This is a genomic window from Brevibacterium sp. NPDC056726 (assembly GCF_042790515.1).
GTDB classification, from domain to species: Bacteria; Actinomycetota; Actinomycetes; order Actinomycetales; family Brevibacteriaceae; genus Brevibacterium; species Brevibacterium sanguinis.
The window spans coordinates 112,400-342,026 of the sequence record NZ_JBHTYZ010000003.1; the positions used below are offsets into that span (position 1 = coordinate 112,400).

Consider the following 229,627-nt stretch of genomic DNA (forward strand, 5'->3'; position numbering starts at 1 on the left):
CGGGATCCCGACCCGGCGCCAGAAGACCCACGACGTGCCCCCGAGGGACGCGCTCGCCTCCCGCCACTCCCGCTTGAGGGCGATGAAGCTCGGGAGGGTGAGCAGGATCATCGTCGGGATGAGGAAGTACTGGTACATGAGGATGAGGCCCTTGACGCTGTAGAGGGTGAAGGACGGATCGAGCGCGGTGAGCAGCGAGACGAAGTAGCCGGTGTTGCCGACGGCGACGATGAAGGAGAACGCCAGCGGCACCCCGCCGTCGTTGGCGAGCACGCTCGAGACGACCGCGGCGATCGCGCCGACGACCTTCGACCGCACAGCTGAGAGCGCCCATGCGCAGATCCCGCCGGCGACCGTCGCGACCGTCGCCGCGGCGAAGGAGAGGACGAGGCTGTTCTGCAGAGCCAGCGACCGAGAGCCCGAGCCGAGCGAGGCGAAGTTCGCGAGGCCGAGGCTCGGCTCCTGCCCCGCGTCACCGGGGACGAGCAGCGAGGTGACGACCATGCCGATGACGGGCACGGCGAAGAAGACCGTGAGGATGAGCGTCAGCGGTGCCAGGGCCGCCCAGGCCGGCGAGAGGACTCGCCGACCCGGACGGGAGGGGGCTGCGGCCGGCAGGGTCATCCGACGGCCTGGGCCCAGTTGTCGGCGAGCACCTGCTGCTGCGAGGCGCGCTGCTCCTCGTTCGGCTGCGGTGCCGGTTCGCTCGTCGCGGCTTCGGGCAGCTTGCCGAGCGCCTCCTCGTCGACGGTTCCGGCGTCGACCATCGCGTCGAGGCGGCCGGGCTTGACGTAGCCCTGGAGGAGGAGGTTCTGCCCCTCGTCGCTGAAGACGAACTCCTGCCACAGGCGGGCGACAGCCGGGTGCGGGGCGTCGGCGTTGACCGAGGCGGCATAGTACGAGGAGACGGTCCCGTCGGAGGGGATCGTCGTCGTGAGGTCGACGCCGGAGTCCCGGACGTCGTCGGCCCACTGCAGCAGCAGGTAATCCCAGTTGAGGACGATCGGCGTCTCCCCGGTCTCGACCGTGCCGGAGACCGCTTCGGACGGGATGAGGTTGCCCGAGTCGGAGAGCTGCGCGAAGTAGTCGATCCCGGGCTGGATGTCATCGAGGCTGCCGCCGTTGGCCAGTGCCGCAGCATAGACGATCATGAAGCCGGACTCACCGGTGGTGGGATCGCCCGGCAGCGCGACCTGGCCCTCGTACTGCGGATCGAGGAGGTCGGCGAAGCTCGTCGGGCAGGTCTCGACGGCGGCGGCGTCGCAGCCGATGCCCACCGTGCCGCCGAGGTGGTTGTACCACGTGCCGTCGGCGGACTTCATGGTCTCCGGCAGGTCACCGGCGGTCTCCGGGGTGTAGTTCGCGAGCAGCTCCTCGTTCGTCGAGGTCACGGCGAAGGACTCGCCGGTGTCGAGGTAGTCGAGCGAGGTGTCCTGGCCGACGCGGTTCTTCACCGCATTGATCTGGTCCTGGCTCGAGCCGGAGGACGTGTCGTTGTTGATCTCGATGCCGTACTTCTCCGAGAACGCGTCGAGCAGGCCCCCGTAGTTCGCCCAGTCGGGGTAGAGGCCCATGACGTTGAGGGTGCCTTCGGCCTGTGCCGCGGAGATGAGGGCATCCATGCCCCCGCCCTCGGCGACGGAGGTGGCCTGGCGCCAGTTGGCCGACTCATCGGATTCGGCGGCGGCGGATCCGCATCCTGCGAGAACGGCAAGGGTTCCTGCGGCTGCGACTGCTGTGAGCGTGCGCGTGATTCTGGACATGGTTGAACTCGCCTTTCGGACTGTGTGCGCAGGGCGCACTCGGGTCGTGCGGAAGGGGCGGAACGATTCCCACCCTAGAAGATGTCGGGCGGATCACACCATGAGTTCACTGGTGAACTTGAGTGCGACAGTTGTACTTCACCAGTGAACATTGACCGTGGAGTGGAAGCGTGGTGACGACTCGGTGAATTCGCGGACCCGGGTTCCGGGCCCGTTCTGGCAGAGTGGAATGATGGCGGGAGTGGAGAGGGGGCCCATGACCACGGGACAGGCGGCGGCGAACGGCCAGACGGGTGCGCGCTACGAGCAGATCGCCGAGCAGATCCGTGACGCGATCCGCGACGGACGACTGGCGGTCGGGGACAACCTGCCCGCCGAGACGGTGCTCGCCGAGGAGTTCGGCGTCGCTCCCGGCACAGTGCGCGAATCGCTGAGACTGCTCGTCGCCGAAGGCACGATCAGCGGCCGGCGCGGCGTGCGCAAATCGGTGCTCAGGGTGCCCCGGCCCGCCGCGATCGCCGAGGAGTTCCGCAGCTTCGCCCAATGGGCCAGCGCCCACGGACGGACTCCCGGCGGACTCGTCGTCGAGCAGAGCTGGGAGATCGCGGGCGAGCGGACCGCTGCTGCGCTGAGCGTCGATCCGCGCGCCCGGGTGCTCGCGGTGCTGCGCGTGCGCACGCTCGACGGGGAGAAGGTCATGGTCGAGCGCACCCGCTACCCCGAGAGCCTCGGGCAGATCATCGAGGCGCTGCCCGCGGACCTCGGATCGGTCACCCGTCACCTCGCCGACGTCCACGGCATCGTCTTCGCCGGAGCCGACCACGTCTTCTCCGCCATCGTCTGCGGCATCCAGGATGCGGCGCTGCTCGACGTCGCCCGCGGCCGCCCGCTGCTGCGCCACGTCCGTCGCAGCCGGGACGCGGCGGGCCGCCCGCTCGAGGTCTCCGAGGACCGCTACCTGGCGAACAACCTGTCCGTGGCGATCACCAACGGACGCAACGTCAATCCCCTCAGCTGGCTGACGTCCGACGACGTCGACTGGGCCTGAGGGAGTCGACTGGGCCTGAGACAACGGCGAAGGGCGCTCAGCCACCTGGGTCAGAGGTGGCTGAGCGCCCTTGGGGTGTCCGCGGCGATCAGGCTCGGATGATCACGCCTTGAGCTCGGCGGCGAGCTCGTGGAAGTCGCGGCTCGGGTTGCCGAAGCGGTGCAGCGTCATCGACACGGCCTGCTCCTGGACGTAGTAGCGCAGCTCGACGCGACCCGAGGAGGTGACGGGCTCGTCGATGACGGCGACCTCGGGGCGCTCTGCTGCGACCGCGAGCAGCTCCGGCTCGTACGTGCCGAGGACGCGGATGCGTGCGCCCACGGTGTCGTCGTAGCGACCGTCGGCGACCATCGATGCGAACGCCTCAGCCGATTCGACGCGGGAGGCCGCGCTGGAGCGTTCGACGGCGATCTTCACGTCCGCGGAGATGTCCGTGGCCACGCTCAGCTGCACCGTCGAGCCGACGGTCTGCGCGGCCGAGAGCGAGCGCTCGAGGTCGAACGCCGTCGCCGCCGCGGTGACGCGCAGGGTGACCGGGCGCGGACGGTAGCGGAAGATGTTCGCCTCCGAGCGCAGCCCCGTGTGGTCCTTCGCGGCACCGAACTCGGCGTCGAACCAGCGGCGGTCATCGGCCTGGGCGCGCTCGAGGCTCTGACCGTCGCCGACCGAACCGGGCAGGGTCGCCGGATCGTCGGTGTAGTGGCCGAAGAGCATGAGGTAGTTCGGGCCGCCGGCCTTCGACCCCAGACCGACAGACGACTGCTTCCATCCGCCGAAGGACTGGCGCTGGACGATCGCGCCGGTGATGCCGCGGTTGACGTAGGCGTTGCCCACCTCGACGCGGTCGAGCCACTGACGGACCTCATCGGGATCGAGCGAGTGGATGCCGCCGGTGAGGCCGAAGTCCACGGCGTTCTGGAACTCGATGGCCTCGTCGAGGTCGCGGGCGTGCATGAGGCCGAGGACCGGACCGAACACCTCGGTGAGGTGGAAGAACGACCCGGGCTTGACCCCGTCCTTGATGCCCGGGCTCCACAGACGGCCGGTGTCGTCGAGCTGCTTGGGCTCGAGCAGCCACGACTCGCCGGGATCGAGCGTCGTCAGCGCGCGACGCAGCTTGTCCGAGGGGTCCTCGGTCAGCGGTCCCATCGTCGCCGACAGGTTGGCCGGCCAGTCGACGACCATCGAGGACGCGGCGTCGATGAGCTGCTTGCGGTAGCGCTCGGAGTCGTACGTCGATCCGACCATGATGCCGAGCGACGCCGCCGAGCACTTCTGCCCGGCGTGGCCGAACGCGGAGTACACGAGGTCGGCGACGGCGAGGTCGCGGTCGGCGGCCGGGGTGATGACGAGGGCGTTCTTGCCCGAGGTCTCGGCGTTGACGTGGAGTTCGGGGCGGAAGGACTTGAACAGCGCGGCCGTCTCCGAGGCGCCCGTGAGGATGACGCGGTCGACATCCGGGTGGGAGACGAGGTGCTGACCGAGCTCCCGCTCGATCGGTGCGCTGAGCTGGAGGACGTCGCGCGGGACGCCGGCCTCCCACAGGGCATCGACGATGAGCGCCGAGCAGTACGGGGTCGGGCCCGAGGGCTTGTGGATGACCGCGGAGCCGGCGGCGAGGGCCGCGACGGTGCCGCCGGTCGGAATCGCGATGGGGAAGTTCCACGGCGGGGTGACGACGACCATCTCATCGGGCGTGAACGTCGCCCCCTCGAGCTTCTCGAGTTCGAGGGCGTGGAGCGCGTAATAGCGGATGAAGTCGATCGCCTCGGAGATCTCGGGATCCGACTGGGACGGCATCTTCCCGACCTCGGCGGCCTCGACGGCGATGAACTCGCCGCGGCGGGCGGCGAAGATCTCGGCGGCGCGGTGGAGGATCTCCCCGCGCGCTGCCGCTCCGAGGGCACGCCAGTCCGCGGCGGCGGTGCGACCGCGGGCGATCATCGCATCGATCTCGTCGGTCGATTCGATCGTCGGCGCGGCCGGACGGGAGTCGAGGTAGCCTGGTGCGGTCGCCTCGGCGATGATCGACCGGATCCACTTCTGGTTGGCCGGCAGCGACGGATCGGTGTCGGGTTCGTTGGCGAAGACGACCTGAGCGGGCCCGGCGACGTGCGCGGCGGAGCGGTCCTGGTGACGGTTCGGCAGCGGTGCGGCCTCGCCGTCGCGGGCGAGCTCGGACTCGAGCTGCGCGACCGAGGCGCGGAAGCGGTCGGCTTCGCGGTCGAAGATCGCATTGCCGTTGGCGAGCTCGAAGATGCCGGACATGAAGTTCTCCGTCGCGGAGTTCTCCTCGAGGCGGCGCACGAGGTAGGAGATCGCGACGTCGAACTCCTTCGGGTGCACGGCGGGCACGTAGAGGAGGAGGTCCCCGACGTCCTCGGTCACGGCGGCGGCCTGTTCGGTGGCCATGCCCTGGAGCATCTCGAACTCGACGCGGTCGGTGACCTCGCGGGCGACGGAGAGGTGGTGGGCGAAGGCGATGTCGAAGAGGTTGTGGCCGGCCACGCCGATGCGCAGGCCCTCCATGCGCTCGGGGGTGAAGAGCCAGTGGAGGACGCGCTTGTAGTTCGCGTCGGTGCTCTGCTTCGAATCGCACGTCGTCGTCGGCCAGCCGGCGACCTCGGCGTGGACGGTCTCCATCGCGAGGTTCGCGCCCTTGACGAGCCGGACCTTGATCCCGGCGCCGCCGGCGGCCACGCGCCGGCTCGCGAACTCGCTGAGCCGCTGGATCGCCCCGAGGGCGTCGGGCTGGTAGGCCTGGATGACGATGCCGGCCTCGAGGTCCGTGAACTCCGGTTCGGAGAGCAGGCGGGTGAACACGGCGAGCGTGAGCTCGAGGTCCCGGTACTCCTCCATGTCGAGGTTGACGAACTTCGCGCCCGTCGGGGCCTTCGCGGCCTGGGCGTAGAGCGGGCGGAGGCGGTCGACGACGTAGTCGACGGTCTCGTCGAAGGCCCACATCGACAGCTGCGAGGCGACCGAGGAGACCTTGACGGAGACGTAGTCGACGTCGTCGCGGGCGAGCAGGCGGTGCGTCTCCTCGAGGTGGTGGTCGGCTTCGGCGTCGCCGAGGACGGCCTCGCCGAGGAGGTTGATGTTGAGGCGGTGGCCCTCACCGGTGAGCTTGGCGACGGTCGAGCCGAACGGCTTGTCGCGGGCGTCGACGACCATGTGGCCGACCATCTGGCGCAGGCGGGTGCGGGCGGCGGGCACGACGACCTGCGGCATCACCTTCGCCAGGGCCGCGCCGGCCTTGATCTGCGCGCGGTCGAGCTTCGACATCGTCTCCGGGGCGAGCCTGCCGACCTCGGCGAGCGCATCGGCGGCGGCGTGGACGTCATCGGTGCGCACGACGCGGTCGACGAACCCGACGGTGAAGTCGAGTCCGTTGGGGTCGGAGAGGACGGCCGAGAGGCGTTCGGCCGCGGGGTTCTTCGCAGCGGTCTTGTTCGTGGCCACTCGCAGCCATCTGCGGACGGTGTCGACCGAGGCCGCGGTGAGCTGTTCGAGGTCGGTGTCTGTGTGCAGCAACGTGGGTCGTCCTTACTGTTGTGACGGGGTTCCGGCGGGATTTCCCTCAGTATGCGCCGCCCCGAATGCGGGGTGAATGGCTGGCGACCGCCCGCAGAATAATTTGAGTCAGAAGTCGTGAGCGCGTGGGTAGAATCGGGTCATGTACACGCCCGAGTTCCGTCGTCAGACCGTCGTTCGCGCGGCGGTGACCTCGATCGCCGAGGCGGCCGCGGAGGCGGGGGTGTCCGAGTCGAGTCTGCGTCGCTGGGTCCGCCGCACCGACCTCGGCGACCGTCCTCGCAGCGGCCGGCCGCAGATCCAGAGCACCGCCGCCCAGGTCGTCGAGGCGCTCGTGGGAACCGCGGGCGCCCGCATCTCCGGACCGGACTTCTCGACCCGGGCGCTCGCCGAGGCGACGGGCCTGAGCCAGAGCATCGTGACCCGGGCGATGCAGGACCTCACGGTGTCCTCGGCCCGCCTCGCCGAGGTCCGGACGGCCGGGGGCGGGGGTGACGAGGTCGTCGCCGCGGTCGGCGGGTTCCCGCTCATCGTCGTCGGCTTCCGCCGGCGTGCGGGAGCCGAGCCCGGTCCGGCGGTCCCGGCCAGGCGGATCCAGCGGCGCATCGCCGGGCTCGTCGCCGCACTGCGCTCGGCGGGGGTCGCCCGGTGGTCCCAGCGCTTCGGCAGCGAGCACCGGCAGACCGACGAGGCGGCGATGACGATCGTCCGCGACGGCGTGCCCGGGGTCGCCCCGAGCGCCCTGCGCCTCGTCGTCTTCGACCCCCTCGGCGAGGCCGCCGAGGTCGTCGCCGCATCGTTCGAGCACGCCCCGCATCTCAGCCACCTCTCCCTCCACCGTGACATCGATGCCTTCGTCACCGCGCTCAAGGAGGCGTTCGCGCACAGTCAGGACATTCCCGGCTCGCTCCTCGACCTCGTCTCCGGGCGGGTGCGCCACGGCTTCGAAGGGGTGAACTGGCAGGCCGGACGGCAGACCGAGGCGCCGAAAACTTCCACGAGTTCTGACTCAATGGAGATCTCCTCGTGGCTGCCGAGCGCGACCCGCTCGATCACCGAGCACCTCGCGATCGCCTTGCGCGAGGAGATCATCGACTCCGGCTACGAGCCCGGGGACCGGATCAGCCCGAAGCTGCTCTCCCGCCGCATGGAGGTGCCGCGGTCCTCGGTCGACGCCGCGCTGAGGCGGATGGTCGATGACGGACTGCTCGACGGCACCCGCGGCGGGGCGAGGATCCCGCTCATCACGACCGTCGACGTCCTCGACCTCTATGCGGCGCGGATGGCCGTCGGCGAGGTGCTGCTGCGGTCCCTCGCTCTGCGCCCGCAGCGGTTCCTCGTCCCCGTCCAGCTCGCCCTCCGGCAGGTCGAGGCCTCGGCGGCGACGCGCAGCGGCATCGACGTCGAGGATGCTGACCTCCACTTCCAGCAGGAGCTCGCGCGCGCCTCGGGGCTGCGGCAGAGCGCGCGGGCCTTCGAATCGCTCACCCTGCGTCTGCGCCTCTTCATCTCCGTTTTGAGGCTCGACTACTCCCCGGCCAGCGACCGGATCCTCGCCGACGACCGCGGCATCTTCCGGGCACTCTCCCGCGGGGATGCGCGGGAGGCCATCGAGGTGTGGCGGGGCAAGGTCGACAACGCCGTGCGCCACATGTCCGGACTCCTCGCCCGCCGTCGCTTCGACCACGAGCTGTGGGCGCAGCTGACCCAGCACTTCGGCTGACCCGGCCTGTCGCGCAGCGCTCACAGGCCCATGATCGTGATGGCGATCGTGAAGTAGACGAGCAGTCCGCTGGCATCGCAGAACGTCGAGATGAACGGCGTCGACACGACCGCCGGATCGACGCGGCACGCCTTGGCGGCCAGCGGGATCGACCCGCCGACGAGGGCGGCGATCGGACAGTTGACGATGAGGGTGAGGCCGATGATCGTCCCGATGTCGAGGCCGTAGAGCGGGGAGGCGATCGCGAACGCGGGGACGGCGAGGAGGACGCCGAGGGCCAGGCCCGTCGTGAACTCCTTGGCCGCGACCCGCGCGAAGTCCCGCAGCCCCACCTCGTCCATCGCCAGCGCCCGCGTCACGGTCGTCGCCGCCTGCGAACCGGTGTTCCCGCCGATCCCGGTGAGCAGGGGGATGAAGAGGGCGAGGGCGACCACCTCGGCGAGCGTCGATTCGAAGATCTCGAGGACGTGGACGGTGAGCACGGCGGACACGGCAAGGACGAGGAGCCAGACGATGCGGGTGCGGGCGATCGTGAGGATCGGGGTCGGCAGGTACCGGCGGTAGAGCGGCTGGGTGCCGCCGGAGAGCGCGAAGTCGGCTTCGTCGGCCTCGGCGATGATCCGGGCCGCGTCGTCGATCGGCACGATCCCGACGAGGCGGTTCTCGCTGTCGCACACGGGCAGGACGGGCACGCCGTCGCGCAGGGCCGCCCGGGCGGCCGTCTCCTGGTCCTCGCTCGTATGCGTGACCGTCTCGAGCGGGTCCATCGCCGAGGCGACCGGGGCGTGCGGGTCGCACCGGAGGAGTGCGAGCGCGTCGAGGGTCCCGATGAGGGTGCGGTCGGCGGTGAGGACGGGGAGGAGGCGGACGTCGGCGAGATCGACGTCGGCGGCGCGGATCCGGTCGGCCACCTCGGCGACGGTGTCGTCTGCCCACGCCACGACGGCCGTCGGAGACATCCGGCGGGCGATCGAGTTCCGGTCGTAGCCGGCGACGGCCATGACCGCGTCGAGGTCGGCAGGGGCGACCGCGGTGAGCAGCTTCGTTGCGACACCGGCGGGGAGCTCGTCGATGAGGCGGCTCTGGTCCTCGGGGTCGAGGTCGGCGAAGATCGTCGTCAGCTCCGTGGTGCCGAGCGCGGTGATGAGGTCGGAGCGCGTGCCGCGGTCGAGGCGGTCGAAGACGTCGACGGAGACGGTCTTCGGCAGGAGTCGGAAGACGACAGCCGCCTCGGTGGCGGGCAGCTGTGCGATGAGGTCGGTCGTCGCCGATGGGCCGAGGCGGCGCACGGCAGCGGCCAGGCGCGGCAGCTCACGGTCGGCGGTCAGGGTGCGGATGGTGGACGCGTCCATAATCGTCTCCGGGCAGTCGTCGATCGACGCCTGCGGAGGAGAGATCGGACGGCAGGCGTCAGGGCATGGGGGAGGGGCGGCACAATCGAGAGTCGGAATCCATCGACGACCACCTCCTTGACGCGGCTCCGGCAGTTCTCCTCCACCCTATCGGAGGGGTCGGACACGAACCGCATCGGGTAGATTTGGGGAGACATTCGGGCGAGACGAGGGAATATGCGACCGTGGAGATTCTGACTGTGGGCGTGGCCGGGGGCACCGGCAGCGGGAAGACGACGCTGACCCGGGCGCTGCTGGCCGAATGCGTCGGCGTGTCCTCGGTGCTCTACCACGACAACTACTATCGCCGGCAGGACGATCTCACCTTCGCCGAGCGCGAGCGCGTCAACTACGACGACCTCGACGCCTTCGACAACGACCTCTTCGTCGACCATCTCCTCGCGCTGCGCAGCCAGCGGTCGGTCGAGAGCCCGATCTACGACTTCTCCAACCACAACCGGAGCACGGACACGACCGTCGTCCAGCCCTCCCCGGTCATCATCGTCGAGGGCATCCTCATCCTCGCCGAGCCGCGCATCTGCGAACTCCTCGACATCAAGCTCTTCGTCGACACCGATGCCGACGTCCGGCTGCTGCGGCGGATCAAACGCGATGTCATCGAACGGGGTCGGACGCTCGAATCCGTCGAGGAGCAGTACCTCGGCACCGTCAAGCCGATGCACGAGCTCTACGTCGAACCCTCGAAGCGCAACGCCGATCTCATCGTCCCCGAGGGCGGCCACAACATCGTCGCGATGGACATGATCATGCGGAGGATCAAAGCCGGGGCGTGACGCCCGGGTGGCGTGTCGTCCCAGGTCACCGAGGTCGGAGATCTCATGTCAGGACCGTGCCCTAGGGTGCGGTCATGGACTTCGAACCTGCCCTCGCCGGTGGGGCGCCTGTCCCGGACGGGGCGTCGGACTACCTCGCCGAGGTGGCCCGGCTGAGCGGATTCCTGCGCGGTGCCGCGGCGGCGGAGTCCGAGGACGAGGCGCTCGCGCGGATCACCGCGCTCGAGGAGCTCACCGCGACGATCGCCGCCGCCCAGTCGGCTGAGGCCGTCGCCTTCGCCGAGCTGCGCCGGGACCGGGACCGGCTGAACGGACTGCCCGTCCAGGAGTGGGGTGTGCGCGCCGGGGACGAGGTGGGGCTGGCCAAGCGGGTCTCACCGGGGTCGGGGCGGAAGTTCCTCACCGCCGCCCAGGCGCTCGTCACCGAACTGCCCGGCACCTATGCAGCGCTGGCGGCCGGGGAGATCTCCGCGGACCGGGCGCGGATCATGGTCGAGGAGACGGCGACGCTCGACCCGGGGGATCGGGGCCGCGGATGCGGGAGAGCCTCGGCCAGTCGGGGCCGCGCGGTCTGCGCACCGAGGTGCGGGCACTGGCGATGCAGGTCGACGCCGCGGATGCCGCGAAGAAGGCGGAGCGTGCCGCCGCTCACCGGCGGGTGTCGCTGACAACGCTCGCCGACGGCATGGGGCGGGTGAGCGCGATCCTCCCGCTGCCGCAGGCCGTGGCCGTGTGGACGGGGCTGAAGGCCGAGGCGGATGCGGTGATCGCCGCCGGGGAGGCGCACGGTCGGCGGCACCCGCAGATCATGGCCGACGGCTTCGTCGAGCGGCTGACCGGGCAGACGAGGGCCGCGGCGGTGCCGACGGAGGTCCACGTCGTCATCGACGCCGAGTCGCTCTTCGCCGACGGGATGGTGCCGGCGTGGATGCCCGGATTCGGGCCGCTGCCGGCGGAGTCCGCGCGGACGTTCCTCGCCGCGAACGAGGCGGAGGTGTTCATCAGGCGGATGTTCACGAGCGTGACCGACGGTCAGCTCGTCGGCACCGAATCGCGCTCGCGGGCCTTCACTGGGCGGCTGCGGCAGATGGTGATCTTCCGCGACGATCGGTGCCGGACCCCGTGGTGCGATGCCCCGATCAAGCACGCCGATCATGCTCAGCCGTTCGCCGCCGGCGGTGACACCTCGTGGGAGAACGGCTCGGGACTGTGCGCCTCCTGCAACTACGCGAAGGAGCACCCCGGGTGGTCGCACGAGGCGACCGCGACGGGCCTGACGGTGACGACCCCGACCGGGCGGAGGTACGCGACGACGACCCCGCCGTTGCTCATACGGATGAAGCATCCGCGGCGGTCGAACCGCGGGATGGCCGGCGCCGGTCCTCCAGACGGCGGTGCGAGTGACTGGCGTCGGGTCTTCGCCGGTCTGCTCGAGCCGGACGCGGCCCCGGCGTGGTCGGTGAGAGACCCGGTGCGCCCGCCGCCGCGGCGACGCGCCCGCTCCCACGCCGAGGAGGTCCTCCGCACGCAGATCCGCGCTCGCGCCGGATGACGCGGCCGGGTGAGACGGCCGGGTGACAGTTCTGCAACATCCTCGTCACCGGCCGGCGGCAGGTGAAACCGAGGATGGTGGTCATGAACACCGTGGACCGCCCCGCACCCGTCGGCACGCAGCTGCTGCCGCGCGGTCGACGGTCGCGGTGGGTGGCGCGGTGGCTGCCGCTCGTCGCGCTCGCGTCCTGGGTGGCGATGATCTGGGTGCCCGTGCTCGACAGCGGGAACCATGAGGGTCCCCGCCTCGTCATCACCTCGCTCGGCGAGCAGCCGATCGCCCCGGAGACGAGCGATGTCGCGTTCCTGCTGCCGTGGATCGCGATCATCGCGTGCGCGGTCACCGCATGGATCTCACGCTCACTCGTCATGTGGTCCCCGGCGGCGGTGATCCTCGGGCTCGTGCTCCTCGTGGCGCTCACCCTCATGCTGCTCGACCCGCCGTTCTTCATGTGGGACGGGATGGACGAGCAGGGTCGCTGGGTCGGCGGGATGGAGATCGGCTATCCGGCGCCCGGGGCGGTGCTGTGGGCGCTCGGCAGCACGGCCCTCATCGTCGGCGGCATCTTCGGCCTCTACGGCAGCCGGCACTGCCGTCACCGCAGGCACGCCGAGAAGTACTCGGGCTCGCGCTTCTGAGGTCGACAGTCGGAGACGGCGGTGTCGCCTGCCGAAAGTGGCTGCGTCAGCTCCCGGAGACGGCGGCGGCCAAGCGGTTGAGCGACTCGTCGAGCTGGTCCTCGCTGACGACGGGGAACAGGGAGAGCAGCTTCGGGTCGTCGACCTTCGACCAGTCGTAGGTCAGCGTCACCTCGGTGCTGTCGGGGCCGACCGCATTGAGCTCGTAGACCCATTCCCAGCCGCCGGGCTCCTTCGGATTGTCCGACTGAGCCGGCTGCCACCCGACCATCTTGTTCGCGTCGTACGCGGTGACATGGTTGTGCATCCGGTAGTCGCCGCCCATCGCGTCGGCGAACATGTTCATGACGAAGACGTCGCCGACGCCCTGGATGCGCTGGGACTTCTCCGCCGCCCGCACCATCCCCGAACCGTCGAACTGCTCGTGGTTCTCCGGGAGGGTGAGGACGTCGAAGATCTCCTGTGTGGGGTGGTCGATGACACGGGTGACTGTGATGCTCTTCTCATTCGTAGCCATACGACCACCCTGCCACAGGCGCAGTGCCAATCCGAGGCCTTCGCCCCGGTCATCAGCCAGCTCTCAGACAGGCCGGCTCTCAGCTCTCGGGGAGGAAGACCCCGGCGAAGAACTTCCCGATCTCCTCACGGGCGCTCAGCGGGTAGATGCCGGCGACGTACTGGTCGGGCCGCACGACGACGACGGCACCGTCACGGCTGATCTCGCGGGTGTCGAAGATGTCGTCATCGGGCAGGGCCGCGTAGATGTTCTCGAGGTACTCGAGGCTGTACTTCCCGACGAAGGGGCGGAAGACCGGGGGCACGTCGGTGAAGTCGAACTCCGTGTGCGGCTGCTGGTAGATGACCTTGAGCTCGACGAGGGCGTCAACGTCCTCGCCGGTGCGGCGGTAGGCCACGAGCGGGGAGGCGGGATCGGATTCGAGCCAGTCGGCGAGGCCGGGAACTCCGTTGAGCGCCTCGGCGTCGGTCTCCTGACCCGGGGTCGCCCCGTCGGCGAAGACGTAGATCCGCCAGCGGCCGTCGGCCTTCGCCTCGTGCCCGAGGTGGAGGGGGTAGGAGTCGACGACGCGGTTGACGCGCGCGGACTTGAAGCGCTTGCCGACGGGGAAGCCCGCCGCGAGCTCCTGGTTGGCCGTCGAGGCAGTGATCATCGACTCCGTGTACTCGGTCATGAAGCCGGCGGGGAACTCCGCGGTCTTGACGTAGAAGTCCTCGAGGTAGGCCTTGTCCGGCAGCTGATCCTGCGGGGTGGCCATGAGCGTCGACCACTCCTTGTCGAAGTCGATGAGGTTCTTCGCGGTGACCTGGCGCTCAGCGGAGTAGGTCCGCAGCAGCTCGGACGACGACCGGCCGGTCGCGACCTGCCCGAGCTTCCAGGCGATGTTGAAGCCGTCCTGCATCGAGACGTTCATGCCCTGACCGGCCTTCGCCGAGTGCGTGTGGCAGGCGTCGCCGGTGATGAACACGCGCGGGCACGGGGAGTCCGGGACCGACTCGTCGGTGTCGTCGAAGGCGTCGGTGAGGCGGTGGCCGACCTCGTAGACGCTGTGCCACGCGACGTTCTTCACGTCGAGCGAGTAGGGGGCGATGATGGCGTTCGCCTTCGCGATGATCTCCTCGATGCTCGTCTGGCGCACCTTGCGCGCATCATCGACGGGCACCTCGCCGAGGTCGACGTACATCCGGAAGAGATGACCGCCCTCGCGGGGGATGTGGAGGATGTTGCCGTGCTTCGACGAGATCGCGCACTTCGTGCGGATGTCGGGGAAGTCGGTGTTGGCGAGAACGTCCATCACGCCCCACGCATGGTTGGCCTGGTCACCGGACATCGTCCGGCCGATCGCCGAGCGCACCCCGGAGCGGGCGCCGTCGCTGCCGATGACGAAGCCGGCGCGGATCGTGCGCTGCTGGCCGGCGCGCTCACCGGCGGTGTAGCGCACGGTCACCGACACCGGGTGCTGGGGATCGGCGGCGGTGGCGGGATCCTCGACGGAGAGGTCGACGAACTCGATGCCGTAGTCGGGTTCGATGCGGGCCGGGGACTGCTTGGCGAACTGCGCGAAGTAGTCGAGAACGCGGGCCTGATTGACGATGAGGTGCGGGAACTCGCTGACGCCGGTCTCGTCGTCCTTGGGACGGCCGGTGCGGATGATGTGATCGGGGTTCTCGGGATCCGGATTCCAGAAGGCCATCTCCGTGATGTGGTAGCCCTCGCGCATGATCTCCTCGGCGAAGCCGAACGCCTGGAACGTCTCGACCGAGCGCGCCTGGATGCCGTCGGCCTGGCCGATGACGAGGCGCCCGTCGCGCTTCTCGATGATCCGGGTGTTGACCTCGGGATATTGGGCGAGCTGTGCGGCGGCGACCATGCCCGCCGGTCCGCTGCCGACGATGAGGACGTCGACCTCGTCGGGCAGGGCTTCGGGTCGGTCGATGCCGTACCCCGCCGCCTCCTCGATCCGCGGATCCGCGGACACGTAGCCGTTCTGATGGAAGTGCATATCAGCCTCCGGTTTCTCACACACCCTCGTGCGTCTCGAGTGATCCATCACGCACACTGTGATTGAGATCGTATCAGTTCATATACGATCAAGCACGCGAATCCAGGAAATCACGACAAGCCCTTGTCCAGTGGCAAAGCATCGTATACGATTCAATCAATCAACGACGAGAGAACGAGGTTTCGATGTCGACTGCAGTGCCCTCCCGCCCCGGCAAGATCATCGCCGTCCACGTGGCGTACGAGTCCCGTTCGGCCCAGCGCGGCAAGCGCCCCGCCGCACCCTCGTACTTCCTCAAGGCCGCGAGCTCGGTCGCCCCGAGCGGAGCGACGATCGAGCGCCCCGCCGGCACGAAGCTGCTCGCGTTCGAAGGCGAGATCGCCGTCGTCATCGGCAGCCCCGCCCATCGGGTCACCGCGCATGAGGCGTGGGATCACGTCGCCGGCGTCACCGCGTCCAACGACTTCGGTCTCTACGACCTCAAGACCCCTGACAAGGGGTCGAACGTGCGCTCGAAGAGCCGCGACGGCTACACCCCGCTGGGTCCGAACCTCATCCCCGCCGCCGAGGTCGACCCGCAGGAGCTGACGATCCGGACGTGGGTCAACGGCTCCCTCGTCCAGGACGACGACACCGGCCCCGACCAGCTCATCTTCCCGCTCACCCAGATCATCGCCGACCTCAGCCAGCACTTCACGCTGGAATCCGGGGACGTCATCCTCACCGGCACCCCGGCCGGCTCGACCGTCGTCGCCCCCGGCGATGTCGTCGAGGTCGAGGTCACCGGCGCCTCCTCGGCGTCGGGGGAGCAGCTGAGCTCGGGACGCCTGCGCACCGAGGTCGTCGAGGGTCCCGGCGACTTCGACGCAGCGCTGGGCAGCACTCCGGCCGTCACCGAGGCGCTCGCCGCCGATGCGTGGGGCTCCCGCGAGGAGGCAGGCCTCCCGCCGGAGGACGACGGATCCCTGCCCGCTGGGCTGCGCGAGAAGCTGGAGAAGGCGCCGACCGCGGGTCTGTCCGCGCAGCTGCGCGCCCGCGGCCTCAACAACGTCGTCATCGACGGGGTCCGTCCGCTCAAGCCGGGCACGACGCTCGTCGGGGTCGCCAAGACCCTGCGCTTCGTCCCCAACCGGGAGGACCTCTTCAAGTCCCACGGGGGAGGCTACAACGCGCAGAAGCGCGCCTTCGACTCCCTCAAGCCCGGCGAGGTCATCGTCATCGAGGCCCGCGGCGAGTCCGGATCGGGCACGCTCGGTGACATCCTCGCCCTCCGCGCGAAGTCCCTCGGCGCCGCCGGGGTCGTCACCGACGGGGGCGTCCGCGATGCCGCCGAGGTGGCCGGCATCCTCCCCGTGTTCGCGACCGCGAAGAACCCCGCGGTGCTCGGTCGCAAGCATGTGCCGTGGGAGTCCGATGTCGCCGTGGCCTGCGGCAGCGCCACCGTCCTGCCCGGCGATGTGATCGTCGGCGACGACGACGGGGTCATCGTCATCCCGCGTGACCTCGCCGAGGAGGTCGTCGACGCAGCGCTGGAGAAGGAGACCGAGGACGGCTGGGTCGCCGATCAGGTCGCCGCCGGCAATCCCGTCGACGGTCTCTTCCCGCCGACCGGTGAGTGGAAGGCGAAGTTCGAGGAATGGAAGAGCTCACGATGACCGCCGAGGCCGCCCCGCTCGGCCAGCGCCTGAGCAAGGCCGAGCTCGCGTACAACTGGATCCGCGAGCGCATCGGGGACCACACGTTCGACGCCGGCGACAAGCTCGTGCTCTCGCAGATCGCCGTCGACCTCGACACCTCCGTCGTGCCCGTGCGGGAGGCGATCCGCAGGCTCGAAGCCGACGGTCTCGTCACCTTCGAGCGCAATGTCGGAGCGCGGGTGGCGATGGTCGACCACGGGTCGTACGTCCAGTCGATGGAGGCCGTCGCGATCCTCGAGGGCGCGGCGACGGCGCAGGCGCTCACCCACATCACCGATACTGACCTCGCCGCCGCCGAGGCGCTCAACGAGCAGATGCTCGCCCTGCTCGACGACTTCGACCCGGTCGAGTTCACGCGGCTCAACCACGAGTTCCATGCCGCGCTCTTCGCCCGCTGCCCCAACGATCGCCTCCGCACGCTCGTCGGCGTCGAATGGGACCGGCTCGCCCACCTGCGCAACTCGACGTTCTCCTTCGTTCCCGAACGCGCCCGGGAATCCGTCGACGAGCACTCCCGGATCATCGCACTCATCCGAGCGGCCGCCTCGGCGGATGAGGTCGAACGCGTCGTCCGCGCCCACCGCACCGCCACCCTGCACAGCTACCAAGAAGCCACCACAGCAACAGAGAGGGACAAGTCATGACTGCGTCCACCACTGCTCCCGCCAACCTGCCGGAGAAGATCCGCCACTACATCGACGGCGAGTTCGTCGACTCCCTCGACGGCGACGAGTTCGACGTCATCAACCCCGTGACGAACCAGCCCTACATCAAGGCCGCCTCGGGGAAGAAGGCCGACATCGATCGCGCCGTCGCCGCGGCGAAGAAGGCCTTCGAAGAGGGTCCGTGGCCGACGATGCTCCCGCGCGAGCGGGCCCGCGTGCTCAACCGCATCGCCGACATCGTCGAATCCCGCGAGGACGAGCTCGCGGCCATGGAGTCCTACGACTCCGGGCTGCCGATCACCCAGGCCAAGGGCCAGGCCCGCCGGGCCGCGGAGAACTTCCGCTTCTTCGCCGACCTCATCGTCGCCCAGACCGACGACGCCTACAAGGTGCCCGGACGGCAGGCCAACTACGTCAACCGCAAGCCCAAGGGCGTGGCCGGGCTCATCACCCCGTGGAACACCCCGTTCATGCTCGAATCGTGGAAGCTCGGCCCGGCGCTGGCGACCGGAAACACCGTCGTGCTCAAGCCCGCCGAGTTCACCCCGCTCTCGGCGTCCCTGTGGCCGGGCATCTTCGAAGAGGCCGGCCTGCCCACAGGCGTGTTCAACATGGTCAACGGCTTCGGCGAAGAGGGCTTCGCGGGCGATTCCCTCGTCAAGCACCCCGACGTGCCGCTCATCTCCTTCACCGGTGAGTCCTCGACCGGCCAGGCGATCTTCGCCAACGCCGCCCCGTGGCTCAAGGGCCTGTCGATGGAGCTCGGCGGGAAGTCCCCGGCCGTCGTCTTCGCCGACGCGGACCTCGACGCCGCCGTCAACGCGACGATCTTCGGGGTCTTCTCCCTCAACGGTGAGCGCTGCACCGCCGGGTCGCGCATCCTCGTCGAGGACTCGATCTACGACGAGTTCGTCGAGCGCTATGCCGCCCAGGCGAAGCGGGTCAAGGTCGGTCTGCCCTCGGATCCCGACACCGAGGTGGCCGCTCTCGTCCACCCCGAGCACTACGAGAAGGTCATGTCCTACGTCGAGCTCGGCAAGGAGGAGGGCCGCCTCGTCGCCGGCGGCGGACGCCCCGAGGGCTTCGAGGACGGCAACTTCGTCCAGCCCACCGTCTTCGCCGACGTCACCCCCGACGCGCGCATCTACCAGGAGGAGATCTTCGGCCCCGTCGTCGCGATCACGAAGTTCTCCTCCGACGAGGAGGCGCTCGAGCTCGCCAACGACACGAAGTACGGGCTCGCCGCGTACATCTGGACCTCGGACCTCAAGCGCGCCCACAACTTCGCGCAGGCCGTCGAATCCGGCATGGTGTGGCTGAACTCGAACAACGTCCGCGACCTGCGCACCCCCTTCGGCGGCGTCAAGGCCTCGGGCCTCGGCCACGAGGGCGGATACCGCTCGATCGACTTCTACACCGACCAGCAGGCCGTGCACATCAACCTCGGCGAGGTCCACAATCCCGTCTTCGGGAAGCAGTGAGAGGAAAACCCATGTCCGACCCCATCACCACCCCCACCGTCCCCGCGCCCGACGTCGTGCGCTGTGCGTACATGGAGATCGTCGTCACCGACCTCCAGCGCTCCCGCGACTTCTACGTCGACGTCCTCGACCTGCAGGTCACCTGGGAGGACGAGAACTCCGTCTACCTGCGGTCGATGGAGGAGTTCATCCACCACAACCTCGTCCTCCGCAAGGGTCCCGTGCCCGCGGTCGCCGCGTTCTCCTTCCGGGTCCGCAGCCCGGAGGAGGTCGACGCCGCCGAGGCGTTCTACCGTGAGCTCGGCTGCCCCGTCGAGCGGCGCAAGGACGGCTTCGTCCGCGGCATCGGCGACTCCGTGCGCGTGCAGGATCCGCTCGGCTTCCCCTACGAGTTCTTCTACGACGTCGACCACGTCGAGCGGCTCGCATGGCGCTACGACCTCTACTCGCCCGGTGCGCTCGTCCGCCTCGACCACTTCAACCAGGTCACCCCGGACGTGCCGCGCGCCGTGAACTACATGGAGGACCTCGGCTTCCGCGTCACCGAGGACATCCAGGACGATGAGGGCACCGTCTACGCGGCGTGGATGCGCCGCAAGCCCACCGTCCACGACACCGCGATGACCGGCGGCGACGGACCGCGCATGCACCACGTCGCGTTCGCCACCCACGAGAAGCACAACATCCTCGCGATCTGCGACAAGCTCGGCGCGCTGCGGATGTCCGACTCGATCGAGCGGGGACCCGGCCGGCACGGGGTGTCGAACGCCTTCTACCTCTATCTCCGCGATCCCGACGGGCACCGCATCGAGATCTACACGCAGGACTACTACACCGGCGACCCCGACAACCCGCGGGTGACGTGGGACGTCCATGACAACCAGCGCCGTGACTGGTGGGGCAACCCGGTCGTGCCCTCGTGGTACACCGACGCCTCGACGGTCCTCGACCTCGAGGGCAACCCCGTGCCGCTCACCGCCCGCACCGACGACTCCGAGCTGGAGGTGACGATCGGCGCCGACGGGTTCTCCTACACGCGCCGGGAGGACGCCGAATCCGACTTCGGAGCCCACTCGGGCGCCGAGGACGGCGAAGAGGAATTCAAGCTCGGCCACCAGCTCTGAGGAGGGGACATGCTCGAAGACGCCGTCATCGCGGGCATCGCCGATGAGCTCGCGGAAGCGGAGAGGACGCGGTCGAAGATCGGTCTGCTCACCGCCGCCCACCCGGACATGACCGTCGAGGACTCGTACGCGGTCCAGCGGGAGTGGCGCCGGCGCGGCGAAGCCGCGGGACGGCGGATGGTCGGGCACAAGATCGGTCTGACGTCGAAGCCGATGCAGCAGGCCACCGGCATCACCGAACCCGACTACGGGACGATCTTCGCCGACCAGGTCTATGAGACCGGCGCGGTCATCGACCACGCGCAGTACTCGGGAGTCCGCATCGAGGTCGAACTCGCGTTCGTCCTCGGTGCCGACCTCACCGGCCCCGACGTCACGCTCGTCGACGTGCTGCGGGCCACGGAGTACGTCGTCCCGGCGCTCGAGGTCCTCTCCTCGCGCATCGAGATGGAGGGGCGCACGATCGTCGACACGATCTCCGACAACGCGGCCCTCGGCGCGATGGTCCTCGGCGGGCGGCCGGTGGCCGTCGACGCCGTCGACCTGCGCTGGGTCGCAGCCCTGCTCTACCGCAACGAGACGATCGAGGACTCCGGTGTCGCCGCCGCCGTCCTCGACCATCCGGGCCGCGGCATCGCGTGGCTGGCGAACAAGCTCGCCGACCACGGGGACAGCCTGCGGGCGGGCGAGACCGTGCTCGCCGGCTCATTCACGCGACCGATGTGGGTCCACCCCGGCGACACCGTCCACGCCGATTACGGAGATCTGGGAGCCATCACATGTCGTTTCGAGTAGACCTGCCGCCGACGTTCGCCGACCGGATCCGCGGGCTCGCCGACGGCGACCACCTCGCGGGGATGTGGGTGAGCTCGGGGTCGCCCGTGGCCGCCGAGATCGCCGCGTCCTCCGGGCTCGACTGGGTCCTCATCGACGGTGAGCACTCGCCGATCGGCCTCGAGACGACGACCCGGCTCCTCCAGGCGATGAACGGCTATCCGGCCACCCCCGTCGTCCGCGTCCCCGTGTGCGATCGGGTCCTCATCAAGCAGCACCTCGACCTCGGCGCCCAGAACCTCCTCGTGCCGATGGTCGACACCGTTGCCGACGCCGAGGAGGCCGCCCGGGCCGTGCGCTACCCGCCTGCCGGGGTCCGCGGGGTCGGGTCCGCGCTGGCGCGGGCCTCACGCTGGAACACCGTGCCCGACTACCTCACCCGGGCGGCCGACCTCGTGTCCCTGACCGTGCAGATCGAGTCGGCGACGGCCGTGGAGAACGCCGCGGAGATCGCCGCCGTCGACGGTGTCGATGCCGTCTTCGTCGGGCCCTCCGACCTCGCCGCCTCGATGGGGCTGCTCGGTCAGCAGACGCACCCCGATGTCACCGCGGCGGTGCGCGCGACTTTCGAGGCGGTGCGGGCCGCGGGCAAACCCGTCGGCGTCAACGCCTTCGACCCGGTGCAGGCGCGGGCCTACCTCGATGCAGGGGCGTCGTTCGTCCTCGTCGGCGCCGATGTCAGCCTGCTCGTCGCCGGTGCCCGCCGCTGGGCCGAGGAGTGGTCCGGTCGGGACTGAGTCAGCGGCGCTCCGCGACCTCTTCCGCGCCGGTGGCCTCATCGTCTCCGCCGACCGGTGACGAGCAGCGTCGCCGCTCCCACCCCGATGAGGACGATGCCGGCGCCGATGAGCAAGCCATGGCCGGTCGCTCCCGTTCGCGGCAGCTCTGAGACAGGGCCCGGGGCCTGAGGCCGGTCCGCGACCGGAGTCGTCGGGGGAGAGCTCGGCGGCACAGGTTCCTCCGAGGGCACAGGTTCCTCCGGTGGCGCCGGCTGCTCCGGGGGCGAGGGCGCGGTCGGGGGAGGACTCGCGGTGCCCTCCGCCACCCGTTCCACGGTCTCGGCGGGGATGCCCCATTCGCTCGTCCAGCCGCGGTGGACGTCGTCCTCGGCAATCGTCGTCACGAACGTCACCCAGCCGACGGGCATATCGATCGGCTCCGTGCTCACCGTCGCGCTGCCCTCCTGATCGGCGACGACGGTGATGTCCTGGGCGGCGATCTCGGTGCCCGACGGTGTCGCCGACTGCTCCGGTTCCTCGTCGGTGCGATAGGCCGTGACCGTGAGCCTCGCCTCGGCGCCGGGCCGCAGCCCGGTCACCGCGACCTCGTCGGTCACGGTGTCGCCGTCGAGCCGGGCCTGGGTCTGCGCTGTCGGGGTCCACGGGGTGAAGCCCGTCTCCTTCGGCTGGCCGTGGATGCCCGTCCACTCCCTCGTCGAGTCGTCGGCGGCGATGGTCTCGGTGAAGTAGACCCAGCCGCGGAAGTCCGCGGGGATCCGAATGCCGGGGGACTCGTGGGTGCCGTTGCCGACGTCCGCCGACGTCACGGATCCGACCACCTCGGCGTCGTCGTTCCTCTTCCCCACCTCCGGCTTCGACGTCGTCGCCCACAGCTCGTGGACGACGTCGACGGTGTGGTCGCCGATGAGACCGGACACGGTGAACGTGTCGGTGACCGTGTCCCCGGGGGAGGGGTTCGCCTCCGAGATCTCCGTGACCACCCGCGGCTGCGAGGTCAGGTCGACCTCGGCGGAGTCGGTGAGCGTGATGGGTTCGCCCGGGGTGATGACCCGCTGCACCCGGGTGCCCGACGTCGGCTCGTAGAGGGCGACGGTGTCCGGGGCGACGCTCGCCGAGGCGCTCACCCTCACCGTGCCCGGACCCTCGGCGGTCAGCGTCGTCGTCGCCGGAGCCGTCCCGCTCGTCAGACTCGCCGGGCCGTCGGCGCCGGTGACCTCGAGCGTGATCGGCACATCGGGCACCGCGGTCCCCGACGCCGTCGTCAGGGCGGCGGTGAGCGTGACCCGGTTCGTCGTCGGGAACGACGGCGTCGGGTCTGCGGGGGCGCGAGCGAAGTCCCCCTCGCCCGCGGCATAGGGTTCGAGGATGGGGATGTCGAGGACCGGTTCGAGCGCGATGGTCAGCGTGTAAGGTCCTGCCATCCGCTTCGCCTCGGCCATGATCGTCTCGTACTGCTGCGCGGCCCCCTCGAACTCCGCACCGAGGTCGCCCGGCTCCTGCGGCGGGACCGTGTGATCGTGGTCGATGCGCTCATCGGTCCGGGCGATCGCGCTCAGCGCCGCCTGCACATCGGGATCCGGTGAATCCGCGTACGTCGCCAGCGCCCACGCCGTGACCGGCGCCGTGACCTCCTGCGCCGTCGCGTCGGCGAAGAACTCCGGCAGCGGCGACTGCTTCCCCGCGTCGATGCAGTACGCGAACGTGTCCGGGAACGTCCGATACGCCCCGTACCAGGTCTTTCCCTCGGGCGCTTCGTGCCAGATCCCGGGACCGTAGGCGTCGGCGCTGCTGAGCATCGGCACCTCGCCGAGCTCGGCACTCGCCCCGTGCGCGGGCCCGGGGGAGAGCCCGGCGCAGGAGAGGACGGCGACGATGAGGAGGACGAGGACGGACAGGGGCGTGGGTCGTCTGCGAGTTTTCATGCCCCGATTGGACGCCCCACGACAGAGTCCTGACCAGACCCCGACAACCCCCTGTGGAAACCGGTGCCGGCGTCCACAGGAGAATGAGCGCGAGTCGACAAGGCAGGTTCACGGCTGGGGACGCGAGTCGGCGGCGCGGCCGGGCGCGGCCGGCGGGCTCCTCAGCCCTGCAGAATCGGGCAGCGACGACGGCACGGCCCTCCCGCCTCGGTGCCGGGAATCCACAGTCAGATGCACGCAAGTGACCGGTGCCGGCTGTTGCTGAACGGACACGTCGCTTTAGGGTGCGTGTCAGTGTTCGACCGTAGACTGATGGGGCAGTCAACGCTCTGAACAGCGGCTTCGAGCGCCCCATGGAGAAGGACGGACTATGTCGGAACAGGTCGGCCCAGGACAGGCGGGCTCGAACCAGGGCCCCGGCCCGCACGGGAACGGCCCGCACGGGAACCGCCCGCACGGGAATCCGCAGCCCGGACCGCGGCAGGCGATGGGCCCGCAGCAGTTCCCGGGACGACCGCCGATGGCAGGCCCGCCGATGGCAGGCCCGCCCGTGGTCGGGCCGCCGATGGCAGGACCGCCCGGTTTCGTCCGGCCGCCCCAGGTCGACCCGCGGCGCAGCGATGAGCGCTTCCGCCCGCGCCCGCAGGAGGAGCAGCGCCCGCAGGAGGAGCAGGCCCGACGCCCGCAGCAGCGCCGCGGCGATCCCGCCGGTCGACCCGTCTATCCCGGCCCCCCGGTCCACCACAGGCAGCCGGTCGGCTCGCAGCCGGGGATTCCGCACCCGGGGCAGGGACCCCGCCGAGTCTACGAACAGCCGCGCTTCGCCCCGACCGTGACACAGGAGATGCGGGTGCGCGCGTCGATGCAGACCCCCGATCACCGGGTGTCGGAGACCCCGTGGACGGGAGCGGTGCGCCGCACCCAGCCGCCCGAGGAGCCCGGTTCGACGACGAACGTCGTCCGGCTCGCGATCGCGATCCTCGCGCTGTGCGCCCTCGTCTTCGGCCTCCTCGTCATGGCCGTCGCCGGCGGCTTCCAGTTCGGGGCCAGGCTCTTCGCCCTCATCGGGCTCTCGGCGATCCCGCTCGTCGGGATCATCGCCTACGTCCTGTGGCTCGACAGGTGGAAGCCGCAGCCGAAGATCCTCCTCGGCCTCTGCCTCCTCTGGGGCGCGGTCGCCTCGGTCATCCTCACCCTCTTCGTCTCCCTCGTCGGCGAGGTCGCCCTCTTCCTCGTCGGGGTCGGCGAGATGCCCGACGTCTTCGCCACCGTCGTGCAGGCCCCGATCGTCGAGGAGACGATGAAGACCTCCCTCCTCGTCGTCCTCGTCCTCGCCGCCCGCCGGCACTTCGAAGGCCCCCTCGACGGCCTCGTCTACGGTGCCCTCATCGGCGCGGGCTTCGCCTTCACGGAGAACATCCTCTACCTCGGCACCGCATGGCAGGAGAGCACCTCGGGGCTGTGGGTCACCTTCGTCCTCCGCTGCCTGTGCTCGCCGCTGCTCCACACCGCGTTCTCGAGCTGGGCGGGGGTGACGATCGGCTTCGCCGCCCGCAAGTGGCCGTGGTGGGCCGTCGTCCTCATGTGGCTGCCCGGACTCTTCATCGGCATGTGCCTCCACGCGATCTGGAACGGGTCGATGACCGGCCTCCAGCTCATCAGTCCGATCGCCCAGATCGTCGGACTCATCGTCCTGAGCTTCATCCTCACGACCTGCTGGGTCGTTCTCGGGCTGCTGCTGCGCCGCAGCGAGCGCCTCCACACGCTCAACATGCTCGGCGACTACGCGAACTCCGGGTGGCTCTCCCACGCCGAGGCGGACATGCTCGGCACGTGGAAGGGCCGGAAGTCCGGCCGCCGGTGGGCCAAGTCGTTCCCCGGCGGCAAGGCGGAGATGGCTGAGATGATCCGGCTCGCCGGGAAGCTGTCGACGACGCGCATGCGCCTGCTCGCCGGCATCGGCGGCGGTCGTGAGAAGGAGATCGAGAACTTCGAGCTCCGCGAATTCGCCGGAGCCCGCGACCGGCTGCTCGCCGCCTCCCGCGGCGAGGCGAAGGCCGTGTCATGATCATCGTCGACATCATCATCGTCCTCCTCGGCATCGGCGCCCTCTTCGCCGGATTCCGGCAGGGCTTCGTCGTCGGACTGTGCACGGTCGTCGGCTTCGTCGTCGGGTGGATCGCCGGACGGCTGCTCTCCCCGCTCGTCGAGAACCTCTCCGCCGGCACCTCGGCGATGGAGAATCCCGGCGTCGTCGCGCTGCTCGCGGCGATGCCGCTCGTGCTCAGCGTCCTCTTCGCCTTCGCCGGCAACGGGATCGGCACGTGGATCAAACGCGCGATGGACTCCGAGCTCGGGCAGGGCATCGACGCGATCGGGGGCACCGTGACCGCTGGCGTCGTCTACGTCCTCGTCATCTGGCTCGCCGCCGGCTTCATCCGCGCCACCCCGCTCGTGGGGCCCAACCAGTGGGTCGCCGACTCCGGCGTCATCGCCGCGATCGACCGGACGATCCCGTACTCCTCGCAGAGCGCGCTCGGCGATCTCGCCTCGACCCTGCGGGCCACGGGCTTCCCGCAGGTCTTCTCCGGGCAGACCGAGGAGATCCGCGGGGTCGGCGAACCCGACGCCGACATGGTCGAGGTCGGACGCAGCGTCGAGGAGTCGGTCGTGAAGATCACGACCACCACGACGACGTGCCGGGCCGGCTCCGAGGGCTCCGGCTTCGTCTACGACGACGGGCTCGTGGCGACGAACGCCCACGTCATCGCCGGATCGACGAGCCTCGCCGTGCAGGTCGGCGGGACCGGGCGCCCCTATTCCGCCGAGGTCGTCGAATTCGATCCGGAAGCCGACGTCGCCGTCCTCCGGGTCCCCGAGCTCGACGCTCCCGCCCTCGAGTTCGGCAGTCCGCTCGGACCCGGGGACGACTCCGTCGTCGTCGGCTTCCCCGCCAACGGCCCCTACACGATCTCCCCGACGCGGGTGCGCGAGCAGATCAACGCCCGCGGCCTCGACATCTACGACCAGAGCAGCGTCGTGCGCGACGTCTACTCGCTGCGCGGCATCGTCCGCGAGGGCAATTCCGGGGGACCGCTCATCGACTCCGGCGGCAATGTCGTCGGCATGGTCTTCGCCCGCTCGGCCACCGACGAGGAGACCGGCTACGCGCTCACCCGCGCCGAGATCCGCGACGAACTCCAGGCCGGCGCGGCGAACACGACCCCGGTGCCGACGGGACAGTGCACGAGCTGAGCCCGCGCGCAGCTCAGGCGAGATCGAGCCCGGCGATGACCGCGCGGTGGTCGCTCGTGCCCTCCCCGAGGACCCTGTCCGAGGTCGCGGTGAACCCGCGGTAGAGGATGTGGTCGAGGCGGGTGACGGGGAACTGCGCCGGCCACGTGAAGCCGAAGCCCCCGCGCGCCTCGACGCGGGTGTCCTGAAGCGGCGGGACGAGCTCGTCGAAGTTCCGATCCGTCGACGCGGTGTTGAAGTCGCCGGCGACGATGATCTGCTCCGCGTCATCGCCCTCGATGACGGTCGAGAGCCGGCGCAGAGCGGCGTTGCGCATTCCCTCCTGGCCCGGCCGCACCGAGGGCATGTGGACGGCGTAGAACCGGATGTCGCCGTGATCGGTGGCGATCGTCGTCGCGAAGGCGCGCGGCCACTGCAGTCCGAGGTCGATCTCCTCCGGCGTCGACATCGGCCACTTCGACCACACGCCGAGGGTGTCGATGACCTCCGAGTGGGCGAACGAGGCATTGAGCTCGTCCTGGATGATCTGCCCGGACAGTGACGCGAGCTCCTGCATCGTGACAATGTCGGGATCGGCGGCGACGATGTTCTGCGCCGTGGCCGTCGGCTCCGGCAGGCGGGCCCCGACGTTCTGCGTGGCGACGGTGAGGTCCGGGGTGCCGGCATCGCGCGCCGGCAGGAGCGGACCGCCGAACATCACGCCCCACACGAGCGCGGGGACGAGCACGCCGATGACCGAGAGCACGGAGAACCGGAAGAGCATCATGAGCAGGACGAGCCCGATGATGATCCCCGTCCACGGCAGGATGCTCTCGACGAGCAGGGCGATGCCGCCGCGGGCGGGCAGCAGCTCGTGGAGGACGAGGAACGCGGAGTAGAGCAGGCCGACGACGAGTGCGGTGATGCCCTTCGCGGACTTCCGTGCGCGCGCGGGCCTGGGGTATGGCTGATTCATCGATTAGGAATCTTAACCGCGAACCCTGGCCTCCTGCTGGACGGGCCGTGCGACGTGCGTCTCAGTGCTGGTTCACCGATGGGCTGGATCACCGATGGCCGGGTCACCGATGTGCTGTGGCCGACCACACGGTGACGTCGGGATGCGTGTCGTAGCGGTAGCCGGCGCCGCGCATCGTGCGGATGACCGAGGAGTGCTCGCCGAGGCGGCGGCGCAGTCGGCGGATGTGGACGTCGACGGTGCGCTCGTCCGGTTCCTCGGCCCCCGACCACACGGCGGCGATGAGGGCCTCGCGCGGCAGCGTCTCATCGGCATGGGAGACGAGGGTGGCGAGGAGGTCGAACTCCTTCGTCGTGACATCGACGAGATCGCCGTCGATGCGGACCTCGCGGCGCGGGATGTCGATGCGCAGGCGCTCGGCGGGTCCGGCCTCGGTCTCGCGCAGGGTCGGCGGATGGATGCGGTTGGGAATCCGGGAGCGCACCGGGCCGTGGCTGCCGGCCGGGGTTCCCGACGCGGCGGGGGAGCCGTTGGCGACGGCGCGCACGGCGTCGATGTCGCTGCCGCGGCCCTCGGGGGCCAGGGCGATGACGGCCTGGGTCTCGGCCTGGGAGGCGAGCTCCTTCGCGTACGCCTGGAGCTCACCGGCGATCGCGGAGAGGTTCGTGCCGTCCGCGGCGGCCTTCGACTCGTCGAGGCCGATGTAGACGATGATGCCGCGCGCCGCCTTCGGCGAGGGCACGACCCCGGAGGGGCCGTAGGTGTGCGGCGGGTTCTGCGGGTCCACGGCGCTCAGCCTGGCACCGGCGCGGCGCACCGCGACAGCGCTGCGGGGGTGGACGTAGTTCGGTTCGGGATTCGGCATGTCTGTCCTCTGGGTGATGCGATGGAGTCCGCTGCGCGACGTGTCTGCACTCGTTCGCAGCCGGACAGCGGAAGGGCGATCACCGACGACGAACGCAGGGCATACACATCGATGCCGCGCGCATTCGCGCTTCGTGATTCGCAGAGGTCATGCCTTCATTATTCGTCACATGCGCGCACCCGGGCAAAGGATCGCCGGGTTCTGAGACGAGTGTGAAGTTTTGTGACGAGATCGTTCAGTCGACGATGCCGTACATCCGGTCGCCGGCGTCGCCGAGGCCGGGCACGATGTAGCCGAGCTCGTTGAGGCGCTCGTCGAGGGCGGCGGTGTAGATCTCGACGTTCGCCGAGGCCCCGTAGTCGCGTTCGATGCGCTCGACGCCCTCCGGTGCGGAGACGAGGCAGACGGCGGTGACGTCGCGGGCGCCGCGGGCGAGCAGGAAGTCGATGGCCATCGCCAGGGTCCCGCCGGTGGCAAGCATCGGGTCGACGACGAAGATCTGACGTCCGCTGAGGTCGTCGGGCAGGCGATCGGCGTACGCGGTCGGCTCGAAGGTCTCCTCGTCGCGGACCATCCCGAGGAAGCCCACCTCGGCGGTGGGGAGGATGCGCAGCATCCCGTCGAGCATGCCGAGGCCCGCGCGCAGGATCGGGACGACGACGGGACGGGGTTCGGCCATCCGAGTCCCGGTGAACGTCGCCACCGGTGTCGTGACCTCCCGGTCCTCAACGGCCAGGGACCTGGTCGCCTCGTAGGCGAGCAGCATGACGAGCTCCTCGGTGAGCTGCCGGAAGCGCGCGGAATCGGTGTTCTCATCTCGGAGAACGCTGAGCTTGTGGGCGATGAGGGGGTGGTCGGCTACGTGAAGGCGCATACTCAGATGGTACGGGAATCGGCTGTGGTGAAAGCCGGGGGAAGAGTCCACAATGGAGTCATGTCCTACTTCACTGAGATCCTTGCCGAGTCGAGCGACGGATTCCGCGCTCTCGATGTCGACGTCCGCGACGCCACGGACCTCGACAGCCTTGTCGACATGATGCGGAGTGCGGGAACCGATGACGGGGAGGCCGTCGCCGTCATCGAACACGAGGACGAATGGTTCGGTCTCGTCCGCCTCGCCGCGGACAACGAGGTCAAGGTCTTCATCTCGGATCTCGGCGCCGCCGAGCTCAGCCCGTTCGCGGAGATCTTCGCCGACTACCTCGACTCCCCGGACGACGCGTACGAGGCCGAACCCGAGGAGGAGTTCGGGCTCGATGCGGAGGAGCCGGACGCCGATGACGAGGACGACGACGTCGAGGACGAGGTCGAGATGCTCGACTTCGACGGCGACGGCGAATGGGGCGGCGACGCCGACATCTTCGCCGACCGCGGTCTGACTCCCGCCGACCTCATCGAGCAGGTCGAGAAGTACCCCTCGGATCCGGCGCGCGTCGTCGCCCACGTCGGGGAGACCGTCGGCTTCGCCGATCAGCTCGAGGCCGCCCGCTGAGCCACGACACCCGTGCCGATGAGCTCGGCTTCGGCGGGCATGCGCACTTCTCCGCGTGGATGGCCCTCGCCCTCGCCGAGGCGGCCCGGGCACCCGCGCACGACGACGTTCCCGTCGGGGCCGTCGTCCTCGACCGCGAGGGTCGGGTCATCGGGACCGGCCACAACCGGCGGGAGGTCGACGAGGATCCGCTCGGCCATGCCGAGCTGCTGGCCCTGCGGCAGGCCGCCGCGACGACCGGGCGGTGGCGCCTCGACGGGTGCACCCTCGTCGTCACCCTCGAGCCGTGCGCGATGTGCGCCGGAGCGCTCATCGGCGCCCGGGTCGCCCGCCTCGTCTTCGGCGCCTTCGACGAGAAGGCCGGAGCCGTCGGGTCGGTGTGGGATCTGCCGCGCGATCGGGCGGCGCTCCACCACCCCGAGGTCTACTCCGGGGTGCAGGAGAGCGCGGCGGCGGCCCTGCTCAGCGACTTCTTCACGGCCAAGCGGGGGACGTGACCGCACTCACCCCGATCCGATTTGGCCCGCTCCCGGCACCGACTGTATTGTTGTCGGCGGTGGCGTGTCCGAGCGGCCGAAGGTGCAACACTCGAAATGTTGTGTACGGTAACCCCGTACCGTGGGTTCAAATCCCACCGCCACCGCCAATGAAAACCCCTGGTCAGCCGGGGGTTTTCGTGTGTCCGGGCCCGTCGCGGCCAGGGTCTCGAATGGGTTGCACTTCGCCTGTGACGATTGACACACCGACCGTGAGACGCGAGACTGTCGGGATGAAATAGAAATATTTTTCCGCATCATGGAAGGATACTTCTCTTTCGTTGCGCATGTTCAAGGCGCAGGGCTGCGACGACGATGTCACAGCCGACCAAATCGAACAGTTTGAGGTGGTCCATGACAATGGCAGACAAAGAAGTGTCGAACGACGACCAGCGGCAGGACACGGACGCCGCCGCCCGCAGTTCGGGCGCACTGGACAGATTCTTCGAGATAACCAAGCGCGGTTCCTCGGTCAAGCAGGAGATCCGCGGGGGCATCGTCGCCTTCGTCGCGATGGCCTACATCGTCGTGCTCAACCCGCTCATCCTCGGCGGCTCCGCCGACGTCGCCGGCGGCACGCTCGACTTCGCTCAGCTCACGGCCGTCACCGGACTCGTCGCGGGACTCATCACGATCCTCTTCGGCGTCATCGCCAAACTGCCGTTCGCGCTCGCCGCCGGCCTGGGGATGAACAGCTTCCTCGCCGTCTCCGTCGTCCAGGAGGTGACCTGGGCCGAGGCGATGGGACTCGTCATCATCAACGGCATCATCATCGTCCTCCTCGGCGCCACCGGCATCCGCACGGCGATCTTCAACGCGGTTCCCCACGCGCTCAAGATCGCCATCACGGTCGGCATCGGCCTCTTCATCGCATTCATCGGGTTCGTCAACTCCGGCTTCGTCACCCGGACCCCGGCCGGTCCGCCCGTGCAGCTGGGACAGGACGGGTCGATCACGTCGCTGCCGACGCTCGTGTTCATCGGCGCCCTCATCCTCATCGGCGTCCTCGTCGCGCGGAAGGTGCCCGGCGGCATCCTCATCGGCATGATCGTCGCGACGATCGCCGCGATCATCATCCAGGCGTTCGCGAAGCTCGGCACCGTCGGCGACCCGGTCAACCCCGACCCGGCCGGCTGGAACCTCAGCGCACCGCAGCTGCCCGACCAGATCGTCGCGCTGCCCGACTTCGGGCTCATCGGCGCGTTCGACCTCTTCGGAGCCTTCGAGCGCATCGGCGTGCTCGCCGCGACGATGCTCGTCTTCACCCTCGTGTTCACGAACTTCTTCGACGCGATGGGCACGATGACGGGTCTGGCCCGCAGCGCGGGACTCCAGACGAAGGACGGCATGTTCCCCCGCATCCGCAGCGCCTTCGTCATCGAGGGCCTCGGCGCCGTCGCCGGCGGTGGCGCGTCCGCCTCGTCGAACACGGTGTTCGTCGACTCCGCTGCCGGCATCGCCGAAGGCGCGAGAACCGGACTGGCCGCGATCGTCACCGGTGTGCTCTTCCTCCTCTCGATGTTCTTCGCCCCGCTCATCGGCGTCATCCCGATGGAGGCCGGCGCCGCCGCCCTCGTCGTCGTCGGCGCCATGATGGTCACGCAGATCCGCGAGATCGACCTCAGCGACTTCCGCACCTCGCTGCCGGTCTTCCTCACCATGGTGACGATGCCGCTGACCTACTCGATCGCCAACGGCATCGGCGTCGGCTTCATCTCGTGGGCGCTCATCCACGCGTTCAGCCGTCGCGGACAGCACGTCCACTGGCTGCTGTGGATCGTCTCCGCCGGATTCGTCCTCTACTTCGTTCGCGGCCCCATTTCGGCTATCTTGGGAGGATGAGCATTGTGACGGAGCACACCGCGTGGGGGAAGGGGCAGATCGCCCACGGCGACTGACGCCCGCGGGGCGATGACGCCCCGCCGACCGCTCTCCGCTGCTGTTCGCATGGATAACCAGAAGTCTCGGAGAGCCAGCGCAACTGTTCCAACCATGCACTGTGCGCCTCCTCGCTGAGGCGCAGGAGGTGAGTGCGATGTCAGCGTCGACCACAGAACGCTCGGCCTGTCGGATCTCGGTCAACGGCACCGATCGCGACTTCGACGGTCCCACCCATACCAATGCCCTCGACTTCCTCCGCGGCGAGGGCCTGACCGCAGCCAAGGAAGGCTGCGCGGAAGGCGAATGCGGAGCCTGCGCGATCCTCATCGCGCGACCCGACGGCGACGGCACGACCCGCTGGACGTCGGTGAATTCCTGTCTCCTGCCGGCCGCGGCCCTCGACGGCCAGGAGGTCATCACGGCCGAGGGACTCTCGGCCGGTGACCACATCCACCCCGTCGCCGAGGAGATGGCCGTGCGCGGGGGATCCCAGTGCGGCTACTGCACACCCGGCTTCATCTGCTCGATGGCCGCCGAATACTACCGCCCCGGGCGGGAGGAGTTCGATCTCCACGCGCTCTCGGGCAACCTCTGCCGCTGCACCGGATACCGTCCGATCAAGGACGCCGCACAGGCACTCGGCACCCCAGAGGCCACCGACGCCCTGGCCGCCCGGATGGCCGACCCCGCCCCCGCCTCGGCGCCCACCGATCTCCACCGCCCCGACACCCCGACCGGGGACCTGGGCCGCTATCGCCGCCCTGCCGACCTCGCCGAGGCGCTCGGCATCCTCGCCGACGACCCCGACGTCCTCCTCGTCGCCGGCGCCACCGACTGGGGTGTCGAGGTCAACATCAAGGGCGTGCGCGCGAAGTCGCTGCTCGCCATCGACCGGTTGCCCGAGCTGCGCGGCATCCGGCGCACCGCCGACCACATCGAGATCGGCGCCGCCCTGACCCTGAGCGAGGTCGAACGCGGACTCGCCGGCAGCGTGCCGCTGCTCGGCAAGCTCTTCCCGCAGTTCGCCTCCCGTCTCATCCGCAACGGGGCGACGATCGGCGGCAACCTCGGCACCGGGTCGCCGATCGGGGACACCCCGCCGGCCCTCCTCGCCCTCGAAGCCGAGCTCGTGCTCGCCTCGCGCGACGGTGAGCGCACCGTGCCGCTCGCCGACTACTTCACCGGCTACCGGCAGACCGTGCGGAAGCCCGGCGAACTCATCTCCGCGGTGCGGATCCCCCTGCCGCTGGCACCCCTGACGTCGTTCCAGAAGATCGCGAAGCGGCGCTTCGACGACATCTCCTCCGTCGCGATCGGCTACGCCGTCGACGTCGTCGACGGGGTGGTGGTCAAGGCCCGCATCGGCCTCGGCGGAGTGGCCGCGACACCGCTGCGGGCCCGGGCGACGGAAGCCGAGCTCGAAGGCCGGCCCTGGACGCTCGAGACCGTCCACGCGGCGGCGGAGACGCTCGCCGCGGAGGGCACGCCGATGGACGACCACCGGGCGAGCGCGCAGTACCGCACGGCGATGCTCCGCTCCTCCCTCGAGCGGTTCTACGCCGAACAGCTCGCCGCGATGACCGAGGAGGCCGGACGATGAGCCAGCTGTCCCAGCGCCCCGCCGACCCCGTCGTCGGCGAGAGCCACCACCACGAAAGCGCGTTCGGCCACGTCACCGGCGCCGCCCTCTACACCGACGACCTCGTCGGGCGCCTGACCGGCGTCCTCCACGCGTTCCCGGTGAGGTCCGAGCACGCGCACGCGCGCCTCGACTCCCTCGACACCGCCCCCGCCCTCGCGGTGCCCGGGGTCGTGCGGGTCATCACCGCCGCGGACATCCCCGGCGTCAACGACCAGGGCGTCAAACACGACGAGCCGATGCTGCCCGTCGACGAGATCATGTACTTCGGCCAGCCCCTGGCCTGGGTCCTCGGCGAGGACCTCGAAGCCGCGAAGGCCGGAGCGCAGGCGGTCACCGCGGAGGTCACACCGCTGCCGTCGCTCGTCACCGTCCCCGAGGCGATCGCCGCCGGCAGCTTCCACGGCATCCAGCCGACGATCGACAAGGGGGACGTCGACGGGGCCTTCGCCGACGCCGCACACGTCTTCGAAGGGGAGTTCGAGTTCGCCGGCCAGGAGCACTTCTACCTCGAGACCCAGGCCTCGCTCGCCCACGTCGACGAGAACGGCCAGGTCTTCATCCAGTGCTCGACCCAGCATCCGACGGAGACCCAGGACATCGTCTCCCATGTCCTCGGGATCCCCGCCAACGAGGTGACCGTCCAGTGCCTGCGGATGGGCGGAGGATTCGGCGGCAAGGAGATGCAGCCCCACGGCTACGCCGCCCTCGCCGCCCTCGGCGCGAAGCTCACCGGCCGCCCCGTGCGGCTGCGGCTGAGCCGCACCCTCGACATCACGATGACCGGCAAGCGCCACGGCTTCCACTCGACCTGGCGGATCGGGTTCGACGACGACGGGCGGATCCTCGCCCTCGAGGCGACGCTCACCGCCGACGGCGGGTGGAGCCTCGACCTCTCCGAACCCGTGCTCACCCGCGCGATGTGCCACATCGACAACGCGTACTGGGTGCCCAACATCCGCGTCCACGGGCGCATCGCGAAATGCCACAAGACCTCGCAGACGGCGTTCCGCGGGTTCGGCGGACCGCAGGGGATGCTCGTCATGGAGGACATCCTCGGCCGCGTCGCCCCGCAGCTGGGCATCGACGCCGCCGAGCTGCGCCGCCGCAACTTCTACCAGGCCGGACAGGACACCCCGTACTACCAGCCCGTGCGCCATCCCGACCGGATGGAGGCGTGCTGGGATCAGGTGCTCGCCGCCGGCGACGTCGAGACCCGACGGGCGGAGATCGCCGAGTTCAACGCCGCCCACGACGACGTCAAGCGGGGGCTGGCGATCACGCCGGTGAAGTTCGGGATCTCCTTCAACCTCACCGCCTTCAACCAGGGCGGGGCCCTCGTCCTCGTCTACAAGGACGGCTCCGTCCTCGTCACCCACGGCGGCACGGAGATGGGTCAGGGCCTGCACATGAAGATGCTCCAGGTCGCGGCGACGAGTCTCGGGGTCCCGCTGTCGACGGTGCGGCTCGCGCCCACGCGCACGGACAAGGTCCCCAACACCTCGGCGACGGCGGCGAGCTCCGGCTCCGACCTCAACGGGGGAGCCGTCAAGGACGCGTGCGAGCAGATCCTCGGTCGGCTCAGGCACGTCGCCGCGGGCCTCCTCGGGGCGCCCGCCCACGAGGTCGAGATCAGCCGCGGCATCGTCAGCGCTCTCTCGTCGGCGAAGACGATCACGTGGGAGGAGCTCATCAACACCGCGTACTTCCAGCGGATCCAGCTCTCGGCCTCCGGCTTCTACCGCACCGAGGGACTCCACTGGAACCTCTCGGAGATGCGCGGGGAGCCGTTCAAGTACTTCGCGTACGGGGCGGCCGTCAGCGAGGTCGAGGTCAGCCGCTTCGACGGCTCGTACACGCTGCGCCGCGTCGACATCGTCCACGACGTCGGGGATTCGCTCTCCCCGCTCATCGACCTCGGCCAGATCGAGGGCGGCTTCGTCCAGGGCGCCGGGTGGCTCACGCTCGAGGACCTGCGCTGGGACGACAGCGACAAGCCCAGCCGCGGACGGCTGGCGACGCAGGCCGCGAGCACGTACAAGATCCCGAGCTTCTCCGAGATGCCCGAGGTCTTCAACGTCGCGCTGCTGGAGAAGGCCCACGAGGAGGGCGCGGTCTACGGCTCGAAGGCCGTCGGCGAACCCCCGCTCATGCTCGCGTTCTCCGTCCGCGAGGCCCTGCGGGAGGCCGTCGGCGCCTTCGGGGCCCCGGGCACCGTCGTCGAACTCGCGTCCCCGGCGACCCCGGAGGCCGTGTTCTGGGCACTCGAGGCCGTCCGCTCCCGGGAGCCCGTGCCGTCATGACCTGGATGGACACCGCAGCCGAGCTTCGCAGCGCTCGGGTGCCGGCCGTCCTCGTCACCCTCGCCTCGGTCCGGGGGCACGCTCCCCGGGAAGCCGGTGCGAAGATGATCGTCTCCGCCGATGACCTCTTCGGGACCATCGGCGGGGGCAATCTCGAGATGACGGCCGTCACCCGTGCCCGCGCACTCCTCGACGGCGGGGAGAGCGAACCCGAGATGCTCAGCCTGCGGCTCAACGACAAGGCCCCGGCGCAGTACGGGCGGCAGTGCTGCGGGGGAGAGGTCACCCTCCTCCTCGAACCGCTGCCCGTGCCCGCCGTCGTCGCGATCTTCGGGATCGGCAACATCGGGCTCGAACTCACCCGCATTCTCTCCCGCCACGACATCGACCTCCATGTGTCCGATTCGCGGCCCGAGCAGCTGAGCGAACTCGACCATCTCGAAGCCCCGGTGGCCGCCGTGACCCGCCACTTCGCCGTCGTCGGCGAAGAGGTGCTGATGAGCCTGCCCGCCGGCGCGCACGTGCTCATCATGACCCACGACCACGCCGAGGACCTCCACCTCTGCGCCGCCGCGCTCACGCGCGGAGACTTAGGCTCCATCGGCCTCATCGGCTCGAGCGCGAAATGGCAGCGCTTCCGCCGGGCCCTCCAGACCGAAGGGCATGCGCCCGAGGCCGTCGACACGATCATGTGCCCGATCGGCCTGCCCGCAGTCAGCGGCAAGCGCCCGGCGACGATCGCCGTGAGCGTCGCCGGCGACCTGCTCAGCCGCCTGCCCTGACCCGATCCATTCCACCTTCCAGACTTCAGGAGTCCACCCCATGCAGATCTTCCGTGCCCGCATCCTCGACACCCCGACCGATCCGTTCACCGGCGGCACCCTGCGCAGCGACGCCGATGTCGCGCTCGTCGTCGACGCCGGCCGCATCGTCGCCCGCACCGACTTCGCGACCGCGCGGGAGCGCCACCCCTACGCCGAGGTCGTCGACCTCCGCTCAGGGGTCCTCCTGCCCGGGTTCGTCGACACCCACGTCCACTACCCGCAGGTCCGGGCGATCGGCCACCTCGGCAAGCCGCTCCTCGACTGGCTCGACGAGGCGGCCCTGCCCGAGGAGTCGAAGCTCGGCGACGACGCCTACGCCCGTGCCGTGGCCCACGAGTTCCTCACCGGCCTGACCTCGGCGGGGACCACCTCGGCGATGGTCTTCGGATCGCACTTCGCCTCCGCCGTCGACATCCTCTTCGCCTCCGCCGCCGAGGTGGGGCTGAGGATGACGACGGGACTGGTCACCAGCGACCGCAACCTCCCCGAGGTCCTCCTCACCGACGTCGACCGCTCGGTGGCCGAGAGCCAGGAGCTCATCGACCGCTGGCACGGGAGAGGACGGCTGCGCTTCGCGGTGACCCCGCGGTTCTCCTTCTCCGCCGGACCCGAGCTGCTCGCCGCCGGCGGCGGTCTCGTCAGGGACAACCCGGGCATCTGGGTGACCTCCCACCTCAACGAGAACCGCGACGAGATCACCGGGGTCGCAGAGATCCATCCCGAGTCCCGCGACTACCTCGACACCTACGATCGGGCCGGGCTGCTCGGCGCGCAGACGATCCTCGCCCACAACGTCCACCCCACCGACCGGGAGCTGACGCGGATGGCCGAGGTCGGGGCTGCGGCCGCGCACTGCCCGACGTCGAATTCCGCCCTCGCGAGCGGATTCTTCCCGCTGCGCCGCCACCTCGACGCCGGGGTTCCGGTCGCGCTCGGCTCCGACGTCGGCGCCGGCATCGGGTTCTCCCTGCTCAAGGAGGGCGTGCAGGCGTACTTCATGCAGCAGCTCGACCCGGCCGGAGGCGTCCCGCTGACGTCGACGCACCTCCTTCACCTTGCGACGACGGCCGGGGCCGCAGCGCTCGGGCTGGACGCCGAGGTCGGCGACCTGTCGGTGGGCAAGCGCTTCGACGCCGTGTGGATCGACCCGGCGGCCGGGCAGCCGCTCGACGTCGGCATCGCGCATGCGGGCTCCGATGAGGATGCGCTGGCGAAGATCTTCGCCCTCGGCACCCCCGCCGACGTCTCCCGCGTGTGGATCGACGGCGAGCTCGTCAAGGGCTGAGTCTCCGGTGCAGGGGTCTTGACTCTCCGCGCCGACGATGCGTATGCTGATTTCATCCAACGGAAACTAACTTCCGTAATATGGAAACTCGCAGAGTCGCGAAGGAGACCCCGATGTCGTTCGACTTCACTCAGGCAGACAGCTACATCCTCAACTGCTCCACCCTGCTCACCGAACTCCCGGTGCTCGAGCGCGCCCAGGCGGCGAAGGACGCAGGCTTCGACAAGGTCGAGTTCTGGTGGCCCTTCGACGGCAACCCGACCCCGAGCCAGGACGAGGTCGACGCCTTCGTCGCCTCGCTCGAGAACGCCGGAGTCGAGCTCAAGGGGCTGAACTTCTGGGCCGGCGACATGGCCGGCGGCGACCGCGGGATGATCTCGATCCCCGGCGCGCAGGCCGACGTCGCCGCGAACGCGGCCATCGTCGCCGAGATCGGCCGCCGCACCGGCTGCCGGGCGTTCAACGCCCTCTACGGCCTCAGGCTCGCAGACTCGACCCCGGAGGAGCAGGACGCCGTGGCACTGGAGAACCTCGCCGTCGTCGCCGCCGCGGTCGAGGGCACCGTCCTCGTCGAGCCGATCTCCGGGGCCGAGGCCTACCCGCTCAAGACCGCGGCCGAGGCCGCCGCCGTCGTCGACCAGGTGCGGGCCGCGGGGACGGAGAACATCGCCGTCCTCGCCGACTTCTACCACCTCGCCGTCAACGGCGACGACGTCGCCGCGGCCATCGAGACCGGGGCCGCGAGCTTCGGACACATCCAGATCGCCGACGCCGAGGGCCGCGGGGCTCCGGGCACCGGGCAGCTCCCGCTCGAGGCCTGGATCGCCCGCTCGCTCGAGCTCGGCTACTCCGGCGGCATCGCCCTCGAGTACAAGCAGGACCGCGACACCGCCTTCGCGTGGCTCGCCCGCTGACCCATCGACTACGACCAGTAAGGACTTCCATCATGAGCACAACAATCGGATTCATCGGACTCGGCATCATGGGACTGCCGATGGCGAAGAACCTCGTCAAGGCCGGCTTCACCGTGCGCGGCTACAATCGCACCCCGGCGAAGGCGCAGGAGCTCGCCGCCGCCGGCGGTGAGGCCGCGGACTCGATCGCCGAGGCGGTCGCCGGCGCCCAGTTCATCATCACGATGGTCCCCGACTCACCCGATGTCGAGGCCGTGCTCACCGGCGACGACGGCATCCTCGCCGCCGCTGACGCCGGTGCGACGTGGATCGACTTCTCGACGATCCGCCCCGATGTCGCCAAGGATCTCGCCGCCCAGGCGAAGGAGGCCGGCCTCAAACCGCTCGACGCACCCGTCTCCGGCGGCGAGCCCGGCGCGATCGACGGCGTGCTCTCGATCATGGTCGGCGGCGAGGAAGCCGACTTCGACGCCGCCGCGGATGTCTTCGACGCCGTCGGCAAGACGATCGTCCGCGTCGGACCCTCGGGCTCGGGGCAGACCGTCAAGGCCGCGAACCAGCTCATCGTCGCCGGCAACATCGGACTCCTCGCCGAGGCGGTCGTCTTCCTCGAGGCCTACGGCGTCGAGACCGCCTCCGCGCTCCAGGTCCTCGGCGGCGGTCTCGCCGGATCGAAGGTGCTCGAGCAGAAGGGGCAGAAGATGCTCGACCGCGAGTTCGCCCCCGGCTTCCGCCTCGCGCTGCACCACAAGGACATGGGCATCGTCACCGCCGCCGCCCGCGAGGCCGGCGTGGCGATCCCGCTCGGCGCCGCCGTCGCCCAGCTCGTCGCCGCCACCGTCGCCCAGGGCAACGGCGGCCTCGACCACTCGGGTCTCCTCACCGTCGTCGAACAGCTCTCGGGTTCGGGCGACACCGCCGCGGACGACACCGCCGCGGCGCAGGAGACCACGGCTCAGGAAGGGGCGGCGTGATGACGAGAATGCGCGCAGTCGACGCGATCGTCCTCATCCTCGAAAAGGAGGGCGCGACCGAGACCTTCGGCCTGCCCGGTGCCGCGATCAACCCGCTCTACTCGGCGATGCGGGCCCACGGCGGCATCCGCCACACGCTGGCCCGCCACGTCGAGGGCGCCTCGCACATGGCCGACGGCTACACCCGGGCAGCGGCCGGCAACATCGGCGTGTGCCTGGGCACCTCGGGCCCGGCCGGCACGGACATGATCACCGGACTCTACGCCGCGGCCGCTGACTCCCAGCCGATCCTCTGCATCACCGGGCAGGCGCCGGTGGCCGTGCTCGACAAGGAGGACTTCCAGGCCGTCGACATCGCCGCGATCGCCGCACCGGTGACGAAGATGGCGAAGACCGTCCTCGAAGCCGGTCAGGTGCCCGGCGTGTTCCAGAAGGCGTTCCAGCTCATGCGCTCGGCCCGCCCCGGACCCGTCCTCATCGACCTGCCGATCGACGTCCAGCAGACGGAGATCGACTTCGACATCGACACCTACGAACCGCTCGGGGTCGACAAGCCGGCAGCCACCTCGGCGCAGGCGGAGAAGATCCTCGATCTCATCGCCGCGGCGAAGCACCCGCTCATCATCGCCGGCGGCGGGATCATCAATGCCGATGCCGCGGATCGCCTCGTCGAATTCGCCGAGCTCACCTCGATCCCCGTCTCGCCGACGCTCATGGGCTGGGGGACGATCCCCGACAGCCACCCGCTGGCCGCCGGCATGGTCGGCATCCAGACGCATGTGCGCTACGGCAACGCCTCGTTCCTCGACTCCGACCTCGTCATCGGCATCGGCAACCGGTGGGCCAACCGCCACACCGGCGACCTCGCCGTCTACCGCAAGGGTCGGACGTTCGTCCACATCGACATCGAGCCGACGCAGATCGGGCGCGTCTTCGCGCCGGACTACGGCGTCGTCTCCGACGCCGGTGCCGCCCTCGACGCCCTGCTCGCGGCCGCGCGGGCACGCACGGGCGCCGCGGCGCTGCCGGACTTCACGGAGTGGGCCGGCCAGTGCACGGCGCGGAAGGCGACGGAGCACCGGAAGACGAACTACACGGAGAAGCCGATCAAGCCGCAGCGCGTCTACCAGGAGATGAACGCGGCCTTCGGCGAGGACGTCACGTACGTCTCGACGATCGGGCTCAGCCAGATCGCGGGCGCGCAGATGCTCCACGTCTACCGGCCCCGGCACTGGATCAACGCCGGCCAGGCGGGTCCGCTCGGCTGGACGGGACCGGCGGCGCTCGGCGTCGCGAAGGGCAAACCGGGGGAGACGGTCGTCGCGCTCTCCGGCGACTACGACTTCCAGTTCATGATCGAGGAGCTCGCCGTCGGGGCGCAGCACAAGATCCCCTACGTCCACGTCGTCGTCAACAACTCCTACCTCGGCCTCATCCGGCAGTCGCAGCGCGGATTCGAGATGGACTATCAGGTCTCGCTCGCCTTCGACAACATCAACGCCTCCGGGGAGTCCGCGGGCTACGGCGTCGACCACGTCGCCGTCGCGCAGGGGCTCGGCTGCAAGGCGCTGCGCGTCGAGGACCCCGAGCTCATCGGCGAGGGTCTGCGGGTGGCCAAGGAGCTCATGGAGGAGCACCAGGTGCCCGTCGTCGTCGAGATCATCCTCGAGCGCGTCACGAACATCTCGATGGGTCTCGCGCTCGACGCGATCAACGAGTTCGACGTCCTCGCGCAGACCCCGGCCGATGCCCCGACGGCGCTCACCCCGCTGAGCGAGCTCGTCGCGGCGAAGTGAGGAGCACCGCACCGGTGCTTCGGTATACCATGGCCCCGTGAGCGGGGCAGCCGACGGTCGGCGGGACACTGAGTCGCCGGGACACTGAGTCGTCGGGACACTGAGGAGGAATCCATGAGCACACCCACCACTGCGACCGATGCCGGGACCGGCACCGAGGCGGTCGATCTCATCATCCGCGCCCGCCGGGCGATCCTGCCCGCAGGCGTCGGACCCGCCGAGGTGGCGGTCAGGGACGGCGTCATCGTCGCGGTCGCCGCCGACGGCGAGGACCTTGCGGCGACCGCCTCGGCGGACACGCGGATCGTCGAGGTCGACGACACCCGCGTGCTCCTGCCCGGGCTCGTCGACACCCACGTCCACGTCAACGACCCCGGCCGCAGCGAGTGGGAGGGATTCGCCTCGGCGACCCGGGCCGCGGCCGCCGGCGGGGTGACGACGATCGTCGACATGCCGCTCAACTCCCTGCCGCCGACCGTCGACGTCGCGGCGCTGGAGACGAAGCGGGCCGTCGCCGGTCCCAAGGCCTTCGTCGACGTCGGCTTCTGGGGTGGGGCGATCCCCGGCAACCGCGACGATCTGCGCCCCCTCCACGACGCCGGAGTCTACGGGTTCAAGTGCTTCCTCGAGGACTCCGGAGTCGAGGAGTTCCCGCCGCTGACGCCTGCGGAGATGACGGCCGACCTCGCCGAGATCGCGAGCTTCGACGGTCTCCTCATCGTCCACGCCGAGGACCACGGAGTCATGGCCACGGCGCCGACGGCGCACGGCCAGAAGTTCGCCGACTTCCTCGCCTCGCGTCCGCGCGAGGCCGAGAACGTCGCGATCGCCCACGTCATCGAGGCGGCGCGGGAGACCGGCGGGCGGGCCCACATCCTCCACCTGTCCTCGGCCGACGCCCTGCCGCAGATCGCCGCGGCGAAGGCCGAGGGGGTGAGGCTCACCGTCGAGACGTGCCCGCACTACCTCGTCCTCACCGCCGAGGAGATCCCCGACGGGGCGACGACCCACAAGTGCTGCCCGCCGATCCGGGAGGAGTCCAACCGCGAGGCGCTGTGGCAGGGACTCATCGACGGGACCATCGACTGCATCGTCTCCGACCACTCGCCGTCGACGGCCGAGCTCAAACTCCTCGACTCCGGTGACTTCGGTGCCGCGTGGGGCGGGATCTCGTCCCTGCAGCTCGGCCTCTCGCTCGTGTGGACGGAGGCGGCGCGGCGCGGCATCGATCTCGCCGAGGTGGTCCGCTGGATGTCCGCGGCCCCGGCCGCCGTCGCCCGTGTCACGGGCAAGGGCGCGATCGCCGTGGGCGGCGACGCCGACTTCGCCGTCTTCGCTCCCGACGAGGAGTGGACGGTGTCGGCGACCGAGCTCTACCACCGCAACCAGATCACCGCGTACGATCAGCGCGTCGTCCGCGGCCGGGTCACCGACACGCTGCTCGGCGGTGCTCCCGTCGACTTCACTGTCCCGCACGGCAGGCTCCTCACCGCTCGCTGAGCGCCGAGCGATCCCGCCTGAACAGCCCTCCGGGCGCTCAGTCACGCGGCTGAGCGCCCGGAGGGCTGTCTCGGGTCAGACGTCTCGGGTCAGACGTCGAGGGTCTCGCGGAGGCGGCGGACGTGGCCGTCGGCGGAGACGTTGTACTCGGCGAGGCTGAGCGCACCCGACTCGTCGACGACGAAGGTCGAGCGCAGCGTGCCCTCGACGGTCCGATCGCCGATGGTCTTCTCCCCGTAGCTGCCGTAGGCCTTCGCGACGGCCGCATCCGGGTCGGAGAGCAGCGGGAAGGTCAGCGATTCGTCTGCGGCGAAGGCCTGGAGCGCCTCGGGGCCGTCGGGGGAGACCCCGAGCACCTCGAAGCCCGCCGCGGTCAGCGACGCGAGGTTGTCGCGGAAGTCGCACGCCTCGGTCGTGCAGCCCGGCGTCGCCGCCTTCGGGTAGAAGTAGAGGATGAAGCGCTTGCCGCTCAGGTCCGCCTTCGAATGGGTCCGTCCGTTCGCATCCTGCAGGGAGAAGTCCGGTGCCTGCTGTCCGACAGTGAGTGTGTTCGCCATGATCAGTGCCCTTTCTGTTGGTGTCCGGCCGCCACGAGCGCACACGCGTGCGCGGCGGTCGCTTCGATGAGCTCCTCGGCGCGTGCCGAGAGTTCGGGGAGGTCCGCCGGTCCGGGCGCGATCGAGAGCGCGGCGGTGATGCCGGCCTCCCGGCACTCGGCGGGGGTGAGTCCGACGCGTCCGGCGACGACGATGATGCTCGCCGAGGCAGGGCTGTGGTCCCGCACGGCCGCGACGACCTTGCCCCCGAGAGACTGGGAGTCGAACGATCCCTCGCCGGTGAGGACGAGGTCGGCGCCGGCGAGGGCCTCGGTGAGCCCGACCGCCTCGGCGACCATGCGCGAGCCCGGGACGACCTCGGCGCCGAGGAGCGCGGTGAGCGCCAGCGGGATCCCCCCGGCCGCCCCGAACCCGGGGGTCGCGGCATGCTCGCTGCCGAGCACCTCGGCGAAATGGGCGAGGTTGTCATCGAGGCGCGTCACGGTCGCGGCGTCGGCGCCCTTCTGCGGGCCGAAGACGGCCGCTGCCCCGCGCGGGCCGGTGAGCGGATTGTCGACGTCGACGGCGATGCGCCACGACACGGTGCGGGCGCGCGGGTCGAGACCGGAGGCGTCGACGGCGGCGAGTCCGGAGAGTCCGCCGCCGCCGGGGGCGATCGGCTCCCCGGCGGAGTCGGTGAGGGCGGCGCCGAGGGCCGCGACGATCCCGGCGCCGCCGTCGGTGCTCGCCGAGCCGCCGATGCACAGGAGGATCTCGTCGACGCCGTCGTTAAGCACCTGGGCGGCGATGAGGCCGACGCCGTACGTGCCGGCGCGTTCGGGGTCGAGGGGGACGTCGGAGACCTGGGGGAGGCCGTTGGCCTGGGCGGCTTCGATGACCGCGGTCCTGCCATCGGCGGAGAGCCCGTAGCGGGCGGTCGTCGGACGGCCGAGGGCGTCGACGACGTCGACGGTGCGCGCCGGCGTTCCCCACACCGCGAGGAGGGCCTCGAGGGTGCCCTCGCCGCCGTCGGCGAAGGGCAGCTCGGTGATCGTCGCGGCCGGGAAGGCCTGCCGGGCCCCGCGCGCGAGCGCCGCCGCGGCCGCGGGTGCGCCGGCGGAGCCCTTGAAGGAATCGGGGGCGCAGACGATCGTCGGAGTCATAGCCACATTCAACCTCACCGATTCTCTCGACACCACTGTCGATGGCACCGCGATCGGCGCCGTCGCTGTTCATGATACGGAAGAAACTTTCCGAAATCGACTGCGCGGTGCGGAAAAAGGATTTGACATCCCGGCGAGAGGCAGGCCACACTCGTGGAAACGAATGGAAGAGAACTTCCGAGATGCGAAACGAGGTCGATGTGGACCTGATCGAATTCGATCGGCTGCCGGCGGGCGAGGCCCGCGACGTGGTGCGCCCGTGCCTCGACGTCGACCGCTGGATCGACACCGTCGTCGCCGGTCGCCCCTTCGAGTCGGTCGCGGCGGCCGCCGAGTTCGCCCGCACCGCCGCCTCGCCCCTGCAGCCGCAGGAGATCGAGGCCGCGCTGGCCCATCATCCCCGGATCGGGGAGAAGGCCGAAGGCGACTCCGCCGAGGCGGCCCATTCCTCCCGTGAGCAGGCGGGCCTCGGCGCGCTCGAGACCGACGTCGAAGAGCGTCTGCGCGCCGGCAACGCCGCGTACGAGGAGCGCTTCGACCGGGTCTTCCTCATCCGCGCCGCGGGCCGCACGCCTGCGGAGATCCTCTCCGAACTCGACCGCCGGATGGCCAATTCCGATGACGAGGAGATCGCCGAGGTGGGCGCTCAGCTCATCGAGATCGCCGTCATCCGACTGGAAGGAATCCTCTCGTGAGCTTCATCTCCGCCCACGCCCTCGACTCGACCGCCGGCACCCCCGCCGCCGACCTCGCCGTGACGCTGCTCAGCGGTGAGGAGACGCTCGCGCAGGCGCGCACGGACGCCGGCGGGCGGGTCTCCGAACTCGGCCCCGAGACCCTCGATCCCGGCACGTACCGGATCGTCTTCGGCACCGGCGAGTACTTCACCGCCCGCGGCCAGGACCACTTCCACCCGCAGGTGACGATCGACTTCACCGTCGCCCCGGGCGAGACCCACTACCACATCCCGCTTCTGCTCAGCCCCTTCGCCTACAGCACGTATCGGGGCAGCTGAGGCCCGCACATCGTCATCAGGGGAAGCAGGCCCCCTGCAGGATCTCCATCCTCAACAAACCGCCGAAGCCGACCGGGAGACAACCGGCGGCCTCGTCAGATATCCGGGCTGTCGCGCACGCGCGGCGGCACTACGAGGAGTACGCAATGAGCACTGTGAAACTGACGACGAACCAGTACGGCAAGGCGGAGAACCGACTCATGCGGGTCTACCGCGACTCGGACCGCCATGAGATCCGCGACCTCAATGTCACCTCCCAGCTGTGGGGCGACTTCGAGACCGCGCACACCGAGGGCGACAACGAGCACGTCGTCGCCACCGACACCCAGAAGAACACGATCTTCGCGAAGGCCAAGGAGCTCGGCGTGTCCTCGCCCGAGCAGTTCCTCCTCGGGCTCGCCGACCACTTCACCGGCAGCTTCGACTGGGTGAGCGGCGGACGCTGGGAGGCCGAGGAGTTCGGCTGGGACCGCATCAACGACCACGACCACTCGTTCTACCGGGCGGCCCCGGAGATCCGCACGGTCGTGCTCACCCGCGACGGCGACACGGACACGCTGATCTCCGGCTTCCGCGACCTCACGGTGCTCAAGACGACGGAGTCGGGCTTCGTCGGCTACCCGAAGGACAAGTACACGTCCCTGCCGGAGACCGAGGACCGGATCCTGGCGACCGACATCGCCACCCGGTGGATCTACAACACCACGGACCTCGACTTCGACCAGACGTATGAGAAGGTCAAGGGCATCATCCTCGAGGCGTTCACCGACCACTACTCGAAGGCCCTCCAGCAGACCCTCTACATGATGGGCGAGAGGGTCATCAGCGAGGTCCCGGAGATCGACGAGATCCGCTTCTCGTGCCCGAACAAGCACCACTTCCTCTACGACATCGAGCGCTTCGGCCTCGAGAACCCGAACGAGGTCTTCATCGTCGCCGACCGTCCCTACGGCCTCATCGAGGCGACCTTCACCCGTGACGGGGTGGAGGAGTCGAAGAGCGCCTGGACGAACATCGCCGGGTTCTGCTGACCCGTTCCCATCACCGCCGAGGCGGGACGGCCGAACCTGCGCCGTCCCGCCTCGGTGCCGCACCCTTCGGACCCGCCCCTTTACGCGGTGGGCCACTGAGAGGCAAACCCCTATGACCGCACTGTCATCACGCCCTGATGCCGCCCTGTCCACGAGTCCCGCCGACGAGGAGGTCGACGAATGGCTCGAGTCCTGGGAGGGACTCGTCGCCGCCCGCGGCACCGCGCGGGCCGGAGAGATCATGGAGGCGCTGCGCCGCCGCGCGGCGACGAACTCCGTGGCCGCGCCCAAGGTCACGACGACCGACTACGTCAACACGATTCCCGCCGACCAGGAGCCGGCCTACCCCGGTGACGAGAGGCTCGAGCGCCGCTACCGGAAGTGGCTGCGCTGGAACGCCGCGATGCTCGTCCACCGCGCGCAGCGCCCCGACGTCTCCGTCGGCGGCCACATCTCGACGTATGCCGGGGCCGCGACCCTCTACGAGATCGGGCTCAACAACTTCTTCCGCGGCCAGGACCATCCCGGCGGCGGCGACCAGGTCTTCTTCCAGGGCCACGCATCCCCGGGGATGTACTCCCGGGCGTTCCTCGAGGGCAGGCTCACGGAGGCCCAGCTCGACGGCTTCCGACAGGAGGCGTCCCGGGCTCCGAACGGCCTGAGCTCGTATCCGCATCCGCGGCTCATGCCCGAGTTCTGGCAGTTCCCGACCGTGTCGATGGGCCTCGGCCCGATCAACGCGATCTACCAGGCGCAGATGAACCGCTACCTCCACCACCGGGGCATCGCCGACACGAGCGACCAGCGGGTGTGGGCCTTCCTCGGCGACGGGGAGATGGACGAGCCCGAATCGCGCGGGGCCCTCCAGCTCGCGGCGAACGAGGGGCTCGACAACCTCACCTTCGTCGTCAACTGCAACCTCCAGCGCCTCGACGGGCCGGTGCGCGGCAACGGCAAGATCGTCCAGGAGCTCGAGGCGACCTTCACCGGGGCCGGCTGGGACGTCATCAAGGTCCTCTGGGGCCGCGAATGGGACGAGCTGCTCGCCGCCGATCGCACGGGAGAGCTCGTGCGCATCATGAACGAGACCCTCGACGGGGACTACCAGACGTTCAAGGCCGAGTCCGGCGGGTTCATCCGCGACAACTTCTTCGGCCGCTCACCGGTGACGAAGAGCCTCGTCGAGCACCTGAGCGACGACGACATCTGGAACCTCAAGCGCGGCGGCCACGACTACCAGAAGGTCTACGCCGCCTACGATCGGGCAGTCGCGGTGACCGGCAGGCCGACGGTCATCCTCGTCCAGACGGTCAAGGGCTACGGGCTGGGCACGAGCTTCGAGTCGCGCAATGCCACGCACCAGATGAAGAAGTTCACCGCCGCCGACATCAAGGTCTTCCGCGACCGGATGGACATCCCGATCAGCGACAAGGTCATCGACGACGATCCCTGCGCCGTGCCCTACTATCATCCGGGCGCGGGCGACGAGGCGATCGAGTACCTTCTCGAGAAGCGGCGGAGCCTCGGCGGCTTCGTCCCCGAACGGCGGCGCTCCCGCTCGCAGATCGCCCTGCCCGCGGTCAGCGACAAGGCGTTCGCGCAGGCTAAGAAGGGCTCGGGCCACCAGCAGGCGGCGACGACGATGGCCTTCGTCCGCCTCCTCAAGGACCTCATGCGCGAGAAGGGCGTCGGCGAGCGGATCGTGCCGATCATCCCCGACGAGGCCCGCACCTTCGGCATCGACGCGTTCTTCCCGACGGCGAAGATCTACAACCCCAACGGCCAGAACTACCTCGCCGTCGACCGGGAGCTCTTCCTCTCCTACAAGGAGGCCCCGACCGGGCAGCTCCTCCACGTCGGCATCAACGAGGCGGGGGCGGCGGCCGGGTTCACCGCGGCGGGCACCGCGTATTCGACGCATGGGCAGCCGATGATCCCGATCTACGTCTTCTACTCGATGTTCGGCTTCCAGCGCACCGGCGACGCGTTCTGGGCGGCGGCGGACCAGATGACCCGCGGGTTCATCATCGGCGCGACCGCGGGGCGGACGACCCTGACCGGGGAGGGGCTCCAGCACGCCGACGGGCACTCGCCGGTGCTCGCGGCGACGAACCCGGCGCTGCGGATCTACGATCCCGCGTACGGCTACGAGATCGCCCACATCGTCCGCGACGGCCTCCACCGGATGTACGGCGAGCACGACCTCGGCGACGACGAGCGCAACGTCATGTACTACCTCACCGTCTACAACGAGCCGATGCTCCAGCCGGCCGAGCCCGAAGGCGTCGACGTCGAGGGGATCCTCGCCGGCATCCACCGCATCGCCGAGGCGGGGGCCGGTGAGCCGTCCGACGCCGACACTGGGCGGCCGCAGGCTCAGCTGCTCGCCTCGGGCGTGGCCGTGCCGTGGGCGCTCGAGGCCCGCGAGCTGCTCGCCGCCGACTGGGGCGTCGACGCGGCCGTGTGGTCGGTGACGTCGTGGGCGCAGCTGCGCCGTGAGGCGCTCGACTGCGAGGCGCAGCGTCTCGTCGACGTCGCGGCGGAGCCGCGCGTGCCGTATGTGCGCCGGCGCCTCGGGTCGGAGCCGGGGCCGATCATCGCGACGAGCGACTTCGATTCGACCCAGCCCGATCTCCTCCGGCCGTTCCTCACCCAGGACTTCGCGACGCTCGGCGCCGACGGCTTCGGCTTCTCCGACACCCGGGCCGCGGCGCGCAGGCACTTCAGGATCGACGCGCACTCGATGGTCGTGCGCACCCTGCAGCTCCTCGCCGACCGCGGCGAGGTCGACCGGGGAGCACCGGTCGAGGCCGCGGCGAAGTACCGCCTCAGCGAGGTCACAGCGGGCACCTCGGGCACCGCCGGCGGGGACTCCTGAGGCTCAGGCCCCGGGCTGCATGTCCGCGGCGATCTGCTCGGCGACCGAGCGCAGGAGCGGGATCGCGCGGGCGGCGAAGTCGTCGTCGACGCGGCTGATCGGACCGGACACGGAGATCGCGAGCGGCGAGGGGGCGCCGGGCACCGACATCGCGAAGCAGCGGACGCCGAGCTCCTGCTCCTGCTCGTCGATCGAGTACCCGCGCTCCCGGATCCGGTCGAGTTCGGCCTCGAGCTCCTCCAGGGTGCCGATGCTGTGCTCGGTCGGCGTCGGCATCCCGGCGGTCGCGACGATGCTGCGGACCTGCGCGGGGTCGAGCTGCGCGAGGATCGCCTTGCCGACTCCTGTGTCGTGCATGTGCGTGCGGCGGCCCACCTCGGTGAACATCCGCATCTGCCGCTCCGAGGCGACCTGATCGACGTAGACGACCATGTCGCCGTCGAGGGTCGCGACGTTCGCCGACTCCCCGAGTTCGGCGACGAGGGTGCGCAGGTGGGGGCGGGCGATCGCGCCGAGCTGCGCGCCGGCGAGGTTGCCGAGGCGGACGAGTCCGGGGCCGAGCGCGTACCCGCGGTTGGGCAGCTGCCGGACGATGCCGAGGCTGACGAGCGTGCCGAGCAGACGGTGGATCGTCGGCAGCGGCAGGTTGACGTCGGCGGCGATGTGGCTGAGCGTCGCCGAGCCGGCGGAGTTCGCGATGCACTCGAGGAGGCCGAATGCGCGTTCGACGGATTGGACTCCGCCCTTGGTCTGGCGGACCGCAGGGGTCTCGGCGTCGTTCGTGGTCATCCGTTGTCCTCTTCCTTGAAGTGGGCGACACTTCCGCACAGTCTAGCGTCGAATGGAAGAAAGTTTCCGTTCGCCGCCGCCGCCCGCTAGATATTCCGCAATACAGAAGCTAACATCCATAATACGGAAATGATTCCATCAGAGAGGATGACAGTCATGGCTGTTCCCAGTCCCGGATACTCCATCACCCTGCGCGTCGCCACCGCCGTCGGCCAGTCGTCGACGTCCGACCTCGTCGCGGCCGCGGCGAAGACGGGAGCCGGCATCACCGCGCTCGACGTCGTCGAATCCACCCCCGACACCGTCGTCATCGACGTCAGCGCCGACACCCGCGACGTCCCCCACGCCGAGGAGGTCGCGAGCGAACTCGGGTCCCTGCCCGGCGTCGACGTCAGGAAGGTCTCCGACCGCACCTTCCTCCTCCACCTCGGCGGGAAGCTCGAATCGACCCCGAAGGTCCCGCTGCGCAACCGCGACGACCTCTCCCGCGCCTACACCCCCGGGGTCGCCCGCGTGTGCAAGGCGATCGCGGAGAACAAGGACGACGCGAGGCGCCTGACGATCAAGCGCAACACCGTCGCCGTCGTCACCGACGGCACGGCCGTCCTCGGCCTCGGCGACATCGGCCCCGAGGCCGCGATGCCGGTCATGGAGGGCAAAGCCGTGCTCTTCAAGCAGTTCGCCGGGGTTGACGCGTGGCCGGTCGCCCTCGACACGAAGGACACCGAGGAGATCATCGCGATCTGCAAGGCGATCGCCCCGGCCTACGGGGGGATCAACCTCGAGGACATCTCCGCGCCCCGCTGCTTCGAGATCGAACGGCGCCTGCGCGAGGAACTCGACATCCCCGTCTTCCACGACGACCAGCACGGCACGGGCATCGTCACGCTCGCGGCGCTGAAGAACGCGCTCACCGTCGTCGGCAAGGACATCGGCGACGTCCGCATCGTCGTCTCCGGCGTCGGCGCCGCCGGCCACGCCATCATCCGCCTCCTCCAGGTCGCCGGCGCCCGGACGATCATCGCGTGCGGACGCGACGGGGCGATCGGCCCGAACTCGACGGTCGACACCGAGCACAAGCGGTGGCTGCAGGAGAACACCAACCCCGAGGGGTTCACCGGAACGCTCAAGGAGGCGGTCGTCGGCGCGGACGTCTTCATCGGCGTCTCCGCCCCGAACATCCTCGACGGCGCCGACATCGCGGCGATGAACGAGGGCGCCCTCGTCTTCGCGATGGCCAACCCCGATCCGGAGGTCGACCCCGCCGAGGCGCTCAAGCACGCCGCGGTCGTCGCCACCGGGCGCAGCGACTACCCCAACCAGATCAACAACGTCCTCGCGTTCCCCGGCATCTTCCGCGGCCTCCTCGACGCCGAGGCCACCGATGTCGACGAGAACATCATGGTCGCCGCCGCCGACGCGATCGCCTCGTGCATCGCACCCGAGGACCTCCACCCCGGCTACGTCATCCCCTCCGTCTTCGACCCGGAGGTCGCGAGCAGGGTCGCCGAGGCGGTCGCCTCGGTGTCGAAGTGAGCGGGAGGGCGCAGAGATCAGACATGAGCGACAATGGGGTGGTCCCGGCATCGTGGCCGGGCTCGCACCGACAGACAGGGAAAGAGGAACAGTGAAGCAATCCACGCTCGATGACATCGATGCTCTCCTCACGGACACCGACGAGGTGCTGAGCACGCGTTATCCGGGCGATCGGGACGTCCGCCAGCCCATCCACACGGTCTACGTCCCAGGTCACCAGGTCACCCCGACGCTGCCGCGGGAGTGGAGTGAGCAGGCGCTGGCGGCCGTCGAGGCCGGCGGCGGCATGGTCCAATTGGCCGAACGCGTCATCGTCGCCTCCCGCAAGGAGATGGGGGAGAGCTTCGGGGCCGTCCCGCCGAGCCTCCACCAGGTCGCCCGGGAGGCCGAGCAGCTCGCCGAGGCGGTGACGACGAAGCTTGCGACCGAGCCGATCGAGGATCTGCGCATCGACTTCGAGGACGGCTTCGGCAGCCAGGGCGACGCCGCCGAGGACGCGGCCGTCATCGCCGCCGCGCGCACCGCGGTGGCCGGTCGCGCCGAGGCCGGGGCGCCGGCCTTCGTCGGCATCCGGTTCAAATCGCTCGAGGCAGCGACCCGGGCGCGCGGACTGCGCACGCTCGACCTCTTCGTCACCGAGGTGCTCGCCGCGAACGGGGGAGCACTGCCGACCGGGCTCGTGCTCACCCTGCCGAAGGTGAGCACCGTCGACCAGGTCAGCGCCATGGTGCTCGCGGTGCGCAGCCTCGAGGAGGAGCACGGCCTGCCCGCCGGATCGATCACCTTCGAGGTCCAGGTCGAGACCCCGCAGATCGTCCTCGGCGCCGACGGCACGGTGCCGCTGACCCGGACGCTCGACGCCGGGCAGGGCCGGATCACCTCCCTCCACTACGGGACGTACGACTACTCGGCGTCGCTCGGCATCGCCGCAGCCTACCAGTCGATGGAGCACCCGGTCGCGGACTTCGCGAAGAACCAGATGCTCCTCGCCGTCGCCGGGACCGGGGTCCACCTCTCCGACGGGTCGACGAACATCCTCCCGGTCGGCGACCCCGAGGCGATGCACCAGGCGTGGAGCCTCCACGCCCGCCTCGTCCGCCGCCACCTGCGCCGCGGCATCTACCAGGGCTGGGACATGCACCCGCACCAGCTGCCGACCCGGTTCCTCGCGACCTTCCGGTTCTACCGGGAGGGCCTCGAACTCGCCGCCGCCCGCCTGCGCAACTACGTCCACGCGACGGATTCGGCGGTCCTCGACGAACCCGCGACGGCGAAGGCGCTCGCCCGCTACCTCAGCCGCGGCCTCACCTGCGGCGCCCACACCCCCGACGACATCGCCGAGCGCACCGATCTGTCGGCCGGCGACCTCGAGCTGCTGGCCCGGACGGGAACGCTGACCGGTGAGCCGCTGTCCACGACGACGAAGGAGACGCACGCATGACCACCTACTGGGCCCCGACCGGGGGACACCCGCCGCAGACCGATCTGCTCACCGACCGGGCGATCGTCACCGAGGCCTACACCGTCATCCCGCGCGGCGTCCTGCGCGACATCGTCACCTCGGCGCTGCCGGAGTGGACGGACACGCGCTCATGGGTGCTCTCGAAGCCGGTGGCCGGGGGTGCGGTGACGTTCTCGCAGACGATCCTCGAGGTCGCTCCCGGCGGCGGGTCGGAGGCCCCGGAGCCGCAGCCCGAGGTTGAGGGCTTCCTCTTCCTCATGGCCGGCGAGCTCACCGTCACCCACGAGGGCACCGAGCACGTGCTCACCCCCGGCGGGTTCGCGTACCTGCCGGCCGCCTCGGCGTGGAGTGCGCGCTCGACCGGCACCGAGGCGGCCCGCTTCCACTGGGTGCGCAAGCGCTACCAGCCGGTTGCGGGGCTGACCCCGGAGGCGGCCTTCGGCAACGAGGCCGACGTCGAGCCCGCGGCGATGCCGGGCACCGACAACCGGTGGCGGACGACGCGGCCGCTCGATCCGGCGAACCTCGCCTACGACATGCACGTCAACATCGTGACGTTCGAACCCGGCGCGGTCATCCCGTTCGCGGAGACGCACGAGATGGAGCACGGGCTCTACGTCCTCGAGGGCAAGGCCGTCTACCGCCTCAACGGCGACTGGGTCGAGGTCCAGGAGGGCGACTTCATCTCGATGCGCGCGTTCTGCCCCCAGGCCTGCTACGCCGGTGGTCCCGGACCCTTCCGCTACCTGCTCTACAAGGACGTCAACCGGCAGGTCGAGCTGTAGGGCTCTCGGACTCACAGACGACTGCCGCCCTGCGGCTCGGACGAGCGGCAGGGCGGCAGAGGAGCTGCGCAGAGGAGCTGCAGAGTCTCCGATGAGGCGCAGGGCCTCAGATGAGCTGCAGGGTGCGGGCGGTGTACTCGGAGAGCTCGGTGAGCAGGGTCTCGTCGTCGGCGAGGTCACGGCCGAGCGAGGGCACCATGTCCTTGAGCGCCGGCTCCCAGCCGTCGTACTGACGCGGGAAGCACGTCTTGAGCAGACCGAGCATGATCGCCACGGCCGTCGACGCTCCGGGAGAGGCGCCGAGGAGGGCGGCGATCGAGCCGTCGGCCGAGGACACGAGCTCCGTGCCGAAGCCGAGGACGCCGCCCTTGCCCGGGACGTTCTTCATCACCTGGACGCGCTGACCGGCCTGGATGAACTCCCAGTCCGAGGGGTCGATGGAGGGGATGAACTCGTTCATCGACTCGAAGCGGGCCTTCTTCGAGGACGCGAGCTCCGAGAGGAGGTAGGTGACGAGGTCGGTGTTGTCCTTCGCGACGCCGAGCATCGTGCCGAGGTTGTTGCCGCGCACGGAGAACGGCAGGTCGGTGAAGCGGCCCTGCTTGAGGAACTTCGGGGAGAACCCGGCGTAGGGGCCGAAGAGCAGGTACTCATCGCCGTCGACGACGCGGGTGTCGAGGTGGGGCACCGACATCGCCGGGGCGCCGAAGGACGCCTGGCCGTAGACCTTCGCCTGGTGGCGGGCGACGAGGTCGGGGTTGGCGGTGCGGAGGAAGATGCCGGAGACGGGGAAGCCGCCGTAGCCGCGACCCTCGGGGATGCCGGACTTCTGGAGCAGCGGGAGGGCGCCGCCGCCGGCGCCGATGAAGACGAACTTCGCCCCGATCCTGTGGGTCTCCCGCGAGAGGAGGTCGCGCACGGTGACGGTCCAGCCGTCGGAGGAGCGGTCGAGGTCGGTGACCTGGTGGCTCGTGCGGATCGTCGCGCCCTTGTCGGCCATGTAGCGCAGCAGCTGGCGGGAGAGCGATCCGAAGTCGACGTCGGTGCCGATCTGGGTGCGGGAGATGCCGTTGACCTGCCCGGGGCCGCGGCCGTCGAACATCAGCGGCAGCCATTCGGCCTGCGTGGCCGGGTCGTCGGTGAACTCCATCTCGGCGAACAGCGGGTTGCGCACCATCTGCTCACGACGGTTCTTGATGTAGTCCCGTCCCTTCTCACCGCGTCCGTAGCTGATGTGCGGGACCTGGTTGATGAAGTTCTTCGGTTCGGGCAGGACGCCGTTGTCGACGAGGTGCGACCAGTACTGGCGTGAGTGGTGGAACTGCTCGTTGATCTGCGCGGCCTTCGTCAGGTCGATGTGGCCGTTCGCGTCCTCGGGGGTGTAGTTGAGTTCGCAGAGAGCGGCGTGGCCGGTGCCGGCGTTGTTCCACGGGTCGGAGCTCTCCTTCGCGACATAGTCGAGCTTCTCGTAGACCCGGATGTCCCATTCGGGCTGGAGTTCGGTCAGCATCGCGCCGAGGGTGGCGCTCATGATGCCGCTGCCGATGAGGACAACGTCGACCTTTTCCTGCGTTGAGGGCATTTCCACTCGCAATCTTCGTCAGAGGCGTGAAGTATCGACCTTCAGACTACTCCGAGCACAGGTTCAACCCGAAGTCGGGGGACGCGCGCACCGGTGTCAGGAGACGAGGATCACTCTCAGTGGCAGTGCCATCCCCATCCGAGGTCGTGGCAGCGGCCGCCCGGGTCCGTCGGCGTCGGCGTCGGCGTGGGCGTCGTCGGCGGCGGAGACGTTGGCGGCGGAGACGTTGGGGGAGGAGACGTCGGTGGCGGCGAGGTCGGGGGCGGCGAGGTCGGCGGTGGGCTCGTCGGCGGCTCCGTGGTCGGCGGATCTGACGGTGAGGGCGGAGGCTGAGTCGGCGGCTGGGTCGGCGAGGGCGGCTGCGGGGGATCGGTCGGCGGAGCCGGGGGAGGCGCAGGCTCCCCGGGGCCTGGGTCGCCGGGGCCGGGATCGCCGGGTCCCGGGTCGCCGGGCCCGGGATTGTCGGGACCGGGGTTGCCGGGGTCGCGCGGTGCCGGCGGTTCGGCGTTCGGCCCGCCGGGATCTCCCGGGGCCGGGGGTGCCGGGATACGCGGCTGCGCAGGAACCGGCGCCTCGTTCCGGGGTCCCTCGTCCTCGGGCCCTGCGGGGTTTTCCGCGTCGGGAGACCCGGCCTCCGGCGGTGCCGCCGGTGAACGCACATCGTCACCGAGGTCGTCGTCGGTCAGGCCGGTCTCCGGCTGCACCGGAGACGACGTCGGCCCTTCGGCCTCCGGAGTGCCCCGGTTCGGGTTGAGCGCCCAGACGCCGGCGGCGATCGCCACTGTCGCGATGAGGATGCCCGCGGCGATCTTGAGGCCGAGAGCGAACCCCGAATGCGACCCGGCCGACCCGCTGCCGGAATCGGGACTGAAGAACACGGCCTCGGAGTTCTCTGCGACAGGCGCCTCCACGTCAGGTGCCTCGGCGGCCGGAGACTCAGTGCCGCCGGGTGTCTCAGTGCCGCCGGCGCCCCCAGCAATGATCTCCGGGACGGCGGGGAACTGCTCGGACTCGATGAGGGCGGCGGCGAGGACGGAGGGGGTCAGCCACGCGCCGAGCTTCGTGTTGATCTTCGTCAGCAGCACGGACTGGCGGCGACAGTAGCGGCAGTGGCGCAGGTGCGTCTCGACCGACTTGCCGCGTTTGATGCCGAGCTGATTGCGGACGTAGCGCGCGAGCTCCGAGGAGTACTCCGCACACGACGGCTTCGCCGGTTCGACGTGCTCCTGCAGGTACGCCGTCCGCAGACCCTCCCGGGCACGGTGGAGGAGCGAATGGAACGAGTTGACCGACAGTCCCAGTGCCTCCGCGGCGGCAGCGGTAGGGGTGCCGTCGATGTCGATCATTGTGATTGCCGTCTGCCACGTCGCCGGCAGAGTCCGGAAGGCGCGGCCCAGCTGGTCGCGTTCGGAGACCTCGCTCGCATGGTCCCGGCTCGTGCCGCCGGCGAGGAACGCGAGGACATCGGGTTCGACGGTCGTCGTCGCCCCCGTCATCGCGGTGAGCCGGAACGACTCCGACCGCACCGCGGTCATGAGGTAGGACTTGAAGGACTCCTGCGGGCCGGCGCCGTTGCCCCACGCGCGCCAGATCTTCGCGAACGCCTCGGCCACGGCATCCTCGGCGCGGGTGTAGTCGCCCGTCAGCCGCAGAGCGAAGTGGAGGGCCGGCAGGCGGTGGCGGGCGTAGAGCTGCGCAAACGCGCGACGGCCGGCGTCGGAATCGGGGCCGCGGTCGACGATGACGGCGCAGAGCTCCGCGTCGGCGGCCTCGCGCTCCGCGGTGTCGGGGTCGCACGTGACGGATGCGGAGGATTCTGAGTCGTGTTCGGCGTCGTGTTCGGCCGCGCGCGCCGATGATTCCGGGTCGTCGGAAGCAGGGTCGGGGATCCTGGGATCGGACATCGGTTCTCTGCCTCGGGTGGGGATCAGGGCGTCGCTGCTCACGGGGAGGACGCAGCGTCGGCGGCGGGCGCGGATAGCGGGGAAGCGCTGATTGAATATTCTAGTTTCCCCACTGCCATCCCACAATCGCCTGAACCCGATCGCCGGCAGGAGGCCAGGGATCGTCGGCAGGAGGGCAGGGATCGCCGGCAGGAGGGCAGGGATCGTCGCAAGGGACGTGACTGTGACGAAGAATTCACCCGATCTCGCGAACGAACGTCGCCTCCCGCGGGTCTACTTCAGCAGAAGGGGCCGCCACCCACGGTCGCTTCGCATCCGGCGGCGACCATCCACCGAGTCCGGATGCCCCTCGAGTCCGCGACTCATCCCCGGTGGCCCTGCAGAATCACGTGACTGCAGGGCCATCTTCGTCCCCGCCGTGCCGCGCGTCTGTTGTGTGTGTCACGATAAGACCATGTCGAAACGATTCCTCCTTCGTGATGCGCTGTCCCAGTTCCCGCCGTACAAGCCGGGCAAGCCCCCGGCGGACGCCCCGGGACTGACCCCGTACAAGCTGTCGTCGAACGAGAATCACCTCGCACCGCTGCCGGGCGTCCATGAGGCCGTCGTCGCGGCCACGCAGACTCCGGCGGCCTACCCCGATCCGAAGTCGACGGGTCTCGTCGCCGATCTCGCCGCCCACCTCGACGTCGACCCCTCCGAGGTCGTCACCGGGGCCGGGGCCTCGGAGATCCTCTCGGCCCTGACGAACATCACCCTCGAGGCCGGCACCTCCGTCGTCTACCCGTGGCCGTCGTTCGAGATGTACCCGATCCTCGCCGCCGCCCGCGGGGCGGAGAAGCGGGCGGTGCCGCTCCTGCCCGACGGTCGGCACGACTTCGCCGGGATGCTCGCGGAGATCGACGAGACGACCCGCCTCGTCCTCCTCTGCTCGCCGAACAACCCCACCGGTCCGTCCGTGCGCACCGCGGAGCTCGAGGGCTTCATGGCCGAGGTTCCCGCTGACGTCATCGTCGCCCTCGACGAGGCGTACTGGGAGTTCGCCACCGACGCCGAGGCGGTCGACGGGCTCGCGGCCTTCCGCGAGTACCCCAACCTCGTCCTCGCCCGCACGTTCTCGAAGGCGCACGGGCTCGCGGGCCTGCGCGTCGGCTATGGGGTCGCCGACCCGGAGATCGCGACCGCGCTGCGCCAGGTCGTCGCCCCGTTCAGCGTCACCGCCGCCGCCCAGGCCGCGGCCGCGGAGTCGCTGGCCCGCACCGATGAGGTCCTCGTCCGGGCCAAGGAGGTCGCGGCCACACGTGACCAGTTCGCCGCCGACCTGCGCGCCCTCGGGTTCGACGTCCCCGACGCGCAGGGCAACTACGTGTGGATCGCGCTCAGCGATGAGGACGCCGAGGCCTTCGAAGAGGCATGCGGTGCTCAGGCCGTGGCGATCCGCCGGCTGGCCGGCGGGGTGCGCGTGAGCATCGGCGCCGACGAGGCGCTCGACCGGGTGCGCGCCGTCGCCGCGGACTTCGCTGCCCGCTGATGGCCGAGCTCGCCGACCTCGCCGCGCAGCTGAGCCCCGGGGCACTCGTCACCGACCGTGATGTCGTCGACGGCTACCGCTTCGACCGGGCCCTCTTCTGTCCGGCGGGGGAGGCGCTCGCCCTCGTCCGCGCCCGCACCGTCGACGACGTCGTCGCGGTCATGCGCTTCGCCACCGCGCACCGCATCCCGGTCGTCACCCAGGGCGCGCGGACGGGACTGTCCGGCGGTGCCAACGCCGTCGACGGGGCGCTCCTGCTCAATGTGGCGGGGCTGACGGAGATCCTCGAGATCGATTCTGTCAACCAGCTCTGCCGCGTCCAGCCCGGGGTCATCAACGCTGACCTCAAGCAGGCGCTCGCCGCCGAAGGGCTAGCCTACCCGCCGGATCCCGGGTCGGTGGCGATCTCGACGATCGGCGGCAACGTCGCGACGAACGCCGGGGGCATGTGCTGCGTCAAGTACGGGGTGACGAAGGACTACGTGCGCGCGCTCACCGTCGTCCTCGCCGACGGCACGCTCACCCGGCTCGGCCGGGAGACGGCGAAGGGGGTCGCCGGCCTCGACCTCGCCGCGCTCTTCACCGGATCCGAGGGCAGCCTCGGCGTCATCGTCGAGATCACCCTCGGACTCACCCCGGCTCTGCCCGCACCGGTGACGGGGGTCGGGATCTTCCCCGACACCGAGGCGGCCGGGGCCACGGTCTCGGCGTTCATGGCGGCCGGGGCCGCACCGTCGATGCTCGAGTTCCTCGACGGGGCGACGATGGCGATGATCAACGCCTACGGCGACTTCGGTCTGCCCGCCGATGCCGGTGCGCTCCTCCTCGTCCAATCCGATGCCCCCGGCGACGACGGCCGGGCCGAGCTCGCCCGGTTCGCGGAGATCGCGACCGCGCACGGGGCCACCGAGGTCGTCGTCTCCGACGATCCCGCCGACAGCGACCTCCTCGTCGCCGCCCGGCGGGCCGTGGCGCCGGCGATGGAGCAGTACGCGACCGGGATCGGCGGCGGGGAGCTCATCGACGACGTCTGCGTGCCCCGGTCCCGCCTCGGCGAGTTCTTCCGGCGGCTGCGGCTCATCGACGAGAAGTACGACGTCGAGGTCGCCACGGCCGGTCATGCCGGGGACGGGAACATGCATCCCAGCGTCGTCTTCGACGCCCGGGACGAGGCGATGGTCGCGCAGGCGCAGGCGGCGTTCGCCGAGATCATGGAGCTCGGCCTCGACCTCGGTGGGACGATCACCGGCGAGCACGGGGTCGGCTACCTCAAACGCGAGTGGCTGGGCCAGGAGCTCGATGCGGGGGCGGCGCGGATGCACCGGGCGATCAAGGACGCGCTCGACCCGCAGGGCATCCTCAATCCGGGGAAGATGCTCTGAGCCGACGGGCAAGGACGGCGATGTCGTCCGGGGTCGTCCGGCAGCAGCCGCCGATGAGGCGGGCGCCGAGGTCGGTCCACGTCTGAACGGGCCACGCGGCCGGAGTCGCGGTGCCGGTCCTCCACGTCATCGTTGCGGCGTCGTAGGTCTCACCCGAGTTCGGGTAGGCGACGAGCGGCAGGTCGGTGGCCCGGCCGAGCGCCTTAAGCGCGGGGGCGACGAGGGACGGGCGGACGCAGTTGACGCCGAGGCCCCGGATCAGCGGGGTGCCCGCGACCGCCTCGGCGACGGTCGACAGCGGGGTGCCGTCGGGCAGGTGGGTCCCGTCATCGGAGAGGGTGACCGTGAGCCAGGCCGGCACGGCGTGGGCGTCGACGAGCTCGGCGAGGACCCGGATCTCCGGCAGGCACGGCTGCGTCTCGAGCGCGAGGAGGTCGACCCCGGAGTCGACGAGAGCTGCGATGCGGGGACGGTGGAAGGCGGCGAACTCCGCGGCGGTGAGCCGGTAGGCGCCGGTGTACTCCGAGCCGTCGCCGAGGGCGGCGCCGTACGGTCCGACCGAGCCGGCGATGAGTGCGGCACCGGCCCCGGCCTCCTTCGCCGCTGCCTCCCTGGCCGCTGCCTCCCTCGCCGCTGCCTCCCTGGCCACAGCGACGCTGTCGGTGATGAGCGCCCGCCCCGCGGCCGGTGAGAGACCGGCGCGGGCAAGACCGAGCGGGCTGATCTGATAGCTCGCGGTCGTCAGCACCCGGGCACCGGCGGCGGCGAAGGCGGCGTGCACCTCGGCGAGGATCTCCGGTCGGTCACGCACCAGCGCCGCCGACCACAGGTCGTGGTCGAGGTCGAGCCCGCGCGCCTCGAGCGCGGTGCCGAGCCCGCCGTCGAGGACGGTGGGGCGGGAGGAGGCGTCGAGGACGGCGCTGACGGTCGGAGCCATTCACCCAGTTAAACTTGGCGGGTGACCGAAATCGAATCGCCCGCAGCATCTGAGACAGCGCCCATCAACGACCGTTCGCAGTTCGGCTTCGAGGTCGGCACACGGCTCGAGACGGGCGGACGCACCGGCGTCATCACGACCCCGCACGGGCAGATCCGCACCCCCGCGTTCATCCCGGTCGGCACGAAGGCCACGGTCAAGGCCGTCAAGCCCGAGGACGTCGCGGCCCTCGGCGGGCAGGCCGTCCTCGCCAATGCCTACCATCTCTACCTCCAGCCGGGTTCGGACATCGTCGACGAAGCCGGCGGTCTCGGCCGGTTCATGAACTGGCCCGGCCCGACGTTCACGGATTCCGGCGGATTCCAGGTGATGAGCCTCGGTGCGGGGTTCAAGAAGGTCATCTCGATGGAGGTCACCGGCGAGCAGAACGACGATGCGATCGCCGTGGGCAAGGAGCGGCTGTCGAACGTCGACGACGACGGGGTGACGTTCAAGTCGCACCTCGACGGGACGATGCACCGCTTCACCCCGGAGGTCTCGATGCGCGTCCAGCATGAGCTCGGCGCCGACATCATGTTCGCCTTCGACGAGCTGACGACGCTCGTCAACACCCGCGGCTACCAGGAGACCTCGCTCGAGCGGACCCGGCTGTGGGCGATCCGCTGCATCGAGGAGCACCGGAGGCTCACCGCCGAGCGGACCCACCGGCCGTATCAGGCGCTCTTCGGGGTGCTCCAGGGGGCGCAGTACGAGGATCTGCGGCGCAAGGCCGCACGTGACCTCGGTGCGATGGACTTCGACGGGTTCGGCATCGGCGGGGCCCTGGAGAAGGAGAACCTCGGCACGATCATCCGCTGGGTGTGCGAGGAGCTGCCGGAGGACAAGCCGCGGCACCTGCTCGGCATCTCGGAGCCCGATGACCTCTTCGAAGCGATCCGCACCGGTGCGGACACCTTCGACTGCGTCTCGCCGTCACGGGTGGCGCGCAACGCCGCGATCTACACCCGCGACGGACGCTACAACCTCACAGGGGCGAAGTACCGCCGGGACTTCGGGCCGCTCGATCCCGAGTGCACGTGCTACACGTGCGAGAACTACTCCCGCGCGTATCTTCGGCATCTCTACAAGGCCAAGGAGATGCTCTTCTCGACGCTGTGCACGATCCACAACGAGCACTTCGTCGTCAGCCTCGTCGCCGAGATCCGGCAGGCGATCGAGGACGGCCGCTTCGCCGAGCTCGAGGCCGAGGTGCTCGGCCGGTACTACGCGTGACCCGGTGACGCGGGGCCCGGCTGCTCGTGGCTCTGCTGCCCGGGGCCCGGCTGCGCGGGGTCGGGTGACCCGTAGCTCGGTTCGTGGCGCTTGACGACCGTGATCACCCGGTAGGTCACCGGCAGGAGGATGACCTCGACGGCGACCTTGTAGACGAAGCCGACGACGACGTAGTTGACGAAGTCCCAGCCGGGGATGACCCCGGCGAAGGCGATCGTGCAGAAGATGAGCGTGTCGACGAACTCGCCGACGCCGGTCGAGGTGAGCAGCCGGACCCACAGCTTCGACTCGCCCATCCGCTTCTTCACCGCGACGAGGACGTAGGAGTTGAGCAGCTGGCCGACGAAGTACCCGGCGAGTGAGGCTGCGACGATGCGCGGATAGAAGCCGAGGACGGCGGCGAAGGCGTCCTGGTTCTCATAGCCGGGTCCCGGCGGGGAGATGAGGACGAGCCAGAAGACGAAGGTGGCGAGGATCTGCAGAGCGAAACCGGTGATGACGGCCTTCCGGGCGGCCCTGAAGCCGTAGACCTCGCTGATGACGTCGCCGAGGATGTAGGCGATCGGGAAGAGGAACGCCCCGCCGTCGGTGACGATGGGGCCGAAGCCGATGACCTTCGTCGCCGAGATGTTCGAGATGATGAGGACCGCGCAGAAGATCGCGAGGAAGATCGCGTAGTAGCGACCCCGGGACGAGGCGAAGGCGGCGAGGCGGTGGCTCGGCTGGTCGAGATGATCCTGCTCAGGATTCGTCTGCGACAACGTCGATCTCCTTCCCGTCGGTGAGGTCGACGAGCTGGGCGTAGGTGAGGGGCATCATCGAGTTCGGGGTGCCGGCGGCGGCCCAGAGCTCCGGGTAGCCGCGCAGTGCGACGTCGATGTACGTGGGAATCGGGGCGGGGTGGCCGACCGGGGCGACGCCGCCGATGACCTGGCCGGTGGCGGCCCGGACGAGGTCCTTGTCCGCCCGGTCGAGCGCGTCGACGCCGATGAGGCGGGCGACGTGGTCGGTGTCGACGCGGTGCGCGCCCGAGGTCATGATGAGCACCGGGTCGCCCCCGGCGGAGAAGATCAGGCTGTTGGCGATCGCCCCGACCTCGACCCCGACCTTCTCCGCCGCCGAGGCGGCCGTGGGCGTGGCCTCATCGAAGAGTCGGACACGGGGGACGATGCCGTGGGTCTCGAGGATCTCGGCGATGCGGGTGTTGTTCGCGTGGTGCTTCAGGTCGGGGGTCGCAGGGGTGTCGGCTGCGTCCGCGTTTGTGACTTTCGCGGCTGCGGCCGGGTCAGCAGCGTCCGCCTCAGAGCCGGCTGCATCCGCCTCAGTATCCTCAGCCTCCCCCTCGGCGCTTGCTGCATCGCCGGCGACCGGTTCGGCGAGTCCGCGGCGGCGCAGGAGCGGGGCGACGTCGGGGCGGACGCCGAAGAACTGCTCGATCGCCGTCATCGGGTCGACCGAGTAGCCGGGGGCGAGGATCGCCTCGCGGAACGCCTCACCGGCCTCCTGGTTGAGTCCGCCCTGGGACTCGAACCATTCGCTCACCCACGCGGCGATGACCTCGGAGTAGAGGTACGAGTAGTAGCCGGCGGCATAGCCGGAGGCGAAGATGTGGCCGAAGTACGTCGTGCGGTAGCGCGGCGGGACGAGCGGGGAGAACCCGGAGGCCGCGAGGACCTCGGATTCGAAGGAGAGGACGTCGGTGATGTGCTCACCGGCTTCGAGCGAGTGCCAGGAGAGGTCGAGCATCGCCGCGGCGAGGTATTCGATCGTCGAGAACCCCTGCCCGAACGCTTCGCTGTCGATGAGGGCCTGGACGAGGTCCTGCGGCATCGGCTCGCCGGTGTCGACGTGCTTGGCGTAGTGGGGGAGGACCTGCGGGTGGAAGCGCCACATCTCGTTGAACTGCGAGGGGAACTCGACATAGTCGCGGGGCACCGACGTGCCGGCCGTCGACGGGTACGTCGAGTTCGCGAAGAGACCGTGGAGGACGTGGCCGAACTCGTGGAAGAGGGTCGTCAGCTCGGTGGGGGAGAGCAGCGTGGGCCGGCCGGGACCGGGCTTGGCGAGGTTGAGGGAGAGGGTGACGACCGGCAGGTGGCCGGTCAGCCGGGAGGCGGGGACGAGCTGGTCCATCCAGGCGCCGCCGCGCTTCGTGTCACGGGCATAGGGGTCGATGAGGATGAGCCCGAGGGTGCGTCCGCCGAGGTCGGTGACCTCGACGCTGATGACGTCGTCGTGCCAGCCGACGATCCCGTCGCGCCGGGCGAACGTGATGCCGTAGAGACCGGTGGCGGCGCGGAAGACGCCCTCGGTGAGCACGGAGTCGAACTCGAAGTACTGCGCGACCTCGTCGGGGTCGACCCCGAATTCGTCGGCCCGGTACTTCGCGAGGTAGTGCATGACGTCGGCGGGGGGCACCTCGGTGAGGCCGTAGCGCTGCTTGACCGTGTCGAGTTCCGCGCTGAGCTGGGCGTTCGCGGGGGCGATGAGGGAGGAGACGATGTCCGCGGCGGCATCGGGACCGCCAGCGGTCTGGTTGTCGATCGCGTACGAGGAGAACGACGGGTAGCCGAGCAGCTTCGCCTGCAGGGCGCGCAGGGCGGTGATGTCGGCGACCTGGGTGCGGGTGTCCCCGTCGCCGCCGCGGGAGCCGCGGGCCATCGAGTTCGTCAGGACCTGGTCCCGGGTGGCGGGGTCGTCGAGCGACCCGAGGACGAGCTGCTGGGTGAAGTTGTTGAGCGGCAGGAGGAAGCCGTCGACCTCGCGTTCGCCGGCGCGGGCGGCGGCGGCCGCGACCTGGTCCTCGCTCAGGCCGGTGAGCTGGGCGGCCTCGCCGAGGTGGACGGCGAGATCCCGGGTGTCGGTGCCGAGCGCACGGGAGAAGGACGTCGAGAGCGCGGTGAGTTCGGCCTCGATCGTCGCCATCTGCTCGCGCTCCTCGTCGCCGAGGCGGGCCCCGGCGCGGACGAAGTTCTCGATCGTCAGCTCCTGTTGGCGCTTGTCCTCGGAGTTGAGGTCGGTGGTCGGGACCTGCTCGATGCGGTGGAAGAGGTCGACGTTGAGCAGAATCGCGGTCCGGGTCGCCGACAGCCGAGCCCACACCTCGGCGACGGCGTCGGTGAGGTCGGCGGTGAGGTGGTTGGATTCGACGGTGCGGACGAGAGCGGCGAGCCGGGCCATCGGCACGGTCGCGGACTCGAAGCGGACGGTCGTCGTCGCGAACGTCGGGTCCGCTTCGTCGGCGACGATCGTGTCGACCTCGGACAGCGCGAAGGAGGCGGCCGCCTCGGCGGCGGTGAGGAGGGACTCCGCGGTCACCGCGGTGAAGTCGGGAAGTGAGAAGTCGCCTTGTGGGTCGAGGAGGGAGTCCCAGACATCGATGGCGGTGGATTCGGAACTCATCGTCGACGTTTCGCTTTCTTGATGGTCTTCTCAGGTTTCGCCTCCGATCCTAACGCGTGGCGGCGGCTGAGCGCATGGCTCCTGGCTAGACTGGGGCGCATGACCAGCGCATCCCTCCCCATCACCAGCGCCTTCCGCGTCGGGTTCACCGGCACGCTCGGCGTCGGTCTGGCCATCGCGCTCATCACCGCACTGCAGTCGGTGGGCACGGTGATCATCTACATCGGGCTGGCGCTGTTCCTCGCGCTCGGGCTCGATCCGATCGTGCAGTGGCTCGTGGCGCGCAAGCTCTCGCGGACCCTGTCGGTCATCGCCGTGGTGCTCGCCTTCATCCTCGTCGTCGCCGGGATCATCCTGCTCATCGCGCCGACGCTCATCGCGCAGATCCAGCAGTTCATCGGGGATCTGCCGGGGATCATCTCCCGACTGTCGACGACGGAGTGGGTCAACGAGCTCGAGCGGCGGTTCACCGGCTCGGTCGATCTCGATGCGATCTTCGCCAGTGTGAGCTCGTGGGTCTCCGATCCGCGCAACGTCCTGTCCGTCGGCGGCGGCGTCGTGTCCGTGGGCGCGGGGATCCTCAGCTTCCTCACCGGGGTCATCATCGTCGTCATCCTCACGATCTACTTCGCCGTGACCCTGCCGACGATCAAGGCGGCGATGCTCTCGCTCGTGGCGAAGAGCTCGCGGGAGACCGTCGACTCCGTCACCGAGGAGGTCACCCGATCGATCGGACGCTACGTCCTCGGGCAGCTGTCACTCGGCGTCATCAACGGCGTGTGCTCGGCGATCTTCCTCACGATCATCGGGGCCCCGCTGCCGGCGCTGCTCGCGTTCGTCGCGTTCCTCGCCTCGCTCATCCCGCTCATCGGTCCGATCTCCGGTGCGATCGTCATCACCGCGTCGTGCCTCATGGTCTCGCCCGGTCTCGGCATCGCGGCGGGCATCTACTACCTCATCTACATGCAGGTCGAGGCGTACCTGCTCAGCCCCCGCATCATGAAGGCCGCGGTCGACGTGCCCGGTGCGCTCGTCATCATCGCCGCGATCGCCGGCGGCACGCTCGGCGGGGTGCTCGGCGCGGTGGTCGCCGTGCCCGTGGCCGCGTCGTTCCTCATCGTCATCCGCAAGGTCGTCATCCCCGCCCAGGACAGGAAATAGGGGGCAGCTCTCCTGGTGTCGGACTCGACAGGCGGTCAGGGCTAGGTGGGCCAAGGTCTGTGGTCGGTGAGCGGTCAGGGCCCGTGACCTGGGATCAGGGTTCGTGACTGAGGATCAGGTCCCGGTGGGGGTGTCGTTGTCATCCTCGCCGAGGCTGTTCCCCCGTGAGGCGAGACGCTCGATGACGAACCGGCTGAGGTAGAAGGTCGCGAAGTACGCGACGGCGCCGATGAGGATCCGGAACACCCAGTCGACGTCGCGGCCCACCGGAATCCCCACGACGACGATCGCCGTGATGGCCAGGAGATAGGGGATGAGCCGGAGGACGGGGCTCAGTTCGCTGCTCATGACACGAGCCTAGCAACGAGGGTGGGCCAGCGGCCCACCCTCGTGCTCGTTCGTCGGTGACGGCCTCCGTCAACTCGCGACTCGCGTGCCACCTCTGTCAGCCCACAGCCCGCGAGTCAGCTCATGCCTGATCCGTCAGCTCGTGAAGGGCTTCGCCTCCTCGTGGAGGGCGTTGTGGAGGAAGTCGATGGCGACGGTCCGGGCGAGGTTCGCGGCCTTCGTGTCGCGCAGGCTGTCGAGGAGCAGGAAGTCGTGGACCATGCCGGCCACCCGCATCGAGGTGACGGGGACGCCGGCCTCGCGCAGCTTGTTCGCGTACTGCTCGCCCTCGTCGCGGAGCACGTCGGCCTCGTCGGTGATGACGAGGGCCTCGGGCAGTCCCTTGAGATCCTCGAGTGAGGCCTGCAGCGGTGAGGCGTACTTCTCCTTCCGCTGTGCCTCGTCGGTGGTGTAGGCGTCCCAGAACCACTTCATGCCGTCGCGGGTGAGGTAGTAGTCGTCGGCGAACTGGATGTAGGACGGGGTGTCGAAGTCGGCGTTCGTCACCGGGTAGAGCAGGGCCTGGGCCTTGAGCTCGAGGCCGCCGCGATCCTTGTTCATCAGGGCGAAGAGGGCGGACATGTCACCGCCGACGGATTCGCCGGTGACGGCGATGCGCGAGGTGTCCATGCCGTGGTCGGCGCCGTTGGCGGCGACCCATTGGCCGACGGCGTAGTTCTGCTCGACCTGGGTCGGGTACTTCTTCTCCGGGGCGCGGTCGTAGACGGGGAAGACGCCGACGGCGTTCGCGCCGACGGTGAGTTCCCGGAACAGCCGGTCATGGGTCTTGTCGTCGCCGAAGACCCAGCCGGCACCGTGGATGTAGAAGAGGACGGGGAGGTCGCCGGTCGCGTCCTTGGGGCGGATGATCCGGGTCTTGACGGTGCCCCATTCGCCGGCGTCGACGTCGACCCATTCCTCGTCGACATCCGGGCGTTCGACGCCCTCGCCGCTCTGGAGGTCGAGGAGGATCTTGCGGCCCTCCTCCGGCGGGACTTCGTAGATGCGCGGATGCGGTGCGGTCGCCTCGGCGAGGTCCTTGGCTTCGGGCTCGAGGTACGGGGTGACGGGCTGGGGGATCTCGGTCATGGGAATCATGCTCCTTCGTTGTCATCAACGGCGTCGGTTCATCGTGGTCGGCGGTGCCGGGTCCACGTGAGCGACGGGGTCGGCGGGTGGGTGCTGCAAGCCGACCTGTGCATTCAGCCTACGGACGGGGATATCATTCCGCTATGGTCACAAACGACACGTACCAGGGAGATCGCGACAGGCGGAGTCCGGAGATCGCTGTCGTCCGCTACGGTGACTGTCAGTTGGCGGCGGTGTATGGGCTGACCGATGTGTTCCGGGTGACAAATGAGCAGCTCGATCTGCTCGGCGGTGATGAGCGGCGCGTGCGGGTCAGTCATTGGGAGTGGACCGGGGACGGGGTGACGTGCACGTTCGATTCGCATCCGGGAACGCCGCATGCTCCCACCCATGTCATCTTCCCGCCGAGTCTCGTGGCCCCGGAGCTGATGGGCGAGTCCGGGGTTCTGCGCGATTGGGCGCTGGCGCAGCGGGCGGACGGGGCAGTGCTGTGCGGTCTGTGTGCGGGGGTGTTCGTGCTCGCGGAGACGGGGCTCCTCGATCATCGGCGGGCGACGACGCATTGGGCGTTCGTCGATGAGTTCGCTCGGCGGTTTCCGCGCGTGCGGCTTGATGCCAGTCGGATGGTCATCGACGAAGGTGATGTCATCACGGCCGCGGGAATCATGGCGTGGCTCGATTTCGCGCTGTCGTTGGTCGAGGCGCTGTTCGGGCCGAGCATGATGATCCGGACGTCGCGGTTCATGCTCGCCGATGCGCCGCGGACCGAGCAGCTGCCGTACATGGCCCAACTGCCGTCGACGGCGCATCAGGACGAGGTGGTTATGCGCGCGCAGGAGACGATCGATCGCGAGCTCGCGTCGTCGCTGACGCTGAGTCGGCTGGCTGCGGTCACGTCGACGCACCCGCGGACGCTGCAGCGTCGCTTCAAGACGGCGACGGGGATGACCGTGACGCAGTACGTTCAGAGGCTGAGGGTCGAGCGGGCCAATCATGCGCTTGCGACGACCGGTGACACCTTCGAGGCGATCGCGAGGTCGGTCGGCTACGACGATCCGACGACGCTGCGTCGGCTCATCCACCGCGAGACCGGTCTGACTCCGACCGGTTACCGGCAGCGGTTCGGAGCGAAGAGGATGCTGGGGGATCGAACCGGCGCGCGGTAGCGGAGTGCTGGGGCCGGCCGGGTTCGGGCCGAACCGCATCGGCCATGATCTGCGTCGTCGCGACGCTGCGGGACTGAGGTGGTCGATCGGTCCGGACGAGAGCAGGCTGGGACTCGAGGAGCTTCGGATTCGGGCGGATGTTCACAACAGCGGTGATCCAGAACGGCGGCGGGTCAGTACGGCGGCTATTCAGAACGACAGTGGTTCGGAATGGCAGTGGTTCAGAACGGCGGAGGCTCGCCGTTGTCCCAGACCCACTCCTGTTTCGCGGGGTCCTTCCTTTGAATCGAACTCGTGCGCTTCGTCCATCCCGGGAATCCTCTGTCAGCGGCCGGCCCCGGGCAATCCCTGGAGGTCCGCACCTCCCCGGGAGCTGGGGCAGTCGAGTCCCCCTGGGGTGGGCCGGGGTCAGGAGCTTCATGTTCGGGGTCGGGGGTGGCTGAATGGTCGGCGGTGTCGGCACGATCGGAGGTGTCTGCGTCCCCACGAGTCTCGATGAGGCGGGCGTTCTCCGCGTTGACAGGGCTGTCCCCGGGGACTGTGGACACACGTGTCCCGTGGGCGAACGTGTACTCCAACACTCCGTGGCGGTTCATCCGGACCGAGTATCTGCCGTCCGTTTTGCCCTGATGATGCTGCTCGCACATCGGGTGGAGGTTGCCGAACACCGTGAGCCCGCCTGCGGCGGGATCGTCGTGGTTGAACGGGATGATGTGGTCGATCTGGGAGGACTCGGCACGCCTGCGGCATCCGGGCATGGAACACCACTGCCATTGGGAGACCAGTGTGTTCCGGACTCCTTCGGGAATGTAGTACGACGTGGCTTTCGCATCGATCGGAGTGCCGGTGGCAGGGTCGGTGAGGATCCGCATCCACGATGAGCAGTTCCCTGCGATCATTCGGGCGGTCTCGGCGGGGACGGGTGTGCCGTCGGAGAAGGTGCCGGGCAGGTCGCAATCGCCCATGAGGCTCATGCACGGGACAGTGATCATCATGCGCGCCTGCCCTGCCAGCCAGTAGGGGGCCGTCGGGCTGACGAGGACGAGGGAGAACGCAACTCGCCCCTGCTCGTCGCACTCGATGCCGTCCAGGCGCGTCATCCGGATACCGGTCGAGGGCTTGAGCTTCCGATCGTCCGGCGTCGTCTCGTTGTGGGCGGCGGTGCCGCCTACCCCAACGTTGAGTGAGGTGGCAGGATCGCCGGAGTCGACCATTCCCTCGGTGCCGCTCATCTCCGATTCACCTGACGACCCCTCATTGTCGGCCGCAGAGACAGTGCTGGCCGCAGGATTCATGCCGTCTGCTGAGTCGATGCCGATCGCCGTGTGGATCGCGGCAGCCATGTCGTCGACTGTTTGCACGTTCTCGAGGTCGAGCGGGATGTCGCGAGTCGTCGTCGACCCCGTTTCGGTGTCCCGGGCTCGCACCTGAACGCGCAGCTGGGGAACGCTGCTGGTGAGAATGTCGAACATCAGTGCGTCGATGCCGCGCAGATCGTCGAGGCAGGCACCCTCGGGCAGTTGATCGGCGAAAGCCGCGGTGTTGCCATTCCGAATCGCCTTCGCGAATGCCTCGATGCGCAGGTAGCAGGCCTGCAGCTCGGCAGAGGATCCGGTGAGCATCATGCACGCGCTGCCGTCGGGGTTCGTCATCAGAGATACCCGTCGCCGCTCGTGCGCCGTTTGCGTACGGTCCTCGGGCGGCTGCAGGATGCCGATCTTCATGCTCAGTGACTTCTTGAAGGTCTGGATCGTGACATCCGGGCGCCGCTGGCACAGGTATTCGTCGATGACCGGCAGCAACGAGAAGTGCACGTTCTCGCACTGACGGGTCGCGGCGATGACGTGTTCGATGGTGAATTCTCCGGCCAGGCAGCGGGCATGGAACTTGGGGAGCCCGTGGATGAGCGTCATCGCGTGCGTGACGTGCGCGTACGTGCTGCCGATGGTGGTTCCGAGGATTGAGGTGAGCTCGGCGATGTCTTCGGAGTGGGAATGCATGTGGACCCAGCCGTCGAAGGTCTGCGTGGGCCGGAAACGGGGAAATCCGGGCAGCTTCGCCGAGGTGGTGCCGGGCATCCCTGCCGACGCATCCTCGGCGTCGTCGGCAGTGACCCAGTCGGCGGTACAGCCGGCGTTCTTGGCGAATCGATGCACGGTCTGGGAGAAGCTCGCGTGCTCATAGGGCCGATCGGGGTCGGGGTTGAGCAGGTTGAGGTGCGCAATGACGTCGGCGAGGAAGAGCTTCGCTGTGACCTCGAATGCCGTGATCTGGGCCCGATCGCTGGCGGTGTAGAAGGCGACGGCCTCGGCGTAAGGAGATGAGGGATCGATGTCGAGGCGTGACGGTGTGCGGCCAGGTTCGTCCGCGGAAAGAGCGGATTCGGTTGTGTCTTCCACGGCTGGTCACCTGTCTTCCCACGTCAGCGTGGCTGATGACAACAGTGTAGTTCACGTCACATCTGATGTCAATGAATATTTCGAAACTCGTTCGAACGAAGAATTCATTCATTTCGCGGTGCTCAGTGATTTTCGGTCGGTGGAAGATCGTCTCGGTTGGGTGTGATGGGGGTGCGTCCAGAGGTCGTGTGGGTCGGTCTGGGGGTGTGCGAGCGTGCTCGCCGACCCTGGGAGTGGGTCAGATTTCTGTGCGCCGAGAGGGGCACCGCGGATCGTGTGAGCATGGCCGGTGCCAGCGTCATCAGGACTGACGGTTCGAGTGACAGCCACCTCACACGCCGGTACCCTCGGGGAGAACACGACAGGGACCCGGCGAGCGGTTTCGGGAAAGCATCGGTGACGGCGCGGAACGTCGGCAGCCAGACTTCAAGAGGAGGCGCACATGCACTGTCTTCCGCGAAGTGCGCTGATTGAGCGCCTTGCGGCTGGGGGCTTTTGTTCGTACCGGATGTCCGACGGAACATCCTCATCTCGACACCGGTCGACTGGCCCAGGGATTCCGACTGCCGCGAAGAAGCCTCCGTCATGACGGGGAGTCCGTTGCCGCCGTGGCCGAGTCGCGCGCCGACGTTCGGAGGAGTTTCACTTCGTGCCGTTGACGAGCGCGACGTCGCGATGGCCATGGAACTGTCGACCGACCCGTACGTGCCGCTGACGGGATCTCTACCGCACAATGCTGCTGACGACGATGCTCGGGCATGGACGATGCGCCAACAACGGCGATATGCCGAGGGCACCGGCTTCTCGTTTGCCATCGTCAGCGTTGACAGCGGAAAGTCTGTCGGCCATTGCGGTCTTTGGCTGAGGGAGCTCGATGATGGTCGCGGTTCGGCCGGGTACGCCATCGTGCCGTCCGCTCGAGGTCGAGGTTTCGCCGCCGATGCGCTGAGCGCTCTGACATCATTCGGGTGGACTCTGCCCGAACTTCACCGCATCGCTCTCTTCATCGAACCGTGGAACCATGCGTCTGTGCGAACTGCGAAGCGAGCGGGGTATCGTCGGGAAGGACTTCTCGCGAGTCATCAGCGCATCGGCGGCGAACGCAAGGACATGCTGCTCTATGCTGCCATCAAGCCCGTTCGGGCATCGCGATCGTGAGATCAAGAACCTGCTTGGCGATCGGGAATTCATGGGTGTGACCGCGCCGAGGCGGTCGGGAATCCTTCGCTATGTGGATGGGGAACGTGGATGGGGGAACTCTGTGGAGTCGAACGACGGTGACGTGATCCGAGCAGTCGTCTTCGACGTAGGAGAGACGCTCGTCGACGAAACGAGAATGTGGACTGCTCTGGCCACGTCGGCCAATGTCCAACCTCTCACACTGTTCGCTGTATTGGGGTCGATGATCGAGCGCGGTATCGACCATCGTCGCCTCTGGAACGAGCTCGGAGTGCGAGCCCCCGATATCACGCACCGCCTGGAGCCCTCCGATCTCTACCCGGATGCGCTGCCGTGCCTGAACGCTGTGCGGAATGTCGGCTATCTCGTCGGCATCGCCGGGAACCAGCCTGCGGGTGTCTGCCGTCAATTGGAGACGCTCGGATTCGAGGCTGACTTCATCGCGTCTTCGGCGGAGTGGGGCGTGGAGAAGCCCGATGCCGAGTACTTCGACCGGATCATCGACGCGACCCGGATGCGACCTGCACAGATTCTCTACGTCGGTGACCGAGTCGACAACGACATCATCCCTGCGCATCGAGCCGGGATGGCCACGGCATTCCTCCTTCGCGGACCATGGGCGCATATTCATGTGCGGAGCCCCGAGGCGGCGCTCGCCGACCTGACCGTCAATTCGCTCGACGACCTCGAACGCGTACTGACAGACGCCGACTTCTCTCAACCTCGCTGAGGTGCACAGCTCGACGTGATCAGAACAGCGATCCACGACGTTCCGCCGGTGGACCAGCTTTCGACACTCTCTGCGATGTCGTGGACGGTGCGCGGTGGGCACAGCACCTATTGTTCGATCGGACCGGTCACCCTAGGCTGGAAGAACGTCGGTGGCGTTCTCGACTTCGAAGATCGCCGCTCGGATGACGAATGATGCAGCACGAAGGAGTGCCATGACCGATACCCCCGAACAGACGTCGACGACGCCCGAGCAGACGTCCGTTGCGGTTCTCGACTCCGCGCCCACGATCGAGGGGGAGTCGAAGTCACGGGTCGCGATGACGCAGGCCGCCGTCGACCTCCTCGGCGATCTCGTCGCCAAGCACGGCCAGCTGATGTTCCATCAGTCCGGCGGCTGCTGCGACGGATCTTCGCCGATGTGCTTCCCCGAAGGCGACTTCATCACCTCCGACGCCGACGTCCTCCTCGGCCACTTCGAGCTGCCGCTGCCCGCGCCCAACGCGAAGGGGGAGACGACCTCGGGCATCGACTTCTGGATGTCGGCCGAGCAGTTCGAGTACTGGAAGCACACCCACCTCACCGTCGACGTCGTCCCCGGCCGCGGCAGCGGATTCAGCGTCGAATCGCCGACCGGCAACCGCTTCCTCATCCGCTCGACGCTCATGGACATCGCGTGAGCTCGACACCCGACGTCTGACTCGCGCCGGCCCAGCAGCCCTGCTTCCGCGCGTAGGACTCCCGCGCCCTACTTCCCCGGCGCGATGAGCTCGGGTTCGCCGAGGGAGAGCATGAGCCGGTTCGCCCAATTGAAGAACGCCGCCCCGCCGAGCACATCGACGATCTCCGCATCATCGAGGCCCGCCTCGCGCAGCGCCCCGACGCGCTCGGGCCCGAACGCCGACGGCGTGAGGCTGAGCGCGACCGAGGCGTCGACGATGGCATCCCACACCGGATCGCCGAGGCGCGACGCCGTCCCCGTCCCCTCGTCGAGCAGCGCCTGCACGAGGTCCCGCCGCCCCGACTCCTCGGTCGCGCGGTCGGCATGGATCGACGCGCAGAACAGGCACCCGTTGAGCCGTGAGGCCGCCGTCGCCGCGAGCTCCCGCTCCGCCCGCCCGACCCCGTCGCTGACGTTGAAGAAGATGTCGAGATCCGTCAGCGTCCGCGCCCGCAGCGCCGCCGGATCCCGCGCGAGCAGACGGAAGTAGGGATTCTTCGCCCGTCCGGCCTCGATGAGGGCAGCGCGCTGAGCCTCGGTGAGATCCGCCTCGGCGACCGGCGCGATCCACGGCACCCACCCGAGCCCCGCCTGCTGGAACACCTCGGGCCGCCTCAGCTCGGGATACGTGCTCACCCGGGCGCGCGCCTCGGCGATGTCCGGGGACTCCTTCCCGGTGGCAGAGGTCCGATCAGCCGCCGAGGCGGTGGACCGATCCGGGGCCTCCGCGGGAGTCAGCGGGCGCAGCGGGACCTGCTCCTCGGCCGCCGCCGGCGCGTGAGAGAGCGCGGTCAGCCCGACGCTCAGCCGGATCTGGAAGTTAAGGAACGACACGAGCTGCGCGAGCGTGACGATCCCGTCCTCATCCCAGCCGGCCGCGAGCAGCCGCACGAGATCCTCCGGCCCGGCATCGCGGGGATGGAGCACGAGCAGGTGAGCGAACTCGAGCGCCGCCGAGGTGACCGGACCGAGCGTCTCCCGTGACTTCGCGTCGACGACGAGCTCCGGCCCGGGAACGCTCTCCGCGGCCAGGGCCGCAGAACCGTAGGACCCGAAGGGCCCTCGCACGGGACCGCTGGCATCGAGGTCGACGACGACCTCGTCGAGGAGCTCCGCCACGGCCCACGAGGCGGCCTCGTCCTCGTCGCGGAGGAGATCGCGGTAGAACTCCTCACCCGCGCTCGATCCGAGCAACCCCGCGGTGAACGCGGCGACGACGTAGCGATCGCGGTGGGAGAAGTCGCCGGGGTCCTCGGGTTCGAGGAGCGCCTCGAAGCTCAGCTGCGCATTCTCCTTCGCCTGCGCGCGGTGGTCGCGGACGAGATCGAGCGGGTCACCGGGGGCGATGCCCGCGAGCGTGTTGATGATGTCGGTCATGGCGCGACCCCTGCGGATTCTGCGATTCCCGCTGACCGTGCGCCTCCCGCAGACTCTGCGACCCCCGCGGACTGTGCGATCCCCGCAGACTCCGCCGGAGCCGCCCCGTCGACGCGCAGGCCGAGGGCGGGGGCCACCTCGGTGGCGAGCAGCTCGATCGAGCGCAGGGTGTGCGCGTTCGTCGCCGGCACCGAATGGACCTGGAAGCTGACATCCGACACCCGCCCGAGCACCCGGTCGGCCGCGAGCCGCTCGATGATCTGCTCCGGCGTGCCGAGGTAGGTGTCCGTCGCGGTGAGCAGCTCGTCGAGGTCGAGGCCCGAGGTGTCGTACCCGACGAGCCGGTCCGCCTCGGCGCGCAGTGCGGGTTCGGTGAGCGCGCGCAGACGGGGCAGGTCCTCGGCATCGGCGACGACGGCGGTCCGCGACGCGAGGATCCGCGGTGCGACACCCGCCGGCAGCGCCTCGAGGTACGTGTCGATGACGGGCAGTTGGATCTCATCGAGGCTCGCCCCGAGGTTGTCGCCGGGTCGCGGCTGCGTGCGCGAGAGCATGAGGCCGTCCCCGGCAGCTCCCGCAGCACCGGCCCCACCGGCGGAGAACGTCGCCTGCCAGAGCCGATCACCGAGGCCGCGCCGAGTCTGCGAGCCATCCGAGGCAGACCCGGCCGCCGACCCACCCGCCTCACCGGGGGCCGCCCCGCCATCCGCCGACCCAACGCTGTCCGGTCCCGGATAGAGGAGGTGACCGGTCTCGAGCGCATCACCGCGGAGCAGCGTGCGCAGGGTCGCGAGGTTGTCGGCGAAGACCTCGCGCCGCTCATCGAACGTCGTGCCGAAGGCCGGGAACGATCGGGGATTGCCGCCCGAGCCGAGGCCGATCTCCAGCCGTCCTGCGGCGAGCACGTCGACGACCGCGGCGTCCTCGGCCACGCGCACCGCGTTCTCCATCGGCAGGGTGATGATCGCCGTGCCCAACCGGATCCGGTCCGTCCGCGCGGCGGCGTGGGAGAGGAAGACGAGCGGGGAGGGCAGTCCGCCCTCGGCGGCGGAGAAATGGTGCTGGGCGACCCATGCCGTGCCGAATCCGAAGCGCTCGGCCTGCTCGATCTGCTCGAGCGCGAAGCGATACCGCTGGTCAGCCGGAGCATCCTCGAGGAGGCGGGTGAAGAACCCGAGCGTCGGGCCCACCGGTGTGGTGTTCGTGGTCTCAGTCGCAGAGTTCCCAGTCGCAGAGTTCTCAGTCGCAGAGTTCTCAGTCATCGGTGTCTCAGCTTTCTGTCGGAGCGGAAGGAGTGGAGGCGGCAGGGGCTGGCAGGTCCAGCGGCCGGGGGATCGCGTCGAGGAGCGAGCGCGTGTAGGCGGTCTGCGGTCGGGTGAAGAGGTCCTCCGTCCGACCGCTCTCGACGAGGTGTCCGCGCGACATGACGGACACGGTATCAGCGATCTGGCGCACCACGGAGAGGTCGTGGGAGATGAAGACGTACGTCAGTCCCAGCTCGGTCTGCAGCTGCCCGAGGAGGTCGAGGATCTGCGCCTGCACCGTGACGTCGAGAGCGGAGACCGCCTCGTCGAGGACGACGAGCTCGGGTCCGGCGATGAGCGCACGGGCGATCGCGACGCGCTGCAGCTGCCCGCCCGAGAGCTCCCGCGGCCGCCGATCGACGAACGCCGTCGGCAGTGCGACTCGCTCGAGCATCGCGGTCACGCGCGCACCGCGCTCGGCCCGGGTTCCGATCCGGAAGTTCCGCAGCGGTTCGGTGAGGATCGCCCCGATCGACTGCTGCGGGTCGAGCGCCGAATACGGGTTCTGGTGGACGAGCTGGACGGTCCGCCGCAGGCTCCGCAGCCGCGCCCGGCGGTCCCGGCCGACGCCGAGGTCCGCGGCATCGATCTCTCCGATCCGCACCGTCCCGGCCTGCGGGGTGAGGAACCCGGCGAGCGCCCGACCCGTCGTCGTCTTCCCCGACCCCGACTCCCCGACGATGCCGTGCGTCGTCCCGCGCGCGACCGTGAGCGAGACGTCCTCGACCCCGATGACCTCGCCGAGGCGGCCGGCAGTCCCGCTCTCACCATCAGTCCCGTTCTCACCGGCAGTCCCGTTCTCACCAGGAGCGTCGTCCCCGCGGGCGTAGATCTGCGTGAGCCCCTCGACCGCGACGAAGGGGCTCTCACCAGGCTCACCAATATCGCGGGCCACCCGGTCCCGGAGCCCGGTCCGCGCGTGCAGCGCGGGGGCGTCGGCGAGGAGCCGGGCGGTGTAATCGGCCGCCGGACGGGAGAAGATGTCGGCCGCCGTCCCGGTCTCGACGACGCGGCCTGCGCGCATGACGACGACCTCGTCGGCCCGCTCACCGGCGACCGCGAGATCGTGGGTGATGAGGAGGACGCCCATGCCCGTCTCCGCGCGCAGCTCGTCGAGGAGGTCGAGGATGCGCTTCTGCACCGTGACGTCGAGAGCCGAGGTCGGCTCGTCGGCGATGAGCAGCCGGGGCCGCAGCGCGATCGCCGCCGCGATGAGCACCCGCTGGCGCATGCCCCCGGAGAGCTCGTGCGGATACTGGTCGGCGCGCATCATGGGCCGGTCGATGCCGACGCGTTCGAGGAGGTCGATGACCTGGGCGCGAGCGGCCCGGCGGTCGGCCCGCTTGTGGATGCGCAGCGCCTCGGCGACGGACGTCCCCACGGTCTGCAGCGGGTTGAGCGAGTTCCCGGGATCCTGCGGCACATACCCGATCTGCGCCCCGCGCACCCCGCGCCAGCCCTGCCGGGACAGCGTCGTGAGATCGACGTCGCCGAGGCGGATCCCTCCTGAGGTCACCCGCGCGGTCTCCGGGAGGAGGCCGAGGACGGCGTTCGCCGTCGTCGATTTGCCCGACCCGGACTCGCCGACGACCGCCGTCGTCTCACCCGGACGGACGACGAGGTCGACGTCGTCGACCGCGGGATCGGCGGAACCGCCTCGGCGGGAGTAGTCGACGGTGAGACCGCGGACGGCGAGCAGCGCAGCGGACCCGGCGGGAGCCGGCGCGGTGACAGCGGGAGCGGTCGAGAGGGTCATGAGGTGACCTTTCGCAGGGTGTTGCCGATCTGGTGGGTGGCGAGCACGACGGCCATGACGACGAGGCCGGGCAGGACCGTCAGCCACCATGCGGTGGCGACGAAGTTGCGGCCCTCGGCGATGATGAGGCCCCATTCCGGGGTCGGCGGCGGGGTGCCGTAGCCGAGGAAGCCGAGCGTCGAGATCTGGAGGATCGCCGACCCGATCTGGAGGACGGCGAGCGTGAGGACCGGGGAGATCGAGTTCGGGAGGATGTGGCGCCCGAGCACCGACCAGTACGTGCCGCCGGACCCGTAGGCCGCGGCGACGTAGTCACTCGTGTTGATCCGCACGGCCTCTGACCTCGTCAGACGCGCGAACTGCGCAATCGCGGTGACGCCGACCGCGATCGCCGCGTTGATCGTGCCGAAGCCGAGGACGATGACGATCGAGAGGCTGAGCAGGATCGCGGGGATCGAGAGGAGGACGTCGACGGCGCGCATGAGCACGTCATCGACCCAGCCGCGGCGCGTGCCGGCGATGAGCCCGATCCCGGTGCCGACGATGAGCCCGACGCCGACGGCGACGAGGGCCGCCAGCAGCGACTGGGACGCGCCGTGGACGACCCGGGCGAAGACGTCGCGGCCCGTCTGATCGGTGCCGAACCAGTGGTCGGCGCTCGGCGCGAGAAGGGCCGCGGTGTCCCCGCCGTCATTGGGATCGTACTGCGTGAAGAGACCGGGCACGAGCGCCCAGGCGACGGCGATGAGGAGCACGAGCGCCGACACCGCGGTCGCCGGCCCGATGACCGCGCCCGCCGCCCCGAGCCGAGTGACGCTGAAGCGAGTGCCGCCGGACCGACTGCCGCGGGACCCGTCGGGGCCGGTGCCGTCACCGGTCGGTCGGTTGAGGCTCGTGCGGGTGAGACTCGAGATGAAGCTCATGGCCTCGCCTTCCTCGTCGCATGATCGTCGGTACCCCAGTCCAGCTCGACGCCGACGCTGCTCGCGCTCGCCGCCAGGGCCTGCTTCGTCCGGTCGTCGGGTGTCCGTTGTCGTGTCGCCGTCTGCGATGGTCTCCGCAGTCCCCGCGCCGAGGCGGTTCCCCGGCCGCGTCGGAGTCGGACGTCGACGACGGGGTAGAGGAGGTCGACGACGAGGTTGATGACGACATAGCCGAGCGTGGCGGGGACGACGACGGCGAGCAGGATCGGATTGTCGCGGTTCGTCACCGCCTGCGCGGTGATCTGGCCGATGCCGTTGCGGCCGAACACGGTCTCCGTGACGACGGCGCCGGCGACGAGTTCGCCGAAGATCAGGCCGACGATCGTCAGCCCCGGCAGCAGCGCGTTGCGGGCGACGGCGTGGACGAGGATCCACAGCTCGGAGGCCCCCTTCGCGGCCGTCACCTTGACGAAGCCCGCGGCCTTGACCTCGGTGATCGAGCGGATGAGGACCTGCGCGATCGGGGCCGACAGCGGGACGGCGACGGTGAGCGTGGGGAGGACGAGCGCCTCGGCGGGGCCGGGGGAGACGACGGAGACGAAGCCGAGCTGGAACGAGAACACCTGGATGAGGAGGATCCCGAGCCAGAACACGGGGATCGAGATGAAGAGGCTCGGCACGGAGTCGAGGACCCGGCGCACCCACGCCCGCGGGCCGGTCGTCGGGCCGAAGGTCGCGAACACCGCGATGAGCACGCCGAGGACGACCGCGGTGAGGAAACCGGAGACCGCGAGTGCGAGCGTCGAGGGCAGGGCGGCGGCGACGATCGTCGACACGGCGGCTCCCGTCTGCACGGAGAACCCGAAGTTCCCGGTGAGGAACCCGCCGAGCGTGATGAGGTAGCGGGTGAGCAGCGGTTCGTCCGCGCCGGTCTCCGCGCGGATCGCCGCGACCTGGTCGGCCGAGAGTCCGAGCGCGGGATCGGCGAAGCGGGCGGTCACCCCGTCCCCGGGGATGACGGAGAGGAGGACGAACGCCGCGGTGAAGGCGAGCAGCAGGACGAGGAGAGCCTGTCCGAGCCGCAGCCAGAGGTATCTCAGGTCGATCATCATCAGCTCGCAATCCAGGTGCTGTAGAAGTCGGGGCGGCCCACGGGTTCGGTGGCGAAACCATGGACGCGGCGGCGGAAGGCGAAGACCTGCGGCTCCTCGAAGAACGGGAGGACGTAGGCCTGGTCGACGAGGTAGGACTGGACCGCCTCGGCGGCGGCCTGGCGACGCGCCGTCGCCGGTTCGGAGGCCAGGGCGTCGAGGAGACGGTCGATCTCCGGGTCGACGGTGTCGTCCGCGGCGTCGTCGCGGCCGGCGGCGTTGAGGAAGACGTCCCGGTTGACCGAGGCGTAGTTCGACCGCAGGTTGTCGTAGTCGGCCCGGGCGACCATCGAGTGGTAGATCTGGATCGAGTCGAGGTCGAGGGCGTCGAGCGTCTGCTTCGCCTGGTCGCCGGGGTTGATCGACAGGCGCACCCCGACGCGGCGCAGCTGCTGCTGGACGAGCGTCTGCACCTCGTTCGACCGCGGCTGCGGCAGTGCCGTGTTGACGGTGAGCGCGAGGACCTGTCCGTCCTTGACGCGGTACCCGCCGGCCCCGCGTTCGGCCCAGCCCGCCTCGTCGAGGAGGCGGTTCGCCGCGGCGGGGTCGTAGACCCAGGCCCCGGTCTGGTCCGTGTAGCCCATCGCGCCCTGCGCGAGCAGCCCCGTGGCGAGCGGGTAGTTCGGGGTGAAGAGCTTGTCGACGATCTCCTGGCGGTCGATCGCCGAGATGAGGGCCCGGCGGACGCGGATGTCGGCGAGCAGGGGGTGGCGGAAGCGGAAGTTGATGCTGTTGTTGATCCCGTTCGTCGCCTTCGCATAGAGGCGCAGCCCCTGCTCGGACACGCGCGGCTCGTCGGGGGCCTGGACGTCGCGGACGCCGTCGGCCTGGCCGGAGAGCACTGCGCCGATGCGCACCGAGTACTCGCTGTTGACGAGGTAGTCGATGCCGTCGAGGTACGGCCGGCCCTGATGCTTCAGGTGCGGCGGCGCCCAGTCGTAGTCCTCCCGGGCGCGGATCGAGAGCTTCGTCCCGATCGTCTCGGCGGTGATGCGGAAGGGACCGGCCGTGTGGATCTTCGTCGCGCTGCCGGGACCGAAGCCCTCGGCGTCGAGGTCGAGGGTGGAATCGGCGAGGAGTCCCGCGTTCATCGTCGATGTCGCCTGCGCGAAGCCGGGGGAGGGCGCGGTGAAGTGGAAGCGCACGCGACGGTCGTCGAGGACCTCGGCACGGTCGTAGTTCGAGATCTGCTCGGACACGGGCAGGGTGCGCGATTCGTCGCCGCGGCCGAAGAGGTCGAAGTTCTTCGCGACGTTCGCCGCCGTCAGCGGGGACCCGTCGGAGTACGTGACGCCCTGCCGCAGGGTGAACGTGAACTCGGTGGCGTCGGCGCTGATCTCCGGCAGCGCGGTCGCCAGCCACGGGAAGAGCTCGAGGGTCTCAGGGTCCTGCCAGAGCAGGCGCGCGGAGATGTTGTTCATGATCCCGCCGTTGGGGTAGAAGCCGACGGACGGCGGGTAGAGGAGCGTCCACGTCTGCGGCTCGAAGTACGTGAGCACCCCGCCGTTCACGGGCGGACCGTCGGTGAGCGGATCGGTGTCGGTCGGGGTGCAGGCGCTCAGTGCGGCGAGCGCCCCGAGGCCGAGACCGACGCCGAGCACACTGCGCCGGGTGGTTCCGCCGAGGCGGGCAGCAGGCACAGCGGTCGCGCGGTGCCGGGGACGGAGGTCCGTCATGGTGGTGAAGTCCTTCGAGCAGGCGGGGCGGTGTCAGTGGGGCTGCGGAGATCGCGGCGCCGGTGGAGCTTTTTAGCTCAACAATCGACGCGGTGAATCGATTCCGCGTCGGCGCACATCGGCATTCGCCGTGTCGCGTCCCAGGTGGTCGTCTGCATGCCCTGAAGTCAATCCCATCCGCGTCATGACTGTCAATTCGTGCCTTAATATTGAGACATGATGCTGCCTGCGACCTTCGATCATCTCGTCATCGCCGTCCCGGATCTCGCGCAATCTGTTGAGCAATGTGAGGCGATTCTCGGTGTTCGTCCGGTGTCCGGAGGGGCGCACCCCGGGCGCGGCACCGCGAACGCGCTGCTCGGGCTCGAGATCGCCGGGACCCGGACCGAGCGCGGCTACCTCGAGCTCCTCGGGCCCGACCCCGAGCAGAACCCCGATCCCGCCGCTGACCCGACGGCGCCGGACCCGACGGCCCCAGACCCGACGGCACCCGACCCGACGGCGCCCGCACTGCCCCCGGCGCTCGCGGGGGTCACCGCACCGCTCGTGCAGCGGTGGGCGATCCATCCGCGGGGATTCGACCGGGCCGTCGCGGCTGCCGCGGAGGCGACGGATCCGCCCGTCGACCTCGGCGCGGTGTTCGATATGTCCCGCCGGACACCGGATGGTGAGACCCTGCGGTGGCGGCTGACGCGACGGACTCCGCTCGCGCTCGGCGGGATCCAGCCCTTCCTCATCGACTGGCTGGACACCCCGCACCCGGCGAGCCGCGCGATGCCGACCGTCGCCCTCGCCCAGTTCTGGGCGACGAGCCCCACGGTCGCGGACACCCGCGCCGTGCTCGCAGCTCTCGATGCGAGAATCGAGGTCGAAGCGGGGGAGACCGACGCTCTCCACGCCCGACTGGAAGGACCCGGTGGCACATGGCTGCTCTGATCCCCGCCCATCTCGACCACCTCGTCGTCACCGTCCCCGACCTGCCCGCGGCGGTCGCGGAGATCGAACGGGCCACCGGAGTGCCGGCCGTGCCCGGCGGCCGGCACCCCGGACTCGGGACGGCGAACTTCCTCATCGGGCTGGCACCGGCTGGCCGGCCGGACGGGGCGCACACGTATCTCGAGATCCTCGGACCCGATCCCGAGCAGGAGGCTCCGGCCGACGGCACGCTGCCGCTCGACGCGCATCTCGCGACCGCCCCGACCCTGCGCACGTGGGCGATCCACCCGCCGGCCATGGCGGCGACGGTCGCCGCCGTGCGCACCGCGGGCATCGACGTCGGCGAGGTCAGGGACATGTCGCGCGAGACCGCCGAGGGGAACCTCCTCGCGTGGCAGCTGACGAGCCGGTCCCCGCTCCCGCAGGAGGGGATCCAGCCGTTCCTCATCGACTGGGGTGACTCGGTCCATCCCGCCGAGGCGGCCCTGCCCTCCCTCGATCTCCTCGAGTTCATCGTCGAGGTGCCCTACGTCGCTGCGACGCGGAGCATGCTCGAGGTCCTCGGGGCCGGTGACACCGAGGTCGCCACCGGGCCCGAGCGCCGCCTGCGGGCGCGGCTGCGCGGTCCGGGCGGGGAGCTGACGTTCTGAGCGTACGGTGCCCGTCGCTTCGAGACTCGGCAGAGACCGCGATCCGGCAGAGACCGCGATCCGGCAGAGACCGAGATCCGGCAGGGACTGAGATCCGGCAGAGAGAGGGAACCCGCGGCTAGACTCGCAGGTGTGATTCCGCCCCTCATCCCCACCGGCCGCAGTCCGCGCGCTGCACGGATCGGTCGCGCCGCCTCGGCGTTGGTCGTCGCTGCCCTCCTCACCGCCGTCAGCGCGTGCGCGCCCGAGGAGGCCGAGGAGACCCGGCCGACACCGCAGGCGGTCGAGACGATCGCTGCCCCGTCGGTGACCGACCCGGCCGATCTCCCAGGACCGACGGCCACGGGACCCGGCGGTGATTCGGCCGGTGCGGTCGGCGTGACCGAAGGCGACATCGAGATGCAGGGCAGCGGGAAATGGGCGCGCCCGGCCGCTGAGGTCGGGCCCAACCGCGACGGCGGCAGGGCGTTCACGGTCGCCGTCCGGGTCGAGGACAATCTGCCCATCGACGTCGATGGCGCCTCCGACTTCATCATCGCGACCCTCCAGGACGAGCGCGGCTGGCAGGACATCGACGACGTGTCGATCGAACTCGTCGATTCGGGGCAGGACGCGATGATCAGTATCGCGAGCCCGAACACCGTCGATGAGATGTGCCTGCCGCTCAAGACGCTCGGGAAGCTCTCGTGCCGCAACGGCCCGAACGTCATCCTCAATGCCAAGCGCTGGGTGAGCGCGACTCCGGAGTTCGACGACATCACGCAGTACCGGCAGTACCTCATCAACCACGAGGTCGGGCATGCGCTCGGTCACGGCCACGAATCGTGCCCGGGTTCGGGGGAGACCGCCCCGCTCATGCAGCAGCAGACGAAGGGCCTGTCCGGCTGCACGCCCAACGGCTGGCCGTCCCAGGGGTAGTGGGTTCGGCCGCCTCGGGGATGACCGGCCGACTGCGATTGACGACAAGCTGAGAGTCGAGGTCAGCCCTCCCTGAACCGTCTGATCGCAACGTCCTGTTGGGCGAGGCGGCGCAGGGCGAGCAGTACCGGTTCGAGGAGCAGGGTGCCGAGCACCGCCTGCCGCACGGCGCTGTCGATCTCGGCGGTGGGCACGGTGTCGACCTCCGCCTCGGCGAGGTCGTGGACGGTGCGCCCGTAGCGAGCGAGGCCGCCGTCGATGAGGTCGATGCCCGCCGCATCGAGAGCCCGCAGCGCCGTGGCGAGCTGGTCGACTTCGACGCTGTCGGGGTCGATCGTCCACCCGAGTTCGGCGACGAGGCCGAGGGCCGCCTCGGTGCTGGTTCCCTCTGGCCCCTGACGGGACGAGCCTGTCTGACGGGGTGGGCCTGCTTGACGGGGGGCCTGCGCGGGCATCGTCGCGTGCTGTGCCGCGCCGAGCACCTCGGAGAACGTCTCCGGCGGATCGTCGATGACGCCGAGCACGCGTTTGGCCGCCTCGATGCTCAGTCGGGCCGGGCCGAGGAGGGCGCGGATGAGCTCGAGACGGTCGACGTGCGCCTCGGAGTAGACCGCCTGCGTCGCCGACGTCCGCTCGCCGGCCGGCAGCAGTCCCTCCCGCAGGTAGTACTTGATCGTCGCCACCGGCACGTCGCTGCGTCGCGACAGCTCAGAGATCCGCACAGAGTCCTCCTTCTTGCGTCTGATCCTTCTTCCGGCTGATTCCACCCTCCGTCCCCTTGACATTGGACAGTATAACTATCCAATATTGGAGAGTGCAGGTATCCATTATGTCAGGAGCTCACGATGACGACGACTCGACTCACCCATGATTACGACGGCGAACTCGTCGTCTTCCACATCGGCATGCGCATCCGTCAGTGGTGGCGCCCCGACCTCTGGCTGCCCGTCTTCCAGGCGATGCCGCCGATGCTCCGCGAGCTCTCGCAGGACCCCGACTCCGGACTCCTCGGCTTCCGGCTGATCGCCGACCCGCGCGGTCCGTGGACGGTGCAGTACTGGAGTTCGCTCGAGAAGCTCTATGCCTACGCCTCCGATCCGCAGGCGTCCCACCGACCCGCATGGTCGGCCTTCAATCGGCGCGCGCGGAATGCGCCGCGTGCCGTCGGCGTGTGGCATGAGACCTACCCGGTGGCCGGTGCGGAGTCGATCTACGTGGGCATGCCCCCGATCGGACTCGCCGAGGTGGTCGGATCCCGCCCGGTCACCGGTCGCAGCCATCGCGCGGCCGACCGCCAGGCCCGTCTGGATCGGTGAAATCACTGGTCAGAGCCTTGGTTCCGATGGGTAAGCGAGACCTCCATCACGCCGGGGAGGGACGGGGAATATCACCGGGAGGATTCTCGTTGATTGAGTCAAACAGACGTATATGAGTCACCCTGGCTCAACTTCCAAAGGAGACCGTTTTGGCTAACTTCTTCGGACCTTCCAGTGGTGGCGAAGGCTCTTTCGACGAGTTCCTCGCCCGCTATCTGCAGGGTCAGAACACACCACGGCAGGGCCGTTCCGTCGACATCAACCGGTTGCTGTCCAAGCGCACGCGTGAAGTCGTCGATGGCGCTGCCGAGTACTCGCGGCGGCGCGGACAGGAAGAGGTCGACGCCCTCCACCTGCTGCGCGTGATGGTCGATTCCGAGCACGGCTCGGCGTCCCTGCGCCAGGTCGGCGCGGACCCCGAGGCGATCGCCCGGGCCATCGACGAGCGCCTGCCCGAATCCGCCGAGGCACGCGAGACCGAGGGCGCGCCGACACTGACCGGCGCTGCCCAGAAGTCGCTGCTCGACGCCTACCAGGTCGCCCGCGCGTTCGGCTCGACCTACATCGACCCCGAACACCTCTTCTTCGCCTTCGTCCTCAACCAGGAGATGCCCGCCGGGCGGATCCTCGCGCAGGCCGGGGTCACGCAGGCGACCCTGCAGGCCGGTGCCCAAGCGGCCGAAGCCAAGCAGACGCAGGGCGGGACGACCGAGTCCGGTGAGGGGGAGTCGATGCTCGAGAAGTTCGGCACCGACCTCACGGCGCTCGCCGCTGAAGGCCGGCTCGACCCGGTCATCGGTCGTGCCACGGAGATCGAGGAGACCATCGAGATCCTCGCCCGCCGCACGAAGAACAACCCCGTTCTCATCGGTGAGGCCGGCGTCGGCAAGACGGCGATCGCCGAAGGACTGGCGCAGGCCATCGAATCCGGCGACATCCCCGCTCAGCTCCTCGGCAAGCGGGTCATCGCCCTCGACCTGCCCGGCATGCTCGCCGGCACCCGCTACCGCGGTGACTTCGAAGAGCGTCTGACGAAGACGCTCGACGAGATCGCCGAGGACGGAGACACGATCGTCTTCGTCGACGAGCTCCACACCCTCGTGGGAGCAGGCGGCAGCGGCGAATCGAATTCGATGGACGCCGGCAACATCCTCAAGCCGCGCCTGGCCCGTGGGGATCTCCACCTCCTCGGCGCGACGACGCTGCGTGAGTTCCGCACGATCGAGAAGGATTCGGCGCTCGCTCGCCGCTTCCAGCCGGTCATGGTCGGCGAACCGACCATCGAGGACGCGGTGACGATCCTCGCCGGACTCGCCGATCGGTACGCCGAGCACCACGGTGTCACCTACGACGCCGAGGCGATCCGCGCCGCCGTCGAACTCTCGCACCGCTACATCACCGACCGGTACCTGCCGGACAAGGCCATCGACCTCATCGACCAGGCCGGCGCCCGGCTCTCGCTCAAGCGGGGTCCGGTCGTCGACACGGCAGCGATGCGCTCCGAGCTCGGCGAGCTCGAGGCGGAGAAGAACTCGGCGATAGCGGCCGAGAACTTCGAGCGGGCCGGCGAGATCCGCGATGAGATCTCCCACCTCACCGATCGGCTCGAGGAGATCCTCAACTCGAGGACCACCTCGGCGAATGACGGGGAGGACGGCGTCGTCGACGCCGAGCAGATCGCTCAGGTCGTCTCCCGGGCCACCGGGATCCCGGCCTCGTCGATGACGCAGGAGACGAAGATCCGGCTCGCAGGACTCGAGGACATGCTCCACGGTCGCGTGGTCGGTCAGGACGACGCCGTGTCCGCGGTGTCGAAGGCCATCCGCCGGTCGCAGACCGGGATGGGCGATCCCGCCCGGCCCATCGGCAGCTTCCTCTTCCTCGGCCCCACGGGCGTGGGCAAGACGGAGCTGGCGAAGGCGCTCGCGTCGACGCTGTTCGACGACGAGTCGGCGATGATCCGGTTCGACATGAGCGAGTTCGGGGAGCGGCACACCGTGTCCCGTCTCGTCGGCGCCCCTCCCGGGTACGTCGGCTACGACGAGGCCGGTCAGCTCACGGAGCAGGTCAGGCGCCGTCCGTACTCGGTGATCCTCCTCGACGAGGTCGAGAAGGCGCACCCGGACGCGTTCAACCTGCTCCTCCAGGTCCTCGACGACGGTCGGCTCACCGATGGTCAGGGACGCACGGTCGACTTCCGCAACACCGTCATCATCATGACGTCCAACCTGGGCTCCGAGTTCATCGGGGCATCGACGCCGCTGGGCTTCACCTCGGCCGATGCCACGGTGACCGAGCGGGACCTCAAGGCGAAGGTGATGGGTCGGCTCAAGGAGGTCATGCGGCCGGAGTTCCTCAACCGGATCGACGACACCGTGATGTTCACCCGCCTCGACCGGGTGCAGCTGCGGGAGATCGTCGGGCTCCAGCTCGAGCAGTCGATCGATCGGCTCTCGCGCCAGGGCATCGCCCTCGAGGTGTCTCAGGACGCCATGGACTGGCTCGCCGAGGCCGGTTACGAGCCCGAGTTCGGTGCGCGGCCGCTGCGCCGCGTCATCCAGCGCGAGCTCGATGACCGGATCGCCGACATCCTCGTCACCGAGGCTGTCGCCGAAGGCGGAACCGTCGACGTCACCGTCGTCGACGGACAGCTCACGGTGGCTCCTCGCACCGAGGCGGCTCCGCTGGCGGCCTGACCGGTCGCCGGCGCGAGGCGCCACCCTCTTCGACGCGGTGATCCGACATTTACGCCCTTTGCAAAGGGCGTAAATGTCGGATCACCGCGTTGTTGTGTCTGCAGGGCGTTGAAGGCGCTGCCTAGGCCCGTGGGGCGCCCGTGTGATCGACGCCGAGGGCGCGGTTGATCGTGATCCGCTCGACGAGTGTCCACGCGGTCGTCGTCATGAGGTAGAGGGTCGCGGCGAGCGGCACGAACGCGGCGAAGACGGCGGTGAGGAACGGCATGAAACTGAGCATCCGCGTCATCCCCGACAGGTCGACCCCGCCGGGCAGCTGGGTCGCGGAGTCGGCCGCCGAGGTGGTCGGCTGCGGCATGAGCAGGTGGCGGGAGAGCGCGGCGACGACGGCGATCGCGACGATGAGCCCGGCATAGAGCAGTCCCGCGACCCAGGTGAGGTCGCCTGCGCCGATGAGACCGACGAGGCTCGAGCTCAGCGGAATCCCGAAGAGCGTGTGCCCGAGCAGCTCGTTGGCCTGACCGCCGATCGTCGGCTGGACGAAGAGGCCGTAGACGGCCATGAGCACGGGAATCTGCAGGAGCACCGGCAGGCAGCCGGCGAACGGGGAGGCGTTCTCCTCCCGATAGAGCTCCATGAGCTTCTCCTGCATGACCTGCTGGTTCCCCTTGTGCCGCTTCTGCAGCTCGGCGATCTTCGGGGCCAGGCGCTTCCGTGTGATGCCGGCCCTGACCTGCGAGAGGCCGACGGGGATGAGGAGGGTGCGCACGGCGAGGGTGAGCACGATGACGGCGATCGCCGCACTGCTCTCACCGGCGAGCGGTTGGAGGAGGTCGCTGAGCGCGGTGACGAGCCAGTACGCGCCGGAGACGAGGAGTTTGATGGGTGGGAATTCGTAGATGTTCACAGACGGTGTCCTTCGTTCGTCCGGGTGAGCACGGAACCGGGCTCACGCGGCGTGCACGCGCACTGCGACAGTGCTCGGGCACAGGGGTGGGGTCGTCACCTGAACGAGGAATAAGCTGCTGGACTCCCGCGCCGAGGCGGGGCAACGGGGCCGTGCCAACAGGACAGCACCGAGGCGGGGCAACGGGGCCGTGCCAACGGGGCAGCACCGAGGCGGGACAACGGGGCCATGCCAACGGGGCAGCGCCGAGGTGGGGCAACGGGGACATGCCAACAGCGCAGCGCCGAGGCAGGGGGCAGTCCCGTCAGAGCATCGCAGAGGAGTCGTCGTTCAGGCGTGGGCTGAGACGACGAAGGACGGCGCTCTGGCCATCACGGTGCCCGGGGTGCCGGGTGCGGCCGGCATGCGGAAGTCGCGGACCGCCGAGGGCTCACGGCGCATCCACGGACCGTGCGGGGCCAGGGAGAGCACGCGCACGAGCGCACTCGCCGCCCACACCCCGACGGGAGTGAGGAACGCGGCACCGAGGAGGACGAGGACGAGAAGATGCGCCGGCGACTGCGGAAGCACCGCATCGACATCGGCGCTGAGCACGACGACGATGAGCTGGATCGCCATCCACAGACTCAGCATCGCACCCGCCTTCCCCCAACAGTTCCTGCGCTGTCGACGATAGCACGCGCGTCTGCCCACGGCAGGCACGATCCGCTCCCGGCAGAATCCGCACCGGCGACCGCCTCGGCGCTGTCATCGTGGGGACATGTTCACACTCACCGCTCCACCGGTCTGGGACGAGAACGACGACGTCCCCACCGTGACCCCCGTCCCCGAATCCCAGCGCATGCTCTTCGCCCACCGCTCGGTCGTCTTCAACGGCGAGCTGCGCGACGACAACGGCATGGAGATCGCCTCCCGCCTCATCCTCCTCTCGGCCGAGGACCCGGCCGCCGACATCTTCCTCTGGATCAACTCCCCGGGCGGGTCGGTGCCGATGATGCACGCGATCGCCGATGTCATCGCCGCCCTGCCGAACGATGTCGTGACGATCGCGTTCGGGTGGGCCGCCTCGGCGGGGCAGTTCGTCCTCACGATGGGCACGCCCGGCAAGCGCCTGGCGCTCCCGCACGCGAAGATCCTCCTCCACCAGGGGTCGGCGGGGATCGGGGGCGCGGCCGCCGACATCGAACTCCAGGGCGGGGACCTGCGCGACGTCCGCGACTCCGTCCTCACCCGCATCAGCGAGGCGACCGGGCAGACCTTCGACCAGGTGTTCCACGATTCCCTGCGCGACAAATGGTTCTCCGCCGAGGCGGCCGTCGAGTACGGCTTCATCGACCGGGTCGTGTCCGCCTCCTCCGAGCTCTTCGCGCCGCTGGGACCGGGGCGCACGCACGGACTCGCGACGGACGGAGCCCGGTGATGAGCCAGTACACGATCCCCCACGTCGTCGACCGGTCGGGGAACTCCGAGAAGATCGTCGACGTCTACTCGCACCTGCTCGGCAATCGGATCATCTACCTCGGCGTGCCGATCGACGACGGCGTCGCCAACACCGTCATCGCTCAACTCCTTCACCTCGAAGCGTCCAGCCAGGAGGTGCCGATCCACCTCTACATCAACTCACCGGGCGGTTCGCTCACCGCGATGACCGCGGTCTATGACGCGATGTCGCACGTGTCCGCGCCGGTCGCGACGACGTGTGTCGGACAGGCGGTCGCCGACGCCGCGGTGCTGCTCGCCGGGGGAGAGGCGGGGCAGCGGTCGATGCTCGCCCACGCCCGGGTCGTCCTGCGGCAGCCGCACGCGGACGGGGCGCGGGGGACGATCCCGGACCTCATCGTCGCCGCCGACGAGATCGTCCGGCAGCGCCGAGAGGTCGAGGCGATGCTCGCCGCCGACACGGGGCGGACTCCCGAGCAGATCCACGCCGATCTCGACCGTGACCTCGTCCTCGACGCGACCGCGGCGAAGGCGTTCGGGATCGTCGACCAGATCGTGTGAGGCGGGTGCGCCGCGCTGGAGGTGGGTTGGGGTGCCGGGCGCGAGGTGGGACGCCGGGCTGGCGGCTTGCCGAGCTGTGGGATTGACGTCCTGTGGGTTCGGTATGGCGGAGGTTCGCCGGGCTGTGCGTTCGCCGTGCTGCAGGGGCTCAGGCCGCGAGTGAGAGCTGAGCCTGGCCGGTGCTCCGCGCGGGTGCGGGAGCCTGGGCGAGGCGGGCGAGCTGGAGCGAGCCGGCCTGGAGATCGGCGGCGGCGAGCACGAGGACCTGAGGGAGGGAGAGGCCGAGGACGGCGGCGATCGCCTCGATGACCTCCGAAGAGGGATCCTTGAGGCCGCGTTCGATCTCGGAGAGGTACTGCGTGGAGACCCCCGACAGCTTCGAGACGGCGGCGAGGGTGAGCGCGAGCTCCGTACGCCGCACCCGCAGCACGCGGCCGAGGGTCTCTCGCCAGAGCCGGGGCGGGGTCACGGGGGCGCGTTGGTCGTCCATGCTGTGAGCCTAGGCCGACCGACGTCGGCTCGCGAGGCTTTCCGCTGTGAGCAGACGACCGCGGCAGCAGCGCGGGAGGTCGCGCCAGCCTCGCGCGAGGTCGATTCGGCATCGCGTGGGGCTAACGCGGCACCGCGGGAGGCGCCTCGAGGTGGATTCCGCTCGACTCTCGCGTCGATCTCGAGCGGAATCCACCTCGGGAGCACTCTCAGCTCACGTCACCGAGCCCGACTCACGTTACCGAGTCCCGACTCATTTCGTCGGGGCGTCGGCGACGGTCGAGTCCGCGCCCGCGGAGAGCAGGTAGCGGAGCACGTCGGTGGCGGTGACGACACCGAGCGTCCCGTCGGCGCGCTCGACGAGAGCGAGCTGTGAGCCCTCCTCCTTCATCACGGCGAACGCCTGAATGACGGTCATCGTGCCCGGCAGCACGGTGACCGGTCGCAGCGCCTCGGTGACGGGGTCGGCGTCGTCGAGCATGAGGACGTCGCGCACGTGGACCATGTGGGTCGGGGGTCCGTTCTCCTCCGACCGCACGAGGATGCGGCGGTGCCGCTTCTCGTGTGAGGCGCTGCGCACGTCCCCGGCGGTGGCTCCGGGGCCGACGACCGTCGGCGCCCCGTGCCCGGCGACGAGGTCGTCGAGCGTGAGCTTCGACAGCGCCAGGGCGCTGAGCAGGGAGTCCGAATCGTCCTTCTCGAGCGTCCCGGCCTGCGCCGAATGCTGGAGCAGCTGCCGCAGATCGTCGGGGTTGTGCGACTGGTCGACCTCGTCGACGGGTTCGACGCCGACGCGCTTGAGGCACCAGTTCGCCGCGTTGTTGAGCGCGATGAGCAGCGGCCGGGTGACGAACATGAACGCCCGCATCGGCAGGGCGAGCATGATCGCCGACCGCTCCGGGTGGGCCACGGCCCACGACTTCGGCGCCATCTCACCGACGACGAGGTGGAGGAACGTGACGATGACGAGCGCGAGGACGAACCCGATGACGTCGGCGAGCCACAGGGGCAGGCCGGCCGCCTCGGCGATCGGGGTGATCCAGTAGTGGACGGCGGGCTTCGTGATCGCACCGAGGGCCAGGGTGCAGGCCGTGATGCCGAGCTGGGAGCCGGCGAGCAGCACCGAGAGCTCGGTCGAGCTGCGCAGGGCCGCCCGGGCCGAACGGCTCGTCGGGGCGGCGTCCTCGAGCCGGTGGCGCTTGGCCGCGATGAGGGCGAACTCGACGGCGACGAAGAACGCGCTGAGTCCGATGATGAGGATGGTCAGGGCCGCGACGACCCACGGGTTGCTCATCATGAGGCCTCCTCGATGGTCACGGTCAGGCGGGAGGGCACGTGCGAATCGACCTCCACGACTTCGGCGGCGAGCACCTCGGCGACGGGCGGCTCGGCACCGGCGAGATCACCGGGATCGATCGGCAGGGGGATCTCGAAGCGGTCTCCGACCTCCGGGAAGCCCTTGGCGTGCTCGACGACGAGACCGGACAGGGTCTGCGCACTCGTCTCCGGCAGCTCGCGCTGCAGGGCCCGCTCCACCTCGTCGAGCGGGATGACGCCGGGGGCCGACCAGCGGCCGGGCACGATCTCGACGATCTCCTCGACGACGGCGTCGTGCTCGTCGACGATGTCGCCGACGATCTCCTCGCCGAGGTCCTCCATCGTGATGACGCCGGCGAAGCCGCCGAACTCGTCGACGACGCACGCCATCTGGGCGTGGTTGTCGGTGAGCACCCGGACGGCGTCGGGCAGCGGCAGCGACTCGGGCACGAACACGGGGTCCTTCATCAGCGACGCGAGATCCGCGTCGTCCGGGTCGGCGGCGATGACGTCGAGGAGGTCGATCGTGCCGATGACCTCGTCCTCGTCGGAGAGCACCGGATAGCGGGAGTGCCCGGTCTGCATGAGCGCACGGATCTCGCGCAGCGGGGTGCCCTCGTCGATGACGTCGACACGGGAGCGGGGCACGACCGCATGGTCGACGGTCTGCTGCGGGAAGTCGAGGATGCGGTCGAGGACGAGGGAGTCCTCGTCGACGAGGTCGCCGCTCTCCCGCGACTCCGCGACGATGTGCTTGAGGTCGCGCCGGTTGACGGCGTGATCGACGTCGTGGACGGGTTCGATCCCGAGCACCTTGAGCAGGGCGTTCGAGGAGGCGTCGAAGATCTTGATGAGCCACCCGAAGATCGCCAGATAGATCGAGGTCGAGCGGGCCAGCCACAGCGCCAGGGCTTCGGGGCGGGCGATCGCGAGGTTCTTCGGGAAGAGCTCGCCGAAGAGCATCTGGATGATCGTCGAGACGACGAGCGCGAGCACGGTGCCGATGAGGACGCCGGTGCCGGTCGGGATCGGGGTGCCGCCGAGGGCTTCGCCGACGGCGGTGCCGATGAGCGGCTCGGCGACGTAGCCGACGAGCAGACCCGTCACGGTGATGCCGAGCTGTGCGCCCGAGAGCATGAAGGAGGTGCGGCGAGTGATGCCCAGCGCGCGATCAGCGGCGCGATCGCCTCCAGCGGATCTGGCCGCGAGGCGGGAGCGGTCGACGGCCATGTAGGCGAACTCCTGGGCCACGAAGTAGCCGGTGGCCACCGTGATGAGGAGAACGACGATGAGGCCGATGAGCAGAGAGAGCAGCCAGGTCATCGTCGGCCACCTGCCTCTGCAGGATGAAGTTGTCGAGTGTGGTGCGAAGTGATGTCCCAGCCGGGACTTCGATAGTCGTCCATGTTCCTTCCGAAAGAGACTGTGGCAACGGCTGAGCACGATTATCCGGGTGTCAGCTGGCAAAAAGCTGAGTCGATGACGGCCGGGGTTTCAATTCTCTTGAAAACTTAAGTTAGGCTGTCCTTGTCAAGCACACGGACCGCGTCGCGGTCCACCACTGTCGAAAGGGCAGGGATGTCGATTCCATTCGCGCGCCGGGCACTCGCCGCGGGCACCATCGTCGCACTCGCGTTCACCGCGAGCGCATGCAGCACAGACTCCTCGGCGTCGGAGGCCACCGCGTCCTCGGACTTCACCCCGGTGACGATCGAACACGCACTCGGCCAAGCCGTCATCGAGGAGGAGCCGCAGCGCGTCGTCACGCTCGGACAGGGGTCGACGGAGACCGCGATCGCCCTCGGCAAGACGCCGGTCGGCATGGAGGAGTACGCGTGGGGCAGCGATGACACCGGCTACATGCCGTGGATCTACGAGGCCGTCCAGGAGCGCGGCGACGAACTGCCCGAGCAGTTCCAGGGCGCGACCGAACTCGACGTCGAGAAGATCGCCTCGCTCGAACCCGACGTCATCCTCGCCCCATGGTCGGGCATCACCGCCGACCAGTACGAGCAGCTCGACGCGATCGCCCCGACGGTCGCCTACCCGGAGCAGCCGTGGACGATCGAATGGGACGACCAGATCACGACGATCGGCAAGGCGCTCGGGCAGGAAGAGGAGTCGCAGCAGCTCGTCGAGGACGTGCAGAGCCAGCTCGACAGCGCCAAGCGCGATGAGTACAAGGACCTCACCTTCTCCTTCATCTACAACGACGGCCCGGGCACCCTCGGCGTCTTCTACCCGCAGGAGCAGCGCGTGGCCATGGTCTCGGCGCTCGGTCTCACCCCCGATCCCATCGCCGAGGAGCTGCGCGCCGACTACGATGCGCCGGGCACCGATTCCGCGCTCATCGGTCTGGAGAATGCCGACAAGCTCAACAACTCCGACCTCATCTTCACGTTCTACTCGGATCCTGCGAGCCGCAAGGAGATCGAGGGGCAGAGCGTGTACGCGAACATTCCCGCGATCAAGGCCGGTGCCGTCGTCGCCCCTGAGGACCAGTCGTTCGTCACCGCGTCCTCGATCATCAACCCGCTCACCGTGCCCTGGGCGCTCGAGCGCTACGTCCCGATGATCGACGCCGCCGTTGAGAAGGTGCAGAAGTAAGATAGCGCGCCGCCATCGCTCGGGCCCGATCGCCGAGGTGGTCCCGGATGTCGTCCGGGGCGATGACCTCGGCATCGGGCCCGAGCTGCCACAGCGCCCAGATCGCGTGCTCGGCATCCTGGAAGGTCACGGTGAGGTCGAGTTCACCGCCTGCGACCGTGCTCTGCCCGGGAGGCCGCTGCTCGACCGGCCGCGCCCGACCGAGGTCGATCGCCGTCGCGCGCAGGGCCGCGGCGCCGGCGCCTGACGTCCGCACCGTCACCTCGACGGTGTCACCGGCCGTGCGGAAGCGCTCGCTGCGCTCGCGCCACAGCGCCGGCAGGTCGACGGTCTCGGGGCGGTCGGCCACCTCGGCGAGGAGTTCAGCGGCCTGGATCCGCGACAGCCGGTACGTCCGATCCTCCCCGCCGGCCAGGGCGAGGAGATACCCCCGACCCCGCGCGGAGACGAGTCCGACCGGATCGACGATGCGCCACCTCGGTGAGCGCTCGGGTGAGCCTCCCGCGGACCGATAGAGGAGCCGGAGCCTGCGGCCGCGGAGCACACCGAGGCGAACGGACTCGAGCACCTCGGCCGGCACCGTCTCCGATGCGCGGGGCCTGGCGAGGAGGTCGATGTCGGGGTCGATGAGGATCCGCTCGCTCACCGTCGTCGCCTGGGAGCGGTGACTCTCCGGCAGCGCGTCGACGAGTTTGCGCATCCCCGAGCCGAGAGCCGGAGCTAGCCCGAACAGCTCCTCGCCGCGGGGGAGACCGGCGGTGAGCAGCGCGAGCGCCTCATCGTGGCGCAGGCCGGTGAGCTCGGTGCGGAAGCCGGGCAGAAGGGAGAAGCCGCCGTGCCGACCCCGCTCGGCATAGACGGGCACGCCTGCGGCCGAGAGCGCGTCGATGTCGCGCAGCACCGTGCGCGTCGAGACCTCGAGTTCGCGGGCGAGCGTCTGCGCCGACAGTCGGCCCCGCTGCCGCAGCAGGAGGACGAGGGAGACGAGCCGGTCCGCACGCATGTCGTCACTCTATGCGAATACCTGACAGGAGATGTCGTGATTGTCGGACAGCCTTGAGGGACGGGGCGTCGACCACGGCGTCCTCACACCCACCTTCAGGAGGAACGATGGACCGCACGGCAGTCAATCCCGTCACCTGGTCGACCGAGCTCGGCTTCAATCAGGGCGAGCTTGTCACCGGGCCCGCCCGCACCCTCTTCATCTCCGGTCAGACGGCCATGGACGCCGAGGGCCGACCCCAGCATGAGGGCGACATCGCCGCACAGCTGCGCCTCAGCCTCGACAATGTCGAAGCCGTCCTCGCCGCAGCGGGCATGGGGTTGAGCGATCTTGTGCAGCTCAACGTCCACACGACCGACATCGACGGGCTCTTCCCGCACTACGGGGAGCTCGCCGGGCGCCTCGCCGCGGCAGGCGTCGCCCCCACGACGACGATGCTCGAGGTCAGTCGGCTTGCGGTGCCCGGCCAGCTCGTCGAGCTCGAGGGGATCGCGCTTGCGTGAGCGCGGCTTTGTGCGTCTCCCACGCCGCAGCGAGGTCGACGTCGTCGATGAGCCACGACATGTAGTCGTGCATGTTCGTCACCCGGGCATGGGCGTCCGTGCCCGGGGCGACGCGCTCGAGCGCCGAGGCGGCAAGGCTGCGCTGGGCGCGCAGGTAGGCATACTCGCGCTCGAGGAAGCCCGCCCACACATCCTCGTCCATGATGAACCGGTCCGCCCGGGTCCCCGGACGGCGCACCCGGCGGACGAAGCCGGAGTCGACGAGGCGGCGGGTCGCCGTCGACACGGTGCCCGCACTGATGCCGAGGGCCTCGGTCAGCTCGGCCGCGGTCACCCCGCCGGAGGAGTCGAGGAGCAGGTAGCCGGCGATCCGGCCCTCGAGGACCGAGGCCCCCGACATCGCCCACATCGTGCCGAAACGGGTGCTGAACTCGATCCGGAAAGCGCGGCCTGCGGTACTGTCGTCGGACATCAGCTCAGCGCGCTCAGCTTCTTCCATTCGTCCCAGGAGTACACCCAGTCCGAGATGTCGCTGTCCTCGGTCGACAGGTCGACCGAGGAGTCCTTGATGATGACCGGATCCCCGTAGATCGCGGAGTCGTAGTACTCCTTCGCCCGCTGCGTCGTTAAGTTGATGCACCCGTGGGAGACGTTCTGCGACCCCTGGACGCCGGCCGACCACGGGGCGGCATGGACGAACTCGCCGTTGTTGTGGATCCGCACGGCCCACTGCACCGGGGTCGTGTAGCCCCACCGCGCCGAGGTCATCGTGTAGTTCGCGTGCTTCGACATGACGACATGCGTGCCGTTGTACGACGGCGCCTTCGCCGAGCCGAGCGACGTCGGGAAGTCCATGACCTCCTTGCCGTCGCGGGTGACCGTCATGCGATGGGTCTTCGCGCTCGCCTCGGTGACCTGCTCACGGCCGATCTCGAAATCCAGGGTGAGATCATTGGCGCCGATGCGGCCATCGGCCATCGGCACGTTCTTCACCGGCGCATCGACGGAGACCTTCGAGTACGCGGGCCAGTACTCCTTCGGGCGGAAGTGGAGACGCGACTCCGGATCGTTCGGCAGCCATGCCCACGACCCTTCGACCTCGCGCTTCTTCCCGTCCTCGTCGGTGACGTCGACGGAGAGCCGATGCTCGACATCGTCCCGGTACTCCTTCGCGACCGTCGACCCGAAGGTGAGGACGATGGGCGCTGCGACCCCGACGGTCTGGTCGTCGGAGAGCACGGTGCGCATCGTCATCGGCTCACCGTCGGCCGCAGCGACCGTGGCCGTGGCCTCGAAGTCGTGGTCCTTGCCATCGGGCGTCGTCGCCGTCGCGCTCACCTCGTACGTGCTGTCGGCGACGAGATCGAAGTCCGAGGTCCACCCCGCTGCGCTGTCCGGTGCCGTCACGGTGTCGGCGTCATTCGGCGCCGAGGCGGTCGACGGGCTCTCCGACGACTCCGGCGCCGAGGTGGCCGACGGGGACGGCGCGTCCGTGTCCTCCGGTGAGGTGAGTCCCCCGGCGGTCGGGTCGCCTTCGCTCTCGAGTTCCGTGCCGGCGGCGTCGACGAAGGTGCCGGGATCGACGGCGATCCTCGGGTGGTCGGGATCGACGAGGCTGACGTCCTTGAGCACCGCGCCGTCGACGCTGAGGACGAGGCGCTTGCCGGAGTCGACGTCGATGTCGGCACCGGTCTGCACGGTCTCGCCGACGGAACTGCCGGTCGCGGTCGGGGAGGCGCTCGCCTCGGAACCGTCCGCCTCGGCGGAGTCATCCGCTTCGGAGGCAGCGCTGTCGGCGACGGTGCCGATGCGGAACTCGGGTGCGGGGGAGACCTCGGCGGACGTCGAGTCCTCACGGGTGTCAGAGGGGTCGGAGCTCGACGGGGTGCAGGCGGCGAGGAGGGCCAGAGCGGAGACGGCGGCGATCGCCCCGGAGATCTTCGTGCGTGACAAAACAGGGAACCTCGTTCGGAAGACAGAGAAGGGGAGCGGAATCAATGCTATTGATGCGAAATCACGAAAGTATTGAGAATGCGTGACAAAGCCCGCGTGGAATTCCGCTTAACGCCTCTCACCTGGGGAATCGGTGCGTCAGGGAGTTGTGGAATCGTGATGTGGAGGGGAATCGAAGGACTCCCCGTGCACCCGCCAGAGCTCGCTTACCCTTGCTGCCTTCCGGCCCTGGGGGAGTTCACAAGATGACGCCGCACGGGGAGCCACCGACCAGTCTAGGCGAGGTCGCGGGCTGCGGACAAAATGAGCGCGTGCGAGGTCGATCACTGCAGCCGGCGCGCCTTCGCCAGCAGCACCTCCCGCTCCCGGTCGTTCGTCGCCAGCGCGGCCGCCCGCTCGAACTCGGCCACCGCCTCGGCGCTCCGTCCGGCCCGGGCGAGGAGCTCACCGCGCACGCTCGGCACATGATGGAACCTCGGCAGCGCCGCGGTCACGCCCCGGTCGGCGATGTACTCGAGCCCCGCCTCGGGGCCGTGGGCCTCAGCGAGGGCGATCGCCCGGTTGAGCGTCGTGATCGCCGACGGGGCGGCCAGTTCGAGGTCGCCGTAGAGGGCGGCGATGCGCTCCCAGTCCGTGTCCGCGAGCGTCCGCGCTCGCGCATGGACGGCGGCGATCTCCGCCTGCAGCGTGTACGTTCCGCGGGTCTCGCGCAGGGTCAGCGCCGTCGTCAGCGAGGCCTCGCCGAGGCGGATGAGCGACCGATCCCAGCGCGTGCGGTCCTGGTCGGCCAGAAGGACGGGTTCGCGGTCGGGGCCGAGCCGGGCGGGGAAGCGCGCGGCCGTCAGCGCCATGAGGGCGACGAGTCCGTGGACCTCGGCCTCCCGCGGCAGGAGACCCGCGGTGATGCGGGTCAGTCGCAGGGCATCGAGCGACAGCTCCGGCTTCATCCAGTCCGGACCCGAGGTCGCCACGTGGCCCTCGGAGAACATGAGATAGAGGACGGCGAGCACCCCGGTGATCCGGCCCGGCCAGGCGTTCGCCGGCGGCAGCTCGAAGGGGACCTCGGCGGCGGCCAGCGCCTTCTTCGCGCGGACGATGCGCTGCTGGATCGTCGGAACGGGAAGGAGGAACGCCCGGGCGATCTCCTCGCTCGTCAGCCCGCCGACGACCCGGAGGGTGAGCGCGAGCTGCGCCTCCCGGGAGAGCACGGGATGGCACGAGATGAAGATGAGGCGCAGCACGTCGTCGTCGATGGCATCGGGATCCCACGGCAGGGCGGTCGCCGTCGTCTCCTGCTCGTCCTCGAGATCCTCTCCGAGGGCGGCGATCCGCTCGGCGAAGCGCTCCTGCCGCCGCCACGTGTCGATCGCCCGGCGTTTGGCCACGGTCATCAGCCAGCCGGCGGGGTTCGCGGGGATCCCCGCCTCCGGCCACGCACTCAGCGCCTCGGCCACGGCCTCCTGCGCGAGATCCTCGGCGAACCCGAAATCGCCGACATGGCGGGTCAGGGACGCGATGATCTTCGCCGCCTCGATCCGCCACGTCGCCGCGACCACCCGAGCCGCCGCCTCGGCGGTGCTCCGGTGGTCGCGGTCGGTACCGCCGGCAGTCGGCGCCGCGGTCTCCGGTGGGGACATCAGTTCCCGGCGAGCCGGCCCTCGGCGATCCACTCCTGTTCCTTCTGCACCCATTCGTTGTCCTGAGGGAAGTCATCGGGCCCGGTGACGCGGCGGACCTCGATCTGGGAGCCGGCGCTCAACGGTGCGCGCTTGGCCCATTCGACGGCCTCCTCCTGCGAGGAGACCTCGACCATCCAGAATCCGTTGAAGAGCTCACGCAGCTCCCCGTAGGGCCCGTCGGTGACGACGGGATCGTCCTCGCTGAAGTCGACGACCGCGCCCTCCGAGGCGTCGGTGAGCCCGGCGCCGTCGGCGAGGACACCGGCCTCGATCATCGATTCGTTGTACCGTCCCATGGCGGCGATGACCTCGTTGAAATCGGCCTGTTCGAAGGCGTCGACGGCGGCCTGGTCGACGGCCCGCATGATGAGCATGTACTTCATGATGACTCCTAGCAGTCAGATGAACCTCGGAGAGTCCCGGTCGAGACCCTCTCATGCACTACGTCGAACAAGCCTAGAGCGGATCGACAGGGTGGCGAGGAAAACTTCGAGAAACTTTTCCGGCGAGGTGTCTCCTCTGCGCGTGTGGGCGACGTCACCGGCCGAGACCACAGTGTTATCACCTCGTGACCCCGCCGCAACTGCAGATGGTGTGACCTCTGCGTAGGGTGGAGTGTCCCTCCCGTCGATCCCCGTCCCCGATCCCCGCCGTCTAAGGAACCATGCAGATCTTCCGCCGCGTCATCCTGCCCAGCGCCTTCCTCTTCGTCCTCGTCGTCATCGCCGCGATCCTCGCCTGGATCGCCTTCAAACCGGCGCCCGAGGACGGCTTCGACGCCGCCTCGGCGACGGGTGAGCCGGTCGGCTCCTCGGTCTTCGCCGAACGCGGATCGATCGCCAACACCCTCGAGCTCAAGGGCTCCATCGCCGTCGACAAGCCGACCGCGGTCAAGGCCGGACGTGAGGGCACCGTCAACCACTTCTTCGTCAAACCCGGCGACGAGGTGCTCAAGGGCGCCCAGCTGTTCCAGGTGAGAAGCGAAGGTCAGCCCGCCGAGGCGGCCGCCGGTGACGCTGCCGACGGCGCAGGCGACGGGCAGGAGGCTCCCGCGGCCCCGGCGCCCAAGCCGAGCTATCACACGGTCGTCGCTCCCGACGACGGCACCGTCGGCGACTTCGCGGTCGAGAAGAACGACACCGTGACCGCCGACACCGAGGTCACGCAGCTGCTCAAGGACTCCTTCACCGCCCAGGCCGACATCCCCGCCGTCGACCTCTACCGGGTGCCGAAGCTCCCGGAGACCGCATCGATCGCCATCACCGACGGGCCCGAACCCTTCGACTGCACGGCCCTGCGCCTCGACCAGGGGTCCTCGGTCAAGAGCGCCCCGAAGCCCGAGGACGCCGGTGCCGAGGACGGCACCATGCCCGAGGACGGCGGGGCAGGAGCCGCCGGTTCCGGAGACGGGCCGAAGCTCATCTGCGGCATCCCGGACAAGCAGACGGTCTACAACGGACTCGCCCTGACGATGACCGTCGAGGCGGGCAGTGCCGACGACGTCCTCGTCGTCCCCGTCACCGCGGTGCGCGGAGTCACCGACTCCGGCACGGTCTGGGTCGTCGGCGAGGACGGCAGCCAGGAGGAGCGTCCGGTCGAGCTCGGTCTCAACGACGGCGCGATGGTCGAGGTCAAGTCCGGTCTCGAGGAGGGTGAGGAGATCGAGGAGTTCGTTCCCGGCGCCGAACCCGAGGACGAGGACGACATGTCCGGCGGCGAAGAGTTCGACTTCTGATGGGGGCGACGCCAGACATCCCCGCCCCGCCCGGAACCGCACCAATGACAGAGGAGTCCACGGCCGCCTCGGCGCCCCTGCTCTCGCTGCGCCACGTCGCGCGCACCGTGCCCATCGGTGAGGGCACGCTGCTGACGATCCTCTCCGACATCAACCTCGACGTCCGGCCGGGTGAGCACATCGGCATCGTCGGGCGTTCGGGCACCGGCAAATCGACGCTGCTCAACATCCTCGGCCTCCTCGACCTGCCGACGGCAGGGGAGATGGACTTCAACGGGGAGCCGGTGCAGTCGATTCCCCGCAATCGCGCGGCGAAGATGAGAGGCCGGGACATCGGCTTCGTCTTCCAGCAGTTCAACCTTCTGCCCGGCCGCACCGCCGTCGAGAACGTCGAGGCGCCGCTCATGTACGGCACCGGCAGCGAATTCCGGAACCGGCGGAGGATCGCTTCCGAGATGCTCGAGCGGCTCGGTCTCGGCGACCGGATCGATGCGAAGCCGAACCGGCTCTCCGGCGGCGAGCAGCAGCGGGTTGCGATCGCCCGCGCCCTCGTGCGCCGGCCCAAGCTCGTCCTCGCCGATGAGCCGACCGGCGCCCTCGACGTCGAGACCGGCAGGACCGTCATGGGCCTCCTCGACGGCATCACCCGCGAGTCGGGTGCCGCGCTCATCACGATCACCCACGACCTCAGCATCGCGAACATGGCCTCCCGCCGCTACGCCCTCCACCGGGGCGAACTCCAGGCGATCCGCAACGACGCGACGGCGCAGGCGCTCTCCGGCGCGCCGGCGGCAGGAGGTGCCCGATGATCTCAGCATTCCTCGCCTCGATCGTCGAGGCCTGGCAGGAGCTGCGCGTCCACAAGGTCCGGGTCCTCATGTCGCTCATCGGCGTCGGGGTCGCCGTCTGCGGCCTCACCCTCGTCGTCGGCTTCGGCAACATGATGCAGAAGGGACTCGTCGACGACTTCGAGCGCTCTGGCGGTCGTGATTCGACGTACATGTTCTCGGTGATCAGCCCCAGCGGCGAGACGAGTTCGGCAGACGCGGAGAAGATCTCCGACGCGATCGAAAAGACCCAGAGCCGGTTCGACATCGACTACGTGTCGGCGACCGGGCAGTCGGACCTGCGGCTGCAGAGCCCGACGGGCAGCATCGACGCGACGCTGACCATCGTCGATGCCGACTACGAGGTCATGCACAGGGTGCGGGTCGAGCACGGACGATGGTTCACCGCAGCCGACGCCGAGAACATGGCCCCGGCGATCGTCGCCGATCAGGTGTTCCTCGACCAGTACGGCCTCGACGCCGGTGCGCTTCCTGCGACCGTCGACCTGCCCGGGCATCAGGCGGGAGTGGCCACCGTCATCGGGTCGGTCGCCAGCCCGAGCTATGCGGAGATGGGCACCTTCTACGCGCTGAGCGCGCAGGCGGAGAAGTTCGGACCGACGGTCTCCCGTCCCACCGAGTTCGAGATGTGGCTGCCCCCGGACGTCGCGCAGCAGCTGAGCAAGCAGGTCACCTCCGACCTCAAGCGGCAGCTCCCCGGGTACACCATCGACAGCTATCGCAGCGATTTCGCCGAGGATGCCGCCGGCGCGCTCGGCCCCGTGCAGAACGTCCTGCTCGCCATCAGCATCCTCATCCTCTTCATGGGCATGCTCGGGCTCATCAACATCTCGATGGTGACGATCCAGCAGCGGATCAGGGAGATCGGCATCCGCCGCTCCTTCGGCGCGACGAGCCGGCGGATCTTCTTCTCCGTGATGATGGAGAGCGTCGTCGCGACGACCGTGGCCGGCGCGATCGGCGTGCTCATCGCCGTCCTCGTGCTCAAGGCCCCGATCGTCGGGCAGGTGCTCTTCGACGGCATGGTCACCCCGCAGGTGCCGTTCTCCGCAGTCGTCGTCGGCATGCTCGTGTCGATCGGGATCGGGGCGCTCGCCGGACTCGTCCCCGCGCTCGTGGCGATGCGGGTGCGCATCATCGACGCCATCAGGGCGTAGCGCGCGGCGGGAGCCAACCGCCGGGCGACGGGAGCCATACGCCCGGTGACTGCTGCGAGCCCGGACCGAGACGATCGGTCCGGGCTCGCGGCGGTTTCGAGCCGGTGCGCTCAGGCTGTGATCGTCCGCCTCGCTTCACGGAGCAGGACGAGGGCGCCGATGCCGAAGATCACGCTCATTCCGATCTGGGCGAGGCTCGCGACGGCGAAAGCCGTGTCGAAGCCGAAGCCGGCCGCCACCGCGTGGAAGAGCGCACCGAGGAGGGCGACACCCACGGCGATGCCCGCCTGCTGCATCGTCGCGATGAGTCCGCCGCTCAGGCCCGCCACCCGGTCGGGCACGGCGCTGACGACCGTGCCGACGAGCGGACCGAACTGCAGCGCCTGACCGACGCCGAGGAAGATCGAGGGGAGCTGGATCCACAGATTGAAGGCCTCGCCGGCGGCCGCGGCTGCCCAGGCCACCCCGAGCAGGCCGATGACCTGGAGCAGCGTGCCGAGCAGCATCGTGCCCGGGCCGGTGAGCCGCCGGACGACGCGGGGGACGGCGAGCGAGGTGAGGAGGAAGGCCGCGGCGAAGAGGCCCAGGGTGAGCCCGGAGATGTAGGCGGGGTCGTGGTGACCGGTCTGGCTCGTCTGCGCGAAGTTGTACATGAAGGTGCCGAACCCGCCGAAGAAGACGAACGACATGACCATGCCGACCCATGCCGCCGGCATGCGCACGACCTGCGGAGGGATGAGCGGATGGCGGTCGGTCGCCTCGGCGCGGGCCTGCCAGGCGACGAAGGCGCCGAGGGCGAGGACGGCCGTGACGAGGAGGATCACGGGCAGCGGCAGCCAGCCGGTCACCGGTCCCAGGGCGAGGCCGATGACGAGGCAGAGCATGCCGATGCCGAGCAGTCCCGCGCCGCGGAGGTCGAGCGGCACCGGATGAGGAGTCCGGGACTCGGTGAGCCTCAGAGAGCCGAGGAACGCGGCGAGGGCGACGACGGCGCAGCTGAGGAATGCCGCGCGCCAGCCCCACGCCGCACCGAAGAGGGAGATGAGGCCGCCGCCGATGACCTGACCGCTGACGGTGCCGACCCCTGAGAATGCCCCGAAGAGGCTGATCGCCCGCAGCCGCGCCGCACCTGCGAGGGCGTGCTGGATGCTTGCGAGGATCTGCGGCATCATCAAGGCCGCGGCCAGACCCTGCCCGGTGCGGGCGACGAGGAGAGCACCGGTCGTCGGAGCGAGACCCACGGCGAGGGAGACGATGACGAGGGCGGCGGTGCCGATCGTGAAGAGGCGACGCCGGCCGAAGCGGTCGCCGATGCGGCCGCTGAGGATGAGCCCCGCGGCGAACGATGCGGAGAACAGGCCGACGACGAGGGCGGAGGCGGAGTCACCGGCGCCGAGGTCGGCCTTGACGGCGGGGATCGCGATGTTCGAGACGGAGAACATGTAGGTCGCGAGGAACGCGCCGACGTGCAGCGGCCACAGAGTCGCCTCGGACTCCGAGGTCGCGGTCGGTTGGGGGCGCGATGGCGGCTGCGTCGACGATGCGGTCGGGGCGGTCGCCTCGGCGGGGTTGTCGTTGTGGACGGGAGCACTCGATTCTGCCGTGGCGGCACCGGGAGAGATTCTCATGCTCCCATTGTTCGGTCGCGGTGACCAAGGTGGGAGGGCGTGGTCATGGTGGTGGTCGCGCCACCTGGATGCGGGCGGGGGAGTGGGCGGAGAATGAGGGCATGGCACAGGAGAGGACAAGTGAGCTGGGGCGGTTCCTGCGGTCGCGGCGCGATCGGGTGCGGCCCTGCGATGTCGGGCTGGCGAAGGGGACGAGGCGGCGGGTGCCGGGTCTGCGGCGCGAAGAGGTCGCGGTGCTCGCGAACATCGGCACGAGTTGGTACACGTGGCTCGAGCAGGGGAGGGAGGTCCACCCCTCCGAGTCGGTGCTCGAGGCGATCGCCGAGGCGCTGCTGCTCGACCGTGAGGAGCGCGCGCATCTCTTCCTCCTCGGCGGATACCCGGATCGGGCGACGAATCCCGGCGATTCGGAGGTCGGCGAGCAGCTGCGGATGATGCTCGACGAGGTGCTGCCGCTGCCGGCGATGGTCACCGATCCGACGTACACGATCCGCGCGTACAACGAGGTCGAACGGTATCTCACGACCGATCTCGCCGAGGTGGCCCCCGCCGACCGCAACTGCGTCATCCAGGCGTACGAAAACCCCGAGTGGGCCTCGATCTTCCAGCCGATCGACGAGCACAAACGGCTGCTCGTCGCGAAGATGAGGGCGGCGTACGCCGAGTCGCTCGAGGACCCCGAGTGGGGTCCCCTGCTCGAGCGGCTGAGCCGGTACCCCGACTTCCGAGCGCTGTGGGATTCGGGCAATGTCGGGCGGACGCCGGGCCGGACGAAGGTCGTCGAGAACCCCTACGTCGGCACCCTCAACCTCACGATGGCCACGCTCATCGCGCAGGAGAACCAGCGGCTGACGCTGTCGGTGTATCTGCCGGTCGACTCCGTGACCCGGGCGCGGCTGGAGACGCTGCACGGGTGGATCAGGGACGGCAGCATCGAGAAGAAGCGCGCCGAGGTCGTCGCCGAGCATGAACGGGCGCTCGCAACCGCGGCTGATGGGGGCGATCGGCCTGTTCACCTGCGGGTCGTGTGATGGTTCACACTGGGCCTCTGCGATTTCGCATTGCGGTCACGACTCCGATAAGCTGATCCGCGGAGGATTCGCCTAGTGGCCTATGGCGCTCGCCTGGAACGCGGGTTGGGTTAACGCCCTCAGGGGTTCGAATCCCCTATCCTCCGCCAGCAAGCGCAAGCCCCTCACCTGGGAAGATTCGGGTGAGGGGCTTCTGCGTGCCGGGGTGCCCGCGCGACACGGGGCATCGTTGCAGAGGCACACGGCGTCGGTGCGGCGACACGCTGCGATCGGCACGGCGCAGGCGCGACACGGGGCAGATGTCGGGCAAAAGTAAAATTGCCCCACGACTAGTCGCCTGCATTTTCACTTTTGGCCCGCAGGGTGGCGTGCACACTAGCGTTCGCTCGGTAGCCGGTAGCCGGTAGCCGGTAGCCGGTAGCCGGTAGCCGGTAGCCGCCGGCCGGGCCGTCCCTGCGCGCGCCGCAGCTCGCGAAGCTCAGCCGCTCGGGAGCGTGGGCGCTCCGGAGCGGTCTCCGCCGGACGCCAAGCGCCGGCAGTGCTGAACCCCGCCGCTCACCCCATGGTGAACGATGCGGACTTCAGCTTGAGCGCACTGCGCAGCTCGGCGCCGGAGCGGGTCGCGGTCGCCCCCTTCGTCGAGGTCGCCTTCGCCGAGGTGACGAGCCCCGCCTTCGTCCGGGTCAGCGTCACCGTCGCGACGTCGGGCAGGCCGAATGCCTTCGCCATCGCCGCCTGCGAGGGCGTCACCGTCCACGCGGCATTCGGGTTCCCGGCGGCTTTCGACTTCGACGCCGCATCGTCACGGGACTGCAGGTAGGGGACATCGCTGCCCCACACCTCGGCGGCGGAGTTCGTCACCCCCGCCGAGGACGAGGAGTACACGGCGTCGATGAGTGCACCCTTGTACATGACGACCTTCGCGTTCCTCACGTTCGCCCCCGATCCCGACTGCGTGGCCTGGACGGCCCTGCGCCAAGGACCGCTTTCGCGAGCGTTCTCGTGCGCCCAGCCCTTGAAGTGCTGCGAGGTGACCTCGTCGTAGACGTTGCACGCGCAGTCGGCCTTGAGCGGCCCCAGATTGCGGTAGGCATACGTCCGCGCGGCGATCGCCTGCGCCTCGAGCGCAGGCGACTGCCAGGACGCGGGGACCTCGGCGATGCCCGGCAGGTACTCGGAGTTCGTCCGCATGACGCCGAGGACGTTGAGCGCGTTCTTCAGCTGCCGGATCTCGATCTTCCCGTGCCGATAGGTCCCCGTCGACCCCGACTGGGCGCGGCTGACCGCGACCGTCGTCGCCTGCGACCCCGACCAGTAGCGCGTGTTCTGCCACTCGACGGTCATCCACGAACCCTCGTAGGACTGACCCCCGACCTTCGCCCTGACTCTGCCCGACGACGTCCGCTCGACGGTGATCGCCGAGCCCGACTCGACCGTCGTGCGCCCGACCTTGACCCGCAGGCGGCCCGCGGACGGGGTGAGCGTCACCGACTTCTCCCCGGCGAGCAGCTGGACGGTGATGTCGGAGTTCGCGTTCGCCGAGGTCTGCGTGACCGTCGCCGGGTTGTAGTAGTGCTCGAGGATCTGCGTCGCGCTCTTGCCGGCGGCGGCCATCCCGCGGGCCCCGTACTGGCTCATCCCGACCCCGTGGCCGAACCCGGAGCCCTTGAGGGTGAACGACGACGGCGCCGTGGTCAGCTCGATCTTCGCCCCGGCGGCGCTCGTCCACGTGATGCGCCCGTTCTCGAAGTCCTGCCGGGTCACCGAACCCGCCCTGTACTCGTTGCTCGTCGGGTACCCGAGCGGCCCGTTCTCCCAGCCCGACTTCTGCCACGCCGTGCGGATCGCACCCCACGTCGCGTGGGCCCCGGTCGCCTTCGTCCAATGGATCGTGCCCGCCCTGAACGTCTGGTAGCACCCGCCGTCCCTGAGCGTGCACCGCTCGGGGCTGACCGCCGGGCCCAGCCGTCCGGTGTCCCCGCCGAGCGAGCGGTGCATCGCACCGATGCCGCCGCCGGTGGGATAGGCCGCCGCGGCCGGCGCGGGCACGGTGACGGTGAGCGCGCCGGAGACGGCGACGAGGAGAACGGTGAGCAGACAGGAGAGGACGCCGGACGGCATACGCCCGGTGGAGGAAGCACGCATGTGATGATCATATGCGCAGGTGGCGCGTCCACGGACACACCGAGGTGAAACGCAGACGAACTCCCCGGAACCGCGGTCCCGGGGAGTTCGCGCGCCGAGGCGGCTGGCTCAGCTCAATCCGCCAGCCGGTTCACTTGAGGGCATCGGCGATCGCGGCGTTGAACGCGTCGAGATCGCCGGGGTTGCGGGAGGTGATGAGGTTGCCGTCGACGACGACCTCGGAATCGCTCCAGTCGGCTCCCGCGTTCTCCAGATCGACCTTCGTCGACTCGAACGACGTGAGCTTCCGGTCCTTCGCGAGGTCGGCCTGCGCGAGGATCCACGGGGCATGGCAGATCGCGGCCACCGGCTTGTCGGCGGCGAAGAACGCCTTGACGAGTGCGACGGCGTCCTCATCGGTGCGCAGGGTGTCGGCGTTGATCGTGCCGCCGGGCAGGACGAGCGCGTCGTAGTCGTCGGCGTTCGCCTCGGCGACGGGCACGTCGACGGTGAACGTGTCGCCGTGGTCCCAATCGTTCTCCATCGCCTGCAGGGTGTTCTCCGAGGGCGAGATGATCACGGTCGTCGCGCCCGCCTCATCGAGTGCCGTCCGCGGACTCGTCAGCTCGACTTGTTCGACGCCGTTGGTGAGCAGGAATGCGATCTTCTTGTCGGATACGGCCATGGTGGCTCTCCTTCTCTGGTGCACTGCTGTCGGACACGGGCCGGCGCGATGCCGGTCGACCCGAAGGCTGCGCTTTGACGCAACTCGGGTTGTCTCCATTCAACAGCCTGACCCTGGGAGAACATTCCGAACATCGGCCGGCGGGTCAGGGCAGATGATCCGCGGCGTCCTGGTCAGAGCGTGGGGACCGCGCCGGTCGGGGCGGGGGCGCGAGATCCGCGGGGTCCCGGTCAGGGCGGGGGATCGCCGAGGCGGACGATCGCCTCAGCGGAGGCGGCGACAGCGTCGTCGACCCAGTCGGGGATCGCCGTGCCGATGAAGGGGCGGACGATGCCGTAGGGGGCCAGGCGCGTTCCCATCGAGAGGAGTTCGCGCCGGTGGGGCGTCGGGTCGCCGAAGCGCCGGGCGAGGAGGCCGTCCATCGCCGCGTCGATGTCGTCGTTGATGTGCGCGGCGTCGTCGCGGACGCCGAGCGGGCCCTCGGCGGCGAGTGCCGACTGACGGAAGAGGAGCATCGAACGCGCCTCCTCGGGGTGAGCGCGGCAGAACGCCGGGATGTGGCGCGCCGCGGCCCGTACGGCCTCGTGCGGATCGTCGAGGTCGTACGCGGCGAGGAGGCCGACGTGGAAGCGGCCGATCGAACGCAGCCAGAGGCGGGCGAAGACATCGTCACGGGAGGGGAAGCGGTGATAGATCGATCCCGTCGGGCCGCCGATGCTCCGGGCGACGTCGGCGATCGTCGCCCGGGGGCCGCTGACGGAGAGCGCATGAGCGGCTCCGTCGAGGATGTCGTCATCGGAGAAGCGCGCAGGTCTTGCCATGGCACCCGATCATAGCTAGTTTTAGAGCATGAGTTTTAGAACGAAGGATTTAAAACCGGCGAGGCGGGAGGCGGAGGACGGGGAGCCAGAAGGCAGGCGGTCAGGCAACCGGGAGCCGCAGAGCCGAGAGCCACGGAACCGAGAGCCGCAGAACCGAGAGATCCCCCGCTGGGCGCTCATCGCCGGCTGGGGCGCGCTCGTGCTCCCGCTGCCGAGCGTGGCTTGGCGGATCGCGCTGCTCGCCGGTCTCGATGTGGGATTCGGCCTCGCGGACGAGGTGCGGTTCTCCGCTGGCGGCGTCGTCTACGTCCTCGGCCTCGAGGTGCTCACGCTGCTCGTCGCCGTGGCGGGCTTCGGACTCATCCGGCCGTGGGGCGAGGTCGTTCCGCGGTGGGTGCCCCGCCTCGGCGGGAGGACGATCCCACCCCTGGTGCCGCTCATCGTCGGCGGCATCGGCACCGTGGTCCTGCTCGGGCTTATCGGGTCCGTGCTCGTGAAGTTCGTCCTCGCCTGGACCGGGGTCGTCCCCGGCTGGACGCCCGATGTGGGGATGAGTGCGGGGGAGCGGGCCGTCCTGCTGGCCTGCTACATCCCGTTCTTCGTCTGGCCCGTCGCGATCGCTGTCGCGCTTATCGGCTACGGGCGCAGACGCCTCGGGGCCCGGTCCGCGCGCGTGTCTGCGGACCGGACCCCGGGGTCGGCCGTCACTGTGTGAGGTAGTCCGTCTGCTCTGCGGTGAAGGGCTTCGGCTCCATCCGCAGCAGCACCTTCCCGACGGGGTGGCCGCCGGTGAGGAACCCGTAGGCGGCGCGGACGTCGTCGAGGTCGAACACCCCGCCGATGGGCACGACGACGTGGCCGTAGGCGATCGCCATCGCCAGCCAGGGGAGGTCGTCGCGGCGGGCCTTCGCCTGGCCGTCGGTGTGGACGCCGTACTTATCGGCGACCTGCGGGCCGGCGGCGATCGAGTTGATCCGCGCGGCGGGAACGCCGAGGCCGAGGAGCATCTCGATCTCATCCTCGCCGCGCGTCGAATACGCGGCCTGGATGCCGTCCGGGGCGGCTTCGCGCAGACGCTCCTCGAGCTCGGGACCGTATTCGACGGCGTCGATGCCGAGTCCGTCGAGCAGCTGGACGTTGCCGGGGCTCGTCGTGCCGATGACACGGGCGCCGAGGCCGAGGGCGAGCTGGGCGGCGATGATGCCGACCCCGCCCGAGGCGCCGGAGACGAAGATCGTCTCGCCGGCCTGCGGGGCGATCGCGCGGATGCCGGCGACCGCGGTGCTCCCGGCGACGTTGAGGCCGCCGGCGACATCGGTGCCCAGTCCCTTGGGGATCTTGTTGAGATGCTTGGCGGGATCCTTGACGAGGACGTAGTCGGCCTCCGACTGGTTGGGGACGCCGCCGAAGACGAGGTCGCCGGGGGAGAAGTCCTCGACGCCGTCGCCCACCTCGGCGACGACACCGGAGAAGTCCATGCCGAGGCCGCGAGTGCCGCTGCCGGACCCGAAGCTTCCCGAGAGGATCGCGAGGTCGACCGGGTTGAGGCCGGCGAAGCGGACCTGGACGCTCACCTGTCCCGGGCCGACCGTGGGGGACTCGACGTCGACGACCTCGAGTTCGTCGGTCGTGCCGTGATTGTCGTACTGGACGCGCTTGGTCATGCTGCACTCCTCAAATGGTGGGAATCGCTCGCGGTCGGGACCGTGGCGCAGGCTGAGCCCTGCACTGTCATCAACGACGCACACGCGGGTCGCATTCCCGGGACGCGGGCCTACCCTGGGAGGTGGGAAGGGGCAGATCGGGCTCGCCGAGGTGGTCCGGCGCTCCCGTGATCGGAGGAGGAGCCAGCGATGGCCAAGTACCAGATCTTCAAGCACTACCGGGGGACGCCGGAGTACATCGACTTCGTGCCCATGGACCAGTGGACGCCCGCTGAGGTCGACGCGCACGTCCAGTACATGAACGATTTCGCCGATCGGCTGCGCGAGTCCGGCGAATTCGTCGACTCGGCGGCGCTGTCGCCGGACGGCGCCTTCGTCCGGGCGTCGGGGCCGGACCTCTCCCCGGAGGTCAGGTCGCCGTTCCCCGATTCGAAGGACCTCGTCGCCGGGTGGATGATCATCGACGTCGCCGACTGGGATCGCGCGCTCGCGCTCGCCGCCGAACTCTCCGCGGCCCCCGGCTTCCAGGGTGCCCCGATCAACGAATGGCTCGAGGTCCGGCCCTACCTCGGCGACGACGCGCACTGACGGTTTGACGACGCGCGCTGACGGTGCGACGCCGGTGCGACGACGCGGAGTGACGGTGCGACGACGCGCGGCGAACACGCGATGTGGGGCAGAATGAGGGTGCGCGGCAATGGGAACGACAGCGAGGGGACGAGCATGGTCGAGGCGACGGTGGCTGGTGTCAGGGCGGAGCTCGCCGAGCTCGAGGACCCCAAGGCTCGTGCGGTCAATGAACGGCACGGCGACGACCACGGGGTCAACCTCACGAAGCTGCGCGGCATCGCGAAGGAGCTGAAGAAGAACGACGACCTCGCCCGGCAGCTGTGGGCGACCGGGGACACCGCCGCCCGCCTCGTCGCGATCCTCATCATGCGTCCGCGCAGCTGGGACGCGGCCGAGCTCGACGCGATGCTCCGGGAGTCGCGGGTGCCGAAGGTCCACGGGTGGCTCGTCAACTACATCGTCAAGAAGTCGAAGCACGCCGAGGCGCTGCGGACGACGTGGATGGCCGACCCCGATCCGGTTGTCGCCTCGGCCGGATGGGCTCTGACCTCGGAGAGGGTGGCGAAGGATCCCGAGGGCCTCGATCTGCCAGGCCTCCTCGACGTCATCGACGCCGAGATGAAGGAGGCACCCGAACGCCTGCAGTGGGCGATGAACGAGACGCTGGCGTCGATCGGCATCGAGAACCCCGAGCTCAGGGACCGTGCGCTCGAGATCGGCGAGCGCCTCGAGGTGCTCAAGGACTATCCGACGCCGCCGAACTGCACCTCGCCGTTCGCCCCGATCTGGATCACGGAGATCGTCCGCCGCCGCGCCGAGGGGAAGTGACGGCCGGCGCGACGATCGGGCGGACCGGCGACCGGACGACCAGCGTCTGACCGGCGCGGCCTCAGCGTCCGCTGGCGAGTTCGCGCAGCGCCTCGACGTGACCGTCGAGGCGGGCGGCGCCGTCCTTCGTGATCGAGACCCAGGTCCGCGGCCGTTTGCCGACGTAGCCCTTCGCGACCTCGACGAGACCGGCCTTCTCCAGTGCCGTGATGTGTCGGGAGAGCACGGAATCCGAGACTCCGAGCGAATCGCGCAGCAGCTTGAACTCCGCGCGATCGCGGTTCTTCAGGCTGGCGACGAGTCCGAGCCGGGTCGGGTTCCCGAGGTCCGGATCGATCCGGGAGAGGGTCTCGCCGAGGTGGGGGATCGTCTCCTCGGGCGCGGACTCCGAATCGGCTCCCGTGCCGTCGGTGGGGGCGGTGGAGGGGGTCATCGTGGTCTCCTCATTCGTCTCTGCGCGCCTCACCGGCGCAGTCCGATGAGAGCACCGAGGATGCCTGCGACCCAGACGACTCCGGCGGCGGCGACCGTCACCCACGATCCCGCGGTGAGGCTGTCGGCGATCACCCCGGCGATGAAGGCGAGGACGATGACCGGCAGCCAGGTCAGCAGCAGGAGCGTCGACCGGCGGCTCCAGCTCAGGGCGGAGACGAGGTAGACGACGAGCGCGGCGGCGAGCCACGCGGCGCTCGCCCCGAGGAGGGTGAGCTGGGTCGTCGAATCGTCGATGAGCGCCATTCCGACGAGCCCGATCGAGGCCGCGGCGCTGATGACGAGGAGGAAGAGGACGAGCGGCCACGCATCGGTGCTGCGGGCCTGCTTCTGCGTCGAATCGATCTGGGCGAGGAGGTCGGTGGCTTGCTGCGGGGTGGGCGTGGTCATGGCTGCTCCTTCGATGCGATTGCGGATCCGCCGAGGCGGCCGATCCAACGAGATGACCGTTGACTTCCGGTGGAAGTGATTTCACCCTACCAACTACTTTCTATATTGGAAAGTAGTTTCTCGGAGCAATCTCAGAGCGTCGAGGCGGCCACCGTCGCGGCGAGCTCCGTCGCGGTCTCGAGATGCTCCTCGTCGACCGCGCCGGTGAGGACGAGCGGATCGAAGACGAGCGACCATCCCAGCCCGGTCGTGATCTGCGTCATCGCGGTCTCCGCGCCGGTCGTGTCATAGCCGCCGTGTATCCAGTAGGAGAACGGCCGACCAGCCGTGGGCTCGCGCACCGCGTCGTACGTGGTGTCGAAGAAGTGCTTGAGCGCCCCGGAGATGTAGCCGAAGTTCGCTGTCGTCCCGAGCACGTAGGCGTCGGCGGCGAGCACGTCGTCGACGGTGGCCTCGAGGGCGGGTCTGACGGTGACGTCGATGTCGCCGAGCTCGGGCAGGCGCAGTCCGGCCTCGGCCGCCTCGGCGATTCTCTGCGTCGATGGTGACGGTGAGTGATGAACGAGCAGTACGCTGACCATACGGCCACGATAGACGCAGTCGATGGGGACTGGGGAGAGAGAATGAGCAAGGAGACCGAGGAGACCATGGCAGTCATCGTCGATCCGCTGCGCGGGCGCACCCGTCCGGTGGCCAGCCATACCGACTCCGAGATCATCGACGTCCTCACCACGGGGTACGACCCGAGCGACTGGGCGGTGCTCACCGGGGCGGGGATGAGCACGGATTCGGGAATCCCGGATTACCGCGGCCCCGATGCCGCGCCCCGCCGGCCGATGACGATCCAGAACTTCCTCTCCTCGCCCGAGCAGCGTGCTCGGTACTGGGCGCGGTCCTGGGTGGGCTGGCCGCGGATGGAGTGGGCGGATCCCAACCCCGGTCACCTCGCGCTCGCCCGTCTGCCGGTCGCCGGCATCATCACTCAGAACGTCGACGGGCTCCACCAGACCGCGGCGCGGGAGGTCGGCAGCCGGAGTCCCGTCATCGACCTCCACGGCAGCCTCGACCGAGTCGTGTGTCTGAAGACCGGCCACACCTTCGACCGCGACTGGGTGCAGGACGAGCTCACCGCCCTCAACCGCGATTTCATCGCGCTCACCGGCATCGATCCGATCGACGTCGAGACCGCACCCGACGGCGACGTCGACCTCGAGGAGACCGCGCACTTCCGGGTCCTCGACTGTCCGATCTGCGGCGGACTCCTCAAGCCCGATGTCGTCTACTTCGGCGACGCCGTCCCGCCCGATCGCGTTGCCGAGGCGAATCGGATCTCTGATTCGGCGGCGGGTCTCCTTGTTCTCGGATCGTCGCTCGCGGTGCTCTCGGGGCTGCGCTTCGTGCGGTCGGCGGCGAAGGAGGGCAAGCCGGTCGTCATCGTCACCGACGGCCCCACCAGGGGAGATGACCTTGCCGATTACCGGTCGATCTCCCGGGTCACCGACTTCGTCAGAGAGTGGGCGTCCAGAGAAATCCAATGAGGCAATGACAGACTGCCACCATGACCAGTCTTGCTCGCGCAGAACGACTGCGCCTCGTTGCCGCTGCCCGCGCCGCCGGTGAGGACGCGCCCACCCTCTGTGAGGGGTGGACGACCAGGGACCTCGCCACCCACCTCGTCATCCGCGAACGCGAACCCGTCGCGGCCATGGGGATCATGGTCCCCGCGTTCGAGGGCAGGCTCGAGGACAAGGAGCGCGACTACGCGTCGATGCCGTACTCCGAGCTGCTCGGCCTCGTCGCCGCCCCACCGAAGTGGACCCCGGGAGCGTGGCCCGGCGTCGGCTCGGTGATGAACACGACCGAATACCTCGTCCACCATGAGGACATCCGCCGTGCCGAACTCGAATGGTTCCCCCGCCGCCTCTCCCGGAAGGACAACGCGACCGTGTGGGCCCAAGCCCGGTTCGCGCTCCTGCCCTACGCGGCGAAGGCGAAGGGCCGCACCGTCATCGTCAGTCCCGGCTTCGGCACCCACGCCGCCGGCCGCGGAGAGACGACGACCGTGACCGGCGAACCCGTCGAGGTCCTCCTCTGGCTCCTCGGCCGCACCGACCACGCCCTCGTCGACGTGCGCTGAGACCCGCCGAGGCGGGGCGAAATGCCGGTGTTGACCGCCCGCCGAGGTGGTGCCGGGCGCCCGCCGAGGAGGTGTCGGGCGCGCGCAGAGGAGAGGCCGGGCGCCCGCCCGATGAGCCTGTCGGATGCGACCGGGGGAAAACCCCCGCCGAGGTCGACGGATAGGTCCCTTTCCCCTCACCGGTCCGGTTCCTAGGCTGAAGCCATCAGCCTGGAGTTCGGACCACACGAGAGAGGCACCGCGATGAGCACACCGGTCGCACCCCAACCCGACAATCGATTCGACCCGACCGGAACAGGCCAGCTGGGAGCCCGGCCGGACGTGACCGATCCCGACCGGCAGTCGGCCTACCCGCAGCGGCCCGACGCACCCCGGTCGTACGCCCAGGGGCCCTACGCCCAGCCGCATGCCGATCAGCCCTATCCCGATGAGCCCTACGCTGATCGGCTCTACCCGGCCCAGCGAGCGGCAGAGGATCCGGGCAAAGTGCTCGGCATCATCTCGCTCGTCGCGACCCTGTCGACGTTCATCGGCTTCAACTTCATCGGCCCGGCCATCGGCATCGTCACCGGGTACATGGCCCGTCGCGCCTCGAAGGAGGCGGGCTTCGGCGACAACGAGTTCGGCAAGTGGGGCTTCATCCTCGGCCTCGTCTTCATCGGCATCGCCGTCGTCGGCGGCTTCCTCGGCGTCTCGCTCAGCGTGCTCGCCGCGATGATGTCGTAGCCGCGATGATGTCCTAGCCGCGACCGCAGCAGAGGGCCCGCGCCCGGTCACCCCGACCGCGCGCGGGCCCTCTGCCGTGCTCAGCACCCGACCTTGCACTCAGTACCCGACCCAGGCTCCGCGCTCCTGGTCGAGGACCTTCGGGTGGAGGAGGGTCGAGGCTTCGACGTTCCTCACCGACGCACGGTCGCGGTCGGGCGGGAACGTCGTCGAGGCGCTGAGCACCTCGGGGGTGACGAACCTCAGATCCGTCGGCGCATCCGGCGCCAGGGCGACGATCGGACCGGTGCCGCCGTCGGTCCCCGCCGGAGTGCCGCTGCTGCCGGCATCCCCGGGAGCCGCGGCGAGGAAGTAGCCCCAGTCGCCGAAGCTCGGGACATCGACGTGGTACGGCGTCGTCGCCAGTCCCGCCTCGGTGACGGCCTGCCCGATTCCCCAGTACGCCTCCGGGGCGAAGTACGGGGAGCCCGCCTGGACGACGAGACGGGCCCCGGGGGCCATGACCTGCCTGATGAGCCCGTAGAACTCGACGCTGTAGAGCTTCGAGGTGGCGACGTCATCGGGGTCGGGCAGATCGGCGATGACGGCGTCGTAGGCCGGGTGCTCGGTCTCCCGCAGCCACGTGAACGCATCGGCGGCGACCGTCGTCACCCGCGGATCGTCGAGCGAGTTCTCATTCGAGGCCGTGAAGTGGGGCGAGGTGCGGGCGAGGTCGACGACGCGGGGATCGAGGTCGACGAGGGTGACGGTTTCGACGTCGGGGTACTTGAGGATCTCCCGCACGGCGAGCCCGTCGCCGCCGCCGAGGACGAGGACATTGCCGCGGGGCCCGTTCATCAGCGGATGGACGAGGGACTCGTGGTACCGGTACTCGTCGACCGAGGCGAACTGCAGGTCCCCGTTGAGATAGAGGCGGGTGTCACCGGTGCGCAGGGACTCGGTGACGACGATCTCCTGGTAGTCGGTGCGCTCGGAGACGACGATGGGGTCGCGGTAGAGGCGCTGCCGCGTCGTCACCTCGATGTCGTCGGTGAAGACCCACACGACGGTGAGGCCGCCGACGATGAGGACGAGGAGGCCGGCGAGCAGGACCCGGGTGCGGCGGGCCACCTCGGCGCGGAAGAGCCAGAGGACGATGAGGATGCCGACGACGGTGTTGGTGATGCCGACCGCGAGCGCCCCCTTCGTCAGCCCGAAGAGGGGGAGGAGGACGAACGGGAAGGCGAGTCCGCCGACGAGGCCCCCGACGTAGTCGGCGGCGAAGAGATCGGCGACGGCGCTCGAGGCCCGCTGCGCCCGGATGCGCTGGACGAGCTCCATGAGCAGGGGGATCTCCGCGCCGATGAGCGCTCCGATGAGGAACGCGAGCCCGACCATCGCCACCGTGTAGACGTCGGCGAAGGCGAAGGCGAGGTAGAGGAGGATGACGGAGAGGCCGCCGATGATGCCGAGGGCGGCTTCGATGAGGGCGAACGCGACGGCGGCGAAGCGGGTGAGGCGCTTCGTCGCGAGCGACCCAATGCCCATCGCGAAGACCATGACGGCGAGCACGATCGAGGCCTGGACGATCGTGTCGCCGAGGAGGTAGGACCCGAGCGCGACGAGCGCGAGCTCGTAGACCATCCCGCAGCTCGCGCAGATGAAGACGGCGAGAAGGACGAAGAAGCGGGCAGGACCCGGTTGCAGCGGGAGCGTCAGCGGTGCCGGTGCGGTCGTGCTCAATGCGGTCGCATCCTGCGGGCAGCGCCCGTGCCGGGCCGGGCAGACGGTGGGGCAGGGGTCACAGGAGTGCGGCGGCCATGATGCCGGCGATGCCGATGTGCGCCGAGGCGTTGACCCACACCTCGGGGTGGAGCGTGGTCGCGTTGACGATCTCACCGCGCTTGCCCGGGGTGAGGGCGTCGATGAGGAGGAAGCTCGCGGCCATGAGGATGATGCCGATGATGCCGAAGAGCAGCGTCGTGACGATGCCGGCGCCGAGGTCGTCGGCGCTCGCGCGGATCGCGGCGATGACGATGATCGCGACACCGAGGAGGTCGGAGGCGACGAGGACGGCGGCGTTCGGCGACTTCTGCTCCCAGAGCACGACGTGGAGCTTGCCCGGGGTGAGGAGGTCGACGACGAAGTAGCCGATGAACATGAGGAGGATTCCGCTCGCGGCATACGCGAGGACGACCCCGGTCTCGTAGAGGAGCATGTCGAGGATCATGGCTGCCTTTCCTGGTGCTGTCGTCGCTGGTTCGGTCGCTGTCTGGTCATCTGGCCGAGGTGGTTCGACCGGCCGGGGCGGCGCCTCGGGGTCGTGCCGCTCCTCTGGGTCGTGCCGCTCATTTGCCCGACCCCGGTCCGCCGCCGCGGAAGTTCGAGCCGTCCCCGTAGTTCGACCCGGTTCCGCCCGAGCCGCCGCCGAAGAAGAACGGGAAGAAGAAGAATCCTCCGCCGCCGGAGCGGGAGGCGTCGCATCCGACGTAGTCGTAGTTGTCGCCGTTCTTCACGTAGTCGCCCTGGCCGGGGTTCTCCACGTACTGGTTGTCGACGAGGTCGTAGTCCCCGCAGTTCGCGCCGCCCGAACTGCTCCCGCAGCTCTGGAACATCATCGCGACGAGGAGGAGGACGACGACGAGTCCGATGACGGCGCCGCAGCCGAAGCGGCGCGGCTTCCTCCCCGAGCCCCCACCCGAGCTTCCGCCGCCCCGTCCACCGGGGCCATTGCCGAAGGGACCGTTGCCGACGGGGCCGTTGCCACCTGGTCCGCCGCCCCGTCCGCCGGGGCCGTTGTCGAAGGGCCCGCCTCCGAACCGGTTGCCGCGGTTGTGCTCGGCGTCGAAGTCGAAGGAGCCGCCGCCGGTGGAGATGTTCGGATTGTTCGACATCACCGCCCACCCCTCGCCGAGGCGGTCGCCGGCTCCGGTGCGCCCGTGAGCGCGGTCGTCGTGCGGACGATCTCCGCGTGCTGCGGGTAGACGTGCCACGTCTCCCACGCGAGGTGGCCCTGGCCGGCGGTCGTGAGCGCGAGTGCGGTGAGCGCATCGCGGTCACCGGGGAACCGGGCGATGACGTGACGGTCATGGGCGCGGACACGATCGTGCACCTCGGCGACGGACGTGCGGAACTCCGCCGGATGCGCCGTGCGGGTGCACCGGAACTCATGGCGGGTCAACCCGGCCCACGCACCACGGGTCCGCACCGGGGCATCCCAGCTCGGCAGGGCCGTGACGGTGGTCGGTGCTTGAGCCGGCACCTCGGCCGGCGGGCACGCGAAGGTTTCGATGAGGAGGTCACGGGCCGCGGTGGCGAGGATGACCTGATGCGAGGAGCCGATGACGTGGAGCTCGAGCCGCAGCCCCGCACCGGTGACGCCCGCCGGCTGAAGGTCGACGATCTCACTGGCCAGCGGCGCGATCCGCGGACGGTCCAGGGAGAACCGGAGGTCGTCGGCGCTCGTGTCGGCGAAGGGGACGTCGACGGTGACGTGAGGGGCGGTCAGGCTCATCAGCTGCTCGAGTAGATCGTGAAGGAGCCGACGGGGACGGGTTCGCCGGTGCTGACCTCCCAGCGGCCGTGGTCGAAGCGCTCGAACGCCAGCAGCTTCCCGTCGGGGGACTCGTAGTCGACGTAGTCGAGGCCGCCCTTCTCGTTGAGCCCCGTCGTGCCCTCGGAGCGGTAGGTGGCGGTGCCGTGTTCGACGAGGCTGTAGTCGGTGCCGTCGATCGTGATCGACTTCGACGTCGGTTCGATGTCGAGGTCGGGTCGGTCGCGCCAGCGCGAGACCTGGAGGTCGGGGTCGTGCTCGACGGTCAGCCACAGGCGGGTCGCGGAGTCGTCGGACTGGAAGAAGTGCTCAGCCCAGTCGTAGCCGCCCTCGGAGATCCGCAGGGTGCCGCGCACGAAGTACTTCTCATTGCCGAACTCGAGGAGGTCGCCGGCCTTGATCTGGGCGGGGTCGCCGCCGGTGTTCTGGTCGGCGGCGAAGGGGTCGCGCGGGGTGCTCGGGGCAGAGTTCCGCGCCTCGCGCTCCCTCTGCGCCTTCTTCGCCCGCGACCGCACGATGAGGATCGTGACGATGACGACGATGATGAAGACGACGATCATGATGATGACGTTGGAGGAGGACACGGTAGCCTGCTTCGCTTCGATAGCCGGTGCGGTCAGAGTCAGTCTAATCGACAACCGGGCTTTCGAGAGCGGTCATCGTGTCGGCGACGACGAAGCCGAGCTCTGCGTTGAGCGCGAGCATCGCCTCATTGTCCGTGGCCGTGTACGTCTGCAGCCAGCGGACCGCGGCGGCCTCCGGGAGGTCGTGGAGCTGGCGCAGGTTCGCGATCTTCAGCGCCCGCCCGATGCCGCGGCCGCGGTACGCGCGGTCGACGAGGGTGTCCTCCTGGACGGCGATCTCCGGGGCGTGCCGGGAGACCATGATCTCCGTGTACCCGACGGCCAGCGGCTCGTCCCCGGTCATCTCCGCCATCGAGCTGACGAGGACCCAGCCCTGTTCGTCCATCCGCTCCTCATGGCTGCGGATCGCGGCGACGTCGGCGTGGTGGTCGGTGCGGGTGAGAGCGCCGAGGGGGACGTCCTCGTCCATCTGCTTGCGCAGGGTCGCCCACGCCTCGACGAGCTCCTCGGGGCACATGCCGATCCACGAGACGATCGACCAGTCGGGGTCGGGGTGGACCTCGGTGGGATCGGCGGGACCGACGTCGGGGGCCGGAGCGGCTCGGGACTTGTAGCGGTTGGCGTCGGCGTCGAGATAGGCGGGCAGGTCGAGGAGCAGACGCTGCTCGGCGTTGCCGACGTGCATGCCGCGGGATTCGGCGAAGGCGATGCCGGCAGGCGAATAGGTCTCCGTCTGGACGATCGTCGCCGCGGAGTCGCGGAGGATCCCATCGACCGCCTCGGCGATCGTCGTGCCGTGGCCCTGCCGGCGGTGGGCGGGGAGGACGGCGAGTTCGACGAGGGCGGGGGAGTCGGAGACGAGGGTGATCTCCGCCCCGCCGATCGCCTCGTCGCCGAGGCGGGCGAGCAGGGCGATGTCGGTCCTGTCGTGGCGGGGGTGGGCGAACTGGACGAGCATCGACTCCTCGCTCTGCCACCACACGGCGGTTCGATCGTCCGTGTAGCCCTCGCGCATGATCGTCAGCCACTGCCTGAGACCGTCGGCGTCGTCGGCGTCGAGGCGGGTCACGATGAGCTCAGCCATGCAATGAGTGCATCATGTGACGCGTGCCATTGCAAGGGTTATCCCCGGTCAGGTGGGGTGTTCGGGCAAATGCCCTTGCCGTGTCAGCGGTCCTTCGGGCCTGGGTGCGTGGGGCCCTTTCCGGGACGCTGCTCGCCGTCGTGGCCGTCCTTGGGCAGGCGGGAGCCGATGTGCGTGCCCGGCTTCGTCATCACCCGGTGGACGAGGAAGAAGCCCACGCTGAAGACGATGACGATGGCGATCGTGAGGAAGATGATGGCGCCGAGTCCCGGAGGCATCACTTGGCCAATCGCCGGCGGTCGAAGAAGTTCGCGTACCGGGCGCGGAAGCTGCCCATCCCGATCGACCCGCCGACGACGATGGTCGGGGCGCGTCCGGTGGGCACCGCGTCGACGAGGGTCTTGACCGAACCCCACGACTTCGAGAGATCCTCGACGTTGACGGCCCAGTCCTCGGGGACGACGACGATGAGCGAGCCCATCCCGGCGACGACCTCGATGTCGATCGTCGCCAGCGTCGTGTCGGCCTCGAGGAAGTTGAGCTCGATGTTCGACATCGACGGTTCGGCCCGGATGTAGGGCGGGACCTGCCAGCGGCCTCGGCGGTGCTCGGACTCCCACGTCGCCTTGACGACGAGCGGATCGGACGGATCCCAGCCGCGGGTCTGCTGATGGGGCGGGAGCCGGCGGGCCGGTGCGGAGGGCGGGGTTCGGCGGGCCACCTCGGTGCGGGGACGGTAGCGCTCCGAGGGCAGCTGAGTCGTGAGATCGGAGAGGACCTCATCGAGGTCGATGGGGAACTTCGCGCGCTGGACGAGCTCCATCCTCTCGTCGAGCTCCTCGACGGTGATCCGGCCGTCCCCGGCGGCTTCGCGCAGCATCTCGATCGCCTCGTCGCGCTCCTTGTGCCCGATCCGGAAGGTGCGGGCGGGATCGGAGTCCTCGGGCGGAGAGACGGCGTCGGTCATACGCACTATCGTGCCCGACATGGGGCCAGGGTCACAACGGGGACCGGTTCACAACGGGGACCGGGGCGAGGGACCGGTCGACGGACTGGTTGGCGACGATGACCGTGTCCTACGTCAGGGGGTGGCATTAGGCTTGTCCTGTGTCCACCGCACTGTACAGACGTTACCGCCCAGAGACCTTCGACGAGGTCATCGGTCAGGAGCATGTGACCGAGCCGCTCAAGGCCGCGATCGAACGCGGTCGCATCAATCATGCCTACCTGTTCTCGGGGCCGCGCGGCTGCGGAAAGACCACCTCGGCGCGAATCCTCGCGCGCTGTCTCAACTGCGAGAAGGGGCCGACCCCGATTCCGTGCGGTGAGTGCCCGAGCTGCCGCGACCTCGCCAACGGAGGACCCGGGTCGCTCGATGTCGTCGAGATCGACGCGGCCAGCCACAACGGCGTCGATGATGCCCGTGACCTGCGCGAACGCGCGATCTATGCGCCGGCCCGCGACCGGTACAAGGTGTTCATCCTCGACGAGGCGCACATGGTGACCTCGCAGGGCTTCAACGCTCTGCTCAAGATCGTCGAGGAGCCGCCGCCGCACATCAAGTTCATCTTCGCGACGACCGAACCCGAGAAGGTCATCGGGACGATCCGGTCGCGGACCCACCACTACCCGTTCCGGCTCGTGCCGCCCGAGGCGCTGGGGAACTATCTCGAAGAGCTCTGCGCGCGGGAGAACGTCCAGGTGGACAAGGGCGTGCTGCCGCTCGTCGTGCGTGCCGGCGGCGGGTCGGTGCGAGACACGCTGTCCGTGCTCGACCAGCTCATCGCGGGGTCCGGGCCCAACGGCGTCGACTATGCGACGGCGGTGGCGCTGCTCGGCTACACGCCGGACTCTCTGCTCAGCGACATCGTCGACGCGTTCTCCGCCGGGGACGGTGCAGGCGTCTACCGGGCGATCGAGCGCGTCATCGAATCGGGGCAGGATCCGCGGCGGTTCGTCGAGGACCTGCTCGAGCGGATGCGCGATCTCATCGTCATCCATGCCGCTCCCGAGGCCGCGCATGCGTTCCTGCCCGAGGTGCCGCCGGACCGTCTTGAGCGCCTCACCCTGCAGGCGCGCGGGTTCGGCCAGGCCGAGCTCTCCCGTGCCGCGGACATCCTCAACCAGGGCCTGACGGAGATGTCGGGGGCGACCTCGCCGCGGCTCCAGCTCGAGCTCATCTGCGCCCGCATCCTCCTGCCCGCCACCACCCGCAGCCGCGATGCCGTGCTCAGCCGCGTCGAGCGGATGGAGCGCCGGATCGGCATGTCCGCCTCCGGGTCGGGTGGGACGATTCCGCAGGCTCCCGTGCAGGCTGTTCCGCAGACTCCCGCCGAGGCGGTCGGTCCGGGTGCCGGGGCTGCCGGTCAAGGCGGTGCGCCGGTTGGTGACGGTCGGTCGGGTGCGCCGGTTAGTGGCGGCCAGGGCGGTGCCGGTGGTCAGGGTGGTGCGCCGGCTGGTGCCGGCGGTGGCGGGTCGGCGCAGGGCGCTGGGCCTTTCACGGATTCCGCCCCTGACGATTTCGACGAGCTCACCGCGATCGCGGCGGCGGCCGAATCCATGCTCAATGACGTGCCGGCGGCGGACTCCGCTCCGCACGCGGGTTCCGCTCCCGAACCGGGGTCGGCTCCTGCTGGGAACTCATCTCCTGCTGGCAACTCTGCTCCTGAACGCTTCGCGTCCGAGAACCCTGCTCCCGGAGGAGAGGGGGCTCGTAGCTCGAGCGGTGCCCCGGCGGGCCACAGGACGAATGCGGATCATCACGGATCACCTCGTCCCGGGTCGAACGCGCCGTCCGAGCGCAGGTCGTCCGAGTTCGGACCTGCCGAGCATGGGCCAACCGGGCGCGGGTCTGCCGACGCGCGGTCCGCTGACTCGCCTCCCAATGACCCGCGATCTGCCGACTCGCGATCTGCCGACCCGCGACAGGGTCAACCGCAGCAGTCGGCCGAGCAGCCCCAACAATCGGCAGGTCGGCCACAGCAGGACGCGCCGATGCACGCGCACCCGGGACCGCAGGGTCCCGGCGACAGTCAGCGCTCTGGTTCGCCGGAATCCGCTCGACAGAGCGACGGTGGCGAGCAGCGTTCCACGACTCAGCCGGCCGATTCTCGGCCCGCGTCGCCGTCTGCCGATCGTCCGTCGCACCCTGATGTTCAGCGCCCTGACCCGGTCGCCGACGAGAGTTCAGCGAATTCGGCACCGGCGGCATCGGGTGCCGGAGCCGGCGGCATCGGCGGAGAGATCGAAGCGATCCGTCGCGCCTGGCCGAGCATCCTCGCAGCGGTGGAGAAGCGCAGCCGCCTGACCCGCGCGATCATCGCTGCGAATGCGATCCCTCAGTCTTTCGCCGACGGCGTCGTCTACCTCGGCTTCAACAACGCCGGTTCGGTCCAGGGGTTCCAGCAGCGCGACCACGCGGCGAAGCTCGCCATGGCGATCAACGATGTCCTCGGCATCGAGGCTCGCATCGACATCGGCGACGTCGGACGCATCGGCGGCAATCAGGGCGGGAACTCAGGCGGACACGACCAGTCCGGACATGGCCTGAACCCGGCCGGCGGCAACCGCGGGCCGAGTGCTGACTTCCGGCGGCCGAGCCCGCAGGAGGTCGCCGCTGTCGTCGGGACCCGCGAGGTCGACAAGCCCCAGGTCGACCATGAGAAGTTCTGGGAGACCGGCGACTCGCCGCAGGGTCCCTGGTCCTCCGACGACGAGGAGGGGGAATCACCGGCTCAATCGGGTGCGTCGGAGAACTCTGCCGAGGCAGAGGACGCCGCCGATTCGACCCCCGCGGCACCCTCCGCTGACGAGCCGACTTCCGTTGACCGGTCGACTTCAGCCGACGATCCGGCCGCAGGAGTCGACACGGAATCCACCCCGGCCGATCCCGATTCGACCGCTGTGGCCCCCGTCGCTGACGGACTGGTCGGAGGCGTCGATTCCGCTTCCGCTCAGTCTGATTCCGCTCCGGCTGATCCGGACACCGGCGCTGCTCCCGTCGATCACGGTGTTGCTGCCGTCGACTCCGACATCGTCGTTCCCGACCTGTCCGATGAGGACTTCTTCGGTCCGCCCACGACCGGTGCCGGCCTCGGCGCCCCGGACGGCGGAGACTCAGCCATCGGAGAAGCAGCGTCGTCAGCGGTCGCGACGAACGCTGCGACGGACTCGCGAGCCGACGAGAACAGCACTGCGAGTTGGACTGATTCCGGGACTGGGGCCGGTGCTTCGACGTCTGCCGCCGATGAGTCGGCCGATGAGCCGATGGAGTACGTCCAACCACGGTGGGAAGAACCCGTCTGGCACGATGCGCCGCAGCGTTCGGGTCCAGCAGCCGCGGACGTCGACTCGACGAGTGCCGGCAGCGGTGCCGTCGACGTCGGGGCTGTCGTCGTGCCTCCTCCCGAGGACGACGATCTCGACTACCTCGGCGCGTATGCAGATCCCGATGTCGACTTCAGCGGACAGGGCAGTGCGGGCCAGCCGGCGCCGAATTCGACTCCCACGCCGGCCCCGACGGGAGGCGCCGGTGCGGTGAAGCCCTTCAAATCCCGCTTCGCCGCGATCGCCGAGCGCCACGGCATGGACACCGGCGGTTCGGTCGCACAGAACCCGCGCGGTGATGTCGGCGCGCCTGCCAGCCAGGCGCCAGGTGGCTTCGCCCCACAGCGCGCCGCCGCCCCGGAACCCTCGTCCACCGGGTCGATGGAGGACGAGTATGATCCGGAAACGGACCTCGACATCTCCGACGCCCCGCAGGTCGGGGTCTCGGTGATCGCCAAGGTCCTCGGCGGAGAGATCATCGATGAGAGAGACGTATGAGCGCAGTGTATGAAGGTGCCCTCCAGGACCTGGTCGAGGAATTCGGCAAGCTCCCGGGCATCGGGCCCAAGTCGGCCCAGAGGCTGGCGTTCCACATCCTCCAGGCCGACTCCGGCGATGTGAACGCGCTCGCCCAGGCGCTGAGCGCGGTGAAGAAGCGCGTGCGCTTCTGTGAGATCTGCGGCAACGTCTCCGAGGAGGCCGAGTGCACGGTCTGCCAGGATCCGCGTCGCGATCGCACGATGATCTGCGTCGTCGAAGAGCCCAAGGACGTCGTCGCCATCGAGCGCACGCGCGAGTACCGGGGCCTCTACCACGTCCTCGGCGGAGCGATCGATCCGATGGCGGGCATCGGGCCCGACAACCTGCGGATCAAGGAGCTCATGCCCCGTCTCCAGGACAGCGAGGTCGACGAGGTCGTCATCGCCACCGACCCGAACCTCGAGGGCGAGGCGACGGCGACCTACCTCGTGCGTCTGCTCGGCACCCTCGGTGTCACGGTCACCCGCCTGGCTTCCGGCCTTCCTGTCGGCGGCGATCTCGAGTACGCCGACGAGGTCACCCTCGGCCGGGCGTTCTCCGGCCGCCGCGAGATCGACTGAGCAGATTCCGCCGCGGCAGGCGTCCGCGACGGCACCCACGATCGGTCAGCAACGGCGGCTGTGACGCCACATGACTCCTCAGAATCCCTTGACTCCCGAGTGCGCACGGTGCAACATATTGATTATCGATATATCGATGATCGATAAGGTGACACGTGTTGCCCGGCAGCGGGATTCCGGACGTGTCCAGGTGATCACGAGAGCGGAGGCAGTGATGGAAGAGAACGCTCGACGACGCGAACCGGACGAACGAAAAGGGCTGCCCGCTGGAGGGGTGTTCCTCATCGCCTTCGCTCCCGGCATCTACGCCGTCTATCTGATCGGCCTCTTCGTCGCAGGGATCGTGCGATCCGAGATCACCGTACGGTTCGATCTGTCGAATTCGGACGTCGCCTCACTCGATCTCGCTGGCCATTCGGCGAATCTCAGCGGCCTCACGCAGGTCACGCTGTCAACCGGAGATCTGGCGACGGAGACGATGGTGTTCCTCATCATCGCGAAGCTCTCGCTGGTCCTCACACTCCTCGGCGCAGCAGTCGCCCTCGTTCCGGTGGTCAGGGCGATCTCGGCGGGCAATCCATTCACCCCTGCGGCTCTCCGGGCTCTGGGCGTTCTCAACTGGGTGCTCATGGGCGGCATCATCACGTACTTCATTTCGACGACTCTTGGGACGAATCTCGCCTCCCGAGATCTCAACATCGCGGACGAAGTGGGCTCCAGTGCGTCGATTGCGCAGACGTACGTCATCGTCGGCATCGTCGGCGTCATCGAGCTCCTCCGACGCAGCTTCGTCTCCGGGCGGAAGGCACAGGAAGAGCTCGAGGGGCTCGTCTGATGCCGGCCGACCTCGGCGAGGGGCGCGTGGTCTGCCATCTCGACGCGCTGCTCGTTCAGAGGGAGATGACGCTCACCGAACTGTCGAATGCCGTCGGCGTTTCGCTCGCCAACCTGTCGGTGCTCAAGAACAACCGCGCGAAGGCGATCCGGTACTCGACGCTCGTCGCCCTCTGCGCCGCGCTCGACTGCCAGCCGGGCGACATCTTCACCGTCGTTCCCTCCTCCCGGCCGCCGGCCGAGCCGGGCCAGGGATGACGCCACCTCGCGCCGCGGACACCGACACCCCGAAAGATGAGACGACTGTCTGCATGACGGGCACCCCCACGAGCGGCGGGAGCCACCTCCTACAATGGTGGGGACGCCGGTTCGCCGACGCCGCCTGCACGTACGAGCATCATCGCGGGCATCGGCACCGCGAGAGCATCGACCGGCGCAGTCCGCACACGCGAACAGGAAGAGACTTTCAGTGAGCATTGTCGTCCAGAAGTTTGGCGGGTCCTCCGTTGCCGACGCCGAGTCGGTCAAACGGGTGGCCCAACGCATCGTCGAATACCGGCAGGCCGGCCACGAGGTGGTCGTGGTGGTGTCGGCGATGGGGGACAGCACGGACGACCTCATCGACCTCGCCCAGCAGGTCTCCCCGCTGCCGCCGGCCCGCGAACTCGACATGCTGCTCACCGCCGGTGAGCGGATCTCCATGGCCGTGCTCGCGATGGCGATCGCCAACCTCGGCTTCGAGGCCCAGTCCTTCACCGGTTCGCAGGCCGGCGTCATCACCGACGAGCAGTTCGGCAAGGCGCGGATCATCGACGTCACGCCCGGCCGCATCCGCTCCGCCCTCGACGACGGCAACATCGCCATCGTCGCGGGCTTCCAGGGAGTGAGCCAGACGGCGAAGAACATCACGACGCTCGGCCGTGGCGGCTCGGACACGACCGCAGTCGCACTCGCGGCCGCGCTCGGCGCCGATGTCTGCGAGATCTACACCGACGTCGACGGCGTCTTCACCGCCGACCCGCGCATCGTCTCGACAGCGCGCAAGATCGACGAGATCGGGTTCGAGGAGATGATGGAGATGGCCGCCTCGGGGGCCAAGGTCCTCATGCTCCGCTGCGTCGAATACGCTCGCCGCTACGACGTGCCCGTCCACGTGCGCTCGTCGTTCTCCCGCAAACAGGGCACCTGGGTCACCGACTCGCCCGTCCCCGAAGCATTTCTGCCGGCACGCAGTGCGAAGGCAGCGGAATCAGAAACGGAGTCCACCATGGAACAGGCAATCATCTCCGGTGTCGCCCACGATCGCTCGGAGGCCAAGGTCACGATCGTCGGCGTGCCCGACATCCCCGGCAAGGCGGCGGAGATCTTCAAGACGATCGCCGGCCAGGAGATCGACATCGACATGATCGTCCAGAACATCTCCACCCGGGAGCCCGGCAAGACCGACATCTCCTTCACCCTGCCGAAGACGGACGGGTCGAAGGCGATCGAGGCCCTCGACGCCGCCAAGGCGAAGATCGGCTTCGACCAGGTCCGCTACGACGACCAGATCGGCAAGCTCTCCGTCGTCGGCGCCGGCATGCGCTCCCACCCGGGTGTGACCGCGACGCTCTTCGAAGCGCTCAGCGACGCTCAGGTCAACATCGACATGATCTCCACCTCGGAGATCCGCATCAGCGTCGTCACCAGGGCCGACCTGCTCGACGACGCCGTCCGCGCCGCACACGCGGCGTACGGACTCGACAGTGACGAAGACGAAGCAGTGGTCTACGGAGGGACAGGACGATGAGCGTTTCAATCGGAGTGGTCGGAGCAACCGGCCAGGTGGGCGGGGTCATGCTCGACCTCCTCGCCGATGATCCCGGGTTCGAGATCGACACCCTGCGCCTCTTCGCCTCGGCGCGCTCGGCCGGCAAGGTCGTCGAATTCCAGGGCCGTGAGATCGTCGTCGAGGATGCCGCCGAGGCGGACCCGACCGGTCTCGACATCGCCCTGTTCTCCGCCGGCGGAGCGACCTCCCGGGCGCAGGCCGAGCGCTTCGCCGCGGCCGGGGTCATCGTCGTCGACAACTCCTCGGCGTGGCGCTCGGACCCCGAGGTCCCACTCGTCGTCAGCGAGGTCAACCCCGGCGCCCTCGACTCCGTGCCCAAGGGGATCATCGCGAACCCCAACTGCACGACGATGGCCGCGATGCCCGTGCTCAAGGCCCTCGACGCCGAGGCGGGGCTCAAGCGCCTCATCGTCGCGACCTACCAGGCGGTGTCCGGCTCGGGTCTCAGCGGCGTCGAGGAGCTCGCCGGTCAGCTCGAAGCCGGCGTCGCCGATGCCCGCAAGCTCACCCGCGACGGCAGTGCCGTCGACCTTCCTGCGCCGGACAACTACGTCGAGCCCATCGCCTTCAACGTCCTGCCGCTGGCGGGCAGCATCGTCGACGACGGTGAGCTCGAGACCGACGAGGAGAAGAAGCTGCGCAACGAGAGCCGGAAGATCCTCGACCTTCCCGACCTCCTCGTCGCCGGCACGTGCGTGCGCGTGCCCGTGTTCACCGGGCACAGCCTGAGCATCCACGCGGAATTCGACGGAGACATCACCCCCGAACGCGCCACGGAGATCCTCAGCAGCGCCCCCGGTGTCGTCCTCGATGAAGTGCCCACCCCGCTCAAGGCGGCCGGGAACGACCCGAGCTACGTCGGGCGCATCCGCGCCGACCAGTCGGCACCCGCGGGCAAGGGGCTCGTGCTCTTCGTCTCGAACGACAACCTGCGCAAGGGCGCGGCGCTCAACACCGTGCAGATCGCGGCGCTCCTCGCCGAGAAGCTCGCGTCCCAGGCAGCCTGAGCGCGGAGCGCCCGATGAGCGCTGGTGGCAACCTGAGCTGACGCATAAACAGGTTGCTATATATAAATATTTATATTAGTGGCGGGCCCTTCGGCTGAGTAGTGTGAGCGACAGCAACGCTCCCCTGCAACCGAAAGGCCCGCCATGCGCTTGTCCCGTCTTCCCCTCCGCAGCGGGGCGATCCTGCTCTCCTGCGGCCTGCTGCTCGCCGGGTGCGGAGGCGGTTCGGCCACGGGGTCGAGCGAACTCTCGATCGTCACCTCGACGAACGTCTACGCCGACATCGTCTCCCAGGTCGCCGGCGATGCGGCGAACGTGACCGCGATCATCGACGACCCCAACCAGGATCCCCACTCGTATGAGGCGACGACGCGGGACCGGCTCAAGCTCTCCAAGGCCGACCTCGTCGTCATCAACGGCGGCGGGTACGACAGCTTCATGACGACGATGCTCGAGGCCTCCGACGCGACCCCGGAGATCATCGACGTCGTCGCGATCTCCGGACTGCCCGGCTCCGAGGACGTCAGCAGCGCGCCCCATTCCCACGGTGACGGCGAGGATGAGTCTGCGGGCGGCGAGCACACCGGGCACACCGAAGCCGACGGTCATGATGCCGACGGCGACAGCCACGAGGGCCACGACCACGGCGAGGCCGGCCATGAGGGTCACGACCACGGCGAGTTCAACGAACACCTCTGGTACTCGGTGCCGACGATGGTCAGGCTCGTCGACGACGTCGCCGTCCACCTCGGCGAAGCCCTGCCGGAGCGCGAGGACGACATCGCCGCGAACGCCGAGGCCTACAAGGAGCAGCTCGGCGGACTCGAGACGACGATCGACGCGATCAGGACCGACCACGGGGGCGACAAGGTCGCGACGACCGAACCCGTCCCGCTGTGGCTCTTCGACGACATGGGGCTTGACAACATCACGAGTCCGGAGTTCCTCGCCGCCGTCGAGGAGGGCAATGATGTGCCGCCGCTCGTGCTCAAGGACGCCGAGGAGCAGATCTCCTCCCGGGAGGCGGTCCTCCTCGGATACAACACCCAGGCAGCGGGACCGCAGGCCGAACAGCTCAAGGCCACAGCCGAATCCTCGGACGTCCCCGTCGTCGACCTCGCCGAGACGATGCCCACAGGCGCGCAGTACACCGATTGGATCGGGGAGAGCATCGACGCGATCTCCCAGGCACTCGAAGGACACGATCACTGATGAACCCTGAGACGAACACGGCCGCCCTGCCGCAGAGCATCGCCACCGCACCGGGCGCGCCGCCTTCCGGCGGGGACGGTGCGGAGGTCAGACAGGCACCGGTCATCGAAGTCCACGATGCCGAGCTGCGCTTCGGCGACCGGGTGCTCTGGCACGACCTCAATCTCGAGGTCGCGCCGGGGGAGTTCCTCGCCGTCCTCGGCCCCAACGGGACGGGGAAGACGACGCTGCTCAAGGTCCTCCTCGGCGAACATCAGCTCCACCACGGCAGCGCGGAGATCGACGGCCGGCCGATCCACGCGGGCAACCCGGCGATCGGCTACATCCCACAGCAGCGGGGAATCGACCCGCACACCCCGATGCGCGGACGCGACATCGTGCGGATGGGCATCGACGGCTACCGGTGGGGGCCGGGATGGCCGTCGAGGAAGCGGCGGAAGCACGTCGACGAACTCCTCGCCGCCGTCGGCGCGACCGCCTACGCCGACGCCCCGGCCGGCACGCTGTCCGGGGGAGAGCTGCAGCGGCTGCGCGTCGCGCAGGCCCTGGCGAGCAACCCTTCGGTGCTCCTGTGCGACGAACCCCTGCTCTCCCTCGACATGCACCATCAGCAGGTCGTCGCCGGTCTCATCAACGAACAGCGTGACACGCGCAACGCCGCCGTCCTCTTCGTCACCCATGAGATCAACCCGATCCTGCCCTACGTTGACCGCGTCCTCTACATCGTGGGCGGGCATTTCCTCATCGGCACCCCCGCCGAGGTGATGACCACCGAATCGCTCACCCGGCTCTACGGCTCACCCGTCGAGGTCGTCCGCGTCGGCGGGCGCCTCATCGTCGTCGGCGGCGAGGACGAGTGCATCGACCACCACGTCCACCCCGGCCACCACGCCGGCGGCGAGACCGCGGACACGGGTGCTGCGGCACACCCGGGTGCCGCGGCGAGCCGAGGAGCGCACCGATGACCGTCACCGAGATCTTCGGCAGCCTGTTCTCCTTCGAGGACTACGGCGAACTCGTCGCCCTGCTCGCCAACTCGCTCATCGCCGCCGGCCTCCTCGGCGTCGTCGGCGGCCTCATCAGCGTCTTCGTCATGGCCCGTGACATCCCCTTCGCCGTCCACGGGATCTCCGAGCTCTCCTTCGCCGGCGCTGCGTTCGCCCTCCTCGTCGGCTTCGACGTCGTCACCGGGTCGATCGTCGGTTCGATCCTCGCGGCCCTCATCATCGGCGTCGGCGGAGCCAGAGCCTCGGAGAAGAACGCGATCATCGGCGTGCTCATGCCCTTCGGGCTCGGCCTGGCGATCCTCTTCCTCGCCCTCTACGACGGTCGCTCGGCGAGCAAGTTCGGGCTGCTCACCGGTCAGATCGTCGCGATCACCCCGGGCCAGATCACCACGCTCGTCGTCTCTGCGCTCATCGTCCTCGCCGTCCTCGCGTTCGTCTGGCGCCCGCTCCTCTTCGCCAGCCTCGACCCCGAGGTCGCGCGGGCGAAGGGGGTCCCCGTCTCCGTGCTCACGATCGTCTTCATGCTCACCCTCGGCCTCGCCGTGGCCCTGAGCGTCCAGATCGTCGGGGTCCTCCTCGTCCTCGCCCTCCTCATCACCCCGGCCGCCGCGGCCACCCAGGTCTCGGCGTCACCGGTGTGGGTCCCGGTGCTCAGCGTGATCTTCGCGGTCACCGCCTCGGTGGGCGGCATCCTCATCGCCCTCGGCTCACCCGTGGTCCCGATCAGCCCGTTCGTCACGACGATCTCCTTCCTCATCTACCTCGTCTGCCGGGTCATCGGCCACCGCCGCTTCACCGCGCTGCACCGTCGGCGGGTTGCGCGGGCAGGCAGGGCTCGAACGTCGGCTGAGCCTGCGGCGACCGCCTAGACTGGGGCGAATGAAGAAACGCGCACTTGTCGCCGGCGCCCTCGCCGTCCCCGCGGCCGCCGGCATCTGGGGAGCGGGCATCGAACCCCACCTCTTCACCGTCCGCCGCCACACCCTGCCGCTGCTGCCGGCCGGTGCCGAGCCGATCCGCATCCTCCACGTCGCCGACCTCCACCTCACCTCGTGGCAGAGGCATCGTGCCGCGTGGGTGGCGGGCCTGACGAGACTCGAGCCCGACCTCGTCGTCAACACCGGAGACAACCTCTCCGCCGACATCGTGCCGACCGTCCTCGACGTCTTCGACGGCCTGCTCGATGTCCCCGGCGTCTTCGTCCTCGGATCCAACGACTTCTTCTCCCCGCAGGCGAAGAATCCCGCGAAGTACCTGCGCTCGCCCTCGGAGGTCAAGCACCGCACCGAACCCGATCTCGACGTCAGGTCCCTGGTCCGCGGGTTCGAGGACCGCGGGTGGGTGTTCCTCGACAACGCCGAGGCGGTGCTGGAGATCCGGGGGACCCGCATCGGCTTCGCGGGGCTCGGCGATGCCCACATCGATCGTGACCGGATCCGCCTCGACGCCGCCGGCGAGCTGGTCTTCCCGCGCTTCGATGCCGCGGCGGAGCTGACGATCGGCGTCACGCACGCCCCCTACTCCCGAACCCTGGAGGCGTTCGCCTCGGCGGGAGCCGACCTCATCATGGCCGGACACACCCACGGCGGTCAGATCCGGGTGCCGTTCTGGGGTGCGCCGGTGACGAACTGCGACCTCGATCGGACACGGGCGCGCGGAGTGTTCCCATATCGTGATGCAACCGTCGAGATCTCCGCCGGCCTCGGGTTCTCACCGTTCTCACCGGTGCGTTTCGCCTCACCACCGGAAGTCGCACTGCTCACCCTGGTGCCCCGCCCCTAGGGTTTTCACCGTTCTTTGAGTGAGCGCTCATCTGCGGTTGGTTAAACTTGGTTTCATGGTGTCTCCTGAGTCAAATGCTGAACCGACCAAGATGGCGGCCTTCCTCCAGTTCGTCGCGGTGAGCGCGGTGGCTGGAATCGTGGCCGCCGGTCTTGCCATCCCCGGAGTCGGTGTCGCCACCGCCAGCGCGAACAGCGCGGTCGACATCTTCAACGCCCTTCCCGCGACCCTCGAGGAACGCGACCTCGGCGAGAAGTCGACGATGCTCGCAGCCGACGGCTCGAAGATCGCCGACTTCTACTGGCAGAACCGCGTCGAGGTTCCCCTCGAGGAGATCTCGCAGCCGATGCAGGACGCGACGATCTCCGTCGAGGACTACCGGTTCTTCGACCACGGCGGCATCGACCTCGAGGGCATCGCCCGCGCGGCCGTGCACAACATGGTCTCCTCGACGACGCAGGGCGGATCGACGCTGACTCAGCAGTACGTGAAGAACGTGCTGGCGGAGAACGCCAACGCGGAGTCGAACCAGGCAGGCATCGACGCCGCGAAGGAGTCGGAGGGCACCGCCGGCTACGCACGCAAGCTCCGTGAGGCCAAACTCGCCGTGGCGGTCGAGAACAAGTACAGCAAGCAGGAGATCCTCAACCGCTACCTCAACATCAACAACTACTCGGGTTCGCCGAACGTCTACGGCGTTCAGGCCGCCGCGTATCGGTACTGGGGCATCGACGCCAAGGACCTCAACATCCAGCAGTCGGCGATGCTCGCCGGCATCGTCCAGAATCCTGCGGCGTTCAACCCGCAGCGATTCCCCGACGCCGTGCTCGAACGTCGCAACGTCGTGCTCGGACAGATGCTCAAGTACGGCCACATCACGCAGGCGGAGTACGACGAGGCGGTCAAGACGGGCCTCGACCTCAACCTCCAGGAGACGCCGAACGGCTGTTCCGCCGCTGAGAACAACGCGGAGTTCTTCTGTGACTATGTCACCAACGTCATCAAGAACGACGAATCCTTCGGCGAGACCGTCGAAGACCGACTCGCGCTCCTGCAGCGCGGCGGTCTGACGATCACGACGAGCCTCAACCCCGACATCCAGAAGATCGCGGACAAAGAGGTCAAGAAGCGCGTTCCCGTCGGCGATCCCTCGGGTGCCGGCCACGCGCTGGTGACGGTCGAACCCGGCACCGGCGAGGTCATCGCCATGGCCGAGAACCGTGAGTACACGGTCGGGGAGGTCAGCGAAGAGGACAAGAACACCAAGACGAGCATCAACTACACCGTCGACAAGAAGCACAATGGCGGTGGTGGGTTCCAAGTCGGATCGACATGGAAGCCGTTCGTGCTCGCGACATGGCTCAAGGAGGGCAAGAGCCTCAACGCGACGGTGAATGCGACGAAGCGCAACTTCCCGGCGAGCTCCTGGAAGTACAGCGGTTGCCCCGCGATGGGCGGCGACTGGGATCCGAACAACGCCGGTGACGGCGGCGGCAACGGCTCGATGTCCGTGCTCGAGGCGACCAAGAAGTCCGTCAACACCGGTTACGCCGCGATCGGCAACCAGCTCAACATGTGCGAGATCATGAACACCGCGACGGATCTCGGCATCCGCTACGGCAGCGGCGCACCGCTGGACCAGGCTGACGACGCCGGCTTCATCCAGGCGCTCTCGCCCTCGTCGATCCTCGGAACGACGGAGACGACCCCGATCGCCATGGCGGCCGCGTTCGCGACGTTCGCCAACGACGGAGAGTTCTGCGGCCCGAAGCCGATCCTCGAGATCACCGACCGCAACGGCAAGAACATGGACGTCCCCGGTGAGGGCTGCAAGCAGGTGCTCGACAAGGACGTCGCCCGCGGCGTCGCGTACGCACTGTCGCAGACGTTCAACGGCGGCACGACGAGCAGCCTCGGCATCGGCGTTCCGGCCGGCGCGAAGACCGGTACGACGAACTTCGAGGTCGGCCACACCTGGCTGCTCGGCTTCACGAAGACCCTGTCGACGGCCGTGTGGACCGGTGACCCCAGCGGTACCCGCGACTGGCGCAAGAACAGCAAGGGCAAGGTCCGCGGTCAGATCTACGGTGCGACGATCTCCGGTAAGACCTGGCAGTCGTACATGAGCAAGGCCGTGAAGTACACGAAGGGCAACACCGGGTTCCCCAAGCCCAGCTCGAAGTACTTCCAGGGCGGCGGCAGCGGCGGTGGATCCGGCAGCGGCGGCAGCTCGAACGGCGGCGGTGGAGGCACCGGCGGCGGAGGCGGAGGCGGCGGCACCGGTGGCGGTGGCGGCGGCTCCCAGAACGGCGGCGGTGGCGGAGGCGGCACCGGCGGCGGCGGAGGCGGCGGCGGTGGAGACACCGGCGGCGGAGGCGACGGCGGCGGGGACGAAGCTCCCGGCCTCGGCGGCAACTGAGCCAGACCCAGCGGGGCGAGACGACAGACCATGTCGTCTCGCCCCGCTTCGCATGTGTCGGCGATGCCCCACGCCCAGCGCATCTCCGCTAGTGTGGGGAGCGGCGTCGTCGCGGGTCCTCCGGGCACCGGCGACGCCCGATCCCGCCCGGGCGGCCCGGGCGACGACAACCAGGCAAGGAGAGCCATGACCAAGTGGGAATACGCCACCGTTCCGCTAATCGTCCACGCGACGAAGCAGATCCTCGACCAGTGGGGTGAGGACGGCTACGAACTCGTGCAGGTCGTGCCCGGACCGGACAACAACGGACTCGTCGCCTACCTCAAGCGCCCCAAGGCCTGACCCACCGCACCTCGTCGAAGGAGACCACCCATGTCGAAAGTGCTCGACCGCATCGCCGAACTCGACCTTGAGCTGCCCACGGTCGCCGCCCCCGCCGGCGTCTACGTCCCCGCGCTGCGCACCGGCAACTACGTCTACACCTCGGGTCAGCTGCCGGTCGTCGACGGCTCCCTGCCGACGACGGGCCACCTCGGCGCCGAGGTCGACGTCGACACCGGCTACCAGCTGGCCAGGATCGCCGGGCTCAACGCCCTGGCGGCCATCGCCTCGGTGATCGGGGATCTCGACAGGATCGTCCGCGTCGTCAAGGTCACCGGCTTCGTCAACTCGACCGACGACTTCACCCAGCAGCCGGCCGTCATCAACGGCGTCTCCGAGCTCTACGGTGAGATCTTCGGCGAGAAGGGCCAGCACGCGCGCAGCGCCGTCGGCGTCAACACCCTGCCCCTCGGCACTCCCGTCGAGGTCGAGGTCGTCGTCGAGGTCGAGGACGATGCCGCTTAGCGGACGCAATCTGCCCGTCTCCTCGGAGCTGACCTGGCTGCTCGATCTCTGGCGCACCGAGGGGCGGCGGCCCGTTCCCGAGCCTCCGCGTCCCGCCTCGGCGATCATCCTCGTCCGGGACACCCGGGAGGGGCTCGAGACGTTCGTGACCCGCCAGCTCGACGTGCGCGGGGTCGAGGACCGCAACCGGCTCGCCTACCCGGTGGGGGAGCTGCGGCCCACCGACCTGCGCAATGTTCCGGTGACCGGGTGGAAGTCGACGCGCTGTGCGCGGACGCTGGCGCTGGAGAACAAGTCGCGGGCGCTGCAGCAGTTCTCGGCGGCCGCACGGGTTGCGTTCGCGGCGACCGGCGTCATGCTCGCCGAGAACGTCGACCATGACCTCGTCGCCTCGCCGCAGACGGACTGGCAGTCCGTCCGGTACAAGCTCCTGTCGAATGAGATCGGCTGGACGCAGGTGCTGCGCGAGCGCGATCTCAAGCTGCGCCCGGATCTGCTCAAACCGTGGATGCGGTGGATCAACACCGCCACGCAGCTCCACCGCTTCGACACGACGTACTTCCTCGCCGCGGTGCCGTTCGGTCAGGAGGTCGACTTCCTCACCTCGAACGAGAGCTCGGGGCGGTGGCAGCGGCCCGAGGAGATCCTCGCCGATGCGGCCGACGATCCGAACCGGATCAGTGCGAGCACCCGCCTCATCGTCGAGAGCCTCGTGCCCGTCCACAGCGTCGGTGCCGCCATGGCGCAGGTGCGCGACATCCACCCGCTGCGTCCGGAGATCATCGACGAGGACGGGGAATGGCGGCTGATCATCCAGCCCCGCCGCGACTTCCATCGCAAGGGAACGCTGCGCGACAACGAGGTGGCCGTCGGCGACGACGAGAAGGACGAGAGCCCGAGCCTCATGAGCCTGGGCGGCGAGGACGACGACGCCGTGGTCGACGAGGAGAACGAGGACACATGAGGATCCGCGCGAACAATCCCTCACCGATGACCCTGACCGGGACGAATACGTACGTCATCGCCTCGGCCGATGACACCTCGGCGGTGGTCATCGACCCGGGACCGGAGCTGGCGGAGCACCGGGAGGCCATCCTCGCCGAGGTGGGGGACCGGAGACTGACCGCGATCGTCCTCACCCACCAGCACGCCGATCATTCCGATATGCTCGGGTCCGTCGACGAATGGGCGCCCGAGGTGCCCGTCTATGCGGTGCTCGACCGATTCGCCCGGCACACCCCGCCGGTGCGCGATGGGCAGCGGATCGCGTTCGGCAGCGATCCTGCCGATGTCCTCGAGGTCGTCGCGACCCCGGGGCACACGAGCGACAGCATCAGCATCATTTACGACGGCGTACTCTTCAGCGGCGACACGATCCTCGGGGAGGGGACGACGATCGTCACGTACCCGGAAGGCTCCCTCGGCGACTATCTCGACAGCCTCGATCGCCTCCGTGCGCTTCTCGATGCCGGTGCGTACACCCGGATCGAACCGGCGCACGGACCGACGATCGACAATCCCGCCGAGGTGATCGACCACTACCGCACCCACCGGCAGGAGCGCATCGGCCAAGTCCGCGCCGCTCTCGCTCAGGGTGCGACGACGGCGGCTGAGGTCACTGACATCGTCTACCACGACGTCGATCCCAGCGTCCGCGGGGCCGCCGAGCAGATCGTGCGCGCCCAGCTCAGCTACCTCGGTGAGCTCGCTGCCGAGGACGCGTAGGAGGTCAGCGGACGACCGCCTCGGTAGCCTGACCGCCGGCGGGCGACGAGGACGCTCATCGAGAGACCTGGACTTATCGGACGGACGACGAACGCCCCGACTGCTGTCGGGGCGTTCGTCTCACTCTGGAGGCCGGTTAGGGGCCTGCGGGGTGTGATCAGCGGGCGCGGTTGCGCATGCGCTCCATGTCGAGGATGACGACCGAACGCGCTTCGAGGCGGATGAAGCCACGGGCGGCGAAGTCGGCGAGGGCCTTGTTCACGGTCTCACGGGAGGCACCGACGAGCTGGGCGAGCTCCTCCTGCGTGAGGTCGTGCGCGACGAGCACACCGTCGGGAGCCGGCTTCGAGAAGCGTGCGGCGAGGTCGAGCAGCGCCTTGGCGACACGACCGGGAACATCGGAGAACACGAGGTCGCCGACCGTCTCGTTCGTCCGGCGCAGTCGCTGGGCCAGCGCCTTGAGCAGGTTGAGTCCCGCCTGCGGACGATCCTTGAGCCACGTCGTGAGGTCCTCGTGCTTGAGGCTGAGCAGCTCGGACTGGGAGACCGCGGTGACGGTGGAGGAGCGCGGGCCCGGATCGAAGAGGCTGAGCTCGCCGATGATCTCACCCGGCCCGACGACGGAGAGCAGGTTCTCGCGGCCGTCGGAGGACTCGCGGCCGATCTTGAGCTTTCCGGTGGACACGATGTAGAGCTCGTCTCCGGCATCGCCTTCGTGGAAGAGCACGGTGCCCCGGCGGAGGCTCCGCGGGTTCATGAACTTCATCAGCGCGCTCGTCGATTCGTCATCGAGTCCGGCAAAAAGTGTTGCGCCCCGCACAACTTCTGTATCCACAATGTCCTCCTTGTGATGGTCTCCACACATAAATCTACCTGGTCAAGGGTACCTATACCACCAAATGCGCGCGTGTGGGCGGATGAATGAGGAATATGAGGGTGTGTTGTCGTTTCCTGGAGACTGCCTCGCTTGGGTCCCTTCATGTGTGAGCGGGACAACTGCGGTTTCGATTCCCGCGGATTAGGATGGTGAGTCGTGTTGACGGTGGCAGAGAAGAGTGCGCGGAAGTTCGCGAAGGAGACCCCGCTGGGGAAGAAGCGACGTGCCCGGAAGATCAACCGGATCCTCGCCGAGGTGTACCCCAACGCCCAGGTCGAACTCGACTTCGCGACCCCGTTCCAGCTCCTCATCGCCACCGTGCTCTCCGCCCAGACGACGGACATCCGCGTCAATTCGGTCACCCCGGGACTCTTCGCCGCGTTCCCCGACGCGCACGCGCTCGCGGTGGCCAACCTCGGCGAGGTCGAGGAGCTCATCCATTCGACAGGGTTCTACCGGGCGAAGGCCCGCAACATCGTCAAGCTCGCCGGCGACCTCGTCGAGAAGTACGACGGTGAGGTGCCGCGGACGATGGAGGAGCTCGTCGAGCTCGCCGGCGTCGGACGGAAGACGGCGAACGTCGTCCTCGGCAACGCCTTCGACACCCCGGGCATCACCGTCGACACCCATATGGGCCGCCTCGCGCGCCGGTTCGGGTGGACGACGGAGACGGACCCGGTCAAAGCCGAAGAGGACATCGCCGGACTCTTCGAGACCAAGGACCTCACCCTGCTCTCGCACCGGGTGATCTTCCACGGCCGTCGCATCTGCCACTCCCGCAGACCCGCGTGCGGAGCGTGCCCGCTCATGACCCTGTGCCCGTCGTTCGGCATCGGCGAACTCGACCCCGAGAAGGCCCGTGAGATGTTCCGGTACGAGATGGCGCCCTTGGCATGAGCGATTTCCTCCACGGACTCCACGATGCCGACCGTACGGGATCGGGGTCGACCGGCGCCGAGGCGGCAGGCAGTGACAACCCGGCCGACGCCGAGCTGCGCGACCAGCTCACCCGCCTCGCCGCCTCACAGGGTTCGCCGCTGTGGCTGCGCCGGGCGAAGGCCCGCGGCGATGCCGTCGTCCGCGACGCCGCAGTCCTCATGCTCTTCGGTCGCGGCGGGAAGCCCCGCACCGCCGCCGGCCGCGACGTGCTCCCGGCCCTGGCGGACAAGGGCGTCTCCGACGTCGACCTCGTGCTCCTCCAGCGCGCGAGCACGCTGCGCCACCACCCCGGTCAGGTCGCCTTCCCCGGAGGCGGACGCGATCCCGAGGACGACTCGCTCATCGCCGCGGCCCTGCGCGAAGCCGAAGAGGAGGCCGGCATCGTCCCCGCCAGCGTCGACGTCCTCGGCCAGCTCGAGCCGCTCTACATCCCCGTGAGCAAGTTCCAGGTCACCCCCGTCATCGGCTACTGGGCGGTGCCCGGCGTCGTCGCCGTCATGGACGAAGCCGAGTCGTACTCCGTCTACCGCGTCGCCATCGCCGACCTCGTCGCCCCGGCCAACCGCGGCAGCTTCTCCCGCCCCGACCTCGCACTGACCACCCCCGCCTTCGACGTCGGCGTCTTCAAGGTGTGGGGCTTCACCGCGGGCATCCTCGACTTCGCCCTCGACGAACTCGGCTGGGCCGTCGACTGGGACCGCGACGCCCACATCGACATCGACTTCTGAGGACGCGGTCTCGGGGGAGGGCTTCGCAGGCTCGGAGCCGCCTCGGTGGGTGGGCTCCACCGAAACGTCCCCGCGGGGACGTGGGTGGGCAAATGTCGTTCTGCTGGCGAAACGTCGTTCTGCCGGTCAGAGGTTTCGCGCTGACAGTGGATGATGGCGAAAAGTCGAAATGCTCCACAACTTGTCGACCGCGCGAGTACTTCTGGCCGACACGATCTCGGCACCGCCGGCGAGTCGCCCAGGCAGTGCCTGCCGGACGCGACGCGAGGCGAACCCGGGTGGGACGCGAATGGCGCCGAGCTCCCGGGGGAGTCTCGGCGCCATTCGCCTGCTTGCTGTCGGTGCCCCGGTCGCGGGGCACCGGCTCAGTAGCGGGGGCCGGAGGGGTTCTTCAGGGCCCGCTTGACGGCGGCGACGAGTGCCTGCGCCGAGGCGATCGCCCCGCCGGGCACCGGGTTGCCCTTCTTGAGGATCGGCACCGCGATGAGCACAAGGATGATTGCGAGCACCGCGAGGATGCCGAAGATCATGAGGAAGCTTCCCCACCACGGCCATCCGAGTCCCTCACGGAACGCCGAGGCGCCGGCGAAGATCACCATGAACGATGACAGGAACAGGAAGAACAGGGCGACGAGCGCGAGTGCCGAACCGATGCCCAGATTCTTCGCACCGGCGGTGGCCTCGGCCTTCGCCAGGGCGAGCTCCTCCTCGGCGATCGCCTTGGAATCGTCGCCGATGTCCTTGATCAGTTCGCTGATCGACCTCTCGGCCATGAGTGCTCCTATCGACAGAACGGTGTGACAATCTTCCTTAAGAGTAGTCTCAACGTTCGTGCTCGCCAAAGACGTTGCGGACTGAATTCGGCCCGCGCCGATCCCACCGTCGGATCAGGACTTCGCCACCGATTCCTCGATGAGCTTCATCACCGAGGAATCGGCGAGGGTCGTGGCGTCCCCGACCTCGCGGTTCTCGGCGACATCCTTGAGCAGGCGCCGCATGATCTTGCCCGACCGGGTCTTCGGCAGCTCGGAGACGATGTGCACCTGCTTGGGCTTGGCGATCGGTCCGATCTCCTTGCCGACGAACTGGCGCAGCTCCTCGGCGGTCTCCGGGCTGTCCTCGACTCCGCCGACGGTGATGACGAACGCGATGACGGCCTGCCCGGTCGTGTCGTCGGCCGCACCGACGACCGCCGCCTCGGCGACGGAGGGATGGGCGACGAGCGCGGACTCGATCTCAGCGGTCGAGAGCCGATGGCCGGAGACGTTCATGACGTCATCGACCCGGCCGAGGAACCAGATGTCCCCGTCTTCGTCGCGGCGCGCCCCGTCACCGGCGAAGTACGTGTCGGGGAACCGCGACCAGTAGGTCTCCTTGAAGCGCTCGGGGTCCTTCCAGATCCCGCGCAGCATCGACGGCCACGGCTGGCGGATGACGAGGAGGCCGCCTTCGGGTCCGGCCGGGTTCTCACCGGTGTCGTCGACGACGTCGACGGCGATGCCGGGGATCGGACGCTGAGCCGACCCCGGTTTGGTCGCGAGCACGCCGGGCAGCGGCGCGATCATGTGGGCGCCGGTCTCCGTCTGCCACCACGTGTCGACGATCGGGCAGCGACCGCCGCCGATGACCCGGTTGTACCAGCGCCAGGCCTCGGGGTTGATCGGTTCGCCGACGCTGCCGAGCAGGCGCAGGCTGGACAGGTCGTACTTCGCGGGGATGTCCTCACCCCACTTCATGAACGTGCGGATCGCCGTCGGTGCCGCATAGAGGGTCGTCACCTTGTTCTTCTCGACGATCTCCCACCAGCGACCCTGATCGGGAGTGTCGGGGGTGCCTTCGTAGATCACCTGGGTCATGCCCATGGCCAGCGGGCCGTAGGCGACGTAGGAGTGTCCGGTGATCCATCCGACATCGGCGGTGCACCAGAAGACGTCGGTCTCCGGCTTCGCATCGAAGACGGCCTTCATCGTGTAGAGGACCTGCGTGAGGTATCCGCCCGAGGTGTGGAGGATGCCCTTGGGCTTGCCCGTCGTGCCGGAGGTGTAGAGGATGAACAGAGGGTTCTCCGCGTCGAAGAACTCCGCCTCGTGCTCGGGGCTCGCCTTCTCCACGGTGTCGTGCCACCACATGTCGCGGCCCTCGGTGAAGTCGACGTCCTGGCCGGTGCGGCGGACGACGAGGACGGATTCGACCGGGGTGTCTCCCGTCGACAGGGCCTCGTCGACGGCGGGTTTGAGGCTCGTCTCCTTCCCGCGACGGTAGCTGCCGTCGGCGGTGATGACGACCCGCGCCTCGGCGTCGATGATCCGCGAGCGCAGCGCATCGGCGGAGAACCCGCCGAAGACGACGGAATGAGCAGCGCCGAGGCGGGCCGACGCGAGCATCGCGATGACCGCTTCGGGAATCATCGGCAGGTAGATCGCCACGCGATCGCCGGCTTTGACGCCGAGCTCGGTGAGCGTGTTCGCCGCCTTCGACACCTCGGCGAGGAGCTCGGCATAGGTGTATTCACGGGAATCGCCGGGTTCGCCTTCGAACTTGATGGCGACCCGGTCGCCGTTGCCGGCGAGCACATGACGGTCGAGCGCGTTGTAGGCGACGTTGAGCTTGCCGTCGGCGAACCACTTCGCGAAGGGCGGATTCGACCAGTCGAGCACCTCGGTGAAGTCCTGCTGCCAATCGACGAGGTCACGCGACTGCTCCGCCCAGAACGCTTCGAAGTCGTCGGAACCGCGCTCATAGGCGTCTGCCTTGACGTTGGCTGCGGCCGCGAACTCCTCGGGCGGGGCGAAGGTTTCGGTCGCCTCGGTGCTGTCGGTCATGATTCCCTCCGGCTTCTTTGATGGAACGAAGATTCTCTCTGCACTGTATACCCGGGCCAGGCGGTGCGGTCACCGCCGTTCAGGCGCTGAACAGCGTCAGTCGGGGGTAGTCATCGGCACCCTGCTGTGCTAAGACTTGCCGGGTTCGCACGGTCGCCGGCGGTCGGACAAGGGGACTGTCGGTGTCGAATGACTGCACATGAGGGCCGAGGTCTGCAAGGATGGCCCTAGGCCTGCGGTGATGGACGCTGCAGACATGACCTTGTTCCCCGATCGACTGGAGCCCGCGATGAGTTCGCCGCAATACCCCAACGGCCAGGGAGTGCCGCCGTGGCATGACCAGAACGCGCCGAATGCAGGGCCGAACAATCAGCCGCCTGCGGGACAGGCGGGAGCCTACGGCGGTCAGCAGTTCGGCGGTCAGCCCGCCGGCGCCGGACAGTACGGTTCCGGCCCCGGACAGTACGGTCCCGGGCAGGGCGGTCAGCCGGGACAGTACGGTTCCGGACAGCCCGGAGCTGCCCAGGCCGGATCGGGTCAGTACGGATCTGCCCAGTACGGTTCCGGTCCATCAGCGTACGGGCCGCCCGCCGGCGGCCAGCCCGGTGCTCAGCCAGGGCCTTATGGCTCGGGCCCCTCCCAGTACGGGTCAGGTCCGGCTCAGTACGGTTCAGGACCGTCGCAGTACGGTGCGGGTCCGGGACAGTACGGCTCCGGACCGTCGCAGTACGGCTCCGGACCATCGCAGTACGGGTCGGGTCCCGCCCAGTTCGGGCCGGGAGCGCCCGGGCAGCAGCGACCACGGCGCTCGGGTCCCGGCCTCATCGGCCCGCTGACGCTGCGTGATCTCTTCCTGCTCTTCGCGGGACTGCTCGCTCTCATCGTTCTCTTCGTCCCGTTCAAGAGGTTCGAGTTCATCCCGCTGCCGCTGTGGTCGTGGAACATCGATGCGATGGGCACTCTCGTCTTCAATGTGCTCGCGATCCTCCTCATCGTCGCGGCGGTGCTCGTCAACAAGCTCGGCAACGGCGGCCTGCGGGTCGGATCGCTCGGTATCGACCAGTTCATCTCCGTGCTCGCCGCCGTCGCGTTCACGTACGCGTTCGTCGATCTCGTCACCTCGGTGCCGTACTGGCATGTCGGTGCCTACCTCGCGTTCTTCGCCGCTCTCGTGGCGTTCTTCGCCGGGGTCTTCACGATGCTGCCGTTCTTCGGCAAGGAATTCGACGCGCGCGAGAGCGTCCAGGCGCACCCCAAGGCGCGACCGGTGGGCAAGCGGGCACAGCACCCGGCTCCCCAGGCCAATGTGCCCGGCGCTCAGGCTGCCGCATTCGGCAGCGCACCCGGCCAGGACGGCTGGGGCGCACAGGGCCAGCCGGGACCGCAGGGTCAGTTCGGTGCGCAGGGCCAGTTCGGTGGACAGGGCCAGGAGCAGGTTGGTGGCCAGTCGGGTCAGTTCGACAGCCAGTCCGGGTCGGGCTCATTCGACCCCCAGGGCCAGCAGCAGTTCACCGCGGATCCCACGGCACACGGACAGGGATACGGTGCCACCGGCGCCTCCGACCAGCCGGGGTATTCCGCCCAGCCCACCGGCGGCGAACAGGGACACGCAGGGCGTCACTCCTACCCGTCGTCGGACTACAGCGGTTCCGCGGGGCGGTCGGATTCGTCCTTCGCCCCGCCGGCTGCCGGATCCGAGGAGCAGTCGGTGCAGAGCACCGGGTCGGGACAGACCTACCTCGGCGCTCAGCATCCGCGCGATCCTCAGCATTCGCAGAGCGAGCCGACCCAGACCTTCGGGTTCGGTGCGCAGCGCGAGGAGGAGTCGTGGGAATCGGAGACCGTGGTCTCGGACGAACCGCTCGTCGGCGATGATCCGACCGGTGCCGGGGCCGCCGGAACCGACGGTCGCGCAACCGACGCCGGCCAGGGTGACCGCCGTGATTCCGGCCAGGATGACCACCGTGGCTCCGACAATGCCGGTGTCGCCGCAGGTGCGTCAGTAGCCGCCGGGGCTGCCGGTGCGGCAGTCGCTGCCGGGGCCGCCTCGACGCGATCCGGCGACGTCTCGACGAGTGACAGCGCCGGAGCAGACGGTGTGCCTGCCGACCGGGCTGCCTCGGAAGCCGGCACCGCCGACCGTGGTGGTGCCGACAGTGCTGTCTCTGACGGTGCTGTCGCGGGCGGCGACACCTCGGATCGGTCCGCCGAGCGCGGACCCGATGACACCGTCGCGATCAGCAAGGCCGTGAGGAACGACGATTCGGCGGACGCCGGCTCGGAGCGGATCACCTCGGTGTCCGAACGTCGCCGCGGACGCCACGCCGCACCTGACGCGGACTCGGCCACGACCGCCTCGGCGACAGGAGAATCGGCCACGTCAGGGTCGGCCTCGACGGCCACCGAGGCGGCACGCGGCACCGGGCAGACGGATGCGGAGAGGTCGGCGACGGCCACGAGCTACGAATCCGCAGGGGACCGAACGCCCGCTGATTCCGAGACCACCGCAGCGGCCCGGTTCGCCGACGGCAACACCGTGGCCTCCTCGACAGCGACCGGCGAGGACGAGCCGGGTCCCGGTCCGATGGGGATCTTCGTCGGCGGCCCCGGCGGTGTGACCGAGGAGAGCACCGAGACGACCGTCGTCGACGAGACGGCGACCCCGGACGGCGATGAGACGAACATCCGCACGACGGAGGCGACCGTCGTCACCGCTGACGGACACATCGATGAGGCGCCCGGCGCCGATCCGACCGGCACCGATGTCGCCGACGACCGCCGGTCGTCGGACTCCTCGAGCTCCGCGACGGGAGCTGCCGGCGCGACGACCGCGGCCGCGGGCGGCTCCGCAGGTGGAGACTCGGCGACAGCTGGCCCGTCGGCCGGCACGGACGCCGATGTCACCCGGGATGATGACGCGACTGCGCGATTCGACGCGGCCGCCGTCCGGGACGTTGCCGCATCCGGTGGCGACCGCACCGCAACCGCGGGCACGGACGCTGATCGCACGGAAACCGCGGGCACCGACTCTGCCCGCACGGAAGCCGGGGCGGACACTGCCCGCACGGACACCACCCGCTCCGCCGCCCCGAGCGAGCGCGACGGTGCTGCTGGCAGCGGAACCAGCGAGCGGACGACTCCGCCCGACTCGGACGAGCCGACGCAGTACGTGCCGATGGCGAACTACCGGGAGGACTCCGACAGGGACACCCGCACCGGTGCGCCTGCGGCCGGCACGGGTGCCTCGTCCGACGACTCGGCGTCGACCGATGCGGCTGCCTCGGGCGACCGCAGCGGTGCGGACGAGGGTGAGCGGGGGGTCATCCAGGCCTTCTGGTTCGCCGTGCCCGAGCCGCGGGAGGCCGTCGACGAGAAGACCGGCCTGCCGGTGTTCACGATCTACCCCGGCGAATGGTTCCTCGCGCTCGAGGACCGCGGAACGACGTTCACCGTCCGCGATTCCGACGGCAAGGAAGGCCTGCTGCGCAACATCGAGGGCATCCAGCGCGGCTGACTCGTGTGCTGGGCCTGTGGACGGGCCGGGCACTCAGCGCGGGTCGATCCCGCCCGGGCTGCCCACGCTCAGCGCCGTCACCAGCGGTGATGCGCACATCGTCGCCGAAGGGGCGGCTCCTGTGACTCAGATGCACAGGAGCCGCCCCTTCTCCGCTCTGTCCACAGGCCCGCGCCCGACCCTGGCGGGGAGGGGGCCGCCGGGGTCAGGCTGTGCGCATGCAGATCGCCCTCATCACCGACCTCGGCGCCATCACCGAGGAGTGCGCCCGCGTTGCCGAGAGCATCGGCATCGAGCTCACGGTGCTCCCACCGGACTCCGGCGGCTGGCAGGGCGCGGCGCTCATCCTCCTCGGCGAGGACGTCCGCGAGGTCCCCATGACCGACCGCGCCGACCGCATCCTCGTCGTCCTCGACGGAGACGAACCCGCATCGGCCTGGCGGCGGGCCGCGACCCTCGGTGTCGAACAGCTCGCGATGCTGCCCTCGGCCGCGGAATGGCTGAGCCAGCGGATCATCGCCGCCGTCGAACCCCCGGTCACTCCCGGTGTGACCGTCGGCATCGTCGCCGGCTGCGGGGGAGCGGGCGCCTCGGTGCTCGCCAGCGCCCTGGCCAGACGCGCTGCGAAGGAGGTCTCGACGGTCCTCGTCGACGCCGACCCGCTCGGCGGCGGACTCGACCTCGTCCTCGGCGCCGAACAGGTGCCCGGCCCTCGCTGGGCGGACCTCAGCGCCTCCCGCGGCCAGCTGCGTCCCTCGGCGCTGCGCCACGCCCTGCCCGTCCACGACGGACTCGCGATCCTCTCCTGGGGACGCGATGACACCCTCGATCTCGCCCCGGAGGTGTTCGACGACGTCCTCGCCGCCGCCGGTCAGGCCTTCGACCTCGTCATCGTCGACCTGCCCCGCCACGCACCGCCGCAGTGGACGCGGCGCTGCCACCACGTCCTCCTCGTCGCCCCTGCCCGGGTCCGCTCCGCCGTCGCCGCCTCACAGGTGGCCAAACGGCTCTCCCACTCCCACCCGGATGTGCGCTTAGTCGTCCGGGAGACCGGAGCCGGCGGCCTCGACTCCGACCTCCTCGCCGACTCGATCGGACTCGGCCTGGCCGGCAGCATCCGCGACGATCGCGGACTCTCGGCCGCCGTCGACCGCGGTGAGGGCATCCCCGGCGGGGCGCGCCTGGGCCGCCTCGTCGATCGGCTCCTCGGGGAGTGGGTCGGATGAGCGAATGGCTCGACGCCACCCTCGTCGCCGAGGTCCGCAAGACCCTGCTTGACAATCCCGGACCGGTGACGACCGCCGCCGTCGCCGAGGCGGTCCAGCGCACCGGCCGGGTGCTCGGTTCGGCGGCCCTCCTCGATCTCGTCACCCGCCTCTCCGCGCAGCTGTCCGGTGCCGGCCCGCTCCAGGCCGTGCTCGAGGTGCCCGGCACCACCGACGTCTTCGTCAACGGGCCGCGTGAGATCTTCGCCGACACCGGATCCGGGCCGACCAGCCTCGACCTCTCCCTCGGCTCCGAGGACGACGTGCGTTCGCTCGCGGTGCGCCTGGCCGCGCTCGGCGGGCGTCGCCTCGACGATTCGAGTCCGTTCGTCGATGTCCGCCTGCCCGACGGGGTGCGGATGAACGCGATCGTCCCTCCGATCTCCGGGGACCACACGACGATCTCCTTCCGGGTGCCTCGGCGGGACGGGTTCACCGTCGCTGACCTCCTCGGCGACGGCTTCATCCCGGCCGCCGTGCACGACCTCCTCGCCGAGGCGGTGCGCTCGCGGGCGAACATCCTCATCTCCGGGGGCACGGGCACCGGCAAGACCGTCCTCCTCGGCGCGCTCCTCGGACTCGTCGACCCCGCCCACCGGATCGTCGTCGTCGAGGACTCCCGCGAGCTCATCATCGGCCACGGTCATGTCGTCCAGCTCTCAGCGCGGCAGGCCAACGTCGAGGGCGGGGGCGAGGTCACGCTCACCGATCTCGTCCGCAACGCCCTGCGGATGCGCCCGGACCGCCTCGTCGTCGGGGAGTGCCGCGGCCCGGAGGTCAGGGACATGCTCACCGCGCTCAACACCGGGCACGAAGGCGGGTGCGCGACGATCCATGCGAACACCGCCGAGGCGGTCCCCAGTCGCCTGGCCGCGCTCGGGGCGCTCGCGGGGATGAGTCCGCAGGCCGTCCATGCGCAGTTCGCGACCGCGATCGACCTCGTCGTCCACCTCCGCCGGGTCGGCTCCGACCGCGGGCTCACCGAGCTGGCGATCCCGACCGGGCCGGAGGGGGAGACGATGACGATGGAACCGGTGTGGGGTCGACCCTCCCCGCGGTCGGCCGGGGAGTTCAACCGGCGTGCGCTCGCCCGCTTCGAAGCCGTCCTCGAGACGCGGTCGGCATGATCGTCCTCACCGTCGCCGTGCTCATCGCCGCCGGGATCGTGCTCGCGGCCCCACCCGATCCGCGGGCGCGCTTGGCCCAGCTCCTGGCGGCAGACCCTCGCCGAGGCGGCCCGCCGGGACCGCGATCACTGGCGCGGCGCGGACGGGAGGAGGCCGAGGCCGACCAGCTGTGGGCGATCGGGGCGGTGGAGAGCTGCGCGCATCTGCTCAAGGTGGGGATGACCCCGCAGGCGGTGATGGCGACGCTGGCCGGGCAGGACGATCGCCTTCGTCCGATCTCCCGGGCGATCGCGCTCGGTGACGATCCCGGGCGGGCGATCGCCGCCCGCGGTCAGGGTCTGCCCGCCGCGGCCGCCGAGGTGCTCACCGGGATGGCTGCGGTGTGGACGGTCTCTGAGCGGTCGGGGGCGCCCGCGGCCGACATGATCCTCCGCTACGCCGCTGCTCAGCGGGATGCCCTCGATGCGAGCCGGGAGCGGCGGATCGCGATGGCCGGACCCCGTGCCACCGTGCGGGTCCTCAGCTGGCTTCCCCTCATCGGCATGGGCCTCGGCCTGCTCATCGGCGTCCGCCCGCTCGCGCTCCTCACCGGTCTGCCGGGGCAGCTGAGCATCGGCGGCGGCATCGTCCTCTACGCGCTCGGCCGGTGGTGGATGATGCGGATGATGACCCGGGCGGAGCGCTGAGGGACGATGGCTGCGATCCTCGTCGGACTCCTCGTCGCCGCGGCCGTGCTGCTGTGGACCGCCCGCCCCGCGGGACGGCTGGAGATGCTGCTCAGCGGTGGTGTCCGGGCGGGCCGCCGGTCCGGTCCCGGTCCTGGGACGACCGGTCTGACGGCCGGTCAGACGGCCGGTGGGGCTGCCTCGGCGAGGAGCGGGGACGGGGGCACCGCCTCGGCGAATGAGCGGACCGCGGTCGCCGACGAACAGCTCGCATTCGACCTCGACCTCGTCGCGATCTGCCTCACCGCCGGACTGCCGATCCCTGTGGCGCTCACCCTCACCGCCGAGGCGACGGGCGACCGGTCGGGGCTGCTGCGGATCGCACGGGCGAAGACGATCGGCGGTGACGACCTGTCCGAGGACGACCGGCTGCGACCGGTCCTCGACGTCTTCGTCTTCTCCGAGCACACCGGGGTCGGACCGGCCCCGCTCATCGAAGCCGTCGCCGGGGAGCTGCGGGACTCCTCACGGCGCAGGCGGCAGGAAGCGGCCGCCGCACTCGGGGTGCGCCTCGTCGTGCCGCTCGGCGTGTGCATCCTGCCGGCGTTCCTCCTCCTCTCCGTCGTGCCCGTCGTCATCTCCCTGCTGACCGATCTCACCTCGGTGTTCTTCTGACTCGGTGCCGGGGCAGACAGTTTCGCTCAGCGGTTCATCGTGGACTCCTGCGCCAGTGATCCATGCGCCGGTGATCCACGCGGTGGGGGACGCGGCTCGCAGCTGGATCGGACCCCTCGGAAGCTCTTGATAAGGTCGCCCCATGCCTTCAGTTCCACCGTTCCACTGCCTTGACGATGTCGACGAGGCCGCACAGTACGCGCAGAGCCTCTTCGCCGGGCAGTCCGTTCGGCTGCGTCCCCTGCGCGAGGAGGACCTGCCGTACCTTGAACAGTGGTGGTTCGATCCCGCAATCGTCGTGCTTCAGAATGCCACCGTTCTGCCGCGACCCGAAGGTGCGGTGTCTGAGCAGTTCCTGCAGTGGAGTGCGAATACCGACAGCAGCTCCGTGGGCTTCAGCATCGAGCTCATCGAGAGTGGTGAGTTCATCGGTCACGTCACGCTATTCGGGCGCAACGCCATCAACCAATCCGCCACCCTGGCGATCATCCTCGGACCTGAATTCCACGGGCGCGGCTATGGCACCGACGCCGTCCGTCTGACCCTGCGTTACGGCTTCCTGCAGCTGGGACTAAACCGTGTCGAGCTGCGCACCTGGGCCTTCAACACTCGCGGGATCGCCGCATACGCGAACGCCGGATTCGTCGAAGAGGGCCGCCTGCGCGAGGCGGTGTTCTTCAACGGCCGCCGCCACGACGAGGTCATCATGGCGATCCTGCGCGACGACTGGTCCGGCTGACTCGCAAGAATGTTTCTGGGCGCAGCTGCCGGTCCGAGGGGGCGTCCCGGGATCGGGACGCCCCCTCGGACCGGCAGCTGACGAGGTTCGGCGGCAGGGCACCTGAAGCGTGAGCCGCCGGCCTCTGATGCCGACCTCAGCGCTTGATGCCGTGGCGGTCCATCGTCACCGGTCGCGAGGTGTGCACCATTGCCGGGCCGGACTTCGGGGCGACGATGAGCGAGAGGACCGTGATGAGCGCGACGACGATCCACAGGAAGCCCAGCGGCAGGACGCTGCCGGCGAAGGCGACGGCCAGGGCCGCTGCGACGGTCGGGGCGAGCCCGCCGAGGGTCGAGGCGATGTTGTAGACCAGCGCGGTGCCCGTGAAGCGCACGGCCGTCGGCAGGCGCCGGGCGATGAAGGCCGCGAACGGTCCGTAGAGAGCGCCCTGGATGATGACGTTGCCGAGCACGATCGCGAGCACGAAGCCCCACACGGTGCCGTTGCTGAGCATGAGGAGGATGGGGATCGCGAGGACGCCGCCGGCGATGGCGCCCATCATCAGCACCTTCGTCGTGCCGATCCGGTCGCTGAGGCGGGCGAAGAGGACCGTGGTGAGCATGAGGCCGAGCGCTCCGCCGGCCTTGAGGTAGAGGGAGTCGGAGACGTCGACGCCGTTCTGGGTGGCCAGGGCGAGACCGTAGACGGTGACGATCTGCTGGGTGAAGACCATCGAGGTGTAGACGCCGACACCGATGAGGATCGTCTTCAGGTGCTTGCTGAAGACGTCGAGGATCGGCAGGCGCTTCTCCTTCTTCTCCTCCTCGAGCTGCTCGAACAGCGGCGACTCGGTGACCTTGAGGCGGATGATGAACGCGGCGACGACGAGGACAGCGCTGAGGAGGAACGGCACGCGCCATCCCCAGACGAGGAAGTCATCGCCGGAGATGACGGCGGTCGTCGCGACGACGAGGGCGGCGAGCACGGTGCCCGCGGGACCGCCGGAGACGGCGATCGCGCCGGCGAAGGCGCGGCTCTTCTCCGGGGCGTGCTCGACGGCCATGAGGGCGGCTCCGGTCATCTCACCGCCGACGGCGATGCCCTGGAGGACGCGGAGGAAGACGAGGGCGAAGACACCGAAGTAGTTGCCGTCCTGCGTCGTCGGCAGCAGGCCGATGCCCACCGAGGCGACGCCGATGAGGGCGAGGGTGAAGACGAGGATCGGCTTGCGTCCGATCTTGTCGCCGAAGTGACCGAGGATGATGCCGCCGAGCGGACGGATGAGGTAGCCGACGGCGAGCGTGGAGAACGACGCGAGCAGCGCCCCCTGCGGGCCGAGACCGGAGAAGAAGAGCGGCCCGAAGACGAGGCTGGCCGCCGTCGCGTAGAGCATGAAGTCGTAGTACTCGAGCATCGTCCCCATGAAGCCGGAGGCGAGCACGGTGCGCACTTCCTTGGGGTCCGGGGTGTGTGCGGGCGGATTTTCGGGCAGGGGTGCAGAGGGCTGGGTCACGGGATTCTCCTCGGATCGTGCGGAATTCTCTGCCAGGAGTGCAGATCGTCGAACGTGCAGGCAGGCATCGGCGCAGGGTGGAGCGTCAGCGCGGTGTGCGGCGACGGTGCGGGTGCGGTGGCCCGGTGGTGCGGCCGGTCAGTGGTGCGCTGGGTCGGCACCGTCGTGATGGTGATCCGGAGTCGCTCGCCGAGGTGGCGGCTCCGAACCGGTGTCAGCGCAGGATGAACTCGTCTCGGTCGTGTGGGATGGATGCCCGCGAGTTCCGAACCGCGGACAGCTGCGCCTGGATGCTCGACCGGTTGTTACCGGGAACGATGTGATGGAGGAGGAGCTGCTTGGCTGAAGCGGAGTCAGCCACCCTCAGTGCATCGGCGACAGTCGTGTGGGACCTCAGGTGGTGGGCCCGTGAGGCGCGGGCGACGGGGTCGGTCGGCGAGCCGTGGACGGCGTCGATCCACTCTTCGTCGATCGCCTCGTGGAGGAGGATGTCGGCATTGTCGGCGAGCGCGATCATGTTCGGGGTGAACGTCGTATCCCCGGAGATCGCAACGACGCCGTCATCGGTCTCGATGCGGAAGCCGAACGCCGGTGCCACGGGTGGGTGGAGTGCCAGGGTGGCGAGGACTCGGACGCGATCGTCCTCGTAGATCGCGAACGGTCTGATCTCCGGGGCCGGATCGTCATCGGGGTGATAGCCGATGGTCGTGGGCACCGCGATGTCGGAGGCGGTGAAGAGCTGCTTCGCGGTGGGTTTGAGCCCGTCGAGGTAGCGGTCGTTGAGGTCGGTGGCGAAGGCGCGGAAGAGCAGGTCGACCATGTCTGCGGTGCCCGGCGTCGGCTTCTCCGGGTAGAGCGGGGTGCGGGCGGCCGTGCCGTCGGACGCTGCGGCGTGCTCCGACAGAGGAGGGGGTGTGCCGCGGTCACCGGGGCCGATGATACGGATCGGGTCGCTGTTCTCGCTCTTGGCTTCGTAGCTGCTGAAGAGGAGCAGGCTCGGGAGGGCGGCGACATGGTCGGAGTGGAGGTGGGTGAGGAACATCGCCCGCATCCGCTCCATCGGCAGGCCCGCCCGGACGAGGTTGCGGCCGGTGCCCGAGCCGGCGTCGATGAGGTAGAAGGCGTCGCCGACGACGACGGCGGTCGCAATGCCCGAGGGCTCTTCGGAGGCGGTGGCCGGCCACCAGCGGGGTCCGCCTGCCACGCCCAGGGTGATGACGCGGGTGGCAGTGGAGCTGGTGGATGGCATGGTGGTGACCTCTCGTCGGTGTCGGGGTTTCATCCAGTGTGGCCGAGGTCATAAAATTGATCCAATTAATTAAATGTCGAACGCACATAGGGAATCTCAATGAGCGACATCACGCTGCGCCAGCTCGAATACTTCCTCGCCGCCCTCGACGACGGGTCGATCACGGCTGCGGCGCGCACGTGCAGCGTCACGCAGGCGACGGTGTCGACGGCGCTCAACGAACTCGAGCGGGCCGTGGGCACCCGTCTGCTCGTGCGCAGTCGCACGGCCGGGGTTCGGCCGACGAGCGCGGGGACGGCCCTGGTGTCGCGGGCCCGGGCGATGCTCGATCTGGCCCGCGAGATCCCCGACGTCGCCATGGGGGACCAGTCGACGATCGTCGGTTCGGTCCGGGTCGGGTGCATCTTCCCGCTCGGGCCGTATCTGCTGCCGCAGCTGATCAGTGATTTCGCCGAGGCGCATCCCGGGTTGGACATCTCATTCACCGAAGGGGCGACCGGGGATCTGCGGCGAGAGCTCGACGTCGGTCGCCTCGATCTCGTCCTCACCTTCGGCGGTCAGCTTCCGCCGACGGTGCCGGCGCAGGAGATCGCGAGCTTCCGCCAGGTGATCCTCCTCGCGGCCGACCATCCGCTGGCCGGCCGCAAGGAGATCGCCTTCCGCGAGGTCGCCGAGATGCCGGTCATCCTCTTCAACCAGCCGCCGTCGCGGGACAGGGTCGAGGCGATGATCCGCGGGGCCGGAGTCGAGCCCGATGTCCGCTGGGAGAGTGCGAGTCCGGAGACGGTGCGCGGACTTGTGCGCCGGGGGCTGGGCTATTCGGTGGGCAACATCGGCTCGGAGGCCGAGGGCCGGGACTCCGACGACGGCATCGCCTACATCCCCATCGATGATCCTCAGGCGCCGAACTCGATCGTCGCCGTCTACGAGACCGGGCATCCGGTGCCGCGGCGGGTGAGCAGCATCGTCGACTACTTCATCGAGCAGAGTCCGACCTGGGAGTGGCTCGCGTACTGACTTGCGTGCAGTCGCCTGTGGACGAGTCGCGAACTCGTGTGCGCTGGGCCTGTGGACGCTCGAGCGGAGTCCACAGGGGTGTTCTCGGGCCTCGACCTCCGCGGTGCTCGCTGACCAGTCTGGAGGTCCGTCCGCGCAGAGTGTGCGGAACCGTCCTCGAGGAGGAGACCATGAGCACAGACACCACCGGCACAGACACATTCCGCACAGGCACCGCGCCGACTTATCCCGCGTGGGGGAGTGGACCCGCACCGGCGGCCGGCGGCGATTCCGTCGGTTCCGGGACGAGCGCCGACACCGCGTCGTCGCTCGAATCGGCGCCGCGAACCGACCGCCTGCCGGCCGACCACTCCGGAGCGGATGACCACCTCGACGGTGCGCTGCGGGCAGACGCGGGGTGGGGTGCCGACACCGGGGCGACGACGGCGGAGTACGCGATCACCACGCTCGCGGCCTGCGGCTTCGCCGCGCTTCTCGTCGTCATCCTCAAATCGGAGCCGATCAAGGAACTCGTCACCGGCGTCATCCAGGCAGCCCTCGGCCTCGGCGCCTGACATGCGCGCGCCCGGGTCCCGCGGTCACGACGACGCCGGCACGGCGACCGCGGAGTTCGCCGTCGTCCTCCCGGCCCTCGTGTTGCTCGTCGTCGTGCTCGCGGGAGCCGCCGCCGTGGGATTCTCCCAGCTGAGAGCCTTCGACGCCGCGCGGTCGGCCGCACGTGAGATCGCTCGCGGCGAACCGCGGGCCGCCGTCGTCGACGAGGCGAAGAAGCACGCGGGTACGTCCTCGACGGTCACCGTCGGCACCGACGGCGGGTATGCGACCGTGACCGTGACGATCGCCCTGCCCGACGCGATCTTCTTCCTCGACGAGGTCAGCGCCGAGGCGACGGCGCGTTCCGAGGGCGGACGGGGAGACGGGTCATGACGAACATCGTCATCGGGCTGTGCGGGATGATCGTCGCCTTCGTCACGGCGATCGGGGCCCTCAGCCAGGCGTTCGTCGCCCACAGCACGGCTCAGGCCGCCGCCGATCTCGCAGCGCTTGCCGCCGCGGACGCCGCGCGGGGTCTGACCACCGGCGACCCCTGCGAGACGGCGAAGGAGGTGGCCGAGCGCAACGGTGCGACGCTGCGGGACTGTCGGGCCTCGAGCGCGCAGCAGAGTGCGTTCGTCGAGGTCGACGTCGACATCCCCGGTCCTCTGCCGGCGGTGCGGGAGGAGGCTGTGGCGGGACGGTAGGGAATGGGCTGTCGTTGCGGGGCCCTGGCGTCGGGTGCGGGCGACCGCGACCTCAGGTGTCGATGACAGCGTCCGGTGTCGACGCCGGTGGCCTCAGTCGAGGACGCCGCGGAGCAGGCGCAGGGCGGCCGCCTTGTCGAGCGGTTCGTTGCCGTTGCCGCACTTCGGCGACTGCACACACGACGGGCAGCCGTCGACGCACTCACAGGCCGCGATCGCATCCCGGGTGGCGCCGAGCCACTCCTCGATGACCTCGCTGCCGCGCTCGGAGAATCCGGCCCCGCCGGCCAGTCCGTCGTAGACGAAGACCGTGGCCATGCCGGTGTCGGCGTGCAGCGCCGTCGAGACCCCGCCGATGTCCCAGCGGTCGCACCCGGCGAAGAGCGGCAGCAGGCCGATCGAGGCGTGCTCGGCGGCATGGACGGCTCCGGGCAGATCGGCCTTGAGGACCTCCGTCTCCTCGAGGAGAGCCTGCGGGATCGTCCACCACACCGCCGAGGTCCGCAGGGTGCGCTCGGGCAGGTCGAGGTCGTGTTCGGCGATGATCGCACCACCGCGCTTCGCCCGCATCCGGTAGGCGATGACCTCATCGGTGACGTCGACGGTGCCGCTGGCCACGGTCACCCCCGACGGCAGGGTGCGCTGGGAGGCGGTGTCGACGATGGAGATCTCCGTCGTCGACCGCGGCTGCGTCGTGTAGTCGACCTCGGCGCGCTCGATGAACGCGACTCTCTCGTCGAGATCGAGGTCGGCGACAAGGAAGTCCGTGCCCTGATGCGTGTAGACGGCTCCCGGGTGGGCACCGGTGTGCGCGCCCGCCTCGTCGACGGTGCCGAGCAGCGTTCCCGTGCTCGCCTCGACGAGGCGGAACTGACCGCCGCCGGTGCCGCGGATGTCGGCGAGGTCGGTGGCGGGCATGTCCTTGGCCCAGAACCACCCGGCAGGCCTTGCCCGCAGCATCTTCCGTTCGACGAGGTCGTCGACGACCTCGGCGGCATTGTCGGGGAAATGGGCGAGGTCGGCCGGTGTCAGCGGCACCTCGGCCGCGGCCGCGCACAGATGCCCGCTGAGGACATACGGGTTTCCGGGGTTGATGACCCCGGCATCGACGGGAGCGTCGAAGATGACCTCCGGGTGGTGGACGACGTACGTGTCAAGCGGGTCGTCCCGGGCGATGAAGACGGCCATCCACTTCTGTCCGGCCCGGCCCGCACGGCCGGCCTGCTGCCACAGCGAGGCCAGAGTGCCGGGCCAGCCGGAGATGATGACGAGGTCGAGTCCGGAGATGTCGATGCCGAGTTCGAGGGCATTCGTCGATGCCACCGCGAGCAGACGCCCCGACCGCAGAGCCGCCTCCAAGGCGCGGCGCTCCTCCGCGAGGTATCCGCCGCGATAGGCGGCGACCTTGCCGGTCAGGGAGTCATCGACGGCTCCCACCTGCTCGCGGACCGTTGACGCCAGCGCCTCCGAGCCGCGGCGGGAGGCGATGAACGCGATCGAGCGGAAGCCTGCGCACATCGCGTCGGTGAGGACGTCGGCCGCCTCGGCGAGTCCGCTGCGACGATCACCGTCGGGTGACACCGGCGGCTCCCACAGCGCGAAGCTGCCCGCGGCACGCGGGGAGGCGTCCTCGGTCACCGGGTGCGCCGGCCGCCCGGTCAGCCGCGCGAACGCCGCATCCGGCTGCGCCATCGTCGCCGAGGCGCCGATGACGACCGGATGCGCGCCGTAGTGAGCGGCGATGCGCAGGAGCCGCCTGAGGATGAGCGCGACATGGGAGCCGAACACGCCGCGATACCGATGGGCCTCGTCGACGATGATGAAGCGCAGGGACTTGAACAGCCGGGCGAAGCGCTCGTGCTGGGGAAGGATCCCGCGGTGGAGCATGTCCGGGTTGGTGAAGATGATGTTCGCGTGCCGGCGCGCCCAGTCCTTGGCCGCCTGCGACGTGTCGCCGTCATACGCCGCCGGGCGGACACCGCGGACGATGAGCTGCTCGAGCTTCGTCAGCTGATCGGCGGCGAGTGCCTTCGTCGGAGCGATGTAGATCGCCGAGGAGGTCCGCAGACCCTCCCGCGTCGTCTGGATCGACTCGAGCACCGGCAGCCAGAATCCGAGCGACTTGCCCGAGGCGGTGGGGGTGGCGATGACGACGTCCTCGCCGTCACGGGCCGCCTGCGCCGCCTCGACCTGATGCCGCCACGGGCGGTCGACGCCGATCGCGTGGGTCGCGTGCCGCAACTCCTCATCGACCCACTCCGGCCAGTCCGACTCGTGTTCGAACCGCTGTGGAATATCGCGGGTGTGGACGATCCGATCGTCCCTGACACCGAACCCGGAGACGATGTCGTGGAGAGGGGAATCGGCCATGATCCCAGTATGGCGCAGTCGCCTGTGACTAGGATTCACCTGTGACCGAAGAGACAGCAGATGTGAGCCGCACCCCCGACGTTCGCGATACCCCTGACGTTCGTGACACCCCGGACAGTCGTGACAACTCTGACAGCCGTGCCACCACTGTGGTGGGGAACCGCGGTGACGGGAGCGGGACTCCGTCCCTGAGCGCCGAGCAGCGTGCCGGCGCGGAACGGCTCGGTGCTGCGCTCTATGCGGCGGGGTACACCGAGCCTCGGCTGCGGCAGTTCTGGGGAGGACCCGTCTCCGACGCGCTCGCCCGCAACAACGCAGCCCCCGCCCTCCGCCACTGCCGGCAGGTACTCAGGGCGAGGGGCGCGGACACCGGGCCCGGTGGCGGCACGGACTCGCCGAGCAGCTCAGACTCGCCGAGCGGCGCGGGTGAGGCTTCCGCCACGGAGGCGGCGTCGGCGGACCTGTCGTTCGACGAGCGGCTCGCCGTGCTCGCGCTCACCTTCCTCCTCCGCGACACTCTGCCGACCGCCCTTCTCGAGGCGGCGCTCGGCGCAGCCGACTGTGCGACAGCATTCGACCTCGGCCTCCTCGCTGACGCCTCCGGTCCGGGCACCGGCGATGACCGAGACCGGGACTCCTCCACACGGGACGCCTCCGCCTCATTCGTCACCGCCCCGTTCGCCGTCGCCCCGTTCGACCTTCCCGTCGGCGTCCCGCGCGGTCTGCGACCGGGGGATGAGAACCTCTACCTCGTCAGCGACCACGGCACCCTGACCAGCCCGGACGTCCTCGACGGTGACTTCGTCCTCGGCGTCGGGGGCGCGGGACGGACACTTGTCTCTCTCACCCCGCGCGACCACGTCGCGCTCGCCGCAGACATCGGCACCGGCTGCGGCATCCAGGCACTCCTCCTCGCCCGGCATGCCGACCGCGTCATCGCCACCGACATCTCCGCCCGTGCCCTGCACCTGACCGCACTCGGCGCCGCGCTCAACGGGGTCACCAACCTCGACCTGCGTCAGGGATCGCTGCTCGACCCCATCGACAGCACCGTCGACCTCCTCGTGTCGAATCCGCCGTTCGTCATCACCCCGCGCGGTGCGGAGGCCGATGCAGCGCTGCCCGCGTTCGACTACCGGGACGGCGGGATGCGCGCCGACCGGCTCGTCCGGGAGCTCTTCACCGAGATCCCCTCCGTCCTTGCCCCCGGCGGTCGAGCCGTGTGCCTGGGCAACTGGGAGGTCACGCCCGATTCGACGAGCGGTCCGGAGACCTGGGTCAGCAGCACTGCCGACGGGACTCGCGAGCCCACCGCCTCCCACGACACCACCACTGCGACTGCTGCCTCCCATGACACCGCCACTGCCACCCCAGCCAGGGACTCCCGCGACACCTCTACCGCGGCCGCGGAGACCTCCGTGTTCGTCATCGAACGCGAGATCCTCGACCCCGTCACCTACGCCGAGACCTGGATCCGCGACGGCGGCATCCCCCGCGCGAGTGCCGAGTGGAACGCAGCCACCTCGGCGTGGTTGGACGACTTCGCCTCCCGGAAGGTCACGGAGATCGTCTTCGGCTACGTCCTCATGCACCGGGCAGATAACGATTCCTCATCACTTTCCCCGCAGGCCACCGGCACTACCCTGGGTCGGACCGACCTCGCCGAGGCGGGGGCTGTGCCGGCGTTCCGCGCGCGGGTGCGCATCACCTCGGCGCCGGCGACGAACCCCCACGGAATCGGCGCGTTCGTCCAGACGATCCACGAACTCGGTGCCTGGGCGGAGTCCGCCGGTGACGAGGAGATCGCGGCCACCGCATTCACCCGCTCACCCGACCTCGTCGAGCATCGGCACTTCGTGCCGGGGGAGACGGACCCGACGTCGATCACCGTCGAACAGGGCATCGGCTTCGGACGCGTCATCGACGTCGACACGGCCCTGGCCGGGTTCCTCTCCGTCGCCGACGGCAGTCTCACTCTGCGCCAGACCGCCGCGGCGCTCGCCCAGCTCCTCGGCGTCGACGAGGCGGCGCTGGGGAACCAGCTCATCGCCCAGGTCAGAGGGCTGGTCGCGGCCGGCATGCTGCTTCCCGGCGGCGATTGACACGACGGGACGCGGATGCCACAGTATGGGCCACCGCCAACGCACCCCGGGAAGAACCCGGACAACAACAGTGTTACATTGGCTCGGATCGACCATCTCGTCGATCACCCCGTGCCCCGAAAGGAATGAGTGAGCGTGGCCACAACCGAGAAGAAGCCCCGTCGTCTCGTCATCGTCGAGTCCCCGACGAAGGCGCGCACGATCGTCGGGTACCTCGGCGACGGCTACGACGTCGAGGCCTCAGTCGGACACATCCGCGACCTCCCGACGCCGTCGGAGCTGCCCGCCGACATGAAGAAGGGGCCGTACGGGAAGTTCGCCGTCGACGTCGACAACGGCTTCGACCCCTACTATCGTGTCGATCCGGGCAAGAAGAAGAAGGTCACGGAACTCAAGCGCCTGCTCAAGGACGCCGACGAACTCTTCCTCGCCACCGATGAGGACCGCGAGGGCGAAGCCATCGCGTGGCACCTCAAAGAGGTGCTCAAGCCGAAGATCCCCGTCAAGCGGATGGTCTTCCACGAGATCACCCCCGAGGCGATCTCCCGGGCACTCGAGAACACCCGCGAGATCGACATCGACCTCGTCGACGCGCAGGAGACCCGCCGCGTCCTCGACCGCCTCTACGGATACGAGGTCTCCCCGGTGCTGTGGCGCAAGGTCCGCGCCGGCCTGTCCGCCGGCCGCGTCCAGTCGGTCGCGACCCGGCTCGTCGTCGAACGCGAACGCGAGCGCATGGCGTTCGTCTCCGCCGACTACTGGGACCTCGACGTCGATCTCGGACTGCCCGACGGGTCGAACCCGTTCGCCGCGAACCTCACGACCCTCGACGGGTCGCGGGTGGCCAGCGGTCGCGACTTCAACGACAAGGGCGAGCTGAAGACCAAGTCCGCCGTCGTCGTCGACCAGGCGAAGGCCGAAGAGCTCGCAACCCTGCTCGCGGGGCCGGCGAAGAACGCGCTGACCGTCTCCGGCGTCGAATCGAAGCCGTACTCGCGGCGGCCCGCCGCCCCGTTCACGACCTCGACGATGCAGCAGGAGGCCGGCCGCAAGCTGCGGATGAGCGCCCGCCAGGCGATGCGCACCGCCCAGTCGCTCTACGAGCACGGCTACATCACCTATATGCGCACCGACTCCTCGGCGCTGTCCGGGCAGGCGATCGCCGCGGCCCGACGCCAGGTCACCGAGCTCTACGGTCCGGAGTACGTCCCGCAGTCCCCGCGCCAGTACGCGAGCAAGCAGAAGTCCGCGCAGGAGGCCCACGAGGCGATCCGTCCCGCCGGAGACTCGTTCCGCACGCCTGCGCAGGTGGCGAAGTCGCTCAGCGGCGACGAGTTCCGTCTCTACGACCTCATCTGGAAGCGCACCGTGGCCAGTCAGATGGCCGACGCGAAGGGCTCGACGGCGACGATCAAGGTCGCAGCCGACCTCGGCGACGGCCATGAGGCAGGTTTCAGCGCCTCGGGCACCGTCATCACCTTCCGCGGCTTCCTCGCCGCCTACGAGGAGGGTCAGGACGCGAGCCGCTACGACACGAAGTCCGGCGAATCCCGCCTGCCGCAGGTCGAGCAGGGCCAGAAGCTCTCCGTCGTCAAGGTCGCCGCCGACGGTCACACGACCGCCCCGCCGCCGCGCTTCACCGAGGCGAGCCTCGTCAAGCAGCTCGAAGAGCTCGGCATCGGCCGCCCCTCGACGTACGCCTCGATCATCTCGGTCATCCAGGACCGCGGCTACGTCACCTCCCGCGGCAATGCGCTCGTGCCGAGCTGGCTGGCGTTCTCCGTCGTCCGCCTGCTCGAAGATCACTTCACCGAACTCGTCGACTACGAATTCACCGCCGATCTCGAATCCGAACTCGACCGCATCGCGATGGGCGAAGAGGATCGCAAGGCCTGGCTGGCCCGGTTCTACTTCGGCGGGAAGGGCCTCGACCGCGAGGGTCTCAAGGAGATCGTCGACGACCTCGGCGAGATCGACGCCCGCGAAGTCAACACGGTGCGCATCAGCGACGGCGTCGCCCTGCGCGTGGGACGCTACGGCCCGTACCTCGAGGTCACCTCGGGGGTCGAGGGCGAGGACCCGAAGCGCGTGTCGATTCCCGACGATCTCGCTCCCGATGAGCTCACCGCCGCCAAGGCTGCCGAACTCATCGAGAACCAGGGCGACGGCGACCGTGAACTCGGTGTCGACCCGGAGACCGGGCACACGATCGTGGCGAAGAACGGCCGGTTCGGCCCCTACGTCACCGAGGTGCTGCCCGAGTCCGAGGAGAAGCCCAAGCGCGGCGCGAAGAAGCCCAAGCCGCGCACCGGTTCGCTCTTCAAGTCGATGGACGTCGGCACGATCGACCTCGAGACCGCGCTCAAGCTGCTCAGCCTGCCCCGCATCGTCGGCCAGGACGAGGAGGGCACGGACATCACGGTGCAGAACGGCCGGTACGGCCCGTACCTGAAGAAGGGCACGGATTCGCGGTCGCTGACCGATGAGGAGCAGATCTTCACGATCACCCTCGAGGAGGCGCTGAAGATCTACTCGGAGCCGAAGCAGCGCGGCGGACGCACGGCCAAGCCCCCGCTCAAGGAACTCGGCGAGGACCCGGAGACGAAGAAGCCGATGGTCGTCAAGGACGGTCGCTTCGGCCCCTACGTCACCGACGGGGAGACGAACGCGACCCTGCGCAAGGATGACGACGTCGAGTCGATCACTCCAGCGCGTGGCGCCGAACTCCTCGCCGAGAAGCGTGCGAAGGGCCCGGCGAAGAAGAAGGCACCGGCGAAGAAGGCTCCCGCCAAGAAGACGGCGGCGAAGAAGACGACTGCAGCCAAGACGACCGCGGCGAAGAAGTCGACGACGGCGAAGACCACCGCGGCGAAGACAACTGCGGCGAAGAAGTCGACGACGTCACGGACCACGGCGGCGAAGAAGACCACGGCTTCGAAGACGACTGCGGCCAAGCCGAAGACCCCCTGAGCCGGGCGGCCTGAGGCCGGCGGCGAGGCAGGACTCCTCGAGTCAGGCGACTGCTCTGCGTTCTGCGCGTGCGAGAGCCCCTGGGTGCGTTCCCGGGGGCTCTTCACATGCTCAGCGGTCGGCGGACCGCCGAAGAGCGGCCTCACATCGAAGGTGTGCCGCATCGACGGTGATTGTGTGCCAGCTCCAAGGTGAAATCGGAGCTGATTCCACCCTGAACCTGGCGCACAATCCGGCTGACTGCCAGTGGGCAGTAGGAAACTCTGCGGCGTAAAGGGCTATTGCACTGTATAACGAATGTCATACACTTTCTGTGTGACGGCGATCGAGTGGGATTCGCGCGCAGCTGCACACATGTGGCGGCGCCATGGTGTCACGCAGACAGAGGCAGAGGAGGCAATCGATGATCCGGAAGCCCTCCTGCTGACGCCTGATCCGGCCAGCAGATCCGGCAAATCTGATCGATACATCGGGTGGAGTTCCACGCGGGCAGAGGTGCTGGTCGTCATCGTTGTCAGGCACGAAGGTCTGCTCTACGGCGGCAATGCTTGGCCCGCCAATGAATCGCATCGCAAGCTCTACGAAGGAAGCCGTCATGACGAAAGGTAGTGTTCCTCCCGAGGCGCGCGCAGCACTGCGCGCCGAATTGGATGCCGATACCGCTGATTACCGGGACAAGTTGGCAGAAGGTGAGTGGCGCAAATCGAATCGAAGTGCCTCACCGCTGCTGACCGTGCGAGTCCCTGTTGATGTTCTTGAGAAGCTCCAGGCGCTCGCGGAGGAGTCAGGAGTGTCCGTCTCAGCGCTCACGCGACAGTTCATCGCCGAGGGACTGTCGAATCGCGGCGACGAAGATCTCGTTGCGGCACTGGACCGGTTGGAACGCGATGTGGCGGCAGTGAAGGCGCGAGCTCAAGCAGGCTGCGTAATCCCCGGCCAGCAGTGAAGACGCAGACTCCTCGAGTCAGGCCGCTGCTTCACGCAAGTGAGAGCCCCCGGGTACGTACCCGGGGGCTCTTCACATGCTCAGCGGTCGGCGGACCGCCGAAAAGCGGCCTCACATCGAGTGTGCGCCGCAACGACGGTGGTTGTGCGCCAGGTTCAGGGTCAAATCGGAGCAGATTCCACCCTGAACCTGGCGCACAATCCGGGGTGGCCGCGGAAGGCCGCCGTGAAGTCCGTTTGCGTCTCCCCGCCACCGGACGCCCACCCGGACCCCGCGTGCAGAGCATCTCCCAGGGCACCGCCGCCACCGTCTTCAGAGCACGTGTCCGGCGGCCTGTGCGGGCAGGGCGGCGAGTTCGTCTGCCGTCGGCGAACTGGGCGTGAGCGCGAAGTCGCGGGCGAAATAGGAGGCGAACGCCTCGGCGACGGCATCGACCGTGATCTCCGGGTGCACCTCACTGATCGCCCCGCCGGTCAGCGGATCCCACGTCACGCCCAGTGCGGCCTCGACGTCGGTGAGGACGGCGCGGATCGGATCGGGGTCGGTGACGATGACCGAGGACGAGAACAGCCACGCCCCGGAGACGACGCGCTGCGCGGTGCCGATGGCCTTGATCCGTCCGGCGACGTTGACGCTGTACTCTCCCGGGCAGTATTCGCCGGGGATCTCGCCGAGGCGGGCGTCGACGCCGATGCCGCGCAGCACTGAGACATAATCTTCGCCGAAGCGGCTGAAGCGCGCGGAGGTGTTCGTGATGAAGGAATCGCTCGGTTCGATGTGATCGATGACGAGAGAGCCCTCATGGTAGGCGGCGGCGCGTCCGCCGAGGCTGCGCAGAGCGGGGGTGAACCCGTGGTCGCGGGCGGCTTCGACGGCGGCCGGGAAGCCGGGGAGGAAGCGGTCGCGGGCACCGAAGGCCACGGTCGGGGCGGGACGGTAGAGCCGCAGCGTCGCGCCTCGGCGCCCGGCCTTGACCGAGTCGAGGAGGACACGGGCGAACGCGAGCTCGTCGATCGGGGACAGGCCCTCGGTCTCGACGCGATCCATCGGGGTGCGGGAGTCGTCTCCGGTCGTGGGGCCGGCATCGTCCGGTGCGGGTTCACGGTCTGTCGTCACGGATCAAGAGTAGAGGATGGCCCACACACGCCGGACACTGGCGGCGACCGCGCACCCGACACCGGCGGGACTCACCGGAAGGCCAGCCGAGACTCACGGGGCTTCCAAGAGATATGTCAGCACCTGAAGATAGGGTAGTGGCGTGAGCATGTTGACGACTACAGGACATCGACTTCCCGGCGCTCCTGGCCGGTTGGTCACCGAAACCGCGGTGTGGGGCGCCCTCATCGTCCTTGCCGCGATCAGCTACGTCGTAGCCGGCACCAGCGGGTTCTTCACGACCGTCAGCGGTCGCGCGTTCACGACGCTCGCCGACACCCTCGGCGCCGGCGAGTTCGACAATCAGGCCGGCAGCCTGTCCCTGCTCATCGTCTTCGTCCTCGCCTGTGCGGGTCTCTTCATCCCGTCGAAGGTCTTTGCCGGTCGGGGGCCGGCCGTGCGCAAACGGGCCCTGAGCATCTCCGCCGTCGTCGAGGCGGCCCTCCTCATCGTCCTCAGCCTCGCCCCGAGCGCGTGGCTGACCTGGGTGACCGGTCTCGTCCTCGGTGCTGTCATCGGCCTCCTCATGAGCCTCACCCCCTTCACGAACGAGAAGCCGTGGCGCCGGGTCGGCGTTCCCGCCACCGTCCTCCTCTTCCTCGCCTGCTCCTTCCAGATCATGGGCGGGGCGGTGGCCGGAACGAGTGCGCTGGGCTGGATGAGCCTGCTCGTCGGCATCGCCATGGTCATCGGCGCCGTGATGATCTACCTCACGCCCGAACGCGCACTGCACGCGGAATCGTCGACGACCGGGTCGTTCCCGGTCGCGAAGGCGCGGGTCGCCAGGCCCCCGGCGAGCATCGAGAAGCCGTGGGTCCCGATCGCCCTCTTCGGCGTCCTCGGTGCGACCTTCATCCTCGCCGAACCCACCGCCGTCGAACACGAGTTCGGTCAGGCCGGGTACGCGCTCATGCTCGTCGTCGCCCTCCTCGGATGGGCCATCGGCTTCGAGATGGGGCCGACGTTCGCGCCGGGCATGTCCCGCCCGCGCGTCTCGGCGTTCGCGCTCACGGTCTCCGGTGTCCTCCTCATCGCCACGGGCGCCATCGACGAACTCTCCGGCAAGGTCGTGCTCGCCGGCGTCGTCGCGTTCCTCGTCGGCATCGGCGTGCGCTCCCAGGTCTACGTCTTCTCCCGCCGCATCGGCGCTGTCGGCGGTGCCCTCATCGCCCTCCTCATCAACGCCGCCGACATCACCGTGGCCCCGATCAGCACCGACGCGATCTTCACCCTGCCGCCGGCCGATGTCGCGTTCGTCGTCATCGGGTTCGCCGCGCTCGTCGCCGGCATCATCGGCCTCTGCATCTTCGACCCGCACGGCATGCAGGGACTCTCGGTCGACATCGTCCACGGCTTCCGCCCGCCCAGCCAGTCCGAGGACGCGAACAAGGACGGCGTCGGCGCCCTCGCCGACCGCTTCGGCCCCGGGTTCTTCATCGCCATCGAAGGCGGCGACGGATCGGGCAAGAGCACGCAGATCACCCGACTCTCCCGTGAACTCGCCGACGAGGGCTACAGCGTCGAGGCGACCCGGGAACCCGGCGGCACCGAACTCGGGCGAAAGATCCGCTCGGTGCTCTTCGACGCCGAACCGCCGAGCGCCCGCACCGAAGCCCTCCTCTTCGCCGCCGACCGCGCCCACCATGTGGCCTCGCTCGTCGATCCCGGCCTCGAGGCAGGAAGCATCGTCATCACCGACCGCTACATCGACTCGACCGTCGCCTACCAGGCGGCCGGCCGCGAGTTCGACCCGAAGACGATCCTCGCGCTCAGCCGCTGGGCCACTGAAGGACTCATCCCGCACCTGACGATCGTCCTCGACATCGACCCCGAGGTCGCCGCCGCCCGGATGAGCGCCCGCGGGGAGTCGAACTACCTCGACCAGGAGAACCAGCAGTTCCATCAGCGGGTCCGTCAGACCTACCTCAACCGCGCCCAGAAGGACCCCGAGCGCTATGTCGTCCTCGACGCGTCCGTGACCCAGGAGGAGCTGGCAGGGCAGATCCTCGCAGCCGTGCATGCGCGCCTGCCGCACACCCTGAGGAAGGGCTCCGTCGCCGAGGCGGTCCCCGGTTCCGCGACCGACGCCGAGTCGGCGACGCCGGCCGTCGGAGGCGCGGCGGCCGCCGCAACACCCAGGCCGCAGAGCGACGGGCCGGACAGCGCTGAGACCACGACGCCCTCACCCGCCGGTGGCGCGGACGACGATTCGCCCAGCCGCGATGAGGCTGGCCGGGGGACCGGCGAGCGCGTGCTGCCTGCGACGCAGGCCGCCCCGTTAGTGCCCGAGGACTCGCCGACCGTCGGACAGTCGACCCGCACCGCCGAGGGCGACGCGGCAGACGATGCGTCTGCGGCAACGGCCTCGGAGGAGCGACCGTCACGTGAGTCCGCCGACGGTCCGCGGGCGCGTTTCGTCCCCGTCAGCGAGGTCGGATCACCGACCGATGATGACGATAGCGTTCCCACCGACAAGGTCGACCTCGGTGCCGACCTGCGTGAGGATGCCGACGAGACGACTGCCGACCGGAGCGAGCCGTTCCTCGGTCGCAGCACCGAGGACCGGGGCAGCACAGACGACGAGACCAAAACCAACGATGACGCGCGGACACCGGAGTCGGCAAGCGATGGTCCCGACGCAGAGGATGGCGATGAGGGACCGCTCGTCACCGACGGTGAGGCAGAGACCCGAGTGCACTCGGTGACCGAAGCCGCCCACGTCGTCGGCGATGACGACGCCGTCGAGATCGAGCAGCGCACGAGCAGCGCAGCGACGCCGGATGAGCGAGAGGAAGCCGAGACCACGGTGCTCTCGGCAGGCACGTTCCGGCCGCAGGCACCGGTGACCGACGAGGACGATCCCGATGAGGCGCCGACGACGATCATCGAGACCTCGGCGACTGAGGAGTCGAACGGCTCCGACGAAGCGGCCACGACTGTGCTTCCGGCCCGCAGCGCCCGGCAGATGAGCCGCGAACGCCTCCAGGCACAGGCTGAGATCGAACGGCAGGCCCGGGAGCGTGTGCGCCAGCAGCGGGAGCGCAACCGCAACCGCTTCAACGGTCCCGGAGGGTCCCGGTGAGCGTCTTCGACGAACTCGTCGGACAGGACGACGTCGTTCGCCAACTCGAGTACGCGCTTCATTCGCCGGCGGCGATGACGCATGCGTGGCTCTTCACCGGTCCGCCCGGCTCCGGTCGGTCGAACGCGGCCAGAGCGTTTGCGGCCGCGCTCATCTCCGGCGGTGAGGCGCCCAATGATGTCACGGCCAGGGTGATGTCCGGCCACCACGAGTCGCTGACGATCATGTCGACGCAGAAGTCGGTCATCGCCATCGACGAGGTGCGCGAACTCGTCGGCAAGGCCCAGACCGCACCGGTCAACTCCCCGTGGCGCGTCGTCATCATCGAAGACGCCGACCGGATGACCGAGCGCACCGCGAACGTCCTCCTCAAGGCGATCGAGGAACCCCCGCCGGCGACCGTGTGGCTGCTCTGCGCCCCGAGCCCCATCGACGTCCTCACGACCATCCGATCGCGGTGCCGTCCCGTGCGCCTGCGCATTCCCTCACGTGAGGCCGTGGCGAGCCTGCTCATCGACCGCGACCATGTCGATCCCGAGCGGGCGCGCTGGGCCGCGGCCGTCGCCCAGAACCACATCGGTCGGGCGAAGTACATGGCGCTGAGCGACTTCGCGGCCGACGAGCGGAGGAAGATCCTCGCGATTCCGGGCAAACTCACCTCGGTGGGGGCGACGATCCGGCTGGCCGGGCGCATCGTCGACGAAGCCGCGGAGACGGCGAAGGCCCGGGTCGAGGAGCGCAATGCGAAGGAGCGCAGCGACCTCATGGAGACCCTCGGCATCGCCGGGGAGAAGACCGTTCCGCCGTCGGCGCGAGCGCAGATCCGCAAGCTCGAGGAGGAGCAGAAGCGGCGGTCGGTGCGGGCCCGCAATGACGAACTCGACCGGATCTTCCTCGAGCTCATGAGTCTCTACCGCGACATCCTCATGTACCAGCTGGGCATGCGGGACGGGTGGATCAATGCCGGCGAGGACGAACTCATCACCGAACAGGGCAACCGGGACACTGCGGACACCACCTTGCTGCGCATCGATGCGATCGCCGAGGCGCGGCGGCGTCTGGCCACGAACATGTCACCGGTGCTCATCGTCGAATCGGCGTTCGTGCTGCTGTCGAATCCCTGGCTGCTCACCGACCGCGACGGTGCCGCCTGAGTCTTGCCCGTCCTCTGCACGAATGGAGCCGGACTCGGAGCGGCGGATGCCGTGAACAGTCTGCTGTGGTCAGTCCTCGTCGAGGAGTTCGCCGACGAGGGCAGCGGTGAGTTCGACGCGGCGGGGGATCCACACCTGCAGGGCGTGTTCGGTGCGTGCGTGGGAGCCGCCGCCGACGGTGCCGAGACCGTCGAGGGTCGGTGTCCCGACTCCGGCGGTGAAGTTGCCGTCCGAGCCGCCGCCGACGGCCACCGACCGCAGCGGCGGGTGGCCGAGGTGCGAGGCGAGGCGCTGCGCGCGGGCGTAGAGGCCGAGTGCCATCTCCTCTTCGAGCGGACCCCGGTTGATCCCGCCCTTGAGATCGAGTCGGGCACCGGCGACGGTGGGGGTGAGCGCCCGCAGTTCGGCGTCGATGCGCTCCTGTTCGGCGACGGTTGCGGCACGGGAGTCGATGCCGACGACCGCCTCGGCGGGGACGGTGTTCGTCGTCGAGCCGCTGCGCATGACGGTGGGCACGACGGAGGTCCCGACTGTCGGGGCGTGGAGGGCGGCGATCGACACGACCTGGTTGGCGATCTCGACGGTGGCGTTGATGCCCTTCTCGGGTTCGACTCCGGCGTGCGCGGCGAGACCGGCGACCTCGAGAGAGTAGATCGCCACGCCCTTGCGGGCGATCTTCACCGAGCCGTCCGGGGCGCCGCTTTCGAAGACGAGGGCGGCTTTCGCGCCGCGCGCTTCGTCTTCGATGATCTGCCGTGACCCGGGGGAGCCGAGCTCCTCATCGGAGGTGATGAGCACGCTCACGCCGTCGAGGCTGCCGCGTTCGGAGCGGAGTCGGGCCATGGCGTAGAGGGCGATGAGGATTCCGCCCTTCATGTCATCGGCACCGGGCCCGCGGACGACCCCGTCGGCCACGGAGAAGGGGAAGGACTCGATCGTGCCGGTCGGCCAGACGGTGTCGTGGTGGCCGATGAGGACGACCTCGCGCTCTCCGGAGCCGAAGCGCCACAGCAGGTGCGGATGGCCGTCGGTCTCGATGACGTGCGGCGCGGCTCCGAGGAGGCCGGTGCCGATGCGGGAGATGAGCTGGGCGCTGCGGGCCAGCGCCGCGGGGTCATGGGAGAACGATTCGCACTCGATGAGCGCTTGGAAGTCGCTCATGAACTCTGTCGAATCGAACTCTCTCACGTAATCGGCCTCTCAGTTTCGCAGTCGGTATCACCCAAGGTTAGCGGGTCGGTTGAGTGTGACACGTGTCGCACCCGTTCTCACCAGCAGATGGAGGTCGTGGGAGAGTCGCGGATCACCGTCGTCGGGGCGGTTGAAACCGCAGATCAGCGGCATGCACGCGCACGTGTGGGGTGGGTGGTTCCAGGCACCGAGGTGGTCCGTAGTCCGTTTTGACCCGCGGTGCTCGGATTGGCTAGAGTTGGTGCGGTTGCCGCCTTAGCTCAGTCGGCAGAGCGATTCACTCGTAATGAATAGGTCGCGGGTTCGATTCCCGCAGGCGGCTCGGCAACAGGCCGGTTGACCAGCAGACATGCTGAGTCAGCCGGCCTGATTCGTCCCCCAGACCCTGCAACGCGACGGGACCTCACCGCACGTCGACCTTCGTGCTGTGCGCACGGTTAGCTATGTCAAGCGTGCCGATGCCGAGTCACGCGTCGGCGGCGTGCGGGCCGGTGATGACGCACCGGATCGGCGCAGCAATTGACCATGCCGAAGCCACCTGCTTACGGTGAATGACGTGAAGACATGGCCGACGACGGCGAGAGGACACTCCGGCTCCCAACAGGCCCGGCGGACGACGCGCCACGGGCCCGTTTGAACGAAAGGCGCGCAACCGTATGACGTCGAAGACCTGCACCGTGCTGCTCGGTGTCACCACGCTGTGCGCATGGGGGTCTCTCGCGGAGATCGTGAAAGCGCTGCTTCGCCAGCAGCCGATTGTGAACGGCATAGGGGTCCTCATGGTCCTCTCGACGCTCGCCGCCGGAGGTGTCTGGTGGTACTTCCGATCCAGGGGCCTCCGGCCCGAGGTCAAGAGCTTCGTCGGCAGCGTTCCGCAGGGTGCCGCACTGCTGAGCGTTTGCGTTCTCGCGTTCGTGGTTCCAGGCTTCTTCAGTCGTGGTACCGACATCATCGATCTGGTGGTCACCGCGGTCATTGCCGGCGCCGTCGTCTGGCTTGTCCTCCATCTCCTTCGGAGGCGCTACTTCACGCCGCCGGACAGCCCCTCGGACCTCTGACAGTCACCAGCCCGACAGGGTCCAGAGAATCTAGGGGGAGACGGGTATGCGTACGACGGCAACACCAGAGAGCACCGTCATGTCGACCGTACGACGCGACGGAACCTCACCGCACGTCGACCTTCGTGCTGTGCGCACGGTCGTAGAAGCGGGTTCCGACAACGCCAGCCACTGCAGCGACGACCGTCGCGACGGCGAATCCCAGCAGCGTCGGCACGATCTCGGCGAGCAGGGTCGTCGGGCTTCCCAATGACACGAGCATCTCCAGCTGAATCGCCAGGTCGAGATCGCTGACGGGAAGGGTGAGGAGGCGGGGCAGTCCCGAGTTCGCCGCGACGACGATGACCGCAGCCAGGGCAGCAAAGCCACCGAACACTGTGCCGGCCAGGTCGTTGCTCGCGAGCACGATGCTCACGAGCATCGCGGATACCACACCGCTGAAGACGAGGACCGCGACGAAGCGCACCTCCGCATGTCCACCGGCATGCTGGAAGACGAACGTGCCGATACCGGTTGCCGCGATGGCCGCGGCCAGACCGAGCACCACCGAACCGACCGCTCCGATGAGCAGCTTGATCTTCAGCAGAGTCTGCCGGGGGAACGGTCGCTGCGTGCGCATCGTGCGCCACGGACCGACGAGGACGATGCTCAGCCCCGCCGCCCGATTGACGACGAACGACGCCGTCAATGCCAAGGTCAGTGCCGCGAGCGCCGACGCGATGACCACGGACGGCATCCACGCGGACGACGCCCACGCAGGCTCATCACTGACAACATCCTCGGCGACGGGGTTGACCTGGGCGGTCGCCTCAGGCGGGTCCCCAGCCGACGGCATCGCTGCCGCACCGTCAGCGTCCGGGCCGAAGTAGTCGACCGGGTCAGGGCCCGACACCTCGTCGACGGTCGTCGTGAATGGGCGCTCGAACGCCCGCGCGGTCTCATCGGTCGACCGGGCACAGTCGAGGCTGCTGCCGGCAGGATCGCACGTGAGCTCGCCGGCGACGGTGCGGATCTGGTCGGCGACGAACTCATTGGCCTGCCGAACCACCTCGTCCTCGTACTTCGAGACGATGAAGCGGTCCTCGTTGAGGGCCTGCGGTCCGGCGACGATCGTGATCGGATACGTCGGTGCCTCAGCGAGCCGTCCCGCGGAGTAGTCGCGGATGTCCGACAGCACCGTCGGTGTCAGCTGCGCCGGCAGGACCACCGCGAGAACGGACGTCCCGTCCTCGACCTGAGCGCGGGCCCCGGCGGGGGAGAGCACACGCTCCTCGGTTCCGAACTCCTCAACCAGGGCACCCTCCTTGAGGCGCTTGGCATACTCGTCGGAGAACGCGAGGTAGTCGACCATGGCGCTCTGCAGGGCCGGCATCTCTGAGACCGTGTCATCGACCCCGACGGCGACGGAGAAGCTCGGCGGCGATTCGACGCTCACCGCCGCGGACTCGTCCGCCGGAGGCCCGGGCTGACTGCTCGCGGCGATGGAGCGTTCGAGCTGCGCGAGCGCGGGGGCGAGAACCGCCAGCGCAAGGATGAAGACTGCGACGGCGGCGAGCAGAGGCCACAGCAGCAGACGCAGAGGACGACCGGATCCGAGGGCATTCGCCGAGACGAGGACTGAGCGCACGCCTTCATTCTTCCACCCCGGCGTGTGTCAGTCATCACATACAGGCTGGGAGGCTCGTGAGCCTCGGCCGGCCTCAGAGCATCTTGCCCTGCACATTCCACCCCTGGGTCTTGACGAGACTGAGCGCCTTCATCCGGCGGAACCCGACGGCATGACCGGCGAGGAAGTTCGACAGACGCAGCCAGAACCCGTTCTTGTGCCGATCGACCGAGCGGATGTAGGCGTCGACGTCGACGTGCTTGGCCATGTTCTTGCCGGCGAAGAGGGCGATGAGCTTCATCGCGTCCTGCGGGGCGTAGAACGACGCGGTGCGATCAGCCGTGTACTCCTGGGCGCGCGACAGCGTCGGCGAGAGCCGCAGCAGGGCGAGGATCGGCTGGATGCCGTTGCGCCACAGGTTCACGTGACCGCACTTGATGTGCCCGAGCTCGTGGGCCATGATGAAGCGCAGCGCCCCGAAGTCACCGTACATGTACGCGAGATCGACGATGTCGCTGTAGACGACGACATAGCCGCGCTGCAGCTGGCACTTCGATGCGTAGGCGTTCATCATTCCGTTGCCGTTGATGACGTAGATCTGCGGGATCGTCGACATCCGTCCCGTGCCGGCACCGAAGCCCATCTCCACGGCGAGATCGTGGTAGACCCGGTAGAGCTCCGGGAACTGCTCATCCGTGACCTCGACGCCGTTGGAGATCTGCGACCAGAAGAGATAGCGGATGTAGATGAAGCTGACGATCGGCGCGAACAGGCCGATGAGGATGCCGACGGCCCACTCATCGAGGCGCAGGCCCAGGAGCAGGTAGGTGAGCGCGCCGATGGAGACGATCGCAGTGAGCACGATGCCGAGGACGAGCATCGGCATCTCGGCACGGTGGCGGAGCTGACTGACCGAGGGGCCGTAGGCTCTCACCGGGGTGGGAGTCTGGTTGGCTGTCATGGATCTGTGTCCTCTTCGTCGTCGACTCGAGGCGAGCCGGGGGATGGGGATGAGAGCGCCGAGGCGGCAGGGACCACCCGTCAGGCGCCGGGCTCACGGACGGGGCCGTCCGGCCGAAAGCCTGCGAAACACTAACACAGAACACCGCAACCACCATTGCCGATGCGAGGGTGCCTCAGCGCGGTTCCCGACAGCACCGCCTGCCGCGGGTCGTCGACGGGCTCAGTCGGCGTCCTCCCCGAGCAGGTCGACGCCGAGCAGCTCATAGGCCCGACGGTACTTCGCGGCCAGGCGCACGCGCGTCTCATCGTCGAGCGCGGCCTGCCGGGCGGGGTCGGTGTTGTCGGCGAGGTCAGCGGTCTTGACGATGACGGCCAGCCGGTCGGCCCGGACCCTGGCGAAGTAGTCTTCGACGGCCTCGCCGCTGCGCTTCGTCACCGCGTCGACCGCGTCGACCACCTCGGCGGGGAACTCACGACGCAGATCCTCCGCGCTCACCGAGGTGTCCTCGACGACATCGTGGAGCCACGCCGCCGCGATCGCGAACTCGGCATCGGCGGAGTCCAGACCCTGCTCTTCGGCGATGGCGGCGGCGTTGGCTGCGACCCGCCGCGGATGGTCGATGTAGTCCTGGCCCGCCTTGTCGACCTGGCCGGTGTGCGCCTTCCGAGCGATCGCTTCGGCGCGGGTGATGAGATCCTCGGTGCCGTTCATGGTGCCTCCTGACGGGTGCGATCAGCGCCAGCGTTGCCAGGCGGCCTGGCGGCTGACGTCGGCGAGTTCGGCGACGCGGGCCCACGAATTGTGCTCGGCGAGCAGGCGGGCGCTCGTGCCGAGTGCCTCCCCGACTTCGGAGGACAGGGAGATGAGGGCGGTGAACGCCGCAGGGTCGGGGGAGTGGGCGAGACCGTTGATCGCCTCCCGCGCCGAGGCGATGAGCTCGGCCACCGCCTCCACTCCGGGATCGGCATGCGCATCGGCTGCCGTGAACCGGGTGCCGCCTCCGGAGTGCGCGCTGCCGGCCGTCCCCGCGTTGGAGGACGCGGTGCCGGAGTCGCTGAGATCCACCGGTTCGGTGCTGTCGTCGTCGAGTGTCACAACGATCATCTCCTCTGGAGAGTTGAGGCTGCGGGTCCAACTGCGGGAGTGCCAGCGGTATTCGACCTCGCCCCTCAGGGGCCGATAGACGGCAGTGTACAGGGTGCCGAATGCGTTGTCGTAGTCTCCGCTCCAGACTCCCGGTGCGAGCATCGCCTCGGCCATCTCCTCGACTCCGCGCCCGTCCTCGAGTGCCTCGGTGAGCAGCTCCTGACGCTCGACGCTGCGGAACCGGCGAGCGTGGTCGGGGTAGTCCGGGTGCCGTCCCCGATGGTTCGTCGCGACCGGATCCTCGATGATCTCCGGGGCCATTCCCGGCCCGACGTACGCGGTGACGGTCCTGCCGGTCGCATCGACCATCGTGAGGTTGTAGTACATCGACACCGGAACGGTCTCGAGCCGGCGCAGGGCCTCGGGCACATCACCGGCGACCTCGAGGAGGAAACGGACGACGAGCGGCGCGGCGAAGCCGTCCCCGTCGCCGGGCCGTCCGCCGAAGGCGAGGGACACGGCCAGCCCGTCCTCGTTCAACCCGTCGAGCAGACCCCACAGGCAGTCGGAGGTGCCGATTACCCGTCGGGTGCCGTACCGGGTGGAGGCGTGGACCTGTTCGAAGAGTTCGAGGCCGTAGTCGTAGTTGCGCAGCAGCGCCGGTTCGGGAGAGGACATGGCGACCTGGGAGCAGCCGGGCAGGAAGCGCGGCGGGTTCCACAGAGTGAGCATCCGCGCGGCCGTCTCATCGTTGCCGGTGAGTTCGACGAGGCGCTCCCACGTCGGCACGAGCTCGGGCATGTGCTCACGCAGCTTGGCCTCCGCGGTGGCCAGATCGGGTCGAGCCCAGTCGCCCTCACTGAGGTACCAGGCGCGGTAGGCCGGCCACACGGTGTCGAACAGTGCCTGCCAGCGGGTCGAGGGGCGGTCTTCGGTGATTCCGTAGAAAGTGAAAGAAGTCATGTGTCAAGGCTAGGTTGACACTCTGTCGAGTGTCAAGAAAATATTGACAACTCTACGCGAGGTATGGGCGGATTGCGGTGTTCTCCGTGGTCACCGGGCCTGTGGCGGCGTCATTGACCCCGAGGCTGTGTACCCTTGAGGGCAAGCGGCCTGGGCATCATCGGCTCCGGTCGAGGCGAACGGAGAATGACATGTCGCTGCTGGTCCACCTCGTCGTCCTGTGCGGACTGTTCATCATCATGGGCATCCTCACGACCCCGCCGGGCAACCGCGACTGGAAGCGGATCGGCGGGTTCCTCGGCGCCATCGGCCTGGGCCTGGCGATGACCGTCGTCGGGATGGTCATCCTCATCGTCATGCTCGGCCTCTACATCGTCGGCGTCGCACTCATCAACATCGGCCCTGGCCTCTTCCTCGGCGTCATCTCCGTGGCTCTGGCGTCGGGGATCATCATGTTCCTCATCGTCCAGCCGATCTTCAAGCGCACCGGCGTCGGCCTGGAGATCCTCGCGATCACCGAGTACTACATCCAGTGGTTCCTCATCTACGTCACCGTCTACCAGGTGATCTTCGACCAGCTCAACGGACTCGGCCGCGTCGTCAACGAGCGCGACCTCACGCAGGAGCTCAACTCCTACCTCTCCTCGATCCTCGACCCCTCGGCCCTCATCGCGATCCTCCTCCCGGTGCTCCTGTCGATCTGGGTCGCCGTGGCGATCGCGAAGATCCGCCTCGATGCCCCGTTCTCCACCGACGACGACAGTGCGACGGCTGCGGTGTCCGCGTCCTCCGGCGCCGAGGCGGCCGACCGGACCGAGGAGCCCGGCGAGGGTCGAGTCGTGCAGGTCGAGCGCCTGACCGTCACGGAGGACCCCTCCGGCGCCGAGGCGGGGGAGAACGCCGAGATCACCGAACGCAGCGAGCAGGTTGAGGGCAGGGCAGGCGCGGAACGGGCCCCGCGAGCAGCAGAGTCGACCCCGGAAACGCAGAGTCCCGCCGATCCGGAGAGGACCGACGGGACCGGGCGGCACAGGCCGAAGCACTGAGGCGGAAGGCTACTTCTTCTTCGGGGTGAACGACGTCGAGCACGACCACGACGTCTTGCCCTTCTTCGCCGTGACGGTGACCTTGACCTTCTTGCCCGGGGTGGCGCCCGAGATGTAGTAGTCGAGGTTCGCCGCGCCTTTCTTCGAGGCGGTCGCGTTCTTCTTCGTCTTCGTCGTCTTGTAGTGCGCGGTCGTCGTCACCTTCGCCTTCGCCCCGACCTTCGAGACCTTGACCGTCGTCCACGAGTACTGCTTCGGCTTCGAGTTCGACATCGAGACCTTGCACGACTTCGTCGCCGCCTCGGCGGGGGTCGCGTCGAGGGCGATCGGCCCGGCGAGGAGACCGGCAGCGAGAACGAGAGCGAGGCCCGGGCGCAGGCGGGCAGGGGTGATCACGGACATGAGTCTCCTGAGGGATGAGTGCGGGATGAGGCGACTGCTCGGACAGGGCAGTCGCCTCATCATAAGCACTGCGGCTGTTGTCAGACGAGTCCGGAGGCGGGCCGGCACTGAGACCTTCGTCACAGTGCCACGGGTGCCCGGCGACCGCCTCGGCGAGGGGTGAGTCCGGTGTGTTGACCATCACAGCGATGCGGTGTTCAATGGTGACCGTGAGTATTAGTGAACGATCGATCAGCTTCGATCGAGCGTGAGCGCCGTCGGACGGCGCATGCCGCCCGACACCCCGATTCACCACCATTTGCAGGGATCCGCGCGGGCGATCACACGGTCGCACTGCGCGCCCTCAAGACTGTGAGGACCACATGAGCGAAGCGTTCATCTACGACGCAGTGCGCACGCCGCGCGGGAAGAACCGCGGCGGAGCGCTGCACGGCACCAAACCCATCGACCTCGTCGTCGGACTCATCGACGCCCTGCGCGAGCGCAACCCTGACCTCGACGATGCCGCGATCGACGACATCGTCCTGGGCGTCGTCTCCCCGGTCGGCGAACAGGGCTCGGACATCGCCCGCACCGCGGCACTCGTCGCCGGGCTCGACGAATCGGTCGCCGGCGTCCAGGTCAACCGGTTCTGCGCCTCGGGGCTCGAAGCCGTCAATCTCGCCGCGCAGAAGGTCGGCAGCGGCTTCGAATCGCTCGTGCTCGCCGGCGGTGTCGAATCGATGTCGCGGATTCCTCTCGGCTCCGACGGCGGCGCCTGGTCGCAGGATCCGACGACGAACTACGACACCTACTTCGTGCCGCAGGGCATCGGCGCCGATCTCATCGCGACGACCGAGGGCTTCACCCGCGACGACGTCGACGCCTACGCCGCTGAGTCCCAGCGCCGCGCCGCCGAGGCGTGGGAGGACGGACGCTTCGACGGCTCCGTCGTGCCCGTCAAGGACCTCAACGGGGTGACGATCCTCGACCGCGACGAGCACATGCGCCCCGGCTCGACCGTCGACTCCCTGTCCCAGCTGCCCCCGGCGTTCGCGAAGCTCGCCGAGCAGACCGGCTTCGACGACGTCGCCCTGCAGAAGTACCACTGGGTCGAGGAGATCGACCACGTCCACACCGCCGCGAACTCCTCGGGCATCGTCGACGGTGCCGCCCTCGTCGTCATCGGCGACGAGGAGGTCGGGAAGACGATGGGGATGAAGCCGCGCGCCCGCATCGTCGCCACCGCCGTCGTCGGCTCCGAACCGACGATCATGCTCACCGGCCCCACCCCGGCCACGCAGAAGGTCCTCGACAAGGCCGGACTCACCGTCGACGACATCGACCTCTTCGAACTCAACGAGGCCTTCGCCGCCGTCGTCCTCAAGTGGATGAAGGACCTCGACATCCCGCACGAGAAGGTCAACGTCAACGGCGGGGCGATCGCCATGGGCCACCCGCTCGGCGCAACCGGGGCGATGATCCTCGGCACCGTCCTCGACGAGCTCGAACGCCGCGACCTGAACCGCGGCCTCATCACTTTGTGCATCGGTGCAGGCATGGGCATCGCGACGATCATCGAAAGGGTCTGACATGACGAACGCTCACTACTCCCGCACCACCGACGCCGACGGCATCGTCACCGTCGTCCTCGACGACCCCGATTCCTCGGTCAACACGATGAACGACCACTTCGGCGCCGCCCTCGAGGAGACCGTCGACTGGCTGGAGGCCAACGTCGACGACATCACCGGCGTCGTCATCACCTCGGCGAAGAAGACGTTCTTCGCCGGCGGTGACCTCGACCGCCTGCGCCGGGCCGATCCGGAGAACGCCGAGGCGGAGACCGCGCAGGTCGAGCACATCAAGTCGCTCCTGCGTCGCCTCGAGAAGCTCGGCAAGCCCGTCGTCGCCGCAATGAACGGTGCGGCACTCGGCGGCGGCCTCGAGATCGCGCTCGCCACCCACCACCGGATCGCCGCCGACGACGTGAAGTCCGCGCGCTTCGGACTGCCCGAGGTCACCCTCGGACTGCTGCCCGGAGGCGGCGGAGTCTCGCGCGTCGTGCGGATGATCGGCCTGCAGAACGCCCTGCAGAAGGTCATCCTGCCGGGCACGAAGTTCACCGCCGCCGACGCCCAGCAGCTCGGTCTCATCGATGAGCTCGCCCCCGCCGCGGATCTCGAGGACCGTGCGAAGGCCTGGATCAAGGCCAACCCCGACGCGGTGCAGCCGTGGGACGTCAAGGGCTTCAAGATCCCCGGCGGCGCCCCGACCTCACCGTCGATCGCGATGCTGCTGCCCGCGCTGCCCTCGACCCTGCGCCGCCAGCTCAAGGGCGCCCCGATGCCGGCCCCGCGCGCGGCCATGGCCGCGGCCGTCGAAGGTGCGCTCGTCGACATCGACACCGCGCTGACCGTCGAGACCCGCTACTTCGTCAACCTCACCCACACCGCGGTGGCGAAGAACATGATCAAGGCGTTCTTCTTCGACCTCGGCCACATCAACTCCGGCGGCTCCCGACCCGACGGCGTCGAATCCCGTCAGGTGAAGAAGCTCGGCGTCCTCGGCGCCGGGATGATGGGGGCCGCGATCGCCTACACCGCCGCACGCGCCGGCATCGACGTCGTCCTCAAGGACGTCGAACTCGCCGCCGCGGAGAAGGGCAAGGCCTACGCGGTCAAGCGCGAGGAGGCGGCGCTCGCCAAGGGCAAGACGACCCCGGAGAAGTCCGAGGCGGTGCTCGCGCGCATCCACCCGTCGGCCTCGGTCGAGGACTTCGCCGGCGTCGACTTCGTCATCGAAGCCGTCTTCGAGTCCGTGCCCGTCAAGCACCAGGTCTTCGGGGAGATCGAGAACATCGTCGCCCCCGACGCCGTCCTCGGCTCGAACACCTCGACCCTGCCGATCACGGAACTCGCGACCGGGGTCGAGCGGCAGGCCGACTTCATCGGCGTCCACTTCTTCTCACCCGCGGACAAGATGCCGCTCGTCGAGATCATCACCGGGGAGAACACCTCGGATGAGACGCTGGCCCGGACCTTCGACTTCGTCCAGCAGATCCGGAAGACCCCGATCGTCGTCACCGACTCCCGCGGATTCTTCACCTCGCGGGTCATCGGGACCTTCATCGCCGAGGCGGTCGCCGCCGTGGGCGAGGGCGTCGAACCCTCCAGCGTCGAACAGGCGGCCCTCCAGGCCGGGTACCCGACCGGTGCGCTCCAGCTCCTCGACGAGCTCACGCTCACCCTGTCGCAGAAGATCCGCCAGGAGACCCGCGCCGCGGTCGAAGCCGGCGGCGGCAACTGGGAGGAGCACCCCTCCGAGGCGGTCATCGACTGGATGGTCGATCAGGGGCGCACCGGACGCAAGGACGGCGCCGGATTCTACGAGTACGACGAGACCGGCAAGCGCACCCACCTGTGGCCCGGCGTGCGCGAGCACTTCGACTCCGGATCGAGGGAAGAGCCGTTCGCCGACCTGCAGGAGCGGATGCTCTTCGCCGAGGCGATCGAGACGATCAAATGCCTCGACGAGGGCGTGCTCACCTCGGTGCCCGATGCCAACATCGGCTCGATCTACGGCATCGGGTTCCCCGCCTGGACCGGCGGCGTCCTCCAATACGTCAACCAGTACGAGGGCGGGCTGCCCGGCTTCGTCGAGCGGGCGAAGGAACTCGCCGCGACCTACGGTGAGCGGTTCACCCCGCCGAAGTCGCTGCTCGCCCGCGCGAAGTCGGGGGAGACCTACGAGTGAGCTGACGTCAGCGGCTCGGCGAGATTCCGACAGCGCCCACAGACCGGAGGCCCGGACGACGCGATTCGTCCGGGCCTCCGGTGTGCTCGACCCAGAGTCAGGCCGGTCGGTCCACCGCCGTGCGCTCGGCCAGCTGCGGGTAGGTGCGGACCAGTCCGTCCTCATCGATCGTGAGGTCAGCCGTGAAATCCCGCGTCCCGCTCGTGTACCGGACGCGGTCGGCGTCGATGCCCGTGTAGATCTGCGGACTGGCGATGACATTGAGGGAGGGCATGTCGATCCACGCCATCGTCAGCGAATGCTCGGCCGTCGTGTCGGTCTGCAGGGACAGCCGGCGGATCGGCATCGTGTTCGTCAGCGGACACAGTCCGAGATCGCAGTCGAGCGCACCGTCGAGGGCATCGGCGTCGACGATGCCCGGCGACGGCAAAGGGAAGGGCGGCGTCCCCGACTGCTCAGTCTCACTCGACCAGCGACCCGTGTCCGGATCCCGCGTGAGGCTGAGCGCGCGCGACCAGCCGCGGCCCTGCACGGCGACCGCGACGGTCCTCGTGATCCACCCGTCGCGGGCGTCGACCGTCCACGCCGCCGCGTAGTCGTCCGTGACCTGCCGTCCGACGGCGTGGAGACCGTCGGCGAGGAGCACCTCGGCGCTGTCGCGGCGATCAGGATCGTCGAGACCCCTCCAAGCGACCTGCCGTGAGCGTGCATCGGCGGAGGTCGCCTCGAAGTGTTCGATCGTCGTGTCGTAGTACCTTGTGGTGGCACCGAGCGGAGTCATCCCGATGCGCCGGGCCACCGCCTGTGAGGCGGGATTGTCCGGGCGGACGACGGCGATGCTCCGCTCGAGTCCGCCGGCGAAACCGGCAGCGAGCAGCAGCGCCCCCGCCTCGGCGGCATAACCCCTGCCCGCGTGCGCGGCATGGGACCGCCAGCCGATCTCCACCTCGTCCCCCGTTTCCCCGGCGCTGTAGCGGATCGGCTTGAGGACCGCAGCGCCGACCGGGGTGCCGTCGTGGAGAGTCACGCACCACCAGCCGCGTCCCGGCGACGCCGAGTCATTCTCCGTCGTGATCCACGCGGCGGCGTCCTCGATCCGCGGCAGCGCCGCCTTCGGGATGAAGCGGAGGAGATCCGGATTCGCATGGAGGCCGTGGACGAACGACGCATCGGCATCGTCGAACCGCCTGAGGATGAGACGGTCGCAGACATAGTCCGGTGGCGGAGGATCCGCGAGCACAGTCATGTCATGAGACTACGCCGGGGCACTGACATCGTCGGGGACTCCGGCGGAATAGCGCGCGGGCCGGGGGCGTTGTGCGTCGCACGGGCGCACAACGGTGCCCGCACATCTGACTCGACAGCCCCTTTGAGGAGGCGCGATGCGCGCAGCGGTCTATGACCAGTTCACCGATGACTTCGACGACATCACCGTCCGAGAGATCGAGGATCCGAAGGTCCCGCCGGCCTCCGTCCTCATCGAGGTCAAGGCCGCGGGGGTCAACCCCGTCGACTGGAAGCTCGTCGGCGGCGGGCTCGAGAAGTTCCTGCCCACCCAGTTCCCCGTCATCCCCGGCTGGGACGTCGCCGGCATCGTCATCGGCCTCGGCTTCGACACCCCGGAGTTCGAGATCGGCGATGAGGTCGTCGCCTACGCCCGCAAGGACGTCCTCGGCGGCGGCACCTTCGCGGAGAAGGTCGCCGTCCCCGTCCACGCCGTGACGAAGAAGCCCGCGGGACTGACCTGGGAACAGGCCGGGGGACTGCCGCTGGCCGGCAACACCGCCCTGCGCACCCTCGACGCCCTCGGCGACCTCGACGGGAAGACCGTCCTCATCCACGGTGCCGCCGGCGGTGTCGGCAGCATGGCCGTCCAGATCGCCAAGGCCGCCGGCGCCCGTGTCATCGGCACCGCCTCGGAGCGCAACCACGACTGCCTGACGGGTCTCGGGGCCGAACCCGTCACCTACGGCGAGGGCCTGGCCGACCGGGTCACGGAGCTCGCAGGCGGTCCCGTCGACGCCGTCGCCGATTTCGTCGGCGGACAGCTCGAGACCACGCTCGCCGTCCTCGCCGACGACGGAGCCCACGCCTCGATCGCCGACCCGACCGTGACCGAGCACGGCGGACGCTACATCTGGGTGCGTCCCGATGGAGCGACGACGGCCCGGCTCACCGAGCTCGTCGACGCGGGCAAGCTCACCGTCGATGTCGCAGAGATCTTCCCCCTCGCCGAGGTGGCCGACGCGTTCCGCTCGAGCGCGACCGGGCACACCCGCGGCAAGCTCGTCATCGTCCCCTGACCGGCCCGCATCCCGGCCGGCGGATCCGTCCGCGGCCGGGGCTCAGCCGATCCCCAGCGCCGCGGTCGCTGCCGCCCGCAGCTCGCGGCGGACCACCTCGGCGCCGGAGCTGCGGGCGAGGTACGGCGTCGAATTCATCATCCCGAACGCCGCGTGGACGCGCACGGTTGCGGCCTCGAGCGACCAGTCCGGGTGGGCCTGCGCCGCGACGGCCGCCCATTCGCTCACGTACTGCCGCTGCAGACGCCGCACCGTGCGCCGCGACCCGTCGGGCAGGGCGGCGAAATCGCGGTCCTGGATGCGGATGAGATCGGGCTCGGACATCGCGAAGCCGAAAAATGTACGTACGCCTCATGGCGCGCCTCGCAGGGCTCCCTAACCAAGTCACCGTAGCTTCGGCATAGGCAATACTGGAGATACCGATACGCTTGTAGACATTGGCCGCGCTCGTGCCTGGAGAGCCAGCTTCTCAAACGGCAGAGGAGTTTGAACTGCTGTCGGCCGAAATTTTCGCCATCAGTAGTCGCCTAGAACTTGACTCAGACTTTCGTTCACGCCCTGGCGCGCCGACGGTCTAGACTAACGAAATGGCGAAGAAGACATCCCCGCGCGAACTCTCCCCGAAGTTCAGTGATCTCAACTTCGGAGACATAGATGCTACTCAAGAAGCAATCGACGAGCCCGAACTACTGTTAAACGGTTACTTCGATTATCGTGAAGCGGCATACGGCATCGAAACTCGCAATCTTTGGTTATTGCTTGGCCCGAAGGGATCAGGAAAAACGGCAGTTCTAGAGCATATTAGGCTCAAATGGCAAGGCGACCCGAACCGGTTCTTTATGCTCTGGGATCTCGCCGGCTTCCCGGTTAACGATGTCACAGGCTTCGGAAGCGGACAATCGCTGGGCGCTTCGAGGACTCAATCTGGATGGGAATTTTTGCTTTTGTTGAGGCTGTTGTCCTCGCTATCGAATGATGTAGGTGCGACTTCCGCCCATCGGCAACTTGAGCAACTAATTTCTGGACTGCGTAAGCAAGGATACATTACAAATGATTGGATCGGGGCGGTAACAAAGTGGAAAATGGGTCCGATCAAGATGGATCTCAAATTTCTTAGCAGTGAATTTGGCAGGTCCGAAAAAAACAACGAATTTACATCTCAGGGCCCATTGGAGGCCTCGGCGTTCATTAAGGAAACCTTGATCGAGAATCCAAGTGAAAGTCGGCATTTGATTGCACTGGATGGATTGGATTCGTTCTTCTTTGAAGATCATGACGAGTGGAATTCTCTTACCGGTTTGATCCAGGCGATCAATTCTCTGAACAAGTGGTCGAAAGCTAGTCGGCTGCCGTATTTGTTTGTTACCGCAGTTCGCTCAGATATTTTTGATGTGCTTTCGGGGCCCGATCTGAACAAGATGAAGCAAAAAGCGGTCCACCTAGACTGGAATGCTGGCGGCATTGGGCCTCAGAATGATCTTTGGAACTTGGTTCAAGGAAAAACATCCGTGCGCCATCCTCAGATTAATCTGGTAAAACAGTACTTTGCCAATCACAGGGCGTGGATATATCCCGACATTCCAACCGCGATCCTGGATCATACCCGTCTATTGCCGCGTGACATTATCGCGGCATTGAATTACATGAAACTTGAATACGGTGGACGTTCGGCAATCCCGCAGGCGATTGCTGAGAGTGCGTTAAAACGCTACTGCATTGAGTATTTCGTGGGTGAAATATTCGACAACCTTGCGGGAGTTTTGCCGCCGAATAAGACGCCTCGCCTAAGAAGTTTTGAGGATGTGTTGCGAACAAGCCCTAGGCGCATGTTTTCTTTCGAGTACCTCCAGCGAGAGCTAGAAGGTGAAATTGAAACACATGAAATCCGTCAACTGCTGAAACAGCTGTTCGATGTTGGGGGAATAGGTATGCGCAATGGAAAGTATACTGACTTTGCTTATCGCAATGTCAGCGGTGCCGGGTTTAGCCGTCATCATCAATATATGCTTCATGATGCATTGACACGAGCCTGGAATCGACCGTGGACCTGAACGTGCTGGTATCTCTGTGATTGAGGTTGGGTGGCGAAATGTGGGCTCGTTTAGAGAGAACTCAGTTCAAGCAACGGATGCTTCTGACGTGAATCTTTCTTGCAGTTTCCGTGCACGTACATTTGACCTCGTCCTGGTTTTGTTGCCTATAGGGCACCGTGGCGTCCGACGAGAACTCGATAGATACTCTTACTTTGATAGCCCCAGCGCCGCGGTCGCTGCCGCCCGCAGCTCGCGGCGGACCACCTCGGCGCTGGAGCTGCGGGCGAGGTACGGCGTCGAATTCATCATCCCGAACGCCGCGTGGACGCGCACGGTCGCGGCCTCGAGCGACCAGTCCGGGTGGGCCTGCGCCGCGACGGCCGCCCATTCGCTCACGTACTGCCGCTGCAGGCGCCGCACCGTGCGCCGCGACCCGTCGGGCAGGGCGGCGAAATCGCGGTCCTGGATGCGGATGAGATCGGGCTCGGACATCGCGAAGTCGATGTGGAAGTCGACGAGCGCCCGCAGCGTCGGCACCGCCTCGGCGTTCCGGGAGGCGATCGCATCCCCGCCGGTCTGCAGGTACTGGGAGATCCCGACGAGGAGCTCCTCGAGGACGGCCTCCTTCGACTCGAAGTGCCGGTAGACCGCGGGTGCGGAGATGCCCACGCCCTTGGCCAGGTCCTCGAGGCGGACCCCGTGGAAGCCGTGCCGGGCGAAGAGCGTCTTCGCCACCGCGAGCAGCTGCTCGCGCCTGGCCGCCTTCGCCGCCGCGCGCGGCGACGTCGCTTCCGTCTGCTTCATTCCCACTCACATTCGTGCTCGGTGGTCGTGCGCGTTGTCACACTCGACCGTGAGCAGTATCATAGCAGTCAGTTAATCACCATTAACTGAAACTGCAGTGAGGGGACCAGGGAATGAGAGCAGTGGGAACTGCGGCCAACCCGGCGGCCGGGCAGGCCAACGCCGACGCGCACGCCGCGCTCATCGCCGAACTCCGGGACCGCATCAGCGCCACCGCGCTCGGCGGACCCGAGAAGTCCAGGCAGAGGCACATCGACCGCGGCAAGCTCCTGCCCCGCGATCGCGTCGAGGCCCTCCTCGACCCCGGCACCCCCTTCCTCGAACTCTCCCCGCTCGCGGCGAACGGGATGTACGACGACGCGAGCCCGGGCGCCGGGATCATCACCGGCATCGGCCGGGTCGCCGGGCGCGAATGCGTCATCGTCGCCAACGACGCCACCGTCAAGGGCGGGACCTACTACCCGGTGACGGTGAAGAAGCACCTGCGGGCCCAGGAGATCGCGAAGGACAACCGGCTGCCCTGCATCTACCTCGTCGACTCCGGCGGTGCGAACCTGCCCAACCAGGACGACGTCTTCCCCGACCGCGAGCACTTCGGTCGGATCTTCTACAACCAGGCGACCCTGTCCGCCGCGGGCATCCCGCAGCTCGCCGCCGTCCTCGGCTCCTCGACCGCCGGCGGCGCCTACGTCCCGGCGATGGCCGACGAATCGATCATCGTCTCCGAACAGGGCACGATCTTCCTCGGCGGCCCGCCGCTGGTCAAAGCCGCGACCGGCGAAGAGGTCAGCGCCGAGGACCTCGGCGGCGGTGCCCTGCACTCCCGGGTCTCCGGCGTCACCGACCACCTCGCGGCCAACGACGCGCACGCACTCGAGATCATGCGCGACATCGTCTCCACCCTCGGACCGAAGCCGGCGCCGAACTGGGACGTCATCGAACCGCAGGAACCGCTCCACTCACCGGAGGAGCTCACCTCGATCGTCCCCGTCGACTCGAAGGTCCCCTATGACGTCCACGAGGTCATCGCCCGCCTCGTTGACGGCTCGCAGTTCCACGAGTTCAAGGCCGAGTACGGCACGAGCCTCGTCACCGGCTTCGCCCACATCGACGGCCACCCCGTCGGCATCATCGCCAACAACGGCATCCTCTTCGGCGAATCCGCCCAGAAGGGCGCCCACTTCATCGAACTCTGCGACCAGCGGACGATCCCGCTCGTCTTCCTCCAGAACATCTCCGGCTTCATGGTCGGCCGCGACTACGAGGCCGGCGGCATCGCCAAGCACGGGGCGAAGATGGTCAACGCCGTCGCCACCGCCCGCGTCCCGAAATTCACCGTCGTCATCGGCGGATCCTTCGGCGCCGGCAACTACTCGATGTGCGGGCGCGCCTACTCCCCGCGCTTCCTGTGGATGTGGCCCAACGCCCGCATCTCCGTGATGGGCGGCGAACAGGCCGCCAGTGTCCTCTCCACCGTCAAACGCGACCAGATCGAGTCCCGCGGCGAGACGTGGTCGGCCGAGGCCGAAGACGAGTTCAAGCAGCCCATCCGCGACCAGTACGAAGCCCAGGGCAACCCGTACTACTCGACGGCCAGGCTGTGGGACGACGGCATCATCGAACCTCAGGACACCCGCGAGATCCTCGCGCTCGCCCTCGACCTCGCCCGCTTCTCGCCCCTGAGCCGACCGCTCGACGCCGCCGGCTACGGCGTCTTCAGAATGTGAGCTGACCAATGTTCGACACCATCCTCATCGCCAACCGCGGCGAGATCGCCCTGCGCGTCATCCGCACCGCGAAGCGCCTCGGCATCCGGACCGTCGCCGTCTACTCCGACGCCGACGCGCACGCCGCCCACGTCAGGGCCGCCGACACCGCCGTGCGGCTCGGTCCCGCCGCCGCCTCGGAGTCCTACCTCGACATCGACAAGGTCATCGCGGCCGCCCAGGCGACCGGGGCCCAGGCCATCCATCCCGGCTACGGCTTCCTCTCCGAGAACGCCGACTTCTCTGCCGCGTGTGAGGCCGCCGGCATCGTCTTCCTCGGTCCCGGACCCGAGGCGATCCGGACGATGGGCGACAAGATCACCGCGAAGCAGGCCGTCTCCGCCCGCGGCGTGCCGCTCGTGCCCGGCACGAAGGACGCCGGGCTGAGCAATGAGGCGCTCATCGCCGCCGCCGAGGACATCGGCTACCCCGTCCTCATCAAGCCCTCGGCCGGTGGCGGCGGCAAGGGCATGCACGCGGTCTTCGAGCCCGCAGCTCTGCCCGCCGCTCTCGAGACCGCACGTCGCGAGGCCGCGAACTCCTTCGGCGACGACACCCTCTTCCTCGAACGCCTCGTCGCCACCCCGCGCCACATCGAGGTCCAGGTCATGGCCGATGCGCACGGGAACGTCATCCACCTGGGCGAACGCGAATGCTCCCTGCAGCGCCGCCACCAGAAGGTCATCGAGGAAGCTCCCTCGGCCCTCCTCGACGCGGCGACCCGGGAGCGGATCGGCCAGGCGGCGATCGAGACGGCACGGTCCGTGGGCTACCGCGGCGCCGGCACCGTCGAATTCATCGTCGGCGCCGACCGGCCCGACGAGTTCTTCTTCATGGAGATGAACACCCGCCTCCAGGTCGAGCACCCCGTCACCGAGGAGGTCACCGGGGTCGACCTCGTCGAACTCCAGCTGCGCGTCGGCGCGGGGGAGGAGCTGCCGCTGAGCCAGGACGACATCACCCTGACCGGGCACGCGATCGAGGCCCGCATCTACGCCGAGGATCCCGCCCGCGGATTCCTCCCCACCGGCGGCCGCGCGCTCGACGTCGTCTTCCCCGCCGGGGAGGGCATCCGCGTCGACTCCGGACTCGACGCCGGTCAGCGGGTCGCCTCCGACTACGATCCGATGATCGCCAAGCTCATCGTCTCGGGCCCTGACCGAGCCACCGCCCTCGCCCGCCTCGACGCCGCGCTCGCGGCCTCGGCGGTGCCGGGTATCGTGACGAACATCGACTTCCTCCGCACCCTGGCCACCCTCCCCGAGGTCGTCGCCGGTGACCTCGACACCTCGCTCATCGACCGCCTCGGCGAGGATCAGCTCGCCCACACAGCCGGGGAGATCGACCGGCAGATCGCGACCGCCGCCGTCCTCCGCACGCAGGGCCGGGCCGGCACCGAGGTGACCGGGGAGCTCACCGCGGACGCGCTGGGTCGGGGGACCGCCTCGGCGTGGGCGCGGGCGCTGCCCTTCCGCACTTCGCGTCCGGACTTCCGCCCCACGGTCGCCCTCACCGTCGACGGGGAGACGGTCGACGTCACGAGCGCCGTCGACGACGTCAGCGTCGGCGACGACGGCACCTGGCACGTCCTCATCGACGGCACCCAGCACACCGGCCGGGTCTTCTCCGACGCCGCTGACCGGTCGATCTGGGTGACCGGCGACCGCGGCATCCACGTCTTCACCCGCCCGCAGGCCGACACCTCGCTCACACCCGGGGCCGGCGGGGCAGAGGTGCTCGCCCCGATGCCCGGCTCGGTCGTCGACGTCAAGGTCGAATCCGGCGCCCATGTCGAGGCGGGCGACGCGATCGTCGTCGTCGAGGCGATGAAGATGGAGCACGTGCTCACCGCCCCGGCCACCGGCACCGTCACCGTCACCGCGGTGCCCGGCGCCCAGGTGGCCCTCGACGAGGTGCTCGCCACCGTCGTCGACGACAGCGCCGCCGACCTCGACACGGCCGCCGCGGATTCCGCGACTGAGACGGAGACGGCGGTCGCGGTCGTCGGGAAGGGCGGCGCCGCATGACCACCGCACCACAGACCGCACACACCAGCGAAACCACGCCCACCGGCGGAGAGGACACGATGAGCACTTTCGTCCCGGGCATGCTGCCCGAAGAATACGAGGATCTGCGTCAAGGCGTTGCGAAGTTCGCCGACGAGGAGGTCGCCCCCGTCAGCGCCGAACTCGACGCGAAGCACGAGTTCCCCTACGACCTCGTGGCGAAGATGGGGCAGATGGGCCTCTTCGGCCTGCCCTTCGACGAGGAGTACGGCGGCATGGGCGGAGACTACTTCGCGCTGTGCCTGGCGATCGAGGAGATCGCCCGCGTCAACCAGTCCCTGGCCATCACCCTCGAGGCCGGGGTGTCGCTCGGCGCGATGCCGATCTACCGGTTCGGCACCGAGGAGCAGAAGCGGGAATGGCTGCCGAAGCTCACCGACGCCTCCGGGCTCGCCGCCTTCGGACTCACCGAACCCGAAGCCGGTTCCGACGCCGGGGGCACCCGGACGAAGGCGACGCTCGAGAACGGCACGTGGACGATCAACGGGTCGAAGTCCTTCATCACGAACTCCGGCACCGACATCACCCGTCTCGTCACCGCCACGGCTGTGACCGGGACGAAGACCTCGAAGTCGGGCCGTGAGGTGCCGGAGATCTCGACGATCATCATCCCCGCAGGCACCCCCGGCTTCACCGCCGAACCCCCGTACGACAAGGTCGGCTGGAACTCCTCGGACACGCACCCGCTGACGTTCGACAACGTCGAGGTCCCCGAGGAGAACCTGCTCGGCGAACGCGGCCGCGGCTACGCGAACTTCCTCCGCATCCTCGACGAGGGCCGCATCGCCGTCGGCGCGCTCTCCGTCGGCGCCGCCCAGGGCTGCGTCGACGAGTCCGTCAAGTACGCGAAGGAGCGTCAGGCGTTCGGCCACCCGATCGCCGACTTCCAGGGCATCCAGTTCAAGATCGCCCGCATGGAGGCCCGCGTCGTCGCCGCCCGCGCCGCGTACTACCTCGCCGCCTCCCGCATGCTCGCGGGTCTGCCGTTCAAGAAGGAAGCGGCGATCGCGAAGATGATCGCCGGTGACGCGGCCATGGACAACGCCCGCGACGCCACGCAGATCCACGGCGGCTACGGCTTCATGAACGAATACCTCGTCGCCCGCCACTACCGCGACTCGAAGATCCTCGAGGTCGGCGAGGGCACGACGGAAGTCCAGCTCATGCTCATCGCCCGCGAACTCGGGCTCTGACCTCGTCGGGCGCAGGTTCTGCGGCGCCGCCGGTGCCGATGTCGCGGTGCTGGGATTGAGGTGCCGCCGGGGGACGCTGATTCCGTGACCCGGTGGTGACGTCGGCCCGGGCACGCCGCTCAACATCGCCCCGCCGAGGCGGTTCCCACCGCTGCCCCGTGCGATCCTGTGCGGGCGTGCGGGCTCCGGGGGCCGCCTCGGCGGTTAGGGTTGACCTCAACCCCACGAACGGAGGCTGCGGGTGAACACCATCGATTGGGCGACCATCAATTGGGCGACCGTGGCGTCGGTGACGTGGATCGTCATCGAGTACATCGTGAAGATCATCGCGATCGGCGTCGTGCCGGAGAACCGGCGGCCGTCATCGTCCTCGGCGTGGCTGCTGCTCATCCTCTTCCTGCCCATCGTCGGCATCCCGCTCTTCCTCCTCATCGGCAGCCCCTACATCAACCGGCGGCGCGCCCGGATCCAGGCGATGGCGAACGAGCTCATGCACAAGGGCGCCGACGACCTGCCCGATGTGCCGCCGTCGCTGAAGGCCCCGCGCGACTTCGACCTCATCGCCGAACTCGGTCGCAACCTCACCGCGCTGCCGATGGTCACCGGCACCAACCACGGCATCACGATGGACTACGATTCGACGATCGAGCGGATGGCCGAGCTCGTCGACGGGGCGCAGAAGTACGTTCATGTGCAGATCTACATCATGGCGTGGGACCAGACGACCGACGTGTTCTTCGAAGCCCTCAAGCGTGCAGCGGCCCGCGGCGTCCACGTCCGGGTCCTCTACGATCACATCGGGTCGCGGAAGTACCCGGGATTCCATTCGCTCGGCAAGCGGCTGACCGCGGCCGGGATCGAATGGCACCTCATGCTCCCGTTCATCCCGTGGCGGGGCAAGCTGCGGCGGATCGATCTGCGCAATCACCGCAAACTCCTCGTCGTCGACGGGAAGCGGGCGATGATGGGCTCGCAGAACATGATCGACTCGACCTACGACATGAAGGCCAACATCAAGGTCGGGCGGCATTGGCACGACATCATGGTCGAGGTCAGCGGCGAGATCGTCGCCTCGATCGAAGCGGTCTTCGCCACCGACTGGTACTCCGAATGCGGTGAGGAGCTGGGCATCCGCGACTACGAGGGCACTGCGCCGGAGCCGGACGTCGGGGGAGACGTCTGCGGAATGCAGCTCATCCCATCGGGGCCCGGGTTCACGACGGAGCCGAACCTCAAGGTCTTCAACTCGCTCTTCTACCTCGCTCAGAAGAAGCTCTCGATCGTCAGCCCCTACTTCATCCCCGACGAATCCCTGCTCGCCGCGATCAACACCGCGTCCTACCGCGGCGTCGACGTCGAGCTCTACGTCAGCGAGGAAGCCGACCAGTACGTCGTCGGCCGCGCCCAGGCCTCGTACTACCAGGCCCTCCTCGAGGCGGGGGTGCGCATCTACCTCTACCCGAAGCCCGCGGTCCTCCACACGAAGTGCTTCGTCGTCGACGGCGAGTACGGGGTCATGGGGTCCTCGAACATGGACATGCGCTCCTTCGGACTCAACTACGAGATCAGCCTGCTCACGACCGGCGGCAACCTCGTGCCCGACATCTCCGCAGTCATCGACGACTACCGGGAGAAGAGCCACGAGCTCACCCTCGACGAATGGATGAAGCGACCGTGGACGCGCCGGTACATGGAGTCGGCGATGCGGCTGATGTCGGCGCTCGCGTAAGGACTCGGCACTGCGTGGCGGCTTCGGCGTGCCAGGCTCGCTGTGCTGGGCTCGACGTACGGGCTCGACGTACGGGCTCGGCGTGCGGGGCTCGGCGTGCGGGCCGATTCAGTCGTGTTCGGCTCCGCCGATGCCCTCGGGATCCCTGACCGTGGCGAGCCTGCGGTCGAGCGGGTCGTGCCACCAGCGGTCCGTGCCGCGGTCGAGCACAGCCACGCGGGCCTCGAGCGGAGGCCGCTGGGATTCCGGGACGACGGAGGACAGGGTGGCGAAGAGCGCCCGCAGACGCCGCTGGATCTGGATCGACGACGTCCCGAACTGGCGGATCTCGTCGGTCGCCGCTTCGATGTACTCGGTCCAGCTGCGGGTCCAATCCCGCAGCACCGAGGCGTCTGGGCTGGCCGCGAGCGTGCGCTCCTGCTGTGCGACCAGGGGTGAGAGGCCGATGAGGATGGCCTCGATCTGGTCGAGGGCCTGCACCGCCCGGGACGGGTCGTTGACCGCCGGTGACAGCGCTTTGAGTGCGATGTCGACGATGGTGCGGATCGCTCCGAACGGTCCGTTCGCGGCGGATTCGATGTCGCCGAATGCGACGGCCTTCTCCAGCTCGGCGGCCTGCTTGCTGCTCAGTTCGACGCTCGTGCGGAAGAGGAGGGTGCGCACCGGCACGGGGGAGCCGACGGTGGGGACGAGTTCGATCGTGCAGTGCCACGCGTCTTCGAAGTCGAGCAGGCGCGGGGTGTTGACCGCCAGCAGCGCATCGCCGCCCCGGCCGGGGCGCTGCCGGTGCACCGGATGACCGTCGGGCACGGAGCGCTGGGACACCGCAGCCGCCTCGGCGGGGAATTTCTTCGGCAGATAGCGGGTGGCTCTCCAGCCGTCCCGGGCGAGTTTGCGCAGCAGGGCACCGGAGGTGAGGAGCTGGCAGACGCGGACGACGAAGGCGAGGAACATCACCGCGCACGCGAGGGTGGCGGTCACGGCACTGATCGTGCCCGCCCATGGCTTGTAGCTGTCCTCGCCGAGCGCGATGCTCAGGGCGATGAGCAGCGCATAGACGAAAGTCGCGATGAACGAGCCGAGCGCCCACTGGACGACGCGATCGGCTTGGAGCAGGGGAGCCAGGCGCACGGACATCGCCGTGATGCCGAGGCTCATCGCCGTTGTCAGGGCGGCGAAGGCGAGGCCGGCGAGGGTGACCATGGCGCCTGAGATGATGCCGAGCAGGGAGCCGACGCTGCCCGAGTCGAGGTCCGGATAGGAGTTGAAGACGGTCGCGAGCTGACGGTCGACGAGCGGGGTGAGCACGCCGAGGACCGCGGCGGCGATGAGGAGCCTGAGCGGGACGCCCCACATCGTCGCCGGCCGCAGGTGCCGACGGATCCTGCGCCATTCCCGCCGGTCGGAGGCGGTCTCCCGGATCTCGGTGTGCTGCCGCGGCATCGGGCCTCCTTGCGTCTCCGTCGTCGGCCGCTGGGCCGGGTGGTGGAGAGTCTATCCCGGCCGCGGGCCGGCGGGGAGGTCCGCGGGTGCCGCTCACTGAGCGACGGTCTCCGGACTGAGCACTCCGGCATCGTGGCGGAAGAGGACGGGTGCGCGTCCGGCAGGCTCCTCCCAGCTCTCCTGCCGGCCGAGGGCGGTGAGATCGAGCATGCCGTAGGCCGGCATCATCACCTCGAGCCCGCGGGCGTAGACCGAATAGGTGTGGAAGATGTCGTCGCCGTCTCGGAGGAAGACGCTGATCCCCGGCTGCTCGCCCCGATAGGTCGTCAGCCATTCCTGACCGGCCGCGATGAGCTCGTCGGCGGAGCGGAAGTTGTAGTTCGGCGGTGCCGCCTCGGGGTTGAGGGTGACGTGGAAGTCGAGGTTGAAGTCGCTGTCCGCCGAGGAGAACCACGGGAACGACCAGCCCCGCGCCGTCCGGTAGGCTTCGATCTTCTCCAGCGGTGCGCGGGAGACCGCGGCGAAGGCAGTGCCCCGTTTGGCCAGTTGGTCGAGGACGGCGGGGTGGGCGGAGCTGTCGGCCATCGCCGTGCAGCTCGTACAGCCCTGGTCCCAGCTGGGATCGAACATGAAGTGCTGGACGATGAGCTGCGGCGAATCGCCGAACAGCGCGCGGAGCGTGACCTCCCCGTCGGGGCCGGTGAGACGGTAGTCCTTCTCGACTTTCACCATCGGCAAGCGGCGGCGCGCGGCATTGACGGCGTCGATCCGCTTCGTCAGGTCCTTCTCCTCGTCGAGCAGGCGCCGGCGTGCGGTGACCCAGGTGTCCTCGTCGACGATCTCGGGATAGCGCATGGTGACCTCCATCACATAACTTTTATGATGAAAGTGAGTCTAGGGCTGCTTGGGCCGGTCGCGCCGAGTGATGCCGGCCCCCGAGGTGGATCGAGCTCGAATCTGCGTCGAGAATCGGGCGCGATCCACCTCGGCGAGGCTCTGACCCGTGATGCGGGTGCCGGGCGTCAGCTCACGCGGAGCCGGTGACGTCGGCGCCGAGGTCGGTCTGCTGATCGAGCGGGACGTCGAGGAGGTCGTAGACGCCGTCGAGGATCTCGTCGGGGCGGAACGGATAGCGGCGGACATCCTCGGCGGTAGAAATCCCTGAGAGGACGAGGACGGTGTGCATGCCCGCCTCCATGCCGGCGATGATGTCGGTGTCCATGCGGTCGCCGATCATCGCGGTGGACTTCGAGTGCGCGCCGATCTTGTTGAGGGCCGACCGGAACATCATCGGGTTGGGTTTGCCGACGACGTAGGGTTCGCGGTTCGTCGCCTTCGTGATGAGCGCGGCGATCGCACCGGTGGCCGGCAGGACCCCCTCGGGGCTCGGTCCGGTCGCATCGGGGTTGGTGACGATGAAGCGCGAGCCGGAGTCGATGAGCCGGATCGCCTTCGTGATCGCCTCGAACGAGTAGTTGTGGGTCTCGCCGACGACGACGAAGTCGGGGTCGTTCTCCGTCATGATGAACCCGGCTTCGTGGATCGCGGTGGTCAGACCCGCCTCACCGACGACATAGGCCGAGCCGTGGTCGACCTGGTGGGAGAGGAAGTCCGCGGTCGCCATCGCCGAGGTCCAGATGTTGTCCTCGGGAACCTCGAGACCGTTCGAGCGCAGCCTCGCGGAGAGGTCACGGGCGGTGTAGATCGAGTTGTTCGTCAGGACGAGGAACGGGATGTCCTTGCGCCGCCACTGCGCGAGCAGCTCCGAGGCACCGGGCAGGGCGTTGTTCTCCCTGACCAGGACGCCGTCCATGTCGGTCAGCCAGCAGTCGATCGAATCGCGGTCCATCGCTCTCCTCGGTCTCGGGTGCGGTTGCCACTCGGTGGGCCCGTTGCCTTCAGCCTAGTCGGATTCCGCGGGGAAAGGGCGGGCTGGCCCGGGTGGACTTCGCCTCATTCGCCGAGGTGGTCGACCGCGGCGAGGGACTGCAGCGTGCGATTGCGGAAGGTGTCATCCTCCCGCAGCTCAGGGGCAGGCGGGAGGCCTGGTGATTCAGGCGAGGAGATCGCCGATGAGGGCCCGGGCGCTCTGCAGGCGGTGGTCGTCGCCGTCGAGGCCGCGGTGGACGATCGCGCCTTCGAGGATGAGGAACACATGCTCGGCGAGGGCTTCGGGTGCGGGGTGTCCGCCGGTGTCGAGGATACCGGCGAGGAGATCGACGACGCGCGCCTTGTGCGCCCGGATGACAGCGCGGCCGGGATGGTCGGCGGGCAGTTCGGCCGCGGCGTTGACGAACGCGCACCCGCGTTCGGCCGTCGTATCGGCGTCGAGTGAGTAGGAGTCGACGACGGCGAGCACGCGGTCGCGGGCTGCCGACCTCTCGTCGATGTCGTCGACGTCGAGCGCTGCGAGCCGCTGCTCCAGGCGCGACCACCAGGTGTGGTGCCTGACCTGCAGGTACGTGACGACGAGGGCGTCCTTCGAGCCGAATCGGTCATAGAGCGTCCGCTTCGTCCTCCCCGACTCGTGAGCGATCGTGTCGACGCCGACGGCATGGAGGCCGCGGGAGTAGAAGAGACCCGCAGCTGTCTCGAGGATGCGCTGCGCCCCGGCGGTGAGCTGCGGGGGAGTGAGGGGGTCTTCTGCCGTCGTGGTCGTCATCAGTGTCCTCCTGTCGCGGGGGAGTCGTGCGGGATTCCGTCCGGCGCGGCCGGGCGTTGCGCCGTGCGACTGCGCTCCCACTTTACAGATCAGTGTACTTGTGATCACACTAGTTCACAGACCTGTGAAGTTGCCTGGCGGCACTGTTCGCCGGCGACTCGACGACGAGCCCCGGAGATCTCCGCAATGACCTCGACCGACACCGGCGCAGCACTCCTCGGCCGCCGCGGCACTCTGGCCCTCGCGGCGGCCGGACTCAGCCTCATCGCCGCCTGCTACGGCCTCGCGCGCTTCGCCTTCGGACTGTTCCTCCCGGCATTCCGCGCGGACTTCGGACTCGACGCACAGACGGCCGGGGCAATCGCCTCGGGGTCGTACATCGCCTACTGCCTGGCGATCGTCGCCGCGACGATCCTCACCCCGCGCTGCGGTGCCCGTCCCATCGCCGCCTGCGCCGGGATCATCGCGACGATTGGCACCGCGCTCATCGCCGCAGCCCCCACCACGACGATGCTCGCGATCGGTGTCCTCATCGCCGGATCGAGCACCGGTGTCGCCTCACCGCCGCTCGCCCAAGCCGTCGCGCAGTCCGTGCGCTCGTCCGTCCGCGGTCGGACCCAGACGGTCATCAACGCCGGCACAGGACTCGGCGTCGCCGTCGCCGGACCGATCGCCCTGCTCACCCTCGGCCAGTGGCGCTGGGCATGGATCGCCTTCGCCGTCCTCTCCGCCCTTGTCACCCTCTGGATCCTGCGCGCCGTCCCCTCACCCGGCGGTGCCAGGGCCGCGACACCCTCACCGCGCCGGCCCGGGATCGCCGAGCCCGCTTTCCTGCCCCGCCCGCTCCTCCCGCGCGGAAGCACGCCGCTGATGACCGCCTCGGCGCTCATGGGATTTGCGAGCGCCGCCGTGTGGACGTTCGGCCGCGACCTCCTCGTCGGCGTCGGCGGCATGGGGGAGACCGCCTCGGCGATCGCCTGGATCCTCCTCGGCACCTTCGGCATGCTCGGTGCCGTCTCCGGGGACCTCGCCGCGACGGTGGGACTGCGCCGCGGCTGGCTCGTCGCGATGCTCATCCTCGCCGCATCGACCCTGCTCTTCGCCGCCGTGCCCGGCAGCATCGCCGGTGCCTGGGCGGCCGCCGCGGTCTTCGGGGCCGTCTACATCGCCCTGACCGGGCTCCTCCTCGTCTGGGGCACCGAGGTCTACGACCGGGCGCCCGCGGCCGGCGTCGGACTCGCCTTCCTCCTCATCGCCGTCGGCCAGGCCCTCGGCGCACCGCTCCTCGGGGCCCTCATCACCGGGCTCGGCGCCGGTCCCGCGTTCGCGGTCGCCGCCGGCACCGCCGTGGTCGGAGCGTTCCTCGGACCGCTTCGGCGGTGATCGTGCGGGCCCCGGGGCAACCGCACCTGCCGCAGACTGTGACCCAGCTGACGGGTAAGCTCGAAACATCACGACGAAGGAGCGAGAATGAGCGAGAGCAAGGTCATCGAACAGCGCGGACTGTGGCTCGACGAGATGGAAGTCGGCACCGTCTACAAGCACGCGCCGGGCCGGACGATCACCGAGGCCGACAACACGTGGTTCACCGCGGTGACGATGAACACGCAGGCCCTCCACCTCGATGCCGCCTTCGCCGAGACCGAGCCCTTCGGGCAGCGCCTCGTCAACTCGATGTTCACCCTCGCCACGCTCATCGGCCTGTCCGTCTCCCAGCTCACCCAGGGCACGATCGTCGGCAACCTCGGCTTCTCCGAGGTCAGCTTCCCCGCCCCGCTCTTCCACGGCGACACCCTCTACGCGGAGACGACGATCCTCGACAAGCGCGCCTCGAAGTCCCGCCCCGGACAGGGCATCGTCACCCTCGAACACCGCGGCTACAACCAGAACGGCCAGCTCGTCGCGAAGGCCGTGCGCCAGACGATGATGTTCGACTCGTCCCATGCCAAGCCCGCCGAGGCGACCGCGGGGTCCGCGACGACACCGCAGACCGCGGCCCCCTCCGAATCCCCGCAGACCGAATCCCCGCAGGCCGCGGCCCCGCAGACGGAGAAGTGAGGAGACCGACCATGGCACTCGAATTCGCCCCCGCCTGGCTCTTCGTCCCCGGCGACCGGCCCGACCGGTTCCAGAAGGCCGCCGAACGCTCCGACATCGTCATCCTCGACCTCGAGGACGCCGTCAACGACGCCGACAAGGACGCGGCGCGCGAAGCGATCATCGACTACCCGCTCGATCCCGCCCGCACCGTCGTGCGCGTGAACGCCCGCGACTCCGCGCACCTCGCCGACGACCTGCGGATGCTCGCGCAGACCGACTACACGGCCGTCATGCTGCCGAAGACGGAGTCGGCCGACGATCTGACGATCCTCGCCGGGTTCGAGGTCATCGCCCTCATCGAAACCGCGCTCGGCGCCCTGCACGTCGCCGAGATCGCCGCCGCCGACAACACCTACGGCCTGATGTGGGGCTCCGAGGACCTCATCGCCGACCTCGGCGGGGGCTCCTCCCGCCGGGCAGACGGGACGTGGCGTGACGTCGTCGCCCACGTGCGCAGCTCGACCCTGCTCGCCGCCCGCGCCCACGGGAAGTACGCGCTCGATTCGATCTGGGCCGACATCCCCGACCACGACGGTCTCGCCGCCGAAGCCGACGACGCCGTCGAATCCGGATTCAGCGGCAAGGTCTCCATCCACCCCAACCACGTGCCCGTCGTCCGCGAGGCCTTCCGCCCCAGCGACGACCAGCTCACCTGGGCCAACGCCGTCCTCGAGCGTGCGAAGACGGAGAAGGGCGCGTTCGCCTACGAGGGCAAGATGATCGACGCCCCGCTGCTCAAGCACGCCGAGCTCATCGTCGCCCGCGCCCGCTGACCCCACGCATTCAGGAGAACCCAGTGCAGCTCACCGACCGTCTCGTCGCCGACCAGATCCATGCCGTCCTCGCGGCCGCCGAGGCGGGCGGCGGCATCGCCCCCATCGTCGATGCCGGCGACCCGATCCTGCGGACCCCGGTGCTGCCGTTTACCGGACAGGTCGACGATGCGACGCTGGCCCGCCTCGCCGAGGTGATGCGAGCGACCATGCGCGCCGCCCCGGGCGTCGGACTCGCCGGCCCCCAGGTCGGTGTCGGGCTGTCCCTCTTCGTCGCCGAGGACCCCGCCGCCATCAGCCCCGAAGCCGCTGCGGTGCGCGAGCGGGAGCCGCTTCCGTTCCGCACCATTGTCAACGCCTCCTACGAGCCGTCTACGTCAGAGCGGGTCGCCTTCTACGAAGGCTGCCTGTCGATCCCCGGCTACCAGGCCGTCGTCGCCCGCCCGCGGACGATCGCCCTGCGCGGTGAAGAGCTCGACGGCACCCCCTTCGCCGAGGAGGTCACCGGCTGGTCAGCGCGCATCGTCGCCCACGAGACCGACCACCTCGGCGGGATCCTCTTCCTCGACAAGGCCGAGATGCGGTCGCTGGCGACGAACGAGGCGGTCGCGCGGCTGTGGAACCAGCCCTCGACGCAGACGGCCGCCGCGGAACTCGGATTCACCCTGCCGAGCTCGCTCGTGCTCTGAGCCTTCGCCGTCCGGCGAGCGTCGCCGTCCGGCCAGCGAGTTCACACCCGCGCTTCAGGTGCGCGTGATTCGATGTGGACATGCGCCTCCCCGATATCCCCCAACGCCATCGCCTCCTCGTCCGCGCCGTCTCCACGCTCGGCTCCGGAGCGCAGAGCATCGTCCGCCGCCGTGACTTCACCGCCGGTCAGGAACCCGTGGTCCGCGCCGCCTACGCAGTGGCCACGGCCGCCCTGACCTGGCTCGGAGGCACGAAGGCATTCGCCGACCAGGACTCCGCGTTCGCCGATGACGACACGGCATTCGGGCAGCTCGATGTCGACGGTGAGGATTCCGAGGCGTGGACGGTCGAGGCCGATACATGGAAGTCGCAGGCCGTGCTCAACGTTGCCGCCGCGGTCGCCGCCGGAGTCGCGAGCTGGGCCCTGTGGACGCCGATCCAGGACATCAAGGACCGCTGGGATGCGAAGCTGCCGACCGGCGTCGGCCGGGGGCTCAACGCCGCGGTGAACTCGACGGTCATGGCCGTCACCGCGTTCGCCCTCGACAAGGCCGAGGAGTTCGTCGCGGCCGAGGCGATCGACGGACACACCGCCTTCGCCCCCGTCGAGATCGAACTGCCCCCTCACATCCGGGCCTCCGTCGAGGCGATCCTCGACCAGCCGCACCCGCAGTCCCAGGACGTCGCCGAGGTGGTCCGGGCCCAACTCGAGCACGCCCGGTTCTTCGTGTGGGTGCCGTACTCGACGAAGCAGTTCCCCGGCAGCGATCCGATCGAGCTCAGTGACGAGGATCTGGCGGCACTGCTCGCCGAGGAGGACATCACGAGCATCGACGTCTACCTCGACTCGGACGCGCCCGCTGCGGTGCCCGCCACCCAGACCTACCCCGTCGTCGGCGTCGTCGAGGCCGGGGAGGCGCTGACCGGTGCGACCGGCGACGACGAACCCACGGGGCTCGAACTCAGCCTCGAGATCTCCGAGGGACTGCTCGCGCGCATCGAGCTCCTCGCCGCCGAGGACGGCGAGGACCTCGTCCTGGCTGCGGAGACCGCCGAGCGCCTCGACGCCTCAGCACCGGGGACCCTCCACCCCGACGGCGTGGAAGGCTACCCGGACACCTTCGATGACGAGGACCTCGACGGCGTTGCGGTGGTCGTCGACGACGCCCCGGAACCACCGCCGCTCACGCTCGCCGACTGGCCGCGACCGGCTGACCTGACGTTCCGCACCGACCGCAGCTGAGCGATCAGCACCGAGCCGTCGAGCACCGAGTCGTCGGGTCCCACGCCGTCGGACTCCACGTTCTCGAACCGCGGGCCGTCGAGCACCACGCCGTCGGCTACACTGCTGAACGATCCCGGGCGCCCCGAACGCGGGCCCGGGAATACGCTGAACCGAAAGCCGTTGTACCAACTATGAGCGAACTTCGCACCCTCACGCTCGGCGCCGGATGCTTCTGGTGCCTCGATGCCGTCTACCAGCGCACCAAGGGCGTCACCTCGGTGGTCTCCGGATACACCGGCGGCGACACCCCCGACCCGCACTACCGTGAAGTCGCCGGCGGAACGACCGGCCACGCGGAGGCCCTCCAGGTCACCTTCGATCCGGAAATCGTGCCCGAGAGCATCATCCTCGGCCTCTTCTTCACCGGTCACGACCCGACGAGCCTCAACCGCCAGGGCTACGACGTCGGCACCCAGTACCGGTCGGCGATGTTCTACCGCGACGACGAGGAGAAGGCCGAGTTCGAGAAGGCGATCGCCGAAGCCCAGGAGTACTTCGACGACCCGATCGTCACGACCCTCGAACCGCTCGGCACCTACTACCCGGCCGAGACCGTCCACCAGGACTTCTACACGAACAACCCCGACAACGGCTACTGCCGGGTGATCATCGACCCGAAGCTGTCGAAGGCGCGGAAGGCCTACGCGAACTGGGTGAGCTGAGTGGGGAGCAAGAAGAAGTCCGGCTGTGGGAAGAAGGCGGCCAAGAAGCCGAAGCGCTCGACCGCCGAGCGTGAGCTCGCGCGCACCCATTTCCTCGACGGAGAGACCGGTCCGTGGGCGAAGAGACTCGCCGCCCAGGCCGTGAGAACCGCCGCCGGACCGTCGGGCGAGACTATGCCCACCGATTCCGGGGATCCGTTCCCGACCGCGGTGGGGCCCACCCTCGCCGAGGCGGGGGAGGAGTCGCGCACGGGACCGGACTATTCGCAGCCGAGTTCGATCGACGCGCTCACCGACCCGGTCCTCCACGCCCTGGCGACACGGCGCTCGATCTCGAAGGTCGACTCGGAGACCCCGAGCGACTCCGATCTGCGGGAGATCATCCGCATCATCTCCTCCGTCGCCGACCACAAGGCGCTCAAGCCGTGGCGGTTCGTCATCATCCGCGGGGACGACCGCCTCCGCCTCGGCGCCGCCCTCGACGAGGCCGCGGGCGTCACCCGCGCGCCCGGTGAGGTCAACACGAAGCCCCTGCGCGCCGAACTCCTCCTCGCGCTCGTCGCCTCGCCGACACCGCACCCTAAGGTCCCCGAATGGGAGCAGCACGCGACCGCGGCCGGTGCCGGACACCTGCTCGAACTCGCCCTCTGGCAGGCCGGCTGGGGTGTGATGTGGCGCAGCGGCACCCTGACGAACGAACCCGCCGTCCGCCGCCTCCACCGGCTGACCGACAGTGAGCTGCTCATGGGCTGGTTCTACATCGGGGCCGTGCCCGAGCGCTATCGGGCCCGTCTGACGACGAGCACCCGCCCCCTGCCCGACCCCGATCAGTTCCTCGACACCCTGTGAGAGGCGAGGAGGGGCAGCGCGACGAGGCGGCCGCCGATCCGGACAGCGCCCCACTCGCTGCCGATCGCCGCCTGCCGAAGGAGATCTACGTCCTCGTCGCGGCCGCGTTCATCGTGGCGCTGGGCTACGGCATCATCGCCCCCGTCCTCCCGCAGTTCGCGGCGAGCTTCGACTTCGGGGTGACGGCGGCGACGATCGTCGTCTCCTCCTTCGCGTTCTTCCGGTTCGTCTTCTCCCCGACCTCCGGCCGCCTCGTCGACGCCTTCGGGGAACGGCGAATCTACATCACCGGGCTCCTCGTCGTCGCCGCCTCCACGGCGGCGGTCGCGTTCGCCCAGAACTACTGGCAGCTGCTGATCTTCCGCGGCCTCGGCGGCATCGGCTCGACGATGTTCACCGTCTCCGCGATGGCGCTCATCATCCGTCTCGCCCCCGTCGATGCCAGGGCGAAGGCGTCGAGCACCTATGCCACCGCGTTCCTCGTCGGCGGCATCGCCGGCCCCGTGCTCGGCGGACTCATGGCCGGGTGGGGGATGCGCCTGCCCTTCCTCATCTACGCGATCGGCCTCGTCATCGCCGCCGGCGTCGTGCGCGTGTTCCTCGCCTCGACCGCCTCGGCGGGGTCGGCGACGAAGTCCGGGCGGGCCCGGCGCGAGGCCGCACAGGACGAGCGCGTTCAGGAGGTCATGACGTTCCGGCAGGCGTGGCGGGACTCCGCCTACCGTGCGGCGCTCGTCTCCGCGTTCGTCCAGGGCTGGTCGGCGATGGGCATCCGCGTGGCCATCTACCCGCTCTTCGCGATCCAGATCCTGCGCGCCGATACCGCCGTGGCGGGACTGGCGCTGACGATGTTCGCGATCGGCAACGCCTCGGCCGTCGCCGTCGTCGGCCGCTTCGCCGACACGTACGGCCGCAAGCCGTTCATCCTCTGGGGCCTCACCGTCCTCGGGGTCTCGACCGCGGCCCTGGCATTCACGGAGACGATCTGGCTCTTCTTCGTCCTCTCGATCATCGCAGGCATCGGCTCGGGTCTCGCCAATCCCGCCCAGCAGGCCGCGGTCGCCGACGTCATCGGCCGTGACCGCAAGGGCGGCCGGGTGCTCGCGAAGTACCAGATGGCCCTCGACGGCGGGGCGATCCTCGGCCCCGTCATCGCCGGCGTCGTCATCGACCACGCGAGCTATTCCGCCGCGTTCCTCCTCACCGGTGCCCTCGGCCTCATCGCCGCAGCCGTCTGGCTCACCGGCCGCGAGACCCGCCCGCGAACGACGGCCGCCGAGTAGGCGCGTTCGCGGTCTGCGCCGGCGCCCTCGCCGCCGCCATCGACGCCCCAACCGACAAATACGCTCTCAACCGGCACCCTCGCCACCGTCGCCGCCGACACCGACGCCCCCAACCGACAGTTACGCGCTCAACCGACACCCTCGCCAGCGGCCCCGTCGCCATCGACGCCCCCAACCGACAAATACGCCCTGCACTAAGGGCGTATTTGCCGGTTCAGTGCGTCGGTGGGAATTCAGGGCGTCAGTGCAGGTTCACGGCGTTGGTGCGGCAGGGGCTGGTCGACGGCGTCGGCGGGGACTCAGCGTCGTCGCGCCACCGACGCCCTCACCCGACAAATACGCCCTCAACCACCACCCTCACTAGCGGCGCCATCGACATCGACGCCCTCAACCGACAAATACGCTCTGCGCTAACGGCGTATTTGTCGGTTCAGTGCGTCGGTGGGAACTCGGGGCGTCGGTGCGGATTCACGGCGTCGGAGCGGATTCGCGGGGTCGGCGCGGCGGGCCGGGCGACCTCGTCGGGCGAGCTCACAGTCCCGGTCACTAGGATGACCGTGGTGTCGTATGTCGCGGCTCCGGTCGGCTTCCCGAGAAGAAAGTCCACGAGTGAGTTTTCTGACCCGCCTGAGTCTGAAGAACCGTGCGCTCATCGCACTCATCTCCGTCGTCGCCGTGATCTTCGGCGTCATCGGGGCCGGAGCGCTCAAGCAGGAGCTCTTCCCCTCCCTCGACAATCCGCAGGCCACGGTCACCGCGACGTACGAAGGTGCGACCCCGCAGGCGGTCGAGTCCGAAGTCACCGACCCGCTCGAAGGAGCGCTCGCCCCGCTCTCCGAGGTCGAGGACATGACCTCGGTGTCCTCAGCCGGGTCGTCGACGATCACCGTGAGCACGAAATACGGGGTGAACTCCGACGACATCGTCCGCACCCTGCAGCGCGCCGTGTCCCAGGTGCAGTCGCAGCTGCCCGAGGGCGTCGAACCCAATGTGCTGACCCTGAGCACCGACGACATCCCCGTCCTCGCGCTGTCGGTGACCTCGGACGCCGATGAGGACCGGCTCGCCGCTGACCTCAACGACATCGTCGAACCCGAGCTGTCGAAGGTCGACGGCGTCTCCCAGGTCCAGATCGCCGGGGCCCGGACGAAGCAGGTCGACATCCGCATCCGCCAGGACGACCTCGAGGACGAGGGCGCCAGCGTCGACGAGATCGCCTCGCTTCTCCAGTCCAACGGCATCCCCACCTCGGCGGGTGACCTCAACAGCAGCCAGGGCACGGCACCGGTCGAGGTCGGCAGCCGCGTGCGCTCGGTCGAAGCGATCGAGAACCTCGCGATCAACGGCAGCGACGGACCGATCACACTCGGCGACGTCGCCGATGTCGCGATCGCCGACGCTCCCGTCGAATCGATCTCGCGGACCAACGGCCAGCCGTCGCTGTCGGTGTCGGTGATGAAGGAATCCGACGCGAACACCGTCGACGTCTCCCACGCGGTGGCGGAGCGGCTGCCCGACCTCGAGGGGACGATGGGCGACAACACGCAGTTCGTCTCCGCGTTCGATCAGGCCCCCTTCATCGAGCAGTCGATCGAGGACCTGCTCAACGAGGGCATGCTCGGCCTCATCTTCGCCGTCCTCGTCATCCTCGTCTTCCTCCTGTCCGTGCGCGCGACGATCATCACCGCGATCTCGATCCCGCTCTCCCTCCTCATCGCCCTCATCGGCCTGTGGATGGGCGGGGAGACGCTCAACATGCTCACCCTCGGTGCGCTGACGATCTCCGTCGGCCGCGTCGTCGACGATTCGATCGTCGTCATCGAGGCGATCCGTCGTCGGCATGCCGCCGGCGGTGACAAGTTCGCCAACATCCTCGCCGCCGTCGCCGAGGTGGCCGGAGCCATCACCGCCTCGACCCTGACGACGGTCGCCGTCTTCCTCCCGCTCGCGTTCGTCACCGGGCAGACGGGGGAGATGTTCCGTCCCTTCGCGCTCACCGCGACGATCGCCCTGCTCTCGAGCCTCTTCGTCGCGCTGACGATCGTGCCGGTCCTCGCGTACTGGTTCCTCCGGCAGCGGGAGTCGACCGTCAAGCTCACCCGGGAGGAGAAAGCGGAGATCCGCCGCAGCCGCAGGCAGATGCTCGGGCAGTGGCGCACCGAGCGGAGAGCGGCGCGCAAGGCGGCGAAGAAGCAGAGCATCCTCACCGCCGGACGCTACGACGCCGGCGGCGCCGTCGAGACCGACGACGGACTCGTGCCCGCGGGGTCGGGAGCCGTCGGTGGGGGATCGCGGGCGAGGTCAGGGTCCGGGGGAGTCTCCGCGTCCGGTGCCGCGGGGTCGGCATCGTCGGCCTCAGCGGGGCGCGAAGCGGCGGAGGTCGACGAACTCGCCGCCCTCCACTCCCCGGTCACGCGCCTGCAGAAGACGTACATGCCGGTGATCTCGTTCTCCACCAAGCATCCGGTCATCATGATCCTCGCCGCGGTCATCATCCTCGTCGGCACCGGATTCATGGTGCCGCAGCTGAAGACCGAGCTCTTCGGCGACACCGGCCAGGAGCAGCTGCAGGTGAGCCAGACCTTCGAACCCGGCACCGACCTCACCGAGGCCTCCGACCAGGCGCGGCAGGTCGAGGACATCCTCGCCGGTGATGAGAACATCGAGTCCTATCAGGTGTCGATCGGCGGGTCGAACTTCGGCTTCGTCGACGATTCGGGCCTGACGGGCACGTACATCGTCAACGCGAAGGACGGTGTCTCGGCGCAGTCGATCACGACCGAGCTGCAGAACGCGTTCGACGCCCTCGAGGGCGTGGGGCAGGTCGAGGTCGAAGATCAGAGTTCGACACCGGGTGCGCAGACGATCGACGTCACCCTGACGTCGACCGACACGCAGGTCCTCGAGGAGACGACGCAGACCGTCGCCGACCGGCTCGAGCAGGTGCCCGGCACCCAGTCCGTGACGAGCGACGTCGAGGCCGTCCAACCGGTCATCGAGGTCACGATCGACTCGGAGCGGGCCGCCGAGGAGAACCTCACCGAGGCGGCGATCGGCCAGTACGTCCAGCGGGCGATGCGCGGGCAGACGATCGGCGACGTCGTCATCGACGACGTCACCCATTCCGTCCTCCTCTTCGACCGCGAGGCGACGACGGTCGACGAGCTGCGCAGCCTCGAGATCCCCGCCGCACCCGAGACGCCGACCGCCCCCGGTGGTGCCGGAGCTGGAGCCGGCGCCGGAGCGGGAACGGGAGCCGGTGCGGGCGCTGGCACCGATGCTGGTGCAGGCACCGGGGCGGCGGCGCCGGCCGAACCGCAGTACATCGAACTCGACGAGGTCGCCGACGTCAACGAGGTGAGGACCGCACCGAACATCCGCCACACGAACAGTCAGCGTTCGACGACGGTGTCGGTCACCCCCTCCGGAGACGACCTCGGCACGCTGTCCGCCGATGTGCAGGCGGCGCTCGGCGAGGTCGACATCCCCGACGGCGTCACCGTCGACACCGGCGGTGCCACCGAGGAGCAGGAGGACGCGTTCTCCCAGCTGGGGCTGGCGATGCTCGCAGCGATCCTCATCGTCTTCGTCATCATGGTCGCGACCTTCAAGTCGCTGCTCCAGCCGCTCATCCTCCTCGTCTCGATCCCGTTCGCGGCGACCGGTTCGATCGCGCTGCTCCTCCTCACCGACACCGCGATGGGGCTCACGGCGATGATCGGCCTGCTCATGCTCATCGGCATCGTCGTGACGAACGCGATCGTCCTCATCGACCTCATCAACCACTTCCGCGCCCGCGGGGTCGAGCTGCGGCCGGCGATCGTCGGCGGCGCGCGCCTGCGCTACCGGCCGATCCTCATGACCGCGGCGGCGACGATCTTCGCGCTCGTCCCGATGGCGCTCGGGCTCACCGGCGGGGGCGTGTTCATCTCGAAGCCGCTCGCGATCGTCGTCATCGGCGGACTCGTCAGCTCGACGATCCTCACGCTCATCCTCGTCCCCGTCCTCTACCTGCTCCTCGAAGGGGCCAAGGAGCGCCGGGCCGAGAAGCGGCACGTGAAGAACATGGCCCGCGGTCAGGTCCTCGACGTCGCCGAGGCGCGCGCCGCCGACCGTGAGACCGCGACGGTGGGCGCCCCGGCCGGGTCCTCGTCGGACGGTCCGCCATCGACCGGCTCGACGTCCGGCGGGTCAGCGTCAACCGGTTCCGCGCCGACAGACGCAGCGTCGACTGGATCCGAGTCCGAGGCGGGTCCGCAGGCGGGTCCCGCCGAGGGCCGCGACGAACCGAAGCACTGACAACGAGACGGAGGAGAACGACGGTGAGCATGGAGACCGCGACCGACCCGCGGGAGCGCAGGCGCCTGTGGATCGAGCTCGGGCTCGTCGCCGCCCTCTCCCTCGGCCAGTCCGCGGTCTACGCGGTCGTGCGGTTGGCCGACATCATCACCCGCGGCCCCATCAGCGACGCCGAGGCGAAGCTCAACACCTCCCTCAATCCGCGGCCGTTCTTCGACCTCGTCTACCAGCTCCTCGACATCGGGTTCTCCCTCGTCCCCGTCGCGCTCGCCCTCTACCTCCTCACCCGCGACTCCGACCGGCGGCCCCTGAGCGAACGCCTCGGCGTCCAGGGGCACCGAGTCCGCGACTTCGCTCAGGGTGCGGGCCTCCTCCTCGTCATCGGGATCGGGACCCTGGGGATTTACGCGGGCGGCAGGGCACTCGGGATCACCGCCGAGGTGCAGCCAGCCAACCTCGGCGACCATTGGTGGACGATCCCCGTGCTCATCCTCGCGGCGGCGAAGAACGGGATCCTCGAAGAGGTCCTCCTCTTCGGATTCGGCGCCGAGCGTCTCCGGGAACTCGGCTATCGGCCGTGGACGATCATCATCGCCCTCGCCCTCTTCCGCGCGAGCTACCACCTCTATCAGGGGATCGGGCCGTTCCTCGGGAACTTCGCGATGGGCATCATCTTCGGGTGGTTCTTCATGCGCACCGGCCGACTCATGCCGCTCGTGTGGGCCCACACCCTCATCGACGTCGTCGGATTCCTCGCCCCCGGGGTGCTCGCCCTCGTCGACCCTCGGTGATCCGGCGCGGATCCTGCGGCATCCACCTCGCGTTCGCCGTTGCGTCGGCTGGTCGTCGCGTCGGCTGAATGACGATCGGCGCTGGGGCCCCACCCCGGTCTGAGGACGCGTTCGTGATCACAGAACCGAGGGATTCGAGCCGATTCAGCGCAATCACCTCGGCGATGTGACCGCAAACGGGCAGCCGGACAGGCAGCGCGGCGGGGACATGACACAGCCGCGCACGGCCCGAAGGGGGCTGTGCGCGGCTGCACTATGGGACGGGCAGACCTCTCTCAACGTCTGCTGAGTCTGCGGCGGTTCCGAAGCGCCCGGGTCAGATCGTGACGAGGCCGTTCTTCTCGGTCTCGAACGTCACCGACATGATGCCGGGGGCGCCGTGCGGGGCCGACCAGTCGATGTGGATCTCCGGGATCGGCTTGGCATCGTCGGTGCCGAGCCAGTCGCGCAGGCGGTCACGGTCGCCCGCGATCTGGAGGGTGTCGATCGAGACATCCTCGTTGGTCTTGTACGAGGAGGGGTGCTGAGACGAATCGGCGGACCACTTGATGAAGAACGGCAGCTGGGGATCGGCGATGAGCCCCTTGACTCCGATCTGCAGCCACTTGAGCTCTTCTCCCGACTCGGGCGTGCGATTGCCGTCGACGGCCTTGCGTTCGAGGCGCGTCTCGACCTCGGAGAGATCGTCGACGGACACGCACCAGCCCATCCAGCCGCCGCCGAGTTCGGAGCGCGTCCGCACAGCTTGGCCGAAGGGGGTCGAGAGAGCGGCCGGGTGCTCCAAGGCTTCGACGACTTCGAGGTAATGGCCGCCCGCAAGCGGGAAGATGAGATTCCGAGTACCGAAACGCGGATGCACCCCGCCGTCGTAGGGAACCACTCCGAGCTGGTCCGAGATGCGCTCGGCAGTCGCTCGATAGCCGTCAGGTTCACTGGCGAAGGACACATGGTCGAGTTTCATGTCACGAGAATTGCACACCCTGGCCCACACTTCTCATTAGGGTAACCTAATCTGAAAACTCACGGTCGTCCGTCACTGCAAGCGGGCTTTCCTGTGACACCATATGTGACCTGGGCAACAGGCGTGATGTGGTGCGGCTCGCACCTGAGGGTCCAGGTCGGAGCAGTGTGAAAGGATTCCCCCTATGCCCCCCTCAGACATCTCCTCGGCGAAGGGCACCCCGTTCTTCGTGCGCTGGCTGCCGCGCGTGCTCACCATCCTCGCCGTGCTCATGCTCATCAACCTCATCACTCCCGAGGACAGCTGGCTCGGCCGAGTCCTCAGCTTCGTCTTCGACTGGATCGTCCCGATCACCCCGGTCGACTTCGTCTCCTCGGTCATCCTCTTCCTCCTCGCGGCCGCCCTGAACATCCGCAAGCGCCTGGCGTGGTGGATCCTCCTCGTGTTCCTCGCCGTCATCCTCCTCCTCTACATCCTCATCGTCATCGCGGTGTACTTCACCGCCCCCGACCTCCTCGCCTGGGACCTCGCCTCCGGCATCGCCGTGCCGGTGATCGTCATCATCGCCCTCCTCGTCTACCGCCGGTGGTACGTCGCGAAGACCCAGCCGCGCGGGTTCCTCAAGGCGCTCGTCGTCCTCGCCGCCGGCCTCGTCCTCACCGTGCTCATCGTGCTGACCTGCCAGTACGTCACCGGCGGCCTGACGATGATCCAAGCCCGCCAGATCCTCGCCGAGCTCTTCGGCGTCCGGCAGAACACCGCGTCGAGCTGGATGATCACCCTCTTCGGCTTCGGTTCCGGTGCGAGCATCATCCTCGCCTTCTGGACCCTGCTGCGGTCCTCGCGCGACGCCGAGCGCATCGACATCGACCAGGAGCGCCAGGTCCGCGAGGGCCTGGCCGACCATCCCTCGGACTCGCTCGGCTACTTCTCGACGCGGCGGGACCGGTCGGCGTTCTTCGCCGACGACTGCGTGCTCACCTACCGCGTCCAGGCCGGCGTCTGCCTCGTCGCGAGCGACCCGATCGGACCGCCCTCGCAGTGGGCGAGTGCCGCCCGTGCGTTCGTCGCCTACGCCGAGTCCTACGGCTGGGTGCCCGCCGTCCTCGCCGCCTCGAAGCAGGGTGCGCAGGCCTATCACGAGGCCGGACTCAAGGTCCTCCACGTCGGCGACGAGGCTGTGCTCTACACGAAGGACTTCACCCTCTCCTCGCTGCCCGAGGTGCAGCGGGCCGTCTCGAAGCTCTCCGGCCTCGGCTACACGCTCCGCATCCGCCGGCAGGGAGAGATCCCCGCCGACGAGCTCGCAGGCCTCTCCCGGTTCGCGGACGAATGGCGTGACGGGGACACCGAACGCGGCTTCTCGATGGCGCTCGGACGCTTCGGCGACCCCGCCGACGCCGACGGGCTCGTCGTCGAAGCGCTCTTCCCCGCCGACGCGGGAACGCTGGCCGAGACCACGGCGGGACTGCTCTGCTTCGTGCCGTGGGGCCGCTCGGGAGCCTCCCTCGACCTCATGCGTCGCCACCCGTTCGCGGAGAACGGCGTCACCGAGTTCATGGTCGCCGGCCTCATGCGCGAGGCCCCCGATCAGGGGATCGCCGAGGTCTCACTCAACTTCGCCGTCTTCCGGTCCGCGTTCGAACAGGGCAAGGAGCTCGGCGCCGGTCCGATCAAGCGGCTGTGGCGCAACGTCCTCCTCTACCTCTCCCGGTTCTGGCAGCTCGAGTCCCTCTACCGGTCCAACGAGAAGTACCACCCGACGTGGGTGCCCCGCATGCTCTGCTACCCGGAGGGCTCGGACCTCGCCCGCATCGGCCTCGCCGTGAGCATCGCCGAGGGATTCCTCACCCCGCCGAAGATCTTCGGCAAGGGCCAGCACGAACAGCCGATCTACACCCCCGAGGAAGCGGCCCCGCTGCTCGGGATCACCGCCTCGGCGCCGGCCTCGGACACTGCGTCCCGGATCCCCGATCAGGTCCGCCACCGTCTCGACGTGCGCGAGCGGATGCTCGCTTCCGGGGTCGAGCCCTATCCCGCCGAGGCGGCCGCCGACGCCGTGCCCGGCACCGTCATCGACGGGCGGGTGCTCGGCATCCGCGACCACGGCGGCGTCGTCTTCCTCGACCTGCGCACGCAGGGCCACGACGTCCAGCTCGTCTGCGAACGGGACAACCTCGGCGCCGAATCGCTCTCCCAGCTGCAGTCGTGGCTCTCCCGCGGTGACCGGATCTCCATGACCGGCTACGACGGCGTCTCCCGCACCGGCACCCCGTCGTTCATCGTCACCGGGTGGACGATGACGGCGAAGTCGCTGCGCCCGTGGCCGAGCCTCCACGAGGGGCTGACCGACCCCGAGGCGAAGGTGCGCCAGCGCTACCTCGACTTCACGATGAACACCGGCCAGCGCGACCTCATGGTCGTCCGCTCGCTCGCGTTCCAGACGATCAGGGAGACCCTGCAGTCGCGTGACTTCCTCGAGGTCGAGACCCCGATCCTCCAGACCGTCCACGGCGGAGCGAACGCGCGACCGTTCCTCACCCACATCAACGCCTACAACCTCGACCTCTACCTCCGCATCGCCCCGGAGCTCTACCTCAAGCGCCTCCTCGTCGGCGGCTTCGACCGGGTGTTCGAGATCGGCCGGAACTTCCGCAACGAGGGCGTCGACGCGACCCACAACCCGGAGTTCTCGATGCTCGAGGCCTACCAGGCCGGCGGCGACTACACCACGATGCGCGAGCTCACCCGCACGATGGTCATCAACGCCGCCCAGGCATCGCTCGGGACGACGATCGTGCGCGGGACCGTCGACGGCGTCGAACACGAGATCGACCTCGCCGACGAATGGACGACGATCTCGCTCACCGACGTCGTCTCGCAGAAGATGGGCGAGGAGGTCACGACCGACACCTCGATCGAGGCGCTGCGCACCCTGGCGCGGAAGGCCGGGGTCACCGTCAACCCGAAGTGGGGGTGGGGCATGCTGCTCCAGGAGATCTACGAGGAGGTCGCGGAGTCCCAGACGGTCGCCCCGACCTTCTACACGGACTTCCCCGCCGAGACCTCACCGCTGACCCGGCAGCACCGGACGGACCCGATGCTCGCCGAGAAGTGGGACCTCATCATCTTCGGCTCAGAGCTCGGCACCGCGTACTCCGAACTCGTCGACCCCGTCGTCCAGCGGCAGCGGCTCACCGCACAGTCGCTGGCCGCCGCCGGCGGCGACCCCGAGGCGATGGAGCTCGACGAGGACTTCCTCCGGGCCCTCGAGTACGGCATGCCGCCGGCCGGTGGGCTCGGGATGGGACTCGACCGGCTCGTCATGCTCTTCACGCAGCAGACGATCCGCTCGACGATCACCTTCCCGCTGGCCAAACCGCGCGGATACTGAGCATGCGCCGCACCCTTGCCGTCCTCCTCGCCGCTGCCGTCCTGCTGTCCTACGACTCGTGGGTCCTGCTGGCGCTCAGCCCGCAGCCGTACCCGCTGGCCGGGTACGTCTCCGAACTCGCCGCGGCCGATCAGCCGTACTCGTGGGTCTTCCGCACCGGTGATGCGATCGCCGGGACCCTCATGGTCCTCATCGCGGGCCTCGGGGTGCGGGGGTGGCGGGCGCGCTTCGGGCGGATGTCGGTCTGGGTGGCGGTCGCCGTGGCGGTCACGGGTCTGGGCACGATCGGCGATTCCATCGCCGCGCTGCCGTGCGCGCAGAGCTTCGACGACGTCTGCTACGCCGAGTACACCGCGAACCCGCTGCGGCCCGACTTCCTCCTCCACACGATCGCGTCCTCCCTCGTCGCGTTCGGGGCCATGGCGAGCATGGTGCTCGCCTACCTCGCCCTGCGCCGGCAGGGGAGGGGGCGCACGTTGTACGCCCGCGGCGTCGTCATCATGCTCGCTGCCCTCTTCGCGACGAATGTGTCCTCGGTCGTCATCGAGACGCTGTGGCGGACCGGGCAGGGCTACGTCCAGGCCATCGCCGTGCTCCTCATCGCCGCGTGGGCCGCGCACCTCGGCTACGTCGCCGTCATCGACCGCGGCACGGCAGGGCAGAAGGGCGCCGAGGCGGTCGCCGGTGAGGACAGCCGTGTCAGCTGAGAGCCGGTTCGCAAATCTCGCGACGACCGTCATCGACGGGTACACGGTCTATCGGCGCCCGGGCACCGCCTCGGTTGGGGAGACCGCCGCGGTGGGGGAGTCAGGCGACCGTGACACGGCACTCCCGGCGCACGACGACAGCCGGCCCGCAGGGGACGTCGGGCCCGGGGCCGCCGGTCCCGCCGCCCTGCCGGTGCTCCTGCTCAACGGCTGCGCGATCGCGGCGGCGAGCTGGGCCCCGGTCATCGAGGCGATGCCCGACCGCGAGGTCATCGCCATCGACCGTCCGGGCTTCGCGGGCACGCCCTGGCCCGGTGTCCTGCCCGACCTCGCCACCGAGGTCGCGGCGATGGAGCGGGCGATCGGCGAGCACGACGAGGTCGTCATCGTCGCCCATTCGATGGCGTCGTTCCGCGCCGAGGCGTTCGCCAGGCTGCACCCGGAGCGCGTGGCCGGCATCGTCCTCGTCGACCCCTCGATCGAGGACTACCGGTACCGGGGCAGCGCCGGAGCGCTCTCCCGGGCGACGCTGCTGCCCGTCCTCGGAGCACTGACGACGCGCATCGAGATCGGACAGCTCGCCTCGCTGGTCTCCCACCGCGGATTCTCCAAGCAGTCGGGGTCGGGGCGCGCGCTCGACCAGGCGGCATTCAAGGACCCCTACGCCGATCCCGACACCCTCAAGGCCTCCCTGGCGGAATGGCTGAGCTACCGCAGCCAGGGGGCTGACCTGCAAGCTCTGCGGACGTCGACGGACCCGGTGGCCGCACCCACCTCGGCGCTCGAGGCACCTCCGCTGTCGAACCTGCGGCGCGAGCGGATCCTCGGGCAGGCGTTTGCGGATCTGCGGAAGCGGGAGGTCCTCGACTCCCGGCACCTCATGATGATCGACCGCCCCGACGTGATCGTCGAGGCGGTCGATGAGGTCAGCCGTGAGGCGCGCGCCGCAGGGGCCGGTTCGAAGGACTGAGCCGCGGGCTCAGTTCGAAAGGGCTGAAGCCGCGGTCAGCGCCGACTCAGTGGTCGCTTGACTTGAAGCGCTCGATCGAGGCGTTGACCTCGGCTTCGGCCTCGGCGCGGCCGACCCAGTTCGATCCCTTGACGAACTTGCCGGGCTCGAGGTCCTTGTAGCGGGTGAAGAAGTGCTCGATCTCGTCGAGGGTGAACTGATTGACATCGGCGATGTCCTGGTAGGAGTCCCAGCGCGGATCGCCTGCGGGCACGGCGAGAACCTTGTCGTCGCCACCGGCTTCGTCCTCCATCTGGAACATGCCGATCGGGCGGACGTCGACCTGCACACCCGGGAACAGGGGCTCGGTGAGCAGCACGAGCACATCGAGGGGATCCCCGTCGTTGCCGAGGGTGTCCTCGATGAAGCCGTAGTCCGCGGGGTACTGCATCGAGGTGAAGAGGTAGCGGTCGAGCTTGACCCGGCCGGTCTCATGGTCGACTTCGTACTTGTTGCGCGAACCGCGGGGGATCTCGATCGTGGCCAAGAGTTCCATAGTGCTCCTTACGCGTTAGGGTGGCATCACTAGGATAGTGCCTATGCGTCCCCACCGCCGACACGCCTTGACCCTCCCCAGCCGGCCCCCGCACCGGCACCAGATGCGAGGGCGGACGTGCCCGACGACACGAACAGGAGCCCGCGTTTGACCCCCACGACGCCGCAGGACTCTCAGCCCCAGGAGGAACCGCGGGCAGGTTCCGGTTCGACGGGCACCGGTTCGACGAGCACGGGATCGACGGGCACGGGCGGTGCGGGTTCACGCGGTGAGCGGAAGCGGTCGGGCAAGCGGCTCGCCGCCGGCATCACCGCAGGCGTCCTCCTCGCCGGTGCCCTCGGGTACGGGGTCGCCGACGCCGCCGACGTCGTCCCCGGCTTCCTCACCACGGAACCGGCGATCGAGGTCGACCCGCTGCCGCAGCCGGTCGCCGCCGGACAGGACGTACCCGCCCCCGCCTCGGCGCTCACCGACTCCGCCCCGATCCCGACGAACGCCGGCAGCGAACTCGAGCGCATCCTCGGCGACGCGCAAGTCAAGGGCTTCGGCGTCGAGGTCCGCGACGCCCTGACCGACCAGGTGCTCTTCGCCACCGACGAGAACCGGGCGCGGACACCGGCCTCGGTGACGAAGGTGCTCACCGCCTCGGCCGCGCTGCTCGCCATCGGCGGTGAGCAGCGACTGTCGACGACGACCGCCTTCGACCCGGCGACGTCGACGGTCACGCTCGTCGGCGGTGGGGACGCCCTCCTCGGCGCCGGCGAATCCCAGCCCGGTGCCGTCAACGGCCACGCGGGGCTGGCGACCCTGGCGGAGGAGACCGCGGCGGCGCTCACGGAGCGGCAGGTCACCGAGGTGGCGCTCGCCGTGGACACGAGCCGCTACCCGGGCAATGACTTCAACCCGAGCTGGGAGCGGGCGGACATCGCCAAGGGCGTCATCACCCCGATCCAACCGCTCATGGTCGACAGCGGGTACGTCGGGGATCCGTCTGCGGCGTGGCGGGGCCGCAGCGAGAACCCGTCCGCGGATGCCCTCGCCGCGTTCCGCAGCGCCCTTGAGACCGCGGGGATCACCGTCACCGATCAGCCGGCGGCCGCCAGCGCCGCGGACACTGCGGGGACGACACCGAACCCGACGGACACCTCGGCGGCAGCGACGAACACCGAGGAACCCGCGACGCTCGCAGCGGTGGAATCGGCGACGATCTCCGAGATCGTCGAGTACGCCCTCGTCCACAGTGACAACGTCGTCGCCGAGGTGCTCGGCAACGAGGTCGCGATCGCCGAAGGCATGCCCGGCAGCCTCGAGAACGGACCGAAGGCCGTCGTCGCCGCACTCGAGGACACCGTCGACCTCGGGCAGACGCAGCTCTACGACACCTCGGGACTCGACTACGGCAACCGGATCAGTCCGCACGATCTCACGACGGTCCTCCAGGCCTCGGTCGTCGCCAAGGACTCGCTCTCGAGCCTCATCAGCTACTTCCCCGTCGGCGGGCTGACCGGCACGCTCACCGACCGGTTCGGCGACGATCCGAATGCCGCGGGCGTCGTGCACGCGAAGACGGGAACCCTGTCGACGGTGACCTCGCTGGCCGGGGGAGTCCTCGACGCCGACGGCCGCTACCTCGTCTTCAGCCTCCAGATCGACGGGGTCGACCGGGCGAAGATCCTCGAGGCCCGCAAGACCGTCGACGACGCCGTGTCCGCGCTGGCAGATTGTGGGTGCTCATGATCATCGACGAGAACTTCGCCGTCCGCACGGCCCGCGAGGTCGTCTCCGCTCCGAAACCGCCGGCGGCGGGCAGACTCGAGGAGCTCGTCGGCGGGATGAAGGACAATGCGCTGACTGCGCAGGACCTCGTCGTCGATTCGTTCCTGCTGGCCCCGGACCACGCCGACGACGTCCGCACCCGCCTGGCAGCAGGATCCGTGCTCGTTCTCGACCAGGTCGGCTGGATCAAGGCGAACGCCGAGTCGCTCAACGGGATGGTCGACGTGACCGCCCTGCCGGGGGTCCCCGGTCCGGCCTCGCAGCGGGCCGCAGCCGTCGAGGTGGCGAGTGTCCTCTCCCTGCTCTCGACGCGCGTGCTCGGCCAGTTCGATCCCTTCGCCCGGGAGTCCGGGCGGCTGATGTTCATCGCCCCGTCGGTGCTCATCGCAGAAGAGGCGATGAAGGTCGACCCCCGGGACTTCCGGATGTGGGTCGCCCTCCACGAAGCCACCCACCAGGTCCAGTTCGCCACCGCGCCGTGGCTGCGCGAGCACATGCGGGGGCTGCTCTCGCAGTTCGTCTCGACCCCGCTCTCGACTCCGGGGTGGTCGACCGTCGCCGAGGTGTTCGCCACCTTCGGACGCATCATCCGCGGTCAGGCGAGCATGGTCGACCTCATCACGAACGAGGGGATGAAGACGGCGCTCACCGACGCCTCGGCGATCCTCAGCCTGCTCGAAGGCCATGCCGACGTCGTCATGGACGAGGTCGGCATCGGCGTCATCCCCAGCGTGCGCAAGCTGCGCCGCCGGTTCGAGGCGCGTCGGGACGCCGGACAGGGAGGGTTCCTCTCGAATCTGCTGGGGATGAACCTCAAGCTCGCGCAGTACCGGGACGGAGCGAAGTTCGTCCGCGAGGTCCGGTCCGCGGTCGGCCAGTCCGGGTTCGGCGCAGTCTACGCGAGCGCGGAGAACCTGCCCACGGCCCCGGAGATCCAGACGCCGAGGCTGTGGCTCGACCGCGTCCACGGGTGAGGGGCTGCGAGAGTGACTCGAGTGAGTGGCGACGCGGGTGAGCCGGGGCGTCGGCCGACGCTCGACCCGGCGAGTGCCGCGATCCGCGCCGCCGTCCGCGCGACGCTGGCAGATGCGGGGGATCGAGGGCGGTCGCGAGCGGACGGGGAGTCACGCCGATCTGTCGAATCGCTGGCTTCCGGGGAGTCGCATCTTTCCGGGCAACCGCGCGCGGAAGCCGTGCCGCGTCTCATCGTCGCGGTCTCCGGGGGTGCCGATTCGATGGCGCTGCTCCACGCGTGCGCCTTCCTCCATCGACGCGGCGAGGTCGAGGCGCTTGCCGTCACCGTCGACCACGGCCTGCAGGCGGAATCCGCCGAGGTGGCCGCGACCGTGGCGGGCACCGCCGAGTCGTGGGGAGTGCCCGCGAGGATCGTCGCCGTCACCGTCACACCCGGAGCCGACGGCATCGAGGCCGCGGCGAGAGACGCCCGCTATGCCGCGCTCGAGACCGCTCGGACAGCCCATGACGCGGACTGGATCCTCACCGCCCACACCCGCAGCGACCAGGCCGAGACGGTGCTCCTCGGACTGCTCCGCGGTTCGGGCACTCGGTCGCTGGCCGGCATGGCGGTGCGGTCAGGGCATGTGCTGCGCCCCCTGCTCGACATCGACCGGGCCGCGACCGAAGCCGCGTGCCGGGCGCAGGGGATCGCCGTGTGGGACGACCCGATGAATGCCGATGCCGCATTCGCCAGGGTGCGGGTGCGCAGTCTGCTCGGCACGCTCGAGGCCGAGCTCGGCCAGCCGGTCACCGACAATCTCGCCCGGACGGCGGAGCTCTGCCGCGCCGACGCGGACTTTCTCGACGCGGCCGCCGCGGACGTCCTCGCCGAGATCCGGGGAGCGTCCGAGATTCCGCTCGACCGCCTCGGCGATCATCCCGATGCGATCCTCTCCCGCGTGCTGCGCGGGTGGCTGCTCTCACTCGGAGTGCCCGCGCAGTCCTTCGGGTCGACCCGGATCCGCGATCTCATGGCGCTCATCAGGGAGGATGCCGGGGCCGGTCGGGTGGGCCGTCTGTCCTTCCCGGGCGATACGGAGGTCGTCGTCAGTCGCGGCACCGTGCGCTTCGGCTTCGCCGCCAAGCACCCGGACTCGTAGCGTCCGTACCTCTGCTGTCGACCGCCGCTGTCCGCAGGTACCCCCGAGCCCCACGCACACTCAACGCCGAGCTTCACGCATAGCCCCGTGCTTCACGCACAACCAGGCACTCCACCCGCAACCCCGCGTAGCACAAAAGACCTCGCGCTCCACCCGCAACCCGCAGCTCGGCACACGCAACCCCGAGCCTCGAGCACTACGCGCAGCTCCGCACGCACTCCGTGGAGCCGCGAATCCGCCGCGTGCACAGGTTGTGCAACGAGTTGCGTGTGTGGGATTCGCGGCGACGGATACCGGGACGCTGAACTCAGGCGTGCTCGCACTCCGGGGAGCGCGATATCGCCGGTGCGGCGGCACGCACAACCCCGAGCCTCACGCACTACGCGCAGCTCCGCACGCTCTCCGTGGAGCCGCGAATCCGCCGCGTGCACGGGTTGTGCGTGACGCTCAAGGTGCCGGTGGGGGAGCGGCGACGCCAGCGGACGCCGCCGCTCAGCAGGGGAGTAGAGCGCGCGGCGGCGGATGGGGGAGAACGCCGCGCCGCCGGTGGGGAAGCGACGGGGTCAGCGGAGGCCGCCGAGGAGCTCACCGCCGGAGGCGACGAGCCTCCCGCCCTTGTAGACGTCGCGCTCGAGCGGACAGTCCATGACCGCCGAGGTGACCGTGTCGGCGTCGAGGAGCAGGAAGTCCGCAGGCGCCCCGACACCGAGGCCGTGGTCCGCATCGTCGGTGAGCGCGGTGCCGTCGGGGCGCGTCCCGGCCATCACCTGGGCACCTCCGCGGGAGGCGATGTCGAGGCAGTGCTCGATGTCCTCGTCGCGGCGGAAGCCGTTCGTGAACGCCAGCTGCCACGTTCGTCGCAGCAGGTCACCGTCACCGTAGGGACTCCAGTAGTCACGCTGCCCGTCCTCGCCGAGGCCGATCGCCACCCGCTGCTCACCGAGGATGTCCTGCGGCAGGCTGCCCTTCTGCGGGGCCACGGTCGTCACGGAGATGCCCGCTTCGGCGAGGAGCTCCGCCAGGCGACGGACGACGGGTTCGGGGTTCGTGTTGAGGGCGAAGGCATGTGAGATCGTCACCTTCCCCTGCAGGCCGAGCGTCTGCGTCCGGTGCGCGATCTCCTCGAACGAGAAGACACCGGCCGTGCCGCCCTCGTGGAGGTGGATATCGACGCCTTTGCCGTGCTTCTCGGCGAGATCGAAGACGATGTCGAGATGCGTCTTCGGGTCGCGATCGTACTGGACGGGGTCGAGGCCGCCGACGAGATCAGCGCCCTCGGTCAGGGCCGCGTCGAGAAGATCCCGGACGCCCTTCTCCCGCACGATGCCCGCCTGCGGGAACGCGACGATCTGCGAATCGAGGACGTCCGCATGAGCGGCGAGGGCATCGCGGACCCCGGTGAAGCGCTCGAGCCCGGTGTCGGAGTCGATCTGCGCGTGCGAGCGGATCCGCGATCCACCCGAGGCGATGATCGCGGCGATCGCGAAGCTCGCCTGGTCGCGCACCGACCGTTCGCCGCTGCGCCAGTTCGCGCGGTCGTTCATGATGTAGCCGTGCAGCGTGCCGTCGGCGGTGTGCGGGCGGAAGGTCTGCCCGAGGCGGTTCGAATCGAGGTGCGCATGGACATCCCCGAGGCTCGGCAGCAGCACTCGTCCGCGCCCCTCGACGATCTCGTCGGACGCTGCGGCGCCCGCTTCGCCGGCCCCGGCTCCCGCGCCGCCGGCCTCGCCGGCAGGCGTGATCGCCGCGATCCGACCGTCGGCGACGACGACGTCGACGGCCGCCTCGTCCGGATAGCGCGGGAAGAGGCGGACATCGGTGAACGTGGTGGCCATGGGCTGCCTCGGCTTTCTCTCTGCTCTCCGATGGTCGGGGAGAGCGCTCTGCTGGTCGGGGAGAACACTCTGCGGGTAGGAGAGGTCTCTGCGGGTGGGAGACGGTGAGCTGCAGGCCCGGTCGGAGCCCTCGACTCAAACGGTATACCATTGTTCGGGCGGCTGCCCACCCCGGCTCCACCCGTGCAGCCGTCCACCCACCAGTGAACCCCCTTCCGGGACCCAGGCGTGAGAGACCGCCGGGTGTGAGACCGAGGGGTGAGAGACCGACGAACGACGGAGCACCGTCTGAGAGGATGACCGCATGAGCACCACTCCCGGGACCGCGAACGCCACCGGCCCGCGGATGGGCCCCGGCCTCGACGTGCTCGCCCTCATCTGCCTCGTCCTCATCGCCTCCTCGCTGCGTCCCGCGGCCTCCTCACTCGGCCCCGTCCTCGCCGAGGTCCAGACCGCCTTCGGCCTCGCCGAATGGCAGACCGGCCTGCTCACCGCCCTGCCCGGTCTCATCTTCGCCGTCTGCGGCTTCCTCGCCGTCCCGCTCCTGCGGCGCGTCGGACTCTTCACCTCGCTGACGATCGCCTGCGTGCTCATCGCCGGCGGCATCGGCGCCCGCGTCCTCGTCGACTCATGGGTGGCGTTCGCCGCCCTGACGATCGCCGCCCTGGCCGGGATGTCGCTCGGCAACGTCATCCTCCCCGTCTTCGTCAAGACCCGCTTCCCGCACCGGGCCCACCTCGGCGCGACCGCGTTCACCGTCTCCCTCGGCCTCGGCGCGATGTTCCCCGCCCTCCTCACCGCGCCCCTGACCGAGCACTTCGACGACTGGCGGGTCGGCCTCGGCGCCTGGGTGCTCGTCCCGCTCACCGCCCTGGCTACATGGATCGTGCTGCGCGGTCTCGGCTCCGTGCCCGTCTTCCGCACCGCCGGAACCGATCGCAGCGCGACACCGGCACCGAGGCGGCACATCCACACGACCGCGAAGGCGCGGTACATGGCGCTGTTCTTCGGCCTCCAGTCTGTCAACGCCTACGTCCAATTCGGGTGGCTGCCGCAGATCTACCGGGATGCCGGTCTCGACCCCGTCGCCGCCGGCGTGATGCTCACGATCGTCACCCTCGGCGGTCTGCCCGGCGGCTTCCTCGCCCCGCAGATGATCATGCGCGGGATCGCACCCCGCGCCTTCCTCGTCTCCTTCGCCGTCAGCGCCGTCGCCGGCTACACGGGCCTCCTCCTCGCCCCCGCCTCGGCGCCGGTGCTCTGGGCGGTGCTCCTCTCCTACGGCGGATTCGCGTTCCCCGCCGCCCTGGCCCTCATCACCAGCCGCACCCGTGACGTCTCGGTCACCGCCCGCACCTCGGCGTTCGTCCAGTCCTCTGGCTATGTGCTCGCCGCCCTCGGCCCGCTCGCCGTCGGCGGACTGCTCGGCCTCAGCGGCGCGTGGACCCTGC

The 229,627-nt window shown here is 69.1% G+C and carries 196 protein-coding genes, 3 tRNA genes, 1 other RNA gene and 1 pseudogene (2 of these 201 cut by a window edge); 123 read left to right on the forward strand and 78 right to left on the reverse strand.

Annotated features, from left to right (window positions below; translation table 11 throughout):
* Both ACFQ91_RS06825 and ACFQ91_RS06830 read right to left on the reverse strand, forming a co-directional pair.
* On the reverse strand, positions 1-624 hold the 5' portion of the coding sequence (locus ACFQ91_RS06825; RefSeq protein WP_344251420.1) for a spermidine/putrescine ABC transporter permease. The gene continues 264 nt to the left of window position 1, outside the view; the window shows 624 of its 888 coding nt (coding positions 1-624); the start codon lies at positions 622-624; its stop codon lies off the left edge, out of view.
* Positions 621-1,763 (reverse strand): extracellular solute-binding protein, encoded by a 1,143-nt coding sequence (locus tag ACFQ91_RS06830; RefSeq protein ID WP_344251419.1) that lies wholly within the window; start codon positions 1,761-1,763, stop codon positions 621-623. Before ACFQ91_RS06830 ends, ACFQ91_RS06825 begins: the two co-directional genes overlap by 4 nt.
* A gap of 256 nt (positions 1,764-2,019) precedes the next feature.
* Here ACFQ91_RS06830 and ACFQ91_RS06835 point away from each other — a divergent pair, with 256 nt between their 5' ends.
* Positions 2,020-2,811: a GntR family transcriptional regulator gene (locus tag ACFQ91_RS06835; protein WP_344251418.1), complete on the forward strand. Its 792-nt coding sequence runs from the start codon at positions 2,020-2,022 to the stop codon at positions 2,809-2,811.
* A gap of 102 nt (positions 2,812-2,913) precedes the next feature.
* Here the strand turns inward: ACFQ91_RS06835 and ACFQ91_RS06840 are convergent, their stop codons facing one another.
* Positions 2,914-6,345: a bifunctional proline dehydrogenase/L-glutamate gamma-semialdehyde dehydrogenase gene (locus ACFQ91_RS06840; RefSeq protein ID WP_344251417.1), complete on the reverse strand. Its 3,432-nt coding sequence runs from the start codon at positions 6,343-6,345 to the stop codon at positions 2,914-2,916.
* Positions 6,346-6,487: 142 nt separating this feature from the next.
* Between ACFQ91_RS06840 and ACFQ91_RS06845 the strand changes: the two genes are divergently transcribed.
* The gene (locus tag ACFQ91_RS06845) at positions 6,488-8,068 is read left to right on the forward strand and encodes an FCD domain-containing protein (protein ID WP_344251416.1); all 1,581 of its coding nucleotides are present in this window, start codon (positions 6,488-6,490) and stop codon (positions 8,066-8,068) included.
* Positions 8,069-8,088: 20 nt separating this feature from the next.
* On the opposite strand, the gene mgtE is transcribed toward ACFQ91_RS06845, so the two are convergent.
* A complete protein-coding gene (gene mgtE / locus ACFQ91_RS06850) occupies positions 8,089-9,420 on the reverse strand; it encodes a magnesium transporter (protein WP_344258479.1) in 1,332 nt (443 codons plus the stop codon).
* A gap of 224 nt (positions 9,421-9,644) precedes the next feature.
* Here mgtE and udk point away from each other — a divergent pair, with 224 nt between their 5' ends.
* The 4 genes from udk to ACFQ91_RS06870 all read left to right on the forward strand — a co-directional run bounded on the left by udk (position 9,645) and on the right by ACFQ91_RS06870 (position 12,443).
* On the forward strand, positions 9,645-10,253 hold the full coding sequence (udk, locus tag ACFQ91_RS06855; protein ID WP_137825150.1) for a uridine kinase: 609 nt from the start codon (positions 9,645-9,647) through the stop codon (positions 10,251-10,253).
* Positions 10,254-10,327: 74 nt separating this feature from the next.
* On the forward strand, positions 10,328-10,921 hold the full coding sequence (locus ACFQ91_RS06860) for a hypothetical protein (RefSeq protein ID WP_344258477.1): 594 nt from the start codon (positions 10,328-10,330) through the stop codon (positions 10,919-10,921).
* Between the two features lie 419 nt (positions 10,922-11,340).
* The gene (locus tag ACFQ91_RS06865) at positions 11,341-11,805 is read left to right on the forward strand and encodes an HNH endonuclease (RefSeq protein WP_376872323.1); all 465 of its coding nucleotides are present in this window, start codon (positions 11,341-11,343) and stop codon (positions 11,803-11,805) included.
* 83 nt (positions 11,806-11,888) lie between these two features.
* Positions 11,889-12,443 carry a hypothetical protein gene (locus tag ACFQ91_RS06870; RefSeq protein WP_137825149.1) on the forward strand — a complete coding sequence of 185 codons (555 nt, stop codon included), beginning with the start codon at positions 11,889-11,891 and terminating at the stop codon, positions 12,441-12,443.
* 46 nt (positions 12,444-12,489) lie between these two features.
* Here the strand turns inward: ACFQ91_RS06870 and ACFQ91_RS06875 are convergent, their stop codons facing one another.
* Positions 12,490-12,960 (reverse strand): SRPBCC family protein, encoded by a 471-nt coding sequence (locus tag ACFQ91_RS06875; protein WP_211978103.1) that lies wholly within the window; start codon positions 12,958-12,960, stop codon positions 12,490-12,492.
* Between the two features lie 79 nt (positions 12,961-13,039).
* The gene (locus ACFQ91_RS06880) at positions 13,040-14,962 is read right to left on the reverse strand and encodes an FAD-dependent monooxygenase (protein WP_211978102.1); all 1,923 of its coding nucleotides are present in this window, start codon (positions 14,960-14,962) and stop codon (positions 13,040-13,042) included.
* 185 nt (positions 14,963-15,147) lie between these two features.
* Here ACFQ91_RS06880 and ACFQ91_RS06885 point away from each other — a divergent pair, with 185 nt between their 5' ends.
* Genes ACFQ91_RS06885 through ACFQ91_RS06910 form a run of 6 tightly spaced genes read left to right on the forward strand, consistent with a single transcriptional unit; the run spans position 15,148 to position 21,500 of the window.
* Positions 15,148-16,617, forward strand: coding sequence for a fumarylacetoacetate hydrolase family protein (locus ACFQ91_RS06885; protein ID WP_211978101.1), 1,470 nt, complete (start codon positions 15,148-15,150; stop codon positions 16,615-16,617).
* The gene (locus tag ACFQ91_RS06890) at positions 16,599-17,303 is read left to right on the forward strand and encodes a GntR family transcriptional regulator (protein WP_249120911.1); all 705 of its coding nucleotides are present in this window, start codon (positions 16,599-16,601) and stop codon (positions 17,301-17,303) included. Before ACFQ91_RS06885 ends, ACFQ91_RS06890 begins: the two co-directional genes overlap by 19 nt.
* Positions 17,300-18,805, forward strand: coding sequence for a 5-carboxymethyl-2-hydroxymuconate semialdehyde dehydrogenase (gene hpaE, locus ACFQ91_RS06895; protein ID WP_198500571.1), 1,506 nt, complete (start codon positions 17,300-17,302; stop codon positions 18,803-18,805). Before ACFQ91_RS06890 ends, hpaE begins: the two co-directional genes overlap by 4 nt.
* Before the next feature lie 11 nt (positions 18,806-18,816).
* Positions 18,817-19,929, forward strand: coding sequence for a 3,4-dihydroxyphenylacetate 2,3-dioxygenase (gene hpaD / locus ACFQ91_RS06900; RefSeq protein ID WP_211978100.1), 1,113 nt, complete (start codon positions 18,817-18,819; stop codon positions 19,927-19,929).
* 9 nt (positions 19,930-19,938) lie between these two features.
* A complete protein-coding gene (locus ACFQ91_RS06905; RefSeq protein WP_211978099.1) occupies positions 19,939-20,724 on the forward strand; it encodes a fumarylacetoacetate hydrolase family protein in 786 nt (261 codons plus the stop codon).
* Entirely contained in the window at positions 20,709-21,500 is a 792-nt protein-coding gene (locus ACFQ91_RS06910) for an HpcH/HpaI aldolase/citrate lyase family protein (protein WP_211978098.1), read from the forward strand. Before ACFQ91_RS06905 ends, ACFQ91_RS06910 begins: the two co-directional genes overlap by 16 nt.
* 38 nt (positions 21,501-21,538) lie before the next feature.
* Here ACFQ91_RS06910 and ACFQ91_RS06915 read toward each other — a convergent pair whose 3' ends face one another.
* Positions 21,539-23,425: an LPXTG cell wall anchor domain-containing protein gene (locus ACFQ91_RS06915; protein WP_211978097.1), complete on the reverse strand. Its 1,887-nt coding sequence runs from the start codon at positions 23,423-23,425 to the stop codon at positions 21,539-21,541.
* A gap of 370 nt (positions 23,426-23,795) precedes the next feature.
* Here ACFQ91_RS06915 and ACFQ91_RS06920 point away from each other — a divergent pair, with 370 nt between their 5' ends.
* Complete coding sequence (locus tag ACFQ91_RS06920; protein ID WP_249120910.1) at positions 23,796-25,493, forward strand: PrsW family intramembrane metalloprotease; 1,698 nt, start codon at positions 23,796-23,798, stop codon at positions 25,491-25,493.
* Entirely contained in the window at positions 25,490-26,680 is a 1,191-nt protein-coding gene (locus ACFQ91_RS06925; protein WP_198500576.1) for a MarP family serine protease, read from the forward strand. The genes ACFQ91_RS06920 and ACFQ91_RS06925 overlap by 4 nt, the downstream gene beginning before the upstream one ends.
* 13 nt (positions 26,681-26,693) lie before the next feature.
* Here ACFQ91_RS06925 and ACFQ91_RS06930 read toward each other — a convergent pair whose 3' ends face one another.
* The 3 genes from ACFQ91_RS06930 to upp all read right to left on the reverse strand — a co-directional run bounded on the left by ACFQ91_RS06930 (position 26,694) and on the right by upp (position 29,374).
* On the reverse strand, positions 26,694-27,635 hold the full coding sequence (locus ACFQ91_RS06930; protein WP_344251414.1) for an endonuclease/exonuclease/phosphatase family protein: 942 nt from the start codon (positions 27,633-27,635) through the stop codon (positions 26,694-26,696).
* A gap of 103 nt (positions 27,636-27,738) precedes the next feature.
* Positions 27,739-28,500: a winged helix-turn-helix domain-containing protein gene (locus tag ACFQ91_RS06935; RefSeq protein WP_198500578.1), complete on the reverse strand. Its 762-nt coding sequence runs from the start codon at positions 28,498-28,500 to the stop codon at positions 27,739-27,741.
* Positions 28,501-28,735: 235 nt separating this feature from the next.
* Entirely contained in the window at positions 28,736-29,374 is a 639-nt protein-coding gene (upp, locus tag ACFQ91_RS06940; protein ID WP_198500579.1) for a uracil phosphoribosyltransferase, read from the reverse strand.
* 60 nt (positions 29,375-29,434) lie between these two features.
* Between upp and ACFQ91_RS06945 the strand changes: the two genes are divergently transcribed.
* The 12 genes from ACFQ91_RS06945 (at position 29,435) to allB (ending at position 43,644) form a co-directional block, all read left to right on the forward strand.
* Positions 29,435-29,992: a tRNA adenosine deaminase-associated protein gene (locus ACFQ91_RS06945; protein ID WP_344251413.1), complete on the forward strand. Its 558-nt coding sequence runs from the start codon at positions 29,435-29,437 to the stop codon at positions 29,990-29,992.
* Between the two features lie 59 nt (positions 29,993-30,051).
* The gene (locus ACFQ91_RS06950; protein ID WP_344251412.1) at positions 30,052-30,489 is read left to right on the forward strand and encodes a nucleoside deaminase; all 438 of its coding nucleotides are present in this window, start codon (positions 30,052-30,054) and stop codon (positions 30,487-30,489) included.
* 58 nt (positions 30,490-30,547) lie between these two features.
* Positions 30,548-30,638: transfer RNA gene (locus ACFQ91_RS06955), tRNA-Ser, on the forward strand.
* Positions 30,639-30,888: 250 nt separating this feature from the next.
* Positions 30,889-32,370, forward strand: coding sequence for an NCS2 family permease (locus ACFQ91_RS06960; RefSeq protein WP_232623839.1), 1,482 nt, complete (start codon positions 30,889-30,891; stop codon positions 32,368-32,370).
* Between the two features lie 193 nt (positions 32,371-32,563).
* Positions 32,564-34,009, forward strand: a complete 1,446-nt coding sequence (locus ACFQ91_RS06965) for an FAD binding domain-containing protein (RefSeq protein WP_344251411.1) — start codon at positions 32,564-32,566, stop codon at positions 34,007-34,009.
* Complete coding sequence (gene xdhB / locus ACFQ91_RS06970; RefSeq protein WP_344251410.1) at positions 34,006-36,351, forward strand: xanthine dehydrogenase molybdopterin binding subunit; 2,346 nt, start codon at positions 34,006-34,008, stop codon at positions 36,349-36,351. The genes ACFQ91_RS06965 and xdhB overlap by 4 nt, the downstream gene beginning before the upstream one ends.
* A gap of 5 nt (positions 36,352-36,356) precedes the next feature.
* Positions 36,357-37,133, forward strand: a complete 777-nt coding sequence (xdhC, locus tag ACFQ91_RS06975; RefSeq protein WP_344258472.1) for a xanthine dehydrogenase accessory protein XdhC — start codon at positions 36,357-36,359, stop codon at positions 37,131-37,133.
* A 40-nt stretch (positions 37,134-37,173) separates the two neighbouring features.
* Entirely contained in the window at positions 37,174-38,460 is a 1,287-nt protein-coding gene (guaD, locus tag ACFQ91_RS06980) for a guanine deaminase (RefSeq protein WP_344251408.1), read from the forward strand.
* A gap of 80 nt (positions 38,461-38,540) precedes the next feature.
* Positions 38,541-39,374 (forward strand): TIM barrel protein, encoded by an 834-nt coding sequence (locus ACFQ91_RS06985; RefSeq protein WP_344258470.1) that lies wholly within the window; start codon positions 38,541-38,543, stop codon positions 39,372-39,374.
* On the forward strand, positions 39,371-40,348 hold the full coding sequence (locus ACFQ91_RS06990) for a 2-hydroxy-3-oxopropionate reductase (RefSeq protein WP_282959878.1): 978 nt from the start codon (positions 39,371-39,373) through the stop codon (positions 40,346-40,348). Before ACFQ91_RS06985 ends, ACFQ91_RS06990 begins: the two co-directional genes overlap by 4 nt.
* Positions 40,348-42,144, forward strand: coding sequence for a glyoxylate carboligase (gene gcl / locus ACFQ91_RS06995; RefSeq protein WP_211978088.1), 1,797 nt, complete (start codon positions 40,348-40,350; stop codon positions 42,142-42,144). Before ACFQ91_RS06990 ends, gcl begins: the two co-directional genes overlap by 1 nt.
* Before the next feature lie 114 nt (positions 42,145-42,258).
* On the forward strand, positions 42,259-43,644 hold the full coding sequence (gene allB, locus ACFQ91_RS07000) for an allantoinase AllB (RefSeq protein WP_211978087.1): 1,386 nt from the start codon (positions 42,259-42,261) through the stop codon (positions 43,642-43,644).
* An 89-nt stretch (positions 43,645-43,733) separates the two neighbouring features.
* Here the strand turns inward: allB and ACFQ91_RS07005 are convergent, their stop codons facing one another.
* Entirely contained in the window at positions 43,734-44,201 is a 468-nt protein-coding gene (locus tag ACFQ91_RS07005) for a peroxiredoxin (RefSeq protein WP_211978086.1), read from the reverse strand.
* Positions 44,202-44,203: 2 nt separating this feature from the next.
* A complete protein-coding gene (locus ACFQ91_RS07010; RefSeq protein ID WP_211978085.1) occupies positions 44,204-45,343 on the reverse strand; it encodes a glycerate kinase in 1,140 nt (379 codons plus the stop codon).
* A gap of 200 nt (positions 45,344-45,543) precedes the next feature.
* Here ACFQ91_RS07010 and uraD point away from each other — a divergent pair, with 200 nt between their 5' ends.
* The 4 genes from uraD to aceE all read left to right on the forward strand — a co-directional run bounded on the left by uraD (position 45,544) and on the right by aceE (position 50,267).
* A complete protein-coding gene (uraD, locus tag ACFQ91_RS07015; RefSeq protein WP_249120909.1) occupies positions 45,544-46,038 on the forward strand; it encodes a 2-oxo-4-hydroxy-4-carboxy-5-ureidoimidazoline decarboxylase in 495 nt (164 codons plus the stop codon).
* The gene (uraH, locus tag ACFQ91_RS07020) at positions 46,035-46,358 is read left to right on the forward strand and encodes a hydroxyisourate hydrolase (protein ID WP_198500594.1); all 324 of its coding nucleotides are present in this window, start codon (positions 46,035-46,037) and stop codon (positions 46,356-46,358) included. Before uraD ends, uraH begins: the two co-directional genes overlap by 4 nt.
* Positions 46,359-46,504: 146 nt before the next feature.
* Complete coding sequence (gene pucL / locus ACFQ91_RS07025) at positions 46,505-47,389, forward strand: factor-independent urate hydroxylase (RefSeq protein WP_211978083.1); 885 nt, start codon at positions 46,505-46,507, stop codon at positions 47,387-47,389.
* A gap of 112 nt (positions 47,390-47,501) precedes the next feature.
* Positions 47,502-50,267, forward strand: a complete 2,766-nt coding sequence (aceE, locus tag ACFQ91_RS07030) for a pyruvate dehydrogenase (acetyl-transferring), homodimeric type (protein WP_211978082.1) — start codon at positions 47,502-47,504, stop codon at positions 50,265-50,267.
* A gap of 3 nt (positions 50,268-50,270) precedes the next feature.
* Here the strand turns inward: aceE and ACFQ91_RS07035 are convergent, their stop codons facing one another.
* Positions 50,271-51,056, reverse strand: coding sequence for an IclR family transcriptional regulator (locus ACFQ91_RS07035; RefSeq protein WP_211978081.1), 786 nt, complete (start codon positions 51,054-51,056; stop codon positions 50,271-50,273).
* A 156-nt stretch (positions 51,057-51,212) separates the two neighbouring features.
* Here ACFQ91_RS07035 and ACFQ91_RS07040 point away from each other — a divergent pair, with 156 nt between their 5' ends.
* The 3 genes from ACFQ91_RS07040 to ACFQ91_RS07050 all read left to right on the forward strand — a co-directional run bounded on the left by ACFQ91_RS07040 (position 51,213) and on the right by ACFQ91_RS07050 (position 54,839).
* Positions 51,213-52,592: an NAD-dependent malic enzyme gene (locus tag ACFQ91_RS07040; protein WP_211978080.1), complete on the forward strand. Its 1,380-nt coding sequence runs from the start codon at positions 51,213-51,215 to the stop codon at positions 52,590-52,592.
* 91 nt (positions 52,593-52,683) lie between these two features.
* Complete coding sequence (locus tag ACFQ91_RS07045; protein ID WP_211978079.1) at positions 52,684-54,033, forward strand: DUF6986 family protein; 1,350 nt, start codon at positions 52,684-52,686, stop codon at positions 54,031-54,033.
* A complete protein-coding gene (locus ACFQ91_RS07050; protein ID WP_211978078.1) occupies positions 54,030-54,839 on the forward strand; it encodes a bifunctional allantoicase/(S)-ureidoglycine aminohydrolase in 810 nt (269 codons plus the stop codon). Before ACFQ91_RS07045 ends, ACFQ91_RS07050 begins: the two co-directional genes overlap by 4 nt.
* Before the next feature lie 106 nt (positions 54,840-54,945).
* Here ACFQ91_RS07050 and mqo read toward each other — a convergent pair whose 3' ends face one another.
* Positions 54,946-56,421 carry a malate dehydrogenase (quinone) gene (gene mqo / locus ACFQ91_RS07055; protein ID WP_211978077.1) on the reverse strand — a complete coding sequence of 492 codons (1,476 nt, stop codon included), beginning with the start codon at positions 56,419-56,421 and terminating at the stop codon, positions 54,946-54,948.
* Between the two features lie 116 nt (positions 56,422-56,537).
* On the reverse strand, positions 56,538-58,325 hold the full coding sequence (locus ACFQ91_RS07060; RefSeq protein WP_211978076.1) for an RNA polymerase sigma factor: 1,788 nt from the start codon (positions 58,323-58,325) through the stop codon (positions 56,538-56,540).
* Between the two features lie 454 nt (positions 58,326-58,779).
* On the opposite strand from ACFQ91_RS07060, the gene ACFQ91_RS07065 reads away from it, so the two are divergent.
* Positions 58,780-59,856, forward strand: a complete 1,077-nt coding sequence (locus ACFQ91_RS07065; RefSeq protein WP_211978075.1) for a histidinol-phosphate transaminase — start codon at positions 58,780-58,782, stop codon at positions 59,854-59,856.
* Positions 59,856-61,238, forward strand: coding sequence for an FAD-binding oxidoreductase (locus ACFQ91_RS07070; RefSeq protein ID WP_211978074.1), 1,383 nt, complete (start codon positions 59,856-59,858; stop codon positions 61,236-61,238). Before ACFQ91_RS07065 ends, ACFQ91_RS07070 begins: the two co-directional genes overlap by 1 nt.
* Here ACFQ91_RS07070 and mmuM read toward each other — a convergent pair.
* On the reverse strand, positions 61,216-62,175 hold the full coding sequence (gene mmuM, locus ACFQ91_RS07075; protein ID WP_211978073.1) for a homocysteine S-methyltransferase: 960 nt from the start codon (positions 62,173-62,175) through the stop codon (positions 61,216-61,218). The genes ACFQ91_RS07070 and mmuM overlap by 23 nt on opposite strands.
* 21 nt (positions 62,176-62,196) lie before the next feature.
* Here mmuM and tgt point away from each other — a divergent pair, with 21 nt between their 5' ends.
* Positions 62,197-63,447, forward strand: a complete 1,251-nt coding sequence (tgt, locus tag ACFQ91_RS07080) for a tRNA guanosine(34) transglycosylase Tgt (RefSeq protein ID WP_211978072.1) — start codon at positions 62,197-62,199, stop codon at positions 63,445-63,447.
* On the opposite strand, the gene ACFQ91_RS07085 is transcribed toward tgt, so the two are convergent.
* Positions 63,438-64,208 carry a queuosine precursor transporter gene (locus ACFQ91_RS07085; protein WP_249120908.1) on the reverse strand — a complete coding sequence of 257 codons (771 nt, stop codon included), beginning with the start codon at positions 64,206-64,208 and terminating at the stop codon, positions 63,438-63,440. The genes tgt and ACFQ91_RS07085 overlap by 10 nt on opposite strands.
* Positions 64,189-66,849, reverse strand: coding sequence for a M3 family metallopeptidase (locus ACFQ91_RS07090; RefSeq protein WP_376871403.1), 2,661 nt, complete (start codon positions 66,847-66,849; stop codon positions 64,189-64,191). Before ACFQ91_RS07090 ends, ACFQ91_RS07085 begins: the two co-directional genes overlap by 20 nt.
* Positions 66,850-66,948: 99 nt before the next feature.
* On the opposite strand from ACFQ91_RS07090, the gene ACFQ91_RS07095 reads away from it, so the two are divergent.
* Positions 66,949-68,010 (forward strand): AI-2E family transporter, encoded by a 1,062-nt coding sequence (locus ACFQ91_RS07095; protein WP_211978070.1) that lies wholly within the window; start codon positions 66,949-66,951, stop codon positions 68,008-68,010.
* 114 nt (positions 68,011-68,124) lie between these two features.
* On the opposite strand, the gene ACFQ91_RS07100 is transcribed toward ACFQ91_RS07095, so the two are convergent.
* Both ACFQ91_RS07100 and ACFQ91_RS07105 read right to left on the reverse strand, forming a co-directional pair.
* Positions 68,125-68,358 carry a hypothetical protein gene (locus ACFQ91_RS07100; protein ID WP_376872477.1) on the reverse strand — a complete coding sequence of 78 codons (234 nt, stop codon included), beginning with the start codon at positions 68,356-68,358 and terminating at the stop codon, positions 68,125-68,127.
* Positions 68,359-68,493: 135 nt separating this feature from the next.
* The gene (locus ACFQ91_RS07105) at positions 68,494-69,486 is read right to left on the reverse strand and encodes an alpha/beta hydrolase (protein WP_376872474.1); all 993 of its coding nucleotides are present in this window, start codon (positions 69,484-69,486) and stop codon (positions 68,494-68,496) included.
* A gap of 143 nt (positions 69,487-69,629) precedes the next feature.
* On the opposite strand from ACFQ91_RS07105, the gene ACFQ91_RS07110 reads away from it, so the two are divergent.
* On the forward strand, positions 69,630-70,652 hold the full coding sequence (locus tag ACFQ91_RS07110) for a GlxA family transcriptional regulator (RefSeq protein WP_198500611.1): 1,023 nt from the start codon (positions 69,630-69,632) through the stop codon (positions 70,650-70,652).
* Positions 70,653-70,873: 221 nt separating this feature from the next.
* On the opposite strand, the gene ACFQ91_RS07115 is transcribed toward ACFQ91_RS07110, so the two are convergent.
* Positions 70,874-73,051, reverse strand: coding sequence for an HNH endonuclease signature motif containing protein (locus tag ACFQ91_RS07115; protein WP_211978066.1), 2,178 nt, complete (start codon positions 73,049-73,051; stop codon positions 70,874-70,876).
* Positions 73,052-73,636: 585 nt separating this feature from the next.
* On the opposite strand from ACFQ91_RS07115, the gene ACFQ91_RS07120 reads away from it, so the two are divergent.
* Genes ACFQ91_RS07120 through ACFQ91_RS07135 form a run of 4 tightly spaced genes read left to right on the forward strand, consistent with a single transcriptional unit; the run spans position 73,637 to position 75,639 of the window.
* Complete coding sequence (locus ACFQ91_RS07120; protein ID WP_211978065.1) at positions 73,637-74,209, forward strand: GNAT family N-acetyltransferase; 573 nt, start codon at positions 73,637-73,639, stop codon at positions 74,207-74,209.
* Positions 74,172-74,960 carry an HAD family hydrolase gene (locus ACFQ91_RS07125; RefSeq protein ID WP_249120907.1) on the forward strand — a complete coding sequence of 263 codons (789 nt, stop codon included), beginning with the start codon at positions 74,172-74,174 and terminating at the stop codon, positions 74,958-74,960. Before ACFQ91_RS07120 ends, ACFQ91_RS07125 begins: the two co-directional genes overlap by 38 nt.
* 15 nt (positions 74,961-74,975) lie before the next feature.
* On the forward strand, positions 74,976-75,155 hold the full coding sequence (locus ACFQ91_RS07130) for a hypothetical protein (protein WP_211978064.1): 180 nt from the start codon (positions 74,976-74,978) through the stop codon (positions 75,153-75,155).
* Positions 75,156-75,174: 19 nt separating this feature from the next.
* The gene (locus ACFQ91_RS07135) at positions 75,175-75,639 is read left to right on the forward strand and encodes a DUF779 domain-containing protein (protein ID WP_211978063.1); all 465 of its coding nucleotides are present in this window, start codon (positions 75,175-75,177) and stop codon (positions 75,637-75,639) included.
* 68 nt (positions 75,640-75,707) lie between these two features.
* Here the strand turns inward: ACFQ91_RS07135 and ACFQ91_RS07140 are convergent, their stop codons facing one another.
* From ACFQ91_RS07140 to ACFQ91_RS07165, 6 genes are read right to left on the reverse strand one after another with little or no spacing between them, the layout of a single operon-like run.
* Positions 75,708-77,057, reverse strand: coding sequence for an alkylhydroperoxidase domain protein (locus tag ACFQ91_RS07140; RefSeq protein WP_211978062.1), 1,350 nt, complete (start codon positions 77,055-77,057; stop codon positions 75,708-75,710).
* Complete coding sequence (locus tag ACFQ91_RS07145; protein ID WP_211978061.1) at positions 77,054-78,319, reverse strand: LLM class flavin-dependent oxidoreductase; 1,266 nt, start codon at positions 78,317-78,319, stop codon at positions 77,054-77,056. The genes ACFQ91_RS07140 and ACFQ91_RS07145 overlap by 4 nt, the downstream gene beginning before the upstream one ends.
* Positions 78,320-78,326: 7 nt before the next feature.
* Positions 78,327-80,117, reverse strand: a complete 1,791-nt coding sequence (locus tag ACFQ91_RS07150; RefSeq protein ID WP_211978060.1) for an ABC transporter ATP-binding protein — start codon at positions 80,115-80,117, stop codon at positions 78,327-78,329.
* A complete protein-coding gene (locus ACFQ91_RS07155; protein WP_211978059.1) occupies positions 80,114-81,040 on the reverse strand; it encodes an ABC transporter permease in 927 nt (308 codons plus the stop codon). The genes ACFQ91_RS07150 and ACFQ91_RS07155 overlap by 4 nt, the downstream gene beginning before the upstream one ends.
* Complete coding sequence (locus ACFQ91_RS07160) at positions 81,037-82,152, reverse strand: ABC transporter permease (RefSeq protein ID WP_376917335.1); 1,116 nt, start codon at positions 82,150-82,152, stop codon at positions 81,037-81,039. The genes ACFQ91_RS07155 and ACFQ91_RS07160 overlap by 4 nt, the downstream gene beginning before the upstream one ends.
* The gene (locus ACFQ91_RS07165) at positions 82,152-83,867 is read right to left on the reverse strand and encodes a TIGR04028 family ABC transporter substrate-binding protein (protein ID WP_211978057.1); all 1,716 of its coding nucleotides are present in this window, start codon (positions 83,865-83,867) and stop codon (positions 82,152-82,154) included. Before ACFQ91_RS07165 ends, ACFQ91_RS07160 begins: the two co-directional genes overlap by 1 nt.
* Positions 83,868-84,083: 216 nt before the next feature.
* Here ACFQ91_RS07165 and ACFQ91_RS07170 point away from each other — a divergent pair, with 216 nt between their 5' ends.
* The 3 genes from ACFQ91_RS07170 to ACFQ91_RS07180 all read left to right on the forward strand — a co-directional run bounded on the left by ACFQ91_RS07170 (position 84,084) and on the right by ACFQ91_RS07180 (position 86,371).
* Positions 84,084-84,803, forward strand: a complete 720-nt coding sequence (locus ACFQ91_RS07170; RefSeq protein ID WP_211978056.1) for a VOC family protein — start codon at positions 84,084-84,086, stop codon at positions 84,801-84,803.
* On the forward strand, positions 84,791-85,453 hold the full coding sequence (locus ACFQ91_RS07175) for a VOC family protein (RefSeq protein WP_198500621.1): 663 nt from the start codon (positions 84,791-84,793) through the stop codon (positions 85,451-85,453). Before ACFQ91_RS07170 ends, ACFQ91_RS07175 begins: the two co-directional genes overlap by 13 nt.
* A gap of 132 nt (positions 85,454-85,585) precedes the next feature.
* Positions 85,586-86,371 (forward strand): DUF3152 domain-containing protein, encoded by a 786-nt coding sequence (locus ACFQ91_RS07180; protein WP_232623842.1) that lies wholly within the window; start codon positions 85,586-85,588, stop codon positions 86,369-86,371.
* 62 nt (positions 86,372-86,433) lie between these two features.
* On the opposite strand, the gene ACFQ91_RS07185 is transcribed toward ACFQ91_RS07180, so the two are convergent.
* Positions 86,434-87,093, reverse strand: coding sequence for a MerR family transcriptional regulator (locus ACFQ91_RS07185; protein WP_198500622.1), 660 nt, complete (start codon positions 87,091-87,093; stop codon positions 86,434-86,436).
* 123 nt (positions 87,094-87,216) lie between these two features.
* Here ACFQ91_RS07185 and ACFQ91_RS07190 point away from each other — a divergent pair, with 123 nt between their 5' ends.
* Both ACFQ91_RS07190 and ACFQ91_RS07195 read left to right on the forward strand, forming a co-directional pair.
* Entirely contained in the window at positions 87,217-87,687 is a 471-nt protein-coding gene (locus ACFQ91_RS07190; RefSeq protein ID WP_198500623.1) for a DUF4188 domain-containing protein, read from the forward strand.
* A 149-nt stretch (positions 87,688-87,836) separates the two neighbouring features.
* The gene (locus ACFQ91_RS07195; RefSeq protein ID WP_198500624.1) at positions 87,837-90,383 is read left to right on the forward strand and encodes an ATP-dependent Clp protease ATP-binding subunit; all 2,547 of its coding nucleotides are present in this window, start codon (positions 87,837-87,839) and stop codon (positions 90,381-90,383) included.
* A gap of 121 nt (positions 90,384-90,504) precedes the next feature.
* Here the strand turns inward: ACFQ91_RS07195 and ACFQ91_RS07200 are convergent, their stop codons facing one another.
* Both ACFQ91_RS07200 and ACFQ91_RS07205 read right to left on the reverse strand, forming a co-directional pair.
* On the reverse strand, positions 90,505-91,290 hold the full coding sequence (locus tag ACFQ91_RS07200) for a YidC/Oxa1 family membrane protein insertase (protein WP_198500625.1): 786 nt from the start codon (positions 91,288-91,290) through the stop codon (positions 90,505-90,507).
* A gap of 330 nt (positions 91,291-91,620) precedes the next feature.
* Positions 91,621-91,923, reverse strand: coding sequence for a hypothetical protein (locus tag ACFQ91_RS07205; protein WP_198500626.1), 303 nt, complete (start codon positions 91,921-91,923; stop codon positions 91,621-91,623).
* A gap of 127 nt (positions 91,924-92,050) precedes the next feature.
* Between ACFQ91_RS07205 and ACFQ91_RS07210 the strand changes: the two genes are divergently transcribed.
* On the forward strand, positions 92,051-92,710 hold the full coding sequence (locus tag ACFQ91_RS07210) for a ClpP family protease (protein WP_211978055.1): 660 nt from the start codon (positions 92,051-92,053) through the stop codon (positions 92,708-92,710).
* Positions 92,710-93,291, forward strand: coding sequence for a ClpP family protease (locus tag ACFQ91_RS07215; protein ID WP_211978054.1), 582 nt, complete (start codon positions 92,710-92,712; stop codon positions 93,289-93,291). The genes ACFQ91_RS07210 and ACFQ91_RS07215 overlap by 1 nt, the downstream gene beginning before the upstream one ends.
* A 148-nt stretch (positions 93,292-93,439) precedes the next feature.
* Here ACFQ91_RS07215 and ACFQ91_RS07220 read toward each other — a convergent pair whose 3' ends face one another.
* The 3 genes from ACFQ91_RS07220 to ACFQ91_RS07230 form a co-directional block, all read right to left on the reverse strand.
* Entirely contained in the window at positions 93,440-93,781 is a 342-nt protein-coding gene (locus ACFQ91_RS07220) for a helix-turn-helix domain-containing protein (protein ID WP_211978053.1), read from the reverse strand.
* Between the two features lie 252 nt (positions 93,782-94,033).
* Positions 94,034-95,077, reverse strand: coding sequence for a CNNM domain-containing protein (locus tag ACFQ91_RS07225; protein WP_376904146.1), 1,044 nt, complete (start codon positions 95,075-95,077; stop codon positions 94,034-94,036).
* Positions 95,074-96,420 carry a hemolysin family protein gene (locus tag ACFQ91_RS07230; RefSeq protein WP_140955727.1) on the reverse strand — a complete coding sequence of 449 codons (1,347 nt, stop codon included), beginning with the start codon at positions 96,418-96,420 and terminating at the stop codon, positions 95,074-95,076. The genes ACFQ91_RS07225 and ACFQ91_RS07230 overlap by 4 nt, the downstream gene beginning before the upstream one ends.
* Positions 96,421-96,675: 255 nt before the next feature.
* Between ACFQ91_RS07230 and ACFQ91_RS07235 the strand changes: the two genes are divergently transcribed.
* Positions 96,676-97,704, forward strand: coding sequence for an iron-siderophore ABC transporter substrate-binding protein (locus ACFQ91_RS07235; protein WP_211978051.1), 1,029 nt, complete (start codon positions 96,676-96,678; stop codon positions 97,702-97,704).
* Here the strand turns inward: ACFQ91_RS07235 and ACFQ91_RS07240 are convergent.
* Positions 97,634-98,707: a YafY family protein gene (locus ACFQ91_RS07240; protein WP_211978050.1), complete on the reverse strand. Its 1,074-nt coding sequence runs from the start codon at positions 98,705-98,707 to the stop codon at positions 97,634-97,636. The two genes, ACFQ91_RS07235 and ACFQ91_RS07240, sit on opposite strands and share 71 nt — an antisense overlap.
* Before the next feature lie 107 nt (positions 98,708-98,814).
* On the opposite strand from ACFQ91_RS07240, the gene ACFQ91_RS07245 reads away from it, so the two are divergent.
* Positions 98,815-99,210 (forward strand): RidA family protein, encoded by a 396-nt coding sequence (locus tag ACFQ91_RS07245; protein WP_140955730.1) that lies wholly within the window; start codon positions 98,815-98,817, stop codon positions 99,208-99,210.
* On the opposite strand, the gene ACFQ91_RS07250 is transcribed toward ACFQ91_RS07245, so the two are convergent.
* The 5 genes from ACFQ91_RS07250 to ACFQ91_RS07270 form a co-directional block, all read right to left on the reverse strand.
* Complete coding sequence (locus ACFQ91_RS07250) at positions 99,152-99,682, reverse strand: GbsR/MarR family transcriptional regulator (RefSeq protein ID WP_211978049.1); 531 nt, start codon at positions 99,680-99,682, stop codon at positions 99,152-99,154. The genes ACFQ91_RS07245 and ACFQ91_RS07250 overlap by 59 nt on opposite strands.
* Positions 99,682-101,163 carry a L,D-transpeptidase gene (locus ACFQ91_RS07255; RefSeq protein WP_198500630.1) on the reverse strand — a complete coding sequence of 494 codons (1,482 nt, stop codon included), beginning with the start codon at positions 101,161-101,163 and terminating at the stop codon, positions 99,682-99,684. Before ACFQ91_RS07255 ends, ACFQ91_RS07250 begins: the two co-directional genes overlap by 1 nt.
* 172 nt (positions 101,164-101,335) lie before the next feature.
* An RNA gene (gene ffs / locus ACFQ91_RS07260) (signal recognition particle sRNA small type) lies at positions 101,336-101,431 on the reverse strand.
* Between the two features lie 55 nt (positions 101,432-101,486).
* On the reverse strand, positions 101,487-102,800 hold the full coding sequence (locus tag ACFQ91_RS07265) for an RNA polymerase sigma factor (protein WP_198500631.1): 1,314 nt from the start codon (positions 102,798-102,800) through the stop codon (positions 101,487-101,489).
* A complete protein-coding gene (locus tag ACFQ91_RS07270; protein ID WP_198500632.1) occupies positions 102,800-103,225 on the reverse strand; it encodes a YciI family protein in 426 nt (141 codons plus the stop codon). The genes ACFQ91_RS07265 and ACFQ91_RS07270 overlap by 1 nt, the downstream gene beginning before the upstream one ends.
* Before the next feature lie 281 nt (positions 103,226-103,506).
* On the opposite strand from ACFQ91_RS07270, the gene ACFQ91_RS07275 reads away from it, so the two are divergent.
* Genes ACFQ91_RS07275 through ACFQ91_RS07285 form a run of 3 tightly spaced genes read left to right on the forward strand, consistent with a single transcriptional unit; the run spans position 103,507 to position 106,582 of the window.
* Positions 103,507-104,577, forward strand: a complete 1,071-nt coding sequence (locus ACFQ91_RS07275; RefSeq protein WP_198500633.1) for an efflux RND transporter periplasmic adaptor subunit — start codon at positions 103,507-103,509, stop codon at positions 104,575-104,577.
* 44 nt (positions 104,578-104,621) lie between these two features.
* Positions 104,622-105,386, forward strand: a complete 765-nt coding sequence (locus ACFQ91_RS07280; RefSeq protein WP_198500634.1) for an ABC transporter ATP-binding protein — start codon at positions 104,622-104,624, stop codon at positions 105,384-105,386.
* Entirely contained in the window at positions 105,383-106,582 is a 1,200-nt protein-coding gene (locus tag ACFQ91_RS07285; protein ID WP_198500635.1) for an ABC transporter permease, read from the forward strand. The genes ACFQ91_RS07280 and ACFQ91_RS07285 overlap by 4 nt, the downstream gene beginning before the upstream one ends.
* Before the next feature lie 110 nt (positions 106,583-106,692).
* On the opposite strand, the gene ACFQ91_RS07290 is transcribed toward ACFQ91_RS07285, so the two are convergent.
* Positions 106,693-108,210, reverse strand: a complete 1,518-nt coding sequence (locus tag ACFQ91_RS07290; RefSeq protein WP_198500636.1) for an MFS transporter — start codon at positions 108,208-108,210, stop codon at positions 106,693-106,695.
* A gap of 101 nt (positions 108,211-108,311) precedes the next feature.
* Here ACFQ91_RS07290 and ACFQ91_RS07295 point away from each other — a divergent pair, with 101 nt between their 5' ends.
* Complete coding sequence (locus ACFQ91_RS07295; protein WP_198500637.1) at positions 108,312-109,241, forward strand: helix-turn-helix transcriptional regulator; 930 nt, start codon at positions 108,312-108,314, stop codon at positions 109,239-109,241.
* Positions 109,242-109,302: 61 nt separating this feature from the next.
* A tRNA-Ser gene (locus ACFQ91_RS07300) sits at positions 109,303-109,390 on the forward strand.
* A gap of 406 nt (positions 109,391-109,796) precedes the next feature.
* Here the strand turns inward: ACFQ91_RS07300 and ACFQ91_RS07305 are convergent.
* The 3 genes from ACFQ91_RS07305 to ACFQ91_RS07315 form a co-directional block, all read right to left on the reverse strand.
* Positions 109,797-111,386, reverse strand: a complete 1,590-nt coding sequence (locus ACFQ91_RS07305) for a SpoIID/LytB domain-containing protein (RefSeq protein ID WP_211978048.1) — start codon at positions 111,384-111,386, stop codon at positions 109,797-109,799.
* Between the two features lie 130 nt (positions 111,387-111,516).
* A complete protein-coding gene (locus ACFQ91_RS07310; protein ID WP_198500638.1) occupies positions 111,517-112,050 on the reverse strand; it encodes a type 1 glutamine amidotransferase domain-containing protein in 534 nt (177 codons plus the stop codon).
* Positions 112,051-112,280: 230 nt separating this feature from the next.
* Positions 112,281-112,871 (reverse strand): TetR/AcrR family transcriptional regulator, encoded by a 591-nt coding sequence (locus ACFQ91_RS07315; RefSeq protein WP_198500639.1) that lies wholly within the window; start codon positions 112,869-112,871, stop codon positions 112,281-112,283.
* A 28-nt stretch (positions 112,872-112,899) separates the two neighbouring features.
* On the opposite strand from ACFQ91_RS07315, the gene ACFQ91_RS07320 reads away from it, so the two are divergent.
* Complete coding sequence (locus ACFQ91_RS07320; protein WP_198500640.1) at positions 112,900-113,586, forward strand: hypothetical protein; 687 nt, start codon at positions 112,900-112,902, stop codon at positions 113,584-113,586.
* Here ACFQ91_RS07320 and ACFQ91_RS07325 read toward each other — a convergent pair.
* Positions 113,576-114,535 carry an NADP-dependent oxidoreductase gene (locus tag ACFQ91_RS07325; RefSeq protein WP_198500641.1) on the reverse strand — a complete coding sequence of 320 codons (960 nt, stop codon included), beginning with the start codon at positions 114,533-114,535 and terminating at the stop codon, positions 113,576-113,578. The two genes, ACFQ91_RS07320 and ACFQ91_RS07325, sit on opposite strands and share 11 nt — an antisense overlap.
* Before the next feature lie 189 nt (positions 114,536-114,724).
* Between ACFQ91_RS07325 and ACFQ91_RS07330 the strand changes: the two genes are divergently transcribed.
* Positions 114,725-115,123: a YciI family protein gene (locus ACFQ91_RS07330; protein WP_198500642.1), complete on the forward strand. Its 399-nt coding sequence runs from the start codon at positions 114,725-114,727 to the stop codon at positions 115,121-115,123.
* Between the two features lie 135 nt (positions 115,124-115,258).
* Positions 115,259-115,933: a DNA alkylation repair protein gene (locus ACFQ91_RS07335; protein WP_140955552.1), complete on the forward strand. Its 675-nt coding sequence runs from the start codon at positions 115,259-115,261 to the stop codon at positions 115,931-115,933.
* 61 nt (positions 115,934-115,994) lie between these two features.
* Here the strand turns inward: ACFQ91_RS07335 and ACFQ91_RS07340 are convergent, their stop codons facing one another.
* The 3 genes from ACFQ91_RS07340 to ACFQ91_RS07350 form a co-directional block, all read right to left on the reverse strand.
* Complete coding sequence (locus ACFQ91_RS07340) at positions 115,995-116,366, reverse strand: transcriptional regulator (protein WP_198500643.1); 372 nt, start codon at positions 116,364-116,366, stop codon at positions 115,995-115,997.
* Positions 116,367-116,395: 29 nt separating this feature from the next.
* Complete coding sequence (locus ACFQ91_RS07345) at positions 116,396-116,815, reverse strand: hypothetical protein (protein ID WP_198500644.1); 420 nt, start codon at positions 116,813-116,815, stop codon at positions 116,396-116,398.
* A gap of 131 nt (positions 116,816-116,946) precedes the next feature.
* Positions 116,947-117,396 (reverse strand): flavodoxin family protein, encoded by a 450-nt coding sequence (locus ACFQ91_RS07350; protein ID WP_198500645.1) that lies wholly within the window; start codon positions 117,394-117,396, stop codon positions 116,947-116,949.
* Between the two features lie 42 nt (positions 117,397-117,438).
* Here ACFQ91_RS07350 and ACFQ91_RS07355 point away from each other — a divergent pair, with 42 nt between their 5' ends.
* The 3 genes from ACFQ91_RS07355 to ACFQ91_RS07365 all read left to right on the forward strand — a co-directional run bounded on the left by ACFQ91_RS07355 (position 117,439) and on the right by ACFQ91_RS07365 (position 119,678).
* Entirely contained in the window at positions 117,439-118,353 is a 915-nt protein-coding gene (locus ACFQ91_RS07355) for a Sir2 family NAD-dependent protein deacetylase (RefSeq protein WP_232623845.1), read from the forward strand.
* Between the two features lie 20 nt (positions 118,354-118,373).
* Positions 118,374-118,952, forward strand: coding sequence for a TIGR03085 family metal-binding protein (locus tag ACFQ91_RS07360; protein WP_140955476.1), 579 nt, complete (start codon positions 118,374-118,376; stop codon positions 118,950-118,952).
* A gap of 321 nt (positions 118,953-119,273) precedes the next feature.
* Positions 119,274-119,678: a hypothetical protein gene (locus ACFQ91_RS07365; RefSeq protein ID WP_376871777.1), complete on the forward strand. Its 405-nt coding sequence runs from the start codon at positions 119,274-119,276 to the stop codon at positions 119,676-119,678.
* Positions 119,679-119,777: 99 nt separating this feature from the next.
* Here ACFQ91_RS07365 and ACFQ91_RS07370 read toward each other — a convergent pair whose 3' ends face one another.
* From ACFQ91_RS07370 to ACFQ91_RS07405, 8 genes are all read right to left on the reverse strand, one after another.
* Positions 119,778-121,400, reverse strand: coding sequence for a polyamine aminopropyltransferase (locus tag ACFQ91_RS07370; protein WP_198500647.1), 1,623 nt, complete (start codon positions 121,398-121,400; stop codon positions 119,778-119,780).
* 58 nt (positions 121,401-121,458) lie between these two features.
* Positions 121,459-121,887 carry a DUF350 domain-containing protein gene (locus tag ACFQ91_RS07375; RefSeq protein ID WP_198500648.1) on the reverse strand — a complete coding sequence of 143 codons (429 nt, stop codon included), beginning with the start codon at positions 121,885-121,887 and terminating at the stop codon, positions 121,459-121,461.
* A 118-nt stretch (positions 121,888-122,005) separates the two neighbouring features.
* Positions 122,006-122,551 (reverse strand): hypothetical protein, encoded by a 546-nt coding sequence (locus ACFQ91_RS07380; RefSeq protein ID WP_198500649.1) that lies wholly within the window; start codon positions 122,549-122,551, stop codon positions 122,006-122,008.
* Entirely contained in the window at positions 122,551-123,171 is a 621-nt protein-coding gene (locus ACFQ91_RS07385) for a DUF2617 family protein (RefSeq protein ID WP_198500650.1), read from the reverse strand. Before ACFQ91_RS07385 ends, ACFQ91_RS07380 begins: the two co-directional genes overlap by 1 nt.
* Positions 123,171-123,794: a DUF4178 domain-containing protein gene (locus ACFQ91_RS07390; protein WP_232623846.1), complete on the reverse strand. Its 624-nt coding sequence runs from the start codon at positions 123,792-123,794 to the stop codon at positions 123,171-123,173. The genes ACFQ91_RS07385 and ACFQ91_RS07390 overlap by 1 nt, the downstream gene beginning before the upstream one ends.
* A gap of 43 nt (positions 123,795-123,837) precedes the next feature.
* Complete coding sequence (locus ACFQ91_RS07395) at positions 123,838-124,878, reverse strand: GNAT family N-acetyltransferase (RefSeq protein WP_198500651.1); 1,041 nt, start codon at positions 124,876-124,878, stop codon at positions 123,838-123,840.
* An 83-nt stretch (positions 124,879-124,961) separates the two neighbouring features.
* Positions 124,962-125,156 carry a hypothetical protein gene (locus ACFQ91_RS07400; RefSeq protein ID WP_198500652.1) on the reverse strand — a complete coding sequence of 65 codons (195 nt, stop codon included), beginning with the start codon at positions 125,154-125,156 and terminating at the stop codon, positions 124,962-124,964.
* The gene (locus tag ACFQ91_RS07405) at positions 125,156-125,845 is read right to left on the reverse strand and encodes a DUF1707 domain-containing protein (protein WP_198500653.1); all 690 of its coding nucleotides are present in this window, start codon (positions 125,843-125,845) and stop codon (positions 125,156-125,158) included. Before ACFQ91_RS07405 ends, ACFQ91_RS07400 begins: the two co-directional genes overlap by 1 nt.
* Before the next feature lie 140 nt (positions 125,846-125,985).
* On the opposite strand from ACFQ91_RS07405, the gene ACFQ91_RS07410 reads away from it, so the two are divergent.
* The 15 genes from ACFQ91_RS07410 (at position 125,986) to ACFQ91_RS07480 (ending at position 142,967) form a co-directional block, all read left to right on the forward strand.
* On the forward strand, positions 125,986-129,702 hold the full coding sequence (locus ACFQ91_RS07410; protein WP_198500654.1) for a DNA polymerase III subunit gamma and tau: 3,717 nt from the start codon (positions 125,986-125,988) through the stop codon (positions 129,700-129,702).
* A gap of 5 nt (positions 129,703-129,707) precedes the next feature.
* A complete protein-coding gene (gene recR, locus ACFQ91_RS07415) occupies positions 129,708-130,304 on the forward strand; it encodes a recombination mediator RecR (protein ID WP_137825126.1) in 597 nt (198 codons plus the stop codon).
* A 214-nt stretch (positions 130,305-130,518) separates the two neighbouring features.
* Entirely contained in the window at positions 130,519-131,139 is a 621-nt protein-coding gene (locus ACFQ91_RS07420; protein WP_198500656.1) for a hypothetical protein, read from the forward strand.
* The gene (locus tag ACFQ91_RS07425; protein WP_198500657.1) at positions 131,139-131,396 is read left to right on the forward strand and encodes a helix-turn-helix transcriptional regulator; all 258 of its coding nucleotides are present in this window, start codon (positions 131,139-131,141) and stop codon (positions 131,394-131,396) included. Before ACFQ91_RS07420 ends, ACFQ91_RS07425 begins: the two co-directional genes overlap by 1 nt.
* 211 nt (positions 131,397-131,607) lie before the next feature.
* Positions 131,608-132,927 carry an aspartate kinase gene (locus ACFQ91_RS07430; protein ID WP_137825063.1) on the forward strand — a complete coding sequence of 440 codons (1,320 nt, stop codon included), beginning with the start codon at positions 131,608-131,610 and terminating at the stop codon, positions 132,925-132,927.
* Complete coding sequence (locus tag ACFQ91_RS07435; protein WP_198500658.1) at positions 132,924-133,976, forward strand: aspartate-semialdehyde dehydrogenase; 1,053 nt, start codon at positions 132,924-132,926, stop codon at positions 133,974-133,976. The genes ACFQ91_RS07430 and ACFQ91_RS07435 overlap by 4 nt, the downstream gene beginning before the upstream one ends.
* Positions 133,977-134,120: 144 nt before the next feature.
* On the forward strand, positions 134,121-135,188 hold the full coding sequence (locus tag ACFQ91_RS07440) for a metal ABC transporter solute-binding protein, Zn/Mn family (RefSeq protein WP_198500659.1): 1,068 nt from the start codon (positions 134,121-134,123) through the stop codon (positions 135,186-135,188).
* Positions 135,188-136,153 (forward strand): metal ABC transporter ATP-binding protein, encoded by a 966-nt coding sequence (locus ACFQ91_RS07445; RefSeq protein WP_232623847.1) that lies wholly within the window; start codon positions 135,188-135,190, stop codon positions 136,151-136,153. Before ACFQ91_RS07440 ends, ACFQ91_RS07445 begins: the two co-directional genes overlap by 1 nt.
* Positions 136,150-137,064 carry a metal ABC transporter permease gene (locus tag ACFQ91_RS07450; protein WP_198500660.1) on the forward strand — a complete coding sequence of 305 codons (915 nt, stop codon included), beginning with the start codon at positions 136,150-136,152 and terminating at the stop codon, positions 137,062-137,064. Before ACFQ91_RS07445 ends, ACFQ91_RS07450 begins: the two co-directional genes overlap by 4 nt.
* A gap of 10 nt (positions 137,065-137,074) precedes the next feature.
* A complete protein-coding gene (locus ACFQ91_RS07455) occupies positions 137,075-137,977 on the forward strand; it encodes a metallophosphoesterase (RefSeq protein ID WP_198500661.1) in 903 nt (300 codons plus the stop codon).
* A gap of 55 nt (positions 137,978-138,032) precedes the next feature.
* Positions 138,033-140,396, forward strand: a complete 2,364-nt coding sequence (locus tag ACFQ91_RS07460) for a transglycosylase domain-containing protein (protein WP_198500662.1) — start codon at positions 138,033-138,035, stop codon at positions 140,394-140,396.
* Positions 140,397-140,582: 186 nt separating this feature from the next.
* Positions 140,583-140,738: a hypothetical protein gene (locus tag ACFQ91_RS07465; RefSeq protein ID WP_171007136.1), complete on the forward strand. Its 156-nt coding sequence runs from the start codon at positions 140,583-140,585 to the stop codon at positions 140,736-140,738.
* 30 nt (positions 140,739-140,768) lie between these two features.
* The gene (locus ACFQ91_RS07470; RefSeq protein WP_140955489.1) at positions 140,769-141,242 is read left to right on the forward strand and encodes a RidA family protein; all 474 of its coding nucleotides are present in this window, start codon (positions 140,769-140,771) and stop codon (positions 141,240-141,242) included.
* Positions 141,232-142,206, forward strand: coding sequence for a hypothetical protein (locus ACFQ91_RS07475; RefSeq protein ID WP_140955490.1), 975 nt, complete (start codon positions 141,232-141,234; stop codon positions 142,204-142,206). The genes ACFQ91_RS07470 and ACFQ91_RS07475 overlap by 11 nt, the downstream gene beginning before the upstream one ends.
* Positions 142,203-142,967 carry an MBL fold metallo-hydrolase gene (locus ACFQ91_RS07480; protein WP_140955491.1) on the forward strand — a complete coding sequence of 255 codons (765 nt, stop codon included), beginning with the start codon at positions 142,203-142,205 and terminating at the stop codon, positions 142,965-142,967. The genes ACFQ91_RS07475 and ACFQ91_RS07480 overlap by 4 nt, the downstream gene beginning before the upstream one ends.
* A gap of 157 nt (positions 142,968-143,124) precedes the next feature.
* Here ACFQ91_RS07480 and ACFQ91_RS07485 read toward each other — a convergent pair whose 3' ends face one another.
* On the reverse strand, positions 143,125-143,802 hold the full coding sequence (locus ACFQ91_RS07485) for a Crp/Fnr family transcriptional regulator (RefSeq protein WP_137827074.1): 678 nt from the start codon (positions 143,800-143,802) through the stop codon (positions 143,125-143,127).
* A 198-nt stretch (positions 143,803-144,000) separates the two neighbouring features.
* Between ACFQ91_RS07485 and nth the strand changes: the two genes are divergently transcribed.
* A complete protein-coding gene (gene nth / locus ACFQ91_RS07490) occupies positions 144,001-144,741 on the forward strand; it encodes an endonuclease III (protein ID WP_181365654.1) in 741 nt (246 codons plus the stop codon).
* A complete protein-coding gene (locus ACFQ91_RS07495) occupies positions 144,738-145,511 on the forward strand; it encodes a CoA pyrophosphatase (RefSeq protein ID WP_140955492.1) in 774 nt (257 codons plus the stop codon). The genes nth and ACFQ91_RS07495 overlap by 4 nt, the downstream gene beginning before the upstream one ends.
* Positions 145,512-145,876: 365 nt before the next feature.
* Here ACFQ91_RS07495 and ACFQ91_RS07500 read toward each other — a convergent pair whose 3' ends face one another.
* Together ACFQ91_RS07500 and acs are read right to left on the reverse strand one after the other, a co-directional pair.
* A complete protein-coding gene (locus tag ACFQ91_RS07500) occupies positions 145,877-146,284 on the reverse strand; it encodes a phage holin family protein (RefSeq protein ID WP_140955493.1) in 408 nt (135 codons plus the stop codon).
* Positions 146,285-146,398: 114 nt separating this feature from the next.
* Positions 146,399-148,333, reverse strand: a complete 1,935-nt coding sequence (gene acs / locus ACFQ91_RS07505; protein ID WP_198500663.1) for an acetate--CoA ligase — start codon at positions 148,331-148,333, stop codon at positions 146,399-146,401.
* A gap of 289 nt (positions 148,334-148,622) precedes the next feature.
* On the opposite strand from acs, the gene ACFQ91_RS07510 reads away from it, so the two are divergent.
* The 6 genes from ACFQ91_RS07510 to ACFQ91_RS07535 all read left to right on the forward strand — a co-directional run bounded on the left by ACFQ91_RS07510 (position 148,623) and on the right by ACFQ91_RS07535 (position 156,318).
* On the forward strand, positions 148,623-151,847 hold the full coding sequence (locus tag ACFQ91_RS07510; RefSeq protein WP_198500664.1) for a hypothetical protein: 3,225 nt from the start codon (positions 148,623-148,625) through the stop codon (positions 151,845-151,847).
* Between the two features lie 218 nt (positions 151,848-152,065).
* Complete coding sequence (ssd, locus tag ACFQ91_RS07515; protein WP_137826959.1) at positions 152,066-153,073, forward strand: septum site-determining protein Ssd; 1,008 nt, start codon at positions 152,066-152,068, stop codon at positions 153,071-153,073.
* Positions 153,070-154,239 carry a TadA family conjugal transfer-associated ATPase gene (locus ACFQ91_RS07520; protein ID WP_198500665.1) on the forward strand — a complete coding sequence of 390 codons (1,170 nt, stop codon included), beginning with the start codon at positions 153,070-153,072 and terminating at the stop codon, positions 154,237-154,239. The genes ssd and ACFQ91_RS07520 overlap by 4 nt, the downstream gene beginning before the upstream one ends.
* Positions 154,236-154,925, forward strand: coding sequence for a type II secretion system F family protein (locus ACFQ91_RS07525; protein ID WP_198500666.1), 690 nt, complete (start codon positions 154,236-154,238; stop codon positions 154,923-154,925). The genes ACFQ91_RS07520 and ACFQ91_RS07525 overlap by 4 nt, the downstream gene beginning before the upstream one ends.
* Positions 154,926-154,931: 6 nt before the next feature.
* On the forward strand, positions 154,932-155,579 hold the full coding sequence (locus tag ACFQ91_RS07530; protein ID WP_198500667.1) for a type II secretion system F family protein: 648 nt from the start codon (positions 154,932-154,934) through the stop codon (positions 155,577-155,579).
* Positions 155,580-155,721: 142 nt separating this feature from the next.
* Entirely contained in the window at positions 155,722-156,318 is a 597-nt protein-coding gene (locus ACFQ91_RS07535) for a GNAT family N-acetyltransferase (protein WP_198500668.1), read from the forward strand.
* Positions 156,319-156,454: 136 nt separating this feature from the next.
* Here ACFQ91_RS07535 and ACFQ91_RS07540 read toward each other — a convergent pair whose 3' ends face one another.
* Positions 156,455-157,813, reverse strand: coding sequence for an MFS transporter (locus ACFQ91_RS07540; protein ID WP_232623848.1), 1,359 nt, complete (start codon positions 157,811-157,813; stop codon positions 156,455-156,457).
* Positions 157,814-158,027: 214 nt separating this feature from the next.
* Entirely contained in the window at positions 158,028-159,062 is a 1,035-nt protein-coding gene (locus tag ACFQ91_RS07545) for an MBL fold metallo-hydrolase (RefSeq protein ID WP_198500669.1), read from the reverse strand.
* Between the two features lie 99 nt (positions 159,063-159,161).
* On the opposite strand from ACFQ91_RS07545, the gene ACFQ91_RS07550 reads away from it, so the two are divergent.
* The 4 genes from ACFQ91_RS07550 (at position 159,162) to ACFQ91_RS07565 (ending at position 161,320) form a co-directional block, all read left to right on the forward strand.
* Positions 159,162-160,079 carry a LysR family transcriptional regulator gene (locus ACFQ91_RS07550; protein ID WP_198500670.1) on the forward strand — a complete coding sequence of 306 codons (918 nt, stop codon included), beginning with the start codon at positions 159,162-159,164 and terminating at the stop codon, positions 160,077-160,079.
* A 170-nt stretch (positions 160,080-160,249) separates the two neighbouring features.
* Positions 160,250-160,633 (forward strand): DUF4244 domain-containing protein, encoded by a 384-nt coding sequence (locus tag ACFQ91_RS07555; protein WP_198500671.1) that lies wholly within the window; start codon positions 160,250-160,252, stop codon positions 160,631-160,633.
* A gap of 1 nt (position 160,634) precedes the next feature.
* Entirely contained in the window at positions 160,635-161,006 is a 372-nt protein-coding gene (locus ACFQ91_RS07560; RefSeq protein WP_198500672.1) for a TadE family type IV pilus minor pilin, read from the forward strand.
* Positions 161,003-161,320 (forward strand): Rv3654c family TadE-like protein, encoded by a 318-nt coding sequence (locus ACFQ91_RS07565; RefSeq protein ID WP_198500673.1) that lies wholly within the window; start codon positions 161,003-161,005, stop codon positions 161,318-161,320. Before ACFQ91_RS07560 ends, ACFQ91_RS07565 begins: the two co-directional genes overlap by 4 nt.
* A gap of 93 nt (positions 161,321-161,413) precedes the next feature.
* On the opposite strand, the gene ACFQ91_RS07570 is transcribed toward ACFQ91_RS07565, so the two are convergent.
* The gene (locus ACFQ91_RS07570; protein ID WP_198500674.1) at positions 161,414-163,690 is read right to left on the reverse strand and encodes a DEAD/DEAH box helicase; all 2,277 of its coding nucleotides are present in this window, start codon (positions 163,688-163,690) and stop codon (positions 161,414-161,416) included.
* A 41-nt stretch (positions 163,691-163,731) separates the two neighbouring features.
* On the opposite strand from ACFQ91_RS07570, the gene ACFQ91_RS07575 reads away from it, so the two are divergent.
* From ACFQ91_RS07575 to ACFQ91_RS07590, 4 genes are all read left to right on the forward strand, one after another.
* Positions 163,732-165,792, forward strand: coding sequence for a class I SAM-dependent methyltransferase (locus ACFQ91_RS07575; RefSeq protein WP_232623849.1), 2,061 nt, complete (start codon positions 163,732-163,734; stop codon positions 165,790-165,792).
* 135 nt (positions 165,793-165,927) lie between these two features.
* Positions 165,928-168,762, forward strand: coding sequence for a type I DNA topoisomerase (gene topA / locus ACFQ91_RS07580; RefSeq protein WP_198500675.1), 2,835 nt, complete (start codon positions 165,928-165,930; stop codon positions 168,760-168,762).
* A gap of 315 nt (positions 168,763-169,077) precedes the next feature.
* Positions 169,078-169,371 carry a BrnT family toxin gene (locus ACFQ91_RS07585; protein WP_198500676.1) on the forward strand — a complete coding sequence of 98 codons (294 nt, stop codon included), beginning with the start codon at positions 169,078-169,080 and terminating at the stop codon, positions 169,369-169,371.
* Complete coding sequence (locus ACFQ91_RS07590; RefSeq protein ID WP_198500677.1) at positions 169,358-169,708, forward strand: ribbon-helix-helix domain-containing protein; 351 nt, start codon at positions 169,358-169,360, stop codon at positions 169,706-169,708. The genes ACFQ91_RS07585 and ACFQ91_RS07590 overlap by 14 nt, the downstream gene beginning before the upstream one ends.
* Before the next feature lie 312 nt (positions 169,709-170,020).
* Here the strand turns inward: ACFQ91_RS07590 and ACFQ91_RS07595 are convergent, their stop codons facing one another.
* Positions 170,021-170,755 carry a lipoate--protein ligase family protein gene (locus tag ACFQ91_RS07595; RefSeq protein ID WP_198500892.1) on the reverse strand — a complete coding sequence of 245 codons (735 nt, stop codon included), beginning with the start codon at positions 170,753-170,755 and terminating at the stop codon, positions 170,021-170,023.
* 262 nt (positions 170,756-171,017) lie between these two features.
* Between ACFQ91_RS07595 and tmk the strand changes: the two genes are divergently transcribed.
* Positions 171,018-173,945: a dTMP kinase gene (gene tmk / locus ACFQ91_RS07600; RefSeq protein WP_232623850.1), complete on the forward strand. Its 2,928-nt coding sequence runs from the start codon at positions 171,018-171,020 to the stop codon at positions 173,943-173,945.
* Positions 173,942-175,099 carry a DNA polymerase III subunit delta' gene (locus ACFQ91_RS07605; RefSeq protein ID WP_198500678.1) on the forward strand — a complete coding sequence of 386 codons (1,158 nt, stop codon included), beginning with the start codon at positions 173,942-173,944 and terminating at the stop codon, positions 175,097-175,099. Before tmk ends, ACFQ91_RS07605 begins: the two co-directional genes overlap by 4 nt.
* 69 nt (positions 175,100-175,168) lie before the next feature.
* Here ACFQ91_RS07605 and ACFQ91_RS07610 read toward each other — a convergent pair whose 3' ends face one another.
* Positions 175,169-176,260, reverse strand: a complete 1,092-nt coding sequence (locus tag ACFQ91_RS07610; RefSeq protein WP_232623851.1) for a M20/M25/M40 family metallo-hydrolase — start codon at positions 176,258-176,260, stop codon at positions 175,169-175,171.
* A 279-nt stretch (positions 176,261-176,539) separates the two neighbouring features.
* Here ACFQ91_RS07610 and ACFQ91_RS07615 point away from each other — a divergent pair.
* Positions 176,540-176,612 (forward strand) — tRNA-Thr (locus ACFQ91_RS07615).
* 334 nt (positions 176,613-176,946) lie between these two features.
* The gene (locus tag ACFQ91_RS07620; protein ID WP_198500680.1) at positions 176,947-177,348 is read left to right on the forward strand and encodes a hypothetical protein; all 402 of its coding nucleotides are present in this window, start codon (positions 176,947-176,949) and stop codon (positions 177,346-177,348) included.
* A gap of 106 nt (positions 177,349-177,454) precedes the next feature.
* Here the strand turns inward: ACFQ91_RS07620 and ACFQ91_RS07625 are convergent, their stop codons facing one another.
* From ACFQ91_RS07625 to ACFQ91_RS07640, 4 genes are all read right to left on the reverse strand, one after another.
* Positions 177,455-178,975, reverse strand: coding sequence for a hypothetical protein (locus ACFQ91_RS07625; protein ID WP_198500681.1), 1,521 nt, complete (start codon positions 178,973-178,975; stop codon positions 177,455-177,457).
* A 73-nt stretch (positions 178,976-179,048) separates the two neighbouring features.
* Positions 179,049-179,915, reverse strand: coding sequence for a M48 family metallopeptidase (locus tag ACFQ91_RS07630; RefSeq protein ID WP_198500682.1), 867 nt, complete (start codon positions 179,913-179,915; stop codon positions 179,049-179,051).
* Positions 179,916-180,137: 222 nt separating this feature from the next.
* A complete protein-coding gene (locus ACFQ91_RS07635) occupies positions 180,138-180,629 on the reverse strand; it encodes an HD domain-containing protein (RefSeq protein WP_198500683.1) in 492 nt (163 codons plus the stop codon).
* Between the two features lie 21 nt (positions 180,630-180,650).
* Positions 180,651-181,967 carry a C45 family autoproteolytic acyltransferase/hydolase gene (locus ACFQ91_RS07640; protein ID WP_198500684.1) on the reverse strand — a complete coding sequence of 439 codons (1,317 nt, stop codon included), beginning with the start codon at positions 181,965-181,967 and terminating at the stop codon, positions 180,651-180,653.
* Between the two features lie 191 nt (positions 181,968-182,158).
* Here ACFQ91_RS07640 and ACFQ91_RS07645 point away from each other — a divergent pair, with 191 nt between their 5' ends.
* Positions 182,159-183,013 carry a hypothetical protein gene (locus ACFQ91_RS07645; RefSeq protein ID WP_198500685.1) on the forward strand — a complete coding sequence of 285 codons (855 nt, stop codon included), beginning with the start codon at positions 182,159-182,161 and terminating at the stop codon, positions 183,011-183,013.
* 9 nt (positions 183,014-183,022) lie between these two features.
* On the opposite strand, the gene ACFQ91_RS07650 is transcribed toward ACFQ91_RS07645, so the two are convergent.
* On the reverse strand, positions 183,023-183,415 hold the full coding sequence (locus ACFQ91_RS07650) for a hypothetical protein (protein WP_198500686.1): 393 nt from the start codon (positions 183,413-183,415) through the stop codon (positions 183,023-183,025).
* A 362-nt stretch (positions 183,416-183,777) separates the two neighbouring features.
* Here ACFQ91_RS07650 and ACFQ91_RS07655 point away from each other — a divergent pair, with 362 nt between their 5' ends.
* Together ACFQ91_RS07655 and ACFQ91_RS07660 are read left to right on the forward strand one after the other, a co-directional pair.
* Positions 183,778-184,986 (forward strand): acetyl-CoA C-acetyltransferase, encoded by a 1,209-nt coding sequence (locus tag ACFQ91_RS07655; RefSeq protein ID WP_198500687.1) that lies wholly within the window; start codon positions 183,778-183,780, stop codon positions 184,984-184,986.
* Position 184,987: 1 nt separating this feature from the next.
* Entirely contained in the window at positions 184,988-187,150 is a 2,163-nt protein-coding gene (locus tag ACFQ91_RS07660) for a 3-hydroxyacyl-CoA dehydrogenase NAD-binding domain-containing protein (protein WP_198500688.1), read from the forward strand.
* 97 nt (positions 187,151-187,247) lie between these two features.
* Here the strand turns inward: ACFQ91_RS07660 and ACFQ91_RS07665 are convergent, their stop codons facing one another.
* Positions 187,248-188,396, reverse strand: coding sequence for a putative glycolipid-binding domain-containing protein (locus tag ACFQ91_RS07665; RefSeq protein ID WP_198500689.1), 1,149 nt, complete (start codon positions 188,394-188,396; stop codon positions 187,248-187,250).
* A gap of 136 nt (positions 188,397-188,532) precedes the next feature.
* Here ACFQ91_RS07665 and ACFQ91_RS07670 point away from each other — a divergent pair, with 136 nt between their 5' ends.
* A complete protein-coding gene (locus tag ACFQ91_RS07670) occupies positions 188,533-189,453 on the forward strand; it encodes an NADP-dependent oxidoreductase (protein ID WP_376870726.1) in 921 nt (306 codons plus the stop codon).
* A 42-nt stretch (positions 189,454-189,495) separates the two neighbouring features.
* Here the strand turns inward: ACFQ91_RS07670 and ACFQ91_RS07675 are convergent.
* Positions 189,496-189,789, reverse strand: a pseudogene (locus ACFQ91_RS07675) (TetR/AcrR family transcriptional regulator); the annotation flags it as partial.
* A 251-nt stretch (positions 189,790-190,040) separates the two neighbouring features.
* Between ACFQ91_RS07675 and ACFQ91_RS07680 the strand changes: the two are divergent.
* Positions 190,041-191,504 carry a P-loop ATPase, Sll1717 family gene (locus ACFQ91_RS07680; protein WP_198500691.1) on the forward strand — a complete coding sequence of 488 codons (1,464 nt, stop codon included), beginning with the start codon at positions 190,041-190,043 and terminating at the stop codon, positions 191,502-191,504.
* Positions 191,505-191,693: 189 nt separating this feature from the next.
* Here the strand turns inward: ACFQ91_RS07680 and ACFQ91_RS07685 are convergent, their stop codons facing one another.
* Positions 191,694-192,290, reverse strand: a complete 597-nt coding sequence (locus ACFQ91_RS07685; protein ID WP_198500692.1) for a TetR/AcrR family transcriptional regulator — start codon at positions 192,288-192,290, stop codon at positions 191,694-191,696.
* A gap of 113 nt (positions 192,291-192,403) precedes the next feature.
* Between ACFQ91_RS07685 and ACFQ91_RS07690 the strand changes: the two genes are divergently transcribed.
* The 4 genes from ACFQ91_RS07690 (at position 192,404) to cls (ending at position 199,044) form a co-directional block, all read left to right on the forward strand.
* A complete protein-coding gene (locus ACFQ91_RS07690) occupies positions 192,404-194,017 on the forward strand; it encodes a carboxyl transferase domain-containing protein (protein WP_198500693.1) in 1,614 nt (537 codons plus the stop codon).
* A gap of 8 nt (positions 194,018-194,025) precedes the next feature.
* Positions 194,026-196,083, forward strand: a complete 2,058-nt coding sequence (locus ACFQ91_RS07695; protein ID WP_198500694.1) for an acetyl-CoA carboxylase biotin carboxylase subunit — start codon at positions 194,026-194,028, stop codon at positions 196,081-196,083.
* Positions 196,084-196,142: 59 nt separating this feature from the next.
* Positions 196,143-197,315 (forward strand): acyl-CoA dehydrogenase family protein, encoded by a 1,173-nt coding sequence (locus tag ACFQ91_RS07700; protein WP_198500695.1) that lies wholly within the window; start codon positions 196,143-196,145, stop codon positions 197,313-197,315.
* Between the two features lie 241 nt (positions 197,316-197,556).
* On the forward strand, positions 197,557-199,044 hold the full coding sequence (gene cls / locus ACFQ91_RS07705; protein ID WP_198500696.1) for a cardiolipin synthase: 1,488 nt from the start codon (positions 197,557-197,559) through the stop codon (positions 199,042-199,044).
* 108 nt (positions 199,045-199,152) lie between these two features.
* On the opposite strand, the gene ACFQ91_RS07710 is transcribed toward cls, so the two are convergent.
* From ACFQ91_RS07710 to ACFQ91_RS07725, 4 genes are all read right to left on the reverse strand, one after another.
* Positions 199,153-200,487, reverse strand: coding sequence for a DUF2254 family protein (locus tag ACFQ91_RS07710; protein ID WP_198500697.1), 1,335 nt, complete (start codon positions 200,485-200,487; stop codon positions 199,153-199,155).
* Between the two features lie 93 nt (positions 200,488-200,580).
* Positions 200,581-201,354 carry a DUF899 domain-containing protein gene (locus ACFQ91_RS07715; RefSeq protein WP_198500698.1) on the reverse strand — a complete coding sequence of 258 codons (774 nt, stop codon included), beginning with the start codon at positions 201,352-201,354 and terminating at the stop codon, positions 200,581-200,583.
* Between the two features lie 160 nt (positions 201,355-201,514).
* Positions 201,515-202,336 carry an HAD-IIA family hydrolase gene (locus tag ACFQ91_RS07720; protein ID WP_198500699.1) on the reverse strand — a complete coding sequence of 274 codons (822 nt, stop codon included), beginning with the start codon at positions 202,334-202,336 and terminating at the stop codon, positions 201,515-201,517.
* 204 nt (positions 202,337-202,540) lie between these two features.
* Positions 202,541-203,149 carry a TetR/AcrR family transcriptional regulator gene (locus ACFQ91_RS07725; protein WP_198500700.1) on the reverse strand — a complete coding sequence of 203 codons (609 nt, stop codon included), beginning with the start codon at positions 203,147-203,149 and terminating at the stop codon, positions 202,541-202,543.
* 186 nt (positions 203,150-203,335) lie between these two features.
* On the opposite strand from ACFQ91_RS07725, the gene ACFQ91_RS07730 reads away from it, so the two are divergent.
* The 10 genes from ACFQ91_RS07730 to ACFQ91_RS07775 all read left to right on the forward strand — a co-directional run bounded on the left by ACFQ91_RS07730 (position 203,336) and on the right by ACFQ91_RS07775 (position 215,881).
* Positions 203,336-204,532: an MFS transporter gene (locus tag ACFQ91_RS07730; protein ID WP_198500701.1), complete on the forward strand. Its 1,197-nt coding sequence runs from the start codon at positions 203,336-203,338 to the stop codon at positions 204,530-204,532.
* Between the two features lie 87 nt (positions 204,533-204,619).
* Complete coding sequence (locus ACFQ91_RS07735; RefSeq protein WP_198500702.1) at positions 204,620-205,207, forward strand: MaoC family dehydratase; 588 nt, start codon at positions 204,620-204,622, stop codon at positions 205,205-205,207.
* Between the two features lie 11 nt (positions 205,208-205,218).
* Positions 205,219-206,022 (forward strand): CoA ester lyase, encoded by an 804-nt coding sequence (locus ACFQ91_RS07740; RefSeq protein WP_198500703.1) that lies wholly within the window; start codon positions 205,219-205,221, stop codon positions 206,020-206,022.
* A 23-nt stretch (positions 206,023-206,045) separates the two neighbouring features.
* Complete coding sequence (locus tag ACFQ91_RS07745) at positions 206,046-206,711, forward strand: peptide deformylase (protein WP_198500704.1); 666 nt, start codon at positions 206,046-206,048, stop codon at positions 206,709-206,711.
* 80 nt (positions 206,712-206,791) lie between these two features.
* Positions 206,792-207,955, forward strand: coding sequence for a hypothetical protein (locus ACFQ91_RS07750; RefSeq protein ID WP_198500705.1), 1,164 nt, complete (start codon positions 206,792-206,794; stop codon positions 207,953-207,955).
* A gap of 173 nt (positions 207,956-208,128) precedes the next feature.
* Positions 208,129-208,659 (forward strand): peptide-methionine (S)-S-oxide reductase MsrA, encoded by a 531-nt coding sequence (gene msrA / locus ACFQ91_RS07755; RefSeq protein WP_198500706.1) that lies wholly within the window; start codon positions 208,129-208,131, stop codon positions 208,657-208,659.
* On the forward strand, positions 208,660-209,508 hold the full coding sequence (locus ACFQ91_RS07760; protein ID WP_232623853.1) for a nitroreductase family protein: 849 nt from the start codon (positions 208,660-208,662) through the stop codon (positions 209,506-209,508). It begins immediately after the preceding gene.
* The gene (locus ACFQ91_RS07765) at positions 209,505-210,791 is read left to right on the forward strand and encodes an MFS transporter (RefSeq protein WP_198500707.1); all 1,287 of its coding nucleotides are present in this window, start codon (positions 209,505-209,507) and stop codon (positions 210,789-210,791) included. Before ACFQ91_RS07760 ends, ACFQ91_RS07765 begins: the two co-directional genes overlap by 4 nt.
* Before the next feature lie 609 nt (positions 210,792-211,400).
* Positions 211,401-215,090, forward strand: coding sequence for an efflux RND transporter permease subunit (locus tag ACFQ91_RS07770; protein ID WP_198500708.1), 3,690 nt, complete (start codon positions 211,401-211,403; stop codon positions 215,088-215,090).
* Positions 215,091-215,119: 29 nt separating this feature from the next.
* Positions 215,120-215,881: a CPBP family intramembrane glutamic endopeptidase gene (locus ACFQ91_RS07775; RefSeq protein WP_198500895.1), complete on the forward strand. Its 762-nt coding sequence runs from the start codon at positions 215,120-215,122 to the stop codon at positions 215,879-215,881.
* Positions 215,882-216,197: 316 nt separating this feature from the next.
* On the opposite strand, the gene ACFQ91_RS07780 is transcribed toward ACFQ91_RS07775, so the two are convergent.
* Complete coding sequence (locus ACFQ91_RS07780; protein ID WP_137824873.1) at positions 216,198-216,842, reverse strand: VOC family protein; 645 nt, start codon at positions 216,840-216,842, stop codon at positions 216,198-216,200.
* 184 nt (positions 216,843-217,026) lie between these two features.
* On the opposite strand from ACFQ91_RS07780, the gene lysX reads away from it, so the two are divergent.
* From lysX to ACFQ91_RS07795, 3 genes are read left to right on the forward strand one after another with little or no spacing between them, the layout of a single operon-like run.
* Positions 217,027-220,236: a bifunctional lysylphosphatidylglycerol synthetase/lysine--tRNA ligase LysX gene (lysX, locus tag ACFQ91_RS07785; protein WP_198500709.1), complete on the forward strand. Its 3,210-nt coding sequence runs from the start codon at positions 217,027-217,029 to the stop codon at positions 220,234-220,236.
* Positions 220,237-220,238: 2 nt separating this feature from the next.
* Complete coding sequence (locus ACFQ91_RS07790; protein WP_198500710.1) at positions 220,239-220,943, forward strand: DUF998 domain-containing protein; 705 nt, start codon at positions 220,239-220,241, stop codon at positions 220,941-220,943.
* Positions 220,933-221,913, forward strand: coding sequence for an alpha/beta fold hydrolase (locus ACFQ91_RS07795; RefSeq protein WP_198500711.1), 981 nt, complete (start codon positions 220,933-220,935; stop codon positions 221,911-221,913). The genes ACFQ91_RS07790 and ACFQ91_RS07795 overlap by 11 nt, the downstream gene beginning before the upstream one ends.
* 46 nt (positions 221,914-221,959) lie before the next feature.
* Here the strand turns inward: ACFQ91_RS07795 and ACFQ91_RS07800 are convergent, their stop codons facing one another.
* Positions 221,960-222,448 (reverse strand): inorganic diphosphatase, encoded by a 489-nt coding sequence (locus ACFQ91_RS07800; RefSeq protein WP_198500712.1) that lies wholly within the window; start codon positions 222,446-222,448, stop codon positions 221,960-221,962.
* Positions 222,449-222,595: 147 nt separating this feature from the next.
* Here ACFQ91_RS07800 and dacB point away from each other — a divergent pair, with 147 nt between their 5' ends.
* The 3 genes from dacB to tilS all read left to right on the forward strand — a co-directional run bounded on the left by dacB (position 222,596) and on the right by tilS (position 226,341).
* A complete protein-coding gene (gene dacB, locus ACFQ91_RS07805) occupies positions 222,596-224,185 on the forward strand; it encodes a D-alanyl-D-alanine carboxypeptidase/D-alanyl-D-alanine-endopeptidase (RefSeq protein WP_232623854.1) in 1,590 nt (529 codons plus the stop codon).
* Positions 224,182-225,198: a zinc-dependent metalloprotease gene (locus tag ACFQ91_RS07810; protein ID WP_198500713.1), complete on the forward strand. Its 1,017-nt coding sequence runs from the start codon at positions 224,182-224,184 to the stop codon at positions 225,196-225,198. The genes dacB and ACFQ91_RS07810 overlap by 4 nt, the downstream gene beginning before the upstream one ends.
* Before the next feature lie 219 nt (positions 225,199-225,417).
* Entirely contained in the window at positions 225,418-226,341 is a 924-nt protein-coding gene (gene tilS, locus ACFQ91_RS07815) for a tRNA lysidine(34) synthetase TilS (protein ID WP_232623855.1), read from the forward strand.
* Positions 226,342-226,904: 563 nt separating this feature from the next.
* On the opposite strand, the gene ACFQ91_RS07820 is transcribed toward tilS, so the two are convergent.
* Complete coding sequence (locus tag ACFQ91_RS07820) at positions 226,905-228,176, reverse strand: amidohydrolase family protein (RefSeq protein WP_198500714.1); 1,272 nt, start codon at positions 228,174-228,176, stop codon at positions 226,905-226,907.
* Positions 228,177-228,480: 304 nt separating this feature from the next.
* Here ACFQ91_RS07820 and ACFQ91_RS07825 point away from each other — a divergent pair, with 304 nt between their 5' ends.
* Positions 228,481-229,627, forward strand: partial view of a CynX/NimT family MFS transporter gene (locus tag ACFQ91_RS07825; RefSeq protein ID WP_198500715.1) — the 5' portion only. The gene runs 95 nt beyond the window's last position; 1,147 of the gene's 1,242 nt are visible here — the first part of the coding sequence; the start codon lies at positions 228,481-228,483; its stop codon lies beyond the right edge, outside the window.

Bases quoted from the DNA above. Each gene is read 5' to 3' on its own strand.
- ACFQ91_RS07480 (WP_140955491.1), top strand. From the start codon at position 142,203: ATGAGGATCCGCGCGAACAATCCCTCACCGATGACCCTGACCGGGACG.
- ACFQ91_RS07275 (WP_198500633.1), top strand. From the start codon at position 103,507: ATGCAGATCTTCCGCCGCGTCATCCTGCCCAGCGCCTTCCTCTTCGTC.
- ACFQ91_RS07655 (WP_198500687.1), top strand. From the start codon at position 183,778: ATGAGCGAAGCGTTCATCTACGACGCAGTGCGCACGCCGCGCGGGAAG.
- ACFQ91_RS07270 (WP_198500632.1), bottom strand. From the start codon at position 103,225: ATGAAGTACATGCTCATCATGCGGGCCGTCGACCAGGCCGCCGTCGAC.
- upp (WP_198500579.1), bottom strand. From the start codon at position 29,374: ATGCGCCTTCACGTAGCCGACCACCCCCTCATCGCCCACAAGCTCAGC.
- ACFQ91_RS07560 (WP_198500672.1), top strand. From the start codon at position 160,635: ATGCGCGCGCCCGGGTCCCGCGGTCACGACGACGCCGGCACGGCGACC.
- ACFQ91_RS07715 (WP_198500698.1), bottom strand. From the start codon at position 201,354: ATGGAGGTCACCATGCGCTATCCCGAGATCGTCGACGAGGACACCTGG.
- ACFQ91_RS07400 (WP_198500652.1), bottom strand. From the start codon at position 125,156: ATGCCTCCGGGACTCGGCGCCATCATCTTCCTCACGATCGCCATCGTC.
- ACFQ91_RS07510 (WP_198500664.1), top strand. From the start codon at position 148,623: ATGAGTTCGCCGCAATACCCCAACGGCCAGGGAGTGCCGCCGTGGCAT.
- ACFQ91_RS07315 (WP_198500639.1), bottom strand. From the start codon at position 112,871: ATGGCAAGACCTGCGCGCTTCTCCGATGACGACATCCTCGACGGAGCC.
- ACFQ91_RS07210 (WP_211978055.1), top strand. From the start codon at position 92,051: ATGTTCACACTCACCGCTCCACCGGTCTGGGACGAGAACGACGACGTC.
- ACFQ91_RS07810 (WP_198500713.1), top strand. From the start codon at position 224,182: ATGATCATCGACGAGAACTTCGCCGTCCGCACGGCCCGCGAGGTCGTC.
- ACFQ91_RS07380 (WP_198500649.1), bottom strand. From the start codon at position 122,551: ATGTCGAACAATCCGAACATCTCCACCGGCGGCGGCTCCTTCGACTTC.
- ACFQ91_RS07360 (WP_140955476.1), top strand. From the start codon at position 118,374: ATGACCAGTCTTGCTCGCGCAGAACGACTGCGCCTCGTTGCCGCTGCC.
- xdhB (WP_344251410.1), top strand. From the start codon at position 34,006: ATGAGCCAGCTGTCCCAGCGCCCCGCCGACCCCGTCGTCGGCGAGAGC.
- ACFQ91_RS07635 (WP_198500683.1), bottom strand. From the start codon at position 180,629: ATGAACGGCACCGAGGATCTCATCACCCGCGCCGAAGCGATCGCTCGG.
- ACFQ91_RS07310 (WP_198500638.1), bottom strand. From the start codon at position 112,050: ATGGCCGTATCCGACAAGAAGATCGCATTCCTGCTCACCAACGGCGTC.
- ACFQ91_RS07780 (WP_137824873.1), bottom strand. From the start codon at position 216,842: ATGAAACTCGACCATGTGTCCTTCGCCAGTGAACCTGACGGCTATCGA.
- ACFQ91_RS07040 (WP_211978080.1), top strand. From the start codon at position 51,213: ATGGCTGTTCCCAGTCCCGGATACTCCATCACCCTGCGCGTCGCCACC.
- ACFQ91_RS06935 (WP_198500578.1), bottom strand. From the start codon at position 28,500: ATGCCGAATCCCGAACCGAACTACGTCCACCCCCGCAGCGCTGTCGCG.
- ACFQ91_RS07465 (WP_171007136.1), top strand. From the start codon at position 140,583: ATGACCAAGTGGGAATACGCCACCGTTCCGCTAATCGTCCACGCGACG.
- hpaE (WP_198500571.1), top strand. From the start codon at position 17,300: ATGACTGCGTCCACCACTGCTCCCGCCAACCTGCCGGAGAAGATCCGC.
- ACFQ91_RS07385 (WP_198500650.1), bottom strand. From the start codon at position 123,171: ATGAGCCTGACCGCCCCTCACGTCACCGTCGACGTCCCCTTCGCCGAC.
- ACFQ91_RS07110 (WP_198500611.1), top strand. From the start codon at position 69,630: ATGGTCACAAACGACACGTACCAGGGAGATCGCGACAGGCGGAGTCCG.
- ACFQ91_RS07455 (WP_198500661.1), top strand. From the start codon at position 137,075: ATGAAGAAACGCGCACTTGTCGCCGGCGCCCTCGCCGTCCCCGCGGCC.
- ACFQ91_RS07350 (WP_198500645.1), bottom strand. From the start codon at position 117,396: ATGGTCAGCGTACTGCTCGTTCATCACTCACCGTCACCATCGACGCAG.
- ACFQ91_RS07790 (WP_198500710.1), top strand. From the start codon at position 220,239: ATGCGCCGCACCCTTGCCGTCCTCCTCGCCGCTGCCGTCCTGCTGTCC.
- ACFQ91_RS07095 (WP_211978070.1), top strand. From the start codon at position 66,949: ATGACCAGCGCATCCCTCCCCATCACCAGCGCCTTCCGCGTCGGGTTC.
- ACFQ91_RS07735 (WP_198500702.1), top strand. From the start codon at position 204,620: ATGAGCGAGAGCAAGGTCATCGAACAGCGCGGACTGTGGCTCGACGAG.
- ACFQ91_RS07215 (WP_211978054.1), top strand. From the start codon at position 92,710: ATGAGCCAGTACACGATCCCCCACGTCGTCGACCGGTCGGGGAACTCC.
- ACFQ91_RS07205 (WP_198500626.1), bottom strand. From the start codon at position 91,923: ATGCTGAGTCTGTGGATGGCGATCCAGCTCATCGTCGTCGTGCTCAGC.
- ACFQ91_RS07010 (WP_211978085.1), bottom strand. From the start codon at position 45,343: ATGACTCCGACGATCGTCTGCGCCCCCGATTCCTTCAAGGGCTCCGCC.
- ACFQ91_RS07750 (WP_198500705.1), top strand. From the start codon at position 206,792: ATGCGCCTCCCCGATATCCCCCAACGCCATCGCCTCCTCGTCCGCGCC.
- ACFQ91_RS07065 (WP_211978075.1), top strand. From the start codon at position 58,780: ATGTCGAAACGATTCCTCCTTCGTGATGCGCTGTCCCAGTTCCCGCCG.
- acs (WP_198500663.1), bottom strand. From the start codon at position 148,333: ATGACCGACAGCACCGAGGCGACCGAAACCTTCGCCCCGCCCGAGGAG.
- ACFQ91_RS07160 (WP_376917335.1), bottom strand. From the start codon at position 82,152: ATGATGATCGACCTGAGATACCTCTGGCTGCGGCTCGGACAGGCTCTC.
- ACFQ91_RS06915 (WP_211978097.1), bottom strand. From the start codon at position 23,425: ATGAAAACTCGCAGACGACCCACGCCCCTGTCCGTCCTCGTCCTCCTC.
- ACFQ91_RS07495 (WP_140955492.1), top strand. From the start codon at position 144,738: ATGAGCGATTTCCTCCACGGACTCCACGATGCCGACCGTACGGGATCG.
- ACFQ91_RS06930 (WP_344251414.1), bottom strand. From the start codon at position 27,635: ATGAATCAGCCATACCCCAGGCCCGCGCGCGCACGGAAGTCCGCGAAG.
- ACFQ91_RS07355 (WP_232623845.1), top strand. From the start codon at position 117,439: ATGAGCAAGGAGACCGAGGAGACCATGGCAGTCATCGTCGATCCGCTG.
- ACFQ91_RS07710 (WP_198500697.1), bottom strand. From the start codon at position 200,487: ATGCCGCGGCAGCACACCGAGATCCGGGAGACCGCCTCCGACCGGCGG.
- ACFQ91_RS06865 (WP_376872323.1), top strand. From the start codon at position 11,341: ATGGTGATCTTCCGCGACGATCGGTGCCGGACCCCGTGGTGCGATGCC.
- ACFQ91_RS07295 (WP_198500637.1), top strand. From the start codon at position 108,312: ATGGCACAGGAGAGGACAAGTGAGCTGGGGCGGTTCCTGCGGTCGCGG.
- ACFQ91_RS07090 (WP_376871403.1), bottom strand. From the start codon at position 66,849: ATGAGTTCCGAATCCACCGCCATCGATGTCTGGGACTCCCTCCTCGAC.
- ACFQ91_RS07150 (WP_211978060.1), bottom strand. From the start codon at position 80,117: ATGACCCTCTCGACCGCTCCCGCTGTCACCGCGCCGGCTCCCGCCGGG.
- ACFQ91_RS07405 (WP_198500653.1), bottom strand. From the start codon at position 125,845: ATGACCGACGCCGTCTCTCCGCCCGAGGACTCCGATCCCGCCCGCACC.
- ACFQ91_RS07340 (WP_198500643.1), bottom strand. From the start codon at position 116,366: ATGACCCCCTCCACCGCCCCCACCGACGGCACGGGAGCCGATTCGGAG.
- xdhC (WP_344258472.1), top strand. From the start codon at position 36,357: ATGGACACCGCAGCCGAGCTTCGCAGCGCTCGGGTGCCGGCCGTCCTC.
- pucL (WP_211978083.1), top strand. From the start codon at position 46,505: ATGAGCACTGTGAAACTGACGACGAACCAGTACGGCAAGGCGGAGAAC.
- ACFQ91_RS07220 (WP_211978053.1), bottom strand. From the start codon at position 93,781: ATGGACGACCAACGCGCCCCCGTGACCCCGCCCCGGCTCTGGCGAGAG.
- lysX (WP_198500709.1), top strand. From the start codon at position 217,027: ATGCCCCCCTCAGACATCTCCTCGGCGAAGGGCACCCCGTTCTTCGTG.
- msrA (WP_198500706.1), top strand. From the start codon at position 208,129: ATGAGCGAACTTCGCACCCTCACGCTCGGCGCCGGATGCTTCTGGTGC.
- ACFQ91_RS06830 (WP_344251419.1), bottom strand. From the start codon at position 1,763: ATGTCCAGAATCACGCGCACGCTCACAGCAGTCGCAGCCGCAGGAACC.
- ACFQ91_RS06860 (WP_344258477.1), top strand. From the start codon at position 10,328: ATGGACTTCGAACCTGCCCTCGCCGGTGGGGCGCCTGTCCCGGACGGG.
- ACFQ91_RS07470 (WP_140955489.1), top strand. From the start codon at position 140,769: ATGTCGAAAGTGCTCGACCGCATCGCCGAACTCGACCTTGAGCTGCCC.
- ACFQ91_RS07720 (WP_198500699.1), bottom strand. From the start codon at position 202,336: ATGGACCGCGATTCGATCGACTGCTGGCTGACCGACATGGACGGCGTC.
- ACFQ91_RS07555 (WP_198500671.1), top strand. From the start codon at position 160,250: ATGAGCACAGACACCACCGGCACAGACACATTCCGCACAGGCACCGCG.
- ACFQ91_RS06920 (WP_249120910.1), top strand. From the start codon at position 23,796: ATGTCGGAACAGGTCGGCCCAGGACAGGCGGGCTCGAACCAGGGCCCC.
- ACFQ91_RS07240 (WP_211978050.1), bottom strand. From the start codon at position 98,707: ATGCGTGCGGACCGGCTCGTCTCCCTCGTCCTCCTGCTGCGGCAGCGG.
- mmuM (WP_211978073.1), bottom strand. From the start codon at position 62,175: ATGGCTCCGACCGTCAGCGCCGTCCTCGACGCCTCCTCCCGCCCCACC.
- ACFQ91_RS06960 (WP_232623839.1), top strand. From the start codon at position 30,889: ATGGCAGACAAAGAAGTGTCGAACGACGACCAGCGGCAGGACACGGAC.
- ACFQ91_RS07630 (WP_198500682.1), bottom strand. From the start codon at position 179,915: ATGACAGCCAACCAGACTCCCACCCCGGTGAGAGCCTACGGCCCCTCG.
- mgtE (WP_344258479.1), bottom strand. From the start codon at position 9,420: ATGGACGCGTCCACCATCCGCACCCTGACCGCCGACCGTGAGCTGCCG.
- ACFQ91_RS07290 (WP_198500636.1), bottom strand. From the start codon at position 108,210: ATGAGAATCTCTCCCGGTGCCGCCACGGCAGAATCGAGTGCTCCCGTC.
- ACFQ91_RS07685 (WP_198500692.1), bottom strand. From the start codon at position 192,290: ATGAAGCAGACGGAAGCGACGTCGCCGCGCGCGGCGGCGAAGGCGGCC.
- ACFQ91_RS07520 (WP_198500665.1), top strand. From the start codon at position 153,070: ATGAGCGAATGGCTCGACGCCACCCTCGTCGCCGAGGTCCGCAAGACC.
- ACFQ91_RS07725 (WP_198500700.1), bottom strand. From the start codon at position 203,149: ATGACGACCACGACGGCAGAAGACCCCCTCACTCCCCCGCAGCTCACC.
- ACFQ91_RS07450 (WP_198500660.1), top strand. From the start codon at position 136,150: ATGACCGTCACCGAGATCTTCGGCAGCCTGTTCTCCTTCGAGGACTAC.
- ACFQ91_RS07535 (WP_198500668.1), top strand. From the start codon at position 155,722: ATGCCTTCAGTTCCACCGTTCCACTGCCTTGACGATGTCGACGAGGCC.
- ACFQ91_RS07145 (WP_211978061.1), bottom strand. From the start codon at position 78,319: ATGACTGAGAACTCTGCGACTGAGAACTCTGCGACTGGGAACTCTGCG.
- ACFQ91_RS07345 (WP_198500644.1), bottom strand. From the start codon at position 116,815: ATGACCACGCCCACCCCGCAGCAAGCCACCGACCTCCTCGCCCAGATC.
- ACFQ91_RS07100 (WP_376872477.1), bottom strand. From the start codon at position 68,358: ATGAGCAGCGAACTGAGCCCCGTCCTCCGGCTCATCCCCTATCTCCTG.
- ACFQ91_RS06925 (WP_198500576.1), top strand. From the start codon at position 25,490: ATGATCATCGTCGACATCATCATCGTCCTCCTCGGCATCGGCGCCCTC.
- ACFQ91_RS07775 (WP_198500895.1), top strand. From the start codon at position 215,120: ATGGAGACCGCGACCGACCCGCGGGAGCGCAGGCGCCTGTGGATCGAG.
- ssd (WP_137826959.1), top strand. From the start codon at position 152,066: ATGCAGATCGCCCTCATCACCGACCTCGGCGCCATCACCGAGGAGTGC.
- ACFQ91_RS07545 (WP_198500669.1), bottom strand. From the start codon at position 159,062: ATGCCATCCACCAGCTCCACTGCCACCCGCGTCATCACCCTGGGCGTG.
- ACFQ91_RS07005 (WP_211978086.1), bottom strand. From the start codon at position 44,201: ATGGCGAACACACTCACTGTCGGACAGCAGGCACCGGACTTCTCCCTG.
- ACFQ91_RS07740 (WP_198500703.1), top strand. From the start codon at position 205,219: ATGGCACTCGAATTCGCCCCCGCCTGGCTCTTCGTCCCCGGCGACCGG.
- ACFQ91_RS07695 (WP_198500694.1), top strand. From the start codon at position 194,026: ATGTTCGACACCATCCTCATCGCCAACCGCGGCGAGATCGCCCTGCGC.
- ACFQ91_RS06945 (WP_344251413.1), top strand. From the start codon at position 29,435: ATGTCCTACTTCACTGAGATCCTTGCCGAGTCGAGCGACGGATTCCGC.
- ACFQ91_RS07105 (WP_376872474.1), bottom strand. From the start codon at position 69,486: ATGACCGAGATCCCCCAGCCCGTCACCCCGTACCTCGAGCCCGAAGCC.
- ACFQ91_RS07320 (WP_198500640.1), top strand. From the start codon at position 112,900: ATGAGTTTTAGAACGAAGGATTTAAAACCGGCGAGGCGGGAGGCGGAG.
- ACFQ91_RS07820 (WP_198500714.1), bottom strand. From the start codon at position 228,176: ATGGCCACCACGTTCACCGATGTCCGCCTCTTCCCGCGCTATCCGGAC.
- ACFQ91_RS07665 (WP_198500689.1), bottom strand. From the start codon at position 188,396: ATGACTGTGCTCGCGGATCCTCCGCCACCGGACTATGTCTGCGACCGT.
- aceE (WP_211978082.1), top strand. From the start codon at position 47,502: ATGACCGCACTGTCATCACGCCCTGATGCCGCCCTGTCCACGAGTCCC.
- ACFQ91_RS07660 (WP_198500688.1), top strand. From the start codon at position 184,988: ATGACGAACGCTCACTACTCCCGCACCACCGACGCCGACGGCATCGTC.
- ACFQ91_RS07265 (WP_198500631.1), bottom strand. From the start codon at position 102,800: ATGTCCCCACCGGAGACCGCGGCGCCGACTGCCGGCGGTACCGACCGC.
- ACFQ91_RS07070 (WP_211978074.1), top strand. From the start codon at position 59,856: ATGGCCGAGCTCGCCGACCTCGCCGCGCAGCTGAGCCCCGGGGCACTC.
- gcl (WP_211978088.1), top strand. From the start codon at position 40,348: ATGACGAGAATGCGCGCAGTCGACGCGATCGTCCTCATCCTCGAAAAG.
- ACFQ91_RS07235 (WP_211978051.1), top strand. From the start codon at position 96,676: ATGTCGATTCCATTCGCGCGCCGGGCACTCGCCGCGGGCACCATCGTC.
- ACFQ91_RS07140 (WP_211978062.1), bottom strand. From the start codon at position 77,057: ATGACCGACATCATCAACACGCTCGCGGGCATCGCCCCCGGTGACCCG.
- ACFQ91_RS07445 (WP_232623847.1), top strand. From the start codon at position 135,188: ATGAACCCTGAGACGAACACGGCCGCCCTGCCGCAGAGCATCGCCACC.
- ACFQ91_RS07610 (WP_232623851.1), bottom strand. From the start codon at position 176,260: ATGAGCGACTTCCAAGCGCTCATCGAGTGCGAATCGTTCTCCCATGAC.
- ACFQ91_RS07525 (WP_198500666.1), top strand. From the start codon at position 154,236: ATGATCGTCCTCACCGTCGCCGTGCTCATCGCCGCCGGGATCGTGCTC.
- ACFQ91_RS07190 (WP_198500623.1), top strand. From the start codon at position 87,217: ATGACGACGACTCGACTCACCCATGATTACGACGGCGAACTCGTCGTC.
- ACFQ91_RS06835 (WP_344251418.1), top strand. From the start codon at position 2,020: ATGACCACGGGACAGGCGGCGGCGAACGGCCAGACGGGTGCGCGCTAC.
- ACFQ91_RS07730 (WP_198500701.1), top strand. From the start codon at position 203,336: ATGACCTCGACCGACACCGGCGCAGCACTCCTCGGCCGCCGCGGCACT.
- allB (WP_211978087.1), top strand. From the start codon at position 42,259: ATGAGCACACCCACCACTGCGACCGATGCCGGGACCGGCACCGAGGCG.
- ACFQ91_RS07330 (WP_198500642.1), top strand. From the start codon at position 114,725: ATGGCCAAGTACCAGATCTTCAAGCACTACCGGGGGACGCCGGAGTAC.
- ACFQ91_RS07670 (WP_376870726.1), top strand. From the start codon at position 188,533: ATGCGCGCAGCGGTCTATGACCAGTTCACCGATGACTTCGACGACATC.
- ACFQ91_RS07280 (WP_198500634.1), top strand. From the start codon at position 104,622: ATGACAGAGGAGTCCACGGCCGCCTCGGCGCCCCTGCTCTCGCTGCGC.
- ACFQ91_RS07500 (WP_140955493.1), bottom strand. From the start codon at position 146,284: ATGGCCGAGAGGTCGATCAGCGAACTGATCAAGGACATCGGCGACGAT.
- ACFQ91_RS07395 (WP_198500651.1), bottom strand. From the start codon at position 124,878: ATGGCTGAGCTCATCGTGACCCGCCTCGACGCCGACGACGCCGACGGT.
- ACFQ91_RS06845 (WP_344251416.1), top strand. From the start codon at position 6,488: ATGTACACGCCCGAGTTCCGTCGTCAGACCGTCGTTCGCGCGGCGGTG.
- ACFQ91_RS07800 (WP_198500712.1), bottom strand. From the start codon at position 222,448: ATGGAACTCTTGGCCACGATCGAGATCCCCCGCGGTTCGCGCAACAAG.
- ACFQ91_RS06870 (WP_137825149.1), top strand. From the start codon at position 11,889: ATGAACACCGTGGACCGCCCCGCACCCGTCGGCACGCAGCTGCTGCCG.
- ACFQ91_RS06965 (WP_344251411.1), top strand. From the start codon at position 32,564: ATGTCAGCGTCGACCACAGAACGCTCGGCCTGTCGGATCTCGGTCAAC.
- ACFQ91_RS07170 (WP_211978056.1), top strand. From the start codon at position 84,084: ATGATGCTGCCTGCGACCTTCGATCATCTCGTCATCGCCGTCCCGGAT.
- ACFQ91_RS07530 (WP_198500667.1), top strand. From the start codon at position 154,932: ATGGCTGCGATCCTCGTCGGACTCCTCGTCGCCGCGGCCGTGCTGCTG.
- ACFQ91_RS07680 (WP_198500691.1), top strand. From the start codon at position 190,041: ATGGCGAAGAAGACATCCCCGCGCGAACTCTCCCCGAAGTTCAGTGAT.
- ACFQ91_RS07175 (WP_198500621.1), top strand. From the start codon at position 84,791: ATGGCTGCTCTGATCCCCGCCCATCTCGACCACCTCGTCGTCACCGTC.
- ACFQ91_RS07035 (WP_211978081.1), bottom strand. From the start codon at position 51,056: ATGACCACGAACGACGCCGAGACCCCTGCGGTCCGCCAGACCAAGGGC.
- ACFQ91_RS07230 (WP_140955727.1), bottom strand. From the start codon at position 96,420: ATGACCTGGCTGCTCTCTCTGCTCATCGGCCTCATCGTCGTTCTCCTC.
- ACFQ91_RS07460 (WP_198500662.1), top strand. From the start codon at position 138,033: ATGGTGTCTCCTGAGTCAAATGCTGAACCGACCAAGATGGCGGCCTTC.
- ACFQ91_RS07700 (WP_198500695.1), top strand. From the start codon at position 196,143: ATGAGCACTTTCGTCCCGGGCATGCTGCCCGAAGAATACGAGGATCTG.
- ACFQ91_RS07565 (WP_198500673.1), top strand. From the start codon at position 161,003: ATGACGAACATCGTCATCGGGCTGTGCGGGATGATCGTCGCCTTCGTC.
- hpaD (WP_211978100.1), top strand. From the start codon at position 18,817: ATGTCCGACCCCATCACCACCCCCACCGTCCCCGCGCCCGACGTCGTG.
- ACFQ91_RS07620 (WP_198500680.1), top strand. From the start codon at position 176,947: ATGACGTCGAAGACCTGCACCGTGCTGCTCGGTGTCACCACGCTGTGC.
- ACFQ91_RS07060 (WP_211978076.1), bottom strand. From the start codon at position 58,325: ATGTCCGATCCCAGGATCCCCGACCCTGCTTCCGACGACCCGGAATCA.
- ACFQ91_RS07440 (WP_198500659.1), top strand. From the start codon at position 134,121: ATGCGCTTGTCCCGTCTTCCCCTCCGCAGCGGGGCGATCCTGCTCTCC.
- ACFQ91_RS07250 (WP_211978049.1), bottom strand. From the start codon at position 99,682: ATGTCCGACGACAGTACCGCAGGCCGCGCTTTCCGGATCGAGTTCAGC.
- ACFQ91_RS07135 (WP_211978063.1), top strand. From the start codon at position 75,175: ATGACCGATACCCCCGAACAGACGTCGACGACGCCCGAGCAGACGTCC.
- ACFQ91_RS07335 (WP_140955552.1), top strand. From the start codon at position 115,259: ATGGTCGAGGCGACGGTGGCTGGTGTCAGGGCGGAGCTCGCCGAGCTC.
- ACFQ91_RS07285 (WP_198500635.1), top strand. From the start codon at position 105,383: ATGATCTCAGCATTCCTCGCCTCGATCGTCGAGGCCTGGCAGGAGCTG.
- mqo (WP_211978077.1), bottom strand. From the start codon at position 56,421: ATGCCCTCAACGCAGGAAAAGGTCGACGTTGTCCTCATCGGCAGCGGC.
- ACFQ91_RS06880 (WP_211978102.1), bottom strand. From the start codon at position 14,962: ATGCACTTCCATCAGAACGGCTACGTGTCCGCGGATCCGCGGATCGAG.
- ACFQ91_RS07125 (WP_249120907.1), top strand. From the start codon at position 74,172: ATGCTGCCATCAAGCCCGTTCGGGCATCGCGATCGTGAGATCAAGAAC.
- ACFQ91_RS07425 (WP_198500657.1), top strand. From the start codon at position 131,139: ATGCCGGCCGACCTCGGCGAGGGGCGCGTGGTCTGCCATCTCGACGCG.
- ACFQ91_RS07435 (WP_198500658.1), top strand. From the start codon at position 132,924: ATGAGCGTTTCAATCGGAGTGGTCGGAGCAACCGGCCAGGTGGGCGGG.
- ACFQ91_RS07690 (WP_198500693.1), top strand. From the start codon at position 192,404: ATGAGAGCAGTGGGAACTGCGGCCAACCCGGCGGCCGGGCAGGCCAAC.
- ACFQ91_RS06905 (WP_211978099.1), top strand. From the start codon at position 19,939: ATGCTCGAAGACGCCGTCATCGCGGGCATCGCCGATGAGCTCGCGGAA.
- ACFQ91_RS07225 (WP_376904146.1), bottom strand. From the start codon at position 95,077: ATGATGAGCAACCCGTGGGTCGTCGCGGCCCTGACCATCCTCATCATC.
- ACFQ91_RS07325 (WP_198500641.1), bottom strand. From the start codon at position 114,535: ATGACCAAGCGCGTCCAGTACGACAATCACGGCACGACCGACGAACTC.
- ACFQ91_RS06890 (WP_249120911.1), top strand. From the start codon at position 16,599: ATGGAAGAGCTCACGATGACCGCCGAGGCCGCCCCGCTCGGCCAGCGC.
- ACFQ91_RS07595 (WP_198500892.1), bottom strand. From the start codon at position 170,755: ATGGATCGCGTCGAGACCGAGGGCCTGTCCCCGATCGACGAGCTCGCG.
- ACFQ91_RS06985 (WP_344258470.1), top strand. From the start codon at position 38,541: ATGGAAACTCGCAGAGTCGCGAAGGAGACCCCGATGTCGTTCGACTTC.
- ACFQ91_RS07570 (WP_198500674.1), bottom strand. From the start codon at position 163,690: ATGGCCGATTCCCCTCTCCACGACATCGTCTCCGGGTTCGGTGTCAGG.
- ACFQ91_RS06875 (WP_211978103.1), bottom strand. From the start codon at position 12,960: ATGGCTACGAATGAGAAGAGCATCACAGTCACCCGTGTCATCGACCAC.
- ACFQ91_RS07420 (WP_198500656.1), top strand. From the start codon at position 130,519: ATGGAAGAGAACGCTCGACGACGCGAACCGGACGAACGAAAAGGGCTG.
- ACFQ91_RS07375 (WP_198500648.1), bottom strand. From the start codon at position 121,887: ATGATCCTCGACATGCTCCTCTACGAGACCGGGGTCGTCCTCGCGTAT.
- ACFQ91_RS07475 (WP_140955490.1), top strand. From the start codon at position 141,232: ATGCCGCTTAGCGGACGCAATCTGCCCGTCTCCTCGGAGCTGACCTGG.
- ACFQ91_RS06910 (WP_211978098.1), top strand. From the start codon at position 20,709: ATGTCGTTTCGAGTAGACCTGCCGCCGACGTTCGCCGACCGGATCCGC.
- guaD (WP_344251408.1), top strand. From the start codon at position 37,174: ATGCAGATCTTCCGTGCCCGCATCCTCGACACCCCGACCGATCCGTTC.
- ACFQ91_RS07120 (WP_211978065.1), top strand. From the start codon at position 73,637: ATGACGGGGAGTCCGTTGCCGCCGTGGCCGAGTCGCGCGCCGACGTTC.
- ACFQ91_RS07050 (WP_211978078.1), top strand. From the start codon at position 54,030: ATGACCACCTACTGGGCCCCGACCGGGGGACACCCGCCGCAGACCGAT.
- ACFQ91_RS07165 (WP_211978057.1), bottom strand. From the start codon at position 83,867: ATGACGGACCTCCGTCCCCGGCACCGCGCGACCGCTGTGCCTGCTGCC.
- ACFQ91_RS07640 (WP_198500684.1), bottom strand. From the start codon at position 181,967: ATGACTTCTTTCACTTTCTACGGAATCACCGAAGACCGCCCCTCGACC.
- ACFQ91_RS06950 (WP_344251412.1), top strand. From the start codon at position 30,052: ATGGCCCTCGCCCTCGCCGAGGCGGCCCGGGCACCCGCGCACGACGAC.
- ACFQ91_RS07550 (WP_198500670.1), top strand. From the start codon at position 159,162: ATGAGCGACATCACGCTGCGCCAGCTCGAATACTTCCTCGCCGCCCTC.
- ACFQ91_RS06885 (WP_211978101.1), top strand. From the start codon at position 15,148: ATGTCGACTGCAGTGCCCTCCCGCCCCGGCAAGATCATCGCCGTCCAC.
- ACFQ91_RS07305 (WP_211978048.1), bottom strand. From the start codon at position 111,386: ATGCGTGCTTCCTCCACCGGGCGTATGCCGTCCGGCGTCCTCTCCTGT.
- ACFQ91_RS07155 (WP_211978059.1), bottom strand. From the start codon at position 81,040: ATGAGCTTCATCTCGAGTCTCACCCGCACGAGCCTCAACCGACCGACC.
- ACFQ91_RS07650 (WP_198500686.1), bottom strand. From the start codon at position 183,415: ATGTCCGTGATCACCCCTGCCCGCCTGCGCCCGGGCCTCGCTCTCGTT.
- ACFQ91_RS07590 (WP_198500677.1), top strand. From the start codon at position 169,358: ATGACGAAAGGTAGTGTTCCTCCCGAGGCGCGCGCAGCACTGCGCGCC.
- ACFQ91_RS07645 (WP_198500685.1), top strand. From the start codon at position 182,159: ATGTCGCTGCTGGTCCACCTCGTCGTCCTGTGCGGACTGTTCATCATC.
- ACFQ91_RS07245 (WP_140955730.1), top strand. From the start codon at position 98,815: ATGGACCGCACGGCAGTCAATCCCGTCACCTGGTCGACCGAGCTCGGC.